We start from the raw sequence: 230,686 nt of genomic DNA, 5'->3' as shown, positions 1-230,686 counted from the left end.
TTTTGCCTGTTTTCTGCACTGGTCATGTCTATAAAATCTACTACAATGATTCCGCCCATATCACGCAAGCGTAATTGACGAGCCATTTCGGTAGCAGCTATTAAGTTAACCTCTAATGCAGTATCCTCTTGATTGTTTGCTTTGTTAGATCTATTTCCGCTGTTTACATCAATAACATGAAGGGCTTCGGTATGTTCTATTACCAAATAGGCACCTTTTGCCATGGAAACGGTTTTTCCAAACGAGGTTTTAATTTGTCTTTCTATTCCGAATTTCTCGAAAATTGGGTTGTTTGACTGATACAATTTAACTATTGATTCTTTCTCTGGTGCAATTTCCTGCACGTAATCTTTAATTTGATAATACAGCGTTTCATCATCTACAGTTATTCCTGTAAAGGTATCATTGAATATATCTCGTAAAATTGACGAGGCTTTATTCATTTCTCCTAATACTTTTGTAGGATGATGCGCTTTGTGTAGCTTTTTACACATTGCCGTCCAACGACTAAGCAAATTTTGTAAATCTTTATCTAGCTCTGCTACTTTTTTGCCTTGTGCTACCGTACGTACAATAACGCCAAAACCTTGGGGAGTAATACTCTTTACCAAGCGTTTTAAACGATCTTTCTCTTCTCGATCTTCTATTTTTTGAGAAATAGATATGCGTGTAGAAAAAGGTACTAAAACAATATATCGACCAGCAATAGATAGCTCTGAGCTAATTCTAGGCCCTTTTGTTGATATAGGTTCTTTTACAATTTGTACTAATAGCGATTGATTAGATTTTAATGCGTCGGAAATTTTTCCGTCTTTATCAATATCTTTTTCAAATGGGAAATTTTTTAAAGAAAATTCCTTTAGCTTACCTGTGCTTACACGTTTTGTGAATTTTAAAAGCGAAGGTAGTTTTGGCCCTAAATCATGATAATGCAAAAATGCATCTTTCTCATAACCTACATTAACAAATGCAGCATTTAGTCCAGGAACGGCTTTTCTGATTTTGGCTATAAACACATCACCAACAGCAAAGTCGTTACTATCTTCATCTTTCTGTAATTCAATAAGTTTTCCATCTTTTAATAAGGCAAAATCAACATCGTCAGAACTAGATCGAATGATCAATTCTTTATCCATTTAGTTAATTTTTGTCCCGATAAATCGGGATGGATTAAACATTATTTTTTCACAGGATTTTAATCCGTGGAGTTCAAACAACACCCAAAAAGGGTGTTAAAAAATTATTGAACTCATTTCAATGAACTTGTTTGTTTTTTAAAACCAAAAAAAGTAGCTAATCTAACTACTTTTTTGATTTATTTTTTCTTCTTGTGACGGTTAGCGCGTCTACGTTTCTTACGTTTGTGCGTCGCTACCTTATGTCTTTTACGTTTTTTACCACTTGGCATAAATAGTGTATTTTTAAATTAATAATTCGTTTTATTACTGAACATCTTCAGCACTTAGTTACTTTATTTAACGTCTACATTTGTTTTAACGCCTTCAACAAAAACTTTTGCAGGCTTAAATGCAGGGATATTATGAGCAGGTATTTTTATAGTTGTATTTTTAGAAATGTTTCTACCCGTTTTTTCAGCTCTAGTTTTAATAATAAAGCTACCAAAACCTCTCAAATAAACATTGTCTCCACCTTCTAAAGAAGTTTTTACTTCTTCCATAAATGTTTCAACCGTTGCTTGAACATCTCCTTTTTCAATTCCTAACTTCTCAGAAATTTTTGCTACTAAATCAGCCTTCGTCATTTTAATATATTATTTTTTTGTTACTAATAATTCTAAAAGGGATGCAAATATATGCATTTAATATTCAATATTTCAAACCTAATTCACTAAAATTTAATATTATAAACGTTTATTTTTGTTTCCTCGATTAAATGATTTTATGATATTTTCAAAAACGCTAATACATTGGTACTCAATACACAAACGCAATCTACCTTGGAGAGAAACCAACAACCCTTATTACATTTGGCTATCAGAAATTATTTTACAACAAACACAAGTTAAGCAAGGTTTACCTTATTATGAAGCTTTTGTAAGCAAATTTCCGTCTGTTTTTGATTTAGCAAATGCAGATGAAAGTGATGTTTTAAAACTTTGGCAAGGGTTAGGTTATTATTCTAGAGCTCGAAATTTACATGCATCGGCAAAATATGTGGCAAATGAACTAGAAGGTGTATTCCCTAATAACTATAAAGACCTACTGAAATTAAAAGGTGTAGGCGATTATACAGCAAGCGCCATTGCTTCAATTTGCTTTAACGAAGCTGCTGCAGTTGTTGATGGTAACGTATACCGAGTGCTATCTCGTTATTTTGATATAGAAACACCTATAAATTCATCAAAAGGTGCAAAAGAATTTAAAACTTTAGCTCAAGAGCTAATTGATGCAAAACAACCTGCCAACTTTAACCAAGCCATCATGGAGTTTGGCGCCACACAATGTAAACCTAAGAATCCAAATTGTACCACCTGCCCTTTTAATAGCAGCTGTTTAGCATTAAAGAGAAATAAAATAGCCGATTTACCGGTAAAAATAAAATCCGCGAAAGCGAAAAAAAAGTATTTTAATTTTCTAGTTTTTATCTCTGAAGACGAAAAAACCATTTTAGAAAAACGTAAAGGCAAAGGCATTTGGCAAAACTTATACCAATTTCCTTTAGTTGAAACTGACAATGAATTGACCGAAAAAGCATTTAAAAACCTAGTTTTAGATCATGATTTACTAAAAGATACGGCGTTTAAAATGTCCTTATATAATAAGGAGTCTTTAATACATAAATTATCGCACCAACATTTGTACACTAAATTCTGGATTATTAATACTAAAAAGCTACCTGTTAAAGGCGTATCAACATCAAAAATACGAGAATTTGCTGTACCTATATTAATAGGTAATTTTATTGAAAGCTTCAATTTTTAGATGTTTTGCTTTAACAATCATATTTTTTTATTAATTTTAAATAAATGCAAAGCAATTCAGTAATTTTGCAAGTACTTAAACTATAAATTATGGCAGGTTCGTTAAATAAAGTTATGCTTATTGGAAATTTAGGAGATGATGTGAAAATGCATTATTTTGAAGGTGGTGGTTGCATAGGACGATTCCCTATTGCTACTAGCGAAACCTATGTAAGCAAACAAACTAATGAGCGTATAACAAATACCGAGTGGCATAATATAGTAGTTAGAAATAAAGGTGCCGAAATTTGCGAAAAGTACTTAAGCAAAGGCGATAAAGTTTATATTGAAGGCAGGTTAAAAACCCGAAAATGGACCGACGAGAAAGGAAACGATCGATATTCTACCGAAATTCAATGTAATGATTTTACATTTCTTTCCACCAAAAAAGATAGTGAAAACAATAGCAGTGCGCCTACCGAACAAAAGTCTGCGCCACCGGCAGCACCAAAAGCAAATAGCGAACCAATAGAAGAAGATAATGACGATCTTCCATTTTAATAATTTTCTCGATAACTTATCGAGTGTACTATGTTTAACTAAACCAGTTGTAATTGGATCCTGACCCCGCGAGTTTTATACTACTAATTATGGCAATTGATGTTTCGATTGTTTTTGGATTTGCATTATTAGTGCTGCTTTTACTATGCTCTGCCCTTATTTCTGGAGCAGAAGTTGCTCTTTTTTCGTTAAATAGAAGCGATATTGAAAGCGGTTTAGAACAAAAATCTAAGCGTATTGAAATACTGTCGCAACTTTTAGAACGTCCTAAAAAACTACTAGCAACCATTTTAGTGGCAAACAACTTTATTAATATTGCCATTGTAATTTTATTTGCCTTTTTAGGCGATTTTATGTTTGGCAATATTACTAACCCTACCATTAAATTTATAGTAGAGGTTGTAGTTATTACCTTTTTAATCTTACTTTTTGGCGAAATATTACCTAAAATTTATGCCAGCCGAAATAATTTAAAGTTTGCCACATTTATGGCGTATCCGCTTAAAGTTCTAGATGTTATTTTATCACCAATAAGTTTACCAATGCGCAGTGTTACACTTGGCATTCATAATAAATTAGGGAAACAAAAATCTAATTTAAGTGTCGATCAACTTTCACAAGCCTTAGAACTTACTAGCGAAGAAGACACCACAAAAGAGGAACAAAAGATTCTACAAGGTATTGTTTCCTTTGGCAATACAGACACTAAGCAAGTTATGCGTCCTAGAATTGATATTTTCGCCTTAAATATCGAGAACAAATACCTAGATATTATGCCAGATATTATTGAAAATGGCTATTCTAGAATCCCTGTGTATCGCGAGAATATAGACACTATAGAAGGCATACTTTATGTAAAAGATTTATTACCTTATTTAGATAGAAAACAGTTTGATTGGACCACCCTTTTAAGAGAACCTTTTTTTGTGCCAGAAAACAAAAAACTAGACGACTTAATGGCTGAATTTCAAGAGAAAAAGGTACATTTAGCTGTTGTTGTAGATGAATACGGAGGCACTTCTGGATTAATTTCTTTAGAAGATATTATTGAAGAAATTGTAGGCGATATAAGTGATGAGTTTGATGATGAAGATTTAATGTACTCTAAATTAGACGACAACAATTATGTATTTGAAGGCAAAACGGCTTTAAAAGATTTTTACCGAATTATTAGACTTGAAGATGAGACTGTTTTTGAAGCCAATAAAGGTGAAGCAGAAACCGTTGCTGGCTTTGTTTTAGAAATATCAAAGAGTTTCCCAAAACTAAATAGTAAAATAAATTTCGAAAATTACGTTTTTACTATTGAGGCTATGGACAAAAAACGTATTAAACTTGTTAAATTTACCATACTATAATTACTGAATACTGAGACTGAAAACTTCATGATTGTAAAAACAAAAACTTACTACCTACTTAAAAGTCTATTCTTATCTTTTGTTTTGGTGCTAACAGCATGTGATGAAGACTATGTACCCAAACCAAAAGCAGAACTAAGGTTAGACTATCCAACAGCCAATTATGTGGATGCTAATTTAAATTTGCCTTTTGCTTTTGAAAAAAATTTACTAGCAACTAAAGTGGAATCTAAAGCGTTAAAATCACCTACCGAGAGCTATGGCATTAATTTAGAATATCCTGCATTAAAAGGTACCATTTTTTTAACCTACAAGGCCATTAACAACGACCAAAACAATTTTAAAGCCTTTTTAAGAGACGCTCAAAAATTCACCTTAGAGCATACTAAAAAAGCAGACGAAATTCCAGCCTACCCCTTTGAAGATAAACAAAGTAAGGTATATGGCATGCTATCTGAAGTTAAAGGCAATGTGGCATCGCCAGCGCAGTTTTACGTAACAGACAGTATCAACCATTTCCTAACAGGCTCTTTATACTTTTACGCTAAACCAAACTACGATTCCATTTTACCAGCAGCAAACTATTTGCAAAAGGATATTAAACACATTATGGAAACCATTAGCTGGAAATAAAAAAGGCTTCCTACACGGAAACCTTTTTTTTAATTATGTATTTGTAAAAAATTAAATTACGCTGCTTTTTTAACGCAACATGCTTCTTTACAATCTGGCTTACAAGCCATTTTTTCGCCTTCTTTTAAACCTGCCTTACAACACGCTTTCTCGCAACCTGGTTCGCAAGTTTTTTTGTCTTTATCTGCACAACACGCTTTTTTACAATCGGCAGCACAAGCTTTTTCCTTAGAGAAATCACTAACCGTTTTCATGTTACTTACCTTATAAACATCGGCAACATTAACTACGGCATCTTCCAAAGATTTTGGGGTTACCTTGGCTTCATCATATTCTACCATGGCTAATTTTTTATCAAAAGAAACCGTTGCAGATTTCACCCCATCCATCTTAGAAATTTTCTTTTGTATAGTCGCAGCGCACCCTATTTGGCACGTCATACCATCTATAGTAAATTCTGCTTTAGCATAAGTGGCATTAGGATCTAAATTTTTAGCCACCGCATTTTCAACCTCAACAGTTTTTACTTCAGGACTTTTATCGTTTTTACAGCTACTAGCAAAAATAGCAACTAGTGCAAGTGTTAAAATTAGTTTTATTGAATTCATTTGGGTTTTATATTTAATTATTACTCCTGCAAATTTACTAAATATTGAGTTTAAGCCCTTTATAAAAACAAGTAATTATAAAACAAATTATACTTTAAAACTTGCTAATTCCTTAAAAATTAACCCAATAATTATAATATTTCAAAAAAAATGCCGAAATTTAAGAGAATCAATACTTTTAAAATATGAAAAATTTATCGCTTCCCATTCGTTTCGGTTTAGTTACAAGTGCCGTATTGATAGCTTATTTCTTGGTATTATCGTTAGTTGATAAACATACAAATCCTGCCTTTAGTTTTGTAAACGCCATAATTACTGGCTTTGGTATTTACGAAGCTATACGCATTTCAAAAATAGAAAGCCCCGAAAAATTCTCGTATGGCGAAGGCTTTAAAACAGGTGTTATAACGGGTTTTATTGCAACCTTGGCATTCACCATATTCTTTCTATTCTACACCACAGAAGTAGACCCAACATTTTTATCGGAATTAATTAAAAATTTTAACGGTAATTTTAACCTCGATATGGGCATGATCACCTTTGTTGTTGCCGTTATGGGGCTAGCTACTACGGTAGTTGCTTCACTTACAGTTATGCAACTTTTTAAAAAAAGCAGAAATATGACTTAAATTTAACGATAACGTTTGTAGATTAATTAATTAGCAGTATATTTGCACTCATTTTTGAACAAAATTAATTAATAAAAACGTTACGCTATGTACGCAATTGTAGAGATAGCAGGGCATCAATTTAAAGTTGAAAAAGACCAAAGAGTTTTTGTTAACCGTTTAGCAACAGAAGAAGGTAAAGCAGTGTCTTTCGACAATGTACTTCTTTTAGGCGATGGTGACAATGTAACTGTAGGCGCCCCAGCTATAGATGGAGCACAAGTTAGTGCAAAAGTCTTAAAGCACCTTAAAGGTGATAAAGTAATAGTATTCAAGAAGAAAAGACGTAAAGGTTACCGTGTAAAAAACGGACACAGACAATCTTTAACTGAAATCGTAATTGAATCAATAGTGTCTTCTGGTGCTAAAAAAGCAGCTCCAAAAAAAGAAACTAAAAAAGCTGAACCAAAAGTAGAAGCGAAAGCTGCTGCTCCTAAAGCTTCTAAAAAAGCAACAGGAAAAGCTGACGACTTGAAAAAAGTTGAAGGTATTGGTCCAAAAATTGCAACAACTTTAATTGAAGCTGGAATTTCAACTTTTGCTGAATTGGCAAAAACTGATGCCGCTAAAATTTCTGAGATTATTGCAGGTGTACGTGGAAATCACGTTACAGATACATGGCCAGCACAAGCTCAATTAGCTGCCGATGGTAAGTGGGATGAGCTTAAAAAATGGCAAGACGAATTAGATGGTGGTAAAGCTTAACAGCAACCACTTAAGTATAACAATATAAAAACTTAAGACAATGGCTCACAAAAAAGGAGTAGGTAGTTCTAAGAATGGTAGAGAATCAGAATCGAAACGTTTAGGCGTTAAGATTTTTGGTGGACAAGCTGCCATTGCTGGAAACATTATATTAAGACAACGTGGTAATACACATCACCCAGGTGAAAATGTATACCAAGGAAAAGATCATACTTTACATGCATATGTTGATGGTGTTGTAAAGTTTACAAAGAAAAAAGATAACAAATCTTATGTTTCTATTGAGCCTTTTGATGCTTAAGAAATAATTTTCTTTTAAATTTTTAAAAGCCCTTTCTGTTTTACAGAAAGGGCTTTTGTTTTTATTAATAAAAATTTAATATTTAAACTATGTTAGGGTAAAGTGTGAGGTCTTACTTTGAGCATTTACACCTATACCAAATATGAAATTTTTAAAACAACTCGCGCTATTACTTTTATGTGTTTCTAGTTACAAATTTTCATACACACAGGAAAACATAGATTCAAACCAAGTACTTGCAAAAATAAATGCCATTAATACCGAGCTAAATCTAGCAAAACATAAAAATGACACACTAAATATGGCTAGAAATTATATTTTTTTAGCTAATTTCTATAAACACTTAGGTTTAGATAGCGAAGCCATAAGAAACTATCACCAAGCTCAAGATATTTACTTAAAAAAAGATACTCTTTATGTTTATGCCAATAATAAAATTGCTTCCATTCATCTTCATTTAAAACAGTACGATAAAGCTTTAGAGTATTCACAAAGAAGCATTTCTATTGGAAATTTAATACCATACCAAAAAGGACTAGCAAGTGCCAGTGCTATAATTGGAAGCGTTTATGAAAAGCAAGGCCATTATGATAAAGCACTAAACTACCAAAAACAAAGTTTAATTATTTTTGAAACACTTAGCGATAGCACAGGTATAGCCCTAACCAACGAAAATATTGGCAGTATTTATGAAGATTTAGAACAGTTTGATTTAGCATACAAGTACTTTACCAAAGCTTATAATTTTGAAACAGACAGCACCACTAATTTAAAAATTAATATTATTAACAATCTATCCGATGTTAATAGAAAACAGAAAAAATATAAGCAAGCGCTAGAATTAACCCAACGCGCTTTGCAGTTAGCAAGACAAGAACATAATAAACAACAAGAGGAAAGTGCTCTAAAAGATTTAGCTAGAACATATGCAGAGTTACAGCATTTTGAAAAAGCATACACCTACTTAAATCAACAAAAAACAATTCAAGAGCAAGCTTTAAAAAACCAAAACATGCAATTGGTAAGCGCCATGGAAGTACTTTATAATGTAAAGGAAAAAGAAGCTCAAGTTGCTATACTTAACAAACAAAATAAAATTAGTGAAACACGACAAATAGCCATAGCACTAATAAGTATTGCTATTATTATAGTTTTTGTAGTTTGGTTAATACATTTAAAAAAACGCAAAAAACAAGAGCAGAAACTACTAAAATACAAACAGAAATTACTGCAGGCCGATCTAAACATTAAAACAGCCCAAGAAGCATCGTTAAAAAGAGAGATCGATATTAAAATTTCGGCCTTAACAAACTATAGTTTAAACTTAGCGCATAAAAATAAACTGCTAGCCGATGTTTCTAGAACACTTAATAATTTAAAAACCAGAAATGGAGACTTTGTAAAAACCAAACTCCCCAATATTATAAAAGATATTAATTCCGATTTATCAAAAGAAAATGAATGGACGGAACTTATGGCTTATTTCAGCCAAATAAACCCTAATTTTTTTACAACCTTAAAAGAGCAAGTTCATGAAGAGTTAACATCCTCCGAAATGCGTTTATGTATGTTGCTTAGGTTAAACTTATCTTCAAAAGCTATAGCTTCAATTTTAAACATTACACCCGATAGTGTTCGTATAGCCCGTTATAGAATGCGAAAGAAGCTGCCAATAACTTCAAAAAACGACTTACAAGCCTATATTTTAAACCTTTAACCTAGGTTAAAAAACTATCAAGTCAATATTACCCCAATGTTAATGTTGCTATCATTTATAGGTGGTATTCACTCACTAATTACCGTTTGTTAACATCAATTTTAGCTTAAAGCCATGTTGTGCATATAGTTTTGCATCAAGCCAAAATTAATTAACAACAACCATGAGAAAATTTCATTTTATAACATTTTTAACCATGTTAATAACCTCTTATGTCTTTTCGCAAAGCGGAAATGTACAAGGTGTTATAACAGATAGTAATGGTATTACAGTACCAGGAGCAACAGTGGTCATTTCAGAGCTTAAAAAAGGTGCGGTTTCTAATTTTGATGGTAAATTTACTTTAGTAGATATTCCAGAGGGCAACTACAACTTACTAATCGAGTATATAGGCTATGCTGATTATAATGAAACCATTACAATAACTGCAGGTAAAACGGTATCGGTAAACATCCACTTATCTGCCGAAAATACAGAATTAGAGGCCGTTGAACTTACAGCCTACTCTATTGGTAGTCAAGCTAGAGCATTAAATACGCAAAAAAATAAAACCAACATTACAAACATTGTTTCTACCGATCAAATAGGCAAATTCCCAGATGCGAATATTGGAGATGCCGTTAAGCGTATACCAGGTATTACCATGAAAGTAGATCAAGGTGAAGCAAGAAACATTATTATTAGAGGTTTAGCACCTCAACTAAACTCGGTTACCTTAAACGGAAGCCGAATTCCTTCTGCCGAAGGAGACAATAGAGAAGTACAAATGGACTTAATTCCATCGGATATGATTCAAACCGTAGAAGTTAACAAGGCCGTTACTCCAGATATGGATGCCGATGCGCTTGGTGGTTCTGTAAATTTAATTACTCGCACATCGCCTCAAGGATTCAGGTTATCTGCAACCGCAGGTTCTGGGGTAAATTCTATTACAGGAAAACGAATTTTAAATGGATCGTTTTTATTAGGAGATAGAAGCGACAACGGAAAATTTGGATGGCTAGTATCAACATCCATAAACGATAACGATTTTGGAAGCGATAATTTTGAAGCCGAATGGACCGACGAGTTTGAATATAACAATGGCGACGAAGATAACCTGGAGGAAGTTGATGTTAACCCGTATACAAACGTATTCGAAATAAGACAATATTTAGTGCAACGAATTCGTAGAAGTTTTTCAGCCAATTTCGATTATAAATTTAACGACAACAACAGCATCTATTTTAAATCTATTTACAACTGGAGAGACGATCGCGAAAACCGCTTTGTTCTAGAACAAGAAATTTTAGATGGTGAAGATATTGAAGCAGGCGATTTTACAGTTGATGGAAACGGAAACTTAACCATGTTTCCAGTTGAAGCAAAACGCGAAACAAAAGCTGGAATTGATAATAACCGAAACAAAAATACGCGTTTAGAAGACCAACGTATGTTAAACTTCAGTTTAGGCGGAAACCATTTAATTAAAAACTTACAAGTAGATTGGATGACCTCGTATGCAAAAGCCTCAGAGGAGCGCTTAAACGAGCGTTATTTAGTTCACGAAAGCGAGTATAGCATAAATTATAACAACGACTCAAAATACCCGCTATACACTCCAGTTAACGCAGATGATGCCGCATATAATAATTTTGAGTTTGACGAACTAACCGAAGAAAACCAATACACCGAAGAAAACGATGTAAATGTATTTGTAAACTTTAAATTACCATTAAACTTATTTAATAGCAACGATGGCTTTTTAAAATTTGGTGTTCGTGGGCGTTTTAAAAACAAAAACAGAGATAATGATTTTACCGAATATTCTCCTGAAGATGCTGCCTTCGATTTACTAGGAACTCTTCCTACTAGAAATTATTCAGACTCAGATTTTTTAGCAGGACAACAATATGCAGTAGGCTCTTTTGCTACTCCAGAATTTCTTGGAAGTTTAAATTTTACAGACGCTACACTATTTAAAGGTGAAGATTTAGTAGATGAGTACCAAAGCGGAAATTTTGATGTTAACGAAAATGTTTATGCTGGTTACGTAATGACTAATCAACAATTAACAGATAAATTAAGTGTTTTAGCTGGGGTTAGAATTGAAAGTACCAATTTAGATTCTGAAGGTTACAGATTAACATTTATTGAAGAAGATGAAGATGCAGGCATTGATGAAGACATTATTGTTGAAGCCGTTAAAGAAACAAACTCTTACGTTAACATTTTACCGGGCTTACATTTTAAATATGATTTAAACGATAATACAGTTTTTCGTTTTGCATGGACCAATACCTTAGCGCGACCAAACTACGCAGACCTAATTCCTAGAGCAGAAATAATTAATGAAGACAGCGAAATTGTACTTGGTAACCCAGATTTAGACCCAACAACATCTATGAATTTTGATGTTATGGCAGAACACTATTTTAAATCTGTAGGTATTTTATCTGGAGGTGTATTCTATAAAAAAATAAACGACTTTATTTACACCTACCAAACCGAAACAACCGATAACACTTATGGCGATGATACTACTGGTTACGAAGTGTACCAGCCTTTAAACGGCGATGACGCTTCGGTTTTAGGCTTCGAGTTTGCTTTCCAAAGAAAACTAGATTTCTTACCAGGTTTTGCTAAAGATTTAAGTATTTATTTAAACTACACGCACCTTACTTCTAATGCTAATGGTATTAGAAACGAAGATGGCGACGAACGCGACGATTTGGGCTTACCAAACACTGCTCCAAATATGTTTAATGCCTCATTAGCATATGCAAATAAAAAGCTTAGCGTTCGCCTTTCAAGTAACTTCTCGGACTCTTATATTGATGAAATTGGAGGTAATGCCTTTGAAGATCGTTACTACGACAAACAATTTTTCTTAGACTTTAATGCTAACTATACCTTTGGTAACGGTTTAAGCGCTTATACAAGTTTAAACAATATTACTAACCAACCATTACGTTTTTACCAAGGTGTAAGTAGCCGTACCATGCAAAGTGAGTACTATGGTCAACGTTTTACTATAGGTTTAAAATACGATTTATTTAAAAAATAAAAAATGAAAAAATTATTATATACGTTTAGTTTAATAGCCCTTTTGGGGTCTTGTAAAAAACAGTTACCAGTTATTAAACCTACGGTTATTACAGAAAAAACACCAAACGACACAGACGATCCAGCAATTTGGGTAAACCCTAAAGATGCCTCAAAAAGTATTGTTTTTGGTACCGATAAAAAAACTAACGGTGGGGTTTATGCTTTTGATTTGGATGGAAAATTTATCCATGAAAAAAGTATAACAAACATTCAACGTCCAAATAATGTCGACTTAGAATACGGTTTTAAACTAAACGATTCTACACAAACCGATATTATTGCGTTTACCGAACGAGAACTGCAGCAAATTCGTGTGTTTTCTATACCAGATATGAAACCTTTAGATGGCGGTGGTTTTAAAGTTTTTACCGATGCAACAGAACTAGAGCACAATGCACCCATGGGAATTGCGCTATACAAATCGGCCAAAACCGAAACTGTCTATGCCATTGTTGGCAGAAAATCGGGACCAAAAACAGGATATTTATATCAATATGAATTGGTTTCAGATAGCTTAGGTGTGCACGCCAATTTGGTAAGAAAGTTTGGAAACTTTAGTGGTAAAAAAGAAATTGAAGCCATAGCCGTCGATAACGAAAATGGCATTGTGTATTATTCTGATGAAGGCCATTGCATTCGAAAATATTATGCCGAACCAAGTATGGGCAACGAAGAATTAAGCTGTTTTGGCGGCGAATATTTCACATATGATATTGAAGGTATTGCTATAGCAAAATATAAAGACAAAGGCTTTTTAATAGTATCTAACCAACAAGCCCACAGTTTTAATATTTTCGATTTAAAAACCAATGCATTTATAAAAGAACTTAATTTAGGCACTATCGAAACTGATGGTTGCGATGTTACAACTGCAGCTTTAGGTAATAAGTTCCCTAACGGTTTATTTGTTTCTATGAACGATGAAAAGAATTTCTTTTTTCATGATTTAGCACTACTAGAACTAGATTAATTTTTTTTGAAGTTAATTGTTGTTGAAGCTCTTTCTTTTTACAGAAAGAGCTTTTTTAATTATAGCCATAACTAAAGCATGACTACACCAAAGTATTGAAACCTTTATTTATTCAAAATATCGTTTACAATTTTTAAATGATGGTTGGTATGCATATATAAAAAACGAAGGGTTTTTGTTTTAGGCAACTTTCCAAAAATAAAATGTTTGTAAAAGGCGTTTTTAGGCAATACTTGCAGTTTTTCAATATGAGATTTTGCAGTTTGTATTTGGCTTTTTAAATCTTCAACATTAATAATCTCTGGAGGTATAACGTATTTTGGCGCCTTAACCTTACCTCGAGGAAAATAACCTAACGGAAATAATACAGTACGCATAAGGTTAAATTTATATTGATACTCGTTAGGATTCGAGTTTTCTGTCCATTCGCTAACCGCATTAAATACTTTTAGAGCATGGTCTAGTTGCCAACCAATACTAGCTTTGGAAACCGAAGGATTTTTTACCTCCTTTTTAGGTATAAGTCCTTCTATTTTTGCTAACTGAGCTGTTAATTTATTTATCGATTTATCTGCCATAAGAAAATTATTTTAAAAGTATTAATAAAATCCTTAACTTTAAAGTATTGCATTTGCAATTTATCTATTGTTTAATTTTTAATTCTATAATTATGCTACCATTTAGATCTGAAATTAGAAACTCGCCTAGTAGGTCAACTATAAAGATTTATTTAAGTGATGAATCTTTAGATGCTAAAATTAAAAAACATTTAGAGCACTTTAATGAAATAGAAGAAATTGAACTTACAGAAAGTATTGGGCAAAATCGTGTTGGAGAAAACATTACTGTATTTTTAAAAGATGATGCCGATATTAGTAAGATGAAAAAATCGATAGACTCTAGTTTATGGTGGTATTTTGAAGAGGATATGGTTGATTAATAACCTTTTGTTTTGCGTAAGGGATTGCAAAGAAACATGTATGTTCATGTATATATTAATATGAATTAAAAAGGCATAAATAAAAGCCCACAGCCCGACGAAGGAGTAGCAAAAACTTGCAGCCTATCGTTTAGGTATTACATGTTAGTTGGAAACTGAGTGAAGCAAAAATTAGTACCAAGCGCGATGTTAGTAAAACTCTAAGAAATAAAGAATACTCTTGGTTTTGAGTAGTGCTTAAATTATAATTAACTTAATTGTTCTAATTCGAATTTTAAATTTTCTTTAGCTTGACTTTCATATTTACTTATAAAATAATCAGTTTTAAATATTGAGTTTAATTCTATAATATTTTTTAAGGCTTTCTTCCTCCCTTTTCGATACATGAAATCCGGATAAACACGATATTCCTTTCTTATGTTTTTAGAATACTTTGAATATTCTTCAGTACTTTTTCCTAAAACCGAAAGATCTAGATCCAAGAGAATATTAGTATCATTATCAGTTGAGTGTTTATGTTCTTTAGTGGCTTCAATTTGATTCATACAATCAATAATACCATCAAATGATGTTTTATTAATTCTTTTTTCAAATACTATAGCACTTTGGTGCTCATTATCACTTCTTGTTGCTTTATAAACAATATCATGATAATATATTGAGAACAAAAGGGTGTCTAAATTCCTGATTTGTGATTTAACATTTTCCAGTTCAATCAGCATATTTTCCAAATGCTCAAGATTATGATAGTGTCTGGATTTGGATGTATAATGCTTCTCAATTTCACTCCAACATTCCAAATTGTACTTTTCATTATCCGAATACTTTGTCATCAAATTCAAAAACTTTTCTTTTATCATCTCAATTCGGGTATTGTTCACATCAAATGCCATTAAACTAATCACTCTTTAAACCAACTGGAGTATTTTATATAAGCGTCGGCAATTCGGTTAATTTCGCCCAATACATGTGCTTCGCTTACGTTTTTAACTTTTTTTGCTGGTACACCTGCGTAAATACTCCCCGACTCTACAACCGTGTTTTGCGTAATTACCGCGCCTGCTGCTACTATACTATTGCTTTCTATAACGCAGCCATCCATAATAATACTGCCCATACCTACTAAAACATTGTCGTGAATGGTACACCCATGCACCAAAGCATTATGCCCTACAGACACGTTATTACCAATGGTTGTACCCGCTTTTTGATAGGTACCATGTATAACGGCACCATCTTGGATATTTACTTTATTACCCATTTTTATAAAGTTTACATCGCCACGCACTACGGCGCTAAACCATACGCTACATTGGCTACCCATGGTAACCTCGCCTACTATGGTAGCATTTTCGGCTATAAAACAATTGTCTGGTATTACAGGCGTGTTGCCTCTTACTGTTTTTATTGCTGGCATAGATAATGTCTTTAAAAAAAGGAGTCTTATAATTTTGAGTTCCTTTTAGTTTGTTTGTATATTGTTTCTCTTGCTACGTTCGAAATTCGTTTTGCTAATCGTAAAATTAAAGATTTCGATTCAATTTATGAGATTCCCGCTTTTACGGGAATTTATTTAAAATAAGACAATAAGTCTGATTTCTTAGATGCCGAAACCATAACTTGTTTTCCGTTACTAAGTACTACGCTTCCTCCTTTTCCTTTTACATATTTAACAACCTCGTTTACGTTTACTAAATAGGATTTATGAACTCTGGAAAAGCTTGAATTGCCTAAAGCTTCTTCAAAATACTTAAGCGTTTTGCTTACTATTTTCTTTTTATTGTTGTTTAGGTAAATCTCGGTGTAATTATCGTCGGCCTTACAATAAAGAATGTCCGCTGTATTTAAAATCTCGAAACCATCTAATTGCGGAATGGTAATTTTACCTGCCACCATATTAGTTTTAGGCACAAGAATTTGATCTTGCAGTGCGTCTTCCTTTGTTTTTATTTCGGTTACATAATCTACGGCTTTTATAAGCTCGTCTATAGAAATGGGTTTCATTAAATAGTAGCTAGCATGGGCGTTTAGCGCATCGATAGCATAATGGTTATAGGCGGTTACAAAAATAGTTTCGAAATTGATGTCGCCCACCTTATCTAACAAATCGAAGGCGTTACCATACGGCATTTCAACATCTAAAAACACTAGATCTAAATCATGATTTCGAATTAAAACCAAAGCCTCATCTACATTTGCTGCTTCACCTAAAACAGTAACGTTTGGACAGTATTTTTTAAGGTAATTTTTTAGGATTTCTCTACTGGTTTCTTCGTCTTCGACTATTATGGAGGTTAATTTCATATTTATATATTTAAAGCCTAAAGTTGAAGGTAAGAAGCAAAATTTCCGCTTATTACTCCTAACGTGAGCTCTTTTTTAATCTTTTTTTAGGGTTACAACTACTTTGGTTCCCGCGTCCTCTTCGGCTTGAAAATCGTCAACTAAAACATCTACCTTATCCTTATACATTTCGTTTAAAATAGACACTCGTTTTTTAATATTACCCATACCTTTTGAGTTTTGTTTCTGCTGATTTTCGGTTTTTAACGCCTTAGATTTTTCGCGTCCTATACCGTTATCTGTAATGGTAATTTTAATCTCGTCGGGCTTGGTTTGAGCAATACTAATATTAAGCATTCCCTTGGTTTTTTTATACCTTAAACCGTGCCAAACGGCATTTTCTATGTACGGCTGCAGTAACATTGGCGGTATTACAAAGTCTTTTACAACGATATTTTCATCTACATTTATAGTATATTCAAATTTATCTTTAAACCTAAAATGTTCTAGTTTGGTATAGAGCTCAATAAGTTTTAGCTCTTTTTCTAATGGGATAAAATCTTCTTCACTATTTTCTAAAACGGCTCGCATTAGCAAAGAAAAATCGGTTAAATATTTATTTGCTGTACGCTCATCGTTTGATGCTATAAAGCTATTAACAGAGTTTAAGGCATTGAATATAAAATGCGGATTCATTTGACTTCTCAAACTTTTAAGCGCCAATAAATTATTTGCTAGTCGTTGTTGCTTAATGTATTTAAACATTAAAAAGGCTCCTATTAATAAGAGGATTAACCCACCAATTAAGGAGTAAATAATAAGTTTTTGGCGTTTGGCCTGCTCTATGGATAATTGATATTTACTTTCGGATAATTGCCTGTCGCTTTCCAGACTAGAGATGCGGTTTTGTTTACTTACAATATCTTTACTAAACCTTGCTGCTTGCGATATTTCTTGCTCTTTCTTGGAATATAATTTATCAACCAGTTCCACATAATCTTGATAGGCTAACAAAGCTTTATTAAACTGCCCTGCATCTCTGTACACTTCTGAAAGTTTTCTGGTAGCATCTTTTTGAACCACTAAATCGGCTTTACTACCAGCCTCTTCAATACTGCGTTCTAAATACGGAATGGCGCTATTATAATCTTTTTGAGATGCATAAGCGTTACCGATTTTATAGTTCTGCTTTTGCGGTGTTAATGGGCTTTTGTTATCAATATCGTCGGCTTCACTTTCAATTTCACTAATGGTATTAAGAGCGTCCTTTCTTAGCTGAATTTCATCTGAATAATTATTAGTTTCATTTTGAAAATCGGCTACTTTAATTTGTTCCTCGACGGCTCGTTTTTTGTTTTCGTTATTGGCTAACTTTAAAGATTTATTAAAAAAGCCCTGTGCTTTTTGTGTTTCACCTTGGGCGTTGAAAGCCTGACCTAACTTAGAGTTTAAATCGGTTATTTTAGGCGTTATTAAATGCTTTTTCGCTACTTGCAAGCCATCTTCGTAAGCACCAACAGATAAGTTGTACGACTTGGTTAAAAGGTACACATCGCCTAAGCCTTCATATAAATTGGTTAGCTGCCAATTTGTTAAACTACTTTTATTAATACCATTGTATACTTGTAAACTTTCTTGATAGTTTTTATTGAGTTTATAAGCCTTGGCCAGCTTTAACGAAACCTCGTTTGAACTTCTATTTTGCAAACTAATTCTATAATTAGAAACTGCTAAATCGTATTGTTTCCAATACATATAAATATCGCCTAAAACCTCGTAGGCTTCACTATTTTGTTTTGTTGAACTAGCTTCAGAAAGCGCATCGGCAATAAATTGAATACTTTTTTTTGCGTCCTTTTTTAAATATACTTCTGCCGAATCTATTAACGGCGTAAATAATTCTTTTTGGTTTCTAGAAATAGATTTAAACTTAGATAATTTTGATTCTTCCTCGTAATTTGGCTCTACTTCTACCCGAATACGCTCGCTACTTTTAATAACATAAAATACGGTTTCAAAATCTTTATGTCTTATAGTTAACTCGTCGCCTTCTCTAGCTTCAATTCTAAATTCGCCATGAATATCGGTAGCCGCATAACCACCACCATTTACTTCAATATTAACATCGCGAATAGGTTTTTGGGTATCACTCTCCACCACCGAACCACGTACTGTAAACTTAGGTCCTTGGTTTAATCCGTCGCGTGTGTTTTGAGCTTGCAAAAACAGGCCACACAACACAAAATATGTTATACTTATATATTTAATAACCGACTGCATACTTTATTTTAAGTAGCTAAACTTACGTACTTTACTTGGTTTAAGAAAATGTGTGTTTAACAAAACCGTGTATTTACAATACTAAAAATTAGGCTTTACGAATTTAGTGGGTTTGTTTACTCATTAAAAAAGCCCTTTAACTCATTCTTCATTTTATAAGAATTATGTTGGGCATAGTTTTACGTTGTAGATCAATACGTCCAAAATAGGGCGATTAATAATACTCATTAATCTTAAAACGAAAAACCATGAAAACGTATTTTAAAACCGTTTTACTTTGCGCAACTTTAGCGGCATTCACTACTTCTTGCAAAGCAGAAAACAAAAAAGAAACGATAGCACTAAACGAAACTAAAACCAATCATCCAGAACCTAACAAACAATTTATTAAGGTGGCTTTATTATTAGATACTAGCAATAGTATGGATGGTTTAATAGACCAGGCAAAAGCTCAACTTTGGGATATTGTAAACGAACTATCTTATGCCAAATGTGGCACTAGCAAACCCAATTTAGAAATTGCTTTATATGAATATGGCAATGATAGACTTAACGGAAACGAAGGCTATATTCGTCAGGTTTTAGCCTTTAGTGACGATTTAGATGATATATCAAAAGAGCTTTTTTCGTTAACCACAAATGGTGGCGAGGAATATTGCGGACAAGTAATTCAAACCTCATTAAACCAACTAAATTGGGGTAAAAACGCAGACGATTTAAAACTCATATTTATTGCAGGAAACGAACCTTTTACACAAGGAAAAGTAAATTATAAAGATGCTACAGCAAATGCAAATGAAAAGGATGTTACCGTAAACACTATTTTTTGTGGCAATTACAACCAAGGTGTTTCTAGCCATTGGAAAGATGGCGCGCAATTAACAAATGGTGATTATATGGCTATAAATCAAGATAAAGCAACCGTACATATAGCATCGCCTTACGATGACGCTATTTTAATTTTAAATAAAAAATTAAACAAAACGTATGTGGCCTATGGTGCAAAAGGCAGCAGAAAAATGGCATTACAAGCAGAACAAGACATGAATGCAAGTGGCTACAGTAAAGCCAATGCTGTAAAGAGAACAGTAAGTAAAAGTTCGCATTTATATAAAAATAAAAGTTGGGATTTAGTGGATGCTGTAGAGCAGGAAGAAGTTGTTATTGAAACTATTAATGACGATGAGTTACCTACAGAATTAAAAGGCAAGTCGAAATCTGAAATTAAGGCCTATGTTAACACCAAAAGCAAAGAACGAGAACACATTCAAAATGAAATTGCAGATTTAAACGCTAAACGTGTAGTATATATATCTAAGCAAAAAAGTGAACAAACCAACAACTTAGAAAATGCTATGACTAATGCCATAAAAGAACAAGCAAAACGAAAAAAGTATACTTGGAAATAAACACTTAAAAATAAATTCAAAATAAAAATCCCGCTTAGTAGCGGGATTTTTATTTATTTATTTATGACGAGTGTTAGTTAACTGCTGGACAGTTACACGCATATTTTTTACGGCGACAACCAAAGTTATATCCTAACGTTATTTGATGAAAACCACCACTTGTAAATACTATAGGATTGGTTTGATATGTATACGTGTAAGCAAACATATAATTGTTATAGTTTGCACCAATAATTCCTGTTACTTGGTTTAGTTTTTGGCTATTTACACTGCTACCGTCTAAATATTCGGCACCATCTAAACTTTGTCTGTACGAAGCACCTCCCCATAATTTACCATACTCCATCTCTTTATAAACTTTACCATTAAAATCGATGCTAGACTCTTTAGTTAAATCTCTATATTGAAACATTACAGATGGTTCGTAGCTCCAATCGCTACCAAACCTACTAAATACATTTCCAACCGAAAACAAATAACGTCTAAGGTTACTTGTAATTTCTAAATCGCTATTAACACCAGAGTTATTTAATAAATTCTTTACCGTACCATGTGCGTAAAAATCTAGATAGTGGTATGAAAATCCTAAATCCACATTAAAATTAGTTTCATTTTGCACAACACCATCAATTATTGGATCTGGAATAGGTGTACCATCTAAAAATGTTGTTTCATCTAATTGGTATTGAATAAAACCAGCACTTAAACCAAAAGAAAGCATGTTTAAATCGGCTTCACTTCTAGAAAACATAAGGTGATGCGCATAGGTTAAATAGGCACCTTTTTGCGAATGATACCCGTTATTATCTGCATATACAATACCTCCAATAGCAGATTGAGATTCCCCTATTCTGCCATTAACACTAAGTGTAGTAAGTTTAGGTGCATCATCATGACCAAACCATTGTTGCCTTCCTGTTAATCTAACTTTAGAGCAATTAGCAATACCAGCCATGGATGGATGAATTAAATAATAATTATCCGTTAAATAATCTGTATAAATTGGCAAACCCTCTTGAGCTGTTGCTATGTTTGAAAAAACAGCTGTTATTGCCACTAAAATGATAGTTCTAAAATTCATAAACTCTATTAGGAAGTAAGTTTAGTTTAATACAAACGTCTTGATTATTAAAAAATTACACATAAAAAAGACAAAATCAAGCTTTACCTTTCTAGCCTTATTATTGCAGGCAACAAAACTCAAATATATGGATAACTAAAGTTTTCTTTTAGTATTTTTGTAAAAAATTAGCTAAAATGAACACTTTCAAGGTTTCTGTGCAAGAAACATCCAATAATGCTATAGTAAAATTCGAAGTCAATCAATTTATTACAAAACATCAAAGTTTTGAATTTAATAATATTGACGAGGCTAAAAATGCACCATTAGCACAACAATTATTCTACTTACCTTTTGTAAAAAAAGTATATATATCTGGAAATTTTATTGCTGTAGAACGTTATGATATCGTACAATGGAATGACGTACAAGATGAAGTTAGCGAACAAATTGAAACCTACCTAAACGATGGTGGCGTTGTTGTTGAAGAATCTGCAACCGCTAAAAAAGTAGCGGTAACGGTTTATGCAGAGAGTACACCTAACCCATCTGTAATGAAATTTGTAGCCAACAAAAAAATGGTTGCGGCTCTTTTTGAGTTTACATCTATCGAAGAAGCTAAACTATCGCCTTTGGCTACAGAGTTATTTCATTTTCCGTTTGTAAAGAGCGTATTTCTTGATGAAAATTATGTTTCTATAACAAAATATGATATTACAGAATGGCAGGATATTACAGTCCAGCTTCGTGAATTCATTAAGGATTATATCGAAAAAGGAAAAGACGTTGTATTACCAGAAGCTGTAGAAAAATTAAAAAAATCCACTAAACAAGTTGATAGCCATTTTGAATCTTTAGATGATGTTTCAAAAGAAATTGTAAACATTCTAGAAGAATATGTTAAACCAGCAGTTGCTAGTGATGGTGGTAATATTCAATTTATTTCTTACGATTCAGCAAGTAAAAACGTAAGTGTAATGCTTCAAGGAGCTTGTAGTGGATGTCCGTCTTCAACTTACACCTTAAAAAGCGGTATTGAGAATATGCTTAAAGAAATGTTACCAGGGAAAATTGAAACTGTCGAAGCCATAAATGGATAAACCCATGTGACTTTTTTATATTTTAAGTGTCAAAAAATCACTACATTACAAGAAGTAATTGTTATTAACAACTTAAAACATAAAATCATGGCAGTATTAAAAGTAATTGAAATTTTAGCAAATTCTGAAAAAAGTTGGGAAGACGCTACAAAAAAAGCAGTAAAACACGCATCAAAAAGTCTTAAAAACATACGTTCTGTATATGTTCAAGATCAAAGTGCTAGTGTAAAAGACGGTGAAGTTTCAGATTTTAGAGTGAACTTAAAAATCACTTTTGAAGTCGAATAAATCCCGATTGAAAATAATATATAAAGCGTTCATATTCTGAACGCTTTTTTTATGGCTTATAATCGCTAACTTTGATTGAGCAAAACTCATTTAAACTATGACACTTATATCAACTATACTTATAGCTTTTATAGCCGTTTTACATTTCTATTTTTTAGTTTTAGAAATGTTTATGTGGACCACGCCTAAAACCATAAAAGCTTTTGGGTTAAAATCGAAACAATTTGCACAAGACACCAAAGTATTAGCTGCAAACCAAGGTCTATACAATGGTATTTTGGCCGCTACATTGGTGTTTTCTATTATTAACCAAGACATAAAACTTGCTATATTCCTACTTATTTGTGTGACTATAGCGGGCATTTACGGGTCTTACTCTACAAAGCAAATAAAGTTATTTTATGTACAATCGGTTCCGGCTATTATTGCGCTAATTTTTTGCTTTGTTTAACATTAATTAAACATTTTAACCCGTAAAAACTAAGGTTTAGTTTTTACTTTTGCACTTACTTAAACTTTTAAAAAATTATGAATTTAGAAAACATCGACACAGAAAAGTGGCTACAATTAGGATTAGATTATGGCTTAAAAATTCTTGGAGCTATAGCTATTTGGATTATTGGATCTTGGGTTATTAAAAAGATATTAAAAACATCTAAAAATTTAATGTCCAAACAAAACTACGATGAAAGCCTTCAAAAGTTTTTATTAAACCTATTAGGTTGGATTTTAAAAATTATACTAATCGTTGTTGTACTTGGTACTGTTGGCGTAGAAACCACATCGTTTGCTGCTATTTTAGCTGCTGCTGGTTTAGCTATTGGTTTAGCTTTACAAGGTTCTTTAGGTAACTTTGCTGGTGGCGTTTTAATAATGATTTTCAAACCATTTAAAATTGGTGATTTAATTGAAGCGCAAGGTGAAATTGGTGTTGTAAAAGAAATTGAAATCTTTACTACTAAATTAACTGGACTTTCTAATAGAGAAATTATTATTCCTAACGGTTCATTATCAAACGGAAATATTATTAATTATACCACTGAAGGCACACGTCGTGTGGATTTAACGTTTGGAGTTGGTTATGATTCTGATATTAAAAAGACAAAAGAAGTGTTAATGAACGTATTAACATCGCATCCTAAAGTTTTAAAAGAGCCTGCACCATCAGTTAATGTTTCTGAGTTAGCAGATAGTTCTATTAATTTTGCTGTAAGACCATGGAGTACAACTGATGATTATTGGGCAGTTTACTTTGGTATTACCGAGGATGTAAAAGAAGCACTTGATGCGGCTGGAATTGAAATTCCTTACCCACATCAAGTTGAAATACAAAAGAAAGGATAAAACACCTAATTTTATAAACTAAGAGACCCTTCAGATTTAAAATTTGAAGGGTCTTTTTTTTATTATTTGGCTTTCGGCTTTAAAGCCACAAAATCTTTTAAGTAATACGGTTCGAAATAAGCGACATCTTCAAAGTTATTTTCTTTATATTTTTTGAAAGCTAAAGCGCTCATGTCGTTAGCAGAAGGAAGTTTATCATCTACAAAAATAGCGTTAGGATGATTAATTAACGTTTTTGTTTTTTCTACACCATTACCAATAAAATAAACCTTTCCTTGCTCTAAGTAGTTTTTAAATGACGTCTCATCAAGTATTTCGGCTTGTGTTTCTCGAATTTGCTTAAAATCTGAATCGTAAATTGCAGAGTATACTTCCATCCGTCTCGCATCTAACATAGATACAACTATACCTTTTTCCATTTTAATTTGGTGCGCTAAGGCATCTAGAGTAGGAATAGCTATTAAAGGCTTATTTAATGCAAAACAGAGCCCTTTAGCAGCTGAAACTCCAATACGTAAACCCGTATAAGAACCTGGACCTTTGCTAACGGCTATGGCATCTAAATCGTTTGACGTGATATTGGCTTCCTTTAAAACAGCATCGATATAGACATGCAACCTTTCGGCATGCGAATAGCTTTTATCATTATCTTCTTTTAAAACAATGGTTTTACCATCTTTTGATAAGGAAACCGAACAATTTGTCGTTGCGGTTTCTAGGTTTAAAATTAAACTCAAAATTATTTATATTTTTCAATGATATCTCCAATAACAAAAGAATCCAATTCGAAACCTTGAAGACCAGGATAACCTTCCCAACGTACAATGCCATTTGGATCAATCAGTACGCAATGAGGAATCCCTTTAACTTCATAGCTGCTTTTTAGTCGTTCTTTAGTATCAATGGCACTATAGTATTCCATAACCGGAGATTTCATCTTGTTAACTTTAGTTTTTGATTCGTCTGAAATACCAATAACTATTAAATCGTCTTTAAATTCATAATGATATCGATTAAGTTCTGGTATTGCCTTTATACATGGTCCGCACCATGTTGCCCAAAAGTCTACTAATACAAATTTACCTTTTAAATCTGGTTTTTCAGAAAGCCATTTTTCAACACTAAAAGTTGGTGCTTTTTTATTTAAAAATGATTTTGCCCAAAGTTGTTTTTCTTGCCCACAAACCGTCATACAAAACAAAACCATTACTAAAGCTCCAAACTTTTTCATTTTATAAAAGTATTAAAAATGAATTATTCAGTTAACGATTTTCCCATATAAAAATCTAAAACTTTAGTTTTAAAAACAAAATCGTACTTAGCATTAATTAATGAAGATTCTGCATTTATTAGTTGTACCCTAGCTTGCTCTAAATCGAAGGCTGTCATTACACCAATATCAAAACGTTCTTTCGAGTTATTAAAAGATAAACTTTGAGATTCTAACGTTTTTTTTGCAGCCTCAAAAGCCTTAAATGCGGCTTGAGCATCGGTGAAAGCACGCTGTATATTGGCTTCTAAGTTTAACTTAGCTTGTTCTAAATTAAGCTTACTATTATCTTCTTGGATTTTAGATTTTGCCACTGCTGTTTTATTCTGAAATCTTGAAAAAATTGGGATGTCTAAGCTTAAACTAAATCGGTGACCTTTTTGCTGATTTAACTGTGTAAAGAAATCCTCTTCAGTATCAATTAAATTTGTAAAAAACACATTTGAACCATAACCATAACTCGCTGAAAGTGTTGGGTAAAAACCACTTTTAGAAATTTCCGTACCTAATACCGCATTTTCTATATTCTTTTCTGCTACTTTAATTTCGTTTCTGTTTTCAAAAGCAAACTTTAGTATTGGACGAATATTTTCATACAGTAATGCTTCAGTAGGTGTATTTATATCGATAATTTGCACATTAAATCCATCATAAGAAATTTGTAATAATTGTGATAAGGTTAATAAGGCTAAATTGTAATTATTCTCTGCTAATGTAACTTGTTGAGCATCTCTACTTAAGGTAGCCTCAGCATCATAAATATTTACTTTAGGTTGTACGCCAGCATCTACCAACTCTTGCACTTGTTCTAGTTGCTTTTCACTAAATTGATATTGAGCTTCGGCGGTTTCAAAACGTTCTTTATTAAAAAGCACATTTAAGTATGAGTTAACTACATTTAATGAAATGTCATCTTTAATTCTTTCAAGCTCTAATTGATTTGTTTCTAATCTTAGTTGAGATTGTTTGTATAGGTTAGTTAACCTAAATCCATCAAAAATAGTTTGATTTACACCTATTCCAATACTAGTTCCATTATCTGTTCTATCTACAAACTGCCCTGGAAATAATTCTCTGCTACCAATAGATAAGGTATGATTCATATTTGCGTTTACAGATGGCAAAAAAGCACCTTTAGACGCAATAATGTCCTGTTCGTTATCAAGCAATCCGTTTTTACTTTGTCGTATAGTAATATTATTCTCTAATGCATGATTAACACACTCCTGTAAGGTCCATTTTTTTTGTTGAGCAAAAGTAAAGACAGTACATACTAACGCAAAAACTATAACGGTTTGTTTTATATTATTCTTCTTCATCTTCATTATCTTTTGATGCTTTATTCCATACTTTAATTTTATCGCCTTCGCTAACACCTTCGGTAATTTCAACATTAATACCATCAGAAAGTCCTAACTCCACATCTTTTTTATCAAACTTATTATCTCCATTTAAGATCTCCACAAAAGGTTTTTCGGTAAGTCTATTGTATTGTAATAAGGCTTCTCTAATTACCAAAACACTATCTCTAGCTTCGATATCTATTTCCGCATTAGCGCTATAACCAGCTCTAATATTTGTGGTTGAATCGATAGTAACATCGGCTTTAATAGTAAATTGTACAGCACCATTTTCCTCGATACCTTTAGGAGCAACAAAGGTTAGTTTTGCAGGGAATTCTTTATTACGAATAGCGCCAAGAATCACTTTAATTTCTTTGCCTTCTTGTACTTTTCCAACTTCAGATTCATCTAGTTTACCTTCAAAAATCATAAGACTCATATCGGCAATGGTAGCAATAGTTGTACCTGCGTTAAAATTATTACTTTCAATAACTTGGTCGCCTTCCCTAACTGGTATTTCTAGAATCGTACCTGCTATTTGAGCAATGATATTAGTATTTGCTGAATTTCCTCCGGAAATAGAACCTCGCTTTATAATTTGATAATCGTTTTGCGTTTGGTTTAATGACTCTTTAGCCTGATTGAAAGTCAATTGGCTATTTTCAAAATCTTGCTGAGAAATCACACCCTTTTCAAATAAGGTTTTGTTTCTTTCAAAAAGCACTTTGGCATTATCGTACGATAGTTTAGCTGTTGAAATTCTACTTTTTGCGCTTACCAAGTTTTGTTCGTTTGGTACCACTCTTATCGTTGCAATAAGATCCCCTTTTTTAACGACATCGCCTTCTTCAACAAGAACCTTATCAACAATACCCGAAATTTGAGGTTTTAATTCAATCTCTTCCTCTGGGTTTAATTTACCTGTTGCTACAGCCTTGGTATTAATAGAACTGTAAAAAGGTTCTTCTACTTTATAATCTACCACGTCTTTAGAATTGGCATCTTTAAAATACTTTAACACCCAAACTAGTGCAATAATGGCAACTAATATTAAAATTATTTTTACTGTTTTATTCATTTGATTGTTGGTATTATTTCTATTTTGTTACCTGCTATTCTATATTTAGTGACTACAGAAAATCAGTTTAACGCTATAGAAGGTTCACTTTTTTTTAATTCTTTATTCTTCTCTTAATGCTTCTATTGGTTTGATGCTGGTTGCTTTAAAGGCGGGAATTAAGCCTATTAAAGTCCCTAATACAATTAATATTATTAAGGATATAAATACTACACCAATCGATACAGATGGATTTACCAAAGTAGCCTCGGCTCCTTGTCCAAACTTATAATTTAAGGCAATTAAAACCCATCCGCCCGAAATAATTCCAAATAAACCAGCCACTAAGGTTAAAAATACCGCCTCTACAACTATTTGTCTTTTTATTTCAAAAGGGGTGGCGCCTAATGCGCGTCTAACGCCTATTTCTTTGGTTCGTTCTTTAACAGTAATTAATAAAATATTTCCAATAGCAAAAACACCTGCAATTAAGGTAGCAATACCTACAAACCAAGTTAAAAACTGCATACCTGATAAAAATCCAGTAAATTTTGCGAATTCTTTTCCTAAATTAAAACTGCGAAAAGCACGGTTATCTTTTGGATGCACATTATTGAGGTTTTTAAGCATTAATTCGGCATCTCTTTGAATTTGGACAATATCGTATTCTGGCTTTCCTGTAATCATCATAAATCCAATTTTATCACCTTTATTGTATACCTTTTGAAATGTAGTAAAGGGAATATGAATATCTTCACTTGGTCCAAAATTAACATTACCAGGGTCGTAAACACCAATAACGGTATAATTGATTTTATTTATTTGAATGTATGTACCAACGGCTATTTCATCTTTCTCGAATAATTGCTTGTAGATACTTTCTGAGATTACCGCAACTTTTTTAGTGTCATCAATATCATTTTGGTTTATGAACCGACCATGAATTAGTTTCTTTTTTTGAACTTTGTCTAACAAAGGGTAATCACCAAAAATATTAAAGGTTCCAGATAAAAAATTTTTAGTAACAAGCACAGGATTCATATTTCTGGGTACTACAAATTCAATGCCTTCAATATTATCTTCTACTTTTTTAATATGAGGTATGGTTAACTGAATACGTCTTCCTTCTTGAAACCCCTTAAATGGCATACCAGTGGTGTTTCCCATAAAGAATACACTGTTTGTTGCAAAATCCCCAAATAAACGATTAAACGAATTTTCTAGACCTCTTGCTGAACCTAATAACCCAATAAGCAGTAAGATTCCCCACCATACACCAACCATAGTTAAAATAGACCTTAGCTTGTTTTTGCTAAAGCTGTCTATTACTTCTTGCCATGTATCTCTATCGAATAAAAATCTAAACATAATTAATCGTTTCTTAAAGCAACAATGGGTTTAATTTCTGACGCTTTTTTTGCGGGTAAATAACCTGCTATAGCTCCCGCTAAAATTAAAGTAATGGTCGCTCCAATAACAAGGCTATTGCTAACACCAGGGCTTGTTATAAAGTATTTTTCTAAACTAGGCCCGATCCATTCTAAGACTCCAACACCAATTAATAAACCTACATATCCGGCAATTGTGGTTATTATTATAGACTCGATAAGTATAATAGCTATTATAGATTTTGGAGATGCTCCCAAGGCTTTTCTAATACCAATTTCTTTGGTACGCTCCTTAACAATAAAAATCATAATATTACTAATACCAACAATACCAGCTATTAGAGTTCCAAAGCCAATTACTAATATAATAACAGTTAAGCCCGAAGTTAACATATCAACTTGCTTTGTACTTTGTGCCATGTTACGAACACGAATAGCTCTTTGGTCGCTTCGCGCAACCGAAAATCGCTCCTTTAAGCTTTTAGTAATTAATGTGCCAAAAGAAAGTGCTTGATCACTATTCATTTCGGGATTATAAGTTAAATGCATAAAGTCTATAAAGTCATTGTTTCCATATACAAGCTGCGCCGTAGTAATGGGAATATAAATAACACGCTCTTCATTATCTCCTTCATCATCAGTAAAAACACCAACAACTTTATAAGGAATTCCACTTAGGTTAACGTATTTACCAATAGCACTTTCCTTTGTAAACAATTGATCGTTAACAATTCTACCTATAACAGCAACTTTAGTTTTATTCTTTAAATCATTTTGATTAATATAACGCCCTTCACTGATCTTATTGTTTTCAATAAACATATATTCTGGATGAACTGCTCTTAGCTGATAACTATTTTTTTCATTTTTAAAAGAAGCAATAACGTTTCTATTTACTTTGGATGTGATGTATTGAACTTTATCACCAAATTTGTCAAGTACATATTCATGATCTTCATTTTTAAACTGTATTTGCCTACCAGCTTGAAGACCTTTATATCCTTTTGTTGTTTTTCCTGGATAAATAACAATAGAATTATTAGCATCGGTACCAAAGGCTTCTTTAAAAGTATTTTCAAGTCCATTAGCAATACCGAAAAGTATAGTAAATAATAAGATAGCAAACGCCACAGTAAAACCAGAGAGAAGACTCCTGGTCCTGTTCATATTAATACTCTGAAATATTTCGCGCCAAAGGTCTAAATCAAACATAATTTTCGGCTCTATCTTGAGTTACCTTAACATCTTCCATAATAACACCATCTTTAAGGCGCACAATACGTTTACACATATTAGCAATATCCTCTTCGTGGGTTACCATTAAAATAGTTTTGCCTTCGTCGTTTAATTGCTGAATAAACGCCATAATATCATGCGAAGTTTTGGTGTCTAAAGCGCCCGTTGGCTCATCGGCTAATAATAATTTAGGATTTGCAGCTAAGGCTCTAGCAATAGCAACACGCTGTTTTTGCCCGCCAGAAAGTTCTTTTGGCAAATGTTTAGCCCAATCTGCTAAACCTACTTTACCTAAATGAAACATGGCTTGCTCTTGACGTTCCTTACGCTTTACACCTTGATAGTATAACGGCAATGCAACATTTTCGACAGCATTTTTATAATTTATTAAATTGAAAGACTGAAAAATAAAGCCCAAAAACTTATTTCTGTAAACAGCTGCTTTTTTTTCGGTTAGATTTTTAATAGGAAGACCATCCAAAATATATTCGCCAGAGTCTGCTTCGTCTAGCATGCCTATAATATTAAGCAACGTAGATTTACCCGAACCCGAAGAGCCCATAATGGCAACCATTTCGCCTTCTTCTACATTAAGATCTATGCCTTTTAAAACATGTAGACTAGAATCTCCAATAGGATAAGATTTATGAAGCTGATGTATTTTTAACATATTTGGATTGATTTAGTACACTATTAAATAGCGCATATTAAATAAGACTACCCACTACAAGAAATGTTACACCAAAACTTAAAAATGTTTTAAATACTTTTTTTGGAATTGTATTTCCTGTAAATAAAGTAACCAAGTCCTGCAACAAGTATATAAGGCACAGCCATTAAATACACTATTCCATCGTTTATTCCCTCGGCTGTTGTTTGTCCTGCCTCACTTTCTAACACGGCGCGACACATAGCACATTGCGCATTTGTTTTAATTACAAACAAAAGTGAAAAAAGAAAAAATATAATTTTACGTTTCATTTTTTAGGCGTAATAAGGGGAAATCATTATAAAAACTACAACTCCTGTTATAGCTACATAAAGCCATAAAGGAAAGGTGATTTTAGCTATTTTTTTATGTTTCTCAATATTATTAGTAATTGCTCTAACATAGGTTATTAATACAAACGGAATAACAATAATGGATAGTACAATATGCGTTAATAATATAAAATAATAAAAATATTTAGCACCACCTTCTCCACCAAACGGTGTAGAATCGCTAGTCATATGATAAGCGATATACATTAGTAAAAACAAAACCGACAAACCTATGGCTACTTTAATTAACCTTTCGTGCAGTTTTATTTTTTTCTTTTGGATGGCAATAAATGCTAATACCAAAACTAAAGCTGTTAGCGCATTAGTGCTCGCGTAAATTGGTGGTAAAAAAACAGGCAATTCTACATCTATTTTAATTCCAAAAAGCGCAGCTACCGCAACGGGTATCACTACCGAAAGTATTACAATTAGTTTATTATACTTTTTATCGTCTATGGTGTTTTCTGTATTACTCATTTAGCAACTTTTTAATATCTTCTTTTAAGGCACTTATTTCTTCTAGCTTACCATCTTCGTCTGTTTTTTCAGATTCCGAGGTAATACCATTATAATAAATTATTGGATTTCCTTGCATTTCTCTGCTACGTACAAAGCCGTTTTTATCGATTAAAGCAAAATTTCCAGAGTGCTCAAAACCACCTTGAACATCTGGGTTTTCGGCTGTATAAATATAAAAACCTTTATTTGCTAACTCGTAAATAGCCTCTTTACTTCCCGTTAATAAATGCCAATTTGGGTTTGTAATGCCATACTTTTCGGCATAGGTTTTTAATACTTCGGGCGTATCATGTTCTGGATTAATAGTAAACGAAGCCACTCCAAAATCTTCAAAACCTTCAAACTCGTTTTGAATTTGAACCAAGTTACTATTCATCCTAGGGCAAATGGTTGGGCATGTTGTAAAAAAGAATTCTATAACATACACTTTGCCTTCAAAATCCTTATTGGTAATGGTTTTTCCATTCTGATTTGTAAACGAAAAATCTGGCACCTTACGGTTTACACCATTGTTTTGTATAAATACTAAATCAGATTTTTTTTCTGCTACCGCTTTAGGTTGATCGCTTCTGCTTTCTTGCCTTGAAATATCGCCTTTAGAAATTCTATCGACTATTCTAGGAATAAAAATTATTCCGAAAATAAGAATGGTAAACGCAATACCTATGTATGAATAATTCGTTTTTTTCATTTTTAACTATATATCATTCCCTTAATAGGAGAATCTTATTTTTTCTTTTCCACACTTATATCCTCAGTTCTTGAAGAACTAGGATCGAAATCGCCTTTTCGTTTTTGCCTGTACTCGGTAAATAGAATACGCAAATCGTCGCTCATTTTATTTTTTATTTCGCTTACTTCAATACAATTGTATCCATAAAGACCGTAAACGGCTTTGTCTTTTTCTAATTCGCTATCTGTTCTATCATCCAATCGTCCGCGTTGGTTTAAATCTTTATCGACTACAAAAACTTGGTTGCTTGTTAAATTGTTAGATAAATTTTCTTTAGTTTTTAAACTAAAATATACGCGTTTAATATCGGCAGGTTCTCCATACACAAAGTGCCAAAATCTTAAATCTTGATACGAACTAATTTCGGCTTTTAAAACTTTTACGGCTTCCTCGCTACCTTTTGGCATAAGCACAACCACTTGAAAACGTTTAAAGCCTTTAAATTTATCGTAAACCAATTCCTTTAAATTTAAAGCTATGGTGCTACTTTGTTCTGGATTATCGCCAAAAAAACCGAGAACGGTTATATGATCTTTTAATAGAATTGGGTCGTCGATATCTGAAGTAAAGGCTTCGATATCTAAAATCGATTCGTTAACAATATCTAATGGCGTGTAGTTATGTGTAGCTGGATATAAAAACAGTAAAAACGTTACAGGAAGAAAGAATAATATTCCTAAAACTACATACCGACTTACCTTTTTGTAATCCATTAAAAACCTAAATTTATATTGTTTTTATTTGAGTTGCAAAAATAAAAAAAGCGCAGGTAATAACCGCTCATATTCTATTATTTAACTTAGTATTACAACAACCTTGGCAGATGTGTGCGCTAGGGATTGCAGCGGCATCCTTTTTAAAACTTTATAAAACAAAAGCTGTTGCTAACAAAAAGCTAACCAATTGCTATGTTGCTCGCTCTTAACCAAAACCTTTTAAAAAGATACAGCGAAAAGCCCGACCCTTGTGGTAGCGCCCAAAAACTTTTTATGGCAAAAAAAATCCCGCCAATTGGCAGGATTAGTTTTTATGTGTTGTTACGCTTAAAAATCGCGCTTAATATATCCGTTATCGTAAACCTCAAATACGTAACCACCTTCTTGTAATAAGATGAAGATTAGGTAAAGGATTAAAAATATTGCTGTCCAAACCACGGCACGTCTTAATCCGCTAGTTTCGTCGCGCATGTGCATAAAATCCCAAGTAATGTAATAGGCTTTTACGATGGTTAATATAATGAATATCCAGTTTAATATTTTCATTCCTAATACGTGTCCCATTGACCATTCTGGCTTAATGATACCTAAAGCAACCTCTACTGTTGTTACTATTGAAAGGAATAATAATACACCCCAAATTTTTTGAGTGTTAGACTTAAATTTCCAAAGTCCTCTAAATATTTCTAATTTATGTTCTTGTGCCATTTTTTCTTTGATTTAAAAGATTTCCTTCTTAAAGGAAATGAAAAAAATTATTTATTATACTAGGTAGAAGAATGTAAATACAAATACCCAAACTAAATCTACAAAGTGCCAGTAAAGACCAACTTTCTCTACCATTTCGTAGCTTCCACGTCTTTCGTATGTTCCTAATACAACATTAAAGAAAATAATAATGTTAATTAACACACCTGAGAATACGTGAAACCCGTGAAATCCTGTAATAAAGAAAAAGAAATCTGCAAAAAGCGGCGATCCATATTCGTTTACATGAAGGTTAGCACCCTCAACGTATAACTTACCGTTTTTCATGATTTGATTTATAGACTCTTCTCTAGATAATACTGTTTTTTCACCGTGCTCGTTAATAATTTGAGTACGTACTAAAACATCTTTATTGGCTTGTAAACCGTGTATAACCTCGTCCATGGTATAAGCAGGCAAAGCACCTTCGCTAGCAAACCAAATACCATTTCTGTTTTCGTGTTGAGTTCTATCTTGGTGTGCTGCAGTTACAGCAAAATCTCTAACAGCTACACGTTTAAAAACTTGCTCGCCATCTTTATCTACATAATGTCCAAACTGTAAAATGTTACCACCTTTAGTTTGTACAGCACCATAATCGCCATTAATAAAGGTGTTCCATTCCCAAGCTTGAGATCCTACGAATATTAAACCAAAAATAATGGTTAAAAACATGTAAATAGTTACTTTGCTTTTATTTAAATGGTGTCCAGCATCAACCGCTAGTACCATAGTTACAGACGATATAATTAAAATAAACGTCATAAAAGCCACGTAATACATTGGCGCATCTACACCGTGAAAAAACGGGAAGTGAGTAAACACCTCATCTGCAATTGGCCATGCATCAATAAATTTAAATCTTGAAAATCCGTAGGCTGCTAAAAACCCAGAGAATGTTAAGGCATCCGATACGATGAAAAACCACATCATCATTTTACCGTAACTTACTTTAAGTGGCGCGTTTCCGCCTTCCCAAGTTTTGCCTTCTGCTACTGCTGTACTCATATATAATGGTTGTTATTTATAAAGTTGGACAAAAATAATCATTTTATTCATCTAATAAAACATCATGCTTTAAAAATTAATCACTTAAAAGTAATCGCTACTAAAAATACTTTGGGCGTTCCTTTTTGTTACAAGCTTTACGGTTTAAAAAACCTATTAGGAACACAAAAAGTCGGGCTTTCGGCAGTCGCTTCCTCCTACGTCGGCGAGCTTCAACAAAGCCTCAATCCCTAACGCAACTATCCGTTAAAACCTTTAAAACACAACTAATTAAAGGCATACCCTTAACTCAATTATCTTACAAAGTATAAAAATAAAAATAGGTAAACCCACAAAATATCTATAAAATGCCAAAACGTCCCTGCTAATTCTAGTCCCAACATTTTATCTTTAGTATACTTTTGTTTAAAATGATTATAAATTACAACCAATAAACAAATTAATCCTACAACCACGTGCAAAATATGCACAATAGCAATTAAATAAATGTAAGACATGGTTACATTACTGGTTGGTCCAGTAAAATTATACCCTAAATCTATAATTTGTCTAAAACCAGAAAACTGGTTAAAAATAAATACACAGCCTAAAATTAAAGTTGCTACCAACCATAGCATAGTTGCTTTATGGTTACCACTCTTTAAAGCGCGTTTAGCTAAAATAAAAGTGATACTACTAATTATTATAACAACCGTACTAATTATAAATGCATTGGGTAAAACAAAATCTTTTAACCAATCTGGTCTAGAACTACTCACTACAAAAGCACTTGTCCAGCCTGCAAACGACATAATAAGTGACACAATACCAAACCAAAGCATCATTTTTTTGGCTCTGCTATTTTTCTCTTCGCGTGTTCCTTGAGTTAAATCCATAATTTATCTAATAAATTTATCTACCACATAAATAATTTGCACCAGTGTAATATAAGATACACTTACTAGCATTAATTGTTTAGCAGCTTTTTCGGTCATTTTTTTAAATAAGCCAATAGCATAATACAGCATCCATAAGCCTGCTAGTAACACCAATACCATGGCTACAACAGATAGTTGTAACCTACCCGTAAACCCAAACACTGGAACGATAGATACTAATATGGTCCATATGGTGTACATAATACATTGTACAGCGGTTCCTTTATCTTGTTTTCCTGTTGGAAGCATAAAAAAGCCTCCTTTTTTATAATCATCGTACAAAAACCAACCAATAGCCCAAAAATGAGGAAACTGCCAAAAAAACTGTAAAGCAAATAAGGTTCCTGGTTCTATACCAAAATCGTTAGTAGCTGCTACCCAACCTAACATAAACGGAATAGCGCCCGGTATAGCCCCAACAAATACCGCAATAGGTGTTTTTGTTTTTAAAGGCGTATACATACAGGTATAAATAAAAATAGATATAGCACCAAACATAGCGGTTTGCTTATTTATGGTGTACAAAATACCAATACCTAAAATTGTAAAAAGCGTTGCAATTATAAACGCGGTGTTTACCGACATGTGGCCTGCAGGAATAGGTCTGTTTTTAGTCCTATCCATTAAAGCATCTAGATCTTTTTCTATAATTTGATTAAATGCGTTTGATGCACCAACCATAAAATACCCACCAAAAGCTAGTAGGGTTAAGGTTTTAAAATCGACCGTTTCTACACCAAGTAAATACCCCGCAAGCGACGAAAACACCACACTTAATGCCAATCGCATTTTCGTGATTTCTTTAAAATCTGATAGTACAGAAGGTTTTGCTATTGTAGTTTTCGACTTGCTCAATGGTCTATATCCTTGACGGCTTTAATATTGCGAGTGCAAAGATACTCTATAAAAGCAATTTCACCAATGGTTTTTAATGGTAAATTAAAACAAACCATACTCACCTAAAAAGTTGTATTTTTAGTAATCTAAAAAAACCGCTTAGAAATGAGATTTATAAAATCAGTTATTAGCATCGCCATATTTGGTATGGCCTTTGTAGGTTCTGCACAAAAAAAAGAGTTTACCATTACCACGCACCAACTTACCAACAACATTTATATGCTTGAAGGCCAAGGTGGAAATATTGGAATTTCTATTGGCGAAGATGGTGTTTTAATGATCGATAGCCAATTTGCTCCCTTAACACCCAAAATTTTAGCGGCCATAAAAAGACTAAGCGATAAACCTATTGCCTATTTAGCTAATACACACCACCATGGCGACCATACCGGCGGAAACGAAAACATTGCCAAACTACAAACACCTATTATTGCACACGACAATGTGTATAGACGCATTAAAGATAACCCGAAACAAAACGATGCATCGTTGCCTGTAATAACCTTTAATGATAAACTAAGTTTATATATAAACGGCGAGCAGGTGCTTATTTTTCATGTGGATAATGCACATACCGATGGCGACGCTATGCTATATTTTACAAAAAGCAACGTGCTACATACAGGAGACACCTTTTTCAACGAACGTTATCCTTACATCGATTTAAATTCTGGCGGATCTATTAATGGCTATATCAACGCTGTAAAAAGTGCTCTTATTTTAATTGACGAGGAGACTAAAATTATTCCTGGGCATGGCAACTTATCTAATAAAGCCGAATACAGCACCTTTTTAAATATGATGGAAAGTTTAAAAAGTACCATTGAAATCGAAATTAGCCAAGGGAAAACCGAAGACGAAGTGGCGGCAAATAGCGCGCTTACCAAAACCTACGACGACCTTAATTATGGCTGTTGCTTTATTTCTTCCGAAAAAATTAGACGTACGTTTTATAAGGGGTTGAAGGAGTAGTGTTTGGTTATAAATAAAATAATTATTTGTTTTATATAAATATTGGCACTGGAAATTATTTTTTTAATTCAACTATTTCACTCATTTGCGGGGTTTTTTCCGAATAAATTATTGTAATAGTGTCTCCCTCAAAAAAAGTTTTTTCAGAGTTTTCTTTTGTCGATGTATAAAATGTTTTATTTCCTACCTTATACTTTGCACGAACAGACCATACATCAGTCCTACTTTTTCTGATAAATAACCAGGCTTCATCGATTATTCCGTAAGTCATTTTCCCATACTCTTCCAATTCACATTCACTTTGAAAACTCAGAAAAAGCCCAAATGGTATTCCTAAAAATACAGACAAATAAGCTACTCTTTTTTTTTACTCTGTTGGCTAATGCCGTATTCTCGATGGCTTTGTACAAAAGATATGGAAGTAAAAAAAATATTGCTCCAAAAATCACCCATCTTATAATTCCTTCTCCAGAATAAAAAACATCTTTCGGTGTCACAAAGAGTATTAAACTCCAAACTAATAGATAAAGAAAAGCAAATATCAAAGTTGATTTCATTGCCGTACGTTCATTTTCATTCCCTTTTTGTTTGTTTTATCTTTGCCTCAGCTAGCGCAAGCATCTTGCTTGTGCCGTCAATAAATTAACCCTCAACTTTATTTTAACAATAAAACCTAAATTTTACTCGCTCATGAGGGCACGAGCGGGACGCTCGCGCTAGCAGAGGAGAATGTTTAGTTAGGTTTTCATTCTATATAATTTCAGAAAAATCTATTAGAGACTATTTAATCAGCCTTTTTATCATCAAAAACTATTTCTCCTCCAATAATTGTCATAACGACCTTAGTTTCTAATATTTGATTTTCCGGAATTGTCATAATATTTCTGTCAAGTATGGTGAAATCTGCCCATTTCCCAACTTCTATACTCCCTTTGTCATTTTCTTGAAATGCCGCATAGGCAGCATCCAATGTATAAGATCTGAGCGCTTGATTCCGTGTCATTTTCTGCAGAGGCTCGTAACCACCATCAGGCATTCCTTCTAGAGTTTTTCTGGATACTGACGCATAAAAGCCAGCCATAGGATTAAGGGGTTCTACGGGTGCATCGGTTCCGTTCACAATCTTTGCCCCAGACTTTAATAAGGTCTGCCATATATAGGCACCTTCCGTAATACGTTTCTCTCCTAGACGATCAATGGCCCAAGGTCTATCCGATGACATATGAATAGCCTGCATTGCTAGAATAACATCCAATTCAGCAACCCTAAGAATGTCCGCTGGGTCAAAATGTTGGGCATGTTCTATTCTAAATCTTGCGTCTTTTGAACTATTTGTAGATTCAGTTTTAAATGTGCTCTCATAAATATCCAAAACCTCACGAGTTGCTCTGTCGCCTATGGCATGTATACCCACTTGAAAACCATTTTTGTAGGCGTTATTGACAATTTTATTAATATCCTCTAACGGTGTAACATTATGACCATGCTCTCCGGGTGCATCCGTATATTCTTCCAATAACCAGGCACCTCTTGAACCTAAAGCCCCATCTGCCATTAGTTTAATAGAACGGATGGTTAGTTGATTGTCGTATAAGTTCTCTTGAATACCTTTCTTAAAACAATATTCTAGAAGTTCAGGTTGTGTTCCGCGAAGCATAACATACAGCCTTAATTTAATTAGGTTTTGTGAGGCCATTTCTTCATAAAGGTTTACCATGTAGCCACCTGAACCTGCATCATGAAATCCGGTGATACCATTTTTAAAGCATTCTTCTAAAGATAAAATTATTGCTTCTTTTACATTTTCCTTTGTAGGTTCAGGTAAATACTTGTACACTAAATCTCCTGCAGTTTCATTAAGAATTCCGGTTGGTTCACCATTTAAATCTAAAACTATTTCGCCTCCATCTGGTTGAGGAGTCTTGGAGTTGATCCCTGCAATATCCATCGCTTTATGGTTTATAATTATAATATGTCCAGAAGCATGTACAAGAATAACAGGATGATCTGGCACAGCAGCAGACAATAACTTATTTGTAGGATACCCATTGATTAATGTAGGTTGTGTAATCCACTTATCATGATGCCAACCAGTAGCTATAACCCACTCTCCTTTTGGCGTGCTTTTTGCTTTTTCGGCAACTTTTTTAATGGCCTCCTCATAACTCTTAGTTCCTCCTAAGTCAACTGCCAATAATTCATTTCCAATACTAAACAAATGGGCATGCCCCTCTATTAAACCAGGAACCATAGTCTTGCCCTTTAAATCAAAAAGTTGGGTTTTATCCCCTTTTAACTTCATGATACCTTCCTTACTGCCTACAGATAGAATTGAATCGGCTTTTACGGCTACAGCTTCCACCATTGGCCGGTTATCGTCCATTGTATAAATCTCTCCGTTAAAATAAATTTGATCTGCGAATGTGCCAACTTCAATGGTTTGTGCCTTTGAGTTTACACTTATAAGTAAAAAGAAAAGAAATAATGGAGTTAGTTTCATTGTGAGTTTATTTTGGAATTCATGATTCTTAGACTTGTTTAAACGTTTCGTTTAAGATATTTAAATTGTGCCAAACCCGCTATAAAATCACTTTTACATTTCACATCCCTCCAACAACTCAGGTTACAATTAGTTTTTTATAACTGTTATTCTATAAATATAAATAAATTTTCACAAAAAAACCCAATAGTTTCCATTGGGGTTTTTAATTTTATTTGCAACTTATAGTAGTTATGAGATTCACACCTATACAGGAATGTGTTAGTTATCGAAATACCAATTAAACAAATCGGTTCTAAGGCCAAAATTAAACCATACAGTATTATTTTTAAAGGTAGTGGCAGTTGTCGCTTCTGGATTAAAATTCCTAACGGTTATATCGGTAAACAATTTTAGGTTTGTTGCCGGGTTTAACACGTAGCCTGCTTGTATATTACCGTTAAAGGTTGTTGTTTTTATACCTTGACCAACTTCTACTCCCGTATCGAAAGGGCGTTCGTTGTAATTTCTATAGATATCGCCACCGTAACTAAAATCGTCGGTACCATCATTAAAATCTAATCCGCGCGTTCCAAAAATAAATTTAGCATCGCCAAACCAACGTTTGTAACGATAACGACCAATTATTACGGCCTCACTAAAGTTTGCGCCCCATAAATGCGCCATAGATTGGTTATTGTGTGCATAGTTTAACACTACGGTATTATGCGAATAGGTATAAGGACGCACGCGGTTATACTCAAACTGCAGCAATAAATTATCAACCTTAAACGCGTTATAATATTTAACACCTAGTTGGTAACCAAACTTGTTTTTCCAGCTTTTCTCGCCTGCTTTTACATCGCCTAGAGAGAATTCATCTAAAATAAACTGACTATATAAGTTTACATCATCGTTCCATTTATATTTTGCAGTTGCACCCATTAGCGCATTTCCGGCACCTTGACCAGTTTCAAACTCTATAGCTCTGTAAAATATAATAGGATTTAGGTAATTAACATCAAAACCACGGTCGTTGGAGTTTGTCCATAAAACCGACTCAAACAACCCTATATTTAAACGCTTACTAGCATTCCAGCTTAAATAATGGTTAGCAATGTATTTTGTTAAGAAAGCATTATCCACTTCAACAGCGTCTCTAACATCTTTTAACCACATCCAGGTATTGGTGTATTTTATTTTCCAAAACTTGGTATTTAATTTTAAAAACGGATGCGGACTCGCCACATCACTTAGCAATAACGATCTGTAACCGTCGCCAATAAAGTTTTTACCATGCCCAAATTGCAAGTTTATAAACTTAGCAGGCGCATAAGATAAATACGCTTCGGCCACCGGATAATCATAAGAATCGGTTTTAAAACGTTTGGCAATACCACGCCCAGGAATTATAGCTGGATCTGGACCAAAGGCTTTTAAACTTTCCGCATATCTATTTACATAATCGGCAAAGCGTCCTTGACTTTCAAACACCGAAGCATAGAAATTTAATTTTTTACCTAACCCACCTTGAATTAAAAACCCTCTCGTGTTATTATATGTAGTTCCGGCGTCTAAATTAGAGTCTGCCCCTACTTGTAAATCTAAAATAGGATCGACTGTAAACCAATAATCGTCGCTCTGTAATTGGACTAAATGTTCGTTCCAAAACTTTTTACCCAACCAAGTTTCGGTGTCTTTATATAGTTCTTTTTGTTCGGCTTCAAAATCGAAATATTTCGATACTTCTTCATACAAAAATGGTTTTGATGCGGTATGACTATTTGTACCAACCATATTCATTTGTCTATCAAAACGAGCATAGTCACTATGTGTAAATTGAATATTTAATTGACTTTTAAACGCTTGGTTTTCAAAATCTTTTAATTCTTTATTTACATTATCATATTCTTTTTTAGCAGCCAACTCTAATGGACTAATTGCTTTGGTAGCATTGACATTAGCGCTAGTAGTATTATTTACCCCTTCAGCCTGATTTACTAAAGGTATTTTTATAGGTAAGGAATATTGCTTAAAGGTACTTTTACCATTATAGGTTGCAGGTTGTACTTTTGGAAATTCTGAAAAAACACGTTTTGCCTCGTCCTTTAACTCACTGTAAATAGCATCTGTATATACAATTTTAAACTGCCCTGTGGTATCAACCTCAAAAACAACAACGACTTCGCCTTTAAAACCGGCTTCGGTAAGGTTTGTGGGCACCTTAAAATTGTTGTGAATTTCGTTATATACTTGGGTATTAAAACAGCTTTGTAAGTCGGAAATAGCTACCTCTTCGCAATTAGGGAATACTGGTGGCTTTTCAACAGAAAAAGCATCTTGAGCATAAAAATTATATTGAACTAAAAGTAGGACTAGTACAATGAATTGCTTCATGTTTAAGAATTATGGGTTAATTAAAACGTATTACTGCCGAAAGATACTATATTTTTAGATTCTAGTCCCATTTATACCTCGATAAGTACTTCTAAAAATAGGAGTTATAAAATAACTATTAGGCACAAATTAGTATTAAAATAAAACCGCTATTACATAAGTAACAACGGTTTTTAAAGCACGAAATTATAATTTGGTATTACTTATTGTGCATAGAATATTATAGGTAGTGTGTAAATAACCCCAATATTTTTATTATTCTGTTTACCAGGAATCATTTCTGGTATAAAATTAATGACCCTTGCAGCTTCCTCTTTTAATTTATCATGATCTGCTCGAGTTTTAACATTGGTGACTTTACCAGTTTTATCGATGGTAAACTGCACATCTATTTTTTGTTTTCCTTCCAAGCCGTATTGCGCAGCGATATCGCCACCATCAAATTTTCGTTGAATTAGCTTTCCAATTTTATCAGACATACACTTTTTACGTTCGGTATTGTTCTTAGATTTTTCGCAACCCGGATAGATTGGTACTTTCTGTACAAAAACAATAGAAACAGGCTCCTCATTTTCTGGGTTGTCGTCAACCACAACCGCTCCAGGATCTACTACAGGCGTTATGGGTTTCTGTTCTTCGGTAACGAGTTCTAGTGCTTCTTCTAAAGTAACATCATCGTCAACCTTTTTAATTTTATTAATAAAAACAACTTTCTTTTTAGGCTGTGGTTTTACCTCTGGTTTTAGCAATTCTTCAATTTTAATATTGTTAATTGAAATTTCCTCAGGAATATCTGGAGGCATTAACTGCACCACTGTGGGTATTGTAGTCTCGAATTTCATTTCCAACAACCCAAAGGAAATTAGCAAACATACAATTAACCCAATTTGAAAATAAAGGGTTGAGTTTTTTTGTAAATTTGCATCATGCTTTTGTGATTTTTCCACGATTTTCTCATTTTGCCGAATGAGATCGTGAGTTTTCTTTTGATTACTCATAATAATTAGAATTTAAAATGTTAATATTATGCTAAAGTCACAATAAGCATACCAAAAAGAAATCCCGTTACAGTTTTGTAACGGGATTTTATATTAAAATGAGTTAAAAGAACGCACTGTTTTCAATACCTCTAAAAACAAAAAAACCTCGAAGTTAGCTTCGAGGTTTTTAATATATAAGTAAAACTTATGTTTTCTTAATCTTGTACTTGGAAAATAATTGGTAACGAATATGGAACGTTTACCGGCTTACCACGTTGTTTTCCTGGTTTCATTTGTGGTAGCAATCCAATTACTCTTTTTGCTTCCTTCTCTAAACCTGGGTGTGGTGCTCTTGCACGAATACCTGTAACTGTACCTGTTTTATCAATTTTAAAGATAACGTTTATACGCTGTCTTCCAGATAAACCTAAGTCGCTAGCCAACTCAGTATTAAACTTTTTATTTACAAACTGAGATATTTTTTTAGACATACAATCTCTCTTTTGAGTATTGCTTCCTTTTTCACATCCTGGAAAAACTGGTACGTTTTCAATAACTGAAAATGGTACATCAATATCTTCCTCTATCTCTGCAACCTCTACTTCTTCAACCTCAACAATTTCTGTTTCTTGATCAACCTCTGTAGATTCGATTACTGTTTCTTCAATTTCTACTTCATCTTCAACAATCTCGATCACTTCTGGCGCTGCAGGTGGTGGTGGAGGTGGTGGAGGTGTTTGTAATTGTTCAGTAATTGGGATTTCTTCATCCTCAATTTCTTCAAGATCTAATTGTCCTATATCTATTTCAACTTTATCATAAGTTTTGTAATTGATTGCGTAATTTGTTAAGAACAACATTAACGCTAATCCAATTGCGAAGTAAAGTGAACTGTTACGTCCAACATTTGCTTGGGGATTTTTTTTAGGTTCCATAATTTAAATCGTTTATCAAGATTGCTAAAATAACTATTTATTTATCAAAAAAGCAAGCCTTTAAGAGTTTTTAATATGTAATTGGTTTTTAAACCACAATACGGTTGCCGCAATTAAGGCTCCTAAAGTATTAGCTAAGGCATCGTAAACATCTAAGGCTCTTGAAGCTGTCATTGTTCCTTGTAAAATCTCAATAACTATGCCAAATAAAACGGCGAAAATAAAAGCATAAATTAAAGCTTTCCTTTTTTTAAAATTAAAGGTAAAATACAAGGCAAAATACCATAATACAGCAAAAAGACTGTAAGCTAAAAAATGAAATATTTTATCGCCAAAAGATATTTCTAAATCTGGAAGGCGACCATCTAAATTAATTAAGCTTACTACTGCTAATGCAATGGCATATACTAAGGCTACAATAAAAGTTGCTTTTTTAAGCACCAATTAAGGCTTTATAATCATCGGCAGATAATAATCCTTCTGCTTGCGATAAATCCGAACATTTTAATTTTATCATCCAACCTGCTCCATAAGGATCCGAGTTTACCACTTCTGGTTCATCCTCTAAACCTTCATTAAACTCAGTAATCTCACCAGTTAATGGTAAAAATAAATCAGATACCGTTTTAACCGCTTCAACAGTTCCAAAAACCTCATCGGCTTCTAAAGTTTCATCAACAGTTTCAACCTCAACATAAACAATATCACCTAATTCACTTTGTGCAAAATCGGTAATTCCAATGGTAGCAACGTCGCCAACTAACTTAACCCATTCGTGGTCTTTCGTGTATTTTAATTCAGCAGGAATATTCATTTTATAATTTTAATATATTTATTTAACAAATGTATTTATTCGCAATCACTTTTCAAACCTCAAACCGGTAATTAACAAGCTTATTTTTTTGGGCGCTACCACTAGGGTCGGGCTATCCAATACAAGTCCTCGCACCTCCTTCGTCGGGCTGTGGGCTTTCCTTTACTATCCCTAGCGCGGGGAAAACCTTAAATATAGTAACTAATACTAAATAAAAAGACTTTTGTGTTACTTGGTATACCTTAATTAGTTCCCAAAGTTATAACGTACTGTAAACCCAGATCGAATAGTAGTTTGCGGGAAGGCAGTAGATATAGCATAATCAGAGAACGTATAATCAAAATAAAAAATACCAGTTAGGTTTTTACTAAAGGCATAATCTGCCGAGTATTTTAAGCCCCAAATAGTTTGACCCGATGTAATTTGATTATTTTCTAAATCTAAATATCTAATTATGGTTTTATTATCTCTTACCGAAATATCTGCCTTCATATTTAAATCGCTAACAATACGTTTTTTTGGTCCTGCTAATTTCGATCTAATACGTAAATCTTTAATCCTATACCCTAAACCAAAAATGTACTCGTTGCCTTGTACCTCTGTTAACAGGTTGTTATCAAAACTTAAAGACAACATTCTATCTTTTTTAATTTCAGCTTGTACCCTAACCGAATTATTCATTTCCATATCAATTCTAACCAACGGACTAAACAATTCTGTTAAGTTAATATTACTAAACAGTCTTTCGTTTTTAAAATTACCAGATTGATCTTTTGATGCATCCGATTGATCTGCATAAGCAACACCTGGCGTTGGTGGTGCCTCATTACCTAACCCGTTTGGATCTATATTTAAATTGGTGCTAAACTGATTTATAGTGTAAGCCGAACGGTAACCATGCGTTAAAGAAAAACGTTTAAAACGCTTTTTAAACCAACCAAACTTCATGAATCCTGTATATTTTAAATCCCAGTTAGGAATTGGAATATCTCTAAAAGCTCCTGTTTGTACTTTATTAGCATCTTGACCAGAATACGCTGCTAAAAAGGCTGGCAACAATACTTTCTGGTTGTTTTTACCAAAACCTAAAGGAAAGTTAGTTTCCGGATCTCTATCATAAGTGGTTGTGCCATAAAACTCTTCGGCTAGTCGTTCTGCTACTTTTAATCTGTTTGCTCTAAAATCATCAAAAGCATCCGATCGTAATTCATCACTTTGGCTAAAGGCTGTTTTAATTAAAACCGTCGATATATTAAAGTTACCAAAGGTATTTGGTGTTAATGGGTTGTATATACCATTATCAACTCTGTAGTTCTCTGTAAAATTTTCGTAATACGCTCTGTTACCCACAATATCAATTTTTAAATCTTTAACAGGTTGTAAACTTGCCGAAATATCTAATTGTTTTGTGTTTGTAGATGTAAATTGTTGGTTAAACTCATCGAAAGTTGTTAGCCAACCACGTCTTGCAGCTAAATACCTAACATCGCTTTGGCTACCAAATGTAAAACCAACTGTTGGTTTTAAGGTCCCTACAAATCCTGGAGTGTTTAAATATCCTGGTAAATACATACCATTATTCTCGGAGTAGTTAACTTGAATTCTTTTTACACTTGTTAAAATATCTACACCAGCATTTAACAATTTGGTAAGGCTTTGGTTTTTAACTCTAGACGTCTTCTTTTTAGTGTCTTTCGCATCGCCTCCCGGAGGTGCCCCGCCTGGAGTTGTTCTAGTTCTTACACGTCTAATTGGTTTTTTAACCAAACCTATATACTTGTAAAAGCGATTCATATCCAACGAGGTGTTGATATTATGAACGTTTGAATTTTGTACCGTGTTTCCTAAATCGTAAGTCACACCATCAACCTCTAAACTACCATATAAATCTGAGCCTTTTTGCCATTGAAAACTACCTGTATATTGATACGTGGCATCAATAAAGCTAAACATTGGTAATTTATTAAGTGGTAATTGGTAAGTAACCCCTAAATTTTGCGTTTGCCTGTTAGGGTCTCCAATATCCATTAAACCATCCCAAACATCTAATTCATCGTCCTGTTCACCTGCAATTAAATCATTGTCTTTAAAATAATTTCTAACAATATTATTATTAGCCGCAGTAAAATTGAATTGTAACGATCTGGTTAAATTATAATTGATAGCGTATTGAAAATCAAATGTATAATTTCTTCTGAATAACTCTTCAATACCAATATTACCACTATCTGCAGTTAAATCTATTTCTCTAAACTTTTGACGATTAAACTGTCTATTAATATCCGTATTAATTGTAAAGCTTGTTGGTAATAAATTAAAATTAAACTCCTTTAATATTTTCCAGTATTTACCAGTAAAAAGCGAATCGTTTTTCTTGAAAGGCTCAATAGTAATAGGATTAAAATTGTGTGCATAATTAGCACCAACACGTAACGTTTTACTAACCGAGTTCTCAATCTCGAAATCTCGGTGTTGTACTTTGTTATAGGAATAGTTTAACGTTACATTTTCTACATCGTAAAAACGCGGTTTCTTATCTGTAGTTCTGGTTTTTCTTACGCCTATAAAGTTAATACTTTGGCGTTTTGTGTAATCTTCAGATTGCTGTCTTATGGTTTCTTTTTCTTGTTCGGTTTCTGCAGCATCTATACGAGAATCTAGAGTTAAATCCTCATAAAATTGATCGTATTTTGGTGTTACTAACTCTTCGCTTTGCGAATAATTAAATGGCACCTGTATACCCCATTTTTTTGGTAATAATTGACCAACATTTATATTGGTAACCACATCATATTGTTTCACATCTTCCAAACTACGTTGACTTGGTCCTTGTTCTATAGATCCAAAACCAGAGGTGCTTTGTCTTCCCGTAGCACTAATGCTAGCAAAGTCTGCAATATTAGTATCCATACTTACTACAGCAGCCCAACCACCTTCGTTATCCAAATCGGATAAGCGCAACTCATTAAACCAAACCTCAGCACAAACATCGTCACTTGATGTTGCATTCTTAACACCAACCATAAGTGTTCTAATATCTCCAAAATTAGGATTTCCTTTTATTCCTACACGGTGTTGCCCAATTTCATAACCATCAAAAGGATCTGCTACCAGAACAATTTCTCCATCTATCACATCATAAAACGTAGGGTCTTCGTTGCTTAATGTCATATCTGAAATACCTTGGGCTTTAATTTTCCCTAAAATATCTACAGGTAAATTAATCTCATTTGATGTTGGCCATAAGGTGGATGTTGAAACTTCTAAGGGAATTTCTATTTGATAATAATTTTCGGTTAAATCATTACCCATTCTAATAAAACCAACCAATTCTTTATCTGATAAAGTACCTATACCAGACTCGCCATCTTCGGCATGCATAAACATTCGCATACGTTTATATTGACGCATGTCTAGATTTATGTTTTTGTATACTGCTCTTGAATCTTCAGTTTCTAAATTACAAACCTTAACTACTAAAGATTGCTCGTTTTGGCTAACCACTGTGTTGTTATTATACAGCTCTTCTGGCTCAATTCCTGGAGGTCTTTGGTAACTTCCTTCGTTTTCAATTGTACCAATTACACCAACTGAGAAATCGGTATTATCATCATCTGGATCATCATCATTAAATTCTAACGACTGGGTATAACGTCTCCAATCACTTCGAACTAAATCTAAAGTACCAAAACGAAAAATAGTAGCTTCTTGAAAATCTTTAAGGTAAATTCTAGCAAACCTTACCGAACGTAAATCACTTATTCCACCTACAGCCTTAACATGACTACCTTCTACAGGAATTCTAAATTGATACCATCTTACGTTAACAGATTCGCCATTGGGAAGTGTACGTGGTTGATCTTTAAAATCTCTTAAAAATTCCTTTAAAGGATTTCCATTAGGAATATTATCGAAATCGGCTTGACTCTGAGGTAAATTAGTTCTATTAAGATCTAATTCATATTCGTAATAACTATCAATCGTGTTCATGGTGTTATCACGATTTATATCCTCTACATCTGGTTGTGTATTGGCTGCTCTATCGGTATCTGAAAACGTATCAGGTGTATTACCTTCTACACCATTATACCTTTTATAACGCTCGAAAATATCTCCACTAGTATTTAAAAAATACGAGTAATTATCCTTTGCAGGATCCTCTCCAAATTGCGATCCAAATTTTGCTATCTCATCCGCATCATTATAACCATCGTATCCAACATCTTGATTAGTTCGTTCATCACCAGTACTATCAAAGGTATAAAGTAACGATTGGTTTTGAGGAACAACAGTACCCCAAGATGTTTCGTTTAACAAACTAATATCGCCATCTTTTGGTAAGCCGTTTTCATATAGTTTTTTTCCATCCTTAATAATATCTTCTGAAATATTACCTAGGTTAAATACTAATTTACCTCCCGGATTTGATGGGTTATCTTGAAACGGATCTTGTAACCAGAAATCGATATATTCTACATTTTGTTGCTCAAAATCGGTAGAGGTTAATTGCCTTGTAATACCTGCCCATGAATCTTGAGGAGTAGTAAGCATTTCATTATTAATATTGGTGGTCTGGAAGTTATAAGGTCCACGCTCTTCTGGATAGTAAGCTAAATCTAAAGTATAAATTACTGAGTTTTGCCCTTGAACTAAGTCTTGATTAGGGAATAATTCATTTATAAATACACGACTTGTATATAAACTAGATACATCTTCATCTGAAATTTCATCTGGTCTTTGCGAGCTATAAAATATAGGATCGATAGTATACCAATTTAACAAGGCTCTGTTATAACCATTCTGAATACCTGCTTGATCTTCAAGCTCACTGTCGTCGCCATCGCCATCAATATCTAGCGGTCTACTAGATAAAAACCAAGATTGTTGCGAGGTTAAATCGATGCTATTTTGCGAGCCTTCAAAATCGTCAATATACGATGTGGCTTCGCCTTCTAAATCTGTTCCTTTTGGTGCTCCTGGAGCTAAATATGCAAACTCGCCACGAAGGGATAAGTTAGACTCCACATCGGTATCGATATTTGGCAATTTATTAGCCAAACGAGTTAAAAAAGGTACTTTGGTAGAAAAGTTTCCATTTAAACCAAAAATGGTATTGTTTATTGATTCTGAACCGTAATTGGCTTTCTGTGTTATTGGTCGTTCGTTTAGGTTTAATAATGTAGCTCCTAAAAGAAAATTTTCGTTGAATTTATGTTCTACATTTATTCCGGTAAAACGTTTAGTTTGTTGCCCGAATACGGCATTATTTTCGGTTGATACTTGAATTGGTGTATTTGATGCTTCTAAAGATGCATCTAAAATTTGAACCCTACCTAGTTGATAATTTACGGTATAGTCGATACCTTCAACTAATACACGCCCACCAGCAGTTACGCGGACAGATCCTCTTGGAACATTAAATGCTCCTATAGGAATACCATCGCCTCCTCCAGAAGATTTATAGCGCCCTTTTAATTTGAATTTATTTTTTTCAGCTTCCTCTAAAGCAGCTGTTTTTGTACTTTTATAAAGCACATCGTACACGTATTTTTTCTGATCCTCATTAAATCCCCCATTATCTTCATCGTCATATTTAGTACCACCACCTAAAACATTATATAAATACTCTCCAAAAGGCTCAGCGCTTGTAAACACAATTTTTCCGTTTTGAGGAATAACGGTGATGCCCGATACAAAATCGAAAAAACCATCGCCTCGAGATTGCGGATCGTTATTAAAGTTTAATTTATCTAAGTTGAAAACCCTTAGTAATGGTGAGTTTTCAATAAGATCGTCACTTGGTGTATTTGTAGTAACAGGGTTTCCGTTAATATCTAACTCGAAACTAGCACCAACAGGCGTAATAAAGTTAAGCGGAGAAGCTTCGTTATAAAAAATGTTTAATGTAAAATCATCTTGACTCAAGTTGTAAGCACCCGTATCATAGATATTTTTCATCATTAAATCCCAAATAGGCTGCTTCACATTGGTAATACTACTCTTTAACATTTTTAAAACCAAGGCGGTATTTACTACCGAAGTCACCTGGTTATCGGCGTTAGTTTCCACTTCTGTAGCCTCCAAACCATCGTTAGCAAATTCACCTACTTGATAAACCTTACCACCAACGGTGTATTGATATGCCACCGCTAAAACCTCATCATTACTAAGTCTTTGACTTAATGAAATGTAACCTAGCTCTGTATTTAATGTATATTCTTGACCGCTAATTAATTTTCTTGCATTTTCAAGTTTAGCATAATCAGCTCCTTCATCAACTTCATTATTTAAAGTCCCAAAACCCTGATCTGCTGTAGAAATATCTCTAATTTGTTGGGTTAAAACTGAACCACCAGTTGTAATTGTTAATGGATTAAATCCATTATTACCATTATCTGGAAAAGCCCCTGGAGCAGCAGATATAGGTACCGATGTAGAATAGGTTTTATCGCTCTCTCCAATATCTTGAAGCGCTACAATATTTCTAACATTTTCTGTTCTGTTACTTCTATTAGTCACCCAAACTTCCAATCTTGTAATTTGTAAACCTTTATTGTTTACAAAAGGGTAGTTTGCCAAAGCCGAATCGTATGTATCTCTAAAGTATTGTGCTAGGAAGAAGTGCCTGTTTTCATCGTATTCTCTAATAAAAAACTCAAAATCTTCTAGCGTCCCTCCACCTTGAGCTACCACGGTATTGGCTTGCGATTTTTGTTCGGAAAACACACCTGTTACGGTTGTTTTTCCGAATTGTAATTGTGCCTTTACACCAAATAAACTTTGCGCTCCTGTAATTAAAGAGCTATTTAAAGGCATACTTACATTACCAACTTCAATTTTTTGAAGAATATCATCTTCAGTTGGTGTGTATTCTAATTTTATAAGTTGCTGAAAATCAAATGTAGATTGTGTGTCGTAATTAGCATTAACCTGAAGCCTTGTACCGACTTTACCTAATAAACTTAAACTGATACGCTGGTCGAAATCGAAAGTAAAATTACTTCTATTTCGTGGTGAAAACGATGGATTATCTTGTTTTGAAAAAAGAACACCTAAATCCATTTCTACCGATCCTTGCGGAATAACCTCGATAACGTCACTTCCAAAAATACTGGTGAAAAAATCTGATTTTACATAGAATTCGGGCAGTAAGTTTTTCTGAGTTTCTTCTGAACCTTCCTTTTTACCTTCAAAAGCATCAATTTTCTCTTTGTAGTAGCTTCGTAAATTTTCTTTAGCAACTAACGCGTAGTACTCTTTTGGCGTAAGTATAACCGGATAATTAATATTAAAACTACCTATTTTTTCGGTATAAATATACCTATCCGTTATGGGGTCGTAAGTATATTTAGACTCCACACTATTAGGATTAGGCACTTTTATTTTCCCTAAACTAAATCCAGTTTGTACAGAGTCTTGTTCTGGTTGTTGAGACCAAGCAACAAAAGAATAACAAAGCAGAAATGCTAATAGGAATGTTTGTTTAGTAAGTTTATAGTTAGTTTGGTTCAAAATATATTATAAATTTTTTAAGGCCTGCTTTATAATAGTTTCTACATCGGCATCTGGGTGTCCTATCATAATTTTATCCACAACACGTTCTGCTTGTTTTTTAACAAAACCAAGCACTTCTAAAGCAGATAACGCTTCATCTTTGTTGGTATTGCCTTGAGGCATAGAAACATCGTCAATATCGTAAATCTTTAAGATTTTATCTTTTAAATCTAAAATAACACGTTGCGCGGTTTTAGCTCCAATACCTTTTACAGATTGAATTAATGCTACATCTCCACTAGCGATACCTTCTCGCAATTGTTTTGGAGTTAATGATGATAACATAGTACGGGCAATACTAGAACCAATACCACTTACAGAAATTAGTAATCTAAAAACCTCGCGTTCACCAATAGAAGAAAACCCATATAATGTATGAGAGTCCTCTTTAACCTGTAAATGTGTATATAATTTTAAAAGCTCGCCATCTGGAAGTTGAGAATAGGTATGCAATGATATGTTTAGCATATACCCTACGCCATTACAATCAATAACAACATGTGTTGGATTTTTTTCGGTAAGCTTTCCTTGAATATGTGTTATCATAAAATGTTAATCGTTAACCCCCAAATGTAATAAAATTATTAACATTTAATTTATATCCTATTTACTAATCGACATTCCAGCAATAAATTAGCTGATTTTCTATTTAGCTTTTAACGTAATTACTTGTTAGTCCTACAACCCCGGGTTTTCTTTTTCCCATTTTTCCTTGTTCTGAGCATCAATAACTGCAATGGCAGCCATATTTACAATTTCATCAACACTTGCTCCTAATTGAAGGATATGGACGGGCTTGCGCATACCCATCATAATTGGACCTATTGAATCTGCTTCGTACAATTCTTTAAGTAACTTATAAGTAATATTTGCTGAATCTAGATTTGGAAAAATAAGTGCATTTACTTTTTTACCAGCCAGTTTTGAAAACGGAAAACGCTCCTGAAGCATCTCGTCGTTTAAAGCAAAATCTGCCTGTAATTCACCATCTACAATCATCTCCGGATAATTTCTATGCAACATAGAAACAGCCTCTCTTACTTTTGATGCTTTTTCACTAATGGACGACCCAAAGTTAGAATAAGACACCATAGCTAATACTGGATTTAAGCCAAACATTTTAATTACTCTATCGGTCATTTGAGTAATTTTAGCTAATGTCTTAGCATCTGGATCTATATTAATTGAGGTATCACTTAAAAATAAAGGCCCTCTTTTTGTCATCATTAAATTGGTAGTTGCCGCTCTACTCACTCCTGGCATAAGACCAATAAGCTCTAACATAGGTTTAAGAACCGTTGGGTAATTACGAGAATATCCAGAAACAACAGCATCTGCATCGCCTTCATTAACCATCATAGCTGCAAAATAATTACGCTCACGCATTAATCGTTGCGCCGAATAGTAGGTTACACCTCTGCGTTTACGTTGCTCCCAATAAACTTTAGCATATTTATTTTTACGTTCGTTTTCTTCTTCTGTTTTAGGATCTATAATAGGAATATCTGCGTCAAATTCAATTTCTTTCATTAAGGCTTCAATAGTTTCCTTTCTACCTAAAAGAATTGGCATTGCAACACCATCTTCATGCACTATTTGTGCTGCTTTTAAAACATCTAATTGGTCTGCTTCGGCAAAAACAACACGCTTAGGGTTAAGTTTCGCACGATTTAATAATAATCTAATTAACTTATTATCGGAACCTAAACGTTCTCTTAAAGTATCTTCATACTTCACCCAATCGGTAATAGGGTATTTTGCAATACCACTATCCATAGCTGCTTTTGCCACCGCTGGTGGGATTTCGGCAATTAAACGCGGATCGAACGGTTTTGGAATAATATAATTTTTACCAAAAGTTAATCGCGTTTCACCATAGGCAATATTTACTTGCTCTGGCACAGGCTCTTTAGCTAACTTAACCAAAGCTTTTACTGCTGCCATTTTCATGGCTTCGTTAATACCAGTTGCGCGAACATCCAAGGCTCCTCTAAATATAAACGGGAAACCTAAAACATTATTTACTTGATTAGGATGGTCACTTCTTCCTGTTGCCATTATAATATCCTTACGAGTAGCAATTGCTAAATCGTATTTAATTTCAGGATTTGGATTAGCCATAGCAAAAACGATAGGGTTTTTAGCCATGCTTAGTAACATCTCTGGAGTAACAATATCTGCCATAGAAAGTCCGATAAAAACATCGGCATCTTTCATAGCTTCATCTAGTGTATCTATTTTTCTATCGGTAGCAAATTCTGCTTTTTGAGAAGATAAGTTTCCTCTATCTTTTCTAATAACGCCTTTACTATCCAGCATTACCATATTTTCACCTTTGGCACCAAAAGCTTGATATAAACGAGAACATGAAATAGCAGCAGCCCCAGCACCGCTAATTACTATTTTTACGTCTTCAATTTTTTTCTCTGATAACTCTACAGCATTTAATAAGGCTGCCGCCGAAATTATGGCAGTACCATGCTGGTCGTCATGCATTACCGGAATATCCAGCTCTTCCTTTAAACGTCTTTCAATTTCAAAAGCTTCAGGCGCTTTAATATCTTCAAGATTAATACCACCAAAAGTTGGCGCAATATTTTTTACAGTTTGAATGAATTCTTCAACATTTTCAGTATCAACTTCAATATCAAACACATCGATATCCGCGAAAATCTTGAAAAGCAACCCTTTTCCCTCCATAACAGGTTTCCCCGCCAAAGCACCAATGTTCCCTAAACCTAAAACGGCAGTACCGTTAGAAATTACAGCAACTAAATTCCCTTTAGATGTATAGCGGTATGCATTTTCTTTATCTTTTTCAATTTCTAAACAAGGTTCTGCAACACCAGGTGAATACGCTAAAGATAAATCTCTTTGACTTGCATATTTTTTGGTTGGCACCACTGCAATTTTTCCAGGAGTTGGTTTTGCGTGGTATATAAGGGCTTCTCTACGTTTGCTTTCTTCGCTCATAATATGGTTAATTAACTAAACGAACAAAGATAATAATCCTATGAAAGCATACACCTATTCTAATGAAAAATTGATATTTCTTTTTAAGAAATATCAATTCTCAATTATTATCATAAAAGCTTTAATGATTTACAAACACATTTAAGGATTAAAGCCTAGAATTTCATTGTTTTAACAACGCCTCCTTCGGAATAATTAATACTAAACGAACCTGTTTTTAAATTTGCTTTTAACTGCGTAAATTCATTTTCATTGTGCCATTTAAAATCCATTTCTTCATGAGAAGTTTCAGTTATTTTAACCGTTCCAGAAAAAGCTTTAGATGTATTTCTTAACTTAAGAAGCTCTAGTTGATTAAGTACTACAGGTTTTTTAAGACCGTTTTCTACGTCCTGCATAGTTAAAGTAGTTCTGTTTATTTCCTTATGTCCTGCATCTCCACCTTTGTCTGCAGCCTCATAATCATTTATACCTGCAAAAATATCTAAGTACCAAATTTGAGGAATCCCTGGCATGAATATTTGAATAGCTCGTGCCAATAATAGCTTCTGCTCATCTTCACCCAATGCACTAAAAAACGTAGCATTAACTTGATAGTAAGATATTTTTTTACCCGATGGTCCGTAAAGATTTTTTACGCGTCCGCCACGATCCATGATTTTAGTCATGATACCCTCTATTTCTTCATCTTGCAGTAAACCTTTGTTGTAAACACCATTAACATCTTTTCCTTTTAAATCTAAAACAGGAATACCATCATGACAACCAAGCATATTTACGGTTTTATATCCTTTATCTATAATTTCGTTAGCCCATTTAATTAGTGCGCTACTATTACCTGTTTCAATAGTATGAATGGTTAATCCTGGAAGAAAAAAATCGTAAATATAATAGCCTTCGTTTGCAACCTCATCGTGTAAATGCAAACCATATTCCGCATGAATTTCTGGTAACACCATTAAATCATTCTTTTGTGCTATTTTCTTGATAGCCTCTAAATGCTGCCAAGTTCCGGGTTTATTAAAAAAGTTAGTTTGCCCTATTTCTTTGTGTAAATACGCAAAGGCATCTAACCTTAAAATTTTACCACCAAATCCGCTTACTTTTTTTAGGGTTTCTTCATAAAAGTCCCAAACCAAAGGCGAATTAGCATTCACATCCATTTGGCCTAAATACGTGCATTTTTGACGTACAATTTGAATGATTTCCTTTTTAAATGGGTTACAATCTTCAAAATCTACTTGAGTCAATTCTTGCTTTGCTTCTATGGCAACATTCACTTTTTTTACAATGAAAGTAGCCTGCTTCTGGTTTAAACCCGCTATACTTTGTAAATCTTGGACATCTATTTTATTAACCGTAATTTGCTGATAAAAGGTATTCCAATATGGTTTTTCTGTACCATCGGGAAAAGGCACTTTTAATATTGGCAAACCCGATTTCCTCATAAATAGTTTATTGAGAAATTCTTCTTTAGGAACAATTACACCATTATCTCCCATTTCACCTTGTCCTTCCCAAAAGGTATTCCAATTGATAAAAAAATCTTTGTATTTAGAGTTTCCACCATGCTTTAATAAATCTTTAAACTGAGGTGAGGCTACAGATAAATGATTTAAAACAATATCAAACTTTAATTGAATATTTAGCTTTTCTAAATCTGCTAAATCATCTTCTGAAACTAAATCTTTATTGATGTTATAATCAATTACCGAAAACCCTCTATCTAAATCGCTATTAAAAAACGTTGGAAGCACATAAAACAAAGAGAAAACATCCTTGAATTCTGGCATTTTCAACATAGTAATGGTATCCTTTAAATTCACACCTATACTATCTGGGTAAGCATTAAGCATTACACCATTGGTTATTTTATTTTCTTTCGACATTGTTTTTAAGTTTACAAAAGTTCTGATAAAATATTAATGTTATCGGGCAGTCTCCCTACGTTTTGAAGTTTTAAAGCTGCTAATTTTAATGCAATTTGCAAGCATTCTTCAACAGGTTTTTCTTTTATGTGAGCAAATAAAAAGCCAGACCAAAAAGCATCGCCTGCACCTGTAGCATCCATAACTACATCTATTTTTATGGCTGGTAATTCTATAATTGCTTTACCTTTTTGAGCTAATTTTACGCCTTTACTACCCAAAGTTAAACAGACTGTATCGACCCCTTCGTTATGGAAAAATTCAAATATGTTTTCATGAGGTAAATCTTGCTCAAAAAGTCTAGACATATCATCCTCACTAACCTTTACAAGTGGGTTAAATTTACAATATGCTTTAATGACTTTAAGGGCTTCCTCTTGGCTATCCCAAAGTTTTTTAGCATAATTTACATCTATACTTAGTTTACACCCTAAATTAAAAGCTTCTTTAGCTTTATTTAAAATAGTTGACTGCGCAGGATTTTTACTTAATGCAAAACAGGTTGTGTGATACACTTTAGAATTTGATAGTGTTTCTTTAGAAATTTGATCTTCTGATATACAAGAATCAGCCTCTCTAAAAGGGATGAAATCTGGCGTACCGTCTGTTCTAGAAACAAATATTACACTAGTAGGCTTATTATCAATCATTTTAACATTATCGATAACAACTCCAATTTCACTTAACCTTTCAAAAATATATTCGCCAAAACCATCTCTACCAACGGTTGCTACCATTACAGAGTTTAAGCCTAATCTAGCAGAATTCATTGCTACATTTGCTGGAGAGCCTCCCAAATACCTATGATAATCTCTTGTGTTGTTGATTAACACTTCGGTTTGATGTCCAATAAAGTCGACAAGTACTTCGCCAACACATAGAATGTCTATGTTTTTCATAAAAAATAAATATTAAAATTTAGTGCGCCGATGATGGCACTGATGCTATATCTCCAGAAAATTTCTTGGATTTAATAAACAGTGTTAAAATTGCGCTTATAATTAAAAGTACTCCTGCAAAGGTGATTGCCTGACGCGGATCATTATTTAAAAAATGCTTTAAAATAAACCCAAATGATAGTGTTTGTAAAATCATGGGTACTACAATCATCATATTTATAATGCCCATATAGACACCATAACGTTCTTTTGGTATTTCTGAAACCACCATTAAATATGGAATTCCCATCATACTTGCCCAACCAATACCAAATCCGGTAATGGCGAAAAACAACAAGTTTTTATTTTCAATGTGAGGGAAGGCTAAAAACCCTATTGCTGCGATAAGCAAACAGAACGCATGTACTTTTTTGGCACTATATTTTTTAGCAAACCCTACTAAGGCAAACGCTACTAAAAAGGTAACTACGTTGTACCAACCGTTAACTAATCCTGTCCAACTTACAGCCTCACTATACGCCTCTTTATTATCTGGTGTGGCGTTCCAAACTGAAAGCGCAACACTTTTTGACGAATTTTGCCAATAACAAAACAAGGCATACCATTGAAACAAATACACCAATGCTAATTGCCACATTACTTTTGGCATATCTTTAATGGCTCCGAAAATTTCTAGCAAAGGCCCTAAAACGCTTCGTTTTTCACTTTTAAGTTTTGCTAATTCCTCTTCGGTTGGCGGAATTTCTTTTGTTTTACTAATACTCCACAAAATGGAAGCAATGGAACAAAACGCCCCTAAGAAAAAGGATGCATAAACCCAGGTTGGTAACGAACCTGTCATACCTATAAAAATTAAAGGAAAAATAAACAATGATAAATTGGCTAAAACCTGCCCTAAGCCCGTAAAAAAGCTCTGCATTTGGAAACCTAAAGGTTGTTGCTCATCATCCAACTTATCTGCTATAAGCGCTCTGTAGGGCTCCATAGCGGTGTTATTACCAGCATCTAAAACCCACAATAAACCAGCTGCCATCCATAAAGAACTACTAAACGGAAATGCTAATAGCGTTAAACTACATAATATGGCTCCTATTAAGAAAAAAGGCTTACGTCTTCCAAATTTTGGACTCCATGTTTTATCACTTAATGCTCCAATAATAGGTTGTACTAATAACCCTGTTACTGGACCAGCAAGATGTAAAATTGGAATTTGATCTGGACTTGCTCCTAAAAAATCGTAAATTGGTGTTACGGCACTTTGTTGTAAACCAAAACTATATTGAATTCCGAAAAACCCAACATTCATATTTAATATTTGCCAGAAACTTAACTTTGGTTTTTTTATTATCATAATAGTTTAGTTTTTTTGTGGTGTCTAGTTTTTTGTGGTGTCTAGTTTTTTAAGAAAATCTTCAAAATCGGTATTATTCATAATTAGCTTACCGTATAAATCTACTATCGGTAAAGACAAATTATCTAGTGAAATGCCTGCTTTTTGAAGTTTAATAACCATTTCTCTTTGTTTTAAAAGGTTTACATCTACATCGTAATATGTAAAGTCTATCTTTTTACTTTTTAAGTAAGCTTTAGTATCGATGCAATAATGGCAAGTATCACTGCCGTACACAATTATTTTTTTCAAATTTTCTTTAGCAGTTAAGCTGCCATTTAAACCCGGTTCTGTTTTTTGAGCTAAGCAATCTTCTCCTAAAGTAATGATTAATAATATTGAAAAAATAAAAGCTTTCATCTGTTTATATTTTTTTTGTTTTTGATTTGAATTATGAAGCTATTCATGCAATTAAACTTTAAATAAAAAGAGCTGGAACTTAAAACAAACCCCAACTCTTTTAGTAACAAACTCAAATCAAACTAAACTATTTTATTAAAATTTATATTGTAAAGATAATGTTGAAGAACGACCACTAATTGATCTAGCTCTTACTAAACGATCATTACCAAAAGCACCATCGCCATTTCCTTCAACTTCTGTAATACCAACAGTATCAAAAAGATTGTTTATACTTAACACTACAGAAAGTCCTTTAGTTAAACCAGCTCTTCCAATTAAATTGAAGTAAGCGTAAGCAGGCATTACTAAATCGTTATCATCTTGTGCGTAAGATTTTGAAGTACCTAATACACTTAAAGCAACGCTATGCTCTCTATCTGCTCCAAAATTGTAAGCCGGAGATAAGTTATAAACTAAATCTGCTTGTCTTCTTGGAGTGTTTCCTTTGTTAGCACCACCATCAATTTCTGCTTTAGTCCAAGTAAAAGAACCATTAAAGTTAAAGTTTTCGCCAAAAGCTAAAGCCGTTTCTGCCTCTAAACCTAAAGCTTTAAATGGATTTCCAACCGATCTGTTTAACTCATTACTTAAACCTTCATCTGTTCTACTACTAAAACCAGTTAAGTTAAGCGTACCGTTATTCAATCTTTTCTTGAAACCAACTTCTAGTTGAGATAACTCATCATATTGAACATCTGCTAAACCATTAGTTCCATAATTATTTCTATCGGCAGCTCTACCAGAAGCACCAGAACTATATCTACCAAATACTGCTGCTCCATCATTTAACTTGTAGTTAAGACCTAATGAATAAGAAACAAAATTATAATCATCATTTAAAGGCTGACCTGCATTACCAATAATTAATGGTACAGTCTCCTCAATACTTTCAATCGTTCCATTTCCATCATAGTCAAAATTACCTTGACTTGTTGGTCCACCTTGTATATTACCGTTTACACGAACATTTTCAAAACGCACACTACCATCAAAGTTTAACTTATCGTTAATATCTGCATCAACACCTACATAAGGAGAATTCACACTATGCACTGTGTTGTATTTACGTTGACAACAGTTACCCCAAACTGGAGTTCCATAAGAGTATTGACCACTTCTAGACACACCGTCAAAATCTGCTAATCTTGCTTCTCCATCACCTTTAACTTCAGACAGAAAAGAATTCCATTGCCATCCAATTTTAGTGTTTTGAGTTGCTGTGAATAAACCTGCTGTAACTCCAACATTATCACTTACTTTCTTGCTTATTTTAATATCTCCAAAAAAGTTACTTAAATCTTCTATTGAAACATCAAACATATGAATAACTTGAGCTAATCCGTTTGACGGAGCAAAAGCTTCTCTATCTCCATTTGCATAAACCAATGATGGTACATCTCCAGCTGTAGCAAACTCACCTATATGTGATTGCACACCTGCTTTACCTGTATAAGGGTCTGGATTTCCATCTTCATCTAATCTATCTGGATCATCTACATCATTATCAGCCGTTAACATTCCTTCAATTTCAGAAACCGTACCAACAGCTGCTGTAAATGGTGCAACCCATTCTCCACTATTATTAGAGTATCTACCTTTACCTGTTACTTTCCAACCTTCACCTAAATCGAAAGAAAACTCAGCTCCTAATGCTTTTGAAATTGGGTTATTACCATTTCTAACATCGTTTACATGTCTTTCTCCAGAAAAAGGAGATGTTCCAGCACTTTGTTGTAAATAAGCAGAGTGTGTTGCATCCGAAGTAATATCAAATCCTGGTAAGTTAGAATATGTAGGGTTTGAATTATCGCCCTCTAAACGCATTGGCATTGGCATATACATTACAGATTTATCGTTTAAAAACTTAACGTATGTACGCACGTAGCCGTTTTCAAATTTCTTAGTAAGATTAGCTTTAAATTGCCCACCTTTATTTCCTTGGTAACCTATTTCTCTTGGCCCTTCGCCAGTTCTCATAAATCCACCAATATGGTAAGATAAACCATTTCCTAATGGCGTTCCATATTCAAAATCTAATCTTGTTGTTTGATAGTCTAAACCAAACGTTGTTGCAAGAGACCCACCTTCTGTAGCACCTGTTTTACTAATCATATTAATGATACCTGCTGGACCATTTGATGTTTGTGTAGATGCAGAACCACCTCTTATAGCTTCAACTCTACCAATGTTAGAATCGATTCTTAGAAAGTTATCGGCATTTCCAAAAGAAGTATCACCAAATAAGTTTAATGGTAAACCATCTTCTTGAATTTGGAAATATCTTGATCCCCCAGAAGATACTGGTACACCACGTACATTAAAGTTAGCGTTACCTTCACCACCCGAAGACTCAGCACGTATACCTGGTACATTTCTAAAAAGTTCACCAGCACTTCGTGGTGCAGCTTGCTCAATTAGCTTAGCGCCCATTGTAGAAACAGAGACACTAGATTCTAGCCTAGACTTAGGGTTTACAACTCCTGTTACAATAATTTCGTCCAAAGATTGTGCATCTTCCTCCATAGTAAAATCGACTACAAGATCACCTCCATCAATGGTAACAGTTTTTGATGTTTTTGCATACCCAATAAAAGTGGCAGATAAAGTATACGCACCATTTTCCAGATTACTAATAGCATAATTGCCATCAAAATCTGTAACAGCACCTTTAGTAGTGCCATCTACAATAACATTAACACCTGGTAAAGGTATCCCTGTTTTGTCTTTTACGTTTCCTGATATTGATTGAGCCACGGCATTACCCACCGAAAACAGCAACAATAACAACAAAATTCCATTTTTTTTAATTGAATTCATTTGTCTTAATTTAGATTAATTGATAATTTATTTAGTTAATTTTTATCAAATCTATACCAAAACACATATAAAAATCATTATTTAGCATCGAAAACGTTTTCGTTTTTACCGAAAACGTTTTCGGGATGTTTTTTAATTATTATATTTATGCTTTAAAAAAACCTTCTTATGAAACCTGTAACTTTAAAAGACATCGCCGAACAATTAAATATTTCTGTTACCACAGTTTCAAAAGCCTTAAAAGACTATCCGGATGTAAGTAAAAAAACAAGAGGGTTAGTAAGGGAATTGGCAAAAACATTAAACTATAAGCCAAATACGTTTGCTGTTAACCTAAGAACCAAAGAATCTAAAACTATAGGCTTGGTTATACCGGTAATCGTTCATCATTTTTTTTCGAATGTTATAAAAGGTATTATATCGCAAGCAGAAAAAAAAGGCTATTTAGTTATCATTCTTCAATCTAATGAGTCTTATGAGTTAGAAAAAAAACAAATTGATTTATTATTGAGTCAGCGTGTAGATGGTTTAATAATTTCTATTGCTAACGGAACCGCAGATTTTAATCACTTAAACGAAGTTATAGCGCAAGAGAAGCCCATAGTCATGTTTGATAAAATTGCTAAACTTGTAAAATGTTCAAAAATTATTATTGATGATAGAAAGGCTGCTTACACCGCTACGCAACATTTAATAGATATTGGTTGCAAACGTATTGCACATTTTAGAGGTGCCCTTTTACCTCAAAATTCTATTGATAGATTTTTAGGCTACAAACAAGCTTTAATAGACAATAATATGCCTTACGACCCAACTTTAGTTTATATCTGTGAACTTGGTGATAAAAGTTTTGAAGAAGGTAAACAAAACGCGAGACAGTTATTACAGGATCATGACGATGTTGATGGCATTTTTATAAACACTGATTTGGTTGCTATTGGTGCCATGACAGAATTTAAAGCTCTAGGTGTTAAAATTCCAGAGGATATTAAAATTGTTGGATTTAGTAATTGGTTTATGTCTTCGGTAATATCTCCAACGTTAACAACGATTGACCAACCTGGTTATAAAATGGGTAAAACGGCTTTTAAGCAACTTTTTAAAGAAATGAATGCTATTAAAAATAAAAAGCCAAAAAAACCAAAAATCATTACACTAGAAACCGAATTAATTAAAAGAGAATCTACTAAAAGTTAGATTACCTTAATTAATACGGATTAATAAACACATCAATTTCAGAACTAGATAATTTAGGGTTAGCACCTTCACTTTGAGCCACTAAAGCACCTACTGCACAAGCATAATCTACAGCTTCTTGCGGGTTAACATTATTTAATAATTGGCTAATTAAAGTTCCTAAAAAAGAATCTCCTGCTCCAACAGTATCAATCACTTTAATTAGAAAACCACTATTATAAAACAACTTCCCATTATAAAGTAATACAGCACCGTGCGATCCTTTGGTAACACAAATATGCTTTGTGTTTGTTTTTTCTGAAATAAACATTAGGTTCTGCTCTAATGATTTATATTTAGAACCCATATATTCGCATACTTCATAAAGTTCATCATCATTAAATTTAATAAAATTGGCTTTATCCATTAAGTGAAACAAAACATCTTTGGTGTAGTAAGGCGGCCTTAAATTTAGATCGAAAATTTTATATTTAGCTAGTTCAATTAGTGCGTATAAGGTATCTCTAGAATTATCATCTCTTGCCACTAAACTACCAAAAACAAACGCATCGGAACTTTTAACCGCTTTTTTATTTACTTCGGTTAGCCTTATTTTATCCCAAGCTCTTGGGTATTTAATATCGTAAGATGCCGAGCCTTGAGCGTTAAGCATGACTTTTACTTTACCTGTTTTATACTCTGGATTAACTTGTACACAACTTGTATTTACACCACAACCCTTAAGGTATTGCATAATTTCTGCGCCACTTTTACCTTTTCCAATAGCACTAACCATAGTAACATCGTGATTAAAAGATTGCAACCTGCTAGCTACGTTTAATGGTGCACCACCTATTTTTTTATGTGTAGGAAACACATCCCATAATACTTCTCCAAAACAAACAATTTTAGACATATTTTTTATTTTATAAAATTAAAAAAGAGGGAGTTTTGTAAAACTCCCTCTAAAATCAAAAACTGATTAAAACAAAATTAACTAAATAAAGAATCAACCAAATTAATGACTTAAACTAGTAGTAACTAACTCAAACTAATTACTTTTATTAATAACCAGGGTTTTGGTCGTATAAACCACCTGTGAAATCAATTTCTCTTTGTGGAATAGGGTAATACTCATCTCTACCTGCTGTAAATTTAGCATTAGATAAAAAGTCTTTTCTAGTTTTTTCAACATCTAAATAAGCATTAAGTACAGGCTCTGCAATTCCCCAACGTACTAGGTCGAAAAATCTTGGTCCTTCCATACCAAACTCTAAACGTCTTTCAAACATTAAGGCTTTAATACCATCTTCTTTAGACATTCCCATTGGGTACTCGCCAATGTTATAAACATCAGATGCTCCTGCATCCATTTGTCTTTGTGTACTTGCTGCTGCACGTCTTCTTACTTCATTAATAATACTAATACCATCATCTACTTGGTTCATTTGTATTAAAGCTTCTGCCTTAAATAAAAGTACATCGGCATATCTAATAAACTCTATGTTTTTAGAAGTACCTACAAATGGTCCCTCTTTAACATAACATGAACAGTCTGGAGCTTGTTGCTCTTTCATGTTTCCAAAATACCCATATACTCCCGGATCTCTAGCCCAACTAAAGTTGTAAATCATATCTCCAGCCTCATTAAGGGTATTACGATATTTAAAAGGACGACCAGGTATTCCAACGGTATGATCAATTCTTGGATCTAAAGTAATTCCTGCTTCTAAAGGCGTTTCACCATCAGCATCAACCACAGCAAAAATATTTGTGTCATTAAAAGTATCGAACATAGGTAAACCATCAGCATCTGTTTTAAATGCATTTACCATGTTATGACTTGCTAAGTGAAAACCACAACACCCGTATAAACCTGTTCCGTGAGGTGAGTTTAATCCTGTTACAAAACTAACTCTACCAACTGTTGTACCATCGTTTATTGAAAATTGTGCTGCCCAAATAGATTCTGAACCATTATCAAAACCATCCAAATAATTATTACCGTAATCTGCCTCTAGAGCACCAGTAACATCATCTGCATAATCTACAACCTCTTGTAAACGAGACATGTTAATATTAGTAACTTGATGTGTATCATTTTGCTCGTAAGCCTGATACAAACGTAGTTTAGCTAAATATGCCGCTGCTGCATTTTTATCTGCTCTACCTACCTGCTCTTGCGATTGTGGTAAATTATTATATGCAAATAAGAAATCGTCTGCTATAGTATTCCATAAGGCATCATTATCTAAACGGTTATCAATTTGTAAAATTTCTTCTTGCGTTAAACCCTCTGTGATATAAGGGACTTTTTTAAACAATGTTTTTAAAACAAAATGAGAATGCGCTCTTAGGAATCTAAGCTCTGCTTGTCTTAATGTTTTATTTTCAAAATCTGCGTCTGGGATCTGATTAACTACATTCAAAGCAAGATTTGCCCTTGAAATAGCTGCGTAATAATTTGTCCAGGTTCTTGGAGCCATCCAATCTAACGGGTCATCAGCAATAGTTAAGTTATATTGCTCGTATCTATCTACAACATCTACATCTCCACGACCACCGCCGCCTTTATATGCATCATCTGAACGTACACTACCGTATACCCACATACTTGTTAATGGCCCAACCATATCATCGTTAGCAATTCCTGCATAGGCAGCTACCACTAAGGCTTCTGCATTTTCGGCCGTTGCTGCATCCTCAGCAGATAAAAACCCCTCTGGTTCGTATTCTAAAAAATCATCGGAACAAGCAAACAACACCATTGTTGCCATAATTCCTGTACATATTGTTTTTATATATTTTTTCATGTTTACCATTTTAAAAGTTAATATTAAGTCCTAATGAAAGCGTTGTAGGTACTGGAATTCTATTTGTATCCGTACGCTCAGGATCTGAACCTATGTAATCGCTAGGCGTAATCCAAAATAAATTCTCACCTTGGAAGTAAACTCTACAGCTAGTCATTCCTCCTAATTTATTTGCTAATTCTTCAGGAAGAGAATATCCAAATTGAAGGTTTCTTAATTTGAAATAAGAGTTGTTTCTAAATAAATAATCAGAAATTCTATTATCGTTATTTGCAAGAGTTAATGCAGGAACATCTGTATTTGTGTTGGTTGGAGTCCATGCATTTAATACTCCAACTCCCCCATTATCTCTACCTTGAACAAAATTATTTGTTACAATATAAGGATCTTGTCCTATTCTTCCTGCTACCCCAGAGCCAAATAATGACAAGTCGAAATCTTTATATGCCATATCAATTCTAATACCATACTCTAGGTCTGGCAAAGTAGTTCCAAGGAAATCTCTATCCTCTACACCTACGCTTCCATTACCGCTTAAATCTTTAAATTTTTGTCCACCTACTCTTCCTGCTGGCACTTGTGTAGGACTAGCATCTACTTCTGCTTGATTTTGAAAAATACCATCGTATTTATATCCATAAATTGAAAACTGTGAATGGCCAATAATAGAGTTTTCTACGGTTCCAGGAAAAGAGGAAACAACTTCGGCGGGTAATTCGGTAATCTCATCTTTAAAAGCACCAAAGTTTGTTGCTACTGTAAATGATAAACCATTATCTAATGTTTTAGAATATCCTAAAGCTAATTCCCAACCTTTAACTTGAGTAGTTGCTCCATTTAATGTACGTAATTGACCTTCACCTATTGCCGATGCAATTGGAGGTATGGTTAAAATATCTGAAGTTTCTCTTGTGAAATAGTCAAAAGATCCAACTACATTATTATTAAATAATGTAAAATCTAAACCAAGGTTAATTTCTTTTGTGGTTTCCCATTTTAAAGCAGGATTTCCTGCTTGAACAGAAGCAAAACCTGATGGTAACTGCCCTGAGTTTACACCATTTAAATCGTAAGCGGTTCCCACATTATAAAAGGTATTAAAGAAGAAATTATCTCCTGTTGCTTGTAGTTGGTTTTGTCCATATTTTGATGAAAACAAACCAAAACGTGCCACATCTCCAATAGTTTGATTTCCTACCTCTCCATAACCTGCTCTAAATTTTAATGAATTCACAATATCATTATCTTTCCAAAATTCTTCGTTACTAATTCTCCAACCAACAGTAGCCGCAGGAAAAACACCATATCTGTTATCTGCTCCAAATCTTGAAGACCCATCACGACGCAATGTAAAAGACGCTAAGTATCTATCGTCGAAACCATAACTAATTTTACCAAATTGAGATTGCATTCTACTTCCTGTTGAAGCCCCATTACTAATTGTTCCTTGGGTTGCTTCTTTTAGCACAAAATAATCTTCAGTTTCAGTGTTAAACCCATCACCCTGAGCGTAAATCTCATCAAAGGTGTCTTTTATAGATTCTACTCCTAATAATACATTTATTTTATGTTTTTCATTAAGTTCTAGTTGATAACTTAATGTATTTGTAAAAACCAAACTCGTAAACTTATTAGTGTCTAGTATTAACCTGTTATTATCTCTATTAACTGAACCATTACGTACTATCGGTTCAATATCTTTTCTTTTATAATCGCTAAAATCTAAACCTAAACTTGTTCTGAATGTTAAATTTTCAATAATATCGAATTCACCCCAAATATTACCAAAGACAGTTGTTCTATCAGTATTGTCCCAGCGATTTAAATATTGTATTAAAACGGCGTTATTTCTATCAGAATATCCAGCACCTAAAGGTCCAGCAAAACCACCATTAGCATCATAAACTGGTAAAGTTGGAGCCAACCCAATAGCTAAACCTGGTGTTGGCGCGCTACCTATATCTGTAGACGCCAAAGTTTCATCTGATGTAAACATTTGTGTATTAACTCCAAGTCTTAATCTATTATCAAATAAATGAAAATTAGAATTTAATTTTGCAGAAATCCTTTCGTAACCTGTGTACTTTAGAATTCCTGTATTTCTTAAATGTCCAACATTAAGTAGGTGAAACGAGTTATCTGTACCTCCAGAAACCGATATTTCATTATTATAAACATAACCTGTTTGATAAGTTTCATTTTGCCAATCTGTATCACCAGCAGGTATGCTAGTATCGCCACCTACAAATGGCTGTACGGTTACTCCGTTTAAAATTGGGTTGTTAAAATCGCCATTCCAGTCAAAATTATAAATTTGGCCATATCCACCATTAGGGTCTGAATTATCATTTACTGAAGCTTGCCATAGTATTTCTCCCCTTTGCTGAGCGTTAAGCATATCATAACGTTGTTTCTTCTCAGAAAGCACCGATATATTTGAATTTATGCTTACTTTAAATTTTTCACCACCAGCAGCTCTAGCGCTATTTTTAGTAGTAACGATAATTACTCCATTACCAGCACGAGCACCATAAAGTGATGATGCCGAGGCATCTTTAAGTACTTGCACAGACTCTATTGTGCTTGGGTTAATACTAGAAAAAACATCTTGTCTCACTGTTGGAACACCATCAATAACAAACAAAGGATCGTTATTACCTAATGTTGTAGCACCACGAATTAATATGTTACTACTAGCTCCTGTAGGGTCTCCAGATTTTTCAATATAAACACCTGGCACTCGACCTTGTAAACCTTGAATAGCACTACCAGAACTCATACTAGCACCTTCGGTTGGTCCTAGCTCTACAACCGTAATTGCTCCAGTAACATCTACTTTTCTTTCTCTTGCATATCCTGTAACAATAATTTCGTCAAGCGAAGCTGCATCTTCTGTTAGTACTACATTAATTACAGAACGTCCGTTAATTTGAATTTCTTGAGTTTTATAACCTACGTAACTAAACACTAATGTCCCGTTAGAATCGACATTATCCAATACATAGTTTCCATCAAAATCTGTGGCAGCACCTTGCGTTGTACCACTTACAATTACTGATACACCTGGCAAAGGCATACCATCTTCCAGCGAGGTAACAGTACCTGTAACCTGCGCTTGCACCCATAAGCTCATTAAAGCGAAAACGGGCATAAAAAATAGTTGTTTAAATTTCATAATTAGTTAGAATTAATTAATATTTAGTTTATTCATTTCAATACTGCCAAGAATAAATTCTTGGGCTTCGGGTATTATACTTAGTTTAGTATATGGTTTATTTGGGAAAAATATTTCTGTCATTACAGTTTCGCCATTATCAAAAAACAGCTCTATAGATGTTTTATCTAAAATGATAGTACCAGACATATCTGGACTAAGCGATGTTCTTTTAGCAACAGAAACGCCTTTTGCAAAATTTTCTGAGAAGCCTGTTTTTCCAGATTTTGTTCTATCTACAAAAAAGTTTTTATCGGCTTTGTTGTATCCAAAGGCCAGCGTATCCCCTTGTTTATTTGTTAAATTGAAAGTAAATCCTTTATCTATAACATCGGAGATATTAAATTGAATCTCGGCACTAGCTAAATCCATAGTGGAAGCATCAATAATTTTAGTATCTCCCCTAATAGAAATATTTTCTTTTTTATATTTGATGCTTCTGTAATTGTTAAGCTCTTTTACTGGTTGAAATAATAGCTTATAACCATTTTCATCCTTTTGAAGATTTACCTCTCTAGCAATAGTCATAGCACTTCTCCAAGTTTCGGTAGGAACCTTAATAGCATAATCCCAGTTAGACATCCATCCTAACATGAGTTTGCTACCGTCTTTTCTTTTTGCATTAGACCATGTAACACCCGCATAATTATCTCTTCCAAAATCTACCCAAAAGTTATTTTCTTTATTTCTGGCTGTTTCGAAATCCTTGTCCATTACAAATGAAGTTCCGTCAAAATCTCCAATAAAATATTGGGTTGCGCTACCTCCATTTGGACCACCTTTACCAATACTTACTATTAACACCCACTTAGATTCACCTGTACCCAATACAGGTAGTTTAAATAAATCTGGACATTCCCAAACACCGTCTTTAGAACCTTCTTCTCTTTTAAAATCTGAAAGCAACTTCCATTCTTTTAAATCTTTAGAGTCGTAAAACATAATTTTATCATCGGCAGCAAGCACCATGACCCATTTATTTCTATCTGCATCCCAGGTTACTTTAGGGTCTCTAAAATCTTTTAAATTAGCATCAATAACCGGGTTGTTTTCATATTTAGTAAACGTTTTACCCTCATCATGACTGTAAGCAATACTTTGCGTTTGGTTTACACTACCTTCGCCTTTATCTAAATGATTAGTGTACATAGCAACTATAGGCGCTGCGTTTGATACTTTTCCAAAACCTGACGTATTTCCAATATCCACTACAGCACTTCCGGAGAAAATAGTCCCTAATTCATCTGGATAAATAGCTATAGGTTGCTCTGTCCATGAAATCATATCTGTACTTATAGCGTGCCCCCAATGCATTGGCCCCCATACATTACTATCTGGGTGGTACTGAAAGTATAAATGGTAATATCCATTATAATAGAACATGCCATTAGGATCATTCATCCAAGCTTTTTTTGGAGTAAAATGAAAGTTAGGACGGTATAAATCTTCTTCAGAATAATTTTCATCAATCAATTCCTCAACATTCTGATTAGCATCTACTTTACCTTTACACGCAACAACAAATGTTAAAACCAAAAACATTAAAACTAGATTTGCTTTTTTTATTGTTTTCATATTATTTATTTTACTTAATTAATTTTTTGCTCAATTCTTCTAAACTTACTCCCTTGGTTTCTGGCATCATAAAAATCACAAATAGTAACTGGAATCCCATCATAATTGCAAAGAATAGAAAAACCATTCCCGCTCCTATAGTAGAAAACAAAACAGGAACTAATGATGGCACTATGGCAGCCAATATCCAATGTACAGAGCTACCAAACGATTGCCCAGAACCTCTTAAATGATTAGGAAAAATTTCTGAAATAAATACCCATATTACTGTTCCTTGACCAATAGCATGTGCTGCTATAAACATGAACAAAAATATGGGCATTGCACTACCTTCCCAACCAAAAAAGAAGGCAGCTGAAACTAAACTCAATGAAATAATATAACCGAAAGAACATATATACATAAGTTGTTTTCGTCCTAATCTATCAATCAAATAAATACCTAAAAGTGTAAATAGCAAGTTGGTTACACCTACGCCTATACTACTTAAAAGGGCTGAACTTTCCTCTAGACCCGCCTCTGCCAATATTCTAGGTGCATAATAAAGCAATGCGTTAATTCCTGATAATTGATTAAAAAAGGCTATTAAAAATGCTAGGGTTAATGGGAATCTATATTTCTTTAAAAAAATGTTTTCATTTGGAACGGTATTTTCCATTTCATCCTTAATCTCCATCATCAACTTTTCTGGATCTTGATCTGGATTAATAATTTTAAGAACATTTACTGCTTCGGCATTTCTTAATTTAGTTAGTAACCATCTTGGGCTTTTAGGAACCGTTAGCACAAAAAGTGTATATATAGCCGCAGGAATTGCCTCTACACCTACCATCCATCTCCAAGCGTTTTCTCCTATATTATTTAGCAGGTAGTTAGATAGGAAAGCGACAAGTATTCCAAAAACTATATTAAATTGATATAAGCCAACCAATTTGCCGCGGTCTTTAGCTGGAGCTATTTCTGATATGTAAGCTGGAGCTGCAATTGTAGATGCTCCAACACCTAAACCACCTATAAATCTAAAAACAGCAAAAGTTATAGGATCGTTAGCTAAGGCAGAACCTATAGCAGATATTGTATATAAAACACCTATCCATACTAAAGTATTTTTACGTCCTAATTTATTAGTAGGAATACCACCAAAAAAAGCACCAATTACAGTTCCCCAAAGTGCCATACCTATTACTACAACACCATGAAACATATCTGAAGAACCCCATAATAATTGTAGTCGCTTTTCTGCACCCGATATAACTACTGTATCAAATCCAAAAAGGAAACCAGCTAAAGCAGCTGTAACAGACCATATTAGTATCTTCTTATTCATGTGGTGGTGGTGTTTAGTTAGTTTTAGTGATTGCAAGTTATACTGAAAGCCTTTTTTGATGTGTTACATATGTATCAATATATATTGAAATTGTTCACCCGAACTTAAATTCAATGTAATCATTTGATTTTAAACAGGTTAAAGCCTATTTTTTTTAAATTACAAAAAACTAATCTCTAAAATCGTTACACCATTATTTCAAAATTGATACCTTATTACGCATTATTAACATGCGAATTCAGTAAAAAAACCTTCCATAAAATAAGAATATCACTAATACCCACCACTTAAAAAATAGTGTTCGTAAAAAAACACCTCTTATTTTATCAAAACAAGAATTGATAACTAAAGAAAATATAAAGTAAAGGCAGGCTTAAGACGCTCTGTATGCTTTAGGTGAATTATCAAACTTGTTCTTAAAACTAGTAGAAAAGTAATTAGGAGAAGAAAAGCCAGTAGCATATGCAATCTCAGAGATTGTTAATTTGGTTTCTTTCAAAAGTGTTTTTGCCTTTTCTAAGCGTATATTTTGAATATAATCGCTAATTGAAACACCTAAAATAGCTTTGGTTTTTCGGTATAGTTGTACTCTGGATATGTTTAGAGCAGTAGCTAAGTTTTCAACCGAAAATTTAGAATTATCTAAATTCTCGTTTATTATTTCATTTATTTTAGATAAAAAATCCTGTTCTATTGAGCCGAAACTATTATCCGTATTTATTTTGTGAATGTTGTTTATAAAATAATAACGAAGTTTTTCCCTATTATAAATCATGGTTTTTATGGATTGCTGAAGAACAGCAAAACTAAACGGCTTGGTTAAATATAAATCTGCGCCCGATTCCAAACCTTTTAAATAAGATTCTTTATTATTTAAAGCAGTTAGCATAATTGTTGGAATATGAGAAGTTCTTAAGTCCTTCTTTAAAATTTCGCATATTTCAAAACCTGTTTTATCTGGTAAATTAATATCGCAAATAATAATGTCGGGCACTATTTCATAAGCTTTTTCAATACCATCAGTTCCATCGGAGACATGTACGTCATATTCGCCAATCAATTTATTTCTTAAATATTTAATTAAATCTGAATTATCTTCAATGATAAGAATAGAGTAATGCTCTTCATCACGAACTACACCAACCTCAACAAACTCGTTTTCTTCAAAATCTGCATTAAAATTTAATACAGAATTATCTATTAAATCGGGTTCGTAAATAATCTCATCAGAACTTAAATGCGCATTTCCTTTGTAAAGTGTTAGGGTAAATTCTGTACCATGTTTGCTTGATACATCTATGGTGCCTTTATGCATTTCCACAAACTCTTTTGATAAATGCAAACCAATACCAGAACTTACTTTATTGTTGTTGGATGCCTGAAAGAAAGCTTGAAAAACATTATCTAGATCTTTTTTGGGTATTCCAATTCCGCTATCCTTAAAATTGATTTTCACAAAATTGCTATCAACTTCATTTATAATATTAATATGTACACTACCATTATTTGGTGTAAACTTAAAGGCATTGGATAGTAAATTGAAGTAGACTTTATCCATTAAATTTCTATCTATATAAATTTTTAAATTTTCATCGTTGGTGTTAATTAAGAATTCGATATTTCTTTTTTGTGCTTCACGTTCAAAATCTTTAAAAATTCCGGTTGAAAACTCATAAATATTAGTTTCCGAGGCTTTTAATATAAATTTTCGGTCTTCAATTTTTCTAAAATCTAGAAGTTGATTTATTAACCTTAATAATCGTTTAGAGTTATTGTAAATTAAACCAACTTCCCTTAAAAGTTTATTATCCTTAATGGCATTATCTTCACTTAAAGATTCAATTGAAGATAAAATAAGTGTTATTGGTGTTTTAAATTCATGCGATAATCCTGTAAAGAAATTCGTTTTAGCATCGTTACTAACCTTTACTTCTTCGGCAAATTTCTTGATTTGATTACGCTGCGTCGTTATTTTTTTATTTTGAATTTCTAACTCTCGCTTTTTCTTTTTAATGCTATTTGCTGAATATACACTGTAGATAGCTAAAAGTAAACTTGTAATTAGCAATCCTAAAAGCACTTTTAGTATGTTCTTTTGAGTTGAATATGTTTCTTCCTGCTGTGTTATTTTTTCTTGTTGTTCTTCTATTTCATTTTGATGCTTATTAATTTTATCATACTGATTTTTCATAATCTCAGCATTTCTATAATCAATTACCGTGGTGTTTAATATGTTGTTTTTAGAAACGTTTTCTTTTCGTAAAATCTTCATAGCTATTTTTATAGCTTCGTCTCCACCCGTTGGATATAATATAGTTGCAGCTAGTATACCATTTTGCACTAATTGAATTCCATTATTTGCACCATTTAAGCCATCTACACCAATAAACTTAATAGACTCTTCAACGCCTTTAGATTTTGCAATTTTCCAGGTTCTATACGCAATATCATCATTAAAAGCATACACAAAATTAATAGGTTTAACATGTAGCGAATCTAAAATTTGAGGTACCCTTTGTTCAATATCTTCATCATTAATTCTATACTCAACCGTAATATTTGGTTCATTATATATAATTTCATGAAACCCTAAATGTCTCTCGATAACAGGTGAAGAATTATCACTTCCTCTAATTTCAAGAATTCTGGATGGTTTTTCATTTAAAGAAGCTATATAATTAGCAGCATTACGCCCCACATCGAGATTATTGGCTCCAATGAAAGCTGTAAATTTTTGTGAATTAATTTTTCGATCCACAATGATAACCGGAATACCTTTATCATAAGCTTTTTCAATTACAGAAACTAATGGTTCTGGTCTTAACGGGGAAACGATAATAACATCAAACTCATTATCTATCATGAATTCAATTTGAGATTTTTGAAGTTCTACATCTTCATTGCCCTGAAAAATTGTTAAATCAATGTCCTCATATAATGAAGCTTCAACTTCCATTTCATGATCCATAGCTTTTCTCCAATCATCCTTACTAATACATTGAGAAAAACCAATTTTGTGCTTTTTGGTGTCGGTACTATTACACGAAAAAGAAAAGGTGAGAAGTAATAATAGAATAAATCTTATAAACATGTAGAAATACTTAGTTTTCATTTTAGCAAAGTCGTATTATTAAAAGTAATAGTTTTAAGATAATCTTTTTTGAACGAAAGCACCTTACAATACAAACTAAAAATCTAACTTAAAAAAATAAGACGATATAAATCTCAAAATAGAATAATTTTTCGTGGATAAATAGTTACTTTAGAAATTCAATATTCCTTTTCAAGCCGGAAAATTTAGTGCGTTTTACTGCCGATTTTTGAAACACTTTACTAAAGGTTTCTTGAGTCACTTCTTCCCAATCTTTTTTAGTCATTTGTAACAATTCGGGATGCGGATTAAAAAGTGGCTCGTTATGCGGTTTTGAAAATCGATTCCATGGACAAACATCTTGACAAACATCGCAACCAAACATCCAGTCGTCCATTTTACCTTTAAATTCCGTTGGTATGTTTTCTTTTAATTCTATAGTAAAATATGAGATACACTTACTACCATCTACAACATAAGGTTCGGTAATAGCCTGGGTAGGGCACGCATCAATACAAGCAGTACATGTTCCGCAATGATCGCTTGTAATTGAATCGTACTCTAAATCTAAATCAATAATTAATTCGGCTATAAAATAGAACGATCCTACTTGTTGGGTTAATAAATTACTATGCTTCCCAATCCAACCTAATCCGGATTTTGCTGCCCATGCTTTATCTAGAACCGGAGCAGAATCAACAAAAGCACGACCATGCACTTCGCCTATTTCATCTTGAATAAAATGTAATAACGATTTCAACTTATCTTTTATAACAAAATGATAATCGGTACCGTATGCGTATTTTGATATTTTAAATGCCTTTTTCGATTGATTTTCAGAGGGGTAATAATTTAATAACAAAGACACTACACTTTTAGAATCTTCAACCAATTTTGTTGGATCTAAACGCTTATCAAAATGGTTTTCCATGTATTGCATTTGCCCATTCATGTTTTTGTTAAGCCACTTTTCTAACCTAGGAGCTTCTGCTTCTAAAAAACCCGCTTTACTAATGCCACACGACAAAAAACCGAGACGTTTAGCTTCAGATTTTATAAGTTGCGTGTATTTAGATTTATTATCAATCACCTTTATTTTAAATTAAATTTTAATTTAACATCTACCGGCTTTAATGTAATTAACGGATTTATTTTTATACTATCCTTATTTGAAGTTATATTGAATTTTTTCACAATGGTTTTAACCGCTAAAATCATTTCATACATTGCAAAACCATTGCCAATACACAACCTAGGTCCTGCTCCAAATGGCATATAATACGGCAAGATTTCTTTCCTGTTTTCCTCTAAAAAACGTTCAGGAGTATACGCTTCAGGATTATTCCAGTATTTTTTATTACGATGCAGTTCGTAGATTGAAATACCTATCATGGTTCCTTTTTTTAAGTGATAATCTTCTATACTATCATCTTCAATATTTACCCTATCTGTTATCCACGCTGGTGGATACAATCGTAAACTTTCTTCAATAGCACATTTAGTATAATTTAACTGCGGTATGGTTTCTAATGGCGATAAACTACTAAGACTTGTTTTATTAATTTCATCTTCCACTTTACGCAACACCTCCTTGTTTTCTGCTAGTAATTTTAAAGTAAATGTTAATGCATTTGCCGTAGTTTCATGCCCCGCAACAAACAAAATTAGAATTTCATCTATTAATTGTTGATTACTCATGGTGGTGCCATCTTCATACTGCACATGCAGAAGCATATCTAATAAATCGTTATGCGATTGGTTTGATTTGCGCCTATCTACTATTATTGAATTAATAATACGCCTACTTTCTTTTACCAACTTCATGTGATAACTAATATCGCCCTTTAAATAGTACCAAAGCTTTTTATAAGGCATGCGTAATTCTTTTACAATAAACAGTTGAAGTTTTTCAATTATAAATTGTAATCTTTCTAAAACCTCTTTTTCTGCTGAGAAATTAAATAATGACTTGGCCACAACCTTAAAAGCTAGCTCATTCATTATGGGATATAAATCTACTAAGCTGTTTGGTTCTATTTTATCAACTTGTTTTTCAATCGTATTGTTAATGATTGAAACCAAATCGTTAATTTTTTCTTTATGGAATGCTGGCTGAATTAACCGGCGCTGTTTTAACCAATAATCGCCACTTGAGGTTAACAAGCCATAGCCTACATATTTAGATAAATAAGTGGTTTGAATTTTTGATTTACGATAAGATCTATGCTGTTTTTGAAGGACATGTTTTGTGAAATTCACATCGCGTGTTAAAACCACATATCCATAAAATGGTGATTTTATAGCAAATGTATCGCCAACCTCATTAAACCATTTGTTATGAAAAACAATAGGGTTTTTGGCCATAGAATTTGCGTTTAACAAAAACTTATAAAAAGGCACTTTATTTGGATATGTATATTTTGACATCTATAACCTCACTTAAAAAACCTAAAGTAGTTCTTTACTTTAAAAATACAGCTTTTATGTACCACTAAAAAACAAAAAAACCGAAGCATATAAGCTTCGGTTTTTGTTTTTACAAGTATAATGGTATATATAAATTACATACAGCCCATATCAATAGATGATTGAGAATCTGCATTAATAACACAATTTCCACTAGGTAAACTTTCTGGTTGATAACGTTTTAAATTTGGATCGTAAAGTGAGTTTTCAACAAATAAAGTAAGTAAATCAATTTCATCTTCTGTTAAATTTAAAGGCACAAACTGCTCTGATAAATTACTTGATGGCACCTCATTATTTTCAGCTACGGCATTGTTTTTATAGCTTATTACATCGCGTACCGATTTTAAACTACCACCATGTCCAAAAAATCCAACATCCAACAAATTATATAATTGAGGTGTTTTAAACTTATAATTATCATTACTATTACCCGTAAAGCCACCACGTCCTTTTTTAGTAGCCTCATCAATTACGGTCAAAACATTTTCGCCTGCTAAATCATTCATACCTAATGCATGAAATTCCATCCCGTTAAGTCCAGGTCCTGAATGGCAGCTATAACATTGTCCTTTGTCAAAAAACAGCAACGCTCCTTTTAATTCATCAGTACTCATAGCCGATTCATCACCATTTAACCATTTTTGGAAGGGTGCCTCGTTAGATAATACTGTTCTTTCGTAAGCAGCAATGGCTAAACCTGCGTATAGCTTACTAAAACATTCTTCTTGAGGGACATCAGGAAAGGCTGCAATAAATAATTCTTTATATTTAGTATTAACTACAAAGTCTGCTTTAATTACCATTCGGTGAACATCCAAACCAGCTATAGCCTGAGTTTCAACGCCCTCAAAACCTAAATTATTAACTTCTTTTGGAGTACCTGCTGTCCAATTTGCTTCGGTTCCGGCATTAGTTCCCACACCACCAAATTGACCGTTCCATAACATAACATCTTGGTATGCGCTGTTTATTACTGATGGGCTTCGTATAGGTTGAACATCGATTTCTGATTCAACATAGTTTGACGCTTTTACACGTCCTTCACCATGCGCACCAAAACCAAAACCACCTTCTCCTATACCTTGCAATATTCCGCTTTGGAATCCGGCTGCTGCATGATGACAACTAGCACAAGAATACGTATCCTTACCTTCCGGTTTAGTCGGGTTTTCCCCTAACATGGTTTCATGAAAAAGAAATTTCCCCAAAGCTACTTTTGCTTCTGTAATACTGTTTTTTGCATCACTAGGAATACCTGAATAATCGTTTGAAGCTGGAAGTATTAAAGATTCTTTAGATCCAAATAATTCATCTAGGCGTTCTTCTAGAATAGACTGAGAAGGCCTTTCTATATAATCATCATGGTCTGTTGCACAAGAGTTAAAAAAACACGTAACTATTGCTATAAGACTATAGAACTTTAAATTTTTCATAATAAAAAAGTTGGGTTACAATTTACGAGGTAAATGTATACCCTTAACCTATAAAACCTTACAAAAATTAGTTGAAAAACCTATAAAATAGTTGTATTGTTAAAATTTCGTTAAAGTGCAAATTTCATCTATAAAAAACCTCCTTTTCATCTAGGTTTCAAGCATTTTACAGCACTAATAGTTAAAACAAACCGCCCTGAGTGGGTCCTTTTATTTTCCCAAGGTGTTTATATGCTTGTTCTGTTACTTCTCTGCCTCTAGGTGTGCGCATAATGAAACCTTGTTGTATTAAAAACGGCTCGTAAACTTCCTCTATAGTTTCTGAACTTTCGCTTACTGCAGTTGCAATAGTAGAAATACCAACCGGACCGCCTTTAAACTTTTCGATAATGGTGGTTAATATTTTATTATCCATTTCATCTAAACCATGCGCGTCGACATTTAAAGCCTCTAGAGCATATTTTGCTATTTTAATATCGATTCTTCCATTACCTTTTATTTGAGCGAAATCACGAACACGACGTAATAATGCATTTGCAATACGAGGAGTACCCCGACTACGACCTGCAATTTCTATAGCAGCTTCCATTGAAATGGGTACGTCTAAAATAGTAGCACTTCGTTGCACAATGGTGGTTAATAAATCGGTTTTATAATATTGCAATCTGCTTTGAATGCCAAAACGCGCGCGCATTGGCGCAGTTAATAACCCTGATCGTGTTGTAGCTCCTATTAAAGTAAAGGGATTTAGATTTATTTGAACCGTTCTCGCGTTGGGTCCTGTTTCAATCATGATATCAATTTTATAATCCTCCATGGCCGAATACAAATATTCTTCAACTATAGGGCTTAATCTATGGATTTCATCGATAAATAAAACATCGCGGTCGTCAAGATTAGTAAGCAATCCTGCTAAGTCTCCTGGCTTATCTAATACAGGTCCAGAGGTTACTTTTATACCCACTTCTAGCTCGTTAGCTAAAATATGTGCTAATGTTGTTTTTCCTAATCCTGGAGGACCGTGAAACAAGGTATGATCTAAGGCTTCTGTTCTTAAATTAGCAGCTTGAACAAATATTTGAAGGTTTTCCAATACTTGATCCTGACCTGTAAAATCATCAAATGATAAGGGTCTTAATTTTTTTTCTACATCAAATTCTTCTGGTGAAAAATTTTCGTCTGTTGGATCTAGGTTTTCGTTCATTTTTTTAGTGTGACATAATCCGATTAATCGATCGGATTTTTAAAACATTTAAAGGGGTAAAACATTGGAGGCTTTTAAAATATATACAAAGACAAGAACAAATACAGCACTTATACCTAGAACACCCTCCCAGTGATAGATACTCCAAAGCTCTCTTCTATTTGGTTTTCTACCTTTTAATTTTTTAAACCGATTGAAGGCTATTTTATGGATAATGTAACCAACTAACACAAACAAAACTAATACCGCTATATAATACCCCATACCCTTATCAATTTAATATGATAAAAATAAGCAAAACAAATGACTTACTCGGAAACTTACGCATCACAAAATAATCTTAAAAAAAATTATATACAGTTTTTTTTAAAATAAAAAAAGGCCTTTCCAAAACAGAAAAGGCCTTTTTTTGTTTATTTAAATTCTTCAATCTATTCCTTAATAATTCTTTCTGTAAATGTTCCTTGGTTAGTTTTCAATTTCAACAGATATAATCCAATATTAATACTAGAAAAATCAATCATATTAATACCTTTTAGTTCTATATTTCTTATCGCTTTCCCTAAAACGTCATAGATTACTGCTTCTTGAATTTGTATGTTTGTTGAGTTTACAAATAACTTATTATTAACAGGATTTGGATATATATTTATTGAATTGTTTAATAACGAATCATCAACTCTTAGAGTGTTTTCGGCTGTAAAATTTAAAGTTTGAGAGTTATTATTTAATGAAACAGGTATTTCTCCATCCGCATCAGTTATGGCGCCCGGAGCTATATGAATATATAAATTTACACCTGTAATTAAATTACTAGTTGGGTTTATGGTAAGCACAGACCCCGAAACATTAGCAATTACTACGTCTATGGTTTCTACCACACTATTATCATTTACTCTTCTTATTTCTATATTTCCAGTTCCTTTGTTAATACTTTCATTAAAAATAATTTCAATGTTTTCTGAGGAATCAAATCCTGTTGAATCATCAACAGGCATACTAGACATAATCGTTGGAGGAGCATTATTATTACTAAATATAGCAGCATCGGTATCTATACCTTTTGGAGTATCTACAATATCTTGATCGTCATCGTTATCATAATCTATTATAAAAAAGTTTTCGGGGTTATTTTTTGACAAACCTATTGTTGTTTCAGTTTCAACTGTAAAACTTCCACTTCCATCATTTCTTAATATATGCCATGCATTATTTGCAGAGTTAATCGATATAATATCCTCATCTCCATCAACATCATAATCAATAGAGAAACTCGTTCTAATATCTCCTATCTCAAAATTAGAATTTACTGAAATTAAAGGAGAAGTTCCTCCTGCCGTTAATTCAACGAATGTACCACCATCGTTTCTAAATATTGCTGCTTGTGTATCTGTGCCTTTTACTGGATCAATGATATCTTGGTCGCCATCATTATCGTAATCCATCACGAAAAAATTAGCAGTATTAGCTATTGATAACCCTATTGTTGTACCTGTTTCAACAGTAAAGCTACCAGTTCCATCATTTCTTAATAAATGCCAAGCACTCATAGTTGAATTAATCGATATAATGTCCTCATCTCCATCAACATCATAGTCAATAGAGAAACTTGTACTAATACCTCCTACTTCAAAATTAGTATCTAATGAACTTAAAGGAGAAGTTCCTCCTGCTGTTAGTTCAACAAATGCACCTCCATCGTTCCTAAATATTGCGGCTTGTGTATCTGCGCCTTTTACTGGATCAATGATATCTTGATCGCCATCATTATCGTAATCCATTATGATAAAATTCACGGGATTCGCTATGGATAACCCTATTGTTGTACCCGTTTCAGAAGTAAAACTACCAGTTCCATCATTCCGCAATAAATGCCAAGCATTATTAGAAGCATTAATGGATATAATATCGTCATCTCCATCGGCATCATAATCAATAGAGAAACTAGTTCTAGTATCTCCTATCTCAAAATTAGTGTCTACCGAACTTAAAGGAGAAGTTCCTCCTGCTGTTAGTTCAGTGTAATTTTGTCCATTTATTAAAAAAGGAAATACTATTAGTAGTAATAAAAATGTAATTTTTTTCATTGTTGGGTAGTCTTTGATTAACATGTAGGTTTATTATTATCAAATATATATGTTATTTCATAACAAACCAACACATTATCGTAATTAAACATTATTTCAACGATAATTTAGTTTATAAACAAAGAAAAACCTTTCAACTCTAAGTATGTTAGAAAGAAAGGCTTTTAAGGATTTAGGTTAGTATTTTAATTATTTCAAAATTGTAAATTCACAACGCCTGTTAATATCATATTCTCTATCGTCGCAAATGCCTTCTTTAACACATGCGTTAAGTGGTTGCATTTCGCCATAACCAATACTTTTTAAACGGCTTCTTTCAATACCCTGACTTACTAGATATTCTAGCGTTGAAGCGGCACGTTTTTTAGATAAGTTTAAATTGTACTCATCTGGTCCGCGAGCATCAGTATGCGCAGAAACCTCTACTTCCATACTTGGATATTTCTTCATTAAATCTACTAGTACTTGTAAAGTTTTAGCAGCATCTTCGCGAATTATAGCGGCATCAAAATCGAAGAAAATTTTATCTAAATTAACTTGAACATCGCCTTTTTCATTTTCCTTAACACGCTCTTCAGCATCAGCAAAAGACTCTAACGTTAAGTAAATATCGTGTTGCACTTTACCTTTACTATCTGTTGAAAACTCAACATCCTGAGGAATATAGGCTTTTTGCGTCCCGCGAACTTTATACTTTTTATTTGGTTCTATTTTAAAGATATAATAAGCATCATCTCCAACAATGGTATCTTGAATAACAGTATCGGACTCATCAAATAAAGTTACCAATGCGCCTTTAAGTAAAGCTTTGCTATTTAAATCTTGTACAACCCCTTCTACTTGATATTTTGTTAAAGGATTTTCTACTCTTGAGAATCCAAATACTCTATCGTAACCTGATTTATTTGAAGACACATAACCTTTGTTATCTTTCTCTCTAATTACATAAGCAAAGTCGTCTAAATTACTATTTATAGAACTTCCTAAGTTTACTGGTTTATCGAATGTTTCATTAACTAAGTTACTTCTAAACACATCTAAACCACCAAATCCTAAATGACCATTAGACGAAAAATACAGTACATTAAACTCGCTAATAAAAGGAAACTGCTCTCTGTGTTTCGTATTTATAGTATCTCCTAAATTTTCTGGTTCTCCGTAAGTGCCGTCATCATTAATTGCTACTTTATAAATATCGAAACTTCCATAAGTTCCTGGCATATCACTAGCAAAATAAAGTGTTTTTTCATCTTTACTTAAAGCAGGATGCTCTGTACTATATGAGTTTGATGTAAATGGCAATGAGGTAACATTAGTCCATTCTCCATTTACTAATTCTGCTTTATAAATTTTAATGTGTGCAATACGCTCTTCGTCCGTTTTTTTACGTGTAGTATTAGTTCTATTAAAATACATCGTTTTACCATCTTTAGTAAAAACAGGGCTACTTTCGTGCGAACTTGTATTAATAGCTTCAGAAAATGGTTGAATATCTTCTAAAACATTCTGATTGGTTAACGTAGCACTATAAATATCTAAATAAGGTAAATTATTCCATGTGTAATTCGGGTTTTCTGAGTTACGCCCAGAAGCAAATGCAACTTTATTATCGCCATAAAAAGATAATCCAAAATCGCTACTTGAATTTTTATTTTCAATTTGCTTCAATTTGAAGTTATGCGGTGTTGTTTTATCGGTTTGCTCAATAAGGGCTAAGGTATTAATAGGCTTATTATAATACATTTTTAAGTGCTTATCTGCTTCTTTGTATTCCTTAACACCTTTTAAGGCTTGTGCAAATCTAAAATGATAATCAATATCAATAGAGTCGCCATATTCAACAAATAATTCTCTGTATGTTTTAACAGCCTTTTGCAAACTTGTATTGTAATAATAACTATCTGCTAAATTTTGAAGTACTGTTTGATTACGCTCTTTGGTTTCATAAATTTCGGCAGCGTCTTTGTAAGCTCTCATTTCAAAAAGCTTATTAACGCGCTTTAAATTTTTCTTTTGCGCTTGAGCCAGTCCACTAACTAATAAAAGGCCTGCAAGTATGTATGTATATTTTTTCATGTTTTCCTAGTATTAAATGTTAGAAGAATCTTGGTGAACGATCGTATCCGCTTTTAAATCCGAATAAATCAACATCAAACAAAATGAATATTTCGTGAGATCCAGAATTAAAGTCTCCTAGATTAGACGTAGTATAATCGTAAGCATACCCTACTTTAAGCTCTGGTGTAATTCTGAAATTTACTAGAGCACTCATAGCATCGCCTAAACGATATCCTAAACCAGCCTCTAATTTTTCGTTAATTAACACATTAGCCGTAACATCAATAGCCATTGGAGCACCCTTTACGCCTCTAGCCATAAATGCTGGTTTTAGTTTTAAATCTTTATTAAGATCGAAAACATATCCACCGGTTAAAAAGTAGTGTACATTTTGAACACCTGTAGCTGCAATACCATTTTCATTTTCTAAGTGTTTTGTTGAAAGCATATTTGGTGCCGATAAACCTAAATAATAAGAATCGGTAAAAAAGAAAGCTCCAATACCTAGATTTGGAAAGGCTTTACTAATGTTTTCATCGAATGCCTCATCGGAACTTGATCCTCCAGACTGTAATTGAAAGCCGTTAAAATTAGTATCAAAAAGCGTTACACCGGCTTTTAGACCAAATGATAATTTACTTTCTAATCCCACCGGTAACACATACGCTACATCTGCATAAATGTTATTTTCGTTTACGACATCGCCAATATTATCGTTGGTAAAAGAGATTCCCATCTCTATTTTATCGTTTATAGGTGTGTGGGCGAAAAAGCTTCCTGTTTTTGGAGCGCCTTCTAGTCCTACCCATTGTGTTCGGTACAATCCTCCTAAATTCAAAATCCCTTCTTCTGCTGTAGCATAGGCAGGATTAATAACACTCATGTTATACATGTAATGTGTAAACTGAGGATCTTGTTGTGCGTTACCTTGAAAAGACAGTATCATTATACTTAACAAAGCAGCTATTCTATGATATATATTTAAATGTTTCATGTTCTTAAATTTTGCTTTTTGTATAAATTATCTGCTTAAGTATAAACGTCCTTGTTCTGGTTTGTTTTCACCATCGTTATAGTTGAAAATGTAGAAATAAACACCTACTGGTAAATCACCCTTTGATACGACTCTACCTTGATTAGACGTACCGTCGAATCTTGGTGAATTAGCATTTCCTTTATAAACCACGTTTCCGTTTCGGTTAAAAATTTCTATTTCGAAATTAGGATATAGAATAGCTAAGTTATCGATATCGAAAGTATCGTTAGTGCCATCGCCATTAGGAGAAAATCCATCTGGAATTTGAAGTTTACCACAAGCCGTTAAATCTGGCGTTACTTCTAGACGCACGCTACTTTCACATCCGGTTGCAGCATCTACTAACGCCACATAATATGTGGTATTTGTTAAGGATGAGTTATTTGAAATTGCTGATCCGCCTGTTGCTGCATCATACCATCTTAGATTATCATCTGTATTGTCATATTCTGTAATATTATCCGATAATGTATTAATAGTAGGATTGTCATTTATACAATATTCTACAGTTGAATCCTTTAAAGTTGGTGTAGGTGCGTCGTTAATAGTTACATTAATTTGCTCGACACCTAAAGACTCACAACCATTGCTTGTTTGTGTTACATAATAATCTTCACCATCTACTAAGCTATCTGTATCTTGTAATGGCATTGTAAGTGCCATATCATCATACCAATTAGCCGTTCCTGTTGCGCTTATACTAGCAGATAAATCTGCAACTGTTGGATTGTCTTCCATACAGAATTCTGGATTTGGATTTAGAACATTAACTGCTGGTGTATCCGTAACTGTTACTACAATTTCTGCTGTAGCATCTGGAGAACATGGCGAAACCGCTGTTACGGTATAAATATATGTGCCAGAAGTATCGACAGCAGGATCAAAAACACCTGTAGTACTTGTTAGTTCTGGTGACCATACACCACCGCTTTGTGCACCTGTTCCTAATAAAGTAAATAAATCTACAGTTTCAGCACTAGTACAAATGTCTAGTGTAGTGTCTGCTCCCGCATTTGGTGCTAAGGTTACTTCTACTTCAACTTGATTTGTAAACGTACCACAACTGTTAGTAAGGGTGTACACAAAAGTACCATCTACATCAACTAAAGGATCAAAAACACCTGTTCCGCTTGTTAATGCTGGAGACCATGTTCCGCCAGTATCTGCACCACCTAAAAGCGTAAATAAATCGACTGTTCCTTCATTACTACACATAACCTGCTGGATGTTTGTGTTTGAACCCGCATTTAAAGGCTCTTCAATAGTAATTGTTATTGTTACACTATCATCTACACAAGGAGAAGAAGCGCTTACTAAATACGTATAATTGTATATACCTGCAGAAACACCTGTAACATCTAAGGTATTACCAGTTATAGTACCGGCACTATCATCATTTTGCCAAGTTCCTGTAGTATCTTGAGTGCCATCTAATCCTGTAAATAAGTCGATACTTGTATTATCGTTACAAGATATAATTGCCGTTGCATTTGCAGCGCCTGCGTTTGGTGACTGATAGATGGTTGCTGTTACCGCTGTTCTAATTGTAGACTCACATCCTATTGTAGCATTGGTTTGACTCGCATAGTACATTTGGCCGTCTACTAAGGCAGTATCATTAGCTAAAAGGTTACCCGCTGTAGCTGCATCATACCATTTAATGTTTGTACCCGTAGCCACTAGACTAGCTACTGTAGCGCTATCACAAAATTCTTGAATAGCATCTGCCATAGGAGCTTCAATAGTATTAATAATAATACTTACAGTAACTAACTCATCATCACAACTTCCTATTGCATCAACATCAAAAGTAAAGTTATAGGTTCCTGCAGCAAGTCCATCTACTGTTACTTCGTTCCCGCTTAAAGCGCCCGAAGCACTATCATCTGCCCATGTTCCTGTTTGATCTTCGCCTTCTAATAAGTCAAATAAATTATAGGTTTGCCCTGAAGTAATTTCTGAAATACAAAATTCTACCGGTGTATTTACGGTTCCAGATTCCGGAGCATCGGTTACAATTACTGTTACCGTTGAACTGTTTTCACAGCTGTTTGCATCTGTTATCGTATATGTAAAGTTATAACTACCAATAGCTAATACTGTTAAATCTACATTGCTTGAAGTTAAAGCGCCTGAAGTATTATCGTCTGACCATGTTCCGCCTGCATCTTCTCCGGTTAATTGTCCGAATAAATCTAAAGGTGAATTAGCTACTAAATCATTTTCACAAAATGTAGCCGCCATTGGTGTTCCTGTACTTGGTAATGCGTTGATTGTTATTTGAACTGTTACCAACTCATCATTACAACTTCCTATGGCATCAACATCGAATGTGAAATTATATGTTGCTGGTGTTAGTCCTGATAAATCAACTATATTTCCTGTTACAACTCCTGTGGCATCATCATCGATCCATGTTCCTGTTTGATCTTCGCCTTCTAATAAGGTAAATAAATCGAAAGTTGTCGATCCTGTGCCTTCACAAAACATTGCTGCTGGGTTTACCGTTCCAGATTCTGGAGCATCAGTTACAATTACTGTTACCGTTGAACTGTTTTCACAGCTATTTGCATCTGTTATAGTATAAGTAAAGTTATAACTACCAATAGCTAATGCTGTTAAATCTACATTGCTTGAAGTTAAAGCGCCAGAACTATTATCGTCTGTCCATGTTCCACCTGCATCTTCTCCGGTTAATTGTCCGAATAAATCTAAAGGTGAGTTTCCTACTAAATCATTTTCACAAAATGTAGCTGGCATTGGAGTTCCTGTTTCTGGTAATGGGTTGATGGTTATTTGAACTGTTACCAACTCATCATCACAACTTCCTATCGCATCAACATCGAAGGTAAAGTTATAGGTTTCTGGGGTTAATCCAGATAAATCTACCTCGTTACCAGTTAAAACACCTGAGCCATTATCATCACTCCATGTTCCTGTTTGGTCTTCGCCTTCTAATAAAGTAAATAAATCGAAAGTTGCCGATCCTGTGCCTTCGCAAAACATTGCTGCTGGGTTTACAATTCCAGATTCTGGAGCATCGGTTACAATTACTGTTATCGTTGAACTGTTTTCACAGCTATTTGCATCTGTTATAGTATAAGTAAAGTTATAATTACCAATAGCTAATGCTGTTAAATCTACATTGCTTGACGTTAAAGCGCCAGAACTATTATCGTCTGTCCATGTTCCACCTGCATCTTCTCCGGTTAATTGTCCGAATAAATCTAAAGGTGAATTTGCTACTAAATCATTTTCACAAAATGTGGCTGGCATTGGAGTTCCTGTTTCTGGTAATGGATTGATGGTTATTTGAACTGTTACCAACTCGTCATCACAACTTCCAATAGCATCTACATCGAAGGTAAAGCTATAAGTTGCTGGTGTTAATCTTGATAAGTCAATTATATTTCCTGTTACAACTCCTGTTGCATCATCATCACTCCAAGTTCCTGTTTGATCTTCGCCTTCTAATAAGGTAAATAAATCGAAATTTGTAGATCCTGTGCCTTCACAAAACATTGCTGCTGGATTTACCGTTCCAGATTCTGGAGCAGGTTCGATAGTAATTGTAATAATTTCGGTATCAGAACATGTACCATTATCTATAGTATAATTAAAAGAATAAGGACTTCCTTCTACAGTTAAAGAAGTAATATCTAAACTGTTTGAAATTGTATTACTATTAGAATCCGCCCAAGTACCACTATTATTATCTTGCGAACCATCTAAAGCATCAAATAAATTATATGGTGAATTTGCCGTTAAATCATTTTCACAAAACACAGCGTTTAAAGCAACTCCTGCATTTGGATCCTCTAATACAACAACTTGTACTGTTGTAGAATTTTCTGGACAAGGGTTTGGAGTTACGTTTTGCGTATAGGTATAATTATATGTTCCTGCGGTTAAACCTGACAAATCAATAGGAGAAGTAATAACAGGATCTGTACTTGCAGTACCTGCTGTCCATTGCCCACCTAAATCATGATTTTCTACTAATGAAAACAAATCGAATTCTGAAGGTAAATCTGCTATACAAAATGAAGCTGGGTTTGCTGCTGAAGCATTACCAGAACTTAAAGATTCGAAAACCGAAATGGTCACTTCTGAAACGCCATCAGGACAAACACCATTGCTTGGTACTGTATAAATAAATATATAATCGCCAGGTGTAGTTAAGCTAGAAATATTAATGGTTCCTAAATGTCCATTAGCTGTTGCTTGTGGTCCGGACCATGAACCTGTAGTGTCCTTGGTTCCACCCAATTCATCAAATAAATTAAAATCTGCAACTGGTAAGCTGTCATTACAATATGCTAAGCTACTCGATGTACCCGGATTAACTGGGTCATCAATAGCCACTGTAACAGCTACAGGATCACTAACACAAATAAAATTATCAACTTGTACGTAATAAGTTCCGTTTTCCAAAACCTCTGTAGAGGCTAACGAAGGCGCTATTGGATCTCCAGAACCATCTAAATTTTTATACCAATAAAAATTACCAGTAGTTCCCGGGTCTAAATCTGCAACAGTTGCATTAGCATCAGAACAAAAAGGTTGGCTAGGAGGTGGAGTAGCTTCACTAGGAGAACCACTAACAACTATTCTAGCACTTTCTATTTGACTTTTACAACCGCTACCATCCACAAATAATATATAATGGTTTACCATACTACTTGGTATCGCATCACTATAATTAACACTATTGGTTAAAGCAAAATCCGAATAAATCTCTACAGATCCACCAGCAGGAATACTAGCATTTAAAACGTCGTCCACATACACTTGATAGGTTGCGCTTTCGTTACTACAATAAACACGATCTAAGTTTTGCCCAGAAGCATTAACAACAAAATCTATAGTAATTGGTAATCTGCTAGCACAATCACCAGAATGGTTATCGGCATAGTAAATTCCTTCATCTACTAATTCGTTAACATTAAAAGCATTTCCACCACTAGGTGAATCGTACCATACAATACCATCACCACCATCGGAGGCGTTAGCATTTAAGTCACCGAAAGAATAACCAGCAGCATCACAAATAGGAGGTGGTGCGGGGTTAGCAACTGTCGGGCATTGAGAAAATCCTGAATAAGACATCCCAAATAACAACAAGAAAAATAACGCATAAGAAAGCGTAATTTTTGGAGTAGGTTTGGTTTTCATAGTTTGAAATTTAAAATCAAATAAACAATACAATCGTTATAAGTATATTAACATCACTGTAAGAAACAGATTAATGCCGCATTTACAATATCGTGCAATTTAACAGATTTTTTTGTATTTCGTCGAATTTTTACAATAAATTTTACTTTTTGGTAAAAAAAAATCAATTCAAAAGAAAACCCACCTTAAAAAGGTGGGTTTTTAAATAAAAAACTATGCTTTATTGTCTTAGTGCTGCAATTCTTCCTCACCATCCTTTAAAGGAATATTTTGAGGAACAAAGTCTACATCATGTCCTGGTTTACTATAATCGTAAGCCCAACGATATACATGAGGAATATCTCCTGGCCAGTTACCATGAATATGCTCTACAGGTGTTGTCCACTCTAAAGTAGTAGATTTCCATGGATTCTGTACTGCTTTTTTACCGTAGTACATGCTGATAAAGAAATTATATAAGTATATGATTTGAACAACTCCACCAACTAATGCAAAGATTGTTATGATAACATTTACGTTAGCTAAATCATCAAATAAAGGAAAATTACTATTTGTATAATAACGACGTGGTAAACCTGCCATACCTATAAAGTGCATTGGGAAAAATACGCCATAAGCACATACTGCAGTAATCCAGAAGTGAATGTATCCTAAATTTTTATTTAGCATACGACCATACATTTTAGGATACCAATGATAAATACCAGCAAACATACCGTATAAAGCAGATATACCCATTACTAAGTGGAAGTGAGCCACTACAAAATATGTATCATGCACATTAATATCTAATGCACTATCTCCTAAAATAATACCTGTTAAACCACCTGTTATAAATGTTGATACAAAACCAATTGAGAATAACATGGCAGGATTCATTTGCAAATTACCTTTCCAGAGTGTCGTTATCCAGTTAAATGCTTTTACAGCAGAAGGAATAGCAATTAATAATGTTGTAAATGTAAATACAGAACCTAAGAAAGGATTCATACCCGAAATAAACATATGGTGACCCCAAACAATAGTTGAAAGGAAGGCGATAGCTAATATTGAAGCAATCATAGCACGGTAACCAAAAATAGGTTTACGTGAGTTAGACGCCATAATTTCTGAAACCAGACCCATTGCAGGTAAGATTACAATATATACCTCAGGGTGACCTAAGAACCAAAATAAGTGTTCGAATAAAACTGGCGATCCACCTTGATAATGTAAAACTTCACCTTGAATAAATATATCCGATAGGAAAAATGATGTTCCAAAACTTCTATCCATTATTAACAATAAAGCTGCTGATAATAAAACTGGAAACGAAACTATACCAATAATAGCAGTTACAAAAAAGGCCCATATTGTTAAAGGTAATCTTGTCATTGACATCCCTTTTGTACGCAAGTTAATTACAGTAACTACATAGTTTAATGATCCCAATAAAGAAGAAGCAATAAATATAGCCATAGATACTAACCATAAAGTCATACCCATACCAGAACCACCTTGGGCCATTGGTAAAGCACTTAATGGCGGATAAATAGTCCAACCTGCTGCTGCTGGTCCTGCTTCAACAAATAATGAAGATACCATTATAATACATGATAAAAAGAATAACCAATAAGATACCATGTTTAAAAAACCAGATGCCATATCTCGAGCACCAATTTGTAATGGAATTAATAGGTTACTAAAAGTACCACTTAAACCAGCCGTTAATACGAAAAATACCATGATGGTACCATGTATAGTAACCAATGCTAAATAAATATCGGCATCCATAACTCCATCGGGAGCCCATTTACCTAATAATGCTTCAAACAATACGTTTGGCTCTTCTGGCCATGCAATTTGCATACGAAACATCATAGACATTAAAACCCCAATAACTCCCATAATAGTACCTGTAACTAGGTACTGCTTAGCAATCATTTTATGGTCCTGACTAAATATATATTTAGTTACAAACGTTTCTTTATGATGATGTCCGTGATCGTCGTCGTGAGCGTGGTTATCTGCGTGTGCTGACATAATCTTATATCGTGTTTATCTTTTTTAATTAATTAACTAGAGAGTTCTTGAATTCCTTTTGTTCTGCAATCCAAGCGTCATATTCTTCTTGAGTTTCAACTATTATCTTCATTTGCATATTGTAGTGAGATTTACCACAAATTTTGTTACAAAGTAATAAGTAATCAAACTCATAACGCTCTAAAGCATCTTCACCTTTAGCTACAAGCTCTTTACTATTTTCAACTCTAATACTGTTAATATTTTGAACTTTTTCAACCATTTGCGGTGTTTGACGCATATCAGCAGTAGTTACTGTTGGCGTAAATCCAAACTGAGTAATCATACCTGGAACACAGTTCATTTGAGCTCTAAAGTGCGGCATATACGCTGAATGTAAAACATCCTGAGAACGCATTTTAAATAACACTGGTCTTCCAACAGGTAAATGTAACTCTGTAGTAATAATATCATCTTGAGCATTAGGATCAGATTCATCTAAACCTAAAATATTAGCACGATCAATATCAATTAAACGAACATTCGCCTTACCTAAGGTATTATCGGCACCAGCATATCTAGCTTTCCAGTTAAATTGTTGTGCATAAAGCTCAACCACTAATGGGTCGTCACTTTCGTCTACACCCATAATATTTATCCATGTGCTTAAACCATATATAATTAAACCTGCTAAAACAATTACAGGAATTATAGTCCAAATAGCCTCTAATTTATTATTATCCGCAAAAAACAAAGCTTTTTTACCCTTTTCACCTTTATATTTAAATGCGAAATAGTGTAATAGGAATTGAGTTAAAGTCTGAACCACAAAAATAAGTGTCATAGATATAACCATCAAATTATCGATAGTTGGTCCATGTTCCGAAGCAGAATTAGACATTAAAGGTAAATCACCCCATTTAACAAAACATACAATGGTAATAATATAAATGAACGCTAAAAAGCCCATCATTAAATACCCATTTAATGTATTATCCTTATCGGTTGCAACTCCGGCAATTGTACTTTCGTTTTTAGCCTGAGCTAAATCAAAAATCTTTACCATTTGCCAAATGGCAACTAAAATAAATACTAAAACTATAATTGTTAATAAAGCAGTCATTGGTATCGTTCGTCTTTATTTATATCTAATTAATAATGAAATTCTTCACTTTCTTTTCTAAAAGGATATCCTTTTACAAGTAATGGTGCTTTTGTTAAGGCGCTAAATACAACAAATATAAATAACCCTGCGAAAAGTAAAATTGAACTTATTTCCGGTATTCCAATAAACCATCTGTCGCCAACTGTAGCCGGCATAATCATATTGAAAATATCAATATAATGACCAAATAAGATTACTAAACCTGCCATAACTACAAACCAAGGCATACGCTTATAATCCGCATTCATTAACATTAGGATTGGGAATACAAAATTCATAACTACCATACCTAAGAAAGGTAATTTGTAATCTTGGAAACGTGTTACAAAGTATGTTACCTCCTCTGGAATATTTGAATACCAGATTAACATAAATTGAGAGAACCATAAGTATGTCCAGAAAATACTAAATGCAAACATAAATTTAGCAACATCATGTAAATGGTTTTCATTTACAAACTCTAAATAGTTTCTAGATTTCAAATAGATAGTGATTAAAGCTATAACAGTAATACCACTTACAAACATACTTGCAAATACGTACCAACCGAATAAAGTTGAGAACCAGTGTGGATCAACACTCATAATCCAATCCCAAGACATCATAGATTCTGTATAAATAAAGAATACTAAAAATGCAGCAGAAATACGGAAAGACTTCTTAAAGTTACTTTTATCTTCAGCAATATCTTGAGCGATAGAGAATTTTCTAGAAAAGTGACGGTAAGCATACCAACCACCAATAAATATAAGACCTCTAATTACAAAACCACCTATGTTTAACCAACCTGTTTTACCTGCAATAAGCTTATCATGAGCTACAACTTCAGGATCCATCCATATAAATATATTGTAATGCCCGATTGTACCAGAAGCAACTGCTATGGCCAATACAATTAATGCACCAGGTAACATATAAGCCGTAATACCTTCCATTACTCTAAATAAAACTGGAGACCATCCCGCTTGAGATGCAATTTGAATAGCATAAAATGCTAATACCCCTAAAGCAATCATCATAAAGAAAAATGCCGCTACATATAATGCAGACCAAGGTCTATTTGCTATTTGGTGTTGCACATGTTCTACATGTTCTTTGTGCTCATCCACTTCAGCATGTGCTGTGTCACCGTGATTATCATGTGAATCTGCTACTGCATGTGCATCATGAGTTGGCGCCGCATGAGCTGCTTCTTCACCATGTCCACCTCCGTGGTGTGATTCTTCTGCAAGTAAGTGCTCCACTTCTTCAAAAGATAAATGAGATGTCATAAAACCATAACCAACTCCTATTGCTCCTAAAAGCATTAGAACGAAAGAAAATGTCTTTAATTTATTTGAAAATGTATACATATCTATAATAATCTTATCAATCTTACTTTTCTAAATCTGCTTTCAACTTTAAAACGTACGACACTACTTGCCAACGCTCTTCTTCATTCAATTGGTTAGCATAAGAACCCATTGCATTTTTACCATAATAAATAGTGTGGTAAATACTTCCTGCATTGATAGCTCTTCCTGCATCATCATAACTTGGAATACCAAGAATTTTTTCACGTTTAACCAAGTTACCTTGCCCGTTTCCTTTATTACCATGACAAATTCCACAGTAAATATCGTATAACTCTTTACCTCTATTTAAATCTACATGAGTAGAATCTAATGGGCTATTCAAAGTCGCCTTTGCTAAATCGTAACCAGCAGTTGAGTTCTCTATATCAAAAGGAACATAACCTCTAGGAATAGAACCTTGAACAGGTAATTGCGCTTCAATTCCATTTGGAAATGCTGCTTCACCATAGGTTTCATATCCTGCAGATTCATACATATTTGGCATGAATTGATAGTTAGGCGCTGTACTCTTATTACAAGATGTAGCTACAAAAACTACTGCTAATACTAATATTTTAATTAAGCTTTTCATATCTATTATTAATGGGCTTTATCAACTAAATTAATTTCTACTGCTCCAGTTTCTGCTAATAAACTTTCAAGTTCTTTTTCATTTCCATCTACTGCAATTTCCATTAAAAAATGGTCGTCTGTTGTTCTTGGATCTGGATTCTCAGCGTTTTTAAAAGGCCACATTCTACTACGTAAGTAAAATGTAATTACCATTAAGTGAGCTGCAAAAAATACAGTAAGCTCAAACATAATTGGTACAAAAGCTGGCATATTTTCAATATAACTGAAACTTGGTTTACCACCAATATTTTGTGGCCAATCTTCAATCATAATAAAATTCATCATTAAAACGGCTACAGTTAAACCAATTAGTCCGTATATAAATGCTGTAATAGCAATACGAGTTGGTGCTAATCCCATAGCTTTGTCTAACCCGTGTACTGGGAAAGGTGTATATATTTCCTCAATGTGAAATCTTTGTGCCTTAACTTTTTTAACAGCTGACATTAAGATATCATCATCGGTATAAATAGCGTGAATAACTTTTGAAGCTTCCATTGACTATGTTTAGTTGATTAATTTTTTAGCTTGTCCAGACCAATCATCACGCTCAGCTCTTCCTGGGAAAGAACCTGTAATGCTATCTAACAAATCATATTCATTTTTTGTCATTTTACTAACTTGAAGGAATGTATAAATACCAATGCTATTTAATACTTCTTCCATTTTAGGACCAATGCCATTTACTTTCTTTAAATCATCAGCAGTTTGAGTAGCCGGATCAAAAGCACCAATGCTTCCTAAAAGGTTACTTACTTTTTCTGAATTATCATCAGTAGAAGGTATAGTTTCTTTAACTTCAGCCATAGGCTTTACAACAACATTACCTGATGTTCTAGAATCTGCTCCTGTTCCTACTAAACTATCGCCTCTTTCTCTAATGTTTTTATAACGCTCTCCAGATGATTTTAAAATTGTTTTAACCTCGGCTTGCGCAATAACTGGGAATGTTCTAGAATATAATAAGAATAATACAAAGAAGAATCCTATAGTTCCAATAAAAATTCCAATATCTACAAATGTTGGTGAGAACATTGTCCATGAAGACGGTAAGTAATCTCTATGTAACGACGTTACAATAATTACAAAACGCTCAAACCACATACCAACGTTTACTACGATTGAAATAAAGAAAGAGAACATAATACTAGTTCTTAATTTCTTGAACCACATAAACTGTGGAGAGAACACGTTACAAGACATCATCATCCAGTAAGCCCAAGCATAAGGACCAGTTGCTCTGTTTAAGAAAGCGTATTGTTCATACTCAACACCAGAATACCATGCTATAAATAACTCTGTAATATATGCTACACCTACTATAGAACCAGTAATCATAATTACTATGTTCATTAATTCGATGTGCTGTACTGTAATATAATCTTCAAGGTTACACACTTTTCTCATAATAATAAGAAGTGTATTTACCATTGCAAATCCTGAGAATACCGCACCAGCCACAAAGTATGGCGGGAATATTGTTGTATGCCAACCAGGAATAACCGATGTTGCGAAGTCAAAAGATACAATAGTGTGTACAGAAAGTACTAATGGCGTTGCTAAACCTGCAAGTACCAATGATACTTCTTCAAAACGTTGCCAATCTTTTGCACGACCAGACCAACCAAAACTTAATAAAGCATAAATTTTCTTTTGAAACGGTCTAATAGCTCTATCTCTTAGCATAGCAAAATCTGGTAATAAACCTGTCCACCAGAATACCAATGATACAGATAAATAAGTAGAAATTGCAAATACATCCCAAAGTAATGGCGAGTTAAAGTTTACCCATAATGAACCAAATTGGTTTGGAATAGGTAATACCCAATATCCTAACCATGGACGACCCATGTGAATAATTGGAAACAAACCTGCTTGTACCACAGAGAAGATTGTCATTGCTTCTGCAGAACGGTTAATTGCCATTCTCCATTTTTGACGGAACAGTAAAAGTACTGCAGAAATAAGTGTTCCTGCGTGACCAATACCAACCCACCAAACGAAGTTAGTAATATCCCAAGCCCAACCAACGGTCTTGTTTAAACCCCAAGTTCCAATACCTGTAGATACTGTGTATAAAATACATCCAATTCCCCACAAGAAAGCTACTAATGAGATACTAAAAACTATCCACCATTGCTTATTTGCTTTTCCTTCAACAGGTTTGGCCACATCCACAGTTACGTCGTGGTATGATTTTTCGCCTGTAACTAAAGGTCTTCTAATAGGTGCTTCGTAATGAGACGCCATAATTATATAATTGATTCTTTAATTAAATTTATGCTTCAGTTGTATTTCTCACTTTAGTATGATACTGCACGTTAGGCTTAGTACCAACACTTTCTAATAAGTGATACATACGGTCATCTTCTTTTAGTTTTGCAACTTTAGAAGCTTTATCGTTGATATCTCCAAAAACCATCGCTCCACTACTACAAGCTGCAGAACATGCTGTTTGGAATTCACCATCTTTAATTTCTCTTCCGTCACGTTTTGCGTCAAGAATAGTTTTCTGTGTCATTTGAATACACATAGAACATTTTTCCATTACACCACGAGAACGTACAACAACATCTGGATTTAATACCATACGACCTAAATCATCGTTCATATGATAATCAAACTCATCATTTCCATTGTATAAGAACCAGTTGAAACGACGTACTTTGTAAGGACAGTTGTTTGCACAATATCTAGTACCAACGCAACGGTTATATGCCATATGGTTTTGACCTTGACGACCGTGAGAAGTAGCTGCCACAGGACAAACTGTTTCACAAGGTGCATGGTTACAATGCTGACACATTACCGGTTGGAAAGCCACCTGAGGATTCTCAGCTGCTTGTTCCATCTCTCCAAATCCGCCTAAAGACCCGTTATCTCCAAATAAACCAGAGAATCCGTCTTTTTTAGCATCATCTTCTTCAAATGTCGCATCAGATGAATAATATCTATCAATACGTAACCAGTGCATATCACGGCTACGACGTACTTCGCTTTTACCAACTACAGGCACATTGTTTTCTGCATGACAAGCAATAACACAAGCCCCACATCCTGTACAAGAATTTAAATCGATTGATAAGTTAAAGTGATGCCCAATTGATCGATCAAATTCATCCCATAAATCAACCTCTGGAGAAGTCACTGGAGTTTCCTTATGATTTAACGAAACCGTAGGAACTTTATTCCACACATCTCTATCAGACGTATTAAAAATCTCTAAAGTTGTTTCTTTAATAATATCACCACGTCCCATCAAAGTGTTATGTAACTGTACAGAAGCAAATTCATGCTCTCCTGCAGCTAACTCCACTGTTACGTTTTGTACGCTATTAAAGTTATGATATAATGCATAGGCGTTAACCCCTGTTTGCATTTCTTCTTTTAAACCTAATGTTTTACCGTAACCTAATGCTAATCCAACAGTACCTTTAGCTTGTCCTGGTTGAATCATTACTGGTACTTTTAAAGACGCTCCATTTACAGTAACATTGGCATAACTACCATTTAATGCACCGTTAGCAACGTGTTTATTCATTAAACCTAATGCATCAGCATCAGCTTTAGACACGGTTAAGTAGTTATCCCAAGATGCTCTTGTTAAAGGATCCGGAAACTCTTGTAACCATGGGTTGTTGGCTTGTTGTCCATCACCCATACCAACTTTGGTATATAAGGTTAACTCTAAACCACCGTTTGATTTTGCAGAAGATGCTAATGCTCTAGCTGCATTTCCTGAAGGCGCCTCAGCAGAAGCTTCTGCATTTGATGTCTCTTCAGTTTGCGTAGCTATAGCTCCAACAAAAACACCATCGTGTAATGCTTTGTTAAATGAACCACCGCCTAAAATACCAGTACCCCAAGTATCCTTAATATAATCATGATAAGAAACACTGTTTCCCGTCCATTTTAATAAAGATTCTTGAAATTGCCTTGTATCAAATAAAGGACGAATTGTTGGTTGCATTAATGCATAATGTCCTTTTTTGATTTCAACATCACCCCAAGATTCTAAATAATGTGGCGCTGCTCCTATATATTGTGCTTCTGAAGACGTCTCATCTACTTTCATAGAAAACGCAACAGATAATTCTACTTTCTTTAATCCTTCAGCAAAGTCTGAAGCATTTGGTAAGGTATAAATTGGATTTACACCACTCATTATAATCGCTCCTACACGACCAGCTTTCATATCGCCAACTAATTTAGCCACAGCAGCATCGCTACCTTGTCTAGTTTTAATTGGAGTCGATTTATCGAAAGCCTTACTTCCTAAAACTTCATTTATTTCTAAAACAACTGTTTGTGCATTAACATCTTGAATTCCTGTTACTACAACACCATTGCTTCCAGCCTTTTTAAGTTGAGAAGCTGCTTTTTTAACTGCATCTTCTACTTTTTCTGGTAACGTTCCTGATACCGATCCACCAACCACATAGCTATATAATTTAGCTAAAGCTAATTTTTGCTCTGTAGGCGTTAATGGAACACGTTTATCGGCATTGGCACCAGTAAGAGACATATTAGATTCAAACTGAATATGTCTTGACATTTTACCGTGGTTTGGCGCTTTGTTCTTAGAATACCCAGAATCAAAACCACCACCTTGCCAATCTCCTAAGAAATCTGCACCAACAGAAACAATTGTCATGGCCTTAGCGAAATCGTAATTTGCTAATGCGCGTTCTCCATATTTAGCTTGATAAGCATCTAACGCAGCAGACTCTGAAACAGAATCGTAAACTACGTGACTTACATTACCATACTTTTCTTTGAATTCAGAAATTAACTTACTTGTAGATGGACTCGCAAATGTTTGTGTTAATAACACAATGTTTTTGTTAGCCGCAGCAATGTTGGTTAATTTCTCGGTAGTTTCAGAATCGAAATCACTCCAAGAAATGGCAGAATCTCCTTTCTTAGGGCCTTGAACTCTTAAACTATCATACAATCCTAAAACCGAAGCATTCACTCTAGCATTAGCACTACCATTGGTAGCTGCCATCGTATTGTTTTCAATTTTAATTGGACGACCTTCACGCGTTTTTACTAAAACACTAGCAAAATCAAAACCATTTGCAATTGTAGTTGCATAATAGTTAGCAACACCAGGAATAATCTCGGTTGGTTGCACTATATATGGAATAGATTTTTTTACAGGACCCTCACAAGCAGCCAATGAAGCTGCAGCTGTACTAAATCCTACATATTTTAAGAAATCGCGACGCGTTGTAGATGTTTCCTCTAAGGTTTCTTTATCACCTAAAAATTCATCAGTAGGAATTTCTGCTACAAACTCGTTTTGTTTTAGCGTCTCAACAATAGAGCTATTTTCGTTTAGCTCTTCAACACTTTTCCAGTATTTCTTGTTTGATGACATATTATATAATTGAATTACTTCTTAATTTTTATTTAATGTTTTCCGCTTTCGCGGAAAGAAAAACTACTTATTTAGTAGTGACACTTACCACATTCTAGACCACCCATTTGAGCAGCAGTTAACTCATCGACACCATACTTTTTAGATAACTCATCATGTATTTTAGTATAGTAAGCATTATCTTTTACATCAATGTTAGTTTCTCTGTGACAGTTAATACACCATCCCATAGTTAATGGCGCATGTTGATACATGATTTCCATCTCTTCAACAGGACCATGACAAGTTTGACATTCTACACCTGCAACAGTTACGTGTTGTGAGTGATTAAAATATGCAAAGTCTGGTAAGTTATGAATACGAACCCATTTTACTGGTTGAGAATCTCCTGTATATTTTTGCTCAGCATCATCCCATCCTGCGGCAGCATATAATTTTTTGATCTCACCATCATAAAATTCTTTAGAATATTCTGGAGATGTTTCGCCATTATACTCATAAACTGATTTATGACAGTTCATACAAACATTTAACGAAGGAATACCAGATGTTTTACTAACTCTTGCAGAAGAGTGACAGTATTTACAATCGATTCCGTTATCGCCAGCATGTATTTTATGTGAAAAATGTATTGGTTGTACAGGTTGATATCCTTGATCTACCCCAATTTGAGATAAATAGCCGTAAACAAAGTATGCACTAGATAATAAAAAGAATATTGCTACAACAATCATTAAAAACTGATTTTGAACAAATGCTTTCCATAATGGCGTTCTTTGAGAAGCCTCTGGTAAATCGATACCCTGCGCTCCTGCAAAACGACGTAATGTTTTATTCACTAGATATAATCCAGCAGCTAAAAGAATAAACAAGATAGCTAACGCCCCTAAAATAAGTTCGTTTGAAATACCACCAGAATTTCCACCACCAACTTCTGCACCTCCAACTGGAGTAGCTGCTTGAGCAGGCGCTTTCTTTTCTTCAGCTGTATAAGCAAGAATGTTATTTATATCATCATCTGACAATTGTGGAAAAGCAGTCATTGCCGCACCACCATACTCATCGTATACTTTTTTAGCATAAGAGTCGCCAGATTTTATAACACCTGCACTGTTACGAATCCAAGCATGAATCCAAGTACGATCTAAACCTTGCTCGTCACTTAAACGTGCCTCTACGTTACGTAAAGCTGGTCCTGTCATCTTTTTATCTAATTGATGACATGCTGCGCAATTAGCATTAAATAATGATTTTCCTTTTGCTGGGTCTCCTTCCTGAGCAGAAAGAGCCGTTGTAAATGCTAGTAAAAAAACTAAGCTTAAACTAAGAAAGTTTGTGCTTAATTTACGGTGAATCACCTTTCTCATATTGTTGGTTAAATTAACTTCTAAACTTTGGTATGATTTTTTCATTACTATAAATGGAAAAATGCAGTTAAAAAAATCTCTCGCAAAAGTAATATTAAAAGTCGATTTTAGAAATGTTAGCATAGTGTTAATTGGTAATTTAGAGGGATTCTAAATAATAAAAAGAGCCGCAATTAAGTTTATATCGTATACATTTGTATAAAATATAATTAAGCACTACCAATATTACAACACAACACCCTCTATTAGTAGATGATTATAAAGAAGTTACATAAAAAAGTTAATACACACATGAATCCATTGAACCTAAAAAAAAGTTTTTTAAGCCTTATATGTTTTGTTTTAATATCAACATATAGTTTTTCTCAACAAGGTAATGTTGCCATAAATCAAGACAAACATATCACTGTTTTATTAGATTTAAAGAAAGAATTAAATAAAGATGAAACCAGTTCTGAACGTTACAAAATTCAAGTTTATTCCGGTAACAGAGCAGGTGCATACAGCGCACAAGATGAGTTTACAAGCGCTTTTGGTAGTTGGCATCCATCTATGCAATACGAAACACCAAACTTTAAAATTTGGGCAGGAAACTTTAGAACACGATTGGAAGCAGATCGCGCCTTAAAGAAAATTAAAGGGAAGTTTCCTCATGCTTTTATTTTTAAGCCTAAGAAATAAAAATCAAGTTATTATAACTAAAAAAGAGCGACCAAATGGTCGCTCTTTTTTTTATAATCAAGTTATTTCAACTAAGTGAATTACTTTAACTTCTTTTTAACCTCTACTTCGTGGAAAGCTTCAATTACATCGCCTTCTTTAATATCGTTGTAATTTTTAATTTGCATACCACAGTCGTAACCTTTAGCTACTTCTTTAGCATCATCTTTAAATCGTTTTAATGATGTTAACTCTCCTGTATAAACAACTACACCATCACGTATTAAACGAATACCTGCATTACGTGTTATTTTACCATTAGTCACCATACAACCTGCAATAGTACCAATTTTGGATACTTTAAATATTTCTCTAATTTCTGCAGTACCAAGTATTTCTTCTTTCAACTCTGGAGATAACATACCTTCCATGGCATCTTTAAGATCGTTAATAGCATCGTAGATAATAGAATATGTACGGATATCAATTTCTTCTTTATCGGCAATCATTCTTGCGTTTCCTACTGGTCTCACATTAAATCCTACGATAATAGCATCTGAAGCCGAAGCTAATAACACATCACTTTCTGTAATGGCTCCAACTCCTTTATGTAAAATATTTACTTGAATCTCTTCAGTAGATAATTTCTGGAATGAATCTGTTAAGGCTTCAACCGAACCATCAACATCACCTTTAAGGATAATATTCAGCTCTTGGAAATCACCTAATGCAATACGACGTCCAATTTCATCTAGTGTGATATGACGTTGTGTTCTAACAGATTGCTCACGTTGTAATTGCGCACGTTTAGAAGCAATTTGTTTTGCTTCACGCTCGTCTGCAAATACATTAAACTTATCACCCGCTTGTGGTGCACCATCTAAACCTAAAATAGAAACTGGAGTTGAAGGTCCAGCCTCAACAACATCATGTCCTCTTTCGTCATGCATGGCTTTAATTTTACCACTATGCTGACCCGCTAACACGTAATCTCCAACTTTTAAAGTTCCTGCTTGTACCAATATAGTTGATACATATCCACGACCTTTATCTAGGAATGCTTCTACTACCGTACCAACAGCTGGTTTATTTGGGTTTGCTTTAAGCTCTAATAACTCAGCTTCAAGCAACACTTTTTCTAATAATTCTTTTACTCCTGTACCAATCTTAGCTGATATATCGTGAGATTGTACTTTACCACCCCAGTCTTCAACTAACAAATTCATTTGTGCTAAACCTTCCTTAATTTTCTCAGGGTTGGCCGCTGGTAAATCTATTTTGTTAATAGCAAATACTATAGGTACGCCTGCCGCTTGTGCATGCGAAATAGCCTCTTTAGTTTGTGGCATAATATCATCATCGGCAGCAGCTACAACAATAGCAATATCTGTTACCTGAGCACCACGAGCACGCATCGCTGTAAAGGCCTCGTGACCCGGTGTATCTAAGAATGCTATTTTTTGTCCGTTTTCTAGTTCTACACCATAAGCACCGATATGCTGTGTAATTCCACCAGACTCTCCTGCAATTACATTTTCTTCACGTATGTAATCTAAAAGTGATGTTTTACCATGATCGACGTGACCCATTACCGTAACAATTGGTGCACGTGGTTTTAAATCTTCTGGTTTATCAACAAACTCTTCAATAGATTCCTCGATATCTGCAGTTACAAACTCTACTTGATAACCAAACTCATCGGCAACGATAGATAATGTTTCAGCATCTAAACGCTGATTCATAGTTACCATCATACCAAGTGACATACAAGCTGAAATAATTTGCGTAACGCTAACATCCATCATAGTTGCCATTTCACTAGCCGTAACAAATTCTGTTACTTTTATGATTTTACTTTCAGCTGCTTCGATTTGTTGATCGATTTCAGTTTGCTCTCTATGCTTATCTCTTTTATCTCTTCTGTTTTTAGCACCACGCCCTCTGTTAGATTTACCTTGAAGTTTCTCAAGTGTTTCGCGCACTTGCTTTTTAACATCTTCTTCTGAAGGTTCTTCTTTTACAACATTACGGCGTCCTACGCCTGTGCCAGGTTTTCCTCTAAATCGACTATCTCCTCCACCAGGTCTAGCGCCTCCACGATTATCTTGTGGTGCTCCAGCTTTACTAATACGGCGACGTTTTCTTTTATTGGCGTCTCCAGCTTTAGCAACAGGTTTCTTTTCTTCTTTCTTCTTTTTAGGCTTATTAAACTGGGATAAATCAATTTTATCTCCCGCTATTTTAGGACCAGTAAGTTTTTTATATTGCGTTTCTACCTTTTCTTCTGGAGTTACCAACTCGCCATCAACTACAACTTGTTTAAGCTGCGGTTTTGCTGGAGTTTCTTCCTTAACTTCAGGTTTTGTTTCCGTATTAGATTCAGGCTTAGTTTCAGCTTTAGGCGTTTCCTTTTTAACAGGTTCTTCCTTTTTTGCTTCCACTTTAGGCTCTGCTTTAGGAGCTTCTTTAACCTCTTTTTTAGGTTCAGCAGGTTTTTCAGCAGCTTTCTTTTTAGGGTCTAAATCTATTTTGCCAACAGTTTTAGGTCCTGAAAGTTCAGCAGATGCTTTAACAACTTCCTCTTTTCTAGCTTTTTCTCTGGCTTCTTGTGCTTTTTGCTTAGCTTCTAATTCTCTTTCACGTTTAACACGTAAATCTTCCTTTTCCTTTAGCTTTGCTTCGCTTACTGCTTGAGACTTAACTTTTTTATTAGCATCTGTTTCAAATTCACCCGAAAGGAGGTTATAAGTCTCCTGAGAAATCTTTGTAGTTGGACGCTTCTCTATTTCCACGCCTTTAGAATCCAAAAATTCCACAGCGCGATCTAGAGAGATGTTAAGCTCGCGTAATACTTTATTTAATCTAATTGTGTCAGCCATAAATCGCCTTTAAAATACTCAAATATATGTATTATACCCTTTCGGACATAATGAAAATGCAAATCTGCACTTTTTATTTACTAATCTTCAAATTCTTCTTTAAGAATTCTGATAACATCTTGGATGGTTTCTTCCTCCAAGTCGGTTCTCTTAACAAGATCTTTAACATCTTGTTCTAATATGCTTTTCGCAGTATCTAACCCTGCTTTACTAAACTCTTCAATAATCCAGCCTTCAATTTCATCTGTAAACTCACGTAACTCAACATCTTCCTCTGCTCCTTCTCTAAATACGTCGATTTCGTAACCCGTTAATTGACCAGCTAAACGGATGTTATGACCACCTCTACCAATGGCTTTACTTACCTCTTCTGGCTTTAAAATAACCTCTGCGCGTTTTGTTTCTTCATTTAATTTAATTGAAGTTACACGTGCTGGACTTAACGCTCTAGTTATAAATAATGGTAAGTTATTGGTGTAGTTAATAACATCAATATTTTCGTTACCTAACTCACGAACAATACCGTGAATTCTTGAACCTTTCATACCAACACAAGCTCCAACAGGATCTATTCTATCATCATAAGAATCGACAGCTACTTTTGCTTTTTCTCCAGGTATTCTTACCACATGTTTGATTGTAATTAAACCATCAAAAACTTCTGGAATTTCTTGTTCAAATAATTTTTCTAAAAATTTAGGTGAACTTCTAGACATAATAATTGTTGGTTTAGCGCCTTTAAGCTCTACACTATCAATTACACCTCTTACATTATCTCCTTTTCTGAAGAAATCTGAAGGTATTTGTCTATCCTTTGGAAGCACAATTTCGTTACCTTCATCATCTAACAAAATTACTGCTCTATGACGAATATGGTGTACTTCGGCTGTATAAATTTCTCCTACTAAATCTTTAAATTGCTTATAAATTATAGTATTATCGTGCTCATGGATTTTAGAAATTAAGTTTTGACGTAATGCTAAAATAGCCCGTCTACCTAAATCGATAAGCTTAACTTCTTCAGATACATCTTCACCAACCTCAAAATCAGGCTCAATTTTACGAGCTTCAGTTATTGTAATTTCTTGATTAGGCTCCTCAACTTCTCCATCGGCAACAACAACTCTATTTCTCCATATTTCTAAATCGCCTTTATCTGGATTTACAATAATATCAAAATTATCATCATCCCCAAATTTCTTTTTTAAGGCACTTCTAAATACATCCTCTAAAATTGCCATTAACGTTACTCTGTCAATTAGCTTATCATCTTTGAATTCTGAAAAAGATTCAATTAATGCGATATTTTCCATAACTCTTTAAATTAAAATTTAATCATAACTTTTGCTTCTACAATATTTTCATAAGGAATATTAATTTCCTTTTTAACAGTTACTTTACCCTTACCTACTGGTTTAGGCTCTCTAACTTTCCACTCTAATTTGATATTATCTTCGGTTGCCTCGGTAAGTGTTCCTTCAATTTCTTCAGAACTAGTTCTTACACTAAGCGTTCTTTTAAGATTTTTTTTATACTGGCGTTTGTGTGTTAATGGTGATGCTGCACCGGCCGACATAACCTCTAAAGAAAAATCATTTTCTTCTCTATCAATATTATTTTCTATGGCTCTGCTAATAAACATACAGTCTTCAACTAAAAGCCCATTATCGCCGTCTACTATTATCTTAATATGATTTTCTGAGTTTATAGAAAAATCTATTAAAAACAAATCTGGACGTTCTAATAACGCCGCCTCAAGTAATTCTGTAACTGTATTTTTAAACATTTTAAGTATAAAAAGAGGGGACTTTCCGTCCCCTCATATCTTTAATTCCGCCTTTCAACGATGCAAATATATAATATTTTATTGATTTTTAAAGGAATATTTCATAAATTTAGATACACCACAACTTCTTAAATATGAAAAAAATACTTGTTCCTACCGATTTTTCTGATCAAGCTGAAAACGCTTTAAAAGTAGCTGCTCAATTAGCAAAAACTCATAATGCCGAAATTTATTTACTTCATCTTATTGAAATGCCTATGCATGATGTTGATACCACGAGCTTGCAAAGCGAACTACCTGAGGCTATGTTTTTTATGAAATTGGCACACAAAAGGTTTGAATCTATTTTAAGAAAAAGATACCTAAACGATGTAATAGTGCACGAAACGGTAGATTTTAATGAGATTTTTAAGGGTGTTTTTCATAATTGCAAAAAGTACGACATCGATTTAATTGTTATGGGCTCTAATGGTGTAAGCGGATTAAGAGAAATGCTCATTGGAAGTAATACCGAAAAGGTGGTAAGAACCTCTGAAATACCCGTGCTTGTGGTTAAAAAAGAACACGAAACGTTTAACGTCTCTAACTTTGTTTTTGCTTCCGATTTTAAAGACGAAAGCAAAGAAACTTATAAAAAAGCGATAACATTTGCCAAAAAATTTGATGCTAAACTACATTTGCTAACCGTAAATACGCCGAATAAATTTATGCCTACGGAAACTACTAATGAGCGCATGAAGTCCTTTGTTGCGTCTTCCGATTTCGAAAATTATACCCTTAACACGTACAACGATGTTACTATTGAAAAGGGTATTATGAATTTTTCTGAATCTATTGGTGCCGATTTAATTGGTATGAGCACCCATGGCAGACAAGGTATTTCGCATTTTTTTAATGGTAGTATTAGTGAAGATTTGGTAAATCATGCCAAACGCCCTGTGGTTACTTTTAAAATTTAATTGCTATAAATAGTTACCTAAGCACACTGCCAAATATTGTTATTTAAGGTTATACTGTAAGCGCAGCCCCCAAAATAATTGAGTTATCATGTTTAAGCGGCGATTTTTGTTTATTTTTGCAGCCTATGCAAGAGTTACAACTTTCTGATTGGTTACCTACCACAAATAAAGAGGTGAAAATACGCGGATGGGAAGCACTAGATGTTATCCTATTTAGCGGCGATGCCTATGTGGATCATCCAACCTTTGGACCCGCAGTTATTGGGCGTATGCTAGAAAGTTTTGGTTTACGTGTGGCTATTGTACCTCAGCCCAATGTAAACGATAATCTACAGGATTTTGTTAAACTTGGTGCTCCAAAATTATTTTTTGGTGTTACTGGTGGTTGCATGGACCCCATGATTAGTAATTACAACGCAAACAAAAAACGTCGCGATAAAGATGCCTATACACCAAATGGCGATATTGGCTTCCGTCCGGATTACGCAACAACAGTTTATTCTAAAATTTTAAAAGAAAAATGGCCAGATACACCAGTTTTAATTGGTGGTATTGAGGCTTCATTGCGTCGTGTTACGCATTACGATTATTGGAGCGATAAGTTATTACCTTCTATTCTAGAAACCTCGAAAGCCGATATGTTGGTTTACGGTATGGGCGAGCAACCTTTGCGTGAAGTTGTACGTTTGTTAGAGCGAGGTGTGCCTTTTAGCAGTATAAATACGGTTTTACAAACGGCAGTACTTTTAAAAGAAGGAGAAAAAATACCAAAAAACAGTAATTGGGAAGATGTTGAAATAGCGTCGCATGAAGTGTGCTTAAAGGATAAGAAAAAATACGCCTCTAACTTTAAAGTGATAGAGCAAGAGTCGAACAAATTGGCTGCAAGACGTATTTTTCAGAAAATTGGAGATAAAACATTGATGATTAATCCGCCATATCCAACCATGACGGAAAGCGAGATTGATGCCTCTTTCGATTATCCTTATACGCGATTACCTCATCCAAAATATAATAAACGCGGGCCTATTCCGGCCTTCGAAATGATAAAGTTTTCCATTAACATTCACCGTGGGTGTTTTGGAGGCTGTAGTTTCTGTACTATATCGGCACACCAAGGGAAATTTATTGCATCGCGTAGTAAAGAGTCTATTTTAAAAGAAGTGGATACAGTGGCTAATATGCCAGATTTTAAAGGTTATTTATCTGATATTGGTGGGCCAAGTGCCAACATGTACCAAATGAAAGGGAAAGTGCAATCTATTTGCGACAAGTGTGTGGCACCTAGTTGTATCTCGCCAGTTATATGTAGCAATTTAGATACGTCGCATAAGCCTTTAACCGAATTATATCAGGCTGTTGATAGTCATCCAAAAGTAAAGAAATCGTTTATTGGTTCGGGTATTCGCCACGATATGTTGGTACCAGAGTTTAATAAAAATGCCGACCCTAAAGAGTTAGATGATTATACCGAGGAGGTGATGACCAAGCACGTTTCTGGCCGACTTAAAGTAGCACCAGAACATACCAGCGATCCGGTTTTAAAACTGATGCGTAAACCATCGTTTAGTTACTTCCATAAGTTTAAAGAGCGTTTCGATAAAATTAATATTGCTAAAGGTTTAAAACTACAGTTAATCCCTTATTTTATATCGAATCATCCGGCTTGCGAAGTAGAAGATATGGCAAACCTAGCTGCCGAAACTAAAGATATGGGTTTCCAGTTAGAGCAAGTACAAGGCTTTACACCCACACCTATGACGGTGGCTACTGTTATTTACTATAGTGGTTACCATCCATACACGCTTAAAAAAGTAAACACGCCTATTACTAGAAAAGAGAAAGACGAACAACACCGTTTTTTCTTTTGGTATAAAGATGAAAATAAAGACTGGATTAAAAAGACTTTAAACAAATTAGGGCGTCAAGATTTACTAAAAGTGTTACTACCCGAAAAAACAGAGAAGTGGCGTAAAAACACACCAACTGGTGATGCTAAACATACCTTTGATGATGCTGTGCCGTTTAATAAGCGTAAAAACAAAGCGAAGTTTAAAAGTAAGAAGAAGCGTCGTTAATTTATTGGTTTAGAAACCGTAGAATTTATGCACACAGTATTTTCTAATCGTTTTATTTTTGTTATATTATTACAATGAAAAAACAATTACAAATAATTAATGGTGTCGCTTTTGTGTGTGTTATTGTAATGAACTATTTGTCTAACACAGGTTTATTAAATAACACCACCATAGGGGAAGTTTCTAAAGATTATAACACCTTATTTACTCCCGCAGGTTATGCGTTTTCCATTTGGGGAATAATCTATTTACTCTTGTTAGGGTTTATTGTTTACCAAGGTCGCAGTCTATTTGTAAAAGTTAGAAACGACGATTTTATTTTAAAAACAGGTTGGTGGTTTCTAATCTCTTGCATTGCAAATTGTGCTTGGATTGTAACCTGGATTTACGGTTACACCTTAATATCTTCCATATTTATCTTTATCATTCTATTTTCGCTACTACAAATTGTGCTTAAAAACAGCATGGAATTGGTAGACGAGCCAATTTCTGTTATTCTGTTTTTATGGTGGCCCTTTGTAATTTATAGCGGCTGGATTACCGTGGCTAGTATTGCAAACGTATCGGCCGTTTTAGTAAAATACAATTGGGATGGTTTCGGTTTATCGCCAACATTTTGGACTATCGCATTAATAGGTATTGCGACCATAATAAACTTAATGGTAACCTGGAAACGAAACATGCGCGAGTTTGCACTTGTTGGTGCTTGGGCTCTAATTGCTATTTATGTAGCTAATAGCGAGGCCAATACCATTGTAGCTTATACTGCAGGAGTTGCTGCTGCAATTTTAATTATAAGCAGTTCTACGCATGCCTTTATTAACCGAGAAACAAACCCTGCGATTAAGTGTAAGGAGTATTTAGATGCTAGGAAAAACTAAAGCCTAACGTTCTACTTTTTTAATTTTTTCTGAGTTTTCCCTTTTCTTGTGGCTACAGCATGTGCTAACACAGCCACTTCTATAAGTAGAATTGCAATTTTAGCTTTTTTACTCTTTGTTAATGTACTTGTAAGTCCTAATACTTTTGTAATTATCATAATTTATATTTTTAAGAACAAATTATGGATAAACCTTATGCATGGTTGACTTGATAGCTATTTATTTTGACTGGATTGGGAGTTTAATCTTATTCTTATTGAAATGATTTACTTTATTATATAGTATTTCTTGATTTAAAGCTTGTTTTAATTACGTGTGTGTTGATATATGTAATTATATGTAGTTTTAAAATAAAATATATTACATTTAAGCTTATAAATACAATTCTATGCCTAAAACAAAACGTGAAAGATTTGAACAGATCGCATCAGGTCGAGTAAATAAGGTATTGAGTTCGCTATCTAGTCTTGAGAAATGCTCAAATCCTTATAATTATGAATATAATGATGAAGATGTAAAGAAAATGATATCTGTAATAAAAAAACAGGTTGAGAGTCTCAAGATTGCTTTTGAAAAAGGAGTGTCCAAAAATCAAGATAAATTTAAATTTTAAAAATGAGTATAGGATTAAAAAGAGTTCCATATTCCGGGGGGCGTAAACAGGGACCAAACAAGTGGGGAGAGGAAGTCTTTGGAGAAGGAGACTACAATAAAACAGTTAGAGAAATAACACAAAATTCAAGTGACAACCCGAAAGATATTAATCAATTAGATCCAGTTAAAATAAAAATCGAATCCTTTGAAGTTGATGTAAATCAAATACCTGGTTCACAGGAATTAAAAGACTCCTTTAAATGTGGTTTAAACTATCTTAAAGCAGGGTATGATGAGAGCGGTGTAACATGTTCTAAATTTCAAAAAGGAATAGATTTGTTAAGTGGAGATAAAATAACAATTTTAAAATTTTCTGATTATAATACAACAGGTCTTTATGGTGATTGGGATGATACGTCATCACCAATTTATAGATTTTTTGCTTCTGTTGGTTATTCTATAGAAGGTGGTGAAGGAGGAGGAAGTAGGGGGCACGGTAAAACAGCGCCATTTAATTTATCTAGAATAAATACAGTATTTTATTCCTCCTATAGTAAGCACGAAGGAAAAGAACAGCACACATTTTTTGGCAGTACTGATTTAATTTATTTTGAACAAGAAGGCCAGAAGTATAAAGGTGAGATTTTCTTTTGTGATCATGATGATGGTACAGAATATAGAACTATAACTTACGATTCATTTGAGGAGGCAAAAAGAACTATCCCTTCATGGATGGCGCAAAGAACAGAAGAAGGAACTGATGTTTATGTTGTAGGTTTTGAGCCAAAATCAGATGATTGGGAGGATTTGATTATTAAAAGTTATATGCGTAATTTTTATGCTGCAATAATAGATAATAAGATTACAGTTGAAATAAACGGAAAGCTTCTCGATAGTAACACTATAAACACAATACAATTTATAAGTTTATTCGATAAGAACGACAAACAAGATAGAACCTTGCAATATATAGACGCCTATATGAATGGGCATTCTGAAACAAGAGAATTACCTTTATTAGGTAAGTGTTGCGTTAAAGTCATCCAAAAAGATGGTTATGCACGCTCTTATGATATGATGAGAAGTAGAAAGATGATGATTCAGGATCAAAGAAAAAGAACATGGTCTAGTTATGACTATTCAGCTGTTTTTTGTTGTGAAAGTACTCATGGTTCAGAAATCCTTCGAAAGACAGAAGGTTCTACACATCGCGCGTGGGATTTTAAAAGTTTGGTAGGGGGAGAGAAATATCGCGTTGAAATTAGAGATTTCATAAGAGAGGTTGTTACAGCGGTAGCCGGCAGTGGGGCTAGTGATGAGGAGGATGTTCAGGTTGCAGAATTATTTGCTGCAGGAATAGGACTTAGTGGAGGAGGTCAAAATACTGCATCGGCCGAAATCACCGATAATGAAACAGGAAGAAAATTACCTCAAATAAAAAAAGATAATATAATACCTGTAAATGTTAAAAGTGGCACAGTGCGAATAGATCCAAATGGGAACATAAAAAAAGCGCGACCTATTAAAGAGAAAAGAAAAAAGAAAACCCAAGAGAAGACAAATCCCAATACAAGTAATAAGAGAAAAAAATATTCAGTTTCTGAGTTTCCTCATGTTGTAGTTAGAAATGAAAAAGATTTATGTTTTGATGTTCATATTGAAAATATTAAAAGTGTTGATATAGAGTTACAAACACTTTCCTTTAATATACCCGATGAAAATGGTAATTCTTTAGATATTAAATTAATGAATACCGTTAAAGATAATCGTGGTGATAGTCTACTTACCAAAAGCACCAATACTTTTGGTCCACTTAGATTGACACCTGGTTCAAATATCATTAAAGCGTATCCGGATGAGTTAAATGTATTAATATTAATAAGTTAATCATGAAGTACGATGTTTATACTTATCCTGTTTTAGGGATTGAAAACCATTTTGTAAATGGTAGTTTTGCAGTAGTTTTAAAAAACACTAAAATTGAAAATGATAATTATGTTTTTGAGTTTGAGAGTGAGCTAGACGAGCCAACTATACAAGCACATGTAAATGCAGGAAATGCTAGTATTGCTATTCGGGTTAGAAATAGGGCTTTCTATTCTGAGCTATTTGAATTTGAGTCAAAAAATTTAATCATTACTATACCATTTAGTGATATTGGTGAATATTTTTCTTTTGATTTTAAGCCTTTTGTGCTTTTAAAAAAAGCTATTAATGCCTATGTAAATACCAATGCCGATAAAATACGATCTGGTTATGCGTTTAATCTAATTAAAGGTAATTTGTTAGCGGTTGGGGCGGCTATTAAAGTTGAATTTAATGAGAAGTATGAGTTGTTTGGAGGTGCGGGTTCGTTTTTGAAATTAAAGATTGATAGTGAGGATGATAATAATTTGCCTTATTTGAATATTGATAACCATGTTATTTACATTATGTTAAATCGTACAGATTTTAATTTAATAACTAGTGTTAATAATTCACCATACAAAGAGATTCTGTTAGGTAACCTCGTCTTTCCTATTGTTGTTGATTTGTTATGGCAAATTAAAAGTAAAGAAGTTGAAGTTAGTGAAAACGATTGGGGTCAGCCTTTAATGGAATTAATTGGTGTTGCAGAAGTAGATGATCTAGACCCTTTTCAAGCAGCACAAGATCTTTTGTCAAATCCAATAAGTTTGTCTAGTAAAAAATTAAATGAATTAATAAGCGAAGAAGATGAAAGCTAATATAAAAGCAGTTAAGGGCAGTTATTGCGTAACTTTATATGATACTGTTCTGAAAGAAAATAGAGTGTCTGATGCGCTTTTAAAAATCGACCAATTTACAGAAAGTGACCAATTTGCCGAAGGAAATACGGGAGTTTATTTAGATTTAGATTTAGTTGATCAAATTAATAGTTTAAAGGCAGAAAACTATAGTACAGCTGCCTTGTTTGATGCTGCTGCTGCAAAATTATTATGGGATGCCATTTCTTTTGATGATGATGTTAATGTTAAAATCCAAATGAGCGATAAGAGAGTTTGGTATGATGTAACCTTTAATTATTTAAGGGATTATACAGTTAACAGATGGGGCTCTAATAAAGGAGGGAAAACTGTTAGTGATCGTTTGTTTATAAATGGTGATATGACAGCAGGTAAATTAATTAGGCATGCTGTTTCAAGGTTATGGTGGTACGCATTTTTAACTGTTGATAGTGCAGATGAAAATAAATGGCATTTGCTTGATGTGCTTTGTACTAATACAGAAGTGCAACAAGCTATAACAGACAGGAATTTAGCTCACAATGAATTTGTAATTAAAAACATACTTCGCTTTTTAGAGAAAGAGGAGAACAAGGAGCTTCTGAAATCTAAAAACATAAAAATAGTAGCTAAGTGGATTACTGGTTATGCCGCAATTATGGAGTTGCCAATGTTAGATGAGGTTGATTTTGAGTCTTTAATGACAAAGGTTAAAGCAAGAATTTTATAAAAGCGTAATTTAAATTGTTAAATTATATATTTTAAGTACTGCAAAAATATTGTTTAATTGAATCAAATAATTTGTTGCATTATTATAGGCGGTCGTTATTTTACTACATATCTGTAATTTTAATATGAAATCGCCCATCAATCACAGAAGCTTTTTTTATCAGTATTTTGTTTCTTTTAGCTTTAATTATTTTCATTATTGTTTGTTGTTGCTTTACAGGCATTTTTTGTCCAATTATGATGCTCTTAAGTGATTTTTTAGGGTATTTCATGAATACACCAAGATTGTTATTGTTTTTTGAATGTAAGATTATTCTTAATTCTTCCTCGTAACTCCATTCTATAGATTTTGTTGCTAGCATTTTTTGATGTATAACATTACTTCTCTTATAAACGGTATCTAAGCTATCGTTGTAAATTTTTAAATCTTCTTTTAACGAATTATTTTCTAATTTTTTAAGAAGTATATTTTTTTGTTTTATTTCTGCTTCATAAATTGCGTTTTCATGATAATGAACTTGATCATGTAAAACGGCTATTTCAGCTGTATCTATTTCAGAAGGGTTATTTTGGTATAAAACCTCAAGTAATTCTACGTCATTATTATCTAAAATGAATTTGGTATCAAATTCTAAGCAAAATCCACGCAATCCATCGGCGTAATGTGACCACATCATGAGGTTGTCTTCACGTTTACTGAAACAACTAATTCGTGCACTTTCAATTATTTTTATAATATTAGGTTCAAAACCTTCAAGCGACAAAACCAAATTATCATAATTATCTAATACGACTGGGTCCATATGGTTTTCAAACCCCCAAGCATTGATTATTTTTTTCAATCGAGGGGAGTTTGAATTAATCTCAGGGAATCCGGCGGTGATTTTACAATTACATTCGAATGGATCATTAAAATAAGAATAATGATTCATGAATAACTCATCATTTAGGATATTGATAATTGAATACTCTGAGAAGGAACTGTATTTATAAATTTTTGATTTCAAATGTTTTTTTTTTTGACTAAAAGCTTAAGTAGTGTATTTATGTTTTTTTAATAGTCATAATGTAAATGAGGTATAAATAATTTTATTTAAATGGCTTAAAAGTTCATTTTCTTTTGTTTCAATAATGTTATTTAATTTACCTGTCTCGTTAAAAATTAGTGTTGGTAAACGATGATAAAACACTCTTGAAACATCGTTTCCATTGTCGTGTTTAATTTCATAATGTGTTCCTAGTTTGTCTTGATTAATTAAAGTAGCAGGATATAATAAATGGCAGGTCTGAACATTAAGTTTGACGGTGTAAGCTAACATTTGATATATATCAGAGATGGATACTCCATTCTTTTTCCTGTCTTCTTCTAGTGCTTCTTGTTTTGTGTAGATTACCTTGTATTTGGAATCTAAAATAATATCACCTGAATGCTTGCTTATGTATATGTCAGGTTTTAGATTAAATGAACTACTGATTTTTTCTCCTTGATTGTTTTTTTCAATAGCCAAAGGTTTTTGCTGACCATTTTGATCGCCTTGACTTTGAATTGCTTTAATATCAGAATCGTATTCGAATTCATCTTTAATAAAGCCAAAGATAAAATCTTCAAATAATTTTTCAGCAGGGATTAAGAATGTGAAAATTTCTAGTTCATCTTCATTTATTTTAATAGACATTCCTCCTATAAACATTTTGCAGTAGTCTAGAATTATTTTCATGTTTTCATTTAACGGTGAAACGACTACCCTTTCACAATCCATTACAGTTAAAAAAGTATCTTCTACATCATCTAAAATCCAAATGATTTCCTGTAGGATCTTTTTTATTTCATCATTTTCGGTATGTTGTAATAGTAGTTTAGATGTGAATTTAATTATCTGATTGTATAGATTATCTATTTCTAAGCTATCATAAATGCATGGTAAAATATGTGCATTACCTGTGTAGTAGTTTGTGGCGTAGCTTGAGAAATCTATACGTCCGCGCAGAGTGCCGATGGATTCCTCTTTCTCCACATATGATTGATGTTTATTGAAAATTAAGTCATCTCTAGTAAGAGAAGCAAACAGGTGTGTCAGTATATCTAAAAAATCAAAAATCTGTGTGTCCCACGTAGAAAATGATTTAGGAAAATTTATTTTAGAACAACGAGAAAGCCACCAAAGTAAGTTTTTATTTGATATTTCAAGTAACTCTGTTTCTGTATGATTTTTTTTTCCTGACTCTAGTGTTTTTGGAAGAATCTGAACAGTGTGATTTCCGTATTTAATAGCTCCGATGTACTTTCCTGCTTTAATATGATCGTCATAGAATGTGAAAAATTGTTGCTCAGATTGTTTGTTGTTTTTATCAAAATAAACTGAAGATAATCCGAACTGATTTCGTTCTAACCATAATTTATTAAGTACAGATTTAAACAGTTCTCTTTCTTTTTTTGATTTTAAGAAGCAGTCAGCGTATTTTTTTTTTTGATATTCAAAAAACACCTCCATTATTTAGTAGTGTATTTCTCAGCTGGTTCAGCAGCCATTTGTGAATTTTTAACAGCTTCAACAGCTTCAACAGTTTCTAAAGCTTCAATTTCTAATAATCCTCTTTCTCTCCAAACTTCCTTGTTCAATGCGATATTTAAATTAGGAATTAGATTACCCTCTCTATCTTTTTGTTGCTTACACAAAATATCTTTTACCTTTTTAAGGTCGTACATGAAATATTCATTTAGTAGTGGTAAGACTTGTTTGTTTAAAATGTCTATTAGATTGCTATCTTCCATAAAGTAGGAGTGTCCAATTTCAAAATCTACTGATTTTTTAGCTCTAATAATTCTGTTGAGGTTTGCGAATAATTCTACCCTTTGATTTATATTTTTAATGCCTTTTTCTTCAAGAACTTGTTTTAATATTTTTGGATTTGGGTATAAAGGAGTGAATTCGAACCTTCTCCTAAGTGCAATATCTACCAAAGCAATAGATTTGTCTGCGGTATTCATGGTGCCGATAATATAGAGGTTTGATGGTACAGTAAAAGGTTCTCCTGACGGTAGTGTAACTGTTAATTTTCCATCTCTCTTGTCTTTTTCAATCAATGCTATCAGTTCTCCAAATACTCTAGAGATATTGGCTCTATTGATTTCGTCAAGGATAATTACAAGATTTTTGTTGTCATCAAGTTTTAGGTTTTTTTGTAATTTTTCTTGTAATTCAGCAGCTTTTTTATTTAAAAAGCTAAGAACCGAATCAAAATAACCCTTATTGCCTGATGTAATAATTGTATTTTCACCTTGTTTATATATATCCTTTAAAGTTTTTTTTGCCAATGTGTATCGAGTATGTCTTGTTTCTTTGGATGTTTCAAACCACAACGTTTTATCGTTAAGCTCATAAATTTTAAAAGGAGCACTTCCGTTTTCTATAGTAACAGGTTCTTCATTTTCAATTAAATCTCTAAATGCAAATTCAAAAACTAAATCAAAATCAACTTTAGGATTATCAGTTTGGAAATTTTTGTATTCTTTGTTTTTTAAATTTGCTCTTTTGCAAATCTCTTTGAAGACTCCGTTTTTATAATCGAAAGTAATGTTCTCACCATCTTTTGATTTTAAAGGTTTTAAGCCCTGAACAAAATCTTCATAAGAAAAGCTTTGATGCATGGTCACGAACTCTATGCGTTTACCAAGTTCCTTTTGGAACAGTTTCTGTGCTTCTTCATAGTTGTTGTATTCTACTCCTATGATATCCAATGCTTTTGTAATTGTAGAGTAGGTTTTTCCTGTTCCAGGAGGGCCGAAAATTATTTGGTTTAATGGTTCATTTGTCTTTGATTCTTTATTATTATCTTCATCAAACAAGTCAACAAGGGATGGGTTTTTTATAGGTAGGTTATCAGATAGAAAATAATTATGAGTTAGTGATGATAAATAGCTTTGGTATCTGTCATCTTGATTAGTTATAACATCTAGATCAAAAACACTTTGACCTTTTGAAATATATAAAAGAATATCTCCTTCGGAAAAACGAGTTCGATCAATAAAAATTCTAGGATCCTGTTTTTTTAATAATTGAACACTTGTATCTGTAGTGTTATCAGAAAGATAATGAATTGTAACAGTGGCTGTGTCATCTTTATTAATTAACGAAACTCCAAAGAATTGAGTAACTGCTTCGATATTAATTACTGTAGTTTTTTCAACATCTTGTTTCGATGCTTTTTTTAAATAATATGTATACATTTTTAAAGAATCTAAAAAGTTTGTAAATCCAAGTTCTATTAATTTATTTTTTGCGACAACTGTTGTATATGAATCTGGGTTTTCTGAATCCTTTAATTCTCGATTGGTTGCTCGCATGATCAGTTCCCTTACAGGAAAAACATCTTGTTCGTAAACTAATTGATATTCACCTTTTATTCCTTTTCTTTGGTATGGTTCCGTTTTAAATGAAGTCATTGCATTGGCAATATCTTCAGGAGTTAATCTATTAAGGATTTCATTTACTGTCATAATTTGTTTCTTTTCCGTTTTTTAGATAAAATATCATAGGTTTTTTAATAAATCCGATAAATTAACTTCTAGAGCAATTGATAGTTTTTCCATAACAGTTATTGAGACATTTCTTTTTCCGCTTTCAATACCAGGTATATATGTTCTGTCAAGATCCGCTAACTCTGCTAGTTTCTCCTGTGAAATCTCTTTTAAAAGACGCAATTCACGCACTTTTTTTCCAAATCTGACTTTAATATCTTCCATAGATCAAATTTGGCGAATTGTAGACTATCGTACAACGGACGATAGTCTACAATTCGCGGTTTTTATTAAATAAAATTAGCGCCTCTTATCAGTATTTAAATTGTTAGTAAATTTTTTATAAAACACTTTTTAACGAGTGAGAATCCATGTATTTTTGAACACTTTATGGAAAATAAAAAAAAATACACTTATATAGATTTATTTGCAGGAGCTGGAGGGCTAACCATTGGGTTTGGAAATAAGGGGTTTCACCTTGAAATGGCAAATGACATTGCTGAACCAGCTTTGAACACCTTAAAAAGGAATCTTATAAAAACACATCCTGATACTGATCAAGATCGAGTAATTCTTGGAGATATTAAAGAGCTCTATGAACACCTTGGTAATGGAGATGTAATTTATGATATGCAGGGGCATATGGTTGTAGAGACTAATAAAGAGGTTGAACTTCGAAAAAAGGCTCCATCCGTTAGAGGTAATGATACAATAAAAGATATCCTTTCCGGAATAAAACATGTAGATGTTCTTGCTGGAGGACCTCCTTGTCAAGGCTTTTCCATGATAGGTCGTTCTAAAAAAGCTAGTTTAGAGGAGCGTACAAAAGGATTTATTGACGACCCTAGGAATCAGCTTTTTAAGTATTACTTAAAATTTGCAGAAAAACTATCTCCGAAACTTGTGTTGATCGAAAATGTAAAAGGTTTAGCTTCTGCATCAGGTTATAGGGATTTGATTGAAAAATCATTAACAGATACAGGAGAGTATGGTTATGATACTTCTTCTCATATATTAAATGCGAAAGATTTTGGACTTGCTCAAAACAGAGAGCGTATTTTCTTTATTGGTGTTCGAAAAGACTTGTCAGAAAAATATGAGATCAACGCCTCAGAAATTTTTGATGAAATTATTAAAGGCAAAAAGGATCCTTTAAAATTAAAAGAGGTTATTTACGATCTACCGCAGATTAAAGCGAATCCTAAACCTAATAATTATAAAGAAGAGGCTGAAGTTTCGTTTGAAAATAGGGATAGTTGTTTTGGTAAGAATATTTCAGATGTTCCATACAAGAAATTAATCAATCAATCAGCAAATAAAAAGTATTTAAAGGCTATTAATACGTATAATGGTAAATTAAAAACCCCTAAGTTTTTATTTAACCATAAGGCAAGGTATCATAATGATAGAGATCTCTTTATTTATAAAAACCTTGTAGCAGGAAAATATTTAAATGATCCGGTTAATGAAAAAGCATTATCAAAAGTTACCTATGGAGTTGTTATTGATGAGGATGGGAATAAAAAAGTAAAAGGTTTTGGTGATAAATATTTTAAATTAGATTCAGAAAGTGTTTCTAAAACGATTATTGCTCATTTAGAAACGGATGGAAATTCATACGTACATCCAGGGGAATTTCCTAGAAGCATCACACCGAGAGAAGCTGCTAGAATTCAATCTTTTCCAGATTGGTATTTTTTTACAGGAAATACTAGAAATCAATTAAAGCAGATAGGTAACGCAGTGCCTCCCATGTTAGGTGGTGTGTTTGCAGAACAATTTAAAAATGTATTAGATCTTATAACTGAGAATGAAAAATAAAAAACTAACATTTATTGATTTATTTGCAGGTTGTGGAGGCTTGTCTGAAGGTTTTATAATGTCCGGGAAATATGATGCTCTTGCACATGTTGAATGGGAGATTCCGATGGTAAGAACTCTTAGGTCTAGACTTGAAAAAAAATGGAATCACTCTAATGATGATGCTTTTAAGAGAGTATTGCATTTTGATATTCAAAAAACTGATGAATTAATAAATGGAAACTGGGGAGAAGAGGCTATTAAAACATTTGGAGATACCAATCATGAATTTGTTATAAATAAAGGTTTAAGAGGGTTAGTTGGAAAGAGGAAAGTTGATCTTGTAATTGGAGGCCCTCCTTGTCAGGCGTATTCTGTAGCCGGTAGAGCACAAGATAAAAACTCTATGAAGGATGATTATAGAAATTATCTTTTTGAAAGTTTCACTAAAGTAGTGGAAGAGTTTCAACCAGATGTTTTTGTGTTTGAAAATGTTCCCGGGATTTTGAGTGCAAAACCAGGAGATATAAAAGTAACTGAAAGAATTTTTGAGTATTTTGATGAACACGGATATGATATAAAAAAGCCGGAAACTCTTAAAAACGTTGTGCTATCTGCTAGTGATTTTGGTGTTCCGCAAAAGCGAAATAGAGTTATTATTGTTGGAATACGTCGTGCTTCTAAAAGTAGTAATCTAAATTTAGAGAATATTTATTCTGCTATTAATAAGCAAAAAGTAAAAACACCTAAAACATTAAGAGAAGCTATAAGTCATTTACCAAAGTTTAAGCCAACCAATGACATAGTCAAGGTAAAAGGTAGGAAATATTCTCATATTCCGGTTGATTTAGATGAAGCTATAGAGGAGAACCATAAGCCTAGGTTTCATAATGAACGTGATGTTAAAGTGTTTGGAGAATGGGTTATAAGAGATATGAATAAGCGCCCAATGGAAGAGCGTATTCAATTTTATAATAATTTATTAGGTAAAAATTCTAAACATGCTAAATATAGAAATTTAGAATGGGATAGACCTTCACAGACTATAGTGGCTCATTTGTATAAAGATGGTTTAATGTTTATTCATCCTGATGCTAATCAAGCAAGAAGTATTACCGTTAAGGAAGCTGCTCTTATTCAGTCTTTTCCAGATGATTTTGAATTTACGGAAAGTATGGGGTATAATTATAAGATGATTGGCAACGCTGTACCTCCATTAATGGCTGAAAAGATTGCAATAGCTATTGCTGAGGTTATTCAAAATTGTTCGGTATAAGTTTTTAATTCATATTACTACTCACCCCAAAACTCACCCCTTCAAAACCTCCAATTCCAACAAGTACAATATCTTCTTGTCTTTATCGGTGAGTTTTTTCGATACTTCGCTTGGGTTAAAATGCAGCTTAAACGAGTAAATAGCACTTTCAAGATTAGTAATATTATAGCCTATAAATTTTAAGGCTTTTACGGGGTTAAAACTATCGTCTAGTACGAGGTCGTTTAGCTTAGTTTCGTCGTACCAAATACCAAAACCACTATCGGCTAAGGTTTTCCACGGAAACAGCGCACTTGGGTCTACTTTTCGTCCTGGAGCAACATCGGCATGACCAATAATATTTTGTTTGGGTATCTTATACTTTTCGCTTAAATGCTCTAGTAACCACATTAGGTTATTTATTTGGGCATAAGAGAATGGTTCTTCGCCATCATTATCCAACTCAATACCAATAGACACGCTGTTTAAATCGGTTACGTTGCCCCAACTGGAATTTCCGGCGTGCCAACCACGAAGCAAATCGTTAAGCATTTGGGTAATGCTACCATCGTCGCAAATAACGTAATGCGAACTTACTTGGGTACGCTTAAGCGCAAAGGTTCTGTACGTTTGCTCGCAACTCTCTTGATCGGTATGATGGATAACAATAAAATTAGGCTTACGCATACTAAAATTCTGAGATTCCTTAACACCAACCAATTGATTACCTATACTATCTGGCTGAATATATTGCAAATCCTTACCAAGTGCTTTGGCCTGTTTTTTATAGGCGGTTTTAGACGCTTTATACAAATCGTTAGAGCAACTTGCTAACAGCAAACAAATAAGAAGTGTTTTTAAATATCTCAAAATTTTAAATTATTAATGCGCTTCTAGCCAGTTTACACCTGTATCTACCTCAACATCCAACGGAACCTCCATTTTAAAGGCATTTTCCATTTCGGTTTTAATAAGGGTTTTCATGGTTTCTAGCTCTGGTTTGTACACATCGAAAACCAATTCATCGTGTACTTGCAATAGCATTTTGGTTTTATAATTACCAGCTTCGAGCTTATTGTAAATATTAATCATGGCTATTTTAATAATATCGGCAGCACTACCTTGTATAGGTGCGTTTACCGCATTACGTTCGGCAGCACTACGCACCATAGCGTTTCTAGAATTTATATCTTTTAGGTAACGCCTTCTGTCTAACACCGTTTTTACATAGCCATTGTCGCGTGCAAAATCGACTTGCTCGCTCATGTATTTTTTAAGTTTTGGATAGGTTTCGTAGTAGGTATCGATAAGCTCTTTGGCTTCGCCTCGCGATAAATCGGTTTGGTTACTTAAACCAAAAGCAGACACGCCATAAATAATACCAAAGTTTACCGTTTTAGCGTTGCTACGCTGCTCGCGGGTTACCTCTCCAATAGGCACTCCAAATACTTTCGATGCGGTAGAGGCATGAATATCTTCGCCATTTTTAAAGGCTTCAATCATGGTTTCCTCTTTACTTAAAGCGGCAATAATACGCAGTTCTATTTGGCTATAATCGGCAGCCAATAAAGTGTACTCATCACTTCTTGGTATAAACGCTTTTCGCACTTGGCGACCACGCTCTGTACGTATTGGTATATTCTGTAAATTCGGGTTATTACTACTTAAACGACCTGTTGCGGCAACGGTTTGCATATAATCTGTATGTACACGCCCCGTAGCATCTTCTACCTGTAATGGTAAGGCATCAACATAGGTGCTTTTTAGTTTCGATAATCCACGAAACTCCAATATATTCTGGATAATCTCATGGTCTTTGGCTAAATACGATAAAATATCTTCGCCTGTTTTATACTGCCCTGTTTTGGTTTTTTTAGGCTTATCTACAAGTTTTAGTTTTTCAAATAAAATAATACCCAATTGCTTTGGCGAGGCAATATTAAATTCCTCACCAGCAACCTCGTAAATTTTACTTTCTAGCGTGTTTATATCGTTATTTAAGGCTTCGGACAACGAATTTAAAAACGCCACATCCAAATTAACACCTTCTAACTCCATGGCAGCGAGTACGCGTAATAGGGGCACTTCAATATCATCAAATAATTTCTGGGTATTGGCTTCGCCCAATTCTTTTTCAAAATGCTCTTTAAGTTGCAGGGTTATATCGGCATCTTCAACAGCGTATTCTGTTTGCTTTTCCAAGGGTACATCGCGCATGGATAATTGATTCTTTCCCTTTTTACCAATTAACTCGGTAATAGAAATTGGCGTGTAGTTTAGGTAGGTTTCTGCCAACACATCCATATTATGTCGCATATCCGGATTAATCAAATAATGCGCTAACATGGTATCGAACAGTGGCCCTTTTACCTCAACATTATATTTGGCTAACACTTTAATATCGTATTTTAAATTCTGCCCAATCTTCTGAATGTTTTCAGCTTCAAAAAAGCCTCTTAACCCCTCAATAACGGCTTGCGCTTCGGTTTTATCTTCCGGAAACGGTACATAAAACCCCTTGCCTACTTCCCATGAAAATGCAATACCAACCAACTCTGCCGTTAGCGGGTTTAAGCCCGTGGTTTCGGTATCAAAACACACCGAGGTCTGGTTCATTAAATTTTTAACAAATAACTTGGTGGCCATTCCTGGTGCTACGCTTTGGTAAAAATGCGATACGGTTTCGGCTGTTTTTCTGGTGTACGTGTCTGTTTCGGTTGGCGCTTTCGCGGAATTTGGGTCGCCTCCAAACAAACTAAATTGGCCAGCTCCAGCACTTTCTGCTTCTTTTGGAGTTTCTTTTGGGGCTGCTTTTTCTGAAGCTGTATTGGTAGTAGTAGCAGCTTGCCCTTCAACTGAAAATGTTTTAGTAAAATTATCTATTAATCGTCTAAATTCTAATTCTTGAAAAATCTCGACTACCTTCGGGATATCGGGTTGGTCTAACTCAAAATCTTTAGCATTAAATGTTACCGGAACATCTAGCATAATAGTTGCTAGTTTTTTTGATAGCAAACCTAATTCTTGGTTGGCCTCTACCTTTTCCTTCATTTTACCTTTAAGCTCGTGGCTATTAGCAAAAAGATTTTCCATACTGCCATAAGCCGCTAAGAATTTTTTAGCTGTTTTTTCGCCAACACCTGGTAAACCTGGTATATTATCACTGGCATCGCCCATCATGCCCAAAAAGTCAATGACCTGCAAAGGATCTGTAACTTCAAACTTTTTCTGTACTTCTGGTATGCCCCAAGTTTCGTAACCACCACCAAACATAGGCCGGTACATAAAAATATTTTCGCTTACTAATTGCGCAAAATCCTTATCTGGCGTTACCATAAAGGTTTGGTAGCCTTCTTTTTCGGCTTGTTTAGCAAGGGTTCCAATAACATCGTCGGCCTCGAAACCTTCTTTAACCATAATAGGAATATGCATAGCCTTTAAAATATCCTGTATAATAGGCACTGCAATTTTTATAGCCTCGGGAGTTTCGTCTCTGTTGGCCTTGTAAGCCTCGAACATTTCTACCCTATCGGAACTTCCGCCTTTATCAAAACAAACGGCTAAATGATCTGGGCGCTCACGTTTTATAACATCTAAAAGTGAATTCATAAACCCCATAATAGCCGAGGTATCTAAACCTTTAGAGTTTATTCTTGGGTTTTTTATAAAGGCATAATAGCCACGGAAAATTAATGCAAAGGCATCAACTAAAAATACACGTTTGTTATCGGACATTTTGTATGTTTTGATGGAATTTCAAAACTACGAAAAGTTATTGTTAAAATTTGGAAGCAATCCATTGTTGTATGATAAAAGCACTAAGAATATTTCGCCTTTACAATCAAAAATCAAGTCTTATATTCAAATAATTGATAATTAATCATAAAAATAAATGATATACATTCGTTTTTTGATACTGGATTTATGCTTTAAAATGAAATAGTATAGTCTTTAAAAACATTAAAATAAAAAAGGAAACAGCACCAAAATTTGGTGTGTCTCCTTTTAGGAAATTGATTAATAGCGCGTTTTATATTTTAATTATCTTTTTTACTTGTTCGCCTTTATTGGTTTTTATTTTCACAAAATACGTGCCAGAATGCAATGTAGAAATGTTAATATGATTGGTTTCTTGACGATGTAAAACGTCTTGCCCTAATAGATTATAAATACTAACTTTTTCAATCCTATTTCCAGATTCTATATTAATGAAATTGCTGGCTGGATTAGGATATATTTTAAAATCTGCGGCTTCAAAATTGTTGGTGCTTAAATATTGGCAGCTTTCGCTAAAACTAGTTTGCGAGTCGATTGTTTCACTCCAATGTAATGTGCTAAATGTTTCATCATCTACTTCTATACATAATAAATTTACATTTTCTAAAGTGATGAAGGTAGTGATATTAGTATTTGCACCATTTTTAACATTCAGATATAATAAATTATTCCCTCCAATATTTACATGGGTTAGATTGGTGTTATTAGTTAAATTTAAGCTGGTCAACTGATTACTATAACATTGTAGAACAGATAGCGCCTTAAAATCTTCTATACCTGTTAAATCGCTAATGTCTTTAAAGGAAATTGATAGTGTGGTTATGCCATCAATATTTTCTGTTGGTACATAATTATCTAAAGGACCAGAATCGAAGCCTAAATCTATAAGAGCTTGTTCAAAATTATCGTCTGGAATGTAGGTTAATGGAATTGCTGAGCAATCTTCGCTAAAACGGGTTTGCGCATCTATACCTGTCCAGTTGGTTGTGCTGTATAACTCATCATCTACTTCAATACAGGTTAAATTTTGATTAGACGTAGCCAGAAATTCTATAAAACTTAAATTATTATTATTTTTTACGTTTAAGCTTGTTAGGTTGTTGAAATATACATTAAGATGGGTTAAATCACTATTTATAGACACATCTAAGTCTGATATTTCATTTACTGGACAATACAACTTTTTTAATGAAGGATTATTAGATAAATCTAGGCTTGTAAGATTATTACCAGCGCCATACAAGTCTATTAATAATGCATTATTAGTTAAATTGACATTTGCAATTTCATTATAACTGAAGTTCAATGAGGTTAACGATAAATTATTTGATACATCTAAATTACTTATTGTATTGAAGCTTATATTTAAAATATTTAACGCACTATTGTTTTCAATACTAATACTCGTAATTTGATTGTTATTACAATATAATTCTTCGAGAACCACAAAATCTTCTATACCTGTTAAGTCTGCAATGTTTTTATTTGAGACATCCAGAGTGGTTAGCGTATTTATGTTATCCGTTGGTACATAATCATCTAAAGCACCAGAATCATAACCTAAATCTATTAGAGCTTGTTCAAAATTATCGTCTGGAATGTAAGTTTGTGGATCTGCTGAACACGTTTCGCTAAAACTAGCATGCTCATCAATAGTTGACCAATTGTTCGTGCTGTAATTAGCGTCGTCTACTTCAATACAAGTGAGATTAATATTAAACGGAGCAAAAAATAAAGTGAAATTTGTGTTGTTACCATTTTTTACGTTAAGACTTACAAGTGGGTTATAGCCACATGCCAATTGTATTAAGTTTGTATTTAGACTCAAGTCTAGAGTATTAAGCAGATTATAATTAGCATTTAAAGTAGCTAAAGCTGTTTGATTGCTTAAATCTAAATTGGTTAATTTATTGTAATCAATAATCAATCTATGCAAAACTATATTTTGACCAAATTCTATTGCTGTCAATAAATTATTATCTACCTCTAAATCCATTAATGCTAGATTCTGGCTTACATCTAATGTTGTTAATAGATTGACACTTAGAATGAGTTCTAGTAATTCTATATTATTGTTTAAATCTATTGCTGGTAATAAATTATTTGAGACATTCAAGCTTTTTAGACCAGTATTTTGAGTTAAATCTAAACTTTCTAAGTTGTTATTACGTGCATTTAAACTAGTTAAAGCTAAATTATTACCTAAATCTAAACTTGTTAATTGATTACTATAGAGGTCTATACTAATTAAGGCTATATTTTGAGTTAGGTCTATAGTTGTTAATAGATTGTTGTGAGCAGTTAACTCAGTTAATGCCGAATTATTACTTAAATCTAAACTTGTTAATAGGTTATTTCGACAATTGAATTCTTCTAAAGCCACAAAACCTTCAATACCGGTTAGATCACTTATGTTTTTATTATGGACACTTAAAGTTGTAACTGTATTAATATTAGCAGTAGGCACATAATCATCTAAAGCACCAGAATCATAACCTAAGTTTATAAGGGCTTGTTCAAAATTATCGTCTGGAATGTAGGTTAATTGTATCGCGCTACAATCTTCACTAAAACTGGTTTGTGGGTCAATATTAGTCCAATTAGTTTCGCTGTATGCACTATCATCAACATTAATACAGGTTAGGTTAGGATTATTGGTGGCAGCAAATTCCGTTATAATGTCATTATTATCATTTTTGATATTCAAACTTGATAATTGATTAATATTAACATAGAAAAAAGTTAATAGTTTATTTTGGCTAACATCCAATTCTGTTAATAGATTATTGTGCGCATATAAATCAGTTAATGCTGCATTCTTGCTTAGGTCTAAAGTTGTTAGTTCGTTGTATGCACAAATGAGTACCTTTAAAGCAAGAAAATCTTCTATCCCGGTTAAATCTGTAATATTTTTTACAGAAACGTCTAATGTTGTAACGGTATTGATATTTTCTGTTGGAACATAATTATCTAGGGGGCCAGAATCGAAGCCTAAACGTATAAGAGCTTGTTCAAAATTATCGTCTGGAACGTAGGTTAATGACAACACACTACAATCTTCACTAAAATTGGCTTGTGGATCTATATCTGTCCAATTGGTTGTGCTATATGTGGCATCGTCTACCTCAATGCAGCTTAGGTTTGGGTTATCTGTGGCATAAAAAAATACAAAATTTGTATTGTTCCCATTTTTAACATCTAAGGCGGTTAATTGGTTGTTATAACATGCCAATTCGGTTAAAGCTGTATTAAAAGAAACATCCAAGCTCGAAAGCTGATTTTCGTAAACAACAAGTGAAGTTAAAGCTGTATTCTGACTTACATCCAAACTTGTAAGTTGGTTTATACCACAATAAAATTCAATTAAATCGATATTATTCCTTACATCGACACTTGTTAATTGATTGTCATGAGCCCGAATATGGGTTAAGTCATTATTTTGGGTGATATTTAAACTAGTAATCCTATTCGAGTAACAATATAAACGCGTTAAGGATTTATTGTAACTTAAATCCAGACTTGTAAGTTGGTTTTGAGGACAAGTTAAACTTGTTAAAGCTATAAAATCTTCAATTCCTGTTAAGTCTGCAATATTCTTGTCGCTTACATTCAAATGGGTTCTGTTCTTAATATTTTCGGTAAGTACATAATCATCCAAAGGACCAGAATCATGACCTGAATCTATCAATGCTTGCTCAAAATTATCGTCTGGCACGTAAGTTAACGCTGCAGCACTGCAGTCTTCACTAAAATTAACAAGTGCATCAATTCCAGAACTCCAATTAGCTTCACTATACGCAACATTATCAACTTCAATACAGGTTAAATTGGTATTGCCATAAACCTTAAAATTGGTAAAATTAGTATTATTTCCATTTTTCACATTAAGGTAAGATAGATTGTTACCTGAACAATTTAATACCGAAAGTATGTTGTTATTACTAAGGTCTAAGTCCATTATTTGATTACCACTACATTCTAAACTTGTAAGCGAATTGAAATCTTCGATACCTGTTAGATTCGTGATATTTTTATCAGTTAAATCTAAGGAGCTAATAAAATCGATGTACTCGGTTGGTACAGATCCATTAATAGGTGATTCATCATAGCCTAAATCTATTAAGGCTTGTTCGAAATTTGGATCTGGAATTAAAGTGGTTTGAGCGAAACAGACGCTGCTTATAAATAGATATACTAAAAAAAATAATTTTGTTTTCATGATTTAAATTTTTGTAGAATGTTTTAACAAGCTTGAAAACACCCCTAATTAATAGCATGATAAAATTAGCCCCAACTTGAAGCTTTGAAGATTATTTTTAGTAAACGGCTTGTTTTTTTTAGTGAATGCGGGTAAACAGAATTACGAGCCTTTTAGCTTGCTCATAACCAAATGCTTTTGCGAAGCACTTATAGGAATAGGTTCTGTTTTTAAAAAAAGCTTGTTGCTCTCTATACTATCAATATGATTGATATTAACCCAATACGAACGATGGGTTTGAACAAATATAGCATCATTTAATTGTTCTGACATATATTTTAAAGTGTGTGGCACCAAATAAGATCTTGTGGCTGTATATACATAACAATAATTATCAAACGCCTTTAAATACAAAATACTATTTTGATTAATTTTATGCGTACGACCGTCGGATTTTAGAATAAGAAAACCGGCATTTTGAATTTCGTAGTTATGCCATGCTAGATCAATATTGGTTCGTAAACCATTTTCAGTAAATGGTTTTACAATATAACCCAAAGGTTGGGTAGCCTTAACCCGCTCGATAGTTCCAAGATCGGTTTGTGAAGTAAGATATAAATACGGAATTTGTTGCTTATCAAGCTCAATCGCTAAATCTACCCCATCTTTTTCACCATCCAATTGTATATCAATAAGCACTAAATCGGGCTGAAGAATTGCAATATCTTTAAGTGCGGTAATTACATCCTCTGCGTCACCCACAACCGTATAGCCTTGCTTTAATAAGGCAGTTTCAATAGTAGCTGCAATTAACGGCTCATCCTCAACTATATATATATTTATAAATTTCAAAATGCGTCTATCAGATTGATGGATTCCTCTCTAAATCTATTCAATATCTTTTAAAACTTAAGCGAAAAAGCAACTTTTTTTAGCGACTAGCTTAATCATCCTAAAAATTTAAGACATTAAATGAAATTTTTTAATATTTAAAATAACCACGGTGCCTTGGCCGTAATTAGAAGTGTAACTTAAAGTTGCCTTTAATTTTTTTGAAAGCGCCTTCATTAATGTAATACCGAAAGAAGTATTTTCTATTTCGCCTTCAAACCCTTTTCCATTATCCATAACTTTTAAAATAAGTTCGTCTTTTACTTTAGAAAAATGAATATTAAGTTTACTTGCATCCGTAACTTCTTTAAAAGCGTGCTTTAAAATATTGATAATAAGCTCATTTAAAATAAGTCCCATAGGCGTAGTTGTTTCTACATCTAAAATTAGAGGCTCAATATCTAATTCGTAAGAAATGGATTTATTTTGAATTTGATGGCTATCAAAAATATCTTTAACCAAATCGGTAATATATTCTTTGGTGTCTATACCTACTATTTCTTCTTTATTATAAAGTTTTTGATGCACAAGAACCATAGATCGCACTCTATTTTCCGCTTCTTTAATAGCTATTTTAGCCTCCTTATCTACCATATTTTCAGACTGCAAATAAAGTAAAGAAGATACAATCTGAAAACTATTTTTTACACGATGATGTACTTCCTTTAACAACGTATTTTTATCATCTAAAGTTAGTTCAAGAATCTTTTTTTGTTTGGCTAGTTTTATCGTTTGTTGGCGATTTTTATATCCAAAAAAACCTACCAATGCAGCAATAATTAAACCCGATAAAGCTAAAAGAAGATATAGCTGATTTCGCTGTGCTATTTTTTCACCTTCAATTTTTAATAATTTTAATTCGGAATCTTTTTTTTCGGTTTCGTATTTGGTATTTAACTCTAACATTTGATTAATTCTATCCTTCCCCTTAATAGAATCTATGATAACCATATGAGCACTTTGATAGTTAAAAGCTTCTTTAAAGTTGTTTCTTTTATGATTTAATTTCACCAAGTGGTCATAAACTCCTAGTAGAATGGGTTTCGAGTCAATTTCCTTGGCAATCGCAAGACTCTTTAAGAGATACTCTTCTGCTTTTTCATATTGCCCTAAACTTACATTGGTTTTTCCAACGGTATATAAGCTTGTCGCCAACTCACCTTTGGAAGGCCTGCTCTCTCTAACATTCAAAACTTCTAAATAATAGGGTAAAGCCTTTTTAAATTCTCCTTTTTCAAAAAATAAATTTCCTAAATTTTCATTAATATAAGTAATACCACTTAAATTATTACTCTCTTTTGCAAAGTCTAAGGCTTTGGAATAATATTTTTCTGATTGATCATATTCTTTGCGTTCTCCATATGTGTTTCCGAGACTTGCATAATTCAAGGCAAGCCCCATTTTATCATCCAATTCTTTTTCTATCTCAATGGCTTCATGATAAACTGCAATTGCTTCATTAGTTTTCCCGATCTTTCTTAACAAGTTACCAATCATTTGTAAATGCGTTGCTACGCTAGATTTATCTTTTTTTGATTGATATATTTTGAGTAATTGATAATTAGTAGCTAAACTCTCCGAATAATTACCCATATTACTTTGGATGGTTGAGATCTGAAACAGACCATTACAGATTTGACTGCTATCTTTATTTTTTCTAGCATAGTCCACAAATTGATCTAAATGCTCTATACCTTCTTTATAATTTCCTTCAAATCTATTAATGACTCCATAATAAAAATTAGTTAATGCAATACCTTTTTCAAAATTATTTTTAGTAGCAAATTCCTTATATGCATCGGTATACATACGAGCAGAATCTAGCTTAATTCTTGTGGATGCATAACTCCAAATTAACTCTCCATACACTTTTGACTTTAAAACAACTGAATCTGGGTTAATAGTAACCAACAATTCTTTTAAACTGTCATTTTTTCGAATATTTTGGCTATATCCAAGTTGAATTATTAAAGAAACAATAATTAATAAGATGGCGCTTTTTTTCATAAATGATGTACCAATTGTACTAATGAAGATATTGAAATAAAGATTAAGAAACCGTTGTGCATTATAATTTAAAAGAAAAAAGGTATCCACACTAAAGATAATCAACAACTCATTTAAAACACTAAAAACAAACACTTTAAACGCAAATTACGAAAGAGTTTTGGAAGTATTGATAATAATAATATTAGAATAAATACTTTTAACTCAAAAAAAACATCAGTTTGATTCTAACCACTAAATTTAAGAGATTAAAGTGAGTTACCCTAAGTGTAATAATAACTTACTACATGTTTATTAAGAAGGTTCTCTCAGAATTAAATTTTACTAGAATAGCGTAACATTTATATACATGACAGAGGGTGTTAAACTTCATAAAAAAAATACAACAAAAACCTTTATTAGATGGCTTTATATTTCTAAAAATAAGAGAAATAGCATGTTTTAAATTATATAAGACTCTATTCCATTCTCACAAAGATTTAGGTTACCAAATAAGAGAGTTTAATAGTTGGTTATCTCTTATTTGGTAACCTAAACCATCATGAAAAGTTACCTTTATATTTTAATTACTTTTTTAGTACTTTCACCTTTATCTGTTTTAATTTTTAACAGATACATACCTGAATTAAACGTCGATAAATTAATTTGGGTGTCTTTTTTATTATCTAGAACTTGCTTCCCTAAAAGGTTAAACATCTTAATATTTTTAATTGCATATGTACTCGACAACAATAGCATACTAGATGTTGGATTGGGATATATAGAAATTGATTTTTCAAGCTCTAATTCTTTTACATGTAATGGAACGGAAGTCCTTTGGATAGTGAAGCTTTTATACCCATCGTTATTGGCAAGCGCCGAAGTTCTAAAGACTCTAAGCTTGTAAGTTGTTCCGGTAGTTAAATTGCTAACACCTCCTTGACCTTCAAAACACCCCAACTCTACTCCATCGCAGGTACTATAAACCGCAAAATTATTCCAAGCTATACCACCATCCATAGTAATATCTCCATCACTAGGCATGGTAAATTCGTACCAAACATCAGCATAATCTTCCATGGTAGTTCCGGAGCAACCTACTTCGTTATTTCTATCGGCACCAGTAATACCAAAGTGCACTGTTGTAGCTGTATCTGTAATTGTAATGCTTTCTGCAGATGCACAATCATCATTATTAATTATTTCGTAGGCTCGAATAGAAAAGCCTGTATAAGCATTATTCACATTAGATAATGTTCTGTAAATTCTTAATTTATAATCTGTACCTGTGGTTAAACCCGAAATAAGTTCGTTTGCACTACCGCATTGCAATTGTTGACCACCACAAGCATCATACAATGCAATGTTGTTCCAGCCTATGGCGGCATCTACAAAAATATTACCATTTACAGGCATGGTAAAATCGTACCAAAGATCTACATAATCTACTAAAGCTGTTCCCTCGCAACCCTCTTCAGTATTAATTGATGCTCCACCAATAATAAATTCAACCTCCGTTTCGTCGGTGGATACAGCAATGTTTTCAGAGGTGTTACATTCATCATTTATCGCCTCCTCAAATCCTTTTATAGTAAAATCTAAATAACTATTATTTACATCTGACACTGGTCTAAAAATTCGTAATTTATAATTGGTACCTCCCGATAATTCAGTAAAAAACTTACTACCGCTTCCGCATTCAATTTGCGCTCCACCGCAAGCATCGTAAAGCGCAATATCGTTCCAGCCTATTTTGGCATCAACAAAAACATTACCGTTAAATGGCATATTAAAATCGTACCAAATATCTACGTAATCTGCTGCCGAAGTTCCATCGCACCCCACATTATTTATTATTGTCGATCCGCCGATTTCAAAATCTACCGTTGAAACCGCTTCGGAAACCGTAATGTTTTGAGAAGCACTACAACTATCATTTAAAGCATTTTCAAAAGCCTTTATGCTAAAATTTAAATAGCTATTATTGGCCTCTGAAACGGCCCTAAAAACGCGTAATTTATAATTTGAACCTGCCGATAATCCAGTAAAAAAATTACTAGAACTTCCGCACGCAATTTGCACGCCACCACAGGCATCATAAAGTGCTACATTGTTCCAAATTATTTTGGCATCTACAAAAATATTTCCGCTAAACGGCATTGTAAAATCATACCAAACGTCTACATAATCTTCTGCTGCAGTGCCATTACACCCTATGCTATTTGTTATACTTGATCCAGCAATTTCAAAATTTACTGTAGATGTAGTTGTTGAAATAGAAATATTCTCCGAAGTATTACAATCGTCGTTTGTAGCCGCTGCAATTGCCCGTATACCAAAACTTTGATAACCTGTATTTGCCGCAGTTGCAGATTTTCGGTAAATACGCAGAAAATAAGTATTTCCGGATGACAGTGCAGTAAATAGCCCTTTTCCGTTATCGCAATTAATGGCCGCAGTACCACAAGATGTGTAAAGCGCAAAATAATTCCAACCTAAACCCCCATCAACAAAAACGTTTCCATCAACTGGCATTGTAAATTGATACCAGACATCGGCATAATCATCTGTAACGGTGCAAATGGTTTCATTATTTATTACAGCATTATTAATATCGAAATTAATATTGGAAATGGTATTAGAAACGGTTATTAATTCCGCGTTAGCGCAATCTTCATTTGCAGGTTGAGCAAATGTTATCTGAGTCGTTAATACGACAATAATAAAAAGTATAGTTTTTTTCATAATAAATAATTTTAAAGTTTAAAATCTACATTAAACACATCTCTTACCTCTTTAATTATTTTAAATACATGGTAACTTAAAAATAAAAATAATTCTCCACCAACCATTGCAAATGGATTAATATATATAAAAAGCCAAGACATAAATTGAGCAAGAATTAAGCTTGAGTTAAAAAACAGAAGGGTGAGGATTAATGTTGAAGTTTTCATTGGACTAATTTTTTGAAGTGAATTGGTTAAAAGTGATTCTAAACCTAATTCACGTTTAGAACCACTTTAATCCCAACAATAATTGATTAATAGCAATCCAAAACTAAATAAAAGAAACGAATGTAATAGGTGTTATTTTGTCGTAATCAGGTAGTATTTCACGCATGTTCCATATTTGTGCAAATATTGGCGCTATTTAGTCACATACCCTAAAAAGAAATGGAAGACCATTAATTCCTCATTTCCGACGGACTTTTCCTGAATTCTTCCTTAAAGGCTTTTCCAAACCAATTAGGATTACTGAATCCTGTAGCATATGCAATTTCTGAAACCGTTAAATTTGTAGATTCTAAAAGTTCCATGCCCTTTTCTAATCGTACAGAACGGATAAAAATAGCTGTACTTTTATTGGTTATAGCTTTAAGTTTTCTGTAAAGTTGCGATTCGCTCATGTTTAATGCTTCCGAAAGCTTAGCAGCATTATAATCTGAATCTTCAATATGGTTATGAATATGATACACAACCCCTTCTAAAAATTCAATATTTTTGTCTTTCTTTAATTGAGGTTTATCAAAAGCAATTATCTTTTTTATCGCATATGCATCTTGCAGCTGTTTTCGCTTAGTAATGAGCATTTCAATACGCAGTAATAATTCTTCTTTTTGAAACGGTTTTGTAAGATAAACATCGGCTCCACTTTTTATTCCTGTAAGCTTATCTTCTTGTAACGCTTTTGCTGTAAGCATTATAACTGGAATATGATTGGTTGTTTTTGTGGATTGCAATTGCTCGGTTAACTCATAACCGTTCATTTTGGGCATCATTACATCTGTAATTACAATATCTGGAATGTTTTTTTCTGCCAATTTAAATCCTTCATAACCATTAATAGCAAATAGTAAGCTGTATTTACTTTCCAAAATAGATGCTATATAATTGGCTATTTCCGGGTTATCTTCCACAATAAGTATACTATTAAAATCGCGAGATAAATGTTTAGTTTGTATGTTATTCTGATATACTCTTTCTGGATTAATAACACCTGAATTAAACTCGGCAGTCGTTACTAAAGCTTCATGAATTATTGGAATACGAATAGTAAAGGTTGTACTAATACTTTCCTCTGAATTTACGGAAATGCTCCCATTCATAAGGTTTACTAATTCTTTTGTTAACGCTAGTCCAATTCCAGTACCAGAAATTTTACCAGTTATTTTAGATGACCTATAAAAACGGTCGAAAACAAATAAAATTTCATCTTTTGGTATTCCAATACCTTGGTCTGTTATCTTTATAATAGCATGCTCGTCAATAGCATCTAACATAACAGTGACCGTAGTATTTGGTTTGGAAAACTTAATGGCATTAGTTATTAGATTACTTATTATTTGACGCATTTTTTCAACATCAAAATCCATTATAATAGAATCTTTAGATGAGAAAAAATTTAAAGCAACCTGATTCGACTCTGCTAAACTTGAAAAACTGGTAATAATATAGCTTGTAAAGGCTACTAAATTCGTACTGCTATTATTAAGTTTAAGTTTGCCTTGTTCTAATTTAGCTAAATCCAGCATTTCGTTAACTAAATGCAGCAAATTGTTACTACTTCGCTCTATAGATTTAATAGGTTTGCTTACTGTACTATCATTTATAAATTTCTCTTTTAAGCTACTTACATAACCTAAAATAATGGTTAATGGTGTTCTAAATTCGTGGGTAATATTAGTAATGAACTGCGATTTTAAAGCATCTAATTCTTTTAATCGTTTGGCTTCCTGCCCTGCTAATTGGTGCTTTAAATTTAGCTTGTAAACGAAAAATATCAAGGATAAAAACCCCGTTAAATAAACAAAATAAGCAACATTGCTTTTGTACCAAGGTGGTGTAACTTTTATATTTAGCTGTAAAGGTGCTCCTGTCCAAATTTTATTTCGAGATTGACCTTGAATTTTTAAATTGTGATTACCTTTTGGTAAATCTAGAATTTGTATTTCTCTTAAATCCCCCAAATTATTCCATGCGCCATCATTTAAAGAATACAAAAACTGATTACTGTTTGTAGGGCGTAAATCTAGATCTGAAAACGCAATATAACACGGGAAATCATTAAAATTCAATGTTATTTTTTCGGTTTTACTAAAACTTTGCTGCAGGACTTTTGGGTTTGTTAATGGATAGACCTCTGCATCTTTAATTTTTAATGAAGTAAAAGATAAGGTGCCAGACCTATCTAGTTGCGAAACCTGTTTAGGGTTAAATTCGTTAAACCCGTTAACCCCACCAAAATACAGAAGGTTATTTGCCTTATCATTAAAATGCGCACCAAGATTAAATTCTGAGCTTTGCAAACCATCTTTGGTAGTAAAATGCTCAAATTTTTCGGTGGCTTTATCAAATTTAAATAAGCCTTCATTGGTTGCTAACCACAAATAATTATCGGCATCTTCTAAGATACTGTATACATAATCATTACTTAAACCTTCTGCTGCTCCATAGTGTTTAAAGACTTCATTAGCCTTATCAAACCTATGCAAACCACCTTGTGTTGCCACCCAAATAACACCTTGCTTATCAATATGCGTATGTAAAGTGGTATTGTTTTTTAAACCGTTAGGATTATTTTTTTCGTGCCTATAAACCTTAAAAACTGGGTTTTGGTAATCATCATCTGTAAAGGATAGTTTATTAAGTCCATCCTCAGAGGTAACCCAATAATTACGCTCCTTATCTTGCTCAATACTAAACACATTATAAGAGCTAATTGAGTTTTCGCTATTATCATGTTTGTACAATTCAAAACTGTATTTTTTTTCCTTTAGATTGCCTGTAAAACGATTTAACCCTCCGCCATAAGTTGTAACCCACATGGTATTATTATGGTCTTTAAAAACACTTCTAGTTTTATTATTACTTAAGGAAAAAGGATCATTTTCATTAAAATACATCGATATTATTTCAGGTTTATCTGGATTAAAATCATCTAAATTTAAAACCGAAACCCCTTTGGTTGTAGCTAACCATAAATTATTTTCTCCATCAACGGTCATGCCGCGTATAACATTGTAAGCTAATTTCTCATTGGTGTTTTCTTTGGTAATTAAGAATATGTTTCCATGCTTATCAATACAATGCAATCCATTTCTAGTCCCAATAAATGTATAGTTATGCCATTTAAGAATCGAAAACACATAGTTGTTATTTAAAGCCAATTCAGATTTAGTATTAATGGTTTTAAAAACTTCTGGTTTTAAAGACAGAACATCTAAATTATTGGTACCAATCCAAAGTAAATCTTTATATAACAGAATATCGTAAACTCTATTAGAAGTTATACTATTATCATACTCTCTATCTCCTTTAAAACTGTTTATGTTATTGAATGTAAATGAAGATTCATCAAAACTCTCACAGATGAAGAGGCCATTATCTGTACCAATATAGAAAACATTGTCATGTATTTTTATCGATTCAATAAACAATTCTTTGCTAAACAGATTGTTATTCCCCTGAAGATTAACAGCGTTTGTTTTTCTTGTTTGACCGTTATAAACAAATAACCCCAAAGAGGTTCCTAAAAAAATGTTGTTTTTAAAAATTGCAATTTCCTCAATACTACTTTTAGGAATAGAAACATTAAGTTTCTCTAAATTTAATGTATCCAACACTTTACTCGTATAAAGCTCACCTACTTTGGTGCCCAAATACATTTTGGAATCTTGAATAGTAACGTTAGTAATATCGTAATTACTTAAACTAACCTTATTGGCAACATAAATGTCATTTTTTTTCTTGAATTTAATAAATCCTTGATTTGATAAAGTCGCATAAATATTGCCGTCCTTATCATGAGCTAGTGCAGTAAAATTTCCAGAATTGAATTTTGTATTTACAAAAGAATCCGTTTTAGGATTATAATAACAAACACCATTGTTGGCTGTAGCAATCCAAATGGTTCCATCTATGTTTTCAATTAATTTATTAATAAAATTCCCAGAAATGGATAAAGAATCATTTAAACGATGTTTATAAATTTTAAACGTGTTGCCATCAAACCTGTTTAAACCATCTTGAGTACCTATCCATAAAAAGCCATTTGAGTCATTAATAATACTTATTATTGATTGTTGAGAAAGACCATCTATTAATCCATAATGATAAAACGTTCTATCCTGACTGTGGCTAGAACAGACAAAAAAAAGAAAAAAGAAAAATAATTTATATTTCATTAAATTGATTTGTCTAAATATCAGATATTTGACTCGTTTTTTCTTTAAAAATAGTGATAATTTTCAATTACAAAATCGAATTACGCATAAAGCCATAATTTAGCGCTATGTTAATCTTACCTTAAATATTGGTTTAACAACTAAGTACTTGATAGTTTTGTTTAAATTTTCGCTATGACACGTTGGATAATATTCATTCTTATATATGTTATTTTGGCTTTTTACGGTTTTCAAGCCATAAAAACAGTCACTAAAAACACGTACATTCATTATTTATATATTGCCTTAACATTACTTGTTGCGGCCAATTTTATAATCCAGTTTACCATTTACTCAGAGGGTCGTGTATTAAACCCTGCCAAAAGTTATGCCTTTGGTTTTCTACTGGCATTTATATCCTTTAACTTAGTTTTGGTTCCTATTTTATTGGGCGAAGATATTATTAGAGGTATTTTAGGTATTTATGATAAAGTAGTTACTAAAAACGAAAACTTCTACCTCCCATCACGCCGAAAATTTATAAGTCAAGTAGCGCTTGGTCTAGCTGCCATACCATTTACATCCTTACTTTACGGTATGTATCGTGGCAAATACCGCTTTAGAGTTTTAAATTATACCTTACATTTTGAAGACTTACCAGACGCTTTCGATGGTTATAAAATAACGCAAATTAGCGATATCCACTCCGGCAGTTTCGATAATAAAGAAAAAATAGAATACGGCATAAACCTTATTAACGAGCAACAATCAGACATTATCTTTTTTACTGGCGATATGGTAAATAATAAAGCCTCCGAAATGCATAATTGGAAATCCCTTTTCGGCACCCTAAAGGCAAACGATGGTGTGTTTTCAGTATTAGGAAATCATGATTATGGCGATTATGTAGATTGGCCAACAACCGAAGCCAAACAAGAAAACCTTAACGATTTAAAGCAAATCCAAAAGGAAATGGGCTTTAATTTACTTTTAAACGAAAGCCGATTTATTGAAAAAAACGGACAACGTATTGCCATTGTTGGTGTAGAAAACTGGGGTAAAGGCGGCTTTAAAAAAGCGGGCGATTTAAAAAAAGCAGCCCAAAACATTCACGCAAACGATTTTAAAGTACTACTAAGCCACGACCCATCACACTGGGAAGAAGAAGTTATAAAAGACGATTACCACTACCATTTAACCCTAAGTGGGCACACACACGGTATGCAATTTGGCATAGAAATACCAGGCTGGATTAAGTGGAGCCCTGTAAAATGGCGTTACAAATATTGGGCAGGCATTTATAAAGAAATGGGGCAATACATTAATGTAAACCGAGGCTTTGGCTATTTAGGCTATCCGGGTCGCGTTGGTATATGGCCAGAAGTAACCGTAATAGAACTTAAAAAAGGCACAGCAAATTCATAATACAAAGGCTTGTATTTATAAAGAAATTGCTTATTTTTATAGTTAAGCATCGCTATTTAAGCAATATTGTACCGCTTAAATAGCAAATACTAAAAATTTACGTAGGTTTGTATTAAGCACACTCGATTAACAAAAAACATAGTATGTCAAAATTTGGGGAACTTATAGATGTCGAAATTCCAGTATTACTAGATTTCTACACAGAAAATAACGAACAAACAGAGGCTATGCATCTCGTACTAAGAGATGTTGCAGCTGCACTTGGCGATAAAGCTAAAGTTATAAAAATTGATGTCGATAAAAATCAAGAACTTGCCGAAGCTTTGCGTGTCAAGTCTTCACCCACGCTTATAATTTATAAAGACGGCCAAATGAAATGGCGCCAAAGTGGCGATCAAGATGCCAATACGCTTATAAATTTACTTCAAGATTTTAAATAACCCTTAAAAACGTAGTATCCGCATATTTTGGGCGTTACCCATAAAGGGTCGGGCTTTCTGCTATATCTTTTTTTGCCATTTACGGCAGCAAAAAAAGGATGCCGCTGCAATCCCTAACGCAAATACAGAACACAACTAAGTCGGTAACAAAATATTAAGCACACACGTCTGTGAGCTCTGTAAATAAGACAACTTAAAAGATAGACGTATTCAAAGCCTCAAAGCGATATCCTTTATCGCTAAAATAAGCCAATACTTTAGGTAAAGCGTATTGCATATTTTTACTAGCCTTTACACTATCATGAAAAACAATAACACTACCCGCAGTGGTTTTGCTAATCACATTCTGTAAACAAGCTTCTGGAGTAATGGTTTTATCCCAATCAAAAGACAACACATCCCACATAATTATACTATACCCTAAAGCCATGAGTTTTTTACCCTGTTTGGGTGTTATTTGTCCGTAGGGCGGTCTAAAAAGGTTAACGGTATTGGCTTCTGCAATTTGAGATGTAATAGCTTCCTGCGCTTTATATACATTATCTAAATAGTCTACAGCCTTTGTTTTCCAACCTTTAACATGGTTATGCGTATGGTTGCCAATAGCGTGCCCATCATTCAAAACATTATTAAAAATCTCAGGATGCTTTACAACGTTGTTACCAATACAAAAAAAGGTAGCCTTAGCGTTGTATTGCTTTAAAGCCATTAAGGTCCAATTGGTAATCTCTGGCGTTGGTCCGTCATCAAAAGTTAAATAAATAACCTTTTGGTTAGTAGGCACTTCCCAAATATAATTCGGGAATAACTTTTTAACTACAACAGGTGTTTTTACTGGTGTTAAGCCCACGCTTAAATAAAGTTAATTAATTTAAGCTATCGCTTTCTACTGGTAAAACGCCTTCCAAAGGAATATCAACATCAGTCCTAATGCTATCTTCAGGTTCTTCTTCGCCATAAAAATGATTAAAAGACCTTAAATAATTATTAAAAACATCGCCTTCGGTTTCAGCAAATTCAATATCATATCTAATTAACACATCAACCAAGCCTTTATAACGCTGTATATCGGTATAAATTTCCTCAAATAAACGTTCCTGTTTATCCACTTTCAAACTGCTGTAATACGATAAGTTTTCTTGGTATTTATTAGCCACTTCTTTAAACAAACGTTGTGCCTTTTCTTTATTACCAACTTCATAATACGCTCCAATAAAAGGTTCTAAAAGCGTGTAATAACCAAAGTATTCTACAGGCATGTTTTCCATGGCTATATCTGCTATTTCTTCAGCTTTATCTAATTTTTTCTCGTTAATTAATTGCTCAGATAAACGGGCTAAATTCCCTCTGTAAGTAATGGAGTTTTTACGCGTTTCAACATCGTGATAAATATCTGGACTACCGCTATTACCCCAATCCCAATTCTTAACTTTCTCGTACATTAAATCGCTATCTACACGACCCATATCAAACGGGTTTGCTCTATCTACAGGCGTTTTTATAGGTACTAACTTGTAGCACATACCATCAAGTTGTAAGTAGTCTTTCATCCAAATATAATCGTCGTCTCCAAAACTACCACCAGTAAAGTAAATAGGGCGTTTCCAATCGTTATTAGCAACAATATCTAGCATTAACAAACGGTTTTTATAAAGTGCACCACCAGAAACTTTAATATTAATTTCAGATACAATTTTATCGGCATCTTCGGGTTTTACTATTCCAGACTTTAAAGCGTTTTCTTTATTTACAGGAATACGCAAATACGGCGTTGGTAAATATGTAGCGTTGGCATCTTGCTCTCTTACATTCGCTAAATCGACACCACGCTGCTGTAATACATACTTGTATTTAGTTTTTGGGTTATCGCTACCAACAAAATCTAAAAACTGCTTAACATTTAAGGTATCATTAATAACCTGCTGAATAATGATATAATCATTAGTACCGTACTTATATAAATCGTGTGTTAATTGCGAAGGTATAGGGTCGCTCTCGTAAGCCTTACGCTTCATTTGGTCTATGTACCAGTCGGTTTGAAATAAACTGGTATTAACCACACGCACATCGGTTCTATAACCTTCAATTTCTTGAGCATACCACAGTGCGAACGTATCGTTATCGCCAATGGTAAACAGTATTCCGTTCTCTTCACAAGAATCTAAATACATTTTAGCCATAGCTCTGGCAGTGTATTTATCAGATCTGTCATGGTCGTCCCAGTTATTTGCTGCTAATATTCCAGGTACTAGAACTAAACAAGCTACTGTAATTATTGGCGCCGCTAATGTTTTAGGTACATATTTTTTAAGGCTATCATAAATAGCATAAACTCCAAAACCTATCCACAATGCAAATACATAAAACGATCCTACTACCGAGTAGTCACGCTCTCTAGGTTCAAAAGGTCGCACGTTGGTATATACTTGAATAGCAATTCCTGTAAACAGGAAAAACACAAGCATAACCCAAAATATTTTTTTGTCTTTATTAAATAAAAAGAAGAACCCAATAAGCCCTAAAATTAAAGGCAATAAGTAATAGGTATTTCTTGCTTTATTATTTTTAACATCGCTAGGTAAATTGTCTTGAGACATGCCTAAATGCCATTCGTCAATAGGTTTTATACCCGAAATCCAGTTTCCGTGGTTATCGTAACGCCCTTGAATATCATCTTGTCTTCCAGAGAAATTCCACATAAAATAACGCCAGTACATATAACCCAATTGATATTCAAAAAGGTAAGCAATATTACTCGCTAACGATGGTTTTTCAATATCAATATATTCTTTAAACTGCTTTAAAAAATTATTATAATCTTCATAATCAATAGCACCTTGGGCTACATCATTTCTAAATTTTGCAACAGCCGAACGCAGCTCGTTCTCCATTTGGTATTCTGGCTTTAAATTAAAATCTAAAAACCCAGAAAACATCATGTAATTTTCGGCATGCTCAGAACTCCACATACGTGGTAATATAGAGGCATGTTTGGAGTTGTAATTCTGCTTTGCGTTTTTCCAGTTATTTACAACAACGTATTTTCCTTTTTCTTCGTCCTTTTCATATTTAGGTTTATCATCTACATACGGATTGTTTTCATCTAAATACGCATATTGATCGGTAAACTGAGGTCCATAAAACAAGTGTGTTTCTGGATACTGCTCTAAATTATAATAGGCTAACAACTCTCTGGCACTCGATGGATTGTTCTCGTTAATTACCACATTAGCATTAGCGCGAATAGGCAACATTAACCATGTAGAAAACCCAATAATAACAAAGGTTAAACAAAGCACTCCTGTATTTAAGTACACATAATTTTTTTCACGTGTATATTTTAATGCATAAAAAATAATAGCCACCAAAGCAATTCCGGCAATAATAGAGCCTGAATTAAAAGGCAAACCAATGGTGTTTACAAAAAACACTTCCATGGCACTAAATATCCTAAGAATATTAGGCGCTAATAATTTAAATACAAACAGTAAAACACCCACCGAAGCGACGTTTGCAATTATAAAATTCTGAATGGTTATGGTTTTATAATTTTTAAAGTAATAGATAAGTCCAATGGCTGGAATAGTTAATAATCCCATAAAATGCACCCCGAAAGAAAGTCCGATAACAAAGGCAATTAAAATAAGCCAGCGGTTACCACGAGGTTTATCCATGTCTTGTTCCCAACGCAAACCTAACCAGAATAAAACCGACATAATTAATGTGGCCATGGCATAAACTTCGGTTTCGGCAGCGTTAAACCAAAACGAATCTGTAAAAGCAAAAGCTAAACTACCTACCAATCCGCTACCTAAAATAGCCATAGATTTGCTTTGAGACATATCGTTTTTACCTGCAACTAAATGTTTAAGTAGCAAGGTGATGGTCCAGAACATAAATAAAATGGTGAAAGCACTAGCAATAGCACTCATCATGTTCATCATAAAACCAACTTGCGAAGGCTCTAAAGCAAACATAGAGAAAAACGCTCCAAGCATTTGAAATAACGGTGCTCCAGGTGGATGACCAACCTGTAATTTTGCCGAGGTTAATATATATTCGCCAGCATCCCAAAAACTTACAGTAGGTTCAACGGTTAAACTGTAAGTTATAAGCGCTATTAAAAAAGAAACCCAACCTAAAATGGTATTCCATTTTTTATAGTTTGCATCTGCCATTTGTATGTGTTTTTATTTGCTTTGGCGAATTTAACAATAAATATGAAATGAGCGCTAACTATTTAGTTTGTCTTAACATATAAGCCCAATACTCAAAGCTTTTAAAAAAAATTTAAATTTTGATAAATATTTTTAAGAAAAAACTTGTGCAAAGATTTTTTTATATTAAATTTGCACCCTCATTACACGAATGGCCTATGGTGTAACTGGCAACACGTTGGTTTTTGGTACCAAAGAGTCTAGGTTCGAGCCCTAGTAGGCCAACATTAATTTAAAACCCTTACTGTTAAAGTAAGGGTTTTTTATTTTAAAAGGAATTATCTAAATATTCGTCGCTTTTATCAATATTAATTTCGGCCCATAACGGCAAATGGTCGCTTACTTGAAAGGTGTTCCAAGGGGAATTCAAATAAAAATCTGTAAGCTCTTCGGTTTTTAAAGCCACTAAATTTTTGGTATAGCTTTGTGTTTCTTTAGCCTTTTCTAATTGACGTTCTATTGTTTTACGTCGTGTTTTAGAGATAGTGTCCAAGGCCAACTCCGCCTCAATACCTTCAATTTTAATTTTCAACTTTTCAATATCGTCTTTAAAAGCGGCTTTATTTCGTGTAATATAATTTACAATATCTGTTTTAAACAACGGAAACTGATCTTCGGTATAGATATAATTAAAGAAATTAAAAATTCTATCTGTATTATTATGATCTTTTCCTGTTGATCGGTTTGAATCTTTCCAATCAAAATCTAAATTAGACGTTTTATAGTATGAAATTTGATCGTAAAATTTGGTGCGATCCTTATTTGAACCCTTTCTGTTTTTTATAGTCTCGAAACCATATTTAGCAAGCGCATCATAGGTTACATTATTTTCGTTTACAATATTAAAATCGCCAACAATAAAGTAGTTATAAGGATTAAACCATTTTGTACTAGGATCTTTTTTAGTGCCTTCTTTTTCGGCATTTTCACTAATTAACTTAGCTACTTTATCAATTTCCTCAACGCGTCTTTTAAAATGATTTGATTTCTCGCTGTCTTTACCATAATAAATATGTACTGTAGTCACCTTAAACTTAAACCAACCCGCCTGAAAAGAACATTTAAACGGCGTTCTAGCAAATTGCCGCTCAATAACGCCATCATTATTTCTAATTAACATATTTTGCGGCAGTACCAATTCGCCTGCTACACCATTAAATTTAACGGTACGTTTATCGTAAATAAATCCTAGCCTCTCGTTGTTTCCTCCACTTTTCCAAGCCGCAACATCGGTAAGAATATATTCATACTCATCTCCAAGCATACCCATAACTTTTTGTAATGGCGCTAAATCATCATTAATTTCTTGAATTGCCAATACATCAAACCTGGATATAATTTCGGCTATATAAACAAAATCATCTTCCTTTCTAGGTCCGAATTTTTTGCTATTACAATCGAACTCTCTAATATTCCAAGAGCCAAAAATTAAGGTTTCGTTTAATCGGCGTTCGGGAATTTTAGAGTCTAAACCCCGACGCAACTCTTTTAAAAGTAAGACACAACGCGGAATGTATTCTTTTTTTTTAAAATATTTAATTCTGTAATATTCCATTTTAATTGCTTTAAATTAGAAAACAATCAATCAATTTTTGGGGAGAAACGCTGATTATAAAGATAAGCTTTTTGCCTGAAACAGGACACTACACACTTAAATTCTAGCGCTTTACAACATTAAAATCAAGCATAAAACCGAAGTTTATTTTTTAAATATCACTAGTTTTAGCAAAATCTTTATCTTTTTTAAACAAATTAGAACTATTTGGAGCTTCGGTTTCATAAACAACCTCTTCGCTACCATCGGTATATAACGCAGAAAGTACAAGCGTGTTTCTGCGACCAGTATAGGTAGTAATATCGAAAATATTCTTTTTTATTAATTCATTTTTTCTTTCTTCAGTAAACACATTATATCGCGTTACACTAGTACCATTTACAGAGGCTACAACGCGGTAAAACTTAAGCGTTTTTTCTTCAACTTCTGCCACTGCTTCAGTAGGCTCAATACTTCTTTTTAAATAATCGTTTACTACTTTTAACCTTAATACTATTATATCGCCATTTGTATACACCATGGCTGTATACATCCCTGGTTCTACTTGATTTAAATCGACTGAAATAGCATTGGAATGATTCTCGAATGTTGTGCGCTCGAAAGTCGCTTTATTATAAAGAAACACTTTAGTTATAATATGCTTTGGATGCGAAATGTTTAAATTATTATCCACAACAGCTTGCTCCAAATGAAAATCACTTCCAATATTAGGAAACAATTTACTTTGCGCTTTTATGGTTAAAGTGCTAAGGAGAATAACAATTAATACCTTTTTCATAACATAAAAATTTAAGATAAAATTCTTTTTAACGTTAAGGCCTTTAATGAGAATGCCGTAGGTTCGCTTTTAATGAAACAGTTTTTATAATTAGAACTTCGTTTTAAAACTAAAGCTATATTTAACTAAAAACCATGTTGTTTTGTTAGTCATTTTAAAATTGGGGTAACACACGATAAAAACTATATTTAATCTATCACAATAAAAACATCAGAATTAGACGCGCTTATTTGTAATAAATATACCTCAAATATAAATATTATCCGTTTTAGAAGAAAATGCCAAGTGTGTTTAAAATTTATTTTTAGATAAAAGGCTATTAATCAAGATTAAAAGACCTAAAGATCCATAGCTTTTATACTTTCTATCCTATTTCTTTCAAGAAATGCATCAATAGTTTCGAAATGCTCAATTACTCGTTGGTCTTTAAATTCAAATACTTTATTGGATAGGCCTTGTAGAAAATCGCGATCGTGAGATACCAAAACCAAAGTACCATCAAAATCTGTTAAGGCTTCTTTTAATACATCTTTAGATTTTAAATCTAAATGGTTAGTAGGCTCATCTAAAATAAGTAAGTTAACGGGCTCTAGTAATAACTTCACCATAGCTAATCTGGTTTTTTCTCCTCCAGAAAGTACACTTACTTTTTTATCGATAGCATCGCCTTTAAACATAAAGCGACCTAAAATGTTTTTTAATTGCTTTCTAACATCACCTTGCGCAATTTCATCAACCGTTTGAAAAATAGTTAAACTTTCATCCAATAATGCGGCTTGGTTTTGTGCAAAATAACCAACCTTAACATTATGCCCTAAAGCACATTCGCCTTCTACTTCTATTTCGTTTAAAATAGCTTTAATCATCGTAGATTTCCCTTCGCCATTTCTTCCAACAAAACAAACTTTTTCACCTCTAGAAATAGACATACTAGCATCTTTAAACACCACATGATTATCGTAAGACTTAGATATTTCCTTTACAATAATTGGATAATCGCCAGAACGTTGCGTTTTAGGGAATCGTAATTTTAAAGCAGACGTATCTATATCATCAATTTCAATAATTTCCAATTTTTCGAGCATACGCTCTCGTGAGTTTACTTGGTTGGTTTTAGAAAAGGTTCCTTTAAAGCGATCTATAAAGGCTTGATTGTCGGCAATAAACTTCTTTTGTTCTTCGAAAGCCTTAATTTGATGTGCGCGACGCTCTTCTCGCAATTGTAAGTAATGCGAATAATTTGCCTTGTAATCGTAAATCTTACCCATAGTAACCTCGATAGTCCTATTAGTAATATTATCAATAAACGCTCTATCATGCGAAATAACCACTACAGCATTCGCTTTATTAAGTAAAAAATCTTCTAACCAAATAACCGATTCTATATCTATATGGTTTGTAGGCTCATCTAATAATATTAAATCTGGCTTTTGAAGCAAAATTTTAACCAACTCGATACGCATACGCCAACCACCACTAAACTCGTTAGTTTGTCTAGTAAAATCTTCTTGCTTAAACCCTAAGCCTTTTAACGCCTTTTCTACTTCGGCATCGTAGTTTACATCTTCAAGGGCATAATATTTCTCTCCTAAATCTGAAACACGCTCAATAATTTTCATGTATTCATCAGACTCATAATCAGTTCGTATTTCTAACTGCTTATTCAAGTCTTCCATTTCGTCGCGCAAAGTAAACACATGACTAAAAGCCTTTGAAGCTTCATCAAAAACAGTGGTATCATCTTCTGTTAATAAATGCTGTGGTAAATAAGCAATTACGGCATCTTTAGGGCACCTAACATTACCGCGAGTTGCATTTTGCACACCTGCAATAATTTTCATCATGGTAGATTTTCCAGCTCCATTTTTCCCCATTAGGGCTATTTTATCATTTTCATTAATAGTAAACGACACATCGCTAAACAAGGTATGCCCACTAAACTCTACTGCTAAATTATCTACTGAAATCATATTATATGTATAAGAAAGCGCAAAACTAACAAAACAGAATCATTAGAAAACATAATAATTTCAAAAAATATATAATGCCTTAGTAGGCCTTTGTAAACATAGCACTCCATATTAAATATATAAAAGCCTACCACTAATAAAACACTAAACAATAGAAGCTATAATTTTTCATTTTACAACTTTAAAGGGAACTAAAAATGCATAATAAAAATGCGGAGAGAAATAAATTTACTCCGGTTTTTTTACTCATGTTTATAAAAGCCTGTTAAAACCTTAAATATCAATACTTTTAATTTTCAAAAAAGAATACAGCACACTATTTGGTAATCAAATATTTAATCGTAAATTTGCAAACTCTTTTTGAAAGAGGAATGTTTAATAATTAAAAAATCAATAGTGTGGACACATTAAGCTACAAAACGATTTCAGCAAACAAAGCTACTGTTAATAAAGAGTGGGTTTTAGTTGATGCTGAAGGTCAAGCGCTTGGTCGTTTAGCTTCTAAAGTTGCAAAACTAATTAGAGGAAAACACAAGCCAAATTTCACACCTCATGTTGATTGTGGAGATAACGTAATTGTTATTAACGCAGACAAAATCACATTATCTGGAAACAAATGGACTGAGAAGTCATACATTCGTCACACCGGATACCCAGGAGGTCAAAAAAGTTTAACTGCTACAGAATTGTACGGAAAAGATCCTGCAAGAGTAGTAGAAAAAGCGGTTAAAGGCATGTTACCTAAAAACAAATTAGGAGCAGCTTTATTTCGCAATTTAACAGTTGTTGTTGGAACAGAGCATGCACATGCAGCTCAAAAGCCGAAAGCAATAAATCTAGAAGAATTTAAATAACATGGAAGTAATTCACAAAATTGGCCGTAGAAAAACGGCTGTTGCGCGCGCTTATGTTGCCCCAGGAAAAGGTAACATTACAATCAATAAAAAAGACTTAGCTAATTATTTTACTACTGCTACTTTACAGTACAAAGTAAAACAACCTTTAGTTTTGACTAACAATGACGCCAACTTTGATATTACAGTTAATGTATATGGAGGTGGTATTACTGGACAAGCAGAAGCTGTTCGTTTAGCTCTTTCACGCGTTATGTGTGAGATAGATGCTGAAAACAGACTTATCTTAAAGCCAGAAGGTTTATTAACAAGAGATCCAAGAATGGTTGAACGTAAGAAATTCGGTCAGAAGAAAGCTCGTAAGAAGTTTCAATTCTCAAAACGTTAATATCCTGGACATGGTTCAGGATCTGTATTACAGATTTTTTTATCATTTTCAAACTATAAAAATAAATTAAAACAGTTATTGTTGTCCGAGTCTGAAAAGGCAGGATTTAGTTTAGCATCTAAATGGTTAAGGCGATTTATAAAATGACCACTTAATCATTGCTATTCAACAGAACGTAAACTATTACAAAATGGCAGTAGAAGTAAAAGAATTACTTGAAGCAGGTGTACACTTTGGACACCTTACACGTAAATGGGACCCTAATATGGCACCTTACGTTTATATGGAGCGTAACGGTATCCATATTATAAACCTTTACAAAACAGCGGCTAAAATTGAAGAAGCTGGAGCAGCACTTGCAAAAATTGCAGCTTCAGGACGTAAAATTTTGTTCGTTGCAACAAAAAAACAAGCAAAAGATATTGTTGCTGAAAAAGCTGGCGAAATTAACATGCCTTACATCACAGAAAGATGGCCAGGTGGAATGTTAACTAACTTTGTTACTATTAGAAAAGCGGTAAAAAAAATGGCTTCTATTGATAGAATGAAGAAAGACGGTACATTCATGACATTGTCTAAAAAAGAGCGTTTACAAGTTGATCGTTTAAGAGCTAAGTTAGAGAAAAACTTAGGTTCTATTACAGATATGACGCGTTTACCAGGTGCTTTATTTGTTGTAGATATTAAGCGTGAGCATATCGCGATTAAAGAAGCTCAAAAATTAAACATTCCTATTTTTGCAATGGTTGATACCAACTCTGACCCACGTCAAGTTGATTATGTAATTCCTGCAAATGACGATGCTTCTAAATCGATTGATAAAATCTTAACGCATGTAGCATCTGCAGTATCTGGTGGATTAGCAGAACGCAAAGCAGAAAAAGACGCTTCGGCATCAGCCAAAGAAGCTCCTAAAGCTAAAGCAGCTCCAGCTAAAAAAGCAGTAGCTGAAGAAGAAGAATAAATAACATTAATACAACAATAATTAAGTCGTTTAATTCTTTTCTTTATAGAAAATTATATTGAACGACTTTTTTAAATTATAACTACTATGAGTACTACAGTAAAAGTTACAGCCCAAGAGGTTAATAAATTAAGACAAGCAACTGGTGCAGGTATGATGGATTGCAAAAAAGCTTTAGTAGAAGCTGAAGGTAATTTTGATAAAGCCATTGAAGTGCTTCGTAAAAAAGGACAAAAAGTAGCTGAAAAAAGAGCCGATAGAGATTCATCTGAAGGTGCAGCTGTTTCTAAAATTAATGCAGACCAAACTGAAGGTGTTGCTATTGTTTTAGGATGTGAAACTGATTTTGTTGGTAAAAACGAAAACTTTTTAGCACTAGCAAACCAATTAGCTGATATTGCTTTAAACACAAGCTCTAAAGATGAGTTTTTAGCTGCCGATTTTGGAGGTATGACTGTTGCAGAAAAACTAGTTGAACAAACTGGTGTTGTTGGTGAAAAATTAGAAATCAACGCTTTTGAGAAATTAGAAGCTGCTTATGTTGGTACTTACGTTCACATTAACAAAATTGCTGCTTTAGTTGGATTAACTGCTAAAGTTGATAACGCTGAGGTTTTAGTTAAAGATGTAGCAATGCAAGTTGCTTCAATGGGTGCATCTTCATTATCTTACAAAGATTTTGATCCTGCATTTGTAGCATCGGAAACTGAAGCTAGAATTGCAGTTATTGAAAAAGATAATATTGAATTAGGACGTTTAGGTAAAACACTTAAAAATGTACCTTCTTATATTTCTATGGCTCAATTAACTCCTGAAGTTATTGCTGAAGCTGAAGAAGCTGCAAAAGCAGAATTAAAAGCTGAAGGTAAACCAGAACAAATCTGGGATAGAATTTTACCAGGAAAAATGGAGCGTTTTATTTCTGATAATACTACTTTAGATCAAGAGCAATGTCTTTTAGATCAAAAGTTTATCAAAGATGAAAAGAAAACTGTTGCAGATTACGTATCTTCTTATGGAGATGTTGAAATTTCAGGTTTCAAACGTGCTTCTGTAGGATAAACTATTCCGCGAAAGCGCAATACTATAAAAATAAAAACCACTATTCTTTAATAAGAGTAGTGGTTTTTTTTTTATGACAAATATTTAATACTTTAGAAAGTAATTATAACCAAAGATAATTTACAAGTGTTTTTCTAAATCACTCAAATTTAATACTTTGCTTTCTTTATGTAATATTAAACGTTCATGATTTATAGACTCGTCCGTTTTTAAGTTTAAAGTATAACCTTTACCTATAATGCTATCAATATTTATACGCTTTTCTATTAAATTAAGTGATGCATATATTCTCATTTTACCCTTAAAATAATACTCTATCGTGTCATTTAACGTCGTTTTATTTTTGGTAATCAATTTGATTTCTTCTTTTTTATATACATCATAATACCCTGTTTTAGAAATAGCTTCAACCTTGACTGACATTAGTGTATTTTTACTCTTAGTTGAAATTTGGTAATCGTTAATCTTATTAACAGGATTAATCAAATATATCTTCTTAGAAAGAAAATCTAAAACAACTCGTTCATATTCCCAAAATAAAGGAATACCTAATAAATTAGAGGCAGATTTATCGATTACATAAGCATCTTTATAAGCAGTATCTCCTACTTTCAAATTAACAAAAACGCTACGCTTTTGTTGATATTTAATATCACTAGAATCTATTTTAACTTCTTTACCTTCACAATTTAAATATGAAAATACACCTTTTGAGCGACCTGCATTAGTAATAGGATATGTATAAGTTTTAGCTAATTGAATACCATCCGTTATATTAAGTATAGAAGCATTACCAGAATCAAATTTTACTTTCTTCTTTTTTCCGTTAAGCTGTATATTAACTTTCCAGCCCATGTTACTTCTAATTAAAGGAATAATTTTTTTATTAGAAATAGAGTTGTCTATAAATGATTTGTCTTGAATAGTCACTTCTCGATTAACCATATCTAAATCCCAGACAAAATTATTGATAACATTGTTACCCAAAATACCTGCAATAGAATCTTGATTAGGAAAGATACCGCAATCACTCCAGGTTTCTTTTGACATAGCTCCATAGCCTATATTTTTTAAATTAAGATCTCCAAAAGAAAGGCTATATAATTTATGTATTGCTACATCTTGTTTTATTGCTTGAGAAGATTTCACATTAAGACTATCAATAGCTTCAGAATTATTATATTTTTCGTGTAAGCTTGTTATATCCATTCCTGTATCAAAAAGCAAATATTTTTCTTCAGAATTAAATATCGTTTTTAAATATAGGTGTCCTGTCTCTGCAACAAAAAAAGGTAGTGTTTGTTTGTGATTGGTATTAGTCCATTCAATAATTGGCTTAACATCATTAACCAATTTATTTTTTTTAAAAGCTCCAATTATCCCAAAGGAGCAAGCAATAATTGATAGCACTAGAATCGACCTACTGTAAATTTTAGTCTTTCTAAAAATAAAACTTATTATTAAACTTAATAATAATGTTGAAACACAAGTCACCATTACATCTAGACCATGCTCTAGCTTTAATGCTAGTATAAAAATCCAAACACAAAATAAGGAGACTAAAATTAAAGTTATAAAGGCTCCGAAAAAACTAAGTGATACCTTCAAAAATTTATTCATAAAATCACAAAAGAAAGCAATATACTACAATAAGACCATGATTTAAACAAATAGACTTATTCCTTTTGAATGATGACTGTATTTAGCAGACACATGCGGGAGCGATAGAAACGGCATCCTTTTTAAAAAATATAAACACTTAATATTATGTAGAACTAAAATTTAACAGGTTACCAAAGTCATTCCTGCATACCAATAACGTTTTAAAAAGATATAGTGGATAGCGCGGTTTTAAGATATTACTTAAACACTTGTCAGCCCTAGGCTGTTTTTCTCTTAGCTTATAAACTTAAAACCCGTCCAAAAAACGCGTTTTATATAAATTCAAAAAATAAAAAAAATGTGTAGCTTTGCCAAAGTTCTAAATCGAAATATAAATAACCGATGAAATACAACAGAATACTTCTAAAATTATCTGGCGAAGCTTTAATGGGAGAGCGCCAATACGGTATAGACCCAGATCGTTTGGCAGAATATGCTCAAGACATAAAAACCATTACCGATAAAGGCATTGAAGTTGCCATAGTTATTGGAGGTGGTAATATTTTTAGAGGTGTTGCTGGAGCAAGTAAAGGTATGGATCGTGTACAAGGCGACCATATGGGCATGCTAGCTACCGTTATTAATGGATTAGCATTACAAGGCGCATTGGAAGATGCCGATATACCTACAAGGTTGCAAACCGCTATTAAAATTAACGAAGTTGCCGAACCATTTATTAGAAGAAAAGCCATGCGCCACCTAGAAAAAGGTCGTGTAGTTATTTTTGGAGGTGGAACAGGAAATCCTTATTTTACTACAGATTCTGCAGCCGTTTTAAGAGCTATAGAAATCGAAGCCGACGTTATTTTAAAAGGCACACGTGTTGATGGTATTTATAACGCCGATCCTGAAAAGGATAATACCGCCGTAAAATTCAACTCTATTTCTTTTGATGATGTTTTAAGAAAAGGTTTAAAGGTTATGGATACCACAGCATTTACTTTAAGTCAAGAAAACAAATTGCCTATTATTGTTTTTGATATGAATAAAAAAGGAAATTTACTTAAAGTAGTTTCTGGAGAAAATATAGGTACAGTTGTAAACGTATAGCTTTTGGCGTAATTTTTGAACCATTTTATATAATTTGAAAAAAGTTTAATACAATGAACGAAGAAATACAATTTATATTAGACAGTACTAAGGAGTCTATGGATAATGCCTTAGCGCATCTAAAAAAACAGTTTTTAAACATTAGAGCAGGTAAAGCTAGTCCTGCCATGTTAGGAAGTGTTATGGTTGATTATTATGGTTCTCAAACACCACTTAGTCAAGTTGCAAATGTAAACACACCAGATGGTAGAACGATAACTGTACAGCCTTGGGAAAAAAATATGCTTCAAGAAATTGAGCGTGGTATTGCTTATGCAAACCTTGGTTTTAACCCAATGAACAATGGCGATACCATTATAATTAATGTACCACCATTAACTGAAGAGCGTCGTAGAGACTTAGCTAAACAAGCAAAATCTGAAGCTGAAGATGCTAAAGTAAGTATTAGAACTGCTAGAAAAGATGCTATGAATGATGTTAAGAAGAATGATGACGTATCGGAAGATTTAAAAAAGAACGCCGAAATAGATATACAACAAATAACAGATATCCACGTTAAAAAAGTCGATGAGCTTTTCGATGTTAAGGAAAAAGAAATAATGACTGTTTAATAAAAAACTTCATTTCAATTTTAAAGGCGGCATTAGGTCGCTTTTTTTTATAAATTATTTAGCTTTTAGCGTTATAACCAATGTTTAAGTATTTTTCGATTTTCTTATTCTTAATAGGCACAACATTAGTGCAAGCGCAATCTTTTAATGAAGAACCTGTAGAGCCAAAACAAGATTCCCTTAACAAGAGAAAGTTGTTAAAAAGCCTTGGGAACGGTTATTTACCATCAAAATACTTTGATGCCGATTTAAGATATTTAATAAAATACAACCAATACGAAGGCGTAAGAACGGGTTTAGGTGTTGTTACGAACAATGCATTTTCTGAAAGATACAGATTAAACTCTTATGCGGTTTATGGTTTTAGAGACCATCGTTTTAAATATAGCTTAGGTGGTGGCATTAGACTTGCCGAACAAACAAATACTTGGTTAAATCTAGCCTACACAGACGACTTACAGGAAACAGGAAGCACAAAGTTTTTAACGGACAAACGCTTTTTTCAATTTTTCGAACCTCGTCTTTTAAACATCAGTCTATTCCATAAACATATTACAAAATCTATAGCCCTAGAGCACGAAATAAGTCATAAATGGCTTGCAGAAACAGAGTTAACTACAAGTAAAATAGATCCTACTTACGCCTATGGTTTCAATGTTAACGGCAATTCTTATCAAAATTTCGATATTACTTCAGCTAAAATAGCATTACAATGGAGCCCTTTTAACACCTTAAAAACTGCAGAAAACAAAAAACAGATTACCCACGAAGGCTATCCAAAATTCTCTTTTCAATACACCAAAAGTTTAAAAAATGTTTTGGGAGGCGATTTTAATTTTTCTAAACTAGATTTTAGGACCCTATGTTACATTGGCGATAAAAAGAATGCTTTTTCAGAATTAACAATCGTATCTGGATTAGCCTTTGGAGAAATTCCGCTAACACACCTTTACCACGCCTACCCTAACAACATTACAAAAGAGAAAATTCTCCAACGCTTCTCGGTAGCTGGATTAAACAGTTTTGAAACTATGTTTTTTAACGAGTTCTTTTCTGATAGATTTACTACTTTTCAATTTAAACATTTCTTGAAACCTTTTAATATTTCTAAAAGTTACCAACCGCAATTGGTATTGATAACACGCTATGCAATTGGCGACATGAAATTTCCAGAAAGACATGAAAATATAACTTTCGATTCCTTAGAAAAAGGCTATACCGAATCTGGTTTTGAGCTTAATAAATTACTTTTTGGCTTTGGTTTAAGCTTTACTTATAGATATGGCGCTTATCATTTACCAAGTATTGACGATAATGTTGCATTTAAATTTACATTTAACATTTCTTTATAAATAAGCCCAATACATGGCAATTAAAAGCATAGCAATAGCTAAGCAACTATTTAATTTTGAATACAGACATAACTGTATCAAATTAATAGGTTTATTTTAATTGTTAACAGGTATTACCCTTGTTTTTTCTACCTTTGCGAATCTTTTTTACTAAGGCATGTTTAAACTTTTTACAAAGAATTTTTGGGACGTTACGGCAAATTTAATTTTACGTAACAAAATTGGTATTTTAATAGGTATTGTTATCACTACCGTATTGTTAGCTCAGAAATGGGACAACATGCGTTTAGCCTATAGCGAAGCTAATATGTTACCAGACCACCATGAGGTAAACATTACTTACAATAAGTTTCTTGAAACTTTTGGTGAAGAGGGTAATCTTATTGTTCTTGGTGTAAAAGACACCACTCTTTTTACTGTTGAAAAGCTAAATGCTTGGAATAACCTTTCGGAATATTTTAAGAAAAGTGACGCAGTAGAAACTGTCATTTCTATAAAAGATCTTCAAAAGCTTATAAAAGATACTGAAAATGAAAAATTCCTATTAGAGCCTTTTATTAAAGATTCTATAACCAGCATAGCTCAAATTGAGACCTTACAAACCGAGCTGTTTGAAAAATATCCTTTTTACGATAATTTTTTATTTAATAAAGACACTAAAACCATACGTACGGCTATTTACATGGATAAAGCCATTGTAAATACATCTGCAAGAAAAGATTTTATAGTTGATGTCTTAATTCCTAAAATTAAAGGTTTTGAAGAGCAATATAACGTAGATGTTAGAATGTCTGGTATGCCGTATATCAGAACACTAAACTCTCAAAATATAGTAGATGAAATTAGCACTTTCATTTTAGCTGCTTTATTAGTGACTTCGTTAATTTTCTTTTTCTTTTTTAGATCGTTTAGGGCTACGTTAATTTCTATGATTGTGGTTTGCATTGGTGTTATGTGGACTTTAGGAATTATTGGCTTTTTAAATTACGAAGTATCGGTTTTAACAGCCTTAATTCCGCCGTTAATTATTGTAATTGGTATTCCTAATTGTATTTTCTTAATTAATAAATACCAGCATGAAGTAAAGCTGCATGGTAATAAAATAAAATCGTTACAGCGTGTTATTACCAAAATTGGTAATGCTACGTTAATGACCAATGTTACTACTGCATCTGGTTTTGCAACCTTTATATTAACCGAGAGTAAACTTTTAAAGGAGTTTGGTGTTGTTGCTTCGTTAAGCATATTAGCCATTTTTATTCTGTGCTTACTAATAATCCCAATTATATATAGCTTTTTACCTTATCCAAAAGATCGTCACTTAGAGCATCTTAATAAACGTTGGATTGGTGGTTTTGTAGACTGGATGGAGCTCATGGTGAGAAAAAAACGAATTGCTATTTATATAATATCTGTTGTATTACTAGTGGTCAGTATTATTGGTATTTACCAAATTAAAACATCTGGGAGTTTAATTGAAGATATGCCACAGGAGTCGGAGTTTGTAAATGACATCAGGTTTTTTGAGAATGAATTTAATGGTATTATGCCGTTGGAAATCATGATAGATACCAAGCGCAAAAAGGGTGTTATGAAACTGTCTACCTTAAAACGCATGGAGGAACTTGAAGAATTAATTTACGAAACTCCAGAGTTATCAAAACCAATCTCGGTAGTTGGTTTAGTAAAATATTCTAAGCAAGCCTATTATAATGGCAATACAAAGTACTATCAACTCCCAACTTCGCAAGAAAACAGTTTTATTTTATCGTATGCCAAAAACTCAACATCCAATGTCGATTTACTTAAAAACTTTGTAGATAGTACTGGGCAATACGGCCGTATTACAACCTTTATGAAAGATATTGGTACCGATAAAATGGAACGTATTGAAGAAAACCTTCAAACTAAAATAGATAAAGTTTTCCCAAAAGAACGTTATGATGTTATCATGACCGGAAAAGCATTATTATTCCAAAAAGGCACAAAATACCTGGTAAAAAACTTAGTAATATCCTTAACCCTAGCCATTGTATTAATTGCCATATTTATGGCTTATATGTTCCGTTCTGGCAGGATGATTATTGTATCGTTAATACCAAATTTATTACCCCTATTAATAACAGCCGGTTTAATGGGCTATTTAGGCGTTCCAATAAAACCTTCAACCATACTTGTATTTAGTATTGCTTTTGGTATTTCGGTAGATGATACCATTCACTTTTTGGCTAAATACAGACAAGAGCTTCAAGCTAATAACTGGAAAATTAAAGTTTCTGTTTATGGCGCTTTACGCGAAACTGGTGTAAGTATGTTTTATACTTCCATTGTATTGTTTTTTGGTTTCTCGGTATTTACCATTTCTAGTTTTGGTGGTACGGTAGCTCTAGGTGCTTTAGTTTCTGCAACATTGCTATTTGCTATGTTATCAAATTTACTACTACTACCTTCTCTGTTATTGTCGCTAGAGCGCAGTATAGCTAATAAGGAGGTGCTTAGGGAACCTACAATAAATATTATTCCTGAAGAGGACGAATCTGAAGCATAAAATTTTAACAGTAATATTTTACAATTTAGCCTAATAGCTAACAGTAATAATATTTGAAAATTTTATATTTACATTATAAATTTTTCAATATGCAATTAAGAACTGTTTCAGAATTACTAACACAAGATATAATAATCCCAGAAGTAGAAATTAAAGGTTGGGTAAGAACCTTTAGAGCCAATCGCTTTATAGCTTTAAACGATGGATCCACTATTAACAATATACAATGTGTAGTTGATTTCGAAAATTTTGATGAAGCACTATTAAAAAGAGTAACAACTGGCGCAGCCATTCATGTAAAAGGTGAATTGGTTGAAAGCCAAGGTAAAGGCCAAAATGTTGAAATAAAAGTTAGTGCTTTAACTGTTTTAGGTGATTCCGATCCGGAAACCTACCCTATTCAACCTAAAAAACACTCGTTCGAGTTTTTACGTGAAAACGCACATTTACGTACTAGAACAAATACTTTTAGTGCGGTAATGCGTTTACGTTCTGCCTTATCATTTGCTATTCATAAATATTTTAATGACAACGGATTTTACTATATGCACGCCCCTATTATTACAGGAAGTGATGCCGAAGGTGCCGGCGAAATGTTTAAAGTTACAAACCTAGATGCCAAAAACCCACCTTTAAATGATGAAGGTAACATCGATTACTCCAAAGATTTTTTTGGTAAAGAAACCAACTTAACGGTTTCTGGTCAATTAGAGGCTGAAACTTACGCCATGTCTTTAGGTAAGGTCTATACTTTTGGACCTACATTTAGAGCTGAAAACTCCAATACATCACGCCATTTAGCAGAATTCTGGATGATTGAACCAGAAGTTGCTTTTATGGACCTTGCAGGCAATATGGATTTAGCTGAAGACTTTATGAAATCGGTTATAACTTATGTTTTAGATAACAATCGTGAAGATTTAGAGTTTTTAGATAAACGTCTTCAAGATGAAGAAAAAACAAAACCGCAAGCCGAACGTAGCGAAATGTCTTTAATTGAAAAATTAAATTTCGTTACCGATAACAATTTTAAACGCGTTAGCTACACAGAAGCTATTGATATCCTTAGAAATTCGAAACCAAATAAGAAAAAGAAATTTAAATATCTTATTGATGAATGGGGAACAGATTTACAAAGTGAGCATGAACGTTTTTTAGTTGAAAAACACTTTAAATGTCCTGTTATTTTGTTTGATTACCCAGCAAACATAAAAGCGTTTTACATGCGTTTAAATGACGATGGAAAAACGGTTCGTGCTATGGACATCCTTTTCCCTGGAATTGGAGAAATAGTTGGAGGAGCGCAACGTGAAGAACGTTTGGATGTTTTAAAAGAACGTATGGCAGCTATAAACATTCCAGAAGAAGAACTTTGGTGGTACCTCGATTTACGTAAATTTGGTACGGCAGTGCATTCTGGATTCGGACTAGGTTTTGAGCGTTTGGTAATGTTTGCAACAGGCATGAGTAACATTAGAGATGTTATTCCTTTCCCTAGAACCCCGCAAAATGCCGAATTTTAAAAAGTATCTTTGTAAAAGTCAAACTTATAATACTTTGGGTATACTAATCCCTTTTTATATATTTGAGTAACAACCTTAAATCAGAATATGCTTAAACAATTTTTACAATTTAAATTATCTCAAAAACTGTCGCCACAGCAAATTCAGTTAATGAAATTGATACAGCTACCTACGCAAGCTTTTGAGCAACGTTTAAAGCAAGAATTAGAAGAAAACCCTGCTTTAGAAGGCGGAAAAGAGGAAAGTAACGACGAACTAGATTCTGATTTTGATAACACAACAGACGATTACGAGGACAATGACTCTATAAATGCAGAGGACATTAATGTTGACGAATATTTGAGTGACGATGAAATTCCAGATTACAGAACTCAAGTAAACAACTACAGTAGCGACGATGAAGAAAAAACAATGCCGTATGCCGCGGGAACATCATTTACTCAACATTTAGTTAGCCAATTAAATACCTATAGACTATCTGACGAAGAGCGTGATATTGCCGAATTCTTAGTAGGAAGTGTTGGCGAAAGCGGATACATAAGACGAGAAATAAGTGATATTGTAGACGATTTAGCATTTACACAAAGTGTTTACACCACAGAAGAGCAAGTGGCGAAAGTGTTAAAAATTGTGCATCAATTAGATCCAGCTGGTGTTGGCGCTAGAAACTTACAAGAATGCTTAAGTATTCAATTACATAGAAAAGAAAAAACGGCAGATACCGAATTAGCTATTAATATTATCGATAATGCCTTCGATCAGTTTACCAAAAAGCATTACAAAAAGTTACTTAATAAATTCAATATTACCGAAACCCAGTTAAAAGATGCCATTAATGAAATTGAGCATTTAAACCCAAAACCAGGAGGATCTTACGCTGGAAACAATAGAATTGTAGAACACGTTGTTCCAGATTTTGCTATTAAAATTGTGGATGGCGAATTAGAGTTAACACTTAACGGACGTAATGCTCCAGAGCTTCATGTATCAAGAGAGTACAACAACATGCTTAAAGGCTATAAAGATGCTAAGGACAAGTCTAAATCTCAAAAAGATGCCGTTATATTCATTAAACAAAAGTTAGATGCTGCCAAGTGGTTTATTGAAGCTATAAAACAACGCCAACAGACCTTATTTGTAACTATGAGTGCTATTATGCACTACCAAAAAGAGTACTTTCTTACTGGCGATGAACGTAACTTAAAACCCATGATACTTAAAGATATTGCAGATGAAATTCATATGGATGTATCTACCGTATCAAGAGTAGCAAATAGTAAATATGTTGATACACCTTATGGTACTAAATTAATAAAAGAGTTCTTTTCTGAATCTATGAAAAACGATCAGGGTGAAGACGTTTCTACAAGAGAAATAAAGAAAATCCTTGAGACGGTTGTTGAAGAAGAAAACAAGAAAAAGCCCTTAACTGATGAGAATTTAGCTGGAATTTTAAAAGATAAAGGTTATCCAATTGCTAGAAGAACGGTTGCAAAATATAGAGAACAACTAGATATACCTGTAGCGCGTTTACGTAAAAAAATATAATGGATAGACTACTAAAGAGTATATCATATATTTTTCATCCTTTAGTAATGCCGCTATTCGGGGTAGTTTATTATTTTTCAATCTCTCCAAGATATTTTCCTGAAGAAATTATACAAGCAAAATTCGTAGCGCTTTTTATACTTACAATAATATTGCCCCTTTTACTGTATTTAATACTTAAATTAATAGGTATAGTAAATACCGTTAACCTTGAAACTACCAAGGAACGTATATACCCATTACTACTAAATAGTGTTGTTGTTATAATCGTATTAAAAAAAATACTCACACCTTCACAATCTCCAGAACTCTACTTTTTCTTTGTGGGTATACTTATATCTAATATAGCCTGTTTATTACTTGCTGTAATGAAGTTTAAGGCAAGTATTCATATGATTGCTATTACCGGAGTATTTATGTTTTTTATAGCCCTTAGCATTCATTTTAGCATTAATTTAAACGATACACTAATTTTTATGGCTGTAAGTACAGGTGCAGTTGCTACTTCTCGACTTCATCTAAAAGCACATTCTTATATAGAATTAATAATTGGATCGTTTATTGGCCTTATTCCGCAGTTAATTTTAGTTACGTATTGGTTATAATTAGGTTTACAGTTTATCTTTCCAAGGTTTAACAAAAAAGCCTGCTAATTTACCTTCAGAATCCAAAAACCGAACGTATTTCAACATCAGAACCCAATTCAAAATAACCTCTAAACCTATATATTTGATAACTTGATCCTTTTTAATTTCCTCTAAAGAATAAAACTCTAAATCCTTATAATCTCCCAAAAGTCCTTTAATTTTAGCATAAGTAGATTTTTGTAGTGTTTCATTTAACCCTGTAACCATTCTTATACTTGCTTCGCTTTCAGTCAACTTATAAAAACCACCAGCTTTTTGAGCTTTAAGGATTCTATCTGATAGATTTTCAACATAATCAACTTGCTCCTCAGAAGCAGAAACTGATACTTCTTCTTGTGCTTTAGTTTTGTTTTGACAGCTTGTTAATAATGAAATTATAAGTAAACCAATAAAAATCAGATTTTTCATAAGCCTATTTATATTTAAAGAATATAAAACATTAAACCAATTTTAATAGCGTTGGTATCTATAGCCTCCCCACCAATTTTAGCTTCATTGGTAAAAATAGGGTTTAAAGCATAATACAAATAAAAATTCCAAGTGCTATATCCCGCACTCAAAGTAAACCCATATTGTAAGGAATTAAAATCATCAATATTGTTATATTTAAAATCATCCGTATCACCTAAATGCTTGGTGGTATTACTAAACACATAACCCACCTTAAAACCTGTGTAAATACGCCAGAAGTTATATTCGGTTGGTGTAGATGTGCGCCACCTAAACTCTATAGGCATTTCTATTAAATGTGTAGAGAATTTATTTTTAGTGTAAGTATCACTATCTTCTAATATGCTGTATTCAAAACCACCCAAACCATCATTGGCGATTAATAAGTTTTGATTAAAGGAGTTCGCAGAATATCCTAAACCTATTCCAATAGCTACATTTCTTTTAGCATTAATAGGCATATCTTTAATAAAACCTAAATGGAAACCTAACGAAAATCCACTTTGACTAAGACCATCTGGTATTTGGCCTAATAAGTTATAAGTAACTCCGGCATAAAACTGGTCTTCCTTATAAAGCGAATCCACCTCCTTTTCGGTACTCTCTTGAGCAAAACTAAAGGTGACAGTGCATATAAAAAGCAAAATAGCAACAAAATACTTCATTAACGTTTATTAATTTAGTAGTAAAAGTAATGAAAATAAAAAGGCGTTTTGATATATCAAAACGCCTTTTTTATAAAATTAAGAATGTAAATTTAATTGTTACCCAATACACTACCCTTTTTAGTGGTATAGTTTATTTTAAGTGCATTAACTTTACGTAACTCTTGTTTAATATCGCCAATTAATCCCATATTAGCATCACTATCAACTTTTAAAGCTGTAGTTAAATATGGTACTAATTCTTCACGTTTCGAAGCGCGTTCGGCAGCAATAAACGATGCAATCTCTTTAACATCAGCAAATTTATCATTTAATTGAATTTTTGCCGAACTTCCGTATTGCTTATAGTTTTCACTTGGTTTACCTGCATAAATATACATTACCAAATCTTTTTTATCTAGCTTTTCAACTTGATCGGCAAACGGTAAATTATTTTCAATCATTAGAGTGTTTTGCCTCATAACTGTGGCCACCATAAAGAAGAATAATAACATAAATACAATATCAGGAAGTGATGCTGTATTAACCGCCGGCATCTCGCCACTTTTTTTCTTATTAAATTTAGACATGTTTTATAAATGTTAAATTATTCTTGTACTTCTGAAAGCTTTTGAGGATAGTCAGCTTTAATCTTGTCTATCTTTTCTTTAAGCTTCTCTTTATTTCCAGGCCAATTTACATCTTTATAATCCGCTTCCATTTGTGTAAACGGCATATTATATAAAGCCTGGGCTCTTGCATCTCTCAACTCATTATAAGCCGCAACCAATTCGTTTTGAACAGATATGTAAGTTTTGTAAGTTGTTTCTCTATTATTTGCTAAGGAAATAATGGCTTTATCAGGATTATCAGATGATGCGGGATCTTTAGCCCCTTTACAATAAGAACAAGACTTATCTCCTCCATTATCTAAAAATTCTTTAGCTGCTAATCTTAAATCTTTAAGTTCCATGATTTCATCTTCAACAAGTAACTGATCTTTACCATTTAATAACACGGTAAAAATGTTTTTTTGTTTGATGACAACATCTTCTTCAGACTCTTCCATCGGAGGAAGTTTACGGTTAATACCCGAATCCGTTTCAATGGTTGTTGTTACCAAGAAAAATATAAGTAATAAGAAAGCAATGTCGGCCATTGAGCCTGCATTTACTTCTGGTGCTGCTCTTTTTGCCATAACTTATTTATTTAAGATTTTTTTTACTCCTCCTAGTAACATAGATCCGATAGCTACAACAGCTAATGCGTAAAATGCATACAATCCAGCTCCTACTGTTTTAGAAGTTCCTTCATCTACATCTAAACCTTTATCTGTAAAAGGTTTTAAATCTAAATCTGTACCAGAAGATATTGCGTAAGACACAAATATAACTGCGGCAAATGCACCAACAGTAATTAATGTCTTTTTAATATCGCCAGCAAACAAACCTTTAATAACAAATATTACTACCAATGCTAATACTATTCCTAGTACTGCATAAGCAACGTAGAGTAAGTTTCCACTCATACCTAAAGCAGATTCCTCATCTCCAGCTATTATTAAAAGAACAATAATTGCTCCAATAATAGCTAAGGCGAAAGCCACTATTTTTAAAATTTTATGTAAACCCATTTTTTGTTTTTTTAAATTATTACTTTTTGTGTCTGATTAATAGATCCATTAACGTAATAGAAGCATCTTCCATATCGTTAACAATACTATCAATTTTAGCAATAATATAATTGTAAAAAATTTGAAGTATAATAGCTACTACTAAACCAAATACAGTTGTTAAAAGTGCTACTTTAATACCACCTGCAACAAGTGATGGTTGCATATCTCCTGCAGCTTCAATTTTATCGAATGCTTGAATCATACCAATTACCGTTCCCATGAAACCAAGCATTGGTGCTAAAGCGATAAATAAAGAAATCCAAGATACGTTTTTCTCTAATTGTCCCATTTGAACTCCACCGTAAGCTACAACAGCTTTTTCAGCAGCTTCAATACCTTCATCAGTTCTGTCTAAACCTTGGTAGTAAATAGAAGCAATAGGTCCTTTTGTATTTCTACAAACTTCCTTTGCTGCTTCAATACCTCCAGAAGCTAAAGCATCTTCAACAGATTGAGCTAATTTTTTTGTATTTGTTGTAGAAAGGTTTAAAAAGATAATTCTTTCAATAGCAATTGCCAAACCTAGAATTAAACATAAAAGTACAATACCCATAAATCCGGCACCTCCTTCAATAAAACGCTTCTTTAAATTTTGATGGAACGAAAGCTCTGCAGCTGGCGTCTCATCTTGTGTCATTGTTGTAACCGTAGTTACAGCTGTACTAGTGTTTGCAATTGTAGTTGCATTAGCAGTTCCGAATGCCACCATTAAAGTTATGGCTAGGATAGAAAATAATCTTTTCATGTTGTACGATCTTAATTTTATTAGTTAAAGTGTTAAAGATATAAAAAAAAAGCAATTAAAAATAAAAAATATGAGCAGAGAGGAAGGGATTCGAACCCTCGATACGCTATTAACGCATACACGCTTTCCAAGCGTGCGCCTTAAGCCACTCGGCCACCTCTCTATAATCAATCTCTAATTACGGGGCTCAAATAACAAAAAAAACTTTAAAGGATAAAATATTTACTGTTATTTTTAACTCATCTCACCACGTAATGCTGTTTCATATTTGGTTTTGAATGTGTTAGCCGAAATATTTTTACTCAATAAATACATCAATTTAGCTATGGCCGCCTCTGTAGTCATGTCTTTTCCGGATATCACTCCTATTTTTTTTAATGCACTACTTGTTTCATAATGCCCCATAAGCACACTTCCGCCCGCACATTGTGTTACATTTACAATATATATACCTTTTAATATGGCGTCGTTTAACAAATTAATAAACCATGGTTCTGTGGTACAATTACCAGCCCCAAAAGTTTCAATAATAACTGCTTTTAAGCCCGAAACATTAAAAATAGTTTCTAAAACGACTTTTGATATACCGGGATACAGCCTTACAACTGCAATATTTTCATCTAATTTTTTATTAACCTTAAGTTGTTTTGCTTCATTTGGTTTTAATAAATGCTCTTTATTAATTTTTAAATGCACACCTGATTCAGCTAAATCGGGATAATTAGAGGATACAAATGCCTGAAAATGTTCAGCATTTAATTTTGTAGTTCTATTACCTCGATATAGTTTATACTCAAAATACAAACACACCTCTTTAACTACGGGCTTTGCTTCGCTTTGTAATGAAGCCACCTGAATAGACGTTATTAAATTCTCTTTAGCATCGGTTCTTAAATCCCCTATTGGCAACTGAGACCCAGTAAACACAACTGGTTTCGCTAAGTTTTCGAGCATAAAACTTAATGCTGAAGCCGAATAACTCATGGTATCGCTTCCGTGAAGGATAACAAAACCATCAAAATCTTGATAATTGGTTTCTATAATTTCGGCTATTTGAACCCAATATTTAGGTTGCATGTCGCTTGAATCAATGGGGATTTTAAAAGACACTGTATCAATATCGCAATCTAACAATTGTAATTCGGGGATTCTATCTAATAAATTTTTAAAATTGAAAGCTTTTAAAGATCCAGTTTTAAAATCCTTAACCATCCCTATTGTACCTCCTGTATATATAAGAAGAATTTTTACCTTAGATTTTATCATTCTTAAATTTTAAAAATATCTTTAGAGTTTTCGGTTGTAACTTGAGCTATCTCATCTAAAGATACGTTATATATATCTGATAGCTTCTCTAAAACCTTTACTATATATCCACTTTCGTTCCGTTTTCCCCTATAAGGCACCGGTGATAAATAAGGTGAATCCGTTTCTAACACAATATGTTTTAAGGGAATGTCATTTAAAAACTGATCTATTTTTCCATTTTTAAACGTAGCTACTCCACCAATACCTAATTTCATATTATATGATATGGCTTGGTGTGCTTGTTCTAGTGTGCCCGTAAAACAATGAAAAATCCCAAACAAATCGTCTCCCTTTTCACTTTCTAAAACTTCAAAAATCTCATTAAAAGCCTCTCTACAATGAATTACTATTGGCAGTTTATACTTTTTTGCAAGTTGTATTTGATGTTTGAATGCTTTCTTTTGAATATCCAAAGTCGACTTATCCCAATATAAATCGATACCTATTTCGCCAACGGCATAAAACTTTCGCGATGCTAGCATCTCTTCAACATGATTAAGTTCTTCCTCAAAATTGTCCTTAACATGTGTTGGGTGTAGTCCCATCATTAAATATACATGGTTAGGGTAATCTTTTTCAAGCTGAAGCATAGATTTTGTATAGGTTGAATCGATAGCAGGAATAAAAAATCTAGAAACGCCTTGCTCTATAGCCCGCTTAATAATATCGTCTCTATCCTCATCGAAAGCTTCACTGTATAAATGGGTGTGTGTGTCTGTAATTATCAAAGTCATTAATTTATTTAATGTAAAAATAATTGTTTTTATAGGATTATATTTGTTTAAAACTAATAAGATGGAATTGTTGAAGGAATTTCTTGAGAAAAAAGGGTATACTAAAGTGAAATTACACTTTACTAAAACCAATCATTTTGAGATTAAGGCAACAATAAATGGTAAAAAAGGATTATTTATACTAGATACCGGAGCATCCAATTCTTGCGTAGGTTTTGAAGGTATAGACACCTTTAAACTTAAGGCCGAAGATTCGTTAATTAAAGCCGCCGGTGCTGGTGCCATAGATATGGAGACCAAAACATCAAAAAAAAACAAGCTTAAAATTGGGAAGTGGTATAACAATAAGGTTGTTTTAGTTTTATTTAACCTTAGCCATGTTAATATGGCACTTACAAACCACAACTCGAAACCTGTAGATGGCATTATAGGTGCCGATATTTTAAAAAAAGGCAAAGCAGTCATAGATTACGAAAAGAAATATCTATATTTAAAGTTATAAATTAATAGCAATCCAATTCTCTCTCTAAACTAAATGAACACTACAATTGTTATAGCTGATGATCACCCGTTAATGCTTAGAGGCTTAACCGATTTTTTAACCTCTAAAGGGTTTAATATAATTGGTAGTGCAGAAGATGGGAAAGCTGCATACAACCTTATAGTTAAACTAAAACCAACTATTGCTATTCTAGATATTAGAATGCCATATAAAACGGGTTTAGAAATTGCTGAAGATTGCAAAAGAAATGAATTAGATACCAAAGTCATTCTAATAACCTTTGATAAGGAGGAAGAAGTTTATGATAAAGCCATAGAATGCGGTGTTTACGGTTATATTTTAAAGGAGTTTGCTATTGAAGAAATTGAAACTTGTATTAGTCAAGTTGTTATAGGCAAGCCTTATTTTAGCGAAGAAATAGCCTCCTATTTAAATGCTAGCACCTTAGAAAACAAACCTGAAACCTTAGATTTACTTACAAAATCTGAATTAAGAATAGTAAAACTTATTTCTGAAAATAAAACAAGCCAAGATATTGCCGACGAGCTATCTATTTCTATTAGAACTGTGGATAAACACCGAAGCAATGTTGTACATAAACTAAAATTAGATAACAGGCCCACATCATTATCCATTTGGGCAACCTTAAATAAAGATTTTTTATAATATACGTAGAAGTGCGTATTTTTTGTAAGACTTATATCCCTTATCTTTACAGTGCTATTAATTAGTTCTTAGGGAGAATTAAAGAAAGCTCTAGATTGTAATGGTCTAGAGCTTTTGCATTTTATAGACTTTTTTTAAACTACTCATTTTAAAATACGTATAAGTGCGTATTTTTTTTCACCGCCATTCCTTTTACTTTTACAGTGCTATTAATTAATTCTTTTGAGAGAGAATTTTTTAGATACTCTGCACTGTAGCGGTGCAGAGTTTTAAAATAAATTTAAAACCTAAAGAACATGTTCGATTCCCAGATGGAAAAAGAAAACAACACACTTAACAAATGTATTATAATAGGGTTAAGCATTTTAGCCGTTATTGTAGTCGCAATAAATCTTATTGTCTGTTTTAGTTAGTGTCGTCAAATTTGTCCCAAAACATTCGACCAAAAAAAAAGGTGTTACAATAGTATTGTAACACCTTTTTTTTATTTAGTTTATTTAATACTATAACTCTAATGCTTTTTTAACATCGTTATTCATTAATAATTCTATTGGGTTTTCTAGTGCCTCTTTAACTGCAACTAAAAAGCCTACACTTTCTTTACCATCAATAATTCTATGATCGTAAGATAGAGCAACGTACATAATTGGACGAATTACAACCTGACCATCAATAGCAACAGGGCGCTCAACAATATTGTGCATTCCTAAAATTCCACTTTGTGGAGGGTTAATAATTGGAGTAGATAACATACTTCCAAATACACCACCATTTGTAATAGTAAATGTACCACCTGTCATTTCATCAACAGTAATTTGACCATCTCTTGCTCTAAGCGCTAAACGTTTTACTTCAGACTCAACGCCTCTAAAGCTTAAGTTTTCGGCATTACGAATTACGGGCACCATTAATCCTTTTGGACCTGAAACAGCAATACTAATATCGCAAAAATCATATGATAACATTTCTTTACCATCCATCATTGAATTAACTGCTGGATACATTTCTAATGCTCTCACTACAGCTAGAGTAAAGAAACTCATAAACCCTAATCCAACTCCATGTTTAGATTTAAAGGTTTCTTTATATTCTTTACGTAAAGCAAAAATAGGCGACATATCAACTTCGTTAAACGTAGTTAACATAGCCGTTGTATTTTTAACTTCTACTAAACGCTCTGCCACTTTACGACGTAACATAGACATTTTACTTCTAGACGTACCACGACTACCTCCTGTTGGAGTTCCCATTGAAGGTACTGCATTTACAGCATCTTCTTTAGTTACGCGTCCCGCTTTACCTGTTCCAGTAATTGTTGCTGCATCTATACCTTTTTCAGCTAAAACTTTTTTAGCGGCAGGACTTGCAGTACCTGTAGCGTAAGTTTTAGTTTCGGCTGCTTTAGGCGCCTCAGCTTTTGGTGCTTCAACTTTAGCTTCAGCTTTTGGAGCCTCACCTCCTGCTGGTTTTTCTGCACTTGTATCAATTAAACAAACTACAGCTCCAACCTCAACAGCATCACCTTCTTCCGCTTTAAGCGTAATAATTCCGCTAGCTTCAGCTGGTAATTCAAGTGTTGCTTTGTCGCTATCTACTTCAGCAATAGCTTGATCCTTTTCAACATAATCACCATCTTCTACTAACCAAGTTGCTATTTCTACTTCTGTAATAGATTCGCCTGGAGAAGGCACTTTCATTTCTAAAATCATTTTTTATAATTTTAATTGTATCTGAATTTTATTTTTTAACTAAGTTTCCAAAAACCGCATCAATTACACGGCGTTGTCTACGTTTATCCCTAGTACTAGAACCCGGTGCTGGTACAGAACTGTAAGGTCTAGAAGCTACTTCTAGCTTAACCAAATCCATACGTTGTAACATATGGCTCCATGCGCCCATGTTTTTAGGTTCTTCTTGTGCCCACACATAATTTTCTACATTAGGATATTTATCAATAACGCTTTGGATTTTCTCTAAATGCAGCGGGAATAATTGCTCTATTCTAACAAGTGCAACATCCTCTCTATTTAATTCTTCTCTTTCAGCTAACAAATCGTAGTAGAATTTACCCGTACAGAACACTAATTTTTTAACGTTTTTAGGGTTAATAGTATCGTCTATAACTTCTTCAAACTTACCAGAAGCCAATTCTTTTATACTAGAAACAGCTTTTGGATGACGTAATAAACTTTTAGGAGTAAAAACGATTAATGGTTTTCTGTAACTGCGTTTCATTTGACGACGCAGTAAATGGAACATGTTTGCGGGTGTTGTACAATCTGCTACAATCATATTATCATCACCACATAATTGCAGGTAACGTTCTATTCTTGCAGATGAGTGCTCGGATCCTTGACCTTCATAACCGTGAGGTAAAAGAACCACAATACCGTTTTGAGCTTTCCATTTATCTTCGGCAGCCGCTAGATATTGATCGAATATAATTTGAGCTCCATTACTAAAATCACCAAACTGTGCTTCCCAAATGGTTAATGTATTTGGGTTTGCCATGGCATATCCATAATCGAAACCTAATACACCGTATTCTGATAAAAAGGAATTATAAATATACATTTCCCCTTTACTCTCTGGATTTGTATTTAACAGATTAATACGTTCTTCTGAAATTTCATCGCGTAAAATAGCATGACGGTGGCTAAAAGTACCACGTTCCACATCTTGACCCGATATACGAACATCGAAACCTTCTTCTAGTAAACTTCCGTATGCTAAAGTTTCGGCCATTCCCCAATCTAAAGTATCACTTTCAAAAACCATTTTTTCACGACCAGCAAGAATACGTTCTGCTTTTCGTAAAAACTTAACACCTTCAGGTACTGTTGAAACTACTTTTGAGATACTTTCTAATTTTTCTTTTGAATACGAAGTATCTTCCGGTTTAAGCATGGCATCTACACCTTGTCTCTCAAAATCCGTCCAACGTTCCTGCATAAACTCGCGAACCTTAGAAGATTTTGCTTTTTTAGACTTCGTGTACTCACTTTCTAGAGTGTCTTTAAAATCTGAAATTATATTATCTACATACCCCTGATCGATAGTATTTTCTGCTATCAATTTATCGGCATAAATTTTAAAAGGGTTTGCGTGTTTAGCAATTTCCTTATATAATTTTGGTTGTGTAAAACGAGGCTCATCACCTTCATTATGACCATATTTCCTATAGCCTAATAAATCGATATACACATCTTTTTTATAACGCATTCTGTATTCTAACGCTAATTCAACAGCATGAACTACCGCTTCGGCATCATCAGCATTTACATGCATAACTGGAGATAAAGTAACCTTTGCAACATCTGTACAATAGGTACTAGAACGTGCATCTAAATAGTTAGTTGTAAATCCAATTTGGTTATTTACAACTATATGTAAAGTTCCTCCTGTTTTATAACCAGCCAACTGACTCATTTGAGCAACTTCGTAAGCAATACCTTGTCCTGCAATTGCAGCATCTCCATGCACAATTATTGGAAGTATTTTAGAATCGTCGCCATCATAATCGCTATCAATCTTTGCTCTAGTAATACCTTCGGCAACAGGAGCAACGGTTTCTAAATGCGATGGATTAGGCACCAAATTCATCTTAATATTTTTACCGTTTTGATACGTTTTATCGAGTGTTAAACCTAAATGGTATTTTACATCACCATCAATATCTGCATCTTCAAAATCTTTACCATCAAACTCACTAAACAGCTCGTTAACAGGTTTTCTAAAAATATTAATTAGCGTACTTAAACGCCCACGGTGTGCCATACCAAGTACACACTCCTTAACACCATGTTTTTCAACGGCATAAAAAAGCACGTTACTAATAGCTGGAATTAAGGATTCGCCACCTTCCAATGAGAAACGTTTTTGGCCTACATATTTAGTTTGCAAAAAGTTTTCGAAAGTAACGGCTTGGTTTAATTTCGAAAGAATATATTTTTTTGTTTCAGCTGAAAAATTTGGCTGATTATCATTTTTATTAAGTTGTTCTTGCCACCATGCAATTACTTCTGGATTACGCAAGTACATATACTCAATTCCTATGGAACTACAATATATTTTTTCTAAATGAATAATAATTTCACGAAGGGTTTTAACACCAATCCCTAAAATATCTCCGGCATTAAAAACGGTATCTAAATCGTTTGCGCTAAGTCCAAAATTTTCGATTTCTAAAGTTGGTTGATAAGTACGTCTTGCACGAACCGGATTTGTTTTTGTAAACAAATGCCCACGCATTCTGTAACCATCAATTAATCTTACAACTTGAAATTCTTTTTGAACTTGTTCTGGTATTTGAGTAGAAACACCTTCAACAATTTCACCTTCTAATCCGTAATTATCACTACCAAAATCGTACCCTTGAAAAAAGGCTCTCCAACTTGGCTCGACTGAATCTGGACTTTGTTGATACTGTTCGTATAAATCAGCGAAATATGCTGTATGTGCTGCGTTTAAAAATGAAAATTTATCCATTGTTATTTGTAATCACGTATAGTTTAATCAAAATATTCACCAAAAATACAACTTTTACTAAAATTAGATGATTCTTTAACTATATTTATGGCAAATAATATTCAATTAACGAATATGCCTAAAATTTTGTTAATTTTTTAAAGATTTCACGCCGCTATGAATTCAATTCTTTTAATAAATAAAAAAATCGCTCTTCTTTTCACCATACTTTTATTTTGCTCTTTAAATGTTAAAGCCCAAGATACACCATCGGATTTCTGGGACCACGTGAGATTTGGCGGAGGTTTAGGTTTAAATTTTGGCGATGGCTTTTTTAGCGCTACAGTAGCCCCGAGTGCTATTTATGAATTTGATAATAATTTTTCGTTAGGATTAGGATTAAATGCTACATTCAACAACCAAAAAAACGCTTATAAATCTACTATTTTAGGAGGAAGTTTAGTAGCGCTATATAATGTAATAAGAGAAGTACAACTTTCTGCAGAATTTGAGCAACTTAATGTTAACCGCCGCTACAATACTAATATTGACCTTCCTACAGATAATTATTGGATTCCGGCGTTGTATTTAGGAGCCGGTTATAGAAGTGGTAATGTTACATTAGGTATAAGATACGATGTTTTATACGACACCGAAAAAAGTATTTATGCAGACCCTTGGGCGCCTTTTGTTAGGTTTTATTTTTAAGTAAAAAACTAGTACCCAAAAATACAATCTATTATTAAATGTACTTAATTAGAGCTTTTACAAAAGAGCTTTATTAAAACACGTACAGTAACTTCTTTTAACCAAACACTTCACCCTAAAACAAACAATAAATTAATCTAAAAGCAGATTAATTTAATTGGCTATTTCCTTGTACTCCACAAGCATTAAAACAACTAAAACACTACATCTTTAAAGGTATTTGAACACACTTTCTATAGTGAATTTTTAAAAAAGACAATTTTATCCTAAATATGATTTATATCATAAAATTAGTTGTTTTAACACAATACATTTGACTACTAAAATTAAAATAAAATGAAAACAACACTAAAAATTTTAACTACCTTATTAATAGTACTTCTTATTAGCTGTGGCGGAAAAGAAGAAAAAAAGAAAGCTGGTTTTTCTTATGACAAGAAAGAAACCACAGAAACTAAAGCTGCCCCTAAAGCAGAAAAAACGCCTCCCTCAAAAAGGGTAGATTTAAGTAATAAAGGCGTTGGGCCAATAACTTCATTAGAATTACCTGCCGAAATTGATCAAAATATGGTAACACACGGTGCCGATGTTTACAAAAAAATGTGTACCGCATGCCACAGAGCCGACAAGAAGTTTATCGGTCCTGCACCAACAGGTATATTAGAAAGAAGATCTCCAGAATGGGTAATGAACATGATACTAAACCCGGAACAGATGGTAAAAGAAGATCCATTAGCGAAAGATTTATTAATGGAATTTAATGGCGCTCCTATGGCAAACCAACATCTTACTAAAGAAGAAGCAAGAGCTGTTTTAGAATATTTTAGAACCTTAAAATAAAAATAATGAAACTAACTAAATACCTGTTTTTGGTCTTTGCAGTTGCAGTGCTTTTCTGCTCGTGTAAAGAGGCTAATAAAGAGGTTTCAACCACAGCATCAGAAGCACAACTTGAAACACAGTCTACAGAACGCACTGGTCAAGCTTTTATTGAAGGAGATTTAGGAACAACCGTTTTAAGTATTGCCATGGGTTCTAAAGATCACACCACACTAGTGGCAGCTGTGCAAGCTGCTCAATTAGAAAATGCTTTAGTAAATGCGGGACCATTAATGGTTTTTGCTCCAACTAACAAAGCTTTTTCTGCTTTGCCAGAAGGTACGGTTGAGAACTTATTAAAACCAGAAAACAAAGATGCTTTAGCTAATATTTTAAAGTATCATGTAACTCCTGGCAACTATTCTAAAGACTTTTTAAAGAAATTTAAAAAACTTGGACAAGCTAATAACGGTTATGTAAAAGTAGAAGTAGTAGACGGAGAACCTATTATTGGCGGAGCAAGAATACTAGCAAGTATTAAGGCCGGTAACGGAATTGTTCACGTTATAGATAAAGTTTTATTACCTCCAACTGAATAATATAAACACTAATTAAACTATTACACAATGAAAAAAATACTAAAATCAACATTTGCAATTGTAGCCCTTTTTGCTGCACTTACAAGTTGTAATAATTCGGGTAAATCTAGTAATTCTGGAGCCCTATCTAGCAACAACGCAGAAAAAGTATATATAGCACCAGGAGAACACGATTCGCATTACGCATTTATCTCTGGTGGCTATAGTGGTAACCTTACGGTTTACGGATTACCATCTGGAAGAATGTTTAAGGAAATACCTGTGTTTTCTCAATTCCCTACAAATGGATATGGATATTCTGAAGAAACAAAACCCATGTTAGAAACTTCTTTTGGCTTTGTGCCTTGGGACGATTCGCATCATCCAGACATTTCTCAAACTAAAGGAAAATTAGATGGTCGTTGGGTGTTTATTAATGGTAACAACACCCCGCGTATTGCCAGAATTAGTTTAACCACTTTTGAAACTGAAGAAATTATTGAAGTTCCAAATAGCGCTGGTAACCACAGTTCTTCATTTATAACGGAAAACACAGAGTATGTAGTTGCAGGAACTCGTTTTTCGGTACCTATTCCTCAATCAGATATGTCTATTAAAGACTATAAAGGCAACTTTAAAGGCGCTTTATCCTTTATTTCTGTAGATCCTGAACATGGGCATATGGATATTAAATTTCAAGTGTTAATGCCAGGTTTTAACTACGATTTATCGCACCCTGGACGTGGAAAATCTCATGGTTGGTTCTTCTTTACAACATATAATACTGAAGAAGCAAACTCGCTATTAGAAGTGAATGCATCTCAAAATGACAAAGATTTTATTGCAGCTATAAACTGGAAAAAAATTGAAGAATATGTAAATAATGGTGGTGGTAAAATGATGCCAGCAAGTTACGCACATAACATATATAACGATGATACCCATACAGCAACCTCCACATTAAAAAAAGAAGTACGTGTGGTAAATCCATCAGATGTTCCTGGAGCTGTGTACTTAATCCCAACGCCAAAATCACCTCATGGATGTGATGTGGATCCTTCTGGAGAGTACATTGTTGGTAACGGTAAACTGTCTGCTAATTTAACAGTGCATTCATTTACAAAAATGCTAGACGCTATTAAAAACGAAAAATTTGCAGGAGAAGCTTACGGAATTCCAATATTAAATTTCGAAGATGTTTTAGCGGGCTCTGTTGAACAACCAGGATTAGGACCTTTACATACTGAATTTGATGGTAAAGGAAACGCATATACTACATTCTTCATTTCATCTGAAGTTGTAAAATGGAAATTAGGAACTTGGGAAGTTATTGACAGAAAACCAACATATTACTCTGTAGGCCACTTAACAATACCTGGAGGAAACTCTGCCGAACCTTTTGGAAAATATATGTTTGCTATGAACAAAATAACAAAAGACCGTTATTTACCAACAGGTCCAGAAATGGAACATTCTGCTCAATTATATGATATTTCGGGTGATAAAATGGAACTACTTTTAGATTTCCCAACACACGGAGAACCTCATTATGCAGCAGCTATTCCAGCAGAAATTATTAAAAACAACTCTCGTAAAATCTTTAAGTTATCAGAAAATCAACACCCTCACAAAGCGTTAAGCGATGCCGATACTAAAGTAGTTAGAGATGGTAAAAACGTTCATGTATATATGACTATGATTCGTAGTCACTTTTCACCAGATAATATAGAAGGTATAAAAGTTGGAGACAACGTATTCTTTCATATTACTAACCTAGAGCAAGATTTTGATGTCCCTCATGGTTTCGCAATGATTGGCGCTAGAAATGCCGAGTTATTAATTGCACCTGGACAAACAAAAACATTAACATGGAAACCAGAAAGAGTTGGTGTATGGCCATTCTACTGTACAGATTTCTGTTCTGCATTACACCAAGAAATGCAAGGTTATGTTCGTGTGTCTCCTGCTAGCTCAAACATTGAATTGGCTTGGTCTTTAGGAGAATAGTTAAGCACTAATAAAACTTAGGGAAATTTTGTTTTAGTGTTTATTTCCCTAACATAAGGCGAGAGTTGACATGTCGCTCTCGCCTTTCTTTTTAAATCACTAAAAACACCAAATAAACTTCAAAATACTTGATTACCAATTTGGTATCACTAGATGATTAATTATCTAATACTAAAAGATTATGAAAAAGGCTGGAATTATAATGATATTAGGATCCTTATTATTACTAGGGCTTTTTAAATTCCCTTTATGGAACATTATGTTAGGTGCTCCACAATATCCTGAACCCTTAGGAATGAATATCTACATTGAAGGTATTAAAGGCGTACAAGAGTTCGATTTACAAAACATAGACGGCTTAAACCACTACATAGGAATGAAAACCATTCCGAAAGCAGAAGATATGTGGGAGTTCTCAGTTTTCCCTAAAGTAATTATAGCTATGGTAATTTTAGGCGTTGTTATAGGACTATTAGGCTATCTTAAAAAAGTAAGTTACAAGTACTTTTTAGGCTGGTTCTTGCTTATGTCTGTATTGGGTATATTGGGTATGTACGATTTTAATAATTGGCTTATTGATTACGGAAGTAACTTAGACCCGCATGCTATTATAAAAGTAACCAATCCTGATGGCACACCAATGTCTTACAAACCACCATTATTAGGTTTTCAAAAACTACTAAATTTCGACGTAACGTCGTTACCACACATAGGCGGTTATTTAATGTTTGTTGGTATGTCTTTAACACTAGTTGCTTTTGGGTTAGGACGAAAAACAAGCCTGAAAAAGACAACACAGTAAGTAACGCTGCCATCTTCAAAACACTAAAACACTAAAAACATGCAAACACTAAAACACTATTCAATTTTTGCATTACTACTATTAATTTTAAGTTGTAATGTATCACCAGAACCTATAAACTATGGAAGCGACGGATGTCAATTCTGCAAAATGACTATTGTAGATAAGATTCATGCTGCCGAAATTGTAACTAAAAAAGGTAAAGTATATAAATTTGATGCTACAGAATGTATGATTAATTTCCTTAAAGATTTTGATACCTCTGAAATTCAACTGTATTTATCAAACAACTACACAACACCCGAAGCATTAATTGATGCCACCAAAGCGACCTTTTTAATTAGCAAAAATATTCCAAGTCCTATGGGTGCTTTTCTTTCCGCTTTTAAAAGCGAAAACGATGCTAAAAATGTGCAAGCCGATAAAGGAGGCGAACTTTACTCCTGGGAAACCTTACTAGCAAAATTAAAAGACTAGTAATATGAAGCATTTGCTAACACTATTAGTGGTCGTTTTAATAACCAAACCATCTATTGCCCAAATGGTTACAGTTTGTAAAACATGTCCTATTTCCACATTAACGGATGGTATTGCACAGGCAAAAGATTTTGATACCATTGTAGTAAAAAAAGGTACATACAAAGAACATAATGTTATTGTCGATAAACCTTTAACTATAATAGGTGAAAAATACCCTGTTATTGATGGTGAATTAAAAGGAGAAATTATAACTATAATTTCAGATCATGTTACTGTAGATGGTCTTTTCATGATAAACGTTGGTAATAGCTATACTGAAGATTTTGCTGCAATTCGTGTTAAAAACAGTAAAAATTTCTTGATTCAGAATTTAGTTTTAGAAAAGCTATTTTTTGGAATTTACATTGAAAAATCAAGGGACGGAAAAGTATACCATAACAAAATAATTGGAGAAGCTGTAGAAGAATATAATTCCGGAAACGGCATTCAACTTTGGTACAGTAAAAACATTGAAATTGAACATAATTTTGTCCAACATGTTAGAGATGGCATTTATTTAGAATTCTCTAATGCTTGTGTAATAAAAAATAATGTAAGTGCATTAAACGTGCGCTACGGGTTACACTTTATGTTCTCAAACGACGATGTATACCAAGACAATACCTTCGAGAACAATGGTGCTGGTGTTGCTGTAATGTTCTCCAAACGCATAAAAATGTTTAACAATATTTTTAAAGAAAATTGGGGAACAGCATCCTATGGTTTATTACTAAAAGAAATTAACGATGCTGAAATTGAAGGCAACATATTTGAAGACAACACCATTGGCATTAATGTAGAAGGCACCAACCGTATTAATTACAAACACAATATATTTAAAAACAATGGTTGGGCCATTAAAGTAAAAGGAGCTTGTTATACTAACATATTTACAGAGAACAACTTTTTGTATAACTCCTTTGATATCGCCTATAACAGCAAGGTTAACGACAATGAATTTAACAAAAATTATTGGAGCAGTTACACAGGCTACGACCTCGATAAAAACGGTATTGGAGATGTGCCATATAGACCCGTAAAACTATTTTCTTATATCGTAAACCGTACACCAGAAACTATTATTCTATTACGCAGTATGTTTATAGATATTATTGATTTTTCTGAAAAAGTATCACCTGTTTTTACTCCAGATGATTTATTGGACAACAACCCACAAATAAAAAAATTAACATGGTAACCATTGAAAATCTACATAAAAAATTCGGTAAGAATCAAGTACTAAGTGGTGTTGATTTAGAGATAAGCGAAGGCGGAATTTTTGCTGTATTGGGTCCTAATGGCTCTGGTAAAACCACTTTAATAAAATCGGTTTTAGGGATGGTAATTCCAGATAAAGGGAACATTACTGTACTGAATGAAAACATTAAAAAAAATTCCGAATACAGACATAAAATTGACTATTTACCACAAATAGCCAACTTTCCTAGTAACCTTCGTGTTAAAGAATTAGTTAAAATGATTAAGGATTTACGCAAACCAACCAATGAGGACGAACGTTTAATTGAGCTGTTTAAATTAGAACCCTTTTTAGACAAAAAATTAGGTAATCTTTCTGGAGGTACCAAACAAAAAGTAAATCTTGTATTAACCTTTATGTTTGATAGTCCGTTAATTATTCTAGACGAACCAACAACAGGTTTAGATCCAATATCACTAATTAGATTAAAAGATTTAATTAAAGCCGAAAAAGCCAAAGGAAAAACTATACTTATAACATCGCATATTATGAGTTTTGTTGAGGAAATATCAGATGAAATTGTATTTATCCTCGAAGGCAAAATTTACTTTAAAGGCACCATTCAAAAATTAAAAACCAAGACTAATCAGCCAGATTTTGAACATGCGATTGCGTCTATATTAACCGATAACCATGCTTAAGATATTAAAATATAGTTTTTACGACCTTATGCGTAGTCGCTGGAGTTACGTGTATTTTGCTTTCTATTTATTGCTGGGCATTGTCTTGTTATTTTTAAATAACGATTTATCAAAAGCAGTAATTACCCTAATGAACGTTATTATTGTTTTAGTGCCGCTTATAGGAACTATTTTTGGTGTCATGTATTATTACAATTCCAAAGAATTTACAGAGCTACTATTGGCACAACCTTTAAAACGATCCTCTATATTTTTAGGGCAATATTTAGGTGTTGCCTTATCCTTATCTATGAGTTTAATTTTAGGTTTAGGTATTCCATTTGTGTTTTATGGTTTGTTTGAAAGTAGTGCCATTTGGGACTTTTCACTGTTACTAATTACAGGTACAATTTTAACCTTAATTTTTACTGCTTTAGCTTTTAATATTGCACTATCCAACGAGAATAAAATTAAAGGTTTTGGTTATGCTATTTTACTTTGGCTATTTCTTGCTGTAATCTACGATGGCTTGTTTTTAATGACCCTTATTTTGTTTGAAGATTATCCATTAGATAAGGTCTCATTAATTGGCACCATGTTAAACCCAATAGATTTATCGAGAACACTCATCCTTTTAAAATTAGATATTTCTGCGTTATTAGGCTATACTGGTGCTGTTTTTAAACAATTTTTCGGAACAAGCTTCGGGTTACTTGTATCTTTTGTTATGCTTACCATTTGGGTTGTTATGCCTGTTTTACGCATTGTATTTAAATCAAAGAAAAAAGATTTTTAATTATGAAACGATTACTATCAAATTCGGTCCTACTTATAATGATTATATTAAGTTTTCATTCATGTAAAAGCAATAACACCGAACCTAAAGCCATTAAGCTAGAAGGTTTAAAACTTAACAATAGCAAAAAGTGGATTGCCAATGAAGAAACCCATATTGGCATGAAACGTATTGATTCTATTTTAACAAATAATACGGCAACAAACGGAATTGTATTAGGCGATATACTTTCAAAACAAACAAGTTATATCATTAAAAGCTGTGATATGGAAGGTGAAGCGCATGACCAACTTCATGTGGTGCTTGTTCCAATGTTAGAAGAAATTACAAATATTAAAGATGAACATAACAGATTAAAACTTGAACAAAAAATCAATCATTTAAAAAGTTTAACAGACACTTACTTTGAATATTTTAAACTTTAATTAATTTGAAGAAAAAACCCCAGACAGTCTTAACAATAAGACCCTGGGGTTTTAAACGTAAAAAAGCTTAACTACACAAACTGTTGTTCTAATTTTACGGCTTTAGGGAACAATATGTTATTCTCTAAATGAATATGTAAATGCAAATCTTTTTCAAACTCGTCTAACATGGCGTAAGTTACTTTGTAAGTATTACATGCGTCTGCCGGTGGGTTGTAATTATTTGTCAATTCCGCTATTTCTCTATAGCGTTCGCCTTCCGTATCATGTTCGTGCTTCATCATAGCAATTGGGTTTTCAACAGTGCCAAATTGAGGTGATTGAATCGCTTCATTTTTAATAGTAGCATTCACCATTCTTTTAACAAATGGAAAAAGTATCAATTCTTCTTTCTTCATATGTGAAGCTAATTCGCCTGCGGAAGCCGTAAACAGATCATTTATTTTAAACAATTCTGGATGACGCTCACCATGTACACGACATAATTTATCTAAAAACTGACGTAAAACAGGAATCTTCTCTTCCACATATCTATGATGCTTCTTTTCTATATACTCAGCCAATAAATCCAATGGCCAAGATTTATAATCAATACTTTCATTTGTACCAGATTTTAAAACCTCATTAAGTTCATCTACTAGCATATTGCTATCAATTCCTTTTTTATCGCAAGCCTCTTCTACTGTTCTATTGCCATTACAACAAAAGTCAATTTTATATTTTGAAAAAACTGCTGCTGTTCTAAAATCATCGGCAACAAATTGCCCTATTTCTTTTTGTGCATCTTTATTTAATGTTTCCATAGCATTATTTTATTTCGGATAAATTTATCCTATTTATATTTAAATTTTTTTAGTCCTTTAAGCCCTTATTTTCGCTATACTTTTAAAAATGAAGCACCCGATTTTATATTAAGAGCCAATTCTTCCAAATTTGTATTTTCAAGCATAAACTTAAGCTCGTCGCGAACGCCTTTAAATTTATCGTGTACGGGACATGGATGGTTTTCATCACATTTATCTAAACCTAATCCACAGGCACTATAAATGGTATCTCCATCAATAGCTTTTACAATTTGCGATAATTTAATAGTACTTATATCACCTTTGTTAATCTCGAACCCCCCGTAAGCGCCTTTTACAGATTTAACAACATCATGTTTTACTAATGCCTGTAATATTTTTGCAGTAAAGGCTTGAGGAGAACTTATCTCCATAGCTATTTCTTTTGGGCTAACGCGTATACCTTCATAAGATTTTGTAGCTATAAAAATTGCTGCTTTTATTCCGTATTCGCAAGCTTTTGAAAACATAAGGCTAATAATATTTTACTACAAATATAAACCAAAAACCAATTAGGACAAAATTATCTTAATTAATAATTATTTCTAAACCAAACTTTCTGCCATTCGCGTTTTAATATTAAAAAGGAGACCTCTTCAGAGAGTTTTAAAATATCATCTCCATTTAGTGCTTTTACCTGTTTTTCTGAAACATCTATAATGTAAAGCAAGCTTAAGTAGTCGGTAAATTTTTCGTGAATTAGTTTATAAACCGTTTCGTGAAGCATCAATTTTAAACTTGATGGTAAAATTTCTTCATGAAAATCCAAATCTATATTAGCTAAAAGGAAGTCTTTATTTAACTGCAGAATTAATTTTTTATATAACTCTAACTGATTGGCTTGTTCAATTAAATTTTCGAAAGTATCTGGTAATTTCATAAACAAGATTCCTAATTAACAGGAAACAAAATTTGATTATTAAACGGTTCTGTTCATTAAATTATTTCCAAAGGATTTAAGTAACTGCTTTTTATCTTCAGCAATATTTAAAGATTCTAAAACCGTAAATGCCTTTTTTGTGTACTCTTGTATTGCGTTTTTTGTAGCTTCGGCAGACCCTGTTGAAACAAAAAACTGTTTTGCAACTTCAATTTTAGTATTAACATCCTCTGGATTAGATGCAAATAACTGGCTTAACTCTTTACGATCACTTTCATTAGAAAATTCTGAAGCTTTTAAATACAAATACGTCTTTTTATTTTCAATAATATCACCTCCAACTTGCTTTCCAAAAGTTTTAGGATCGCCAAAAGCATCTAAATAATCGTCTTGCAATTGAAACGCAATACCTAGAAAACGTCCAAATTCATATATATTATTTTGATCTTCAACAGATGCTTTGGCCACAATAGCTCCCATTTTCATGGCTGCTCCAACTAAAACTGCTGTTTTATACTCTATCATTTTTAAATATTCAGGAATAGTAACATCATTTCTAATTTCAAAATCGACATCGTATTGCTGACCTTCACATACTTCCAAAGCCGTTTTACTAAACAACTTTGCTAATGCCTGAAAAATAATAGGTTCGTAATTTTCAAATAATTGATATGCCATAATTAACATAGCATCCCCAGAAAGAATCCCAGTGTTTATATCCCATTTTTCATGCACCGTACTCTGGCCTCTGCGCAAAGGCGCATCATCCATAATATCATCATGAACTAACGAAAAGTTATGAAACACCTCTATACTTAAAGCAGCATTTAAGGCACTTTTATAATTACCAGTAAAAATATCGGCAGTCATTAAAGTTAAAACAGGACGAAGCCTCTTTCCTCCTAAACCCAAAATATAATTTATAGGATCGTAAAGGTTTTTAGGCTCTTTGAAGGTGGAAAAGTTTTCTAAATATGTGATAAACTCTTCTTGGTATTTTTCTATTGAAAGCATCAAACAAAAATAGGGTAAATCATCATAATTAAAAACTTCAACACAAAAGGATATGTTAAAAAATCATTAAAACTCCGGAAACTTTATTTGTTTTTAAAGTTTCCTGTTGTACATTTGCACCTAATTATGAGAGAAAAAATAGTAAAAAAAGCAACCGACTTGTTTTTAAACCTAGGGTTTAAAAGTGTCACGATGGATGATATTGCTCATGAAATGGGTATATCGAAAAAAACGATTTATGTCCATTTTGCTAATAAAACAAAATTAGTTGAAGCTGTTTCATTTTCTGTTTTCGATTTAATTTGTAACGGTATTGATAATATATGTTGCAACTCCGCAAACCCAATAGAGGAATTATACGATATAAAGATGTTTGTAATGCATCATTTAGAAAGCGAAAAATCGTCGCCCCAATTTCAATTAAAAAAATATTATCCACAAATATATGCAACACTTCATTTAAAACAATTTGAAAAAATGCATGACTCTGTTAGCGAAAGCCTACAAAGAGGTGTGGATACGGGTTTATTTCGTGCTAATATTGACATAGCATTTATATCTAGAATGTATTTTAATGGCATGACAGGTATTAAAGATGGCACTATTTTTCCACCAGAGTTGTTCTCTATGGATTACTTAATGGAAAGTTATTTGGAATACCACTTAAGAGCCATTGTTACCGAAAAAGGCTTCAAAACTTTAAATAAATTTATAACATCAAATCAATCATAAAATGAAGAACAAACTAATATTAATTTTTAGCTTATTAGTTTCTATAACCGCTATCGCACAAGAAACCAAACAGCGTTTTTCGTTAGAAGAAGCTATTTCTTTTGCCTTAGAAAATAATAGAACAGCTAAAAACGCTAGCAGAGATATTGAAGCTGCAAAGCAACAAAAATGGGAAACAACAGCTGCTGGTTTACCTCAACTTAATGCCGCAGTAGATTATCAAAACAGCATAAAACAGCAACTTCAAGTTGTTGAGGCTTCTGCTTTTGGCGGTCCACAAGGTGAATATACGGCAATAGCTTTAGGACTAGAACAAAGCTTAATAGGTTCTGCAACTTTAAGCCAATTACTTTTTGATGGTTCTTATATAGTAGGCTTACAATCTGCAAAAGTATATTTAGAAATATCTAAAAACGCCAAAACCAAAACAGATTTAGAAGTTAGAAAAGCTGTAGTTAACGCTTATGGTAATGTTTTACTAACCGAAGAAAGCGTAACTATTTTAGAGCGCAACAAATTGGCATTGCAAAAAAATCTTGACGAAACCACTAAAATTTATGAAAACGGTTTAGAGGAAGAAGAAAGTGTAGAACAGCTAAAAATAACATTATCTACCATTAACAGCACCTTAAACAACAGTATTAGGTTAAAAAAAGTAGCCTACCAGATGCTTAATATTACATTAGGCCTAGATATTGAAAACGAAACGGTACTAACAGATAATCTAGAAACATTAACAGCCCAAAACATCGATTTAGCATTTACAAATGATCCGTTTTCAATAGAAAACACAATAGATTATAAAATTGCCGAAAACGATAAAACCTCTAAGGAGCTATTGCTAAAATTAGAGAAATACAAAAACTTACCAACACTTAGCGCTTTTTTATCAGGAGGATATGCCTCTTATAGCCCAGAGTTTACCTTTCTAGATAGCGACCAAAAATATTATGGCTTCGGTATTTTTGGAGCCAAATTAAGTATTCCAATTTTTACCTCTGGAGCATCCAATTCTAAAATACAACGTGCTAAAATTAATTTAGAAAAAGCCGAAGACGACCTAACGGAAACCGAACAACAATTAAAATTACAAATTGCATCGGCAAAAAGTGATTATCAATTTGCTATTGAAGAATATAGCATTAAGAAAGAGAATTTAAATCTGGCCGAACGTATCGAGAAAAAAAATCAAACTAAATTTTTTGAAGGTATTGCATCTAGCTTCGAGTTAAGACAAGCACAAACGCAACTCTACACCGCACAACAAGAATTTTTACAAGCCATGCTAAATGTTATAAACAACAAAGTGGCGCTAGAAACCATTACAAACCAAGAGCTATAAACCCAACCAAAATTAAGTGAATTTAATAAACGTAACAACCATGAAATACATATATCTAACATTTTTAAGTGCTTTTATTCTAACCTCTTGTGGAGGTGAAGGAAAAAAATCTGTTGAAGACATTATTGCTACAAACGATTTAGAACTTATTAGAACTAAAAAAAGCGAACTTGAAGTTTCTGCTCAAGAAATTTCAGAAAAACTAAAACAATTAGAACAATCTATTAAAAGTTTAGATCCTCAAGAAAAGATTCCTTTAATAACAACCTTTCATGCTAAAGAGGCTGTTTTTAATCACTTTGTAGAATTACAAGGTAACGTAAACACAAAACAAAACTTACTAATCTATCCGGAATTCTCAGGTGTATTAACTCAAGTTTATGTTAAAGAAGGACAAAACGTTAAGAAAGGACAAATTTTAGCTAAAATTGATGATGGCGGATTAGGCCAGCAATTAGCACAGTTAAAAATTCAAACCGAATTAGCTAAAACAACTTATGAGCGTCAAGAACGTTTATGGAAGCAAAATATAGGTAGTGAAATACAATTTTTACAAGCCAAAGCATCTTATGAGGGACAGCTAGAAGCTACAAAACAACTAGAACAACAAGTCGCAAAAACCGTTGTTCGCGCTCCATTTTCGGGTACTATCGACGATGTTATTACAGATCAAGGTAGTGTTGTAGGTCCGGGTCAAACTATGTTATTTCGAATTGTAAACCTAGACGATATGTACATTGAAACAGAAGTGCCAGAGCGCTATGTTTCAGATATTGTAAATGGTAAAGAAGTTAAAGTAGAGTTCCCTGTGCTTGGAAAAAGCATAGATGCTAAAGTTCGTCAAGCCGGAAACTTTATAAACCCTTCTAACCGTACGTTTAAGGTAGAAGTTGCTATTGCTAATAAAGATAAAGACATTAAACCAAACCTTACAGCAAAGCTTAAAATTAACGATTACACCAACCAAAAGGCCATACTAATACCGCAAAGTATTATATCAGAAAATGCAGAAGGTCAGCAATACGTGTACACCATTACCAATAAAGTTGAAAATAAAGCCAAAGTAAAACGTGAGTTTATTGAAACCGGAAGAACTCAAGGTGATTATATTGAGGTATTATCTGGTATAGAGAACAATGAAGAACTTATTGTTGAAGGTGCTAGAAGTGTAAAAGATGGTCAAGATGTAAAAGTTCTTGATATTGAAGAGGAAAACTAAAATTAAAGACCAAAATCAATGACTAAAAATAAAAAAAACAAGCAAGTAGATAAAGAATTTGGTTTTTCTTCTTGGGCAATTAATAACAAAACAACCATGTATGTTTTAATTGCACTTATATTGTTCCTTGGCGCAGGTTCTTATTTTAGCATGCCTAGAGAGAATTTCCCAGAAATTAAGGAAACCAAAATTTATATAAGCTCCATTTATCCTGGTAACACAGCCGAGGATATCGAAAAACTAATTACCGACCCTATTGAGGACAAACTTAAAACGGTAAGTAATGTTGTTGAAATTACCTCAACATCGCAAGAGGATTACTCGATTGTAATTGTAGAATTTGACGAAAACATATCGGTTGACGCTGCAAAACAGAAAATTAAAGACGAAGTAGACTCGGAAACTGCTGGCGAAGATTGGCCAACATTTAATGGCGCTAAAGTGGAACCTAATGTGTTCGATTTAAGTATGTCTGAAGAAATTCCAATTCTTAACATTAATATTTCTGGAGATTACCCTATTGATAAGCTGAAAGAATATGGCGAATTTCTTGAAGATGAAATTGAAAGTCTGCAAGAAATTAAACAAGTAGATATTCGTGGTGCACAAGAAAAAGAAGTAGAAGTTGCCGTGGACATTTACAAAATGATGGCAGCTCAAGTAAGTTTCGACGATATTATAAACACTATAAGTAGAGAAAATGTTACCATGTCTGCGGGTAATTTAATTACTAGCGGACAACGCCGAACTATAAGAATTATAGGGGAAATTGACGAGCCCAAAGAACTTGAAAACTTTGTAGTAAAGGCAGAAAACAACAACCCTATTTATTTAAAAGATGTCGCTGTTGTTAGTTTTAAGGATGAAGACAAAACTACCTACGCCCGCGAATTTGGTCATCCAGTAGTAATGCTGGATGTTAAAAAACGAGCTGGAAAAAACATGGTTGCTGCCGCCGAACAAATTCAAGCCATAGTTAAAGACGCTATTGCAAACACCTTTCCTCCAGATTTAACCGTTACAATTGCCAACGATCAATCTTCAAAAACCATTGGTCAGGTAGACGATTTAGTAAACAATATCATATTCGGTATTATATTGGTTGTAACCGTTTTAATGTTCTTTTTAGGATTTAAAAATGCCTTATTTGTTGGGTTTGCCATTCCTATGTCTATGTTTATGTCGTTAATGATATTAGACCTTTTAGGCTACACCATGAACACCATGATTCTTTTCGGATTAATTATGGGGCTTGGTATGCTTGTAGATAATGGTATTGTTGTGGTAGAAAACGTGTACCGTTTAATGAGCGAAGAAGGCATGAGCAGAATTGAAGCCGCAAAAAAAGGTATTGGCGAAATTGCATACCCTATTATCATTTCAACTTTAACAACAGTTGCAGCTTTTGTACCGCTTGGTTTATGGCCAGGTGTAATGGGGCAGTTTATGAAGTATTTCCCCATAACCTTATCAGTAGTTTTAGGGTCTTCATTATTTGTTGCCATTTTCTTTAACTCGGTTATGGTATCTCAATTTATGACCATTGAAGATAAAGACATGCCGCTAAAAAACATCATAAAAATTTCAGCTATTGTTGGAGGTCTTGGGTTATTAATTTTAATTACTGGAGGCGCTTATCGTGGTTTAGGAACTTTAATGATTGTAACGGTGATTTTACTTTGGATTTACCGCTTATTTTTAAGAAGTTGGTCCAACGGGTTTCAAAATAAAATATTGCCAACATGGGAGCGTATTTACGAGAAATCATTACGATTTGCTTTAAGCGGAAGAAAACCTATTGCGATTACCATTAGCACTTTTGCACTGCTTATAGTAGCCTTTATGGGCTTTGGTGCATCGGTTGGAAGCCAACGTACAAAAGTAGAATTCTTTCCAGATAACACACCAAATCAAATTATAGTTTATATAGAATACCCTGAAGGTACAGATATTAAAAAAACTAATGCCATTACAAAAGATATAGAACAACGTGTATATAAAATCATTAATGATGAAGCTTATATGGACGGTGATTTTAATTTCTTAACCGAAAGCGCTGTATCGCAAGTTGGTGAAGGTGCTGGCAACCCTCAAACCGATGGTGGTTCTGCTGCCGAAATGCCGCATCGTGGAAAAATTACAGCCACCATGCGCGAATACAAATTTAGGCGAGGTACGGATAGTCAAGAACTTCTTAAAAAAGTTCAAGAAGATTTAAAAGACATTTATCCAGGAGTTGCTATTTCTGTTGAAAAGGATGCTGCGGGACCACCGGCAGGATACCCCATTAACGTAGAGTTAGAAGGTGATGATTACAGCGAATTAATTGCTACTGCCGAAAACATGCGCGATTTTATTAATACTAAAAACATACAAGGTATTGATGAACTAAAAATTGACGTTAATAAATCGAAACCATCAATGCAAGTTTTGGTTGATAGAAAAAAAGCTGGTGAGTTAGGTGTTAGCGCCGGACAAGTTGGACAGCAACTTCGTAATTCTATTTTTGGAGCTAAAGCAGGTGTTTACAAAGAAGATGGAGAAGATTACGATATTTATGTTCGTTTTAATGAAGAGAACAGATACAATACAAGTGCTATTTTTAACCAGAAAATAACGTTTAGAGATATGGCTTCTGGACAAATAAAAGAAGTACCTGTATCTACTGTTGCAAAACAAAGTAATAACTCTGGTTTTAGCGCTATTAAACATAAAGATGTTAAACGAGTTGTTACGCTATATTCCGCTTTAGCTCCTGGTTTTACAGATGCTGCAGCCATTGTAGCTAAAATTCAAAACGAAATGCAAGGGTTTACTCAAAAACCAGATAATGTAAGTATCGATTATACCGGTCAAATAGAAGAGCAAAACAAGCAAATGGCCTTTTTAATGGGTGCCTTTTTTACAGGTTTAGGTTTAATTTTCTTCATATTAATATTCCAATTTAATTCGGTTTCCAAACCCGGAATTATTATGATTGCTATATTTTTAAGTTTAATTGGCGTATTTGGAGGTATTGTGGCTACGGGAAGCTCTTTCGTTATAATGATGACCATGATGGGAATTATATCACTAGCCGGTATTGTGGTAAATAACGGTGTGGTACTGCTAGATTATACGCAGCTTTTAATTGATAGAAAGAAACTAAATTACAATTTAGAAGCCGACCAATATTTAGGAAAAAATGATTTAATGGAAGCGATAGTTAAAGGAGGAAAAGCACGTTTACGACCTGTTTTACTTACTGCAATTACCACTATTTTAGGATTAATTCCGCTGGCAACAGGTTTAAATATCAACTTTTTCACCCTATTTAGTGAGTTTGATGCTAATATTTATATGGGTGGTGATAACGTAATTTTCTGGGGCCCACTTGCTTGGACAGTAATTTACGGGCTATTTATAGCTACATTTTTAACATTGATAGTTGTTCCAATTTTATTTTATCTTGTAACCCAATTTAAAATGTGGTTATATAAAGACCGCGTTTCAGATGAAATCGAGTTAATTGAACAAGAAAACTTTAATTTAGACAAACGTTTAGATTAATTAAAACATATTGTAAGTTCTTGATATATGTCGAGACTTTAATTTTGAAATTGTCGTTCGCTTTATAGTGGAATTGACAATACAGTTTAAAACAACTTTCCTATAGGTTGTTTTAAAAGAATCCTTTTGTTCTTTGATCATCAGGATTAGTTAATAGCAAGAAAAGCCCCAACTTATGTTGGGGCTTTTTGATTATTGGCATTTCGCCATTATATTATCTTAATAGTCTCTACCTTAAAATTTAAAGGCTACACTTGCATTTAAAACGGTTCCATTAAAACCAAATTGATTTACTTCCCAAGGGTATTTAAAACGCCCTCCAAGATCGGTAACAAAATCACCTTTAGTATCAATTTCATCTGGATAAACATTAAGTAAATTATTTACCGAAATATTAGCTGAAATTTTTTCGCTAAACTCATAACCAACAATTAAATCTGTAATTACTTTACCAGCAAAAGTTTGATCGAAAGCAGCATCATCTAAAGGCAATGGACCATTTCCTAAATCCGCTCCATTTAAACCATTATTAGCATGTTGCCAGCTAACCTCTCCAAAATAAGTATTATTCAATATAAAATTCCATTTATTTATATTGTAATCCAAACCTAATAAAATTTTAGATTTAGGTCTAGATGAAGTTATTCTAGATTGTTCCTTTCTATTAAAAATATTGTAACCATTTGCTTCTAACAATGCAGGTGTATCAATTTCTCCTTCAATAGTAGTTTCGTTAAAATTGGCAGCCAAAGTAGCGTTTAACCTACCTTCACCTAAATCGATATTAGTATAGTTAACCACTAAATCTAAACCAGTAGTATTCGTATTTACAGCATTTACGAAAAATTTTAAACTTGTAATAGAATTAGCTATTAATATAGTTTCCACTGGGTTTGTAGAAGCGTCGTCTCCATCAAAACCAATTTCTCCTGTAAATAAAACACGATCGTCCACTTTTACATTATAGAAATCTGCCGAAACAGACAAATTAGATTTAATTTTATAAGTAATACCTGCCGAAATATTTTTTGATGTTTCTGCCGTAAGTTGAGGCACACCTAAATCTTCTCTAATAATAGGATCTACATTATTAAATGTTCCTTGATTTGAAATACTCCCTCCAGACACTAAAGTCTGTACATTACTTAAGTATATTTGATGTAAAGATGGTGCTCTAAACCCTGTGCTATAGGATGCTCTTAAAGCTCCTTTATCTCCTAAAGAATAACGCCCACTAACTTTCCATGATACATTATCTCCAAAATCGCTAAAATCTTCATATCGCACTGCTCCACCAATTAACAAAGCATCAGATGGCTCCCACTCTAAATCTCCATAAACACCGTAGTTATGTCTATCTGCACGAACAGCGTTTGAAGGCTGCAAACCAGGAAAAGATTGTGCTCCCCCATTTCCTGTAGGATTGTAATAAGACGCGGCATCTCCTGCTCTAGCAGAAAAATTTTCTTGCTTAATTTCTGCTCCAAAAGCAACATTAACTTGACCTAAACTTCTTGAAAAATCTAAATTTGCTAACGAGTTACTAAATGTGTAACCTCCAACTCCAAATTCGGTTGGACTGTTTGCTCCTAAATCTATATTTAAAGTATTATTTACATCATAATCAATTCTATTCCTTCCGTAGGTCCCACTAAAATCAACATCGAAATTAAACATGTTCCATTTAACACCCGCTGTTAAGTTATTGTCCAAAACATCAGTTTCAAAAGTAGGTTGAAAACCGTTATAGTCGGTACCTGCTTCGTGTAATAAGTTATGAGGGTCACCTACCCAATATGGTGCTCTGTATAAAGCAAAACTTTTACCTTGTCTAGTTGTTACTCCACCAAATGTATAAAACTCACCCGAATCGTTTTTAAACGGAATTCCGGCATTAAAAAACAAATCAAGTTTTTTTAATTCAGGCTGACCAACAGTCATTCCTAAATCTGGATTATCTGCTAACCAAGATCCCCAAGTTGGGTCGCCTGCTTCAACACCAATTAAAACATCTGTTCCTGGAGTTCCAGGTCTATTTGTTTTTTCTTGTTCATAATATCCTGCGGTTACATTTAAATATCCTCCATTATCACCTGATAATCCTGTATTTAAATCCACTCCAAAATTAAAACCATCACCTTCCGTAGTAACTCCAGATTTTACATTTACCGTTGTATATTCTACGTTCTTTTTTAATACCATATTAATTACACCAGCAATCGCATCAGATCCGTACTGTGCCGAAGCACCATCACGTAATACCTCAATACGTTCAATAGCCGCTGCAGGAATACTTTTTAAATCAACACCAACTTCACCTTTTCCTGGTGTATCATTAATATAAACTAAAGCACTTTGGTTTTTTCGTTTTCCATTTACTAAAACCAAGGTTCTACTTGGACCTAAACCACGTAAATCTGCTGGATCAAAATGCGCTGTTGCATCGGATATCGTTTGAGTTGAAGAATTAAAAGAAGGCACCTTGTAAGTCAACATTTTATCTATTGTTGGCTGGCCTGTATTGCGCATTTCCTCTAGACCTATATTATCAATAGGCACTGCAGAATCCAATATTGTTCTTGGTTTTGATCTATTTCCGGTTAAAACTACAGCATCTAGCGCTACCCCAGATTGTAAAGTCACATTTAATATACTAGATGACACTTCAATTTCTTGAGTTTCGTAACCTACATAAGAAAAAACTAGTGTATCTCCATTATTTGCGTTTATTGCGTAATTGCCATCAAAATCGGTTGTGGTTCCAACTGTGGTTCCTTTAACAACGACTGAAACCCCAGGTACGGGTTGCGTTGTATCATCTTTAACAACACCCGAAACATTCTGTCCTAACATTAAATTAGACATACCTAGGAACATTAAAAAAACCAGCGGTTTAAAATGAAATAATTTTCTCATATTATAATTTTTAGTTTAGAATTAGTTAATACGAATATATACTTTTTTGACAAAAGACTCAAAAAACAACACGTATATATACCGTTATTTAATAAAAATAACAACGAAATAATATCATTTTACATGTTTTAAAGAACTATTAATATGAAATTAACAAAAAAAACATTGAATTATAAAAAAATTACCAATAACCCAAAAAGACTCATTTCAAGGTGTAATAAAAAAAAAGACATGTTAATTAAAAACTAACATGCCTTTTCTTATTAATATAAAATTTAATTATTTTAATACGAATGTTAACCTACCAAATACATAACGTCCGTTGTTACCAAACTGCGACACACGACGTGAGTAAACAAATTGATTACTGGAAGTTAAATATCCTGGTAATTCATCTGGATAAACATCTAATAAGTTATTTGCACCAACTGTTAGTCTTAACTCATCACTAAAGTTATAACCTATAGTTAAATCGGTAACCACATTAGATCCTATTTCTGGGTGACCACCATCTGTTAAGTTTCCTGTATCGAAAACACTACCAAAAAATGCATTTCTTAAGAAGATACTCCAATCGCCCATTTCTAAGTTATGAGATAAGTTCGCTTTAACTCGAGGTACGGCAAGTTCTAAATATACTCTAGAACCTTCATCAAAATAGTTATCTAATAAACCTGCATCAGTTAAAAGATCACTACCTTTTGTAGCGCCTACTTTTTTAGTTTTTGAGTACGTGGCAGCTAAATTATTAGTTAATCTTCCTTCACCCACATTTGCTTTATGAGAAACAACCACATCTAAACCATTTGTTTCCGTATCTATGGCGTTGGCAAAAAATGCCGCTTGACCAATTCCAAGGTTCGTAAAAATATCTGATAATGGTGTTCCATCATTAGGATTACCGAAATTTCCTGTATATGTAATTCTGTCATCTATAGCTATAAAATATCCATCTATAGTTACTGTTAAATTAGCATCTGGTATTTTAGTAGTAAATCCTAAACTAGCATTAAATGAAGTTTCCTCCTTTAATTTAGGAATTCCAACTAGTTTAGCCGCTCTAGAACTATTAGTAAACGTCCCTACCTCTTGTGCAATTCCTTGGTCATTAAATAATGTATTCGATTTGCTATAAAATTGCTGATGTAAAGAAGGCGCTCTAAAACCAGTACTTAAAGCACCTCTAATGTTTGTATTATCGCTAAGTTTATAACGCATTGCTAATTTACCATTTAATGTACTTCCAAAATCACTAAAGTCTTCAAAACGCACTGCACCACTCATCAAAAACTCCTCAGTAATATCTGCTTCAACATCAACATACAAAGCCATACTATTTCTTCTAGCATCAATAGCATTTTCTGGTGTAAACCCTGAAAACACTTGAGCTCCAGCACTTGCCTGATTACCAAAAAAGTCAGTAACTTGTAACGTTGGGTCTTCAGCCGCAGCTGCTGTTTCCACTTCTCCATTTACATCATACTTAGCATAAGACGACTCTTCACCAGCTTCAATAAAGTAATTTTCAACACGATATTCTGCACCAAAAGCAATATTTAAGCCAGACATAATATCATCATAAAACTTAGACATATCAAAATTAACCGTGTTTTGTTGAAAACCGTTTAATCCAGCATCAAACTCCGTTGGAGATGAAGCTTGTAAGTAAAAGTTAGTAGTATTGGTAATATTGTATGCAAAAGTATTTAAACCCCAAGTATGAGATAAATCGATATTCCAATCATTAATTTTACCTTGAATACCAAAACCTAAAGATTTATCAATGATATCAGACTCGATATCTGGTAAGAATCCATTAATATAAGATAAAGTATTTCCTCTACCAGATGAATGCCCAGGCGTTCTATAAAACCCAGAAGCATCACCATGACGATAAGATAAACCACCAAAAGCATATAATTTGGCTTCACTTTCAGCATCTCCTAAAGGGATTTCTAGGTTCCCCATAAATTGACCTTGATCTAAAGCAGATTGCCCTACACTCATATTATAATCACTTCTTGTTTGTCCTCTTGCAGCTAATTCTGCGTCCGTAACATCCAAGCCAGATAAAATTCCAGCAGTCTGATCTCCAGTAATTGTATTGTATCCTGACAATTCTTCAATACTTGAAGCTCCTGCAATTTGCCCTTGCAATCCGGCATCAAAATGATCTACTTGGGCTGCAAAATCTTTAATAGCATCTAAATCAGTTCGTAAATCTGATAGATTAAAACCAGCTTGATTGGCTTGCCATTCTATAGAATTATAAGCATGGAAAATCGCACCACTATTCGCACGAGCACGAGACGTTCTTTCACGTGTTGTTAATGAACCCGTCATATTAATGAACCCGCCATTTTCACCTAATGGAATACCGTAGTTTAGATCGATTTGAGTTTTCTCTCCATCGGTTCCACCTTCATGATCATTTCCATTTTTAGACATATTAGCACCCGTGGTAATTGCAGCCGTTAGCTCGTTAACATTGTCTTTTAATACAATATTAATAACCCCCGCAATAGCATCAGATCCATATTGCGCAGCAGCACCATCACGTAAAACTTCAATTCGTTTAATTGATGCAGCAGGAATAGCATTTAAATCTGTACCAACAGAACCTCGCCCTGGCGTACCATTAACATTTACTAAAGATGAGGTATGTCTTCTTTTTCCATTTACTAAAACCAATACTTGATCTGGTCCAAGACCTCTTAGTTGAGCAGGATCAATATGATCTGTTCCATCGGCAACTGTTTGTGTATTAGATGAAAATGAAGGCGCCACATAATTTAATATTTGTGTTACCGAAACTTGCGGACCAGCTGTTACTAAATCGGCCATATCAATAACATCTACAGGAACTGCTGTATCAACAGATGTCCTGCTTGGATTTCTAGATCCAATTAAAACCACTTCATTTAAAGCAACTCCAGATTGCATTGTCACATTAATAACCGTACCTGAAACGCTTTTTTCTTGCGTTTCATAACCTACATACGAAAACACTAAAACATCTCCCGTTTTTGCATTAACATTGTATTTTCCGTCAAAGTCTGTTGTTGTACCAGTTGTGGTACCTTTCACAATAACAGACACACCTGGTAAGCCACCAGAATCATCTTTAACAGTTCCTGAAACTTCTTGGGCCATTGCCGATCCTGATAGACCTATAAAAAATAGAAACATCAGACATTTTAAATGTAAAATTTTACTCATAGTTATTATTTATTTTGAATTAGTTCTAGCTAATATATGCATATTATATTGTAATTTAAATACTTACACGCAAAACATTATTTACATAATAGACTTAACTGAGTAAAAACTTCTAAATAAAAAAAACTTAATCGCCTCAACTTTATTGTAAATAAAAATTCAAAAAAAACACATAAACACATAACATTCAGACACCTAAAAAAAAAACTATAAATCACACTACATAAAATTAAAACGTACATTTAACGTTTTATTGCCGATCAATAATTATTTTATTTAATCTAAAAAATATCAAGATCTTAGAAAAATACATCAATCACAATCTAAAAAATAGCACACTTATATTCCAAAAACCTCATTTACTTAAAAAAACATATATAAAAATTAATACTCTACTCTATTTCATTAAATTTGCACATCAAAATTTTACTATGTACAGAAGTCATAATTGCGGCGAATTAACAGCAGCAAATATAAATACAGAAGTTACCCTATCTGGTTGGGTACAAAAGTCTAGAGATAAAGGTTTTATTGTTTGGGTCGATTTACGCGATCGTTACGGTATTACACAACTTGTTTTCGACGAGGAACGTACCTCGAAAACGCTAATTGAACAAGCTCAAAACTTAGGTCGCGAATTTGTAATTCAAGTTAAAGGAGAGGTTATTGAGCGTGCTTCTAAAAATCCAAATATCCCAACTGGTGATATCGAAATTTTAGTCTCAGAATTAACAATTTTAAACAAATCTTTGTTACCACCTTTTACTATCGAAGATAAAACCGATGGTGGCGAGGATATTAGAATGAAATATCGATATTTAGATATTCGTCGTAACCCTGTAAAAAACAGCTTAATATTTAGACATAAAGTAACTCAAGAAGTTCGTAATTACCTTTCAAAAGAAGGTTTTATAGAAGTTGAAACGCCATATTTAATTAAATCTACACCAGAAGGTGCGCGCGATTTTGTGGTACCATCTAGAATGAACGAAGGACAATTTTACGCCCTTCCGCAATCGCCACAAACATTCAAGCAATTGCTTATGGTTGGTGGCATGGATAAGTACTTCCAGATTGTAAAATGTTTTAGAGACGAAGATTTACGTGCCGACAGGCAGCCAGAATTTACACAAATTGATTGTGAAATGGCGTTTATCGAGCAAGAAGATATATTAAATGCTTTTGAAGGCTTAACAAGACATTTACTGAAAGAAGTAAATGGTGTTGATGTTGAAAAATTCCCAAGACTATTATACGACGATGCTATGCGTTTATACGGAAACGACAAACCAGACATTCGTTTTGGGATGGAATTTGGCGAGCTAAACGAAGTAACGCAACATAAAGAATTTGGTGTTTTTAATAATGCTGAATTAGTAGTTGGTATTGCGGTTCCAGGAGGAAACAGTTATACCAGAAAAGAAATAGATAAATTAATTGATTGGGTAAAGCGTCCGCAAGTAGGAGCTTTAGGCATGATTTATTCGCGTTGTAACGACGATGGTTCATTTAAATCTTCAGTAGACAAGTTTTACGACCAAGAGGATTTAGCCAAATGGGCAGAAATTACTGGAGCCAAAAAAGGCGATTTAGTTTGTGTACTTTCTGGAGATACTAATAAAGTGCGTGCACAATTAAGTGCATTACGTATGGAATTAGCAGAGCGCTTAGGCTTAAGAGATCCCAAAGTATTCGCACCATTATGGGTTATAGATTTCCCTTTATTAGAATTAGATGAAGAAACGGGTCATTACCACGCTATGCACCATCCATTTACTTCGCCTAAACCAGGCCAATTAGAATTATTAGAAACTAACCCTGGAGAAGTAAAAGCTAATGCTTACGATTTAGTTTTAAACGGAAACGAAATTGGTGGTGGATCTATAAGAATTCACGATAAACAAACACAAGCCATAATGCTAAAACATTTAGGCTTCTCTGACGAAGACGCTAAAGCACAATTTGGCTTTTTAATGGATGCTTTCGAGTATGGCGCGCCACCACACGGTGGTTTAGCTTTTGGTTTAGATAGATTGGTTGCTATTTTAGGCGGACAAGAAACTATTAGAGATTTTATTGCTTTCCCAAAAAACAATTCGGGTCGCGATGTCATGATAGACGCTCCTGCTCCAATTGATGATGAGCAGTTAAGCGAATTAAGCTTAAAACTTAATTTAAAATCATAAAAATTAAATCCTGCGCTTTGCAGGATTTTTTATTAGTTTTATATCATGCCATCACTAACAAAAAAACCACTACGTAAATTTCTACTCTGGAAATATAAATATATTTCAGAGCGACAATTTATTTATGCACTAAGTATCCTCGTAGGCTTCTTAGCAGGTTTAGGTACGGTAACACTTAAAAACTTAACGCACTATATACGCTTACTTTTTAAGTTAGAGTTTTTTAATAATTATCAAAACTCGTTGTACTTCATTTTCCCAATGATAGGACTGTTCCTGGTGTATGTTATAAAACAAATTTGGTTAAAAAAACATATTGGTCATGGTATATCATCAACACTATACGCCATTTCAAAACTTAATGGCATCATTCCACGATACAATATTTACGCTGCATTAATAACAGCACCATTAACTGCTGGTTTTGGTGGATCGGTAGGTTTACAAGGTCCCGCAGTAAGTGTAGGTTCCGCGTTAGGCTCTAATGCTGCACGCTTGTTTAGAATGAACACCAAAACACGCATGCTACTTATTGGTTGTGCCGCCGCAGGTGCTATGGCATCCATGTTTAAAGCGCCCATTGCAGCCATTATTTTCGCCATAGAAATTTTCAGTCTCGATATTGCATTTGCATCCCTAGTACCTTTACTTTTAGCATCTGTTTCAGCAGTGGTAACTTCTTATATGTTTTTAGGAACCGATGTATTACTACGCTTCCAATTAACCGATAAATTTGAAATAAACGACATTGCATTTTACGTGCTATTAGCAGTTGTTACCGGTCTTGCATCCGTATATTTTTCAAAAGTATTTTTTGGCATAACCAACTTTTTTAAGCAATTTGAAAGTAGAGCCGTGCGACTAATAATTGGTGGTTTAGCCATTGGCACCATGCTTTATTTTGTGCCACCACTTTATGGTGAGGGTTATGGTATTATGAACAACCTTTTAAAAGGCGATCACTTAGCAGCCATTGGCACAACACCTTTCGATTTAGATTTAACCAATATCTGGATAGTTATTGCATTACTACTAGGCATCGGTATATTTAAAGCCATTGCCATGACCACCACTTTTGGTGCCGGCGGCGTTGGTGGAGTATTTATCCCAACCTTAGTAATGGGAAATGTTTTAGGAAATGCGTTTGCAAAAATCATCAATAATATGGGGTTAGACTTTCACGTATCCGAGTCCAATTTCACATTAATTGGTATGACGGGTTTAATGGCAGGAGTACTTCACGCGCCACTAACCGCTATTTTCCTTATTGCCGAAATTACTGGAGGATACGAGCTTTTTGTACCATTAATGATTGTTTCTGCAATTTCATTTGCCATTACAAAATACTACGTATCTCATTCCATATATACCTTAAAATTAGCAGAACGTGGTGAGCTTATGACTCACGATAAAGACAAAAATGTACTTATGGTTTTAGATATCGATAAGGTTGTAGAAACCAATTTTATCATCCTAAAACCCGAAATGAAACTAGGGGACATACTAAAAAACGCAGTCGCAAAATCCTCTAGAAACCATTTCCCTGTAGTTAATGACAATCACGAATTTTTAGGTGTCATCCGTTTAGACGATATCCGCCACATGATGTTCGACACCGAACTATACGACAAAGTAGACGCTGCAAGCCTATTACACGCCGATGCTGGCATTATAAATTACGAAAGCGATAACATGAACGTCATCATGGATAAATTCAAGTCCAGTGGTGCATGGAACTTGCCAGTGGTAAAAAACGGCAAATATTACGGCTACATATCCCGCTCCAAACTCCTAACCGCGTACAGGCAACAATTAATCAACTTCACCCAATAGCATTCAGCATGAGATACATTATTTATATTCTAGCCATTGCCGCATTTACAAGTATCATTTTAGGGTTCTCCCTAGATGTCGAATATTCCGAAAAACTAATAGGTTTCGGCGTAACCGGTTTATTTTTAGTGGTATTTCCATTGTACACCTACTACAGCTGGAAAGATAAAAACATGAAAGATTACATGCTCACCAAAGAAAACCTTGATAAAATGCGCGAAACCCAAAAGCATAAAAAGTATTAAAATTTGGGCGTTCCCCGAAAAGGGTCGGGCTTTCACTACTCAATCTTTTTGTGAAAAGCAAAAAGGATTTCAAACAAACCGTTCAATCCCTAACGCGGGTTAGTCAGCAAAAGACAGTGCACAATTAACATGTATTTAGCATCCTAAAACAACACACCCCTTAATCCCCTCTTATTAGAGGGGAAACTCATGCGCTAAATAATTATAACAAGTATTCGTTTTTTTTAAGGCAACAGTTTCCTTAAGGGAGGTGTAAATTTATATTCTAATTCAAATTCCGTTTCTCAACAAAAAATCGTTTCATAAGCGCCGAAGCCTCCTCAGCCAATACACCCCCAGAAATTTCAGTTTTAGGATGCAACTTGGTATTTAAATTAATGCAACCACGAGCTTCATCTCTAGCACCATAAACTATTTTAGAAATCTGACTCCAATACAACGCGCCCGCACACATTTGGCAAGGCTCTAACGTTACATACAAGGTACATTTATTAAGATATTTACCACCCAAAAAATTAGAGGCCGCAGTTATGGCTTGCATTTCGGCATGAGCCGTAACATCCGTTAATGTTTCGGTTAAGTTATGTCCGCGAGCAATTACTCTATTATCAATAGTAATTACAGCACCAACAGGAATTTCACCTTGTTCAAAAGCAGCTTCAGCCTCCTGTAGCGCTTTCTTCATAAAATAAGTATCGTCAAAAGGTTCTATCATGATAGCAAAAATACAAATTCATTCTTGTACTTTTGCGTTGTGCAAAAAAGTCTATTAAAACAAATTAACACCCCTAAAGAACTCCGTCTTTTAAACCAAAAAGACCTAACTCAACTTGCCAAAGAGCTACGCGAATTCATCATTAATATTGTCGCTACAAAAGAAGGGCATTTAGGAGCTAGTTTAGGTGTTGTTGAACTTACCATAGCCTTGCATTATGTTTTTAACACACCAACAGACCAACTTATTTGGGATGTTGGTCACCAAGCCTACGGACATAAAATTTTAACAGGTCGAAGAGACAATTTTCATACCAACCGCCAACTTGGAGGCATTAGCGGATTCCCAAAACGAGAAGAAAGCATATATGATACTTTTGGTGTCGGGCATTCTTCTACCTCAATATCTGCAGCCTTAGGAATGGCAATTGCCTCACAATTAAAAGGCGATAACAAACACCATATTGCAGTAATTGGAGATGCTTCCATTGCTAGCGGAATGGCTTTTGAAGGTTTAAATCATGCAGGCGTTACAAATGCTAACTTGTTAGTTATTTTAAATGATAACGCCATTGGCATAGACCCAAGTGTTGGCGCATTAAAAATGTATTTAACAAACGTAAAAAAAGGCACCCAAAAACAAGATAATATTTTTGAAGCCTTAAATTTTGACTATTCCGGACCTATTGATGGCCACAATTTAGATGAAGTCATTAAAGAGTTAGAACGTTTAAAAACCGTAAAAGGCCCAAAGTTTTTGCACATTATTACTACAAAAGGTAAAGGTTTAAAACAAGCCGAAGCCGACCAAGTTAAGTACCACGCTCCAGGAAAATTTGATGCTAAAACTGGCGACTTACCTATTAAATCTACCCAAATTCAAGCACCAAAATACCAAGATGTTTTTGGACACACCATTGTAGAATTAGCAAAACTAAATAAAAACATTGTAGGTATTACACCTGCAATGCCCACAGGAAGCTCCTTAAAATACATGATGGAGCAAATTCCAGATCGCGCTTTCGATGTTGGCATTGCCGAACAACATGCCGTAACTCTAGCCGCAGGAATGGCGACACAAGGTTTAATACCGTTTTGTAATATCTACTCCACGTTTTTACAACGTGCTTACGATCAAATAATACACGATGTAGCCATACAAAAACTACCCGTTATTTTTTGTTTAGATCGTGCTGGTTTGGTTGGTGAAGATGGTGCTACACACCACGGCGTTTTCGATTTAAGTTATTTACGTTGCATCCCGAACCTCATCATATTTGCGCCAAAAAACGAGATAGAGTTACGTAACATAATGTACACTGCGCAATTAGGTTTAAAGCAACCTATTGCGATTCGATACCCAAGAGGACGTGGTGTTACTATAGATTGGAAACAACCATTTTCTAAAATTGAGATTGGTAAAGGAGTTACCCTTAATAAAGGAAACAAACTTGCTGTTTTAAGCATTGGCACTATGGCGCAAAATGTTTCCGAAGCCATAAAAGATTTAAATGTTTCGCATTACGATATGCGTTTTGTAAAACCTTTAGATGAAAATTTGCTTCATACCATTTTTAAAACTTATGGGACTGTTGTTACCGTTGAAGACCATACTATTAAAGGCGGATTTGGAAGTGCTATTTTAGAGTTTACTTCTGAAAATGGTTATAAAAATACTATTAAAACATTGGGGATTCCTGATGATTTTGTGGAACAGGGTACTTTAGCCGAACTTCAGGAATCTGTAGGTTTGGATGTTGAAAGCTTGAAGTCGATTTTTAGTGAACTTTCCTAACAATTGCTTCCCAACTATTTTATTTAAATTATTTAATTTCCTTCAGCGCTTAATAACCAGTTTTATTATAACAAACTCACATAAGGGATTACTAACTCATGGAAAATCCGGGATATTTTAAAATGTAGACATTTATTTAATCGACCAATAACATAAAATATACAAATTAGTCTTAAAAGCTACGAAACCACTTTAAAAAAGGGTGTTTACTCATAGAATTGATTAATATTTTACTATTTTTATTACAAATAGATTGATAAAATGGCACATTTTTTAAGTAGAATATTTTTTACTATAATATTCTACACACTAATAATTACTAGCCTTAATGCTCAGTCTAATAATAAATTCTTAGAGCAAATTGGTATTGAGAAAGGGCTTTCATCCAATTATCCTAATAATATTATTCAAGACTCAAAAGGCTTTATTTGGATAGGCACCAACAATGGATTAAATAGATACGACGGTTATCAGTTTAAAATATTCAAGTACGATGCTAACAACACCAATACCATTTCTGATAATTTGATAACTAATTTATTAGAAGACTCTAATGGAAATATATGGATTGGAACCAGTGGTGGTGGGTTAAACCTTTACAATACAACTACAGATGTTATAACACGTTTGGAGCAAAACACAAACGATGCAACGTCCATAAGCAGTAACATTGTAAATCAAATATACCAAGACAGCAAGTCTAGACTTTGGGTGGCCACAAAAAACGGTTTAAATTCATTGGACCCTACAACCATGACTTTTAAAAGTTGGTTGCAACCTAATACGTGCGAAACATGTAAATATTCTATTAAAGGTATCGTAGAAGATCATAAGGGAAACCTTTGGATAGGCGATGAATTTTATGGACTTTATTACTTTAACCCTGAGAGCGGAGAATTTACCAAACCTCATTTAAATTACAATGGAGAACATCGATTACCATCAGATTTTATACATGATTTAGATTTCCATGAAGGCACCCTTTATGTAGCCACAGATAATGGCATTGCATTATTAAATACGCTAACCGAAACCTATGAAAACATTCCTATAGAAGATATTAACGATAAAAATTTAGTAGAAAACGTTTATATATGGAGCCTTTATAATGATAATAATGGAGGGATTTGGCTATGTACAAATGGTAATGGTTTAATACACTACAAAATAGGCACAAACCATGTTTCTATTTACAAAGCCGATGGAAACTCCGATTATAAAATTGGCAATAATTTAGTACAAGATGTACTTGTTGACAAATCTAAAAACATTTGGATAGCCACACGAGGAAACGGATTGAATAAATTCAATTTAAAAAACCTCATTTTTAAACATTGGGAATACGACAGCAACAATAGTAATTCGTTAATAAATAATGATGTTAGGGCTATGCATCAAGATGCCAACGGTACCGTATGGATTGGGACTAGCAATGGCCTAAGTCGATTTAACCCTGCATCTAATTTATTCAAAAATTACATAAAAGACTTTAATTATAAAGCCGATGCCAAAAAACCAAAAATACGAGCTATTTACCGTTCTAAAAATAAAGATTTGTGGGTAGCTACACAAGGCGGCGCACTGTATAAATATCACCAAAAACAAGACCGATTTATATTGGCAAAGGATTTTGCCAATAATCCGTTAGCAACTAAAATACGTCACATTGAAACTATTTATGAGCCAGAAGATGGCATATTATGGCTTGGTACCATAGGAACTGGCATACTTTCCTACAACACAGTAACTAACGAGTTTAAAACAATATATCCAAAAAATATCGCAGAAAAACCTTTACTTAATCTATATGTAAACTGTGTATTAAAACATTCTGAAACAGAAGTATGGATTGGTAGTAACAGAGGATTGATTTTACTAAACACCAAAACCCATACCTATAAATTATGGGATTATACTGAAGGTTGCGAAAACTGCATTGTTGGCAATAAAATTCGTTCTTTATACCGCGATAGTAGTAATAAAATATGGATTGGAACCAGGAGTGGCTTATCAATATTTAATCCGGTTTCTGAAAATTTTGAAAACTACGGCATAAATGAAGGCCTACCTAGTGATGTTATCTATGGCATTTTACGGGGTATTGATGGTAATATTTGGCTAACAACCACCAATGGGTTAACTAGAGTAAACCCAAGTAATATGGAATTTAAAAACATAACAGTTCCTGAAAATAACATTCTAGATATGGGAGGTCATGCACAAGGGTTGGATGGCTATTTATTGGTAGGAGGAACAACGGGATTTACAATTTTTAACCCTAATGATTTAAAAACTAATCCGTACATACCAGAAGTTGTTTTTACAGATATTAAGGTTAATAATAAAACTATAGTTTTTGATAAAAGTTTCCCTGAATTGACCTCTATAGACTTGCTGTATGACCAAAACAACTTAACTTTTGAATTTGCAGCTTTAGAATATACTAATTCGCCACTTAATAGATACCAGTATAAATTAGAAGGATTTAATGATGATTGGGTGGAATATGGCAACAAACACGATCTTACCTTTACAAATTTAGATCCAAAAAAATACGTATTAAAAATAAAAGGCTCTAACAATGAAGGTGTTTGGAATGAAGAACCAACAACACTAATTATAAAAATAAAACCACCTTGGTGGGGAACACTTTGGTTTAAAATACTTAGTGTCCTCCTATTTTTTGGGTCTATTTTTACAATTTTTTATTTACGCGTAACAGCATTAAAGAGAAGAGAAGCCTTCTTGCAAAAGGAAGTATCGAAACAAACCAAAGAGCTGCTAGAAAACAATAAAGAATTAGAGGAGTTACATAGAGAAAAGGATGGGATTATTGGAATTATAGCCCATGATTTGCGAGGGCCTTTAAACAATATTTATGGCCTTAGCCATTTACTGGAAGACAACGAAAATTTAGATGAAGAACAAAAAACATATATTGGTTATATTAATGAATCTGTTGAAAGTGGAAATAGCTTAATTACAGATTTACTTATAATGAGTAACGTAAACCACCCAGAAACGAGAGTGGATTCTGAAGATTTTGACCTTTCTGAATTTATTGAAGAATGGGAAAAAAGTTATATAACCAGACTACAGAAAAAAGAGCAAAAGCTAAGAAAGTATATCGCTAAAGCACCTCTTAAAATTCATGCAGACAAAAAATTGGTGGGTCGTATTTTTGATAATTTAATGACCAATGCTATTAAGTTTTCGAAACGAGGAAGCCATATTGATTTATTGACAAAGTCTAGTAATGGTTTTATAGTTATTACTTTTAAGGATTATGGTCCTGGTATGTCTGATACCGATAAAAACAAGGCATTTAAAATGTTTCAAAAACTATCGGCACGACCAACCGAGGGCGAGAGTTCTCATGGTTTAGGTTTGGCTATTGTAAAAACACTGGTTGAAAACCTTGAAGGTTCTATTAGCATAGTTAGTAAATTAGGTGAAGGAACAGCGTTTATTGTTAGTCTTCCGGAAGTAAAAAACTAATTAACCTTTAGTATAACATAATAACTGTAATAAAAACAAGATATTGGTAGATATGTGCGTTAGGGATTGAACGCCATGTTTGAAATCCCCGCCCTAAGGCGGGATTGAGTAGTGAAAGCCCGACCCTTGTGGTAACCTGCCTGCCGGCAGGCGCCCAAACACTTATATTTAAAATAATTTATTTAGACATGATTTTTTTTACGCTAACACCCTTGTTGGTAATTAGTTTTACAAAAAACATCTGGTTTCTATATGCTGTTAAATCTAATTTGCTTTTAGCTTGAGATTGACTTGTATAGTTTTTGTTTACTACACTTTCTACTAATGCGCCCTTAAGATCGTATACTTGAATTGCAACATCGGTTTGGTAATCGAAAGAATAATCTATAAACAACTCGTTTTCAAACGGTACGGGATATACACTAAATTTACTGTTGTTATCCAAAGCATTAACAGTTAAAGTCGAATTATCTAAATTCGCTAAAACGACATTTACATTGGATATGTTTGAGGTGTATGGACCATCAACATTATACGAACTAAAAAAGCGTATTGTTAAATTGTCGCCTCCTGAATACTCTTTATTTAAAAATCCAGTCCAGTATAAGGTTGTAGGGCTATCGCTACCCATTGAGCCTGATGTCGATTTGGCAACTTCTTTAAATATAACAGTACCGCCATCATTCAATTCCATTTGAATTTCTTCTGACCAAGCTGTGGTTCCTGATCCGGTCCCTGCAAAATCGGCTGATATTTGATACAATAAATAATCGCCCGTAACTCCTGTGGTAGCAACTGCTACAGACGTGCCTGTTGTTCCGCTTGTAACTGTTCCTACATCGAAACTTGCAAAAGCGTAAGGGTTTGCCTCTGCAATATTTATGTTTACGTTACTTATATTGGATGTGTAAGGTCCCAACGCATCATTAAACGAACTGAAAAAGCGTATTGTTAAATTATCGCCACCTACATATTCTTTATTTAGTATTCCGGTCCAAAACAAGGTTGTAGGGCTATCGTTACCCATTGATCCTGATGTTGACTTGGCAACTTCTGAAAATATAACAGTACCACCATCATTCAATTCCATTTGAATTTCTTCTGACCAAGCGGTAGTTCCGGTTCCTGTTCCCGCAAAATCAGCTGATATTTGGTAAATTAAATAATTACCTGTAATTCCTGTTGTAGTTACCGGAACAGACGTACCTGCTGTTCCACTAGTAACAGTACCTACATCGAAACTTGCAATAGCATAAGGGTTTGCTTCTGTAATATTAACATTTACATTGGTTATATTAGAGGTGTATGGCCCCAACGCATCATTAAACGAACTGAAAAAGCGTATTGTTAAATTATCGCCGCCTACATATGCCTTGTTTAATATTCCGGTCCAATATAAAGTTGTTGGGCTATCGTTACTCATAAATCCTGATGTTGACTTGGAAACTTCTGAAAATATAACAGTACCACCATCATTCAATTCCATTTGAATTTCTTCTGACCAAGCAGTAGTTCCTGAGCCTGTTCCTGCAAAGTCGGCAGATATTTCGTAAATTAAATAATTTCCAGTAACGCCTGCAGTTGGTAATGCGACGGATGTACCTGTTGTTCCGCTGGTAACCGTACCTACATTAAAACTAGTAAAAGTGTGTGTTTGAGCGGCCACCAAAGTAGCACTTAAAAAAATAAATAGAAATAGTGCTTTAGAATAACAACTAATTTGAGAATAAATAAGAGTACATGGTTTGAAAGTAGAATTGATCATAATGATTTATTATATTAATGATTAGTACTTTGCTATTCAATAATTAATAAACCATAGGGAGATAGTGTATTATTACAATTGTAAATATACGAATTAATTTAACTTAGCATGACTTGTTTCTAGATAACGCTATAGTAGTTTTATTTTTATAAAAACCAGCATAATTTAAATAGTAAAAGCTGTTCTATTTTAGCTCCTACAACGTTATTTCTAAACGAATGCCGATAAGAATAACACATAAACTTTTCCAGTAATTCTATAAAAAATTAGGAATCATAAATTTAAAAACTAATCCCCTTTATCTTCTTGTAATCTAAAATAGCTTTACTATCGGACAGTAAAGACACATAATAACATACGCTTGATAAACGGTTGTATAAACTGGAATCCTCAACTTTTATGTTTTTTGGCAAGCCTTTTAAAATAAGCTTATCGTAATTGGAACCAGAGTTATTAAAACAGTTGTTTACGGCCTTGGTATAAGTTTTTAATAGTGTGTTTATTACGCCATAACCCGCAATTTCTTTATCGACAACCTCGGTAGATTGATAGATATTATCAACACTTATTTTAATAATATCTTTTATTTGTGCATCGTATTTACTTTTATCGAGCAATGCGCAATCGAAATTTCCGTTTAAAATGGCATCTTCGTTGGCCATAAAAATATCGACAGCCTCGTTAATAAGCGAACCAATGGCAAGGGCACGCAAATAACCTACACGATCTTCCTTGGTAGAAAGGGCATAATAGTTTTCGGGCCTAATGGTGTGCCTAATTATTTTAGAAAGATATTCTAGGGCAAATTCTTCTTGAATGAGACCGAGGTTAATACCATCTTCAAAATCGATAATGGTGTAGCAAATATCATCTGCAGCTTCTACCAAATAGGTTAATGGATGTCTGGCGTAGCTTAAATCGGTTTCATTTCGTTTAGTTAACCCGAGTTCCTTTACAACATCTAGAAAGGCTTCTTTTTCACTTTGGAAAAAGCCATATTTTTTATCGGCTATATGTTTTGTTGGCCTTTTTGGTAACGACTCTTTTGGATATTTCATAAATGCCCCAAGTGTGGCGTAGCTTAAGCGGAGTCCACCAAGACGACCTGCTCTATCTTCGGTTAAGATTTTAAATCCGTTAGCATTACCCTCAAAATCGCATAAATCTTGATATTCCTTATCGGTTAATTCAGATTTAAATGTTTTACCCTCGCCTGTTTTAAAAAACTCGCCAATAGCCTTTTCTCCAGAATGTCCAAAAGGTGGATTTCCAATATCGTGAGCCAATGCTGCAGCTGCTACTATAGCTCCAAAATCGTTGGCTTGATACCCAAGTGAGCTTTGTAAATGCGGATGCTTTTCTAATAACTTTTGCCCTACGCGTCTGCCTAACGATCGACCCACTACGCTAACCTCTAAACTGTGCGTTAAGCGCGTGTGTACAAAATCGGTTTCAGATAATGGGATAACTTGCGTTTTATCTTGTAAACTCCTAAACTCCGATGAGAAAATAACACGGTCGTAATCTACCTCGAAGCCCAAACGGGTTTCGTCTTGTTCTTTACGTATACGTTTACTTGTGTCGCCAAAGCGTTTTAAGGATAAAAGTTGCTCCCAGTTCATAATATTGTATTCAATTAACTTGTGGCAAGATAATAAATTGTTGACTTAATAAGTTGGTAAATTACTTAACATTAGGGTAACCTTTTAATCATTTACGTTTAATGATTTGGTAACATACTAAACTTGTAAAGGGGTGTATTTTTGCAGTGGATATTATAACCATTATGAAACACATAATTTACATCACTTTATTTTTTATTTCGGCACTATCTTTTGGTCAAGATACAGGTGCTATACATGGTAACTTATTAGATTTTGAATCTAATAACGAGCCTTTAATACTTGCTAAAGTGGTTTTAAAGGAAACTGGAGCTCAAGTTTTATCGGATGATAAAGGCTTTTTTAAGTTCGATAACCTAGAAAATGGCGAATACACCTTAGTAAGTAGCTTTGTTGGTTATAACACTAAAGAAACAAAAATCACGATAGCATCAGATGCTGCACTAGTGAAGGTAATACTAGAACCTAGCACATTATCTTTAGAAGATTTAATGGCTACCATGGCTAGCGCAGATAATAGTGCATCGGCCAGCAACAACTAATTAGTATTACTTAGTTAATAAAGACATTATATATAAAGCAGCTTTCATGTAAATGAAAGCTGCTTTTTTTATACCTCAATTAAATGTTTTAAAATAGAGTAAAACTGTTTATTACTTTCCTAACACGCTTTTTTATGTTAACTCATTGTAAACTATTAAAAGAAATATAGGGTTTCAATTAACATTTAACTAACACTTTTATTACAGTTATTTAATCCGTAGGTAACGTTAAGTTTTTAAAACGTTGGTTTCTTTGCAGCGACAAAAATAGATTATTACAATGAAAAAACTATTACTAGTACTTACGCTGTTAACAACTGTATTTTCTTATGCCCAAACAGGCTCTATTAAAGGTAAATTAACAGATAAAGAATACAACAATGAACCGTTAGCATTTGCTAATGTTATTGTAAAAGGAACCACTACAGGTACAACATCGGACTTTGATGGGTTTTACACCTTAAACAATTTAGAAGCCAAAGACTATATACTAATAGTAAGTTTTGTTGGGTATCAAACTCAAGAAATACCTGTTACTGTAGTTGCTGGAAAAGAATTAGAACTTAATGTGGTAATGAGTGCAAGTGCTGCCTCTTTAGACGAGGTTGTTATTACCACTACAACACGAAGAGAAAGTGAGTCTGCCCTTTTATTTGAGCAGAAAAAAGCGGTTGTAATTAAAGAAAGTATTGGAGCAGAACGTTTATCTAAAATTGGTGTTTCTGATGCTGCTGTTGCAACTACTAAAATTGCAGGAGTTTCTAAAAGTGAAGGCTCTGGAGATATTTATATTAGAGGTTTAGGTGATAGATACTTATCTACAACCATGAACGGTTTACCAATACCTTCTGATGATGTAAACAACAAAAACATTAACCTTAACTTGTTTTCAACTAACATTATTGAAAATGTTGGAATTAGCAAAACATACGCGACATCTAGCTATGCAGATCAAACTTCGGGTAATGTAGATATTACTTCAAAAGGCTATTCTAAAAAAGGAGCATCTGTTAGTTTAAGCTCTGGTTACAACACTAATGTATTTGGTATAGATGGTGGTTTTAAAAGAAGTGTTGCTACAGAAGATGCCACTTTAGGTTTCCATAAAAAAGAATATGCACTTGTAGATTTAGTTACAAGACAAGGTTGGGATCCACTTAAACAAAAAAGCACTGGTAACTATGGAATTTCACTTTCTGGTGGCCAAAAATTTGAGGTATTTGGAAAAGAACTTAAAGTATTTGTTGCGGGTTCTCACTCTAAATCTTCAGAATACCAAGAAGGTCTTTTTAGAAGTTACAGATCGAATATCTTAGATAACGAGTTTACAGATACCGAATCGTTTACTACTAAAACAAATACAACAGGTTATGTTAATTTAGGATTAAAATTAAGTGATAACCACAGACTTAAAATTAGCAGCTTATCTGTTAACACAAGTAATGATAATGTTTACGAGCAAGGTAGAAATGCTGAAGGTTATGTTTTTGATCAGGATCCACAAGAAGATGGTGCTTTTGTTAGAGACCAAAACTTTAAACAAACTATTTTATTAGTAAACCAAATTGAAGGTTCTCACCAAATTAAAGAAAACAACAAATTAACTTGGGCTGCTGGGTATAACTATGTATTAGCGCAAGAACCTAACAGAGTTAGAAATGAAGCTAATATTTTAGATGAAAACACCGTGCAATATGCTCACGTTGGAGATTTTCAACAAAGAAAGTCTAACCAGAAAATTGAGGATACAGAATACAACGCCTATATTAACGACGCCATTTCTTTTGGAACGTTAGATGAAGATGATAACCACCCATTTAAATTAAACTTCGGAGCAAATTTCCGTCAAAAAGACAGAGTATTTAGTTCTTTGTTTATTGGAGTTAGAGCGAGAGATTTTCAAGTACCATCTGTCGATCAATTTTCTGAAACATTTACTACAGAAAATTTCGAAAACGGCTTAGTTTTAAGAGAAAGAGAAGCCGATAGATACGATGCCGATTTAAATGCTATTTCAGGTTATGCTAATTTAGATTTCCATTTAGGACAAAAACTTTCTGGTAACGCCGGTGTACGTTTTGAGCGCGATGAAATTAATGTACTTTGGGATGTTGCTAACTTTGTTGGCCGTATTGGTTCTATTAAAAAAGAATACACTGAATTATACCCTAGTTTAAACTTAAAATACGAATTAAACGATAAGCATGCCGTTCGTTTTGCTTCTAGTTTAACACAAACTTTACCAGAGTTTAAAGAATTAGCACCTTTTGAATATGTATCGCCAACAGGACGTGTTACTAGAGGTGATCCAAATTTAGAAAAATCGGATGTATTTAATGTCGATTTAAAATATGAATTTTTCCCTTCAAAAGGACAATTAATTTCTGCAACAGCATTTTATAAAGACATTAAAAACCCAATTAACTTAGCACAAACTAGAGGATCTTCAGGAATATTTGAATATGCGAACACAGGAAATAATGCTAATATTTTTGGTTTCGAATTTGAAACAAGAATTGAACTTCTTAAAAATGAAGACGAAGAAAGTCTTTTAGATTTTAATACCAACATTACTAAAATGTGGTTTAATCAAGATTTATTAGAAGGTTTTCAATACAAAGGCATCACAGAATCAGATTTACAAGGTGCTTCAGATTTAATCTTAAACAGTTCTTTAAGCTACAATAGTAAAACTGAAAAAGAGTTTAATGCTACGTTAACAGGAAACTACTCTTCAGATAAGGTATTCGCTTTAGGATCGCCAGAAGATTTTAGTAACAGTGCTGTACTTTATAATGATGAAATAATTGAGAAAGGATTTTTCACTCTAGATTTCGTTGTAAGTAAAATGCTAACTGAAAAATTACAAATTAAATTAGTTGGTAGAAACTTACTTAACCCAGACATTCAACAAACACAATTAGTAAGAAACATTAATACCGGTGTTGAAACTGACGAAGTGGTTCTTTCTTATAAAAAAGGAGCACAATTAAACTTAAGTTTAAAATACGATTTTTAATTATAATCAAGACTATATCTAAACCGCTTAAAAGGTTTAAAATCTCAAAACAAACCTCAATACTATGTATTGAGGTTTGTTCATTTATACACTAATCTTAAGTGATAATTAGCTATTAACACTCGCTTAACATGAAGGCTTATTTAAGGTGCTAAAGGTAACTTATGCTTAATATTTAATTAAACAGTAAGCAACATAAATCCGCTTAATTTGCAGAATAAACATACATAATAAACCAAAATTAAAAATAGAAATGAAAAATTTATTTGTAAAACTACTTAGCATCTCAATGGCCTTTGGTGCTATTACTTTAACGAGTTGTGATTCTGACGATCCAGCACCTATAACTGGTGGTACAACAGCAGTTATAGAGAACCTAGATGCTGGTATTTTAAAAGGTACCTTAACTGAAGATTATACGCTGTCTTCAACTACTACCTATAATTTAACTGGACAATTTATTATCGACGATGGCGCAACATTAAACATTCCTGCTGGAACAAAAATTCTTGCTGATAACGGTGGAACAGATGTTTACATCGCAACATTAATGGGAGGAACAATAAACATTAACGGATCTGCTGGAAACCCTGTTATTATGTCTTCTGCAGATGGTAACCCTGGCGATTGGGGCGGATTAACATTATGTGGTAAAGCAACAACTACTGCTGGCGTTGATGCAACTGCCGAAGTTGGTGGATTTATTTACGGTGGGACTGATGATTCTGATAGTTCAGGTATTATTAGATATTTACAAATTTCTGGTACTGGTGCTCAAATTAACTCAGAATCTCAATACAATGGTGTTTCTTTTTACGCTGTTGGATCTGGAACATTAGTAGATAACATTGCTGTTATTAATGGTGATGATGATGGTGTTGAGTTTTTTGGTGGTTCTGTTGAAGTAAGTAACCTATACTTAGAAAACAATAGTGATGATTCTATTGACTGGACTGAAGGTTGGAACGGTAGCATTACTAATGCTTACATTTCTAACACAGTTGCTGGTTTCTCTACAGTTTTTGAAGGCGATAAAGATAACGGAAACCCTAAATTTAATAACATTACAGCTGTTTCTACAGTTGGTGGTACTGCATTACAATTCAAGAAAACTTCTGGTGGTACTATTGATGGTCTTTCTTTAGTTGGTTATGATGTTGATTTAGACATGAAAGATGGTGGCGCAGTAACAAATGTAACTTTTGTAGATGGTTATTCTCCTGTTGCCCTTGCTTCAGAAGAAGAGCAAGCAGCTAATTCAGAATATTTTTACACACTTAACACTACAGTTGTAGCAAATACAACCGCTCAAGACTTTCCATGGGTAGATACAAATATTTCTTTTGAAAGTACTTTACTTCAAGGTGCTGTTACAGGCGATGTTACTTTAAACGCTTCTCTATCTTATGTTCTTAACTCATCTTACATTGTACAAGATGGTGGAAAATTAACAATTCCTGCTGGAACAAAAATTACTGCTAGAGATGGCGGAACAGGAGTTTACATTGCTGTATTACAAGGTGGCGAAATAGATATTCAAGGTACTGCTACTAACCCTGTTGTTATTTCTTCTGCATCTGCAAGTCCTGGAGATTGGGGAGGTTTAACAATATGTGGTAATGCAACAACTACCGCTGGTGTTGATGCAACTGCCGAAGTTGGTGGATTTATTTACGGTGGAACTAATGATGCTGATAACTCTGGTTCTGTAACATACTTAGTTCTTAAAGGAACTGGTGCTCAAATTAACTCGGAGTCTCAATACAATGGTGTTTCGTTATACGCTGTAGGTACAGGAACAACTCTAGAAAACATCTCTGTAATTAATGGAGATGACGATGGAATTGAGTTCTTTGGTGGTACTGTATCTGTAACTAACATCTACTTAGAAAACAATAGTGATGATGCTGTTGATTGGACTGAAGGATGGAACGGAACGGTAACAAACACATATATTTCAAATACTGTTGAAGGATTCTCTACAGCTTTTGAAGGTGATAAAGATAACGGAAACCCTAAATTTGTAAATGTGACTGCTATTTCTACTGTAGGTGGAACTGCTTTACAATTCAAAAAACAATCTGGTGCAACCATTACAGGTCTTTACTTAAGCGGATATGATACTAACATCGACATGAAAGATGATGGTCCATTAGCTAACGTAATTATCGAAGGTGTTGCTGCAACAACAACTGATGCATACAATACAGGAGCGCTAGTAGACATCTCTACTTGGACTTGGAAAAATGCTAGCCTATAAAAGCTAAACAACATATAATAAAAAAGCATCCTTAATAGGATGCTTTTTTTTGTTTTACACTTTACTATATAACCTATAGCGAAGCGACATTATTTTCATAATTGACTACCTTTTTAGATCCGTCAATCCAATAAATCCATTTGCCGACTTTTGTTCCATTATCATAATTTGCAGAAACTGTTTTTTTGCCTTCTTCGTTAAAGCTTAACCAAACTCCTTGTAGTTTACCATCTGCTGTGTAAGAACCTGTTTGGCTTACAACACCATTGTCATGATAATAAACAACATCAATTAAGTTTGTGTCTTTATTAAGTTTTAAGTCTCTCTTTTGTTGTCCAAAAGATACCACAGTAATTAAAAAGGCAAAAACAAATAATAACTTCTTCATAATTATGGGGGTTTTAACATTATACCTCAAAGATAAACAATAGTTAACATTTACACAACACCTTGTTAACCTTAAATTAACATTAAACTCGCAAACAACTCATTTACAGTGTTTTAACAGTTAACAATTATTAAAGATTTAACATTGGAAATTAATAATTCCTTAATATACAGGTTACCTTAACGTGATGTTAAACCTAGATATTTGTATTGTCTTAAGACAAAAAAATTAGTTTTTCATATAATCTATTAGTTTTTGTCGACTACATTATTATGATTTCTAATGGACTGTCTTTGGCCGAGGCAGTCTTTTTTTTGTTCTAAAGTTAATCATTAGGAAACATTAAGTTAACATTAGTTTTAGTTATTTGCAGCGACAAAAACTAATACTAAATGAAAACTAAAATTACCCTTATTTGGGTATTTCTGTTTGCATTAACTTCTTTAAATGCGCAAGAAGTTAATTCTGGCAAATTCGGAAAAGGCCTTTTTAATCTTGTAGGTCAAGATAGCTCTTGGACCATGAAAGTAGGTTTTAGGTTCCAATTACTTGGTACTTCTACCTGGAATGAAAATGGACCTAATGAATCAAACTTTTTGGTAAGACGATCTAGACTAAAATTTGACGGTTTTGCATTCTCTCCTAAATTAAAATATAAATTTGAACTTGGTTTATCGAATAGAGATATGTCTGGCGCTTCAGCTTTTACTAGCAATTCTCCTAGATATATTATGGATGCTCGTATCATGTGGAATTTTCACGAAAATTTCGAATTATGGGTAGGTCAAGGCAAACTTCCTGGTAACAGAGAACGTGTTATATCTTCTGGCGATTTACAACTTGTTGATAGATCTCGATTAAATAGCCGCTTTAATATTGATAGAGATATTGGAGCCATGCTAAAACATCATTTTAATGTTACAGATAAATTCCTTATTAACGAAACACTTTCAGTGTCTCAAGGTGAAGGCAGAAACGTTACCGGAATTAACTTAGGTGGTTACCAATATGTTGGAAGATTAGAGTTTTTACCTTTCGGGAATTTTAGCAGCAAAGGCGATTACCGAGGTTCAGATTTAAAACGAGAACAAAAACCTAAATTATCGGTAGGTGCAAGTTACGAAATCAATAATGACGCTGTTAGAACGCGAAGTAACAGAGGGTCTTATATGTTTATTGATGGCGGAACTGATTTTCATAAAACTAATGTGAACACCGTTTTTGTTGACGGTATGTTTAAATACAAAGGCTATTCCTTTATGTTTGAATATGTAGATAGAACTGCAGACAATCCCATTGCAAAAAACACAGATGGTACAGAGACCGGAGATGCTGTACAAGTTGGAAACGGTTTAAACTTAGTAACGGGATATCTATTCCCTTCAAACTGGGAAATTACAGGCCGATATACGGACATTAATATGGATGCTGTTTCAAATAGCAATTCTGATGACATGTATACATTAGGCCTCTCAAAATATATAGCGGGGCACAAACTTAAAGTACAAAGCGATATAAGTTACACCAATATTCATGGTAGCGATAACGAGCTAATGTTCAGGCTTCAAATGGATATCCACTTCTAATTGATAACATTCACGTAACATAACAATTATTTAAAACGATGATATTTGCACACATTTTACAAATAAACCCTATGGATAATATTTATTTATATATGATTATTGCCTTAGCCATTTTAGCAATTGCGGATTTGGTTGTTGGTGTTAGTAACGATGCGGTAAACTTTTTAAATTCCGCCATCGGTTCTAAAGCTATTTCTTTTAAAACTGTAATGATAGTGGCAAGTGCCGGTGTTGCAGTTGGTGCTGTGTTTTCTAGCGGTATGATGGAAGTAGCACGAAAAGGTATTTTTAACCCGAGCGAATTTATGTTCGATGAGATCATGATTATTTTCATGGCGGTTATGATAACGGATATCCTCCTACTCGATTTTTTCAACTCGGTAGGTATGCCAACATCTACAACAGTATCTATTGTTTTCGAATTGTTAGGTGCTGCCGTTGCCATAGCGTTAATTAAAATAGGTCATGATGGTGGTAGTTTTGGCGATGTTATCAATTACATAAACACATCAAAAGCTTCACAAATTATATTCGGTATACTACTCTCGGTGGTCGTCGCATTCTCCATTGGAGCATTAGTACAATGGTTTTCTAGGGTTTTATTATCATACAACTTCGAAAAGAAAGCACATTGGGTTGGCGCTTTATTTGGTGGGTTTGCTTTAACAGCCATTACGTATTTTATTTTCATGAAGGGTTTAAAAGGAACTTCTTATGCAAAAGAATCTTACGATATTCTTGGAGGAAACACCATGTCTCATTTTCTTGAAACAAACGTTTTACCTATTGTTCTTGTTAGTTTTACGTTCTGGTCTTTATTATCATATAGCTTAATAGCCTTTGCAAAAACTAACATATATAAACTTATTATTATAGTAGGAACGTTTGCACTAGCATTAGCCTTTGCTGGTAACGATTTAGTGAATTTTATTGGAGTACCTGTTGCAGCTTATAATGCATTTTTAGAATGGTCTGCTTCTGGAATTCCTGCACACGAATTCCCAATGGATGTTTTAGCAGAAAAAGTACCAACAAACAACTGGTTATTATTTATGGCTGGTATGATTATGGTTTTAACCCTTTGGTTTTCTACTAAAGCAAAAGGAGTTGTAAAAACATCTTTAGATTTATCTAGTCAAGGCGAAACTAAAGAACGTTTTCAACCTAACTTTTTATCTCGTGGTTTTGTAAGAACAGCGATGGTAATGTCTCAAGTATCATCATATTTATTACCACAATCTGTTCAGGAAAAAATTGATAAACAATTTGAAAAACCTGTTATAAAAATGCCAAAGGATAAAGCGTATGAATTACCAGCTTTCGATTTAGTTAGAGCTGCTGTAAACCTAATGGTTGCTGCTGTTTTAATTTCTATTGCTACATCATACAAACTGCCTTTATCTACAACTTATGTTACATTTATGGTAGCCATGGGTTCATCATTAGCCGATCGTGCTTGGGGTGCAGAAAGTGCTGTATATAGAGTTGCAGGTGTTATAAACGTTATTGGTGGTTGGTTTTTTACTGCATTTAGCGCATTTACAGCAGCGGCTTTAGTGGCTTACTTGTTAAATTTAAACTTAACAGTAATGTTTCCAGTGCTACTTGTAGCTGCCCTTATATTATTAATTAGAAGTTCTATGCTGCACACTAAAAAATCTAAAGAAGTAAAAGCAGAAGACAGCCTAATTAAAGCAGAAAGTAGTTCTGTACAAGGTGTAATATATGAAAGTGCTAATAATGTTGCTAACGTTGTTAAACGTGGTAATAAGATTTATACTAACGCCATAAACGGTCTTGCTAAACAAGATTTATTATCGCTTAAAAAGAATAAAAAACAAATTGATAAACTTTCGTTAGAAGTTGATGAATTAAGAGATAACATTTTCTACTTTATCAAAAACCTAGACGAATCTAGTGTTGGCGCTAGTAATTTCTACATTAATATTTTAGGGTATTTACAAGATATGACACAGTCTTTAGAGTACATCTCTAAGGTGAGTTATAAACACGTAAACAATAACCACAAGAAACTTAAATTTAATCAAATTAAAGAATTAAAAGAAGTTGATGCGGCTCTAGAATGTTTATTTAATGATACCAAAGCGGTGTTCGATTCTAATGCTTTTGCTGAAATAGCAGGAATTTTAGATAGAAAAGAAGAGGTATTAAATATACTTTCTGAAAAAATCCAAAAACAAGTAGAGCGTACGCGTACTGAAGAATCTAGTCCAAAAAATACAACATTATACTTTGGTGTACTTTTAGAAACTAAAGATTTACTAACAGCGACTATGAACCTTTTAGAAGAATATCATAATTCGCATGATGCTTCTATTAAACCGGCAACTATTGCTAGTCCTGAAGAAGAATAAAATAATTTCATAATTTTAGTATAAAAGCACCTTTATAATAAGGTGCTTTTCTATTAAATTAGCATTCCAATTATTTTATAATCAAATTAAATTAAGCATATGATTTCTGCAAACGAATATTTTGACGGCCAAGTAAAATCTTTAGGTTACAAATCTGAAACTGGAAATTCTACAGTAGGCGTTATGGAACCTGGTGAGTATGAATTTGGAACCTCAACACACGAGACAATGATTGTTGTAGAAGGTGAAATGATGGTTAAATTACCAGGCGAAACAGATTGGTCTACATACAAAGCAGGTAGTTCATATCAAATTGAAGCCAACCAGAAATTTCAAGTAAAGGTAGCAAACCAGACCGCTTACTTATGCCAATATAAATAAGCCCAAAACAATTTAAATACATAGTTTAAAGCACACTTAATAAGTGTGCTTTTTTTGTTTTGCCACCTATAACACTAGCTATAAACTACTTACAACTACGCTATTCAAACAAATAAAAAAACAAACTACACGTTAACGTCTAAAAACAACTCTTCAACGTAAATAGAGTAACTTAAAAGTTTATTATTATGAAGAAAATTTCAATTGTATTATTAATTGCCCTCACTTTTTCTTGTGTTTCAAAAAAGAAATACTTAGCCCTAGAGCAAGAAAATGGCGAAATAAAAAGTGAATTACTTAAAACTATTGTAGCTAAGGAAGACTTAGAAGCTAAGTTTGATAAAATTCAATCTCGTGTAGATGCTTACAATACCAAATTAGCCACTTTAAAGCAAGAAAACGACACCAAACTAGATGTTGTTGGTAATGTTGTAATGTCCAATGCTACTAAGTCTAAAATGCGCGAAACACTTAAACATGTTGATGCTAATAAACTAAGTCAAGCTAAAACGCTAAAAGATTCAATGAATTTGGCTGTAGCACATAATCTTCAAAAAACTATTAACGAAAGTAACATGAGTGAAGATGAAGACTTTGCAGTAAATATTAATGAAACTGTAGTTATGATTTCTATTGCAGATAATATGTTATTTAACTCTGGAAGTTACAGATTAAGCTCTAAAGCCGATACGGTGTTGCAAAAATTAGCCGATGTTATAAACTCTGAACCTAGTTTAGATGTTATGGTTGAAGGCCACACAGACGCTAGAACTATAAAAACAGGACACATTGCCGATAACTGGGATTTAAGTGTTTTAAGATCGACATCTGTGGTTCGTAAACTACAAGAAAAATACAACGTAGCTCCCGAAAAATTAATTGCAGCTGGTAGAAGTAGTTACCAACCTGTTGCCGCTAATGATTCGTCTGAAAACAGATCAAAAAACAGAAGAACACGTATTATCATTCTTCCAAACATTGATAAGTTTTTCGCTTTAATGGCTGATAACAACGAAGGTTTAGCAGAAAATAATATTTTAGATTAAGTTACATCAACTTATATAAACATAAAAAAAGCACCTCAATTGAGGTGCTTTTTTGGTATTCAATTAAAACACTTTTTAAGCTGCCTCCTCAAAATTTAGAGAATTAAAACCAATTATTTGCTTTATCATACTTAGCGAAACTTCAATCATGGAACTATAAGTTGGATCACTATCTACATATTCTAATAAATCATAAACATCTATAATAGATCTCATTCGACTTCTATCCTTAATATAAAAAGTTTTAGTCTCTCCCTTCTTATTAATCTCAAATGATATATCATCAACATCATATTTATTCATAAAATGTATTTTATCATAGCTATTTAACCTCGAAAAGAAAAGATTATATAGTTCATCCTTAAGAATAGTATTTCGACTTCTACTTTTAAAATTAAATTCTCTAATATCCTTATCAGTGCAAAAATAATCTACATCATTCCATAGTGTTAATTGAATATCCTTCTTAAGAACATTAACAATTAAACGTACTTTCTTAAGCAAACCATTATTAATAAAATTAGACAAATAGTTGTAATTTAATGCAGGTGTTAAGACAACCCTATAATCTATATAACCTGAGGTTTTTAAAAATGCTTGTAACTGTCTTTCGAACATGACTTTTACGCCATGTTTAGCCTTATTTTCAAAAATCACATAACCGTATTTTGAATTTTCAGGTATATAAAATAAAGAAAATAGCTTTTTAGTAATCAACTCTGTATTGCTAACCTTATAGTTCAAGGCATTTGTCTTTCCGTTTCTTATTTCGGGTTCATCTCCTGTATAAGCAGAATCAAAATAAGTTATCAGAGTCCTTTCTGATATTAAAAAATCGATTTCAGAATTTATATAAAAAACCCTTTTATTTCCCTGACTGTCTATATAATCTAACCGATTCTTTTTTAAAGAATGATAGTAATGATTACAAACAGTAAACAAATCATTTTCACCATTGAACCGGCTTAAGACTTGTTCTTCATTGGCTTTGTTCAAGAGAGCCACTCGATAAATAATTAATTTCATCTTAAAATAGAATTTTGACTCTTGTATATTTATTAACAAGAGTCGTTAATAATTTAAATATTCCGAAAACCCTTATTAATATTAAGGTTTCCTGATTAACAATATCTACTAGTGATTATTAACTTGTCAGGATGAAACTTTTTTTGTTTCTTTGAAGAAGAAAGTAAGAGATTTACATCTCATATTATTCTTTACAAAATTAGGGGGTCCAATCCAATTATTGTATAAAATATTGACAAGCGGGATAATTTTTTAATTATCCCTTTTTTTGTACTTATCTTCAGCATTCTAATACGCTACATAAATTTATTTATTTTTTAAAAATTACACTTATAACGCTAAATTTCAGCATCTTATATTAATTTATTTTTTTCAAATTAAGCGCTAAAAAAAGCACCTTAATTTAATAAGGTACTTTCAATAGATATGTTTTTACTAATTACCCTTCGCAGCTAGTACATTCTTTCTTTTGCTTAAATTTTTGTGCTGCATTCATACTGTGTTGGTAGTATAAAGACTTTACACCAAGTTTCCATGCGTTAACATATAGCTTATTAATATCTTTAACAGGCATATCTGGATGCACCATAATGTTTAAAGATTGTCCTTGGTCAATGTGGTTTTGTCTGTTTGCCGCCTGATAAATTATTGTCATTTGGTCAATTTCAGAATAGGTTTTAAACACATCTTTTTCATGATCCGTAAGCCCTTCTAAATGTTGTACAGAACCGTCGTAATCTCTAATACTCTTCCAAACCTCAACAGTATTCATGCCTTTTTCTTTTAAAAGCTCTAATAAATACGGGTTTTTAATAGTTGTTTTTATTTTCGCAATATCTTTTACATAACTGTTAGACCAAATTGGCTCGATACCTTGAGAAACTTGTCCTAAAATAAATGCTGAAGATGTTGTTGGCGCAACAGCATTTAATGTTGCGTTACGTCTGCCATATCCTTTTAATACTTCTGGCTCTCCAAATAATTTTGCTAATTCTTCTGAAGCTTTAACCGATTTATCTTGAATCGTTTTAAAGATTTCGCTATTTAAATTAAATGCTTCTTGACTATCAAAACCTACCATTTTAGATTGTAGTAACGAGTGCCATCCTAATGCTCCCATTCCTAATGCTCTGTTTTCTTTAGAGAAGTTATACGCTTTCTCCATAAACATGAAAGTTTGTCTATCATCACGATCATCAGAATCTCTGTATGCTTCTAGCTTTGTAATAAACTCTTCTAAAACAGCATCTAAGAAATACACCATAGTTTCAACAGCATCGGTATCTTTCCAC

General features: G+C 33.5%; 174 protein-coding genes and 2 tRNA genes (2 of these 176 cut by a window edge). 70 read left to right on the top strand and 106 right to left on the bottom strand.

The window, feature by feature from the left end; translation table 11 throughout:
* A protein-coding gene (locus HNQ90_RS03085; protein WP_144115174.1) for an Rne/Rng family ribonuclease crosses the window boundary here: on the bottom strand, positions 1-1,136 show its 5' portion. Its footprint begins 412 nt before the window's first position; only the first 1,136 of its 1,548 coding nucleotides appear in the window; its start codon is at positions 1,134-1,136; its stop codon lies off the left edge, out of view.
* Positions 1,137-1,471: 335 nt separating this feature from the next.
* Positions 1,472-1,762, bottom strand: coding sequence for an HU family DNA-binding protein (locus HNQ90_RS03080; protein ID WP_055442767.1), 291 nt, complete (start codon positions 1,760-1,762; stop codon positions 1,472-1,474).
* Between the two features lie 139 nt (positions 1,763-1,901).
* On the opposite strand from HNQ90_RS03080, the gene mutY reads away from it, so the two are divergent.
* From mutY to gldD, 4 genes are all read left to right on the top strand, one after another.
* Positions 1,902-2,942, top strand: coding sequence for an A/G-specific adenine glycosylase (gene mutY / locus HNQ90_RS03075; protein WP_144115173.1), 1,041 nt, complete (start codon positions 1,902-1,904; stop codon positions 2,940-2,942).
* A gap of 89 nt (positions 2,943-3,031) precedes the next feature.
* Positions 3,032-3,481 carry a single-stranded DNA-binding protein gene (locus tag HNQ90_RS03070; protein ID WP_092848420.1) on the top strand — a complete coding sequence of 150 codons (450 nt, stop codon included), beginning with the start codon at positions 3,032-3,034 and terminating at the stop codon, positions 3,479-3,481.
* Between the two features lie 53 nt (positions 3,482-3,534).
* Positions 3,535-4,839, top strand: coding sequence for a gliding motility-associated protein GldE (locus HNQ90_RS03065; RefSeq protein ID WP_144115172.1), 1,305 nt, complete (start codon positions 3,535-3,537; stop codon positions 4,837-4,839).
* A gap of 27 nt (positions 4,840-4,866) precedes the next feature.
* Complete coding sequence (gene gldD, locus HNQ90_RS03060) at positions 4,867-5,472, top strand: gliding motility lipoprotein GldD (RefSeq protein ID WP_144115171.1); 606 nt, start codon at positions 4,867-4,869, stop codon at positions 5,470-5,472.
* A 56-nt stretch (positions 5,473-5,528) separates the two neighbouring features.
* Here gldD and HNQ90_RS03055 read toward each other — a convergent pair whose 3' ends face one another.
* Positions 5,529-6,080 carry a heavy-metal-associated domain-containing protein gene (locus tag HNQ90_RS03055; RefSeq protein ID WP_144115170.1) on the bottom strand — a complete coding sequence of 184 codons (552 nt, stop codon included), beginning with the start codon at positions 6,078-6,080 and terminating at the stop codon, positions 5,529-5,531.
* Positions 6,081-6,265: 185 nt separating this feature from the next.
* Between HNQ90_RS03055 and HNQ90_RS03050 the strand changes: the two genes are divergently transcribed.
* The 6 genes from HNQ90_RS03050 to HNQ90_RS03025 all read left to right on the top strand — a co-directional run bounded on the left by HNQ90_RS03050 (position 6,266) and on the right by HNQ90_RS03025 (position 13,528).
* A complete protein-coding gene (locus HNQ90_RS03050; protein WP_144115169.1) occupies positions 6,266-6,709 on the top strand; it encodes a DUF4199 domain-containing protein in 444 nt (147 codons plus the stop codon).
* Positions 6,710-6,796: 87 nt separating this feature from the next.
* Positions 6,797-7,453, top strand: a complete 657-nt coding sequence (rplU, locus tag HNQ90_RS03045; RefSeq protein WP_144115168.1) for a 50S ribosomal protein L21 — start codon at positions 6,797-6,799, stop codon at positions 7,451-7,453.
* 40 nt (positions 7,454-7,493) lie between these two features.
* Positions 7,494-7,754, top strand: a complete 261-nt coding sequence (rpmA, locus tag HNQ90_RS03040) for a 50S ribosomal protein L27 (protein WP_144115167.1) — start codon at positions 7,494-7,496, stop codon at positions 7,752-7,754.
* Positions 7,755-7,896: 142 nt separating this feature from the next.
* Complete coding sequence (locus HNQ90_RS03035) at positions 7,897-9,471, top strand: tetratricopeptide repeat protein (RefSeq protein ID WP_144115166.1); 1,575 nt, start codon at positions 7,897-7,899, stop codon at positions 9,469-9,471.
* A 163-nt stretch (positions 9,472-9,634) separates the two neighbouring features.
* On the top strand, positions 9,635-12,517 hold the full coding sequence (locus HNQ90_RS03030) for a TonB-dependent receptor (RefSeq protein ID WP_144115165.1): 2,883 nt from the start codon (positions 9,635-9,637) through the stop codon (positions 12,515-12,517).
* Positions 12,518-12,520: 3 nt separating this feature from the next.
* Entirely contained in the window at positions 12,521-13,528 is a 1,008-nt protein-coding gene (locus HNQ90_RS03025) for a phytase (protein WP_144115164.1), read from the top strand.
* Between the two features lie 104 nt (positions 13,529-13,632).
* Here HNQ90_RS03025 and HNQ90_RS03020 read toward each other — a convergent pair whose 3' ends face one another.
* A complete protein-coding gene (locus HNQ90_RS03020) occupies positions 13,633-14,106 on the bottom strand; it encodes a DUF1569 domain-containing protein (protein ID WP_144115163.1) in 474 nt (157 codons plus the stop codon).
* A 92-nt stretch (positions 14,107-14,198) separates the two neighbouring features.
* Here HNQ90_RS03020 and HNQ90_RS03015 point away from each other — a divergent pair, with 92 nt between their 5' ends.
* Positions 14,199-14,468: a hypothetical protein gene (locus tag HNQ90_RS03015; RefSeq protein WP_144115162.1), complete on the top strand. Its 270-nt coding sequence runs from the start codon at positions 14,199-14,201 to the stop codon at positions 14,466-14,468.
* Between the two features lie 248 nt (positions 14,469-14,716).
* On the opposite strand, the gene HNQ90_RS03010 is transcribed toward HNQ90_RS03015, so the two are convergent.
* The 4 genes from HNQ90_RS03010 to HNQ90_RS02995 form a co-directional block, all read right to left on the bottom strand.
* Entirely contained in the window at positions 14,717-15,361 is a 645-nt protein-coding gene (locus tag HNQ90_RS03010; protein ID WP_241678319.1) for an HD domain-containing protein, read from the bottom strand.
* Positions 15,362-15,369: 8 nt separating this feature from the next.
* Complete coding sequence (locus tag HNQ90_RS03005; protein WP_144115161.1) at positions 15,370-15,885, bottom strand: gamma carbonic anhydrase family protein; 516 nt, start codon at positions 15,883-15,885, stop codon at positions 15,370-15,372.
* A 152-nt stretch (positions 15,886-16,037) separates the two neighbouring features.
* Positions 16,038-16,772 (bottom strand): LytR/AlgR family response regulator transcription factor, encoded by a 735-nt coding sequence (locus HNQ90_RS03000; protein ID WP_144115160.1) that lies wholly within the window; start codon positions 16,770-16,772, stop codon positions 16,038-16,040.
* A 75-nt stretch (positions 16,773-16,847) separates the two neighbouring features.
* Positions 16,848-19,031, bottom strand: a complete 2,184-nt coding sequence (locus HNQ90_RS02995) for a tetratricopeptide repeat-containing sensor histidine kinase (protein WP_144115159.1) — start codon at positions 19,029-19,031, stop codon at positions 16,848-16,850.
* A gap of 248 nt (positions 19,032-19,279) precedes the next feature.
* Here HNQ90_RS02995 and HNQ90_RS02990 point away from each other — a divergent pair, with 248 nt between their 5' ends.
* Entirely contained in the window at positions 19,280-20,440 is a 1,161-nt protein-coding gene (locus HNQ90_RS02990; protein ID WP_144115158.1) for a VWA domain-containing protein, read from the top strand.
* A 73-nt stretch (positions 20,441-20,513) separates the two neighbouring features.
* Here HNQ90_RS02990 and HNQ90_RS02985 read toward each other — a convergent pair whose 3' ends face one another.
* Positions 20,514-21,521, bottom strand: coding sequence for a PorP/SprF family type IX secretion system membrane protein (locus tag HNQ90_RS02985; protein WP_144115157.1), 1,008 nt, complete (start codon positions 21,519-21,521; stop codon positions 20,514-20,516).
* A gap of 176 nt (positions 21,522-21,697) precedes the next feature.
* On the opposite strand from HNQ90_RS02985, the gene HNQ90_RS02980 reads away from it, so the two are divergent.
* The 4 genes from HNQ90_RS02980 (at position 21,698) to HNQ90_RS02965 (ending at position 24,232) form a co-directional block, all read left to right on the top strand.
* Positions 21,698-22,600, top strand: coding sequence for a NifU family protein (locus HNQ90_RS02980; protein ID WP_144115156.1), 903 nt, complete (start codon positions 21,698-21,700; stop codon positions 22,598-22,600).
* An 87-nt stretch (positions 22,601-22,687) separates the two neighbouring features.
* Positions 22,688-22,888, top strand: coding sequence for a dodecin family protein (locus HNQ90_RS02975; protein WP_144115155.1), 201 nt, complete (start codon positions 22,688-22,690; stop codon positions 22,886-22,888).
* 97 nt (positions 22,889-22,985) lie between these two features.
* Positions 22,986-23,339 carry a DUF1304 domain-containing protein gene (locus HNQ90_RS02970; protein ID WP_144115154.1) on the top strand — a complete coding sequence of 118 codons (354 nt, stop codon included), beginning with the start codon at positions 22,986-22,988 and terminating at the stop codon, positions 23,337-23,339.
* A gap of 77 nt (positions 23,340-23,416) precedes the next feature.
* Complete coding sequence (locus HNQ90_RS02965; RefSeq protein ID WP_144115153.1) at positions 23,417-24,232, top strand: mechanosensitive ion channel family protein; 816 nt, start codon at positions 23,417-23,419, stop codon at positions 24,230-24,232.
* A gap of 62 nt (positions 24,233-24,294) precedes the next feature.
* Here HNQ90_RS02965 and tsaB read toward each other — a convergent pair whose 3' ends face one another.
* The 15 genes from tsaB to cyoE all read right to left on the bottom strand — a co-directional run bounded on the left by tsaB (position 24,295) and on the right by cyoE (position 37,062).
* Positions 24,295-24,969, bottom strand: coding sequence for a tRNA (adenosine(37)-N6)-threonylcarbamoyltransferase complex dimerization subunit type 1 TsaB (tsaB, locus tag HNQ90_RS02960; protein WP_144115152.1), 675 nt, complete (start codon positions 24,967-24,969; stop codon positions 24,295-24,297).
* Between the two features lie 2 nt (positions 24,970-24,971).
* Entirely contained in the window at positions 24,972-25,463 is a 492-nt protein-coding gene (locus tag HNQ90_RS02955) for a TlpA family protein disulfide reductase (protein WP_144115151.1), read from the bottom strand.
* A 23-nt stretch (positions 25,464-25,486) separates the two neighbouring features.
* Positions 25,487-26,821 (bottom strand): TolC family protein, encoded by a 1,335-nt coding sequence (locus HNQ90_RS02950; protein ID WP_172625810.1) that lies wholly within the window; start codon positions 26,819-26,821, stop codon positions 25,487-25,489.
* A complete protein-coding gene (locus HNQ90_RS02945) occupies positions 26,808-27,923 on the bottom strand; it encodes an efflux RND transporter periplasmic adaptor subunit (RefSeq protein ID WP_144115149.1) in 1,116 nt (371 codons plus the stop codon). The genes HNQ90_RS02950 and HNQ90_RS02945 overlap by 14 nt, the downstream gene beginning before the upstream one ends.
* A 102-nt stretch (positions 27,924-28,025) precedes the next feature.
* Positions 28,026-29,270: an ABC transporter permease gene (locus tag HNQ90_RS02940; RefSeq protein WP_144115148.1), complete on the bottom strand. Its 1,245-nt coding sequence runs from the start codon at positions 29,268-29,270 to the stop codon at positions 28,026-28,028.
* Positions 29,271-29,272: 2 nt separating this feature from the next.
* Positions 29,273-30,502 carry an ABC transporter permease gene (locus HNQ90_RS02935; protein WP_144115147.1) on the bottom strand — a complete coding sequence of 410 codons (1,230 nt, stop codon included), beginning with the start codon at positions 30,500-30,502 and terminating at the stop codon, positions 29,273-29,275.
* Positions 30,495-31,196, bottom strand: a complete 702-nt coding sequence (locus tag HNQ90_RS02930; protein ID WP_144115146.1) for an ABC transporter ATP-binding protein — start codon at positions 31,194-31,196, stop codon at positions 30,495-30,497. The genes HNQ90_RS02935 and HNQ90_RS02930 overlap by 8 nt, the downstream gene beginning before the upstream one ends.
* An 89-nt stretch (positions 31,197-31,285) precedes the next feature.
* Positions 31,286-31,507, bottom strand: coding sequence for a hypothetical protein (locus HNQ90_RS02925; protein ID WP_144115145.1), 222 nt, complete (start codon positions 31,505-31,507; stop codon positions 31,286-31,288).
* A gap of 3 nt (positions 31,508-31,510) precedes the next feature.
* Positions 31,511-32,044: a DUF420 domain-containing protein gene (locus HNQ90_RS02920; protein ID WP_144115144.1), complete on the bottom strand. Its 534-nt coding sequence runs from the start codon at positions 32,042-32,044 to the stop codon at positions 31,511-31,513.
* A complete protein-coding gene (locus HNQ90_RS02915; protein WP_144115143.1) occupies positions 32,037-32,777 on the bottom strand; it encodes an SCO family protein in 741 nt (246 codons plus the stop codon). Before HNQ90_RS02915 ends, HNQ90_RS02920 begins: the two co-directional genes overlap by 8 nt.
* A gap of 35 nt (positions 32,778-32,812) precedes the next feature.
* Positions 32,813-33,532 carry a hypothetical protein gene (locus tag HNQ90_RS02910; protein WP_144115142.1) on the bottom strand — a complete coding sequence of 240 codons (720 nt, stop codon included), beginning with the start codon at positions 33,530-33,532 and terminating at the stop codon, positions 32,813-32,815.
* 330 nt (positions 33,533-33,862) lie between these two features.
* Positions 33,863-34,243, bottom strand: coding sequence for a cytochrome C oxidase subunit IV family protein (locus tag HNQ90_RS02905; RefSeq protein ID WP_144115141.1), 381 nt, complete (start codon positions 34,241-34,243; stop codon positions 33,863-33,865).
* Between the two features lie 54 nt (positions 34,244-34,297).
* The gene (locus HNQ90_RS02900) at positions 34,298-35,290 is read right to left on the bottom strand and encodes a cytochrome c oxidase subunit 3 (protein ID WP_144115140.1); all 993 of its coding nucleotides are present in this window, start codon (positions 35,288-35,290) and stop codon (positions 34,298-34,300) included.
* Positions 35,291-35,583: 293 nt separating this feature from the next.
* On the bottom strand, positions 35,584-36,165 hold the full coding sequence (locus HNQ90_RS02895; protein ID WP_144115139.1) for a cytochrome c oxidase subunit 3: 582 nt from the start codon (positions 36,163-36,165) through the stop codon (positions 35,584-35,586).
* A gap of 3 nt (positions 36,166-36,168) precedes the next feature.
* Positions 36,169-37,062, bottom strand: a complete 894-nt coding sequence (cyoE, locus tag HNQ90_RS02890; RefSeq protein WP_144115138.1) for a heme o synthase — start codon at positions 37,060-37,062, stop codon at positions 36,169-36,171.
* 147 nt (positions 37,063-37,209) lie between these two features.
* Here cyoE and HNQ90_RS02885 point away from each other — a divergent pair, with 147 nt between their 5' ends.
* Entirely contained in the window at positions 37,210-38,076 is an 867-nt protein-coding gene (locus HNQ90_RS02885) for an MBL fold metallo-hydrolase (RefSeq protein ID WP_144115137.1), read from the top strand.
* 55 nt (positions 38,077-38,131) lie between these two features.
* Here HNQ90_RS02885 and HNQ90_RS02880 read toward each other — a convergent pair whose 3' ends face one another.
* From HNQ90_RS02880 to HNQ90_RS02810, 15 genes are all read right to left on the bottom strand, one after another.
* Positions 38,132-38,425, bottom strand: coding sequence for a hypothetical protein (locus HNQ90_RS02880; protein WP_144115136.1), 294 nt, complete (start codon positions 38,423-38,425; stop codon positions 38,132-38,134).
* Positions 38,426-38,860: 435 nt separating this feature from the next.
* Complete coding sequence (locus tag HNQ90_RS02875) at positions 38,861-40,576, bottom strand: amidohydrolase (RefSeq protein ID WP_144115135.1); 1,716 nt, start codon at positions 40,574-40,576, stop codon at positions 38,861-38,863.
* 261 nt (positions 40,577-40,837) lie between these two features.
* Positions 40,838-42,952 (bottom strand): gliding motility protein RemB, encoded by a 2,115-nt coding sequence (locus tag HNQ90_RS02870; protein WP_144115134.1) that lies wholly within the window; start codon positions 42,950-42,952, stop codon positions 40,838-40,840.
* Between the two features lie 203 nt (positions 42,953-43,155).
* Positions 43,156-43,899, bottom strand: a complete 744-nt coding sequence (locus tag HNQ90_RS18065) for an energy transducer TonB (protein WP_172625809.1) — start codon at positions 43,897-43,899, stop codon at positions 43,156-43,158.
* Between the two features lie 248 nt (positions 43,900-44,147).
* Positions 44,148-44,867: an energy transducer TonB gene (locus tag HNQ90_RS02860; RefSeq protein WP_144115132.1), complete on the bottom strand. Its 720-nt coding sequence runs from the start codon at positions 44,865-44,867 to the stop codon at positions 44,148-44,150.
* Positions 44,868-44,927: 60 nt separating this feature from the next.
* The gene (locus tag HNQ90_RS02855; RefSeq protein ID WP_183822287.1) at positions 44,928-45,308 is read right to left on the bottom strand and encodes a VanZ family protein; all 381 of its coding nucleotides are present in this window, start codon (positions 45,306-45,308) and stop codon (positions 44,928-44,930) included.
* Entirely contained in the window at positions 45,301-45,681 is a 381-nt protein-coding gene (gene gcvH, locus HNQ90_RS02850) for a glycine cleavage system protein GcvH (protein ID WP_144115131.1), read from the bottom strand. Before gcvH ends, HNQ90_RS02855 begins: the two co-directional genes overlap by 8 nt.
* A 246-nt stretch (positions 45,682-45,927) precedes the next feature.
* Positions 45,928-53,193, bottom strand: coding sequence for a T9SS outer membrane translocon Sov/SprA (gene sov / locus HNQ90_RS02845; protein ID WP_144115130.1), 7,266 nt, complete (start codon positions 53,191-53,193; stop codon positions 45,928-45,930).
* A gap of 6 nt (positions 53,194-53,199) precedes the next feature.
* Positions 53,200-53,781: a Holliday junction branch migration protein RuvA gene (gene ruvA / locus HNQ90_RS02840; RefSeq protein WP_144115129.1), complete on the bottom strand. Its 582-nt coding sequence runs from the start codon at positions 53,779-53,781 to the stop codon at positions 53,200-53,202.
* 132 nt (positions 53,782-53,913) lie between these two features.
* Positions 53,914-56,208, bottom strand: coding sequence for an NADP-dependent malic enzyme (locus tag HNQ90_RS02835; protein ID WP_144115128.1), 2,295 nt, complete (start codon positions 56,206-56,208; stop codon positions 53,914-53,916).
* Between the two features lie 155 nt (positions 56,209-56,363).
* Complete coding sequence (locus HNQ90_RS02830) at positions 56,364-58,097, bottom strand: alpha-amylase family protein (RefSeq protein WP_144115127.1); 1,734 nt, start codon at positions 58,095-58,097, stop codon at positions 56,364-56,366.
* An 11-nt stretch (positions 58,098-58,108) separates the two neighbouring features.
* Positions 58,109-59,035, bottom strand: coding sequence for a carbohydrate kinase family protein (locus tag HNQ90_RS02825; RefSeq protein ID WP_144115126.1), 927 nt, complete (start codon positions 59,033-59,035; stop codon positions 58,109-58,111).
* Between the two features lie 19 nt (positions 59,036-59,054).
* Positions 59,055-60,386, bottom strand: a complete 1,332-nt coding sequence (locus HNQ90_RS02820; RefSeq protein ID WP_144115125.1) for an MFS transporter — start codon at positions 60,384-60,386, stop codon at positions 59,055-59,057.
* 24 nt (positions 60,387-60,410) lie between these two features.
* A complete protein-coding gene (locus HNQ90_RS02815) occupies positions 60,411-60,785 on the bottom strand; it encodes a glutaredoxin family protein (RefSeq protein WP_144115124.1) in 375 nt (124 codons plus the stop codon).
* Positions 60,786-60,920: 135 nt separating this feature from the next.
* Positions 60,921-63,644: a TonB-dependent receptor gene (locus tag HNQ90_RS02810; protein WP_144115123.1), complete on the bottom strand. Its 2,724-nt coding sequence runs from the start codon at positions 63,642-63,644 to the stop codon at positions 60,921-60,923.
* A 168-nt stretch (positions 63,645-63,812) separates the two neighbouring features.
* On the opposite strand from HNQ90_RS02810, the gene HNQ90_RS02805 reads away from it, so the two are divergent.
* Positions 63,813-64,841, top strand: a complete 1,029-nt coding sequence (locus HNQ90_RS02805) for a LacI family DNA-binding transcriptional regulator (protein WP_144115122.1) — start codon at positions 63,813-63,815, stop codon at positions 64,839-64,841.
* A 10-nt stretch (positions 64,842-64,851) separates the two neighbouring features.
* Here the strand turns inward: HNQ90_RS02805 and HNQ90_RS02800 are convergent, their stop codons facing one another.
* The 22 genes from HNQ90_RS02800 to HNQ90_RS02695 all read right to left on the bottom strand — a co-directional run bounded on the left by HNQ90_RS02800 (position 64,852) and on the right by HNQ90_RS02695 (position 104,185).
* The gene (locus HNQ90_RS02800) at positions 64,852-65,736 is read right to left on the bottom strand and encodes a carbohydrate kinase family protein (RefSeq protein WP_144115121.1); all 885 of its coding nucleotides are present in this window, start codon (positions 65,734-65,736) and stop codon (positions 64,852-64,854) included.
* A gap of 148 nt (positions 65,737-65,884) precedes the next feature.
* Positions 65,885-67,633, bottom strand: a complete 1,749-nt coding sequence (locus tag HNQ90_RS02795; RefSeq protein ID WP_144115120.1) for a RagB/SusD family nutrient uptake outer membrane protein — start codon at positions 67,631-67,633, stop codon at positions 65,885-65,887.
* A gap of 10 nt (positions 67,634-67,643) precedes the next feature.
* Positions 67,644-70,808, bottom strand: a complete 3,165-nt coding sequence (locus HNQ90_RS02790) for a SusC/RagA family TonB-linked outer membrane protein (protein ID WP_144115119.1) — start codon at positions 70,806-70,808, stop codon at positions 67,644-67,646.
* 12 nt (positions 70,809-70,820) lie between these two features.
* Positions 70,821-72,422 carry a glycoside hydrolase family 32 protein gene (locus tag HNQ90_RS02785; RefSeq protein WP_144115118.1) on the bottom strand — a complete coding sequence of 534 codons (1,602 nt, stop codon included), beginning with the start codon at positions 72,420-72,422 and terminating at the stop codon, positions 70,821-70,823.
* 10 nt (positions 72,423-72,432) lie between these two features.
* A complete protein-coding gene (locus tag HNQ90_RS02780; RefSeq protein ID WP_144115117.1) occupies positions 72,433-73,749 on the bottom strand; it encodes a sugar porter family MFS transporter in 1,317 nt (438 codons plus the stop codon).
* Positions 73,750-74,122: 373 nt separating this feature from the next.
* Positions 74,123-76,840, bottom strand: coding sequence for a hybrid sensor histidine kinase/response regulator transcription factor (locus tag HNQ90_RS02775; protein ID WP_144115116.1), 2,718 nt, complete (start codon positions 76,838-76,840; stop codon positions 74,123-74,125).
* A 166-nt stretch (positions 76,841-77,006) separates the two neighbouring features.
* Positions 77,007-77,930, bottom strand: a complete 924-nt coding sequence (queG, locus tag HNQ90_RS02770) for a tRNA epoxyqueuosine(34) reductase QueG (protein ID WP_144115115.1) — start codon at positions 77,928-77,930, stop codon at positions 77,007-77,009.
* Between the two features lie 2 nt (positions 77,931-77,932).
* Positions 77,933-79,267 (bottom strand): cytochrome P450, encoded by a 1,335-nt coding sequence (locus HNQ90_RS02765; RefSeq protein ID WP_144115114.1) that lies wholly within the window; start codon positions 79,265-79,267, stop codon positions 77,933-77,935.
* Positions 79,268-79,401: 134 nt separating this feature from the next.
* Entirely contained in the window at positions 79,402-80,742 is a 1,341-nt protein-coding gene (locus tag HNQ90_RS02760) for a cytochrome-c peroxidase (RefSeq protein ID WP_144115113.1), read from the bottom strand.
* A 181-nt stretch (positions 80,743-80,923) separates the two neighbouring features.
* Complete coding sequence (ruvB, locus tag HNQ90_RS02755) at positions 80,924-81,946, bottom strand: Holliday junction branch migration DNA helicase RuvB (protein ID WP_144115112.1); 1,023 nt, start codon at positions 81,944-81,946, stop codon at positions 80,924-80,926.
* A 431-nt stretch (positions 81,947-82,377) separates the two neighbouring features.
* Entirely contained in the window at positions 82,378-84,033 is a 1,656-nt protein-coding gene (locus HNQ90_RS02750; protein ID WP_172625808.1) for an FG-GAP-like repeat-containing protein, read from the bottom strand.
* A gap of 189 nt (positions 84,034-84,222) precedes the next feature.
* The gene (locus HNQ90_RS02745; protein ID WP_144115110.1) at positions 84,223-86,109 is read right to left on the bottom strand and encodes an OmpA family protein; all 1,887 of its coding nucleotides are present in this window, start codon (positions 86,107-86,109) and stop codon (positions 84,223-84,225) included.
* A gap of 19 nt (positions 86,110-86,128) precedes the next feature.
* The gene (locus HNQ90_RS02740; RefSeq protein ID WP_144115109.1) at positions 86,129-87,085 is read right to left on the bottom strand and encodes a PorP/SprF family type IX secretion system membrane protein; all 957 of its coding nucleotides are present in this window, start codon (positions 87,083-87,085) and stop codon (positions 86,129-86,131) included.
* A gap of 27 nt (positions 87,086-87,112) precedes the next feature.
* Positions 87,113-92,302 (bottom strand): T9SS type B sorting domain-containing protein, encoded by a 5,190-nt coding sequence (locus HNQ90_RS02735; RefSeq protein WP_144115108.1) that lies wholly within the window; start codon positions 92,300-92,302, stop codon positions 87,113-87,115.
* A gap of 228 nt (positions 92,303-92,530) precedes the next feature.
* Positions 92,531-94,324: a cytochrome c oxidase subunit I gene (locus HNQ90_RS02730; RefSeq protein ID WP_144115107.1), complete on the bottom strand. Its 1,794-nt coding sequence runs from the start codon at positions 94,322-94,324 to the stop codon at positions 92,531-92,533.
* 28 nt (positions 94,325-94,352) lie between these two features.
* Entirely contained in the window at positions 94,353-95,426 is a 1,074-nt protein-coding gene (locus HNQ90_RS02725) for a cytochrome c oxidase subunit II (protein WP_144115106.1), read from the bottom strand.
* A 29-nt stretch (positions 95,427-95,455) separates the two neighbouring features.
* Positions 95,456-96,820, bottom strand: coding sequence for a quinol:cytochrome C oxidoreductase (locus HNQ90_RS02720; RefSeq protein ID WP_144115105.1), 1,365 nt, complete (start codon positions 96,818-96,820; stop codon positions 95,456-95,458).
* A 22-nt stretch (positions 96,821-96,842) separates the two neighbouring features.
* A complete protein-coding gene (locus HNQ90_RS02715) occupies positions 96,843-97,394 on the bottom strand; it encodes a c-type cytochrome (RefSeq protein WP_241678317.1) in 552 nt (183 codons plus the stop codon).
* Between the two features lie 8 nt (positions 97,395-97,402).
* Positions 97,403-97,933, bottom strand: coding sequence for a DUF3341 domain-containing protein (locus HNQ90_RS02710; protein WP_144115104.1), 531 nt, complete (start codon positions 97,931-97,933; stop codon positions 97,403-97,405).
* A 9-nt stretch (positions 97,934-97,942) separates the two neighbouring features.
* Positions 97,943-99,685 (bottom strand): NrfD/PsrC family molybdoenzyme membrane anchor subunit, encoded by a 1,743-nt coding sequence (gene nrfD, locus HNQ90_RS02705; protein ID WP_144115103.1) that lies wholly within the window; start codon positions 99,683-99,685, stop codon positions 97,943-97,945.
* Between the two features lie 28 nt (positions 99,686-99,713).
* Positions 99,714-102,818, bottom strand: a complete 3,105-nt coding sequence (locus tag HNQ90_RS02700; protein WP_144115102.1) for a TAT-variant-translocated molybdopterin oxidoreductase — start codon at positions 102,816-102,818, stop codon at positions 99,714-99,716.
* A gap of 71 nt (positions 102,819-102,889) precedes the next feature.
* Positions 102,890-104,185, bottom strand: coding sequence for a c-type cytochrome (locus tag HNQ90_RS02695; RefSeq protein WP_144115570.1), 1,296 nt, complete (start codon positions 104,183-104,185; stop codon positions 102,890-102,892).
* Between the two features lie 291 nt (positions 104,186-104,476).
* Here HNQ90_RS02695 and HNQ90_RS02690 point away from each other — a divergent pair, with 291 nt between their 5' ends.
* Entirely contained in the window at positions 104,477-104,866 is a 390-nt protein-coding gene (locus HNQ90_RS02690; RefSeq protein ID WP_144115101.1) for an SPOR domain-containing protein, read from the top strand.
* A gap of 80 nt (positions 104,867-104,946) precedes the next feature.
* Here the strand turns inward: HNQ90_RS02690 and infB are convergent, their stop codons facing one another.
* The 3 genes from infB to rimP form a co-directional block, all read right to left on the bottom strand.
* On the bottom strand, positions 104,947-107,724 hold the full coding sequence (infB, locus tag HNQ90_RS02685) for a translation initiation factor IF-2 (RefSeq protein ID WP_144115100.1): 2,778 nt from the start codon (positions 107,722-107,724) through the stop codon (positions 104,947-104,949).
* 80 nt (positions 107,725-107,804) lie between these two features.
* Positions 107,805-109,037: a transcription termination factor NusA gene (nusA, locus tag HNQ90_RS02680; RefSeq protein ID WP_144115099.1), complete on the bottom strand. Its 1,233-nt coding sequence runs from the start codon at positions 109,035-109,037 to the stop codon at positions 107,805-107,807.
* Between the two features lie 11 nt (positions 109,038-109,048).
* Positions 109,049-109,510, bottom strand: coding sequence for a ribosome assembly cofactor RimP (gene rimP / locus HNQ90_RS02675; protein WP_144115098.1), 462 nt, complete (start codon positions 109,508-109,510; stop codon positions 109,049-109,051).
* A gap of 134 nt (positions 109,511-109,644) precedes the next feature.
* Between rimP and HNQ90_RS02670 the strand changes: the two genes are divergently transcribed.
* The 3 genes from HNQ90_RS02670 to HNQ90_RS02660 all read left to right on the top strand — a co-directional run bounded on the left by HNQ90_RS02670 (position 109,645) and on the right by HNQ90_RS02660 (position 113,428).
* The gene (locus HNQ90_RS02670) at positions 109,645-110,469 is read left to right on the top strand and encodes a universal stress protein (RefSeq protein ID WP_144115097.1); all 825 of its coding nucleotides are present in this window, start codon (positions 109,645-109,647) and stop codon (positions 110,467-110,469) included.
* 125 nt (positions 110,470-110,594) lie between these two features.
* A complete protein-coding gene (locus tag HNQ90_RS02665; RefSeq protein WP_144115096.1) occupies positions 110,595-112,547 on the top strand; it encodes a YgiQ family radical SAM protein in 1,953 nt (650 codons plus the stop codon).
* A gap of 74 nt (positions 112,548-112,621) precedes the next feature.
* Positions 112,622-113,428, top strand: a complete 807-nt coding sequence (locus HNQ90_RS02660; RefSeq protein WP_144115095.1) for a tryptophan-rich sensory protein — start codon at positions 112,622-112,624, stop codon at positions 113,426-113,428.
* 11 nt (positions 113,429-113,439) lie between these two features.
* On the opposite strand, the gene HNQ90_RS02655 is transcribed toward HNQ90_RS02660, so the two are convergent.
* A complete protein-coding gene (locus HNQ90_RS02655) occupies positions 113,440-113,586 on the bottom strand; it encodes a hypothetical protein (RefSeq protein ID WP_159018502.1) in 147 nt (48 codons plus the stop codon).
* Positions 113,587-113,816: 230 nt separating this feature from the next.
* Between HNQ90_RS02655 and HNQ90_RS02650 the strand changes: the two genes are divergently transcribed.
* The 4 genes from HNQ90_RS02650 to HNQ90_RS02635 are packed head-to-tail and all read left to right on the top strand — an operon-like array spanning position 113,817 to position 117,496.
* Positions 113,817-114,041 (top strand): hypothetical protein, encoded by a 225-nt coding sequence (locus HNQ90_RS02650; protein ID WP_144115094.1) that lies wholly within the window; start codon positions 113,817-113,819, stop codon positions 114,039-114,041.
* Positions 114,042-114,043: 2 nt separating this feature from the next.
* Positions 114,044-115,909 (top strand): hypothetical protein, encoded by a 1,866-nt coding sequence (locus tag HNQ90_RS02645; RefSeq protein ID WP_144115093.1) that lies wholly within the window; start codon positions 114,044-114,046, stop codon positions 115,907-115,909.
* A gap of 2 nt (positions 115,910-115,911) precedes the next feature.
* Positions 115,912-116,748, top strand: coding sequence for a hypothetical protein (locus tag HNQ90_RS02640; RefSeq protein WP_144115092.1), 837 nt, complete (start codon positions 115,912-115,914; stop codon positions 116,746-116,748).
* A complete protein-coding gene (locus HNQ90_RS02635) occupies positions 116,738-117,496 on the top strand; it encodes a DUF6339 family protein (RefSeq protein ID WP_144115091.1) in 759 nt (252 codons plus the stop codon). The genes HNQ90_RS02640 and HNQ90_RS02635 overlap by 11 nt, the downstream gene beginning before the upstream one ends.
* Before the next feature lie 103 nt (positions 117,497-117,599).
* Here HNQ90_RS02635 and HNQ90_RS02630 read toward each other — a convergent pair whose 3' ends face one another.
* The 4 genes from HNQ90_RS02630 to HNQ90_RS02615 all read right to left on the bottom strand — a co-directional run bounded on the left by HNQ90_RS02630 (position 117,600) and on the right by HNQ90_RS02615 (position 122,239).
* Positions 117,600-118,337 (bottom strand): DUF2971 domain-containing protein, encoded by a 738-nt coding sequence (locus HNQ90_RS02630; RefSeq protein WP_172625807.1) that lies wholly within the window; start codon positions 118,335-118,337, stop codon positions 117,600-117,602.
* Positions 118,338-118,556: 219 nt separating this feature from the next.
* Positions 118,557-119,987, bottom strand: coding sequence for an McrC family protein (locus HNQ90_RS02625; RefSeq protein WP_144115089.1), 1,431 nt, complete (start codon positions 119,985-119,987; stop codon positions 118,557-118,559).
* Positions 119,987-121,993, bottom strand: coding sequence for an McrB family protein (locus HNQ90_RS02620; RefSeq protein ID WP_144115088.1), 2,007 nt, complete (start codon positions 121,991-121,993; stop codon positions 119,987-119,989). The genes HNQ90_RS02625 and HNQ90_RS02620 overlap by 1 nt, the downstream gene beginning before the upstream one ends.
* 33 nt (positions 121,994-122,026) lie before the next feature.
* The gene (locus HNQ90_RS02615; protein ID WP_144115087.1) at positions 122,027-122,239 is read right to left on the bottom strand and encodes a helix-turn-helix domain-containing protein; all 213 of its coding nucleotides are present in this window, start codon (positions 122,237-122,239) and stop codon (positions 122,027-122,029) included.
* A gap of 165 nt (positions 122,240-122,404) precedes the next feature.
* On the opposite strand from HNQ90_RS02615, the gene HNQ90_RS02610 reads away from it, so the two are divergent.
* Both HNQ90_RS02610 and HNQ90_RS02605 read left to right on the top strand, forming a co-directional pair.
* Positions 122,405-123,835: a DNA cytosine methyltransferase gene (locus HNQ90_RS02610; RefSeq protein WP_144115086.1), complete on the top strand. Its 1,431-nt coding sequence runs from the start codon at positions 122,405-122,407 to the stop codon at positions 123,833-123,835.
* Positions 123,825-125,090 carry a DNA cytosine methyltransferase gene (locus tag HNQ90_RS02605; RefSeq protein ID WP_144115085.1) on the top strand — a complete coding sequence of 422 codons (1,266 nt, stop codon included), beginning with the start codon at positions 123,825-123,827 and terminating at the stop codon, positions 125,088-125,090. The genes HNQ90_RS02610 and HNQ90_RS02605 overlap by 11 nt, the downstream gene beginning before the upstream one ends.
* 33 nt (positions 125,091-125,123) lie before the next feature.
* Here the strand turns inward: HNQ90_RS02605 and HNQ90_RS02600 are convergent, their stop codons facing one another.
* The 8 genes from HNQ90_RS02600 to HNQ90_RS02565 form a co-directional block, all read right to left on the bottom strand.
* Positions 125,124-125,939, bottom strand: a complete 816-nt coding sequence (locus HNQ90_RS02600) for an N-acetylmuramoyl-L-alanine amidase (RefSeq protein ID WP_241678315.1) — start codon at positions 125,937-125,939, stop codon at positions 125,124-125,126.
* 12 nt (positions 125,940-125,951) lie between these two features.
* Positions 125,952-128,804: a DNA polymerase I gene (polA, locus tag HNQ90_RS02595; protein ID WP_144115084.1), complete on the bottom strand. Its 2,853-nt coding sequence runs from the start codon at positions 128,802-128,804 to the stop codon at positions 125,952-125,954.
* A gap of 295 nt (positions 128,805-129,099) precedes the next feature.
* Positions 129,100-133,065: a T9SS type A sorting domain-containing protein gene (locus HNQ90_RS02590; protein WP_144115083.1), complete on the bottom strand. Its 3,966-nt coding sequence runs from the start codon at positions 133,063-133,065 to the stop codon at positions 129,100-129,102.
* A gap of 141 nt (positions 133,066-133,206) precedes the next feature.
* The gene (locus HNQ90_RS02585) at positions 133,207-133,896 is read right to left on the bottom strand and encodes a LytR/AlgR family response regulator transcription factor (RefSeq protein WP_144115082.1); all 690 of its coding nucleotides are present in this window, start codon (positions 133,894-133,896) and stop codon (positions 133,207-133,209) included.
* A 108-nt stretch (positions 133,897-134,004) separates the two neighbouring features.
* On the bottom strand, positions 134,005-135,942 hold the full coding sequence (locus HNQ90_RS02580; RefSeq protein WP_144115081.1) for a tetratricopeptide repeat-containing sensor histidine kinase: 1,938 nt from the start codon (positions 135,940-135,942) through the stop codon (positions 134,005-134,007).
* A gap of 555 nt (positions 135,943-136,497) precedes the next feature.
* Positions 136,498-138,666 (bottom strand): T9SS type A sorting domain-containing protein, encoded by a 2,169-nt coding sequence (locus HNQ90_RS02575; protein WP_144115080.1) that lies wholly within the window; start codon positions 138,664-138,666, stop codon positions 136,498-136,500.
* Between the two features lie 11 nt (positions 138,667-138,677).
* Positions 138,678-138,875, bottom strand: a complete 198-nt coding sequence (locus tag HNQ90_RS02570) for a hypothetical protein (protein WP_144115079.1) — start codon at positions 138,873-138,875, stop codon at positions 138,678-138,680.
* 230 nt (positions 138,876-139,105) lie between these two features.
* The gene (locus HNQ90_RS02565; protein ID WP_144115078.1) at positions 139,106-143,104 is read right to left on the bottom strand and encodes a hybrid sensor histidine kinase/response regulator transcription factor; all 3,999 of its coding nucleotides are present in this window, start codon (positions 143,102-143,104) and stop codon (positions 139,106-139,108) included.
* Positions 143,105-143,278: 174 nt separating this feature from the next.
* On the opposite strand from HNQ90_RS02565, the gene HNQ90_RS02560 reads away from it, so the two are divergent.
* Complete coding sequence (locus HNQ90_RS02560; RefSeq protein ID WP_144115077.1) at positions 143,279-144,508, top strand: metallophosphoesterase; 1,230 nt, start codon at positions 143,279-143,281, stop codon at positions 144,506-144,508.
* A 143-nt stretch (positions 144,509-144,651) separates the two neighbouring features.
* Positions 144,652-144,948: a thioredoxin family protein gene (locus HNQ90_RS02555; RefSeq protein WP_144115076.1), complete on the top strand. Its 297-nt coding sequence runs from the start codon at positions 144,652-144,654 to the stop codon at positions 144,946-144,948.
* A 193-nt stretch (positions 144,949-145,141) separates the two neighbouring features.
* On the opposite strand, the gene HNQ90_RS02550 is transcribed toward HNQ90_RS02555, so the two are convergent.
* Complete coding sequence (locus HNQ90_RS02550) at positions 145,142-145,798, bottom strand: polysaccharide deacetylase family protein (RefSeq protein WP_144115075.1); 657 nt, start codon at positions 145,796-145,798, stop codon at positions 145,142-145,144.
* A gap of 16 nt (positions 145,799-145,814) precedes the next feature.
* Positions 145,815-149,126: a glycosyltransferase family 117 protein gene (locus tag HNQ90_RS02545; protein ID WP_144115074.1), complete on the bottom strand. Its 3,312-nt coding sequence runs from the start codon at positions 149,124-149,126 to the stop codon at positions 145,815-145,817.
* Between the two features lie 191 nt (positions 149,127-149,317).
* On the opposite strand from HNQ90_RS02545, the gene HNQ90_RS02540 reads away from it, so the two are divergent.
* Positions 149,318-149,390, top strand: a tRNA-Gln gene (locus tag HNQ90_RS02540).
* A 43-nt stretch (positions 149,391-149,433) separates the two neighbouring features.
* Here the strand turns inward: HNQ90_RS02540 and HNQ90_RS02535 are convergent.
* From HNQ90_RS02535 to HNQ90_RS02525, 3 genes are all read right to left on the bottom strand, one after another.
* Positions 149,434-150,720: an endonuclease/exonuclease/phosphatase family protein gene (locus HNQ90_RS02535; RefSeq protein ID WP_144115073.1), complete on the bottom strand. Its 1,287-nt coding sequence runs from the start codon at positions 150,718-150,720 to the stop codon at positions 149,434-149,436.
* 151 nt (positions 150,721-150,871) lie between these two features.
* On the bottom strand, positions 150,872-151,498 hold the full coding sequence (locus HNQ90_RS02530; protein WP_144115072.1) for a hypothetical protein: 627 nt from the start codon (positions 151,496-151,498) through the stop codon (positions 150,872-150,874).
* 338 nt (positions 151,499-151,836) lie between these two features.
* Positions 151,837-153,468, bottom strand: a complete 1,632-nt coding sequence (locus HNQ90_RS02525) for an ABC-F family ATP-binding cassette domain-containing protein (RefSeq protein WP_144115071.1) — start codon at positions 153,466-153,468, stop codon at positions 151,837-151,839.
* A 398-nt stretch (positions 153,469-153,866) separates the two neighbouring features.
* Here HNQ90_RS02525 and rplM point away from each other — a divergent pair, with 398 nt between their 5' ends.
* The 4 genes from rplM to tsf all read left to right on the top strand — a co-directional run bounded on the left by rplM (position 153,867) and on the right by tsf (position 156,736).
* Complete coding sequence (rplM, locus tag HNQ90_RS02520) at positions 153,867-154,322, top strand: 50S ribosomal protein L13 (RefSeq protein ID WP_144115070.1); 456 nt, start codon at positions 153,867-153,869, stop codon at positions 154,320-154,322.
* A 1-nt stretch (position 154,323) separates the two neighbouring features.
* Positions 154,324-154,710 (top strand): 30S ribosomal protein S9, encoded by a 387-nt coding sequence (gene rpsI / locus HNQ90_RS02515; RefSeq protein WP_144115069.1) that lies wholly within the window; start codon positions 154,324-154,326, stop codon positions 154,708-154,710.
* 190 nt (positions 154,711-154,900) lie between these two features.
* On the top strand, positions 154,901-155,674 hold the full coding sequence (rpsB, locus tag HNQ90_RS02510) for a 30S ribosomal protein S2 (RefSeq protein ID WP_144115068.1): 774 nt from the start codon (positions 154,901-154,903) through the stop codon (positions 155,672-155,674).
* An 87-nt stretch (positions 155,675-155,761) separates the two neighbouring features.
* Positions 155,762-156,736, top strand: coding sequence for a translation elongation factor Ts (gene tsf, locus HNQ90_RS02505; RefSeq protein WP_144115067.1), 975 nt, complete (start codon positions 155,762-155,764; stop codon positions 156,734-156,736).
* A gap of 120 nt (positions 156,737-156,856) precedes the next feature.
* Here the strand turns inward: tsf and HNQ90_RS02500 are convergent, their stop codons facing one another.
* A complete protein-coding gene (locus tag HNQ90_RS02500) occupies positions 156,857-158,344 on the bottom strand; it encodes a hypothetical protein (protein WP_144115066.1) in 1,488 nt (495 codons plus the stop codon).
* Between the two features lie 396 nt (positions 158,345-158,740).
* On the opposite strand from HNQ90_RS02500, the gene pyrH reads away from it, so the two are divergent.
* From pyrH to HNQ90_RS02465, 7 genes are all read left to right on the top strand, one after another.
* Positions 158,741-159,448: a UMP kinase gene (gene pyrH, locus HNQ90_RS02495; protein WP_144115065.1), complete on the top strand. Its 708-nt coding sequence runs from the start codon at positions 158,741-158,743 to the stop codon at positions 159,446-159,448.
* Between the two features lie 53 nt (positions 159,449-159,501).
* Positions 159,502-160,059, top strand: coding sequence for a ribosome recycling factor (gene frr, locus HNQ90_RS02490; protein WP_144115064.1), 558 nt, complete (start codon positions 159,502-159,504; stop codon positions 160,057-160,059).
* Positions 160,060-160,139: 80 nt separating this feature from the next.
* Positions 160,140-161,411: a hypothetical protein gene (locus tag HNQ90_RS02485; RefSeq protein ID WP_172625806.1), complete on the top strand. Its 1,272-nt coding sequence runs from the start codon at positions 160,140-160,142 to the stop codon at positions 161,409-161,411.
* Between the two features lie 157 nt (positions 161,412-161,568).
* The gene (locus HNQ90_RS02480; RefSeq protein WP_144115063.1) at positions 161,569-163,959 is read left to right on the top strand and encodes an efflux RND transporter permease subunit; all 2,391 of its coding nucleotides are present in this window, start codon (positions 161,569-161,571) and stop codon (positions 163,957-163,959) included.
* A gap of 89 nt (positions 163,960-164,048) precedes the next feature.
* Positions 164,049-165,482 (top strand): asparagine--tRNA ligase, encoded by a 1,434-nt coding sequence (gene asnS, locus HNQ90_RS02475; protein WP_144115062.1) that lies wholly within the window; start codon positions 164,049-164,051, stop codon positions 165,480-165,482.
* A gap of 87 nt (positions 165,483-165,569) precedes the next feature.
* On the top strand, positions 165,570-167,030 hold the full coding sequence (rpoN, locus tag HNQ90_RS02470) for an RNA polymerase factor sigma-54 (RefSeq protein ID WP_144115061.1): 1,461 nt from the start codon (positions 165,570-165,572) through the stop codon (positions 167,028-167,030).
* Positions 167,030-167,635, top strand: coding sequence for a hypothetical protein (locus HNQ90_RS02465; RefSeq protein WP_172625805.1), 606 nt, complete (start codon positions 167,030-167,032; stop codon positions 167,633-167,635). Before rpoN ends, HNQ90_RS02465 begins: the two co-directional genes overlap by 1 nt.
* Before the next feature lie 6 nt (positions 167,636-167,641).
* On the opposite strand, the gene HNQ90_RS02460 is transcribed toward HNQ90_RS02465, so the two are convergent.
* The 9 genes from HNQ90_RS02460 to HNQ90_RS02420 form a co-directional block, all read right to left on the bottom strand.
* Complete coding sequence (locus HNQ90_RS02460; protein WP_144115060.1) at positions 167,642-168,085, bottom strand: hypothetical protein; 444 nt, start codon at positions 168,083-168,085, stop codon at positions 167,642-167,644.
* 14 nt (positions 168,086-168,099) lie between these two features.
* On the bottom strand, positions 168,100-168,792 hold the full coding sequence (locus tag HNQ90_RS02455; RefSeq protein WP_144115059.1) for a porin family protein: 693 nt from the start codon (positions 168,790-168,792) through the stop codon (positions 168,100-168,102).
* A gap of 92 nt (positions 168,793-168,884) precedes the next feature.
* Complete coding sequence (locus tag HNQ90_RS02450; RefSeq protein WP_144115058.1) at positions 168,885-169,361, bottom strand: ExbD/TolR family protein; 477 nt, start codon at positions 169,359-169,361, stop codon at positions 168,885-168,887.
* 17 nt (positions 169,362-169,378) lie between these two features.
* A complete protein-coding gene (locus HNQ90_RS02445) occupies positions 169,379-169,969 on the bottom strand; it encodes an ExbD/TolR family protein (RefSeq protein ID WP_144115057.1) in 591 nt (196 codons plus the stop codon).
* Positions 169,970-169,972: 3 nt separating this feature from the next.
* Positions 169,973-170,404 carry a hypothetical protein gene (locus HNQ90_RS02440; RefSeq protein ID WP_144115056.1) on the bottom strand — a complete coding sequence of 144 codons (432 nt, stop codon included), beginning with the start codon at positions 170,402-170,404 and terminating at the stop codon, positions 169,973-169,975.
* A gap of 19 nt (positions 170,405-170,423) precedes the next feature.
* Entirely contained in the window at positions 170,424-171,191 is a 768-nt protein-coding gene (locus HNQ90_RS02435) for a MotA/TolQ/ExbB proton channel family protein (protein WP_144115055.1), read from the bottom strand.
* Between the two features lie 75 nt (positions 171,192-171,266).
* A tRNA-Ser gene (locus HNQ90_RS02430) sits at positions 171,267-171,354 on the bottom strand.
* A gap of 71 nt (positions 171,355-171,425) precedes the next feature.
* Positions 171,426-172,457 carry an asparaginase gene (locus tag HNQ90_RS02425; RefSeq protein ID WP_172625804.1) on the bottom strand — a complete coding sequence of 344 codons (1,032 nt, stop codon included), beginning with the start codon at positions 172,455-172,457 and terminating at the stop codon, positions 171,426-171,428.
* 2 nt (positions 172,458-172,459) lie between these two features.
* On the bottom strand, positions 172,460-173,227 hold the full coding sequence (locus HNQ90_RS02420) for a TatD family hydrolase (protein WP_144115565.1): 768 nt from the start codon (positions 173,225-173,227) through the stop codon (positions 172,460-172,462).
* A gap of 67 nt (positions 173,228-173,294) precedes the next feature.
* On the opposite strand from HNQ90_RS02420, the gene HNQ90_RS02415 reads away from it, so the two are divergent.
* The gene (locus HNQ90_RS02415; protein ID WP_144115054.1) at positions 173,295-173,735 is read left to right on the top strand and encodes a retropepsin-like aspartic protease; all 441 of its coding nucleotides are present in this window, start codon (positions 173,295-173,297) and stop codon (positions 173,733-173,735) included.
* 33 nt (positions 173,736-173,768) lie between these two features.
* Entirely contained in the window at positions 173,769-174,401 is a 633-nt protein-coding gene (locus HNQ90_RS02410; RefSeq protein ID WP_144115053.1) for a response regulator, read from the top strand.
* Positions 174,402-174,904: 503 nt separating this feature from the next.
* On the opposite strand, the gene odhB is transcribed toward HNQ90_RS02410, so the two are convergent.
* Positions 174,905-176,110 carry a 2-oxoglutarate dehydrogenase complex dihydrolipoyllysine-residue succinyltransferase gene (gene odhB, locus HNQ90_RS02405; RefSeq protein WP_144115052.1) on the bottom strand — a complete coding sequence of 402 codons (1,206 nt, stop codon included), beginning with the start codon at positions 176,108-176,110 and terminating at the stop codon, positions 174,905-174,907.
* Between the two features lie 28 nt (positions 176,111-176,138).
* Positions 176,139-178,889 carry a 2-oxoglutarate dehydrogenase E1 component gene (locus tag HNQ90_RS02400; protein ID WP_144115051.1) on the bottom strand — a complete coding sequence of 917 codons (2,751 nt, stop codon included), beginning with the start codon at positions 178,887-178,889 and terminating at the stop codon, positions 176,139-176,141.
* 156 nt (positions 178,890-179,045) lie between these two features.
* On the opposite strand from HNQ90_RS02400, the gene HNQ90_RS02395 reads away from it, so the two are divergent.
* The 10 genes from HNQ90_RS02395 (at position 179,046) to HNQ90_RS02350 (ending at position 187,400) form a co-directional block, all read left to right on the top strand.
* On the top strand, positions 179,046-179,576 hold the full coding sequence (locus tag HNQ90_RS02395; RefSeq protein WP_144115050.1) for an alpha-ketoglutarate decarboxylase: 531 nt from the start codon (positions 179,046-179,048) through the stop codon (positions 179,574-179,576).
* A gap of 336 nt (positions 179,577-179,912) precedes the next feature.
* Positions 179,913-180,416: a c-type cytochrome gene (locus HNQ90_RS02390; RefSeq protein WP_144115049.1), complete on the top strand. Its 504-nt coding sequence runs from the start codon at positions 179,913-179,915 to the stop codon at positions 180,414-180,416.
* A gap of 5 nt (positions 180,417-180,421) precedes the next feature.
* Entirely contained in the window at positions 180,422-180,994 is a 573-nt protein-coding gene (locus tag HNQ90_RS02385; RefSeq protein ID WP_144115048.1) for a fasciclin domain-containing protein, read from the top strand.
* Between the two features lie 27 nt (positions 180,995-181,021).
* Positions 181,022-182,980 carry a Sec-dependent nitrous-oxide reductase gene (gene nosZ, locus HNQ90_RS02380; protein ID WP_144115047.1) on the top strand — a complete coding sequence of 653 codons (1,959 nt, stop codon included), beginning with the start codon at positions 181,022-181,024 and terminating at the stop codon, positions 182,978-182,980.
* Positions 182,981-183,161: 181 nt separating this feature from the next.
* Positions 183,162-183,782 carry a hypothetical protein gene (locus HNQ90_RS02375; protein ID WP_144115046.1) on the top strand — a complete coding sequence of 207 codons (621 nt, stop codon included), beginning with the start codon at positions 183,162-183,164 and terminating at the stop codon, positions 183,780-183,782.
* Between the two features lie 39 nt (positions 183,783-183,821).
* The gene (locus HNQ90_RS02370; RefSeq protein WP_144115045.1) at positions 183,822-184,259 is read left to right on the top strand and encodes a nitrous oxide reductase accessory protein NosL; all 438 of its coding nucleotides are present in this window, start codon (positions 183,822-183,824) and stop codon (positions 184,257-184,259) included.
* A gap of 4 nt (positions 184,260-184,263) precedes the next feature.
* The gene (locus HNQ90_RS02365) at positions 184,264-185,499 is read left to right on the top strand and encodes a nitrous oxide reductase family maturation protein NosD (protein WP_144115044.1); all 1,236 of its coding nucleotides are present in this window, start codon (positions 184,264-184,266) and stop codon (positions 185,497-185,499) included.
* Positions 185,493-186,200, top strand: coding sequence for an ABC transporter ATP-binding protein (locus tag HNQ90_RS02360; RefSeq protein WP_144115043.1), 708 nt, complete (start codon positions 185,493-185,495; stop codon positions 186,198-186,200). The genes HNQ90_RS02365 and HNQ90_RS02360 overlap by 7 nt, the downstream gene beginning before the upstream one ends.
* Positions 186,193-186,975, top strand: a complete 783-nt coding sequence (locus HNQ90_RS02355; RefSeq protein ID WP_144115042.1) for an ABC transporter permease — start codon at positions 186,193-186,195, stop codon at positions 186,973-186,975. The genes HNQ90_RS02360 and HNQ90_RS02355 overlap by 8 nt, the downstream gene beginning before the upstream one ends.
* A 2-nt stretch (positions 186,976-186,977) precedes the next feature.
* Positions 186,978-187,400, top strand: coding sequence for a hypothetical protein (locus HNQ90_RS02350; RefSeq protein WP_241678314.1), 423 nt, complete (start codon positions 186,978-186,980; stop codon positions 187,398-187,400).
* A gap of 71 nt (positions 187,401-187,471) precedes the next feature.
* Here the strand turns inward: HNQ90_RS02350 and ric are convergent, their stop codons facing one another.
* The 4 genes from ric to HNQ90_RS02330 all read right to left on the bottom strand — a co-directional run bounded on the left by ric (position 187,472) and on the right by HNQ90_RS02330 (position 190,136).
* Positions 187,472-188,203 carry an iron-sulfur cluster repair di-iron protein gene (gene ric / locus HNQ90_RS02345; protein WP_144115041.1) on the bottom strand — a complete coding sequence of 244 codons (732 nt, stop codon included), beginning with the start codon at positions 188,201-188,203 and terminating at the stop codon, positions 187,472-187,474.
* A gap of 74 nt (positions 188,204-188,277) precedes the next feature.
* Positions 188,278-188,712, bottom strand: a complete 435-nt coding sequence (locus tag HNQ90_RS02340) for an RrF2 family transcriptional regulator (RefSeq protein ID WP_144115040.1) — start codon at positions 188,710-188,712, stop codon at positions 188,278-188,280.
* Between the two features lie 62 nt (positions 188,713-188,774).
* Positions 188,775-189,122, bottom strand: a complete 348-nt coding sequence (locus HNQ90_RS02335; RefSeq protein WP_144115039.1) for a hypothetical protein — start codon at positions 189,120-189,122, stop codon at positions 188,775-188,777.
* A gap of 39 nt (positions 189,123-189,161) precedes the next feature.
* Positions 189,162-190,136, bottom strand: a complete 975-nt coding sequence (locus tag HNQ90_RS02330) for a polyprenyl synthetase family protein (protein ID WP_144115038.1) — start codon at positions 190,134-190,136, stop codon at positions 189,162-189,164.
* 126 nt (positions 190,137-190,262) lie between these two features.
* Between HNQ90_RS02330 and HNQ90_RS02325 the strand changes: the two genes are divergently transcribed.
* The 4 genes from HNQ90_RS02325 to HNQ90_RS02310 are packed head-to-tail and all read left to right on the top strand — an operon-like array spanning position 190,263 to position 196,978.
* Complete coding sequence (locus tag HNQ90_RS02325) at positions 190,263-190,868, top strand: TetR/AcrR family transcriptional regulator (RefSeq protein ID WP_144115037.1); 606 nt, start codon at positions 190,263-190,265, stop codon at positions 190,866-190,868.
* A 1-nt stretch (position 190,869) separates the two neighbouring features.
* A complete protein-coding gene (locus HNQ90_RS02320) occupies positions 190,870-192,210 on the top strand; it encodes a TolC family protein (RefSeq protein ID WP_144115036.1) in 1,341 nt (446 codons plus the stop codon).
* Between the two features lie 40 nt (positions 192,211-192,250).
* The gene (locus HNQ90_RS02315) at positions 192,251-193,429 is read left to right on the top strand and encodes an efflux RND transporter periplasmic adaptor subunit (RefSeq protein ID WP_144115035.1); all 1,179 of its coding nucleotides are present in this window, start codon (positions 192,251-192,253) and stop codon (positions 193,427-193,429) included.
* A gap of 18 nt (positions 193,430-193,447) precedes the next feature.
* Positions 193,448-196,978, top strand: a complete 3,531-nt coding sequence (locus HNQ90_RS02310) for an efflux RND transporter permease subunit (RefSeq protein WP_144115034.1) — start codon at positions 193,448-193,450, stop codon at positions 196,976-196,978.
* Positions 196,979-197,212: 234 nt separating this feature from the next.
* On the opposite strand, the gene HNQ90_RS02305 is transcribed toward HNQ90_RS02310, so the two are convergent.
* Positions 197,213-199,894, bottom strand: a complete 2,682-nt coding sequence (locus HNQ90_RS02305) for a TonB-dependent receptor (protein ID WP_241678313.1) — start codon at positions 199,892-199,894, stop codon at positions 197,213-197,215.
* Positions 199,895-200,173: 279 nt separating this feature from the next.
* Positions 200,174-203,113, bottom strand: coding sequence for a TonB-dependent receptor (locus HNQ90_RS02300; protein ID WP_144115033.1), 2,940 nt, complete (start codon positions 203,111-203,113; stop codon positions 200,174-200,176).
* Positions 203,114-203,544: 431 nt separating this feature from the next.
* Here HNQ90_RS02300 and aspS point away from each other — a divergent pair, with 431 nt between their 5' ends.
* From aspS to HNQ90_RS02285, 3 genes are read left to right on the top strand one after another with little or no spacing between them, the layout of a single operon-like run.
* Entirely contained in the window at positions 203,545-205,299 is a 1,755-nt protein-coding gene (aspS, locus tag HNQ90_RS02295) for an aspartate--tRNA ligase (protein WP_144115032.1), read from the top strand.
* Positions 205,300-205,344: 45 nt separating this feature from the next.
* Positions 205,345-207,132: a chloride channel protein gene (locus tag HNQ90_RS02290; RefSeq protein ID WP_144115031.1), complete on the top strand. Its 1,788-nt coding sequence runs from the start codon at positions 205,345-205,347 to the stop codon at positions 207,130-207,132.
* A gap of 8 nt (positions 207,133-207,140) precedes the next feature.
* Entirely contained in the window at positions 207,141-207,377 is a 237-nt protein-coding gene (locus HNQ90_RS02285; protein WP_144115030.1) for a hypothetical protein, read from the top strand.
* Between the two features lie 265 nt (positions 207,378-207,642).
* Here HNQ90_RS02285 and HNQ90_RS02280 read toward each other — a convergent pair whose 3' ends face one another.
* Positions 207,643-208,092, bottom strand: a complete 450-nt coding sequence (locus tag HNQ90_RS02280) for a nucleoside deaminase (protein ID WP_144115029.1) — start codon at positions 208,090-208,092, stop codon at positions 207,643-207,645.
* Between the two features lie 39 nt (positions 208,093-208,131).
* Here HNQ90_RS02280 and dxs point away from each other — a divergent pair, with 39 nt between their 5' ends.
* Together dxs and HNQ90_RS02270 are read left to right on the top strand one after the other, a co-directional pair.
* Positions 208,132-209,886: a 1-deoxy-D-xylulose-5-phosphate synthase gene (dxs, locus tag HNQ90_RS02275; protein WP_144115028.1), complete on the top strand. Its 1,755-nt coding sequence runs from the start codon at positions 208,132-208,134 to the stop codon at positions 209,884-209,886.
* Between the two features lie 261 nt (positions 209,887-210,147).
* The gene (locus HNQ90_RS02270) at positions 210,148-213,384 is read left to right on the top strand and encodes a ligand-binding sensor domain-containing protein (RefSeq protein ID WP_144115027.1); all 3,237 of its coding nucleotides are present in this window, start codon (positions 210,148-210,150) and stop codon (positions 213,382-213,384) included.
* Between the two features lie 178 nt (positions 213,385-213,562).
* Here HNQ90_RS02270 and HNQ90_RS02265 read toward each other — a convergent pair whose 3' ends face one another.
* Both HNQ90_RS02265 and dgt read right to left on the bottom strand, forming a co-directional pair.
* Positions 213,563-215,149: a T9SS type A sorting domain-containing protein gene (locus HNQ90_RS02265; RefSeq protein ID WP_144115026.1), complete on the bottom strand. Its 1,587-nt coding sequence runs from the start codon at positions 215,147-215,149 to the stop codon at positions 213,563-213,565.
* Between the two features lie 281 nt (positions 215,150-215,430).
* Positions 215,431-216,771: a dGTP triphosphohydrolase gene (gene dgt, locus HNQ90_RS02260; protein ID WP_144115025.1), complete on the bottom strand. Its 1,341-nt coding sequence runs from the start codon at positions 216,769-216,771 to the stop codon at positions 215,431-215,433.
* Positions 216,772-216,935: 164 nt separating this feature from the next.
* Here dgt and HNQ90_RS02255 point away from each other — a divergent pair, with 164 nt between their 5' ends.
* The 3 genes from HNQ90_RS02255 to HNQ90_RS02245 all read left to right on the top strand — a co-directional run bounded on the left by HNQ90_RS02255 (position 216,936) and on the right by HNQ90_RS02245 (position 222,592).
* Positions 216,936-217,313 (top strand): carboxypeptidase-like regulatory domain-containing protein, encoded by a 378-nt coding sequence (locus HNQ90_RS02255; RefSeq protein WP_144115024.1) that lies wholly within the window; start codon positions 216,936-216,938, stop codon positions 217,311-217,313.
* Between the two features lie 280 nt (positions 217,314-217,593).
* Entirely contained in the window at positions 217,594-220,332 is a 2,739-nt protein-coding gene (locus HNQ90_RS02250; RefSeq protein ID WP_144115023.1) for a TonB-dependent receptor, read from the top strand.
* Between the two features lie 253 nt (positions 220,333-220,585).
* A complete protein-coding gene (locus tag HNQ90_RS02245; protein WP_144115022.1) occupies positions 220,586-222,592 on the top strand; it encodes a hypothetical protein in 2,007 nt (668 codons plus the stop codon).
* A gap of 73 nt (positions 222,593-222,665) precedes the next feature.
* Here the strand turns inward: HNQ90_RS02245 and HNQ90_RS02240 are convergent, their stop codons facing one another.
* Entirely contained in the window at positions 222,666-222,980 is a 315-nt protein-coding gene (locus HNQ90_RS02240) for a toxin-antitoxin system YwqK family antitoxin (protein WP_144115021.1), read from the bottom strand.
* 392 nt (positions 222,981-223,372) lie between these two features.
* Between HNQ90_RS02240 and HNQ90_RS02235 the strand changes: the two genes are divergently transcribed.
* From HNQ90_RS02235 to HNQ90_RS02220, 4 genes are all read left to right on the top strand, one after another.
* Positions 223,373-224,566 (top strand): porin, encoded by a 1,194-nt coding sequence (locus tag HNQ90_RS02235; protein ID WP_144115020.1) that lies wholly within the window; start codon positions 223,373-223,375, stop codon positions 224,564-224,566.
* Between the two features lie 71 nt (positions 224,567-224,637).
* Complete coding sequence (locus HNQ90_RS02230) at positions 224,638-226,941, top strand: inorganic phosphate transporter (protein WP_144115562.1); 2,304 nt, start codon at positions 224,638-224,640, stop codon at positions 226,939-226,941.
* Between the two features lie 99 nt (positions 226,942-227,040).
* On the top strand, positions 227,041-227,322 hold the full coding sequence (gene ppnP, locus HNQ90_RS02225; protein ID WP_144115019.1) for a pyrimidine/purine nucleoside phosphorylase: 282 nt from the start codon (positions 227,041-227,043) through the stop codon (positions 227,320-227,322).
* Positions 227,323-227,510: 188 nt separating this feature from the next.
* On the top strand, positions 227,511-228,368 hold the full coding sequence (locus tag HNQ90_RS02220) for an OmpA/MotB family protein (protein WP_144115018.1): 858 nt from the start codon (positions 227,511-227,513) through the stop codon (positions 228,366-228,368).
* A 75-nt stretch (positions 228,369-228,443) separates the two neighbouring features.
* On the opposite strand, the gene HNQ90_RS02215 is transcribed toward HNQ90_RS02220, so the two are convergent.
* Complete coding sequence (locus tag HNQ90_RS02215; protein ID WP_144115017.1) at positions 228,444-229,394, bottom strand: hypothetical protein; 951 nt, start codon at positions 229,392-229,394, stop codon at positions 228,444-228,446.
* 439 nt (positions 229,395-229,833) lie between these two features.
* Positions 229,834-230,686, bottom strand: partial view of a ribonucleoside-diphosphate reductase subunit alpha gene (locus tag HNQ90_RS02210; RefSeq protein WP_144115016.1) — the end only. It continues 944 nt past the right edge of the window; 853 of the gene's 1,797 nt are visible here — the last part of the coding sequence; the start codon falls outside the window, past its right edge; the stop codon is at positions 229,834-229,836.

It is taken from the genome of Algibacter amylolyticus (genome assembly GCF_014202225.1).
Classification (GTDB): Bacteria; Bacteroidota; Bacteroidia; order Flavobacteriales; family Flavobacteriaceae; genus Algibacter_B; species Algibacter_B amylolyticus.
The sequence above is the reverse complement of the archived record's forward strand: the minus strand, read 5'-3'. Positions and strand labels throughout refer to the sequence as shown.

Coding starts and splice junctions, on each gene's coding strand:
- HNQ90_RS02965 (WP_144115153.1), top strand. CDS start 23,417: ATGAATTTAGAAAACATCGACACAGAAAAGTGGCTACAATTAGGATTA.
- HNQ90_RS03070 (WP_092848420.1), top strand. CDS start 3,032: ATGGCAGGTTCGTTAAATAAAGTTATGCTTATTGGAAATTTAGGAGAT.
- mutY (WP_144115173.1), top strand. CDS start 1,902: ATGATATTTTCAAAAACGCTAATACATTGGTACTCAATACACAAACGC.
- HNQ90_RS02800 (WP_144115121.1), bottom strand. CDS start 65,736: ATGTCTAAAATTGTTTGTTTTGGAGAAGTATTATGGGATGTGTTTCCT.
- HNQ90_RS02910 (WP_144115142.1), bottom strand. CDS start 33,532: ATGGATTACAAAAAGGTAAGTCGGTATGTAGTTTTAGGAATATTATTC.
- HNQ90_RS02465 (WP_172625805.1), top strand. CDS start 167,030: ATGGATAGACTACTAAAGAGTATATCATATATTTTTCATCCTTTAGTA.
- HNQ90_RS02715 (WP_241678317.1), bottom strand. CDS start 97,394: ATGAAAAGCTTAATTAAAATATTAGTATTAGCAGTAGTTTTTGTAGCT.
- HNQ90_RS02635 (WP_144115091.1), top strand. CDS start 116,738: ATGAAAGCTAATATAAAAGCAGTTAAGGGCAGTTATTGCGTAACTTTA.
- HNQ90_RS02450 (WP_144115058.1), bottom strand. CDS start 169,361: ATGTCTAAATTTAATAAGAAAAAAAGTGGCGAGATGCCGGCGGTTAAT.
- HNQ90_RS02810 (WP_144115123.1), bottom strand. CDS start 63,644: ATGAATTCAATTAAAAAAAATGGAATTTTGTTGTTATTGTTGCTGTTT.
- HNQ90_RS02795 (WP_144115120.1), bottom strand. CDS start 67,633: ATGAAAAAATATATAAAAACAATATGTACAGGAATTATGGCAACAATG.
- HNQ90_RS02400 (WP_144115051.1), bottom strand. CDS start 178,889: ATGGATAAATTTTCATTTTTAAACGCAGCACATACAGCATATTTCGCT.
- HNQ90_RS02425 (WP_172625804.1), bottom strand. CDS start 172,457: ATGATAAAATCTAAGGTAAAAATTCTTCTTATATATACAGGAGGTACA.
- HNQ90_RS03035 (WP_144115166.1), top strand. CDS start 7,897: ATGAAATTTTTAAAACAACTCGCGCTATTACTTTTATGTGTTTCTAGT.
- HNQ90_RS02315 (WP_144115035.1), top strand. CDS start 192,251: ATGAAATACATATATCTAACATTTTTAAGTGCTTTTATTCTAACCTCT.
- HNQ90_RS02620 (WP_144115088.1), bottom strand. CDS start 121,993: ATGACAGTAAATGAAATCCTTAATAGATTAACTCCTGAAGATATTGCC.
- HNQ90_RS02415 (WP_144115054.1), top strand. CDS start 173,295: ATGGAATTGTTGAAGGAATTTCTTGAGAAAAAAGGGTATACTAAAGTG.
- HNQ90_RS02750 (WP_172625808.1), bottom strand. CDS start 84,033: ATGAAAAAAATTACATTTTTATTACTACTAATAGTATTTCCTTTTTTA.
- HNQ90_RS02700 (WP_144115102.1), bottom strand. CDS start 102,818: ATGTCATCAAACAAGAAATACTGGAAAAGTGTTGAAGAGCTAAACGAA.
- HNQ90_RS02900 (WP_144115140.1), bottom strand. CDS start 35,290: ATGAGTACAGCAGTAGCAGAAGGCAAAACTTGGGAAGGCGGAAACGCG.
- HNQ90_RS02560 (WP_144115077.1), top strand. CDS start 143,279: ATGACACGTTGGATAATATTCATTCTTATATATGTTATTTTGGCTTTT.
- HNQ90_RS02875 (WP_144115135.1), bottom strand. CDS start 40,576: ATGAAACTAACTCCATTATTTCTTTTCTTTTTACTTATAAGTGTAAAC.
- HNQ90_RS02785 (WP_144115118.1), bottom strand. CDS start 72,422: ATGAAAACAATAAAAAAAGCAAATCTAGTTTTAATGTTTTTGGTTTTA.
- HNQ90_RS03010 (WP_241678319.1), bottom strand. CDS start 15,361: ATGGCATTTGATGTGAACAATACCCGAATTGAGATGATAAAAGAAAAG.
- HNQ90_RS02815 (WP_144115124.1), bottom strand. CDS start 60,785: ATGAAAGCTTTTATTTTTTCAATATTATTAATCATTACTTTAGGAGAA.
- HNQ90_RS02980 (WP_144115156.1), top strand. CDS start 21,698: ATGAACACTTTCAAGGTTTCTGTGCAAGAAACATCCAATAATGCTATA.
- HNQ90_RS02710 (WP_144115104.1), bottom strand. CDS start 97,933: ATGGAAGCTTCAAAAGTTATTCACGCTATTTATACCGATGATGATATC.
- HNQ90_RS02355 (WP_144115042.1), top strand. CDS start 186,193: ATGCTTAAGATATTAAAATATAGTTTTTACGACCTTATGCGTAGTCGC.
- HNQ90_RS02655 (WP_159018502.1), bottom strand. CDS start 113,586: ATGATAATTACAAAAGTATTAGGACTTACAAGTACATTAACAAAGAGT.
- HNQ90_RS02955 (WP_144115151.1), bottom strand. CDS start 25,463: ATGAAAAAGTTTGGAGCTTTAGTAATGGTTTTGTTTTGTATGACGGTT.
- gcvH (WP_144115131.1), bottom strand. CDS start 45,681: ATGAATATTCCTGCTGAATTAAAATACACGAAAGACCACGAATGGGTT.
- HNQ90_RS02670 (WP_144115097.1), top strand. CDS start 109,645: ATGAAAAAAATACTTGTTCCTACCGATTTTTCTGATCAAGCTGAAAAC.
- ruvB (WP_144115112.1), bottom strand. CDS start 81,946: ATGAACGAAAACCTAGATCCAACAGACGAAAATTTTTCACCAGAAGAA.
- HNQ90_RS02870 (WP_144115134.1), bottom strand. CDS start 42,952: ATGAAGCAATTCATTGTACTAGTCCTACTTTTAGTTCAATATAATTTT.
- rpsB (WP_144115068.1), top strand. CDS start 154,901: ATGGCAGTAGAAGTAAAAGAATTACTTGAAGCAGGTGTACACTTTGGA.
- HNQ90_RS02310 (WP_144115034.1), top strand. CDS start 193,448: ATGACTAAAAATAAAAAAAACAAGCAAGTAGATAAAGAATTTGGTTTT.
- ppnP (WP_144115019.1), top strand. CDS start 227,041: ATGATTTCTGCAAACGAATATTTTGACGGCCAAGTAAAATCTTTAGGT.
- HNQ90_RS02480 (WP_144115063.1), top strand. CDS start 161,569: ATGTTTAAACTTTTTACAAAGAATTTTTGGGACGTTACGGCAAATTTA.
- HNQ90_RS02360 (WP_144115043.1), top strand. CDS start 185,493: ATGGTAACCATTGAAAATCTACATAAAAAATTCGGTAAGAATCAAGTA.
- HNQ90_RS02395 (WP_144115050.1), top strand. CDS start 179,046: ATGAATTCAATTCTTTTAATAAATAAAAAAATCGCTCTTCTTTTCACC.
- HNQ90_RS02895 (WP_144115139.1), bottom strand. CDS start 36,165: ATGGATTTAACTCAAGGAACACGCGAAGAGAAAAATAGCAGAGCCAAA.
- HNQ90_RS02745 (WP_144115110.1), bottom strand. CDS start 86,109: ATGAAAAAATATACATACATACTTGCAGGCCTTTTATTAGTTAGTGGA.
- rimP (WP_144115098.1), bottom strand. CDS start 109,510: ATGTTTAAAAATACAGTTACAGAATTACTTGAGGCGGCGTTATTAGAA.
- HNQ90_RS02720 (WP_144115105.1), bottom strand. CDS start 96,820: ATGTATACATTTTCAAATAAATTAAAGACATTTTCTTTCGTTCTAATG.
- HNQ90_RS02665 (WP_144115096.1), top strand. CDS start 110,595: ATGCAAGAGTTACAACTTTCTGATTGGTTACCTACCACAAATAAAGAG.
- HNQ90_RS02530 (WP_144115072.1), bottom strand. CDS start 151,498: ATGAAAAAGGTATTAATTGTTATTCTCCTTAGCACTTTAACCATAAAA.
- HNQ90_RS02300 (WP_144115033.1), bottom strand. CDS start 203,113: ATGAGTAAAATTTTACATTTAAAATGTCTGATGTTTCTATTTTTTATA.
- HNQ90_RS02555 (WP_144115076.1), top strand. CDS start 144,652: ATGTCAAAATTTGGGGAACTTATAGATGTCGAAATTCCAGTATTACTA.
- HNQ90_RS02730 (WP_144115107.1), bottom strand. CDS start 94,324: ATGTCAGCACACGCAGATAACCACGCTCACGACGACGATCACGGACAT.
- HNQ90_RS02240 (WP_144115021.1), bottom strand. CDS start 222,980: ATGAAGAAGTTATTATTTGTTTTTGCCTTTTTAATTACTGTGGTATCT.
- HNQ90_RS02990 (WP_144115158.1), top strand. CDS start 19,280: ATGAAAACGTATTTTAAAACCGTTTTACTTTGCGCAACTTTAGCGGCA.
- HNQ90_RS03030 (WP_144115165.1), top strand. CDS start 9,635: ATGAGAAAATTTCATTTTATAACATTTTTAACCATGTTAATAACCTCT.
- HNQ90_RS02330 (WP_144115038.1), bottom strand. CDS start 190,136: ATGCTTTCAATAGAAAAATACCAAGAAGAGTTTATCACATATTTAGAA.
- HNQ90_RS02740 (WP_144115109.1), bottom strand. CDS start 87,085: ATGAAACATTTAAATATATATCATAGAATAGCTGCTTTGTTAAGTATA.
- HNQ90_RS03000 (WP_144115160.1), bottom strand. CDS start 16,772: ATGAAATTAACCTCCATAATAGTCGAAGACGAAGAAACCAGTAGAGAA.
- nusA (WP_144115099.1), bottom strand. CDS start 109,037: ATGGAAAATATCGCATTAATTGAATCTTTTTCAGAATTCAAAGATGAT.
- HNQ90_RS02410 (WP_144115053.1), top strand. CDS start 173,769: ATGAACACTACAATTGTTATAGCTGATGATCACCCGTTAATGCTTAGA.
- HNQ90_RS03050 (WP_144115169.1), top strand. CDS start 6,266: ATGAAAAATTTATCGCTTCCCATTCGTTTCGGTTTAGTTACAAGTGCC.
- rpsI (WP_144115069.1), top strand. CDS start 154,324: ATGGAAGTAATTCACAAAATTGGCCGTAGAAAAACGGCTGTTGCGCGC.
- HNQ90_RS02975 (WP_144115155.1), top strand. CDS start 22,688: ATGGCAGTATTAAAAGTAATTGAAATTTTAGCAAATTCTGAAAAAAGT.
- HNQ90_RS02905 (WP_144115141.1), bottom strand. CDS start 34,243: ATGGCACAAGAACATAAATTAGAAATATTTAGAGGACTTTGGAAATTT.
- HNQ90_RS02625 (WP_144115089.1), bottom strand. CDS start 119,987: ATGGAGGTGTTTTTTGAATATCAAAAAAAAAAATACGCTGACTGCTTC.
- HNQ90_RS02995 (WP_144115159.1), bottom strand. CDS start 19,031: ATGCAGTCGGTTATTAAATATATAAGTATAACATATTTTGTGTTGTGT.
- HNQ90_RS02545 (WP_144115074.1), bottom strand. CDS start 149,126: ATGGCAGATGCAAACTATAAAAAATGGAATACCATTTTAGGTTGGGTT.
- HNQ90_RS02920 (WP_144115144.1), bottom strand. CDS start 32,044: ATGAGTAATACAGAAAACACCATAGACGATAAAAAGTATAATAAACTA.
- HNQ90_RS02780 (WP_144115117.1), bottom strand. CDS start 73,749: ATGAATAAGAAGATACTAATATGGTCTGTTACAGCTGCTTTAGCTGGT.
- ruvA (WP_144115129.1), bottom strand. CDS start 53,781: ATGATAACACATATTCAAGGAAAGCTTACCGAAAAAAATCCAACACAT.
- HNQ90_RS02805 (WP_144115122.1), top strand. CDS start 63,813: ATGAAACCTGTAACTTTAAAAGACATCGCCGAACAATTAAATATTTCT.
- HNQ90_RS02385 (WP_144115048.1), top strand. CDS start 180,422: ATGAAACTAACTAAATACCTGTTTTTGGTCTTTGCAGTTGCAGTGCTT.
- HNQ90_RS03055 (WP_144115170.1), bottom strand. CDS start 6,080: ATGAATTCAATAAAACTAATTTTAACACTTGCACTAGTTGCTATTTTT.
- HNQ90_RS02695 (WP_144115570.1), bottom strand. CDS start 104,185: ATGAGAAAGGTGATTCACCGTAAATTAAGCACAAACTTTCTTAGTTTA.
- HNQ90_RS02735 (WP_144115108.1), bottom strand. CDS start 92,302: ATGAAAACCAAACCTACTCCAAAAATTACGCTTTCTTATGCGTTATTT.
- HNQ90_RS02970 (WP_144115154.1), top strand. CDS start 22,986: ATGACACTTATATCAACTATACTTATAGCTTTTATAGCCGTTTTACAT.
- HNQ90_RS02760 (WP_144115113.1), bottom strand. CDS start 80,742: ATGAAAAATTTAAAGTTCTATAGTCTTATAGCAATAGTTACGTGTTTT.
- HNQ90_RS02950 (WP_172625810.1), bottom strand. CDS start 26,821: ATGAAGAAGAATAATATAAAACAAACCGTTATAGTTTTTGCGTTAGTA.
- rplU (WP_144115168.1), top strand. CDS start 6,797: ATGTACGCAATTGTAGAGATAGCAGGGCATCAATTTAAAGTTGAAAAA.
- HNQ90_RS02645 (WP_144115093.1), top strand. CDS start 114,044: ATGAGTATAGGATTAAAAAGAGTTCCATATTCCGGGGGGCGTAAACAG.
- HNQ90_RS02255 (WP_144115024.1), top strand. CDS start 216,936: ATGAAACACATAATTTACATCACTTTATTTTTTATTTCGGCACTATCT.
- HNQ90_RS02575 (WP_144115080.1), bottom strand. CDS start 138,666: ATGAAAAAAACTATACTTTTTATTATTGTCGTATTAACGACTCAGATA.
- HNQ90_RS02365 (WP_144115044.1), top strand. CDS start 184,264: ATGAAGCATTTGCTAACACTATTAGTGGTCGTTTTAATAACCAAACCA.
- HNQ90_RS03015 (WP_144115162.1), top strand. CDS start 14,199: ATGCTACCATTTAGATCTGAAATTAGAAACTCGCCTAGTAGGTCAACT.
- HNQ90_RS02460 (WP_144115060.1), bottom strand. CDS start 168,085: ATGAAAAATCTGATTTTTATTGGTTTACTTATAATTTCATTATTAACA.
- HNQ90_RS03080 (WP_055442767.1), bottom strand. CDS start 1,762: ATGACGAAGGCTGATTTAGTAGCAAAAATTTCTGAGAAGTTAGGAATT.
- HNQ90_RS02370 (WP_144115045.1), top strand. CDS start 183,822: ATGCAAACACTAAAACACTATTCAATTTTTGCATTACTACTATTAATT.
- HNQ90_RS02230 (WP_144115562.1), top strand. CDS start 224,638: ATGGATAATATTTATTTATATATGATTATTGCCTTAGCCATTTTAGCA.
- HNQ90_RS02580 (WP_144115081.1), bottom strand. CDS start 135,942: ATGAAAAAAAGCGCCATCTTATTAATTATTGTTTCTTTAATAATTCAA.
- HNQ90_RS02885 (WP_144115137.1), top strand. CDS start 37,210: ATGAGATTTATAAAATCAGTTATTAGCATCGCCATATTTGGTATGGCC.
- HNQ90_RS02320 (WP_144115036.1), top strand. CDS start 190,870: ATGAAGAACAAACTAATATTAATTTTTAGCTTATTAGTTTCTATAACC.
- HNQ90_RS03025 (WP_144115164.1), top strand. CDS start 12,521: ATGAAAAAATTATTATATACGTTTAGTTTAATAGCCCTTTTGGGGTCT.
- HNQ90_RS02245 (WP_144115022.1), top strand. CDS start 220,586: ATGAAAAATTTATTTGTAAAACTACTTAGCATCTCAATGGCCTTTGGT.
- HNQ90_RS02340 (WP_144115040.1), bottom strand. CDS start 188,712: ATGTTTTCAAAAGCTTGCGAATACGGAATAAAAGCAGCAATTTTTATA.
- HNQ90_RS02725 (WP_144115106.1), bottom strand. CDS start 95,426: ATGACTGCTTTATTAACAATTATAGTTTTAGTATTTATTTTAGTTGCC.
- ric (WP_144115041.1), bottom strand. CDS start 188,203: ATGGAAACATTAAATAAAGATGCACAAAAAGAAATAGGGCAATTTGTT.
- HNQ90_RS02305 (WP_241678313.1), bottom strand. CDS start 199,894: ATGAGAAAATTATTTCATTTTAAACCGCTGGTTTTTTTAATGTTCCTA.
- frr (WP_144115064.1), top strand. CDS start 159,502: ATGAACGAAGAAATACAATTTATATTAGACAGTACTAAGGAGTCTATG.
- HNQ90_RS02220 (WP_144115018.1), top strand. CDS start 227,511: ATGAAGAAAATTTCAATTGTATTATTAATTGCCCTCACTTTTTCTTGT.
- HNQ90_RS02445 (WP_144115057.1), bottom strand. CDS start 169,969: ATGGCAAAAAGAGCAGCACCAGAAGTAAATGCAGGCTCAATGGCCGAC.
- HNQ90_RS02235 (WP_144115020.1), top strand. CDS start 223,373: ATGAAAACTAAAATTACCCTTATTTGGGTATTTCTGTTTGCATTAACT.
- HNQ90_RS02565 (WP_144115078.1), bottom strand. CDS start 143,104: ATGAAATATAAATTATTTTTCTTTTTTCTTTTTTTTGTCTGTTCTAGC.
- HNQ90_RS02350 (WP_241678314.1), top strand. CDS start 186,978: ATGAAACGATTACTATCAAATTCGGTCCTACTTATAATGATTATATTA.
- HNQ90_RS02455 (WP_144115059.1), bottom strand. CDS start 168,792: ATGAAGTATTTTGTTGCTATTTTGCTTTTTATATGCACTGTCACCTTT.
- HNQ90_RS02335 (WP_144115039.1), bottom strand. CDS start 189,122: ATGAAATTACCAGATACTTTCGAAAATTTAATTGAACAAGCCAATCAG.
- HNQ90_RS02215 (WP_144115017.1), bottom strand. CDS start 229,394: ATGAAATTAATTATTTATCGAGTGGCTCTCTTGAACAAAGCCAATGAA.
- HNQ90_RS02860 (WP_144115132.1), bottom strand. CDS start 44,867: ATGGAACCTAAAAAAAATCCCCAAGCAAATGTTGGACGTAACAGTTCA.
- HNQ90_RS02825 (WP_144115126.1), bottom strand. CDS start 59,035: ATGAAAAACATAGACATTCTATGTGTTGGCGAAGTACTTGTCGACTTT.
- tsf (WP_144115067.1), top strand. CDS start 155,762: ATGAGTACTACAGTAAAAGTTACAGCCCAAGAGGTTAATAAATTAAGA.
- HNQ90_RS02325 (WP_144115037.1), top strand. CDS start 190,263: ATGAGAGAAAAAATAGTAAAAAAAGCAACCGACTTGTTTTTAAACCTA.
- HNQ90_RS02985 (WP_144115157.1), bottom strand. CDS start 21,521: ATGAATTTTAGAACTATCATTTTAGTGGCAATAACAGCTGTTTTTTCA.
- rpmA (WP_144115167.1), top strand. CDS start 7,494: ATGGCTCACAAAAAAGGAGTAGGTAGTTCTAAGAATGGTAGAGAATCA.
- HNQ90_RS03020 (WP_144115163.1), bottom strand. CDS start 14,106: ATGGCAGATAAATCGATAAATAAATTAACAGCTCAGTTAGCAAAAATA.
- dgt (WP_144115025.1), bottom strand. CDS start 216,771: ATGAACTGGGAGCAACTTTTATCCTTAAAACGCTTTGGCGACACAAGT.
- rpoN (WP_144115061.1), top strand. CDS start 165,570: ATGCTTAAACAATTTTTACAATTTAAATTATCTCAAAAACTGTCGCCA.
- asnS (WP_144115062.1), top strand. CDS start 164,049: ATGCAATTAAGAACTGTTTCAGAATTACTAACACAAGATATAATAATC.
- polA (WP_144115084.1), bottom strand. CDS start 128,804: ATGTCCGATAACAAACGTGTATTTTTAGTTGATGCCTTTGCATTAATT.
- HNQ90_RS02775 (WP_144115116.1), bottom strand. CDS start 76,840: ATGTTTATAAGATTTATTCTATTATTACTTCTCACCTTTTCTTTTTCG.
- HNQ90_RS02820 (WP_144115125.1), bottom strand. CDS start 60,386: ATGATAATAAAAAAACCAAAGTTAAGTTTCTGGCAAATATTAAATATG.
- HNQ90_RS02835 (WP_144115128.1), bottom strand. CDS start 56,208: ATGAGCGAAGAAAGCAAACGTAGAGAAGCCCTTATATACCACGCAAAA.
- HNQ90_RS02440 (WP_144115056.1), bottom strand. CDS start 170,404: ATGGGTTTACATAAAATTTTAAAAATAGTGGCTTTCGCCTTAGCTATT.
- HNQ90_RS02690 (WP_144115101.1), top strand. CDS start 104,477: ATGAATCCATTGAACCTAAAAAAAAGTTTTTTAAGCCTTATATGTTTT.
- HNQ90_RS02765 (WP_144115114.1), bottom strand. CDS start 79,267: ATGTCAAAATATACATATCCAAATAAAGTGCCTTTTTATAAGTTTTTG.
- HNQ90_RS02280 (WP_144115029.1), bottom strand. CDS start 208,092: ATGATAGAACCTTTTGACGATACTTATTTTATGAAGAAAGCGCTACAG.
- HNQ90_RS02925 (WP_144115145.1), bottom strand. CDS start 31,507: ATGAAACGTAAAATTATATTTTTTCTTTTTTCACTTTTGTTTGTAATT.
- pyrH (WP_144115065.1), top strand. CDS start 158,741: ATGAAATACAACAGAATACTTCTAAAATTATCTGGCGAAGCTTTAATG.
- nosZ (WP_144115047.1), top strand. CDS start 181,022: ATGAAAAAAATACTAAAATCAACATTTGCAATTGTAGCCCTTTTTGCT.
- infB (WP_144115100.1), bottom strand. CDS start 107,724: ATGGCTGACACAATTAGATTAAATAAAGTATTACGCGAGCTTAACATC.
- odhB (WP_144115052.1), bottom strand. CDS start 176,110: ATGATTTTAGAAATGAAAGTGCCTTCTCCAGGCGAATCTATTACAGAA.
- HNQ90_RS02790 (WP_144115119.1), bottom strand. CDS start 70,808: ATGAAATTTAAACAACTATTTTTTATGCCCGTTTTCGCTTTAATGAGC.
- HNQ90_RS02615 (WP_144115087.1), bottom strand. CDS start 122,239: ATGGAAGATATTAAAGTCAGATTTGGAAAAAAAGTGCGTGAATTGCGT.
- HNQ90_RS02830 (WP_144115127.1), bottom strand. CDS start 58,097: ATGTCGAAAGAAAATAAAATAACCAATGGTGTAATGCTTAATGCTTAC.
- HNQ90_RS02270 (WP_144115027.1), top strand. CDS start 210,148: ATGGCACATTTTTTAAGTAGAATATTTTTTACTATAATATTCTACACA.
- HNQ90_RS02935 (WP_144115147.1), bottom strand. CDS start 30,502: ATGTTTGATTTAGACCTTTGGCGCGAAATATTTCAGAGTATTAATATG.
- HNQ90_RS02570 (WP_144115079.1), bottom strand. CDS start 138,875: ATGAAAACTTCAACATTAATCCTCACCCTTCTGTTTTTTAACTCAAGC.
- HNQ90_RS02390 (WP_144115049.1), top strand. CDS start 179,913: ATGAAAACAACACTAAAAATTTTAACTACCTTATTAATAGTACTTCTT.
- nrfD (WP_144115103.1), bottom strand. CDS start 99,685: ATGGCGTCTCATTACGAAGCACCTATTAGAAGACCTTTAGTTACAGGC.
- HNQ90_RS02265 (WP_144115026.1), bottom strand. CDS start 215,149: ATGATCAATTCTACTTTCAAACCATGTACTCTTATTTATTCTCAAATT.
- HNQ90_RS02650 (WP_144115094.1), top strand. CDS start 113,817: ATGCCTAAAACAAAACGTGAAAGATTTGAACAGATCGCATCAGGTCGA.
- HNQ90_RS02435 (WP_144115055.1), bottom strand. CDS start 171,191: ATGAAAAGATTATTTTCTATCCTAGCCATAACTTTAATGGTGGCATTC.
- HNQ90_RS02375 (WP_144115046.1), top strand. CDS start 183,162: ATGAAAAAGGCTGGAATTATAATGATATTAGGATCCTTATTATTACTA.
- HNQ90_RS02915 (WP_144115143.1), bottom strand. CDS start 32,777: ATGAAAAAAACGAATTATTCATACATAGGTATTGCGTTTACCATTCTT.
- HNQ90_RS02285 (WP_144115030.1), top strand. CDS start 207,141: ATGAGATACATTATTTATATTCTAGCCATTGCCGCATTTACAAGTATC.
- HNQ90_RS02945 (WP_144115149.1), bottom strand. CDS start 27,923: ATGAATAAAACAGTAAAAATAATTTTAATATTAGTTGCCATTATTGCA.
- HNQ90_RS03005 (WP_144115161.1), bottom strand. CDS start 15,885: ATGCCAGCAATAAAAACAGTAAGAGGCAACACGCCTGTAATACCAGAC.
- aspS (WP_144115032.1), top strand. CDS start 203,545: ATGTACAGAAGTCATAATTGCGGCGAATTAACAGCAGCAAATATAAAT.
- HNQ90_RS02660 (WP_144115095.1), top strand. CDS start 112,622: ATGAAAAAACAATTACAAATAATTAATGGTGTCGCTTTTGTGTGTGTT.
- HNQ90_RS02535 (WP_144115073.1), bottom strand. CDS start 150,720: ATGGAATATTACAGAATTAAATATTTTAAAAAAAAAGAATACATTCCG.
- HNQ90_RS02590 (WP_144115083.1), bottom strand. CDS start 133,065: ATGAAAACAAAATTATTTTTTTTAGTATATCTATTTATAAGCAGCGTC.
- HNQ90_RS02930 (WP_144115146.1), bottom strand. CDS start 31,196: ATGTTAAAAATACATCAGCTTCATAAATCTTATCCTATTGGAGATTCT.
- HNQ90_RS02525 (WP_144115071.1), bottom strand. CDS start 153,468: ATGATTTCAGTAGATAATTTAGCAGTAGAGTTTAGTGGGCATACCTTG.
- HNQ90_RS02610 (WP_144115086.1), top strand. CDS start 122,405: ATGGAAAATAAAAAAAAATACACTTATATAGATTTATTTGCAGGAGCT.
- HNQ90_RS02605 (WP_144115085.1), top strand. CDS start 123,825: ATGAAAAATAAAAAACTAACATTTATTGATTTATTTGCAGGTTGTGGA.
- HNQ90_RS02250 (WP_144115023.1), top strand. CDS start 217,594: ATGAAAAAACTATTACTAGTACTTACGCTGTTAACAACTGTATTTTCT.
- gldD (WP_144115171.1), top strand. CDS start 4,867: ATGATTGTAAAAACAAAAACTTACTACCTACTTAAAAGTCTATTCTTA.
- HNQ90_RS02290 (WP_144115031.1), top strand. CDS start 205,345: ATGCCATCACTAACAAAAAAACCACTACGTAAATTTCTACTCTGGAAA.
- HNQ90_RS02640 (WP_144115092.1), top strand. CDS start 115,912: ATGAAGTACGATGTTTATACTTATCCTGTTTTAGGGATTGAAAACCAT.
- HNQ90_RS02485 (WP_172625806.1), top strand. CDS start 160,140: ATGTTTAAGTATTTTTCGATTTTCTTATTCTTAATAGGCACAACATTA.
- HNQ90_RS02940 (WP_144115148.1), bottom strand. CDS start 29,270: ATGTTTAGATTTTTATTCGATAGAGATACATGGCAAGAAGTAATAGAC.